Consider the following 226251-nt stretch of genomic DNA (forward strand, 5'->3'; position numbering starts at 1 on the left):
TCCAGTTTCAGGATGCGGATTGCTTCCAGCAGGCGTAGCGTGCCGATGGCATCGGTATTGGCGGTATATTCCGGTGTCTCGAAGCTGACCTGCACATGGCTCTGCGCCGCCAGATTGTAGATTTCGTCGGGCTGGGTTTCCTGGATCAGGCGGATCAGGTTGGACGAATCCGTCATGTCGCCGTAATGCAGGAAGAAGCGCACGTTTTCCTCATGCGGATCGCGATACAGGTGGTCGACGCGACGGGTGTTGATTGAGGAAGAGCGCCGCTTGACGCCATGGACCGTGTAGCCCTTTTCCAGAAGAAGCTCGGAGAGATAGGCGCCATCCTGGCCGGTGGCACCGGTGATCAGAGCCGTTTTGTTCGACATGGGGGTTTCCTTCTGTTGGGTGTCTGCGGGGAGGGGAGTCAGGTCAGGCTGTAAAGGCGATGCGGTCGGCCACGGCGTCCCAGGAATAGGACGACAGGACATGCTGCTGGCCGCTCCAGCCCATCTCGTAGAGGCGGTCAGGATCGGACAATGCGTCGAGAATGACGGCAGCCAGCGCTTCGGGTTCTGCGCGATCGGCGAGGAAGCCATGGCGGCCGTGTTCAGTGATTTCCGGCAGGCCGTTGCGACGCAGGCCGACGACGGGCGTGCGCGACAGCATGGCCTCCAGGTAAACCTGGCCCCAGGGATCGTTCAGCATTGGCTGAGTCAGCAGCGTCGATGTGCGGAACAGCCGTTGCAATTCCCGCCAGGGCAGATGGGCATGGAAGTGCACGTTCGGGAGATCCGGCACCAAGCTGCGGCTGCGTTCGTCGCCCACGATGGATAGCGTCAGTTCCGGCCGCTCACGCTGCGCCAGACGGAAGGCTTCGAGCAGCAGCAGGCCGCCCTTGGCTGCAAATATATGCTTGGCGACGAACAGCAGGTTTGGCCGGTCATAGGTCTTGGGCTGGTCGTAGGGTTCGATCTGTCCCATGCCGGAGCCCACCACGGTGACCTTCTCGGGTGACAGGCCGTAATGCGCGATCAGGTGGTCGCGGACATAGGCACCAAAGGTGAAGACATGCTCCACACTGGCCAGCGCCTCGCGCTCCAGCAGTTCGAAGGCCTCGAGCGCGCGGCGGCTGTATCCCGTCATGTCGGTACGATGTTGCAGCGACAGGGCCCAGTCGTGATCGCAGTAGAGGTAATGTTTGACGCCGTCATCAAGGTCAGCTGGCGGTAGGTCGAGCGTACCGGTATGCAGGATGTGGCGGATGCGGCGCCGGCGGGCGATTTCGGCCAGCCGGCCGGCTGCCTTCTCGCGGGATGCGCGCATGCGCAGGACGGCCTCGCTGGTGCGTGGACGGCCATAGCCCTTCATCATGTACTGCAGCGCCAGCAGTCCGCGCTCACTCTTCGGGCCGCCAGAATGGATGCCTTCCACGGCGATGCCACGCTCCTGCAGACCGCGCGCCACATTGTAAGGCGCGGCCGACCAGGTGCGGCGATCCATGGGATCGCCGAAAATGCTGCTGACAGCGACGCGCTCGAAACGACGCGTCCCCGCATGTGGAATACCGAAGTGTTCGTTGGCGCTTCGTGTCGCCTCGGCGGCAGTCGTGCTCACGGTTCAAAACCTGATTCGGGAAAGGAGGAAACGTAAGCGTATGCAAGCTCACTCATTCCCGGATCACCAGTGATCAACCTGTGACCGCCAACTGCACTGCAAAATGGTATGTTTCTGTAGGCGGAAGATGCGGAAACGTGGCGTTTTTGTGGCCGTTTCAAGCACAGATTGATCACACCTTTGCCCAGCACGGCATCCCTATTATCGCAAAGCAACAAGACCGAATGTCCGCTATCTGGAGACAGGCATGCACAGCCATGTCCGCAAGAAAAAATCTGTGGTGTTTTTCGCGCCCGATGTCAGTGATGTGAGCACCGTCAAGCGCGCTGAGGCGTTTCTGGCGCATGGCTACCAGCTGCAGGTCTTTGGCTTTCGCCGCGACAATTACAATCGCGGCTATGAGCCGTCCTGGCCTTACATCTATCTGGGGCGGACGTATGATTTCCGGTACCTGCAGCGGGTCGCTGCCCTTCTGGGCGCATTCCCGCGCGTTCTGGCCCAGTACCGGAAACTCAAGACAGCCGAAGTTCTCTATGCCCGCAATCTTGACCAACTGCTGCTGGCAATTTTTGCGCGTCTGTTTGCGAGAAAATCCGCGCGACTGATTTATGAGATTCTTGATGTCCAGCCGGCCTTTGTCGGTGATGGCTGGCGGGCACGCCTGCTGCGGGCACTGGAACGCTTCGGTTTGCGTCGCACGGATCTTCTGGTGGTGTCATCTCCCGGATTTCTCCGACATTATTTCAAGCCGCTGCAAGGCTATGACGGCGCCTGGTTTTTGCTGGAAAACAAGCTGCCGGCCAATGTACCGCTGGTCACCGGCATCCGGCCGGTGGAAAAGCGTGGTGTGGCGGGACGTGAGCGCTACCGCTGGGTGGTGGGGTATTGCGGCCTCATCCGCGGTCGCGACACCATCGATCTGATTATCCGGTTGGCCGAACGCCTGCAGGGGCTGGTGCTGTTTCGCTTTCGCGGCATCTTCACCACGGTGGACCGTCGTTACCTGATGGATGCGATTGCCCGGTTGGATAACCTGGTCTACGACGGAGACTATGTGAATCCCCGCGATCTTCCTGATGTTTATGGTGATATTGATTTCGCCTGGGCCATCGATCTGGAGCACACGGCGCATAATTCCCGCTGGTTACTGCCCTGCCGGTTCTACGAGGCCGGTTATTTCGGTGTGCCCTGTCTTACCGCACGTGGCTTTGAAGTAGGGCGACTGGTGGATGAAGCGAAAGTGGGGTGGAGTTTCGAGGAGCCCTACGAAGACGCGCTCGTGCGATTTTTTCTCACGCTGACGCAGACTGAATATGATGAAACGCAACAGCGACTTCTGGATACGCCCAGCAGCGGCTTCGTTGCCGGCGATGATACGACCGAGCTGCTACGGCGGATCGATCGTGTCGAGTATCAGGCCGCAGCGGAATAATCAGATGGCCTGCGATCAGGCAGACATTCTGGCCTGATCCCGTGCGGTGCTGCGATTGACCATTACGCAATCGAATTCAATCAGGCGCATGCCCGGATCGCGGCTGATCGGATAAAGGCCCGAGATATCGAAACCGGCATTGTTCAGGTATTTGATCGTATCCATGTAGCCCGGCATGCCTTCGTAGATATTGATGATCGAGGCTTCGCTCTGCAGGGCGGAGATGTTCGGCAGGATTGCCGTGGCACCGCCCAGAACCTCCAGATCGAAGCCCTGGGTATCCAGCTTCAAATAGACATTGTGGAAGCCGTGGCGGCGCTGCAGTTCGGGCAGGATTTCATCCAGACGGTGCACGGCGACGATTTCGGTATGGCTGGCTTCGTTCAGGCCGTTGAATTCCGGCACGGCGGAATTATCCGGTGTCAGGAAGGAGCTGAACTGGTCGGATTTCATCACATGGATGGGCAGTGAGCCGCGATTGCGGCCCAGGGCATGGCCAACAATCTCCCAGTGTGGATCATTTAAGCGACGCTGCTGCAGGGTGGCGACATTCCGGCTGACCGGCTCGAAGGAGATGATCAGGCCTTGGTAGCCGACCTTGTCGCGCAGGAAATCGTGGTACTGGCCGGTATTGGCCCCAACATCCAGCACGCAATCGATTTTCAGGAAGCGGAACAGCTGCCCCAGATGGATCGCGAAATCGCGGTCCTTCACATCACGCAGCGGCACGATGTCATAGCCCATCGCACGGGAAGTGTTTCGAATCCAGTTTTTGACAGGGCGAAGCATGGAGGGGGCCTGTGGCTGAGTGGCGGGAAGCCATCAGCATCGCGAGGCGCATCCCGAATGGGAAGTGACCATTCGGTGGCTTGCCTGGGGCGGAAACGGCGGGGTTCCGCCGATGTGGCTACATTGTGGCGCCGATCTGCCAGGGCACAAATTCGGCATCCCCGAAGCCCAGTTCTTCACTCTTTGATTGTTGGCCCGAAGCCACTGAGATGATCTTGTCGAAAATCTGCTGGCCCATCTGCGGCACGCTGATGCCTTCGTCCAGGATGGCGCCACAGTTGATGTCCATATCCTCTTCCATGCGGCGATACATGGCTGAGTTGGTCGCCAGCTTGATTGAAGGCACCGGCTTGGCCCCGAAGACCGAGCCGCGGCCGGTGGTGAAACAGATGATGTTGCCACCGCCCGCAATCTGTCCGGTCGCCGAGCAGGGGTCATAGCCGGGGGTGTCCATGAAGACGAAGCCCTTGGTATCCACCGGTTCGGCATATTTGTAGACGCCGCGCAGATTGGTGGTACCACCCTTGGCAGCTGCGCCCAGCGACTTCTCCAGAATGGTGGTCAAACCACCCTTCTTGTTGCCGGGCGAGGGATTGTTGTCCATCGAGCCGCCATTGCTTTTGCAGTATTCCTCCCACCAGCGGATACGCGAAATCAGCTTCTCGCCGATCTCGCGGTTTTCGGCGCGGCGGGTCAGCAGATGCTCGGCACCGTAGATTTCCGGCGTCTCGCTCAAGATGGCCGTGCCGCCATGGCGAACCAGCAGATCGGCGGCTGCGCCCAGAGCCGGATTGGCGGTGATGCCGGAATAGCCGTCCGAACCGCCGCATTGCAGGCACAACGTCAGATGTGAGGCCGGCACGGTTTGGCGCTGGATGGCATTCGCATCAGGCAGCATTTCCTTCAGCTGTGCTATGCCGCGCTCCACCGTCTTGCGGGTGCCACCGCTGTCCTGGATTGTCATGCTCTTCAGGCGCGGGCTGTGCTTCAGGCCCTGGGCTTCCATCATGAAGTCGATCTGCGCCACTTCACAGCCTAGGCCGAGCATCATCACGCCCGCGAAATTCACATGCTGGGCATAGCCCCAGAGCGTGCGCTGCAGGTTTCCATAACCTTCGCCCTTGTCGGCCATGCCGCAGCCGGTGCCATGCACGATGGCGACCACGCCGTCGATATTGGGATAGTCACGCAGGGCATCACCCTTGAAATAGTCGGCGATATACTTGGCCACGGTGGCGGAGCAGTTCACGCTGGTGATCACGCCCAGATAGTTGCGTGTGCCGGCCTTGCCATTGTCGCGCATGTAGCCCTGGAAGGTGGCGCGCTGATCTTCGGGGATATAAAGCGTCGGGCGCATGTCGGCGCCGTAGGCATAGTCGCGATCAAAATCGCCCATCACCATGTTGTGGCTGTGCACATGCTGGCCGGGCTCGATCGGCATGGAGGCGAAGCCGATGATCTGGTTGTATTTGCGGATGGCTTCGCCCTGCGCGATCGGGGCTGTGGCGACCTTGTGGCCGGCAGGAATGATGCTGCGGCAGGTGACATTGCCGCCTTCCACACTCATGCCGGGCTGCAGTTCGGCCCGCGCCACGACCACATTATCGTTTTCGTTCAGGCGGATGACCGCCGATACCCGATCCAGCATGATGTCCTCCCACGGACTTATGCAGACAGTTTAGCGTAACAGGCCGCGCTGCGCGAGATTACGCATCAGCGCCCGGCTGCCAAAGGTCCAGGGTGGCAGGCGGTCGCAGGTCTCGACCCGGTTGACCAGGCCACCCAGACGGGGCGAGCGGATGATCACCACGTCGCCGGGCTTGTGTGTGAAGCCCATACCCGGTGCGCCGCGATCCTGGATCGGCGCAAACATCGTGCCGGTATAGAGCATCGCGCCATCGGGATACTGATGGCTGTTGCCGAAGGCCTGGCCGGCAAGATCGGGCAGGTCGCGGCTGATGCGGGCCAGATGCGAACTGGCTTCCAGGCGGAAATTATCCTGTCCCTCGATCACCAGGCTGACCTCGACCCGGCGCAGGTCGTCAAGCGTGAAATGATTGTCGAAAAGACGGATGAACGGGCCAATCGCGGATGATGCATTGTTGTCCTTGGCCCGGCCCAGAAGCAGCGCGCTGCGGCCTTCCACATCGCGCAGGTTCACATCGTTGCCCAATGTGGCGCCGACGATCTTGCCATGGCTGTTCAGTGCCAGCACGACTTCCGGCTCGGGGTTGTTCCAGGTCGAGTCCGGATGGATGCCGACAGGCATTCCGGTGCCGACCGAGGCCATGGGCTGACATTTGGTGAATATCTCGGCGTCGGGCCCGATGCCGACTTCCAGATACTGCGACCAGCCGCCACGCTTGATCAATGTCTCCCGCAGGCGCATGGCTTCGGGCGAGCCGGGCTTGATGCGGGCCAGTTCGCCGCCCATGGCGGCGGCGATCTCGGCGCGTACGGCATCGGCACGGCTGGCATCGCCGCGAATCTGTTCCTCGATCACGCGTTCGATCAGGCTGTCGGCGAAGGTGACCCCGGCAGCCTTCACAGCCTGTAGATCGCAGGGCGGCAGCAGGTAGGGCGCAGTCAGCGTCGCGGTATTCTTCAAGAGGTCAGCCAGCGCGCCGATGCGGGGGGCAGCCTTGATTGCTTTGGCCACAGCAGTGGCCGGCTGGTCGAGATCAAGCAGTTCGCTGCTGGTCGCGGCAAGTGCAGAGAGATCGACGACATCCTCGCCACGCAAGGCCGCAACCACGGGGCCTGCGGGATTGCCGGCAATCCAGGCGCGACCGACCAGCGTGGCTTGCTGGTGATCCTCGGGCAGGCAGGCGGCCAGCACAGTGTCTTGCATGATCGGTGTCCTGAGTGGGCAATACGGTGCTGCGATTTAAGCCCGGAAGGCGGGCATCTGCATAGGCTTTGATCATCATCACCTGTGCTGCACTGCCGCAGAACCAGCTTTCATGGTCGCGGCGCGCTGGCAGGCTCCTTGCTTGTTCAGGACCGGCATACAAAGATCGGATCCATGTCTTCCGCGTTTCTGCTCATTCATGTGCTTTCGGCATGAGATCCGGTCTCAACCGCAAGGGGCATGACATGACGCGCCTGATCACGGTGGGCGCGGCCCAGCTTGGTCCCATTGCCCGCAGCGAAACACGGCCTCGGGTGGTGGAGCGCCTGATCGGGCATCTGCGCGAGGCCAAACGGATGGGGTGTGATCTGGTCGTCTTTCCGGAACTGGCGTTGACGACTTTCTTCCCGCGCTGGTTCATGACCGATCAGGCCGAAATCGACAGTTTCTTCGAGCGTGAGATGCCGGGGCCAGCCACGCAGCCGCTATTCGACGAGGCGCGGTGGCTGGGACTAGGGTTTTCACTCGGCTATGCCGAGTTGACACCGGAGGGACAGCATTTCAATACCTTCATCCTGGTCGGCAAGGATGGTGCGATCATCGGTAAGTACCGCAAAGTGCATCTGCCGGGCCATGCCGAGCATGAGCCTTGGCGTGAATTCCAGCATCTGGAGAAGCGCTATTTCGATATCAGCGATACAGGTTTCAAAGTCTGGCGCGGTTTTGGCGGCATCCTCGGCATGTGTATCTGCAATGACCGGCGTTGGCCCGAGACCTATCGCATGATGGGCCTGCAAGGTGCCGAGATGATCCTGCTTGGCTACAACACGCCAGTGCATAACCCGCCTGCGCCCGATCATAACGCGCATTCATTGTTCCATAATCAACTGGTCATGCAGGCCGGCGCCTATCAGAACGGTTGTTGGGTTGTCGGCGTCGCCAAGGCTGGCAACGAGGAGGGTGTGCCGATGATTGCCGGCACGCAGATCATCGCGCCCTCGGGCATGACGGTTGCGGCGACGCGGGGTGAGGGCGACGAGCTGGCGGTGGCGGTTTGCGACCTTGATGCCTGCGTCAGCTACAAAACCACCACTTTCAACTTTGCAGTTCATCGCATGCCGCAGCATTATGGGCTGATCACCGCGCGCAAGGGAGCCGAGCCGCCGCCATGAAACCGAAGAAAGCCGTCGTTACACCGATCACTCCGCCGGCAAAACCAGCCGCTGCCCTGCCGCCACCGCTGGTGGCCGGTCTGTTCGCCGAGGCTGGCGTGCAACTGCGTCCCGGCCGTGCCGATATCATCGCCGGCAGCCTTGGCGTCGCCGTTGCAAAATTCCGCACCGTAGCCCACAAGCTGGCGTTCGAGCGCGAACCAGGCCTGTTTCCGCAGACACTGGAAAAGACCGCGATGAAAGGCGGCCGCAAGTGAGCAAGAAGACATCGGATATTGCTTTGATCAATCTGGGCCTGGCCGAGGCTGCCCGTGCCGTCGCCAAGGGGCAGGTAACCGCCCAAGCCCTGACCGAAGCCAGTCTTGCGCGCATTGCTGAATGGCAGCCCAAGACCAATGCCTTCCTGAAGCTGGAAGCGGATGCAGCACTGAAGGCGGCCAAGGCGGTGGACCGTGCGCGCAAGCGCGGTGTGAAGCTCGGCCGTGTGGCGGGCGTGCCGCTGGCGCACAAGGACATGTATTATCGTGCTGGCAAGGAAAGCTCCTGCGGCTCGGCCATCCGCCGGCACTGGAAGGCGACCGAGACCGCCACGGCATTGCAGCGCCTGGACGCTGAGGGTGCACTCGATCTGGGCCGTCTCAACATGGCGGAATTTGCCTTCGGTCCGACCGGCCACAACTATCATTATGGCCATGCCCATAATCCATGGAACACTGACCGCATCACCGGTGGGTCATCCAGCGGGTCGGCCGCGGCCGTGGCCGCCCGCATGGTGTTCGGTGCCTTAGGCTCCGATACCGGTGGCTCGATCCGCCAGCCCGCACATTACTGCGGTCTGGTCGGCATGAAGCCAACCTGGGGGCGGGTCAGCCGTGCCGCTGCCATGCCGCTCAGCTATTCACTGGATACGGTGGGGCCGCTTACACGTCGCGTGGAAGACAGCGCCTTGCTGATGGAAATCCTGGCCGGCGCCGATCCGCGTGATCCCACGGCCAGCGCCCGCCCGGTTGATACCTATGTGAAGGCGGTGCAATCGGGCACCGTCCGCGGCCTGAAGATTGCCGTGCCGCGCCGCTATTTCTGGGACAAGCTGAACAAGCCCAGTGCCGAACTGCTGGAGGGTGCGCTGAAGGTCTTTGCCAAACTGGGTGTGAAGGTCGTCGAGATGACGCCGCCCGACATGGAGATGATCACGGCAGCCTCATTTGTAATGATCTCGGCTGAAGCCGCGGCATTGCATGCATCCTGGCTGCGCACCCGGCCCAACCTGTATGGCGATCAGGTGCGTGGGCGTCTGGAAAACGGTTTGGCCCTGAGTGCGGTGGACTATATCGACTCGCAGCGCTGGCGCAGTGAGGCGACGTCGGCATTTCTGAAGGCCATGAACGGTGCCGATGCAGTCTTTGCGCCCGTCGCCGACAAGCCGGCACCGACGATTGCCGAGACAGATGTGGCCGGAAAGCCTGAAGCTGCCAAGACCATCGCCTCGCTCACGCGGCTCACCCGCCCGATCAACTATCTCGGCCTGCCCTCGATGACGGTGCCGGCCGGTTTCGTGCGTGGCGGAATGCCGGTTGGCTTCCAGCTGATCGGCAAGCCGTTTGATGAAGCGATGCTGTATCGACTCGGTGGTGCTTTTGAAGCGAAACAGCCGACCTATGACCGGATCCCGCGGTAAGCTGAACCACTGCGCGTAACCAATCTCGCCTGTCGGGCGCTGCTTATTTTCCGGGCAACACTGGATTCCATATAAGCAGCGCCCGATGGCGTTCTCATTTGTGTGCGTAGAATCAAGTTCTTCGTTCGTGGCATGGACCTTGCGTCTTCATCCCCATCTTCCAACCTGGGGTGAAGACCATGGCCTGCAAAAAAGTTTCCACGACGCTTCTCGGCCTGCTCACGGCTGCGGCCTTGGGTGGCCTTACGGCGGCGCCCGCGCTGGCGCAGGGCGTGCTGCGCATCGGCATGACCGCCTCCGACATCCCGCTGACCACCGGCCAGACCGACAATGGCGGCGAAGGCATGCGGTTCATGGGCTATACCATCTATGACGCCCTCGTGAACTGGGACCTGAGTAAGTCCGACAAACCCTCTGATCTGGTCGCGGGCCTCGCCGAGAGCTGGGGCACCGATGCCACCGACAAGACCAAGTGGACCTTCAAGCTGCGTCCTGGCGTGAAATTCCATGACGGCAGCGAATGGACCGCCGAAGTCGCCGTCTGGAACTTTGAAAAGCTGCTGAACAAGGATGCCCCGCAGTTCGATCCGCGCCAGTCGGCGCAAGGCCGTTCGCGCATCCCGGCAATCGCCAGCTACAAGGCGGTGGACAAGCTGACGCTGGAAATCATCACCAAGAGCCCGGATGCCACGCTGCCTTACCAGCTGGCCTGGATCATGTTCTCGTCCAAGGCGCAGTTCGAGAAGGTCAAGACCTGGGACGAATTTGCCAAGACCCCGTCCGGCACCGGCCCGTGGAAGTTGACCGCCTTCGTACCGCGCGAGCGCGCTGAAATGGTGCCGAATGCGGATTACTGGGATAAGGCCCGCGTGCCGAAGCTCGACAAGCTGGTCGTGATCCCGCTGCCCGAGCCGAACGCCCGCGTCGCCGCGCTGCGGTCCGGCCAGGTCGACTGGATCGAGGCTCCGGCGCCGGACACGGTCGCCTCGCTGAAGAGCGGCGGCTTCACCATCATCACCAATGCCTATCCGCATAACTGGACCTGGCATCTGTCGCGCGCCGAGGGTTCGCCGTGGAACGACATCCGTGTGCGCAAGGCCGCCAACCTGGCCGTCGATCGCGAAGGCATGAAGGAACTGCTGAGTGGGCTGATGATCCCGGCCACCGGCTTCTTCCCGCCGGGCCACCAGTGGTTCGGTAATCCCAGCTTCAAGGTCAAGACCGATCTGGTCGAAGCCAAGAAGTTGATGAAGGAAGCCGGCTTTGGCCCGGAAAAGCCGCTGACCGCCAAGGTGCTGATCTCGCCCTCGGGCTCGGGCCAGATGCTGCCGCTGCCGATGAACGAATTCGTTCAGCAGAACCTGGCGGAAATCGGCCTGAAGATCGAGTTCGAGGTGGTCGAGTGGAACACGCTGATCAACATCTGGCGCGCCGGCTCCAAGCATGAGAGCTCGCGCGGCGGTACGGCGATGAACTACAGCTACTTCATCCAGGACCCCTTCACCGGCGTCATCCGCCATCTGCAGTGCAACCTGGCGCCGCCGGCCGGCACCAACTGGGGCCATTACTGCGATCCGGACATGGACAAGCTGTTTGACGAGGTGCGCAACACCTTCGATCCGGCCGGCCAGACCAAGGTGATGCAGAAGATTCACGAGAAGTATGTGGATGACGCCATCTTCCTGATGATCACCCATGACGTGAATCCGCGTGCCATGACCTCGAAGGTCAAGGGCTTCGTGCAGGCGCAGAACTGGTTCCAGGACTTCTCGCCTATCACGATGACCAAGTGACGTGAGTTGACGGCTGGCCCTGACCAGCAGGGCCGGCCTTTCTCTTATCTTTTAGAACCGGCGCCCCATGCTGATTTATGCCATCAAACGGCTGATCTATGTCCTGCCTGTCGCCTTCGGCGTCAGTCTCGTCTGCTTCATGCTGGTGCATATCACGCCGGGCGATCCGCTCACCGCTGTCCTGCCGGTGGATGCGACAGCCGAGCTGCAGGCCGAGATGCGGGTGATCTACGGCTTCGACAAGCCGCTGCCGGTGCAATACGTCATCTGGCTCGGTAAGGTTCTGGTTGGCGATCTGGGCGTCTCGATCGCCACTGGCCGCGCCGTTCTTACCGAAGTGTCGCGCGCCGTGGGCAATACCTTGATGCTGGCGGCCGTCGCTACCATGATCGGCTTCTTCTTCGGTGCGCTGTTCGGCTTTGTCGCCGGTTATTTCCGCGACTCTGTTATCGACCGCATTGCCTCATTCCTTTCGGTCCTCGGCGTCAGCGTGCCGCATTACTGGCTCGGCATGGTGCTGGTGATCCTGTTTTCCGTGCAGCTCAGCTGGTTGCCGGCCACCGGCGCGGGACCGGGTGGCTCGATGGACTGGTCCTGGGATTGGGCGCATATCCGCCACTTGATCCTGCCGGCGGTCACCATGTCGGTGATCCCGATGGGCGTCATCGCCCGTACCATCCGCGCGCTAGTCGCTGAAATCCTGTCGCAGGAATTCGTCCAGGCGCTCGGCGCCAAGGGCCTGATGGATCGCGGCATCTTCCGCCATGTGGTGAAGAATACGGCCCCGACAGCACTGGCCGTCATGGGGTTGCAGCTGGGCTACCTGCTCGGGGGTTCGATCCTGATCGAGACGGTCTTCTCCTGGCCGGGTACCGGTTTCCTGTTGAATGCCGCCATCTTCCAGCGCGATCTGCCGCTGCTGCAGGGCACCATCCTGGTGCTGGCGATGTTCTTCGTCATGCTGAACCTTCTGGTCGACGTGCTGCAGACGGCGCTCGACCCGCGCATCCAGCGGAGTTGACCATGGCCGTCGGTGCGTTTGACGACAAGGTGACGATAGCGCCCATCCAGGTATCGGATGGCTATTGGCGCGGTGTGATCCGGCGCCTGAGCCGCGATCCGGTGGCTATGGTTGCGCTGGTGCTGATCGTGACTTTGGTGCTGATGGCTGTTCTGGCACCCTATATCGTGCCGGCCGATCCCATCAAAGGTTCCATGCTGCGGCGCCTGCGTCCGATCGGTACGCCGGGATATCCGCTCGGCGCCGACGAACTCGGCCGCGACATGCTCTCTCGTCTCATCTACGGCGGCCGGCTGTCGCTGTTCATGGGCGTGACACCGGTGTTGATGGCCTTTGTCATTGGTTCGGGGCTGGGCATTTTCGCAGGCTATGTCGGCGGCAAGCTCAACACCGCCATCATGCGCACCATCGACATCTTCTACGCCTTTCCTTCGGTGCTGCTGGCCGTGGCGCTCTCGGGTGCGCTGGGCGCCGGCATCACCAATGCGCTGGTGTCGCTGACCATCGTCTTCGTGCCCCCGATCACCCGCGTTGCGGAAAGCGTCACCACCCAGGTGCGCAACCGCGATTACGTGGAAGCGGCGCGCGCCAGCGGCGCCGGCGGCCCGACCATCGTGCGGGTGCATGTGCTGGGCAATGTGCTCAGCCCGATCTTCGTTTACGCCACCAGCCTGATCTCGGTCTCGATGATCCTGGCTTCGGGTCTCAGTTTCCTCGGTCTAGGCGTCAAGCCGCCGGAGCCGGAATGGGGCCTGATGCTGAACACGCTGCGGACCGCGATCTATGTGAATCCAATGGTCGCGGCGTTGCCCGGTGCGATGATCTTCATCACATCGATTTCCTTCAACCTGTTCTCCGACAGCCTGCGGTCAGCCATGGATGTACGCGCATGAGCGTGATCGATCAGGATATCTCCCTTGACCCGCGTGATCGGGGCGGCCCGCGCCAACCGCTGCTCACCGTGCGCGGTCTGGTCAAGCATTTCCCGGTGAACAAGGGCCTGTTGGGCCGCACGACAGCTGTGGTCCGCGCCGTCGATAACGTGGATTTCGACTTGATGAAGGGTGAGACGCTAGGCATCGTGGGCGAGTCCGGTTGCGGCAAGTCCACCACGGCACGTCTGTTGATGCATCTGATCCAGCCGGATCAGGGCAATATCATCTTCGACGGCGAAGTCGTGGGCCAGGAGCTCTCCCTGCAGGAATACCGCCGTCAAGTGCAGATGGTGTTTCAGGACAGCTACGCCTCGCTCAATCCACGCCTGACCATCGAGGATTCGATCGCCTTTGCGCCGCAGGTGCATGGCGTGTCGCGCCGCGAGTCCATCGGCCGCGCCCATGACCTGCTGGCCCGCGTCGGCCTCGAGCCCAACCGCTTCGCCGGCCGTTATCCGCATGAACTCTCCGGTGGCCAACGCCAGCGCATCAATATCGCCCGCGCCCTCGCATTGGAGCCGCGCCTGGTTATCCTGGATGAAGCCGTGTCGGCGCTCGACAAGTCGGTCGAGGCACAGGTCCTGAACCTGCTGCTCGATCTGAAGGAAGCCTTCGGCCTGACCTACATCTTCATTTCGCACGATCTCAACGTGGTTCGCTTCATCTCGGACCGCGTCATGGTGATGTATCTGGGCAAGGTAGCCGAGATCGGCACGGCGAATGACATTTTCGACCGGCCGGCCCATCCATACAGTGGCGCGCTGCTGTCCTCCATGCCGGCGATGGATCCCGACGCGCGCACCATGGAGGCGCCGCTCTATGGTGATCCGCCCAATCCGATCAATCCGCCATCGGGCTGTCGTTTCCATACGCGCTGCACCCGCGCCGAAGCGGTTTGCAGTGTCGAGGTGCCGAAGCTGGCCGTCACCGGTTCGGCGCAGCAGGTTTCCTGCCTGATATATGAGGCGGGGTCAGGGCATTCGGCGGCTGGCCCGGCCCGGGAGGCTGCGGAATGAGTGAGAAACCGGCACCCATGATCGATATCCGCGATCTCACCGTCACCTTCACCGGTGGCCGCAAGCCCGTGCATGCCGTCAACGGCGTGACGCTGAGTGTGGCGCGCGGTGAGGTTCTGGCCCTGCTGGGCGAGTCTGGCTCGGGCAAGAGCGTGACCCTGCGCTCCATCCTCAACATGCATCCGAAAAAGCGCACCCGCAGCAGCGGCAGCGTGATCGCGGCAGGACAGGATGTGATGGCGCTGTCCGGCCGTGCCCTGGCCGATTATCGCGGCAAGACCGCCTCGATGATCTTCCAGGAGCCGCTGCTGGCACTCGATCCGGTCTATACGGTCGGTGCGCAGATGGTGGAAAGCATCCGCCGACATGAATCGGTGTCGAAAAGCGAAGCCTATGCCCGGGCACTGGCTCTGCTGCAGAAGGTGCGCATTCCTTCGCCGGAACGTCGCCTGGACGCCTATCCGAACGAGATGTCGGGCGGCATGCGCCAGCGCGCCATGATTGCGCTGGCGCTTGCGTGCAATCCCAAGATTTTGCTGGCCGACGAGCCGACCACGGCGCTGGACGCCACCGTGCAGATCCAGATCCTACTGCTGCTGCGCGACCTGCAGCGTGAACTCGGCCTGTCGGTGATCCTGGTGACCCATGATATCGGCGTGGCGGTCGAGATGGCCGATCGCGTCGCCGTCATGTATGCCGGGCGCATCGTCGAGACCGGCAGCGTGCGCGATATCATCCGCAATCCGCGTCATCCCTATACACAGGGGCTGCTGGCATCGCGTGCCCATGACGCCATGTCGACGGCGCGCCTGGATGCCATCCCGGGATCGCCGCCCGATCTGGCCAACTTGCCGCCCGGCTGCGCCTTTGCGCCGCGCTGCAAATATGCGGAGCCCAGTTGCCTGGTGGCGACGCCAGACCCGGTCATTGTCGGGAACCAGCATCAGGCACGCTGCATTCGCCTCGCCGAGCTGGCAGCTGCCTGATCAGCCTTGCGGCAGACCGCTCAGAGCCGTCTGCAGGCGTGACGCCGCGAAATCGATGAAGCCCCGGACTCGCGCATTGGCGCGGCGGCCTTCGCGGTGCACCAGATGCACCGGGATGGCTGGGAGTTCGTAATCGGCCAGTACGATCTGCAATTCTCCGCTCAGCAGATAGGGTGCGATCATATAGGACAGAACAGTAGTGATGCTGCGGCCGGCAAGGGCGGCGCTGATCGCCACATCCGCTGAATTGACCACGAGTTGCGAGGGCGGCAGCAGGGTTTCGCTGCGGCCGCCATTCTGGAAAACCCAGGGCTGCGGGGCGAGGAAAGCCGAGAACAGGCAGGCCTGATGACTGGCCAGATCAGCCGGCTGCTTCGGGATGCCATGGTGGGCAAGGTAGGTGGGCGAGGCGCAGATCACGCGGCGCACGGTGCCGACGCGCACAGCGCTCAGGGATGAATCCGGCAGATGCGCGATGCGCACGGCGACATCGAAACCTTCGTCGATGATGTCGACCACGCGATCGACGAACAGGCTGCGCATCGTCACGTCCGGATACTGCTGCAGGAAGTCCAGCATCACCGGCGCCACATGAATCCGTCCGAACATGGCCGAGGCGGTGAGGCTGAGCGTGCCGCGTGGCGCGCCATGCATGCCGGCGGCCGAGGCTTCGGCCTCATCAACCTCGGCCAGGATGCGCTTGCAATCGGTCAGGAAGGTGGTGCCGGCCTCGGTCAGACGCACGACGCGGGTGGTCCGGTGCAGCAGGCGGGTGCCGATCCGGTCTTCCAGTGCGGCGATGGCGCGCGTGATCCCGGGCGCCGATAGCCCGAGCTGCCGGGCGGCCTGTGTGAAGTTCTGCGCTTCGGCAACGGCGACGAAGGCGCGCATAGCGTCCAGGCGATCCATCTTATTATTTCAATATTAGTAATAGTATATTGTCAAATCACCATATTAAGTATTTTCAAGGCAAGACCATAGTGAGGGCCTGATCCAACCCGAGGACCCGCCATGACTGCCCCGTCGCTCCGCCTCCACCGTTTCGCGCTCTCCGGCCATGCCCACCGCGCCGAACTTTTCCTCTCCCTGCTGGGACTGCCCTTCACCAGCATCGATGTCGATCTGGTCAACAAGGCGCAGAAGCAGCCGGATTTTCTGGCGCGCAACGCTTTCGGCCAGGTGCCGGTACTGGAGGACGGTGATGTCGTGATCTCTGACAGCAATGCCATCCTGGTCTATCTCGCCTCGCGCTATGACCAGAGTGGCCAGTGGCTGCCGCGCGATCCGGTGCAGGCCGCGCAGGTGCAGCGCTGGCTCTCGGTCGCTGCGGGCCAGCTGGCATCCGGGCCAGCTGCGGCGCGGATGGTTGTGCTGTTCAAGGCACCCTTCGATCACGACCGGACCAAGCAGATCGCCGCCCAGCTCTATGCTGTGATGGATGCCCATCTGGCCAGCCAGTCTTGGTTGGTGGGGAACAACGCCACGATTGCCGATATCGCGCTTTATTCCTACACGGCGCATGCGCCCGAGGGTGGCGTGTCGCTGGAACCGTATCCGAATATCCGGGCCTGGCTCGGCCGTATCGAAGCCTTGCCCGGCTTCGTCGGCATGCCGCGCAGCGCCGTCGCGGCCTGATCGCAGGAGGCCATCATGGCTGCTAATCCGAATGAAGGACTGCCGGGCTGGCCGGAAGGTTCGCCCTGGCATGCCGGCGAACAGGCACTGCAGGCGCGTGCTGGCGTACGCGAACGCATGGAGATGGCGGGCCGCCGTGCACTGCGCGACTTTATGCCGGAGCAGCATCGCGAATTCTTTGTCCAGCTTCCCACCCTGATCGTGGGCAGCCTGGATGAGAAGCGGCGGCCCTGGGCCTCGATCCTGGTTGGACGGCCGGGTTTCATCGGTACGCCCGATCCGCAGCTGCTGACCGTGAGTGCTGCGCCGCTGCCCGGCGATCCGCTGGCGCGCAATCTGACAAAGAACGCGCCGCTCGGTTTGCTGGGATTGCAGCCGGAAACCCGGCGGCGCAATCGCGCCAATGGCCGCGTGCTATCGAGCGATCCCGGTGGTTTTGTCGTGCAGGTCACGCAGAGCTTCGGCAACTGTCCGCAGTATATCCAGGCGCGGCAGCCCTTCTTCGTCGACACTGTAGAGATCGCGCCGACGGCTCATGCGGAAGAGGCTCGGATATCAGAGCAGGCAGCAGCTTTGATCCGGCAGGCCGATACCTTCTTCATCGCCACGGCGGCTGCCGGCGCCAGTGGCATTGATCCGGTGCATGGCGTGGATGTCTCGCATCGTGGCGGTCGGCCCGGCTTTGTGCGGTTGACCGAGAAAGAGGGGCACAGCGTGCTCACCGTGCCGGATTTCTCCGGCAACAATTTCTTCAACACGCTGGGCAACATCGCCAGCAATCCGGTCGCCGGCCTGCTGTTCGTCGACTACGCCACCGGCCATGTGCTGCAGTTGACCGGCCGCGCCAGCATCATCTGGGACGGGACCGAGGTCGCGGCTTTCGAAGGGGCACAGCGGCTGATGCGCTTTGAAGTCGATCGCGGCATGTGGCTGAACGACGTGCTGCCGCTGCGCTGGTCAGCGCCGGCCTATGCGTCGCAGTTGGTCCATACCGGAACCTGGTAAGCCGCTTATTCGAAGGGCAGGCCGACGTAATTCTCGGCCAGGCTGGTCATCGCGGCACGCGAGGTGACCAGATAATCCAGTTCGGCGAGCTGCACCTGGTTCTCGAAGTCGCTGCGCTCGTCGAAGCGATGCAGCAGCGACGTCATCCACCATGAGAAGCGCTGAGCCTTCCAGACCCGACGCAGGCAGATGTCGGAATAGCTGTCCAGCAGCGCGCTGCCCTTCTTGCCATAATGCGCTTCCAGTGCACGTGACAGGTAGCGCACATCGGCCACAGCCAAATTCATGCCCTTCGCCCCGGTCGGCGGCACGATATGGGCACTGTCGCCAGCCAGGAACAGCTTGCCATACCGCATCGGTCCGGCAACGAAGCTGCGCATCGGCGTCACACCCTTCTGGATGATCGGGCCTTCCTGCAGGTTCAGCTTGTCTTCGCCATCCAGGCGCTTGTGCAACTCTTCCCAGATGCGGTCATCGGGCCAGTTGGCGATGTCTTCCTCGGGGTGGCACTGCAGATACAGCCGCGTGATCTCGGGCGAGCGCATGCTGAACAGCGCGAAGCCGCGTTCGTGCTGGTTGTAGATCAGTTCTTCCTGCACCGGTTTCGATCGCGCCAGGATGCCCAGCCAGCCGAAGGGATAGACGCGTTCGTAAATCCTCAGCACATCGGCCGGAATGGCAGGACGGCAGATGCCGTGGAAACCGTCGCAGCCGGCGATGAAGTCGCAGTCCAGTGTCTTGGCCGTGCCGTCCTTGTCGGTCCAGGTGATGCGCGGGCTGTCGCCGGTGATGTCGTGTACAGCCACATCGGCGGCCTCGAAGACGATCTGGCCGCCGTCTTTCAGGCGCTGCGCGATAATGTCTTTCACCACTTCATGCTGGCCATAGACCATGACGGCTTTGCCGGTCAGGTCGACGAAATCGATATGGTGGTTGCGGCCACGGAAGCGCAGCGTGGTGCCGTGATGCAGCAGGCCTTCCTTGTTCATGCGCGCGCCGAGACCGGTATCGTTCAGCACATCGACAGTGCCCTGTTCCAGCACGCCGGCGCGGATGCGGCCTTCCACATAGGGGCGATCACGGGCTTCCAGGATCACGGACTCGATTCCGGCCAGATGCAGCAGGTGCGACAGCAGAAGACCGGCCGGGCCGGCGCCGATAATCCCGACTTGGGTACGCATGCGAATCTCTCTCCCGGATAACGGTCAGGAAGATGGCCCGGCGCCCGCGCAAGGGAAATGGACGCAGATGCGCTTATCTTGTACTTTTCCGCGGCGGGTCGGCGAGGGATCCTTCGCCGGGCAGAACAGGGATATGGGGCGGGTTTCAGTGTAAATGGCTGAAAAAATTCCGAGATTCTTCCTCTATGGCGAGGCTGATAAAGAGGCCGGGTTGCATTTCCTGCATGTGGAAACCATTGCAGCCCGCAGTCTCTTGCACGATTGGCACATCGCACCGCATCGCCATTCCAACCTGTTCCAGCTTCTGCTGGCCACCGGCGGGGGCGGGCAGCTGCGGGCCGACAGTCTTGTGCTGGATTTCGCGGCGCCCACGCTGGTAACCGTGCCGCCGGGTGTGGTGCATGGCTATCGCTTTCAACCCGGCACCGAGGGCTGGGTGGTCACGCTCTCAGACAGTTTTGCCCGCGATATCCTGGGCCCGCGCGGTAGCGCCGATCTGGCGCCGGTGATGACCGGGCCGGTGCTGCTGCCGCTGGAGGTGGAGACACCCGAGACAGCGCGGCTGCGTGATCACTTCGCGGCTATCGCCGAAGAATTCCGCTGGAACGCGCTGGGCCAGATGGAAGCCATCGCCGCCCATGTGCGTCTGATCTTCATCACCATGGCGCGGCAGCGCCAGGCCGACCGTCAGCAGGCGCTGGCCCAGGACGCGGATGCGGCGCTGTTCGCCCGTTTTCGGATACTGGTCGAAACCTATTATCGCGAGCATCGTCCGGTCAGCGCCTATGCCGCCGATCTTGCCGTAACGGAAAAGCGCCTGACGGCCGCTTGCCGTCGCGTTGCGGCTCAGGCGCCGCTGGATGTCATTCACGCGCGTTTGATGATCGAGGCGAAGCGGAACCTGCTCTACACCTCAATGACGGTGGCCGAAGCGGGCTATGCGCTGGGCTTCCGCGATCCGGCCTATTTTACGCGTTTTTTCACGCGCCGGGCCGGCGTCGCACCCCGGCGATTCAAGGCCGGTGGCACGGCATCGCAGGCAACTGCCGATTGACGCTGCGGCAACCGTGCCTTGCCTCTGCGGCACGGTTTGCAGGCCCTATTTCCTGCTGTACTCTGCGACAAAGACGAGCTTTGGGAGGCAATCACATGGACCTGAATTTCACCGCTGAAGAACTGGCGTTCCGCGACGAGGTCCGCGCCTTCATCAAGAAGCATTACGATGCCGAGATGCAGGCGGCGATGGCACGCACGCGCACTGGTTATATCGCCAAGCATCTGCATATCCGCTGGCAGAAGGCATTGAACGAGAAGGGCTGGCTCGCACCGAACTGGCCGGTCGAGCATGGCGGCCCCGGCTGGACGCCGACCCAGCGCTATATCTACGAGCAGGAGATGAGCACGGCCGGTGCACCAATCACCGTGCCTTTCGGCCCGCGCATGCTGGCCCCGGTGATCATGAAGTTCGGCACGGATGCGCAAAAGAAGAAGTATCTGCCCGACATTATCGCCAGCAACACCTGGTGGTGCCAGGGTTACTCCGAGCCGGGCGCAGGTTCCGATCTCGCGGGCCTGCAGATGAAGGCCGAGGACAAGGGCGATCACTTTCTCTGCAACGGCAGCAAGATCTGGACCTCTGAGGCCCAGCATGCCGACATGATCTTCTGTCTGGTGCGCACCGCGCAGACCAAGAAGCCGCAGGAAGGCATCTCCTTCCTGTTGATCGATATGAAGTCGCCTGGCGTCACCATCACGCCGATTGTGACCATCGATGAATCCTCGCCCGGCATGCAGGAGGTCAACCAGGTCTTCTTTGACGACGTGAAGGTGCCGAAGGAGAATCTGGTTGGTGAACTGAACCAGGGCTGGACCTGCGCCAAGTACCTGCTGGAATTCGAGCGTGGCAATGCCTATTCGGGCCATCTGAAGCGGCACCTGTCGCATCTGCGTAAGATCGCCAAGACCGAGCAGAAGTTCGGCCAGCCGCTGGCTGCCGATCCCGACTTCGCCGCCAAGCTGGCCGATGCGGACATGGGCATCATGGCCATGGAAATGCTGGAGCTGCGCGTGCTGGGTGGCACCAAGAGTGGCCAGAATCTCGGTGCAGCCTCGTCGATGCTGAAGACACGCGGCACCGAACTGCAGCAGCTGGTCAGCGATCTGTCGGCCGAGGCGATCGGGTATTACGCCGCGCCCTATACGCCGCTGGTCGAAGGCTCGAACGAGCCGATCATCGGGCCGGATTATGCCGATGGTGTTGCCGCGCGTTACCTGAATATGCGCAAGGTCACGATCTACGCCGGCTCGAACGAGATTCAGCGCAACATCATGTCGAAGCTGATCCTCGGCCTCTGAGCTTTACGGGAATAAGGGCGGCCAGCGCCGGGTTTCCGGTGCGGCCGCCTCATAGCGCAGCCCGATCTCCAGCAACATCGCATCGCTGCCGAAGCCGCCGATCAGCTGGAAACCGATGGGCAGGCCGGCCGCATCCGGTTGTCCCGGCAGGCCGATGCCCGGCAGACCCGCCAGGTTGACCCAGCCCGTATAGATCGCATGTCCGCGTGGTCCGGCTTCCAGGCCGGCGATACGATCGGGATAGACCGTACTCTTCGGCCAGGGTTGTGCTGCTGCCGAGGGTGTCAGGATCGCATCGTAATCCGCAAAGAAGCCAGCCATCTGGCGACGCAGTTCCGTGCCAGCATTCAGCGCAGTGAGATAGGCGCTGCCGCTGATGCCTTTGCCGGTTTCATACATCGGCAACAGGCTCGGCGTGATCCGCTCCGGGCCGCCCATGCGATCCACAGCCATGGCCAGTCCTGCCGGCATCAGCGTTGCCATTGTCGCAGTCACAGCGTCGATGTCGAAAGGCAGGATGCCGACGGAAATCTGGCAGCCAATTTCACGCAGGCGATCCGAGGCCTGGTCGACACTGCGCAGGATGGCGGGTTCGACCGGATGGTCGCCGAAACGCGGGATATACAGAATGCGCGGATGAGCTGGTGCCACCCCCGGCGTCATACCTGCATAGGCCAGTGAATGACGGTCGCGTGGATCGGGTTCGGACAGCAGCGACAGCGTGACGGCGACGTCACTGACGGTATGGCCGAACAGACCGACCACTTCCATGTCGTAGTAGCTTTCCGGGAATCCGCCATTGCGCGGGATGCGGCCAGTACCGGGCTTGAAGCCGACAAGACCAGTATGGCCGGCCGGTCGCCGCGTTGAACCGCCGCCATCGGTGCCCAGCGCAATAGGGCCGAGACCGGCAGCGACCGCCGATACCGCGCCGCCGCTGGAGCCACCAGGTGTCAGATCGGGATTCCAGGGATTGCCAGCAGGTCCGAACAGCAGGTTGTCGGTGTAACCCTGCACAGTGAATTCCGGCAGGTTGGTCTTGCCCAGCAGCACCGCGCCGGCAGCGCGCAATCGCGCGACCGGCAATTCGTCTTCGGCCGGCATATTGTTTTCCAGCAGGCGGCTGCCCCATGTGGCCGGCATGCCGCCGACCAGCAGGCTGTCTTTCACCGAAGCAGGGACGCCATCGAGCGCGCTTAAAACTTTGCCATCCCGATAGCGTGCGGCGCTGGCCTGGGCGGCTTGCATCGCGCCATCGGCATCCACATGCACGAAGGCGTTTAACTGCGGATTGATCGCCGCGATGCGGTCAAGCAATGCCGCCGTGACATCCACCGGCGAGAGCTGGCCGGCCTCGTAGGCGTCATGGAGATCGGCGGCACTGAGCTGCCAGACGGGTGTATGTATCGACATCGGCTTTCTCAATTGCGGGTTGGAGGCAAAGGGGGCGGCGCCGTTCGCTCTCAGTCAAGTTCACCTAGATTCTCCTTGCATCTTTTATCGGTTCCGCCAAAGTCCAAAACAAGTGTTGGATAGGTGTACTCGCGTGCGAATAGCGAACTGCACCTCATAAAAATAAACGGAGGAAACCATGAATCGCAGACATCTCCTTGCGGCCGTAGCCGTGACCGCCATCGGGCTCACTGTTTCGGCTGGTGCTTACGCGCAGCAGACGGTGAAGATCGGCCTGATCCTGCCAATGACAGGGCCTTTCGCCTCCACTGGCCGCCAGATCGAGGGCATGGCCAAGCTGTACATGCAGCAGCATGGCAACACGGTTGCCGGCAAGAAAATCGAGCTGATCGTCAAGGACGACACCGGCACCGCTGATGTCACCAAGCGCATTGCCCAGGAGCTGGTGGTCAGCGAGAAGGTGAATGTGCTGGCCGGCTTCGGTCTCACTCCGCTGGCGTTGGCCACTGCACCGATCTCGACCCAGGCCAAGGTGCCCACCATCGTGATGGCCGCGGCCACCTCGATCATCACCGAGCAGTCGCCCTACATCGTGCGCACCGGTTTCACCCTGCCGCAAGTCGCCGCGCCGATGGCAGACTGGGCACCGAAGAACGGCATCAAGAAGGTTGTGACGCTGGTGTCGGATTATGGCCCGGGCCATGACGCCGAGAAGGCGTTCAAGGAAACCTTCATCAAGAATGGCGGCGAAGTGCTGGCCGAGCTGCGCGTACCGCTGCAGAACCCGGAATTCGCGCCCTTCCTCCAGCGCGCCAAGGATGCCAAGCCGGATGCGCTGTTCGTCTTCGTGCCCTCGGGTGCGGGGTCTGCGGTGATGAAGCAGTTTGCTGAACGCGACTTCGCCAAGGACGGCATCAAGCTGATCGCCACCGGCGACGTGCTGGATGACGACATCCTGAACGGCATGGGCGATACGGCGCTGGGCGTAGTCTCCACCCATCATTATTCGGCGGCGCATAACTCGCCCGAGAACAAGAAGCTGGTCGAGGACTTCAAGAAGGCGACCGGCATGCGCGCCAATTTTCACGGCCTCGGCGGCTGGGACGGCATGCACCTGATCTACGAAGCCCTGAAGAAGACCAATGGCGATGCCGACGGCACCAAGCTGCTGGACGCCATGAAGGGCATGAAGTGGACCAGCCCGCGCGGCCCGGTCTCCATCGATCCGGAAACCCGCGACATCATCCAGAATGTCTATGTCCGCAAGGTCGAGAAGGTGAATGGCGAACTCTATAACGTTGAATTCGCTACCATCGAAGTGGTCAAGGATCCGGTCAAGGCCGCCAAAAAGTAACGCGGCTATCGTGTAATATGGCGGCCGGCGGCTCATCACCGCCGGCCGTTTCACGAAAGAGAGTTCTGTGCTGACTATCCTGTTCGACGGCTTCGCCTATGGCATGGTGCTGTTTGTCCTGGCCTGCGGCCTGTCGGTCACGCTCGGCCTGATGAATTTCATCAATCTCGCCCATGGCGCCTTTGCCATGGCTGGCGGCTATCTCACCGTCGTACTGATGAACCGCTACGGCGTGTCCTTCTTCCTCTGCATTCCGGCCGGTTTCCTGTTTTCGGCGGCGCTCGGCGCCCTGCTCGAGCGTACGCTGTATGTCCGGCTCTATACCAAGAGCCATCTCGACCAGGTGCTGTTCTCCATCGGCCTGGTGTTCATGGCGATTTCGGCTGTCGATTTCTTCATGGGCGCACAGCAGCAGCTGATCAGCCTGCCGCCGATGCTGCGTGGCCGCATCGAAGTGTTGGGTATCAGCGTCGGCGTCTACCGGTTGTTCGTCATCGGCATCTGCCTGGTCTTGGCCGTGGCGCTGCAGTTGACCTTGAGCAAGACCCGTTTCGGTAGTCAGTTGCGCGCCGCCGTGGACGATGCTCGCGTCGCGCAGGGACTGGGCATCAATGTCAGCCTGATCTTCACGCTCACATTTGCTTTCGGGTCGGGGCTTGCCGGCCTGGGCGGGGTGCTGGGCGCTGAAATCCTCGGTATGGATCCCGGCTTCCCGGTCAAGTTCATGATCTATTTCCTGGTGGTGATCAGCGTCGGCGGCACCACGACGCTGACCGGACCGTTCCTCGCTTCGGTCCTGCTCGGCATTGCCGATGTGGCGGGAAAGTATTACGTGCCCACGGTCGGCAGCTTCATCATCTACACGATCATGGTGCTGGTGCTCATCGTGCGGCCCCAGGGCCTGTTCGGCCGCGCCCATGTCCGCTGAGCCCCGCCCGATGTCCGCCCTGCTGTCCTACTTCCGGCCCGATACCTCGACGGCCAGCGGCTCGCTGCTGGCGCCGGCGCGCTGGCGTCCGCTGGAGATTGCTTTCTGGCTGTTCGCTCTGGCCCTGCTGTGGCTGGCGCCCACGAAAGTCCTGCTGCTCAACGAAATTGCCATCCTGGCGCTGTTCGCCGTTTCGCTCGACCTCATCCTCGGCTATGCCGGCATCGTCTCGCTCGGCCATGCCGCCTTCTTTGGCCTTGGCGCATACACGGCTGGCTTGCTGGCCAAGCATGGCTTCCAGGACCCACTCGGCGGCCTGCTGATCTCCGGCCTTGTTGCCGGTCTGCTCGGCTTCGTCACCAGCTTCCTGGTGTTGCGCGGCAGCGATCTGACCCGTCTGATGGTGACGCTCGGCGTAGCGCTGATCCTGCGCGAACTGGCCAACAAATACGGCACCATCACCGGTGGCGCCGATGGCCTCACCGGCGTCGTGATGGGGCCGGTGCTGGGCCTGTTTGAATTCGACATCTTCGGCAAGGTCGCCTACGGCTACAGCCTTGCCGTGCTGTTCGTGCTGTTCTATGTCGCGCGCCGGCTGGTCAATGCACCCTTCGGCCTGTTGTTGCGGGCCATCAAGGGCAACACGCTGCGCACCGGCGCCATGGGCGTACCGGCCAACCGGCGGCTGGTGACCATCTACACCATTGCCGCCGTCTATGCCGGCATCGCCGGCGCACTGTTGGCGCAGACCACGCAGTTCGTCTCGCTCGACGTACTGGACTTCCACCGCTCGGCCGACGTGCTGCTAGTTCTGGTGCTGGGCGGCAGCGGCAGCCTGTGGGGCGCCATCATCGGCGCTGTCGCCTTCAAGATCATGTATGACTGGCTCGCCGCCATCACGCCGCAATACTGGCAGTTCTGGATCGGCCTGGTGCTGGTCGCCGTCGTGCTGTTCGGCCGTGGCGGCATTACCGGTTTTGCCCGGATGGTGCGCGACTGGCTGATGCATCACCTCGGGAAAGGTGGCGCGCAATGAGCGTCGTTCTCGAGACCCAAGCCTTGCGCAAGGCCTTCGGCGGGCTCATCGCAACCAATGACGTAACGTTCAAACTGCCAGCCGGCGCGCGCCATGCGCTGATCGGGCCGAACGGTGCGGGCAAGACCACCTTCGTCAACCTGCTGACCGGTGTGCTGCAGCCGACTGCGGGCCGCATCCTGCTGCAGGGGCAGGACATCACGGACCTGCCGGCGCATAAGCGGGTCAAACTGGGGCTGGCGCGCACTTTCCAGATCAACCAGCTGTTCGCCGATCTCACGCCATTGCAGACCATCGTGCTAGCGATTGCCGAGCGCGAGGATGCGGCCACCGGCTGGTGGCGTCCGGTCGGCCTGCGCCGCGATCTGGTCGATGAAGCCGAGGCCCTGCTGTTGCAGCTGGGTCTGGCCGATGTGCGTGACCGCCGTACGGCCGAGATCGCCTATGGCAAGCAGCGCCTGTTGGAAATCGCCGTGGCGCTGGCCGGTAAACCCGCCGTACTGCTGCTGGACGAACCGGCGGCCGGTGTGCCGGAAACCGAGCGGCACCAGATCCTGGATGTGATCGCGGCGCTGCCCGAAAGCGTGACCCTGGTGCTGATCGAGCATGACATGCAGCTGGTCTTCCGCTTTGCGAAAACCATCTCGGTGCTGGTCAATGGCGGGTTGTTCGTGGAAGGTCCGGCTGCCGAGATCGCCCGCGATCCGCGCGTGAAGAAAGTCTACCTCGGCGAGGAGCTGGTCGATGTCTGAACTGCTCACCGTAGAGAACCTGCGCGCCGGTTATGGCGAGGCCATCGTGCTGGATGGCGTCAGTTTCGACCTGCCGACCGGACAGTCGCTGGCGCTGCTGGGGCGCAACGGCGCGGGCAAGACCACGCTGATCAACACGCTGGTGGGCGCCACCCGGTATCGCGGCGGCAGAATCGGTCTGGCCGGACAGGATATCACCGGTCTGCGGTCTGACCGCCGCGCGGCGGCCGGCATCGGCTGGGTGCCGCAGGAGCGCAATCTCTTCCGCTCGCTCACAGTGGAGGAAAACCTCACCGCCGTGGCGCGCCCTGGCCCCTGGGGCATGGACCGGGTCTTCGAGATGTTTCCGCGCCTGGCCGAGCGCCACCGCAACATGGGCAACCAGCTCTCGGGCGGCGAACAGCAGATGCTGGCTGTCGGACGCGCCCTGATGCTGAACCCGAAGCTGATCCTGCTGGACGAGCCCCTGGAAGGCCTGGCCCCGATCATTGTGGAGGAACTGCTGGCCGCGCTGGTCCGCATCACCCGCGACGAGGGTCAGTCCGCCATCATTGTCGAACAGAATGCCAAAAAACTGTTGGCCATCACTGACCGGGTCGTGGTGCTGGAGCGTGGCCGTATCGTGCATGCGGCCGATAGCGCCAGCCTGCGCGCCGACCCGTCGAAACTGGATGGCTGGCTAGCCGTTTCCAATAACACCCATTAATATTGTCCGTATAAAAGTTGAGGGAGAGACCGATGCAACGCCAGAAGCCGCCGTTCCGCGCCGACCATGTCGGCAGTCTGCTGCGCCCGCAGGAGCTGAAAGAGGCCCGCGCCCAGCGTAAGGATGGCAAGATCAGCGCCGAGCAACTGAAGGCTGTCGAGGACAAGGCCATCGAGGCCGTGATCAAGAAGCAGCAGGATGTCGGCCTGCAGAGCATCACCGATGGCGAATTCCGCCGCAGCTGGTGGCACTTTGATTTTCTCGGCGGCCTGGATGGTGTGGAGTATTACACCCATGCCGAACAGGGCATTCAGTTCTCCGGCGTGCAGACCCGCGCCGAGGGGGTGAAGGTCACTGGCAAAATCGGCTATTCCGGCCATCCGATGGTAGATCACTTCAAATTCCTCAAGGCGCATGCCAAGGCGACGCCGAAGATGACCATTCCGTCGCCCAGCGTGCTGCATTTCCGCAGCGGTCGGAATGCCATCCCGGAGGATGTCTATCCGGACCTGAACGATTTCTTCCGCGACCTGGGGCAAGCCTACAAGAAGGCCGTGCAGGATTTTGCGGCCGCCGGCTGCCGCTACCTGCAGCTTGACGAGACCAATCTGGCCTATCTCTGCGATCCGGAGCAGATCGAGCTGTCGCGCCAGCGTGGTGACGATCCGGCCACGCTACCGATGAAATATGCCGAGATGATCAACACGGCGATTGCCGACCGCCCGTCGGACATGCAGATCACCATGCATCTGTGCCGCGGCAATTTCCGCTCCACCTTCATCTCCAAGGGTGGTTACGAGCCGGTGGCCGAAGTGCTGCTCGACAAGATCAAGGTCGATGGCTACTTCATGGAATATGACAACGAGCGCTCGGGCGGTTTTGAGCCGCTGCGCTACCTGCCCAAGGGCAACAAGCAGGTCATCCTTGGCCTGGTCACCTCCAAGACCGGCCAGCTCGAGACCAAGGACAACATCAGGAAGCGTCTGGAGCAGGCGACCAAATACGCCGATCTCAACCAGCTCTGTCTCAGTCCGCAATGCGGTTTCGCCAGCACGGAAGAGGGCAATGTGCTGGCCGAGGATGAGCAGTGGGCCAAGCTGCGGATGATCGTCGAACTGGCCGACGAGATCTGGGGCAAATAACCCCGCTTCCATGGCGCGAATCAGGCGGCCCCGCATTAACCTGCGGGGCCGCTGGCGTTTTTGTGACGGTGTCGGGGATGTAAAACTGGCGTAAACTGGCCGCCGCAACCGGAGCCGCGCCATGATTCGCCACAGCCTTCTCACCATTGTCATCTTTCTGGGCCTCGGCACGGCCGCGCAAGCGCAGTCAGCCCAGATTCCGCTGATCGATGCCCATGTGCATTACAGCCATGATGCCTGGACCGTGGTGCCCACCGATGAGGCCATTGCCATCCTGAAGCGCGCCGGCCTGCGCAAGGTGCTGGTCTCCAGTTCCAGCGACGAGGGCACCCAGCGGCTTTACAAGGCGGCACCTGACCTGATCGTGCCTGAACTGCGGCCCTATCGCAGCCGTGGCGAGATCGGCACCTGGTTCCGCGACGATACGATTATCACCCATATGGAAAGCCGCCTGGCACAGTATCGTTATGTCGGGATCGGCGAATTCCATCTTTACGGCGCCGATGCCGACCTGCCGGTTCCGCGCCGCATGGTGCAACTGGCCAAGCAGCACAAGCTGTTCCTGCATGCCCATAGCGATGTCGATGCTATCGAGCGTCTGTTCAAGCAGGACCCCGATGCTCTGGTCCTCTGGGCCCATTCCGGCTTCGACCGGCCCGATACGGTGCGCGACCTGCTGAAGCGCTATCCCAATCTCTGGGCCGACCTGGCCTTCCGCAACGATCATGCTGCCAGTGGCAAGGTGGATGCCGGCTGGCGCGCCGTCTTCGAGGCTTTCCCCGACCGCTTCATGGTCGGCACCGATACCTTCACGCCCGAGCGTTGGCACTACATCGAGGAGCATGCCAAGTGGTCGCGCGCCTGGCTTGCCGATCTGCCGCTGCCGCTAGCCGAGAAGATCGCCTATCGCAATGCCGAGGCGTTGTTCGCCCGCACCGGATTCCGGCAGGAACGATGAACATGCGGCAGGTCGCTCCGGCATCCATTCTGGCCGCGATCCTGCTGACGGCGGCGACTGCGCCTGCATTGGCCTGCGCCGACATCCCGGTCAGCGCCCGCATCGTCGAGGGGCCGCATTTCAAGCTGATCGTGCAGTCCGATCCGGTGCCGATTCCGCTGAATGCGCCATTCGCGCTGGATATCATGATCTGCGATGGCCGCATGGCCGAACTGCCGCGCCTGACTCAGGTCGACGCCCAGATGCCGGCGCATCGCCATGGCATGAACTATCAGGCGAAAATCGCCAAGCGGGACTGGGGCGTCTATCGCGCCGAAGGTCTGCTGCTGCACATGCCGGGTGAATGGGAGTTCAGCTTTGAATTCGCCGGTGCGGATCGCTCGGAACGGCTGACCTTCCGCTACAACGCACAATGATCCGGCTGCTGGTCGCTGTTTTCCTGCTGCTGGTCTGCGGTACGGCGATGGCGTCGGATGCGCCATCCTTCGATGCCGCACAGATGCGCCGCATCCAGAGCCATGGTCCATGGCCGCCTGCGGCCCAGCCCGATCGCACCAATCGCCTGTCCGGGAATGCCGCGGCCATCCGATTCGGTGCTGTGCTGTTTGCCGAGCCGCGCCTGTCTGCGCGTGGCGATATCGCCTGCCAGACCTGTCATCAGCCCGACAAGGGCTGGGGCGATGGACGGCCACAGAGTCTGGGCCTGCAGCCGCTGGACCGCAACGCGCCCGGCCTGCTGAACGCACGGTTGCAGCGTTGGCATGGCTGGGACGGGGCGAGCGACAGTCTCTGGGCCGCCGCCATCCGTCCCATCCTGGCGCCCGAGGAAATGGGCGGATCGACTGCAGCCACGGCGCGGCTGCTGCGCGAGGACAAACCGCTGGCCTGCCTGGCGCGAACCGTGCAGTCCGATGCGGCCGCGCTGAATGACGAAGCGCTGTTCGTCGTGGCGGCCAAGGCCATGGCGGCATTCCAGGAAACGCTGATCTCGCCGCGCACGCCCTTCGATGCATTTCGCGATGCACTGGCAGCTAACGATACGGCGGCAATGGCGCAGTATCCCGCAGCGGCGCAGCGCGGTCTGGCGCTGTTCACCGGTCGTGGGCAATGCGCCACCTGCCATGTCGGCCCGAATTTCACCAATGGCGAATTCCACGATGCCGGCCTGCCGTTCTTTGTCGGTAGCGGCCAGAACGGTTCAGGGGCGCGGCGTGTCGATCCCGGCCGCCATCAGGGCATCGCCCGGCTGAAGGACAATCGCTTCAACCTGCTGGGGCCGTATAACGACGATCCGGATGGTCAGGCCGTCGTGCCGGTGCGGCATCTGGCGCAGTTCCATCGCAACTGGGGCGAATTCAAGGTGCCGGGCCTGCGCAGCCTCGCTGTCACCGCGCCCTACATGCATAACGGCAGCAAGGCCGGACTGCGCGATGTGATCGAGCATTATTCCGAGCTGGACGAAGATCGCCTGCATGCCGATGGCGAAGCGATCCTGAAGCCTTTGCGGTTGAGTGCGGGCGAGGCCGGAGACCTGCTGGCTTTCCTGCTGTCGCTCTCGGTCCCCGACGACACGGCAGCGCGTTACGACGTCCTGCAGCGCGAGGCGCGCGCCGTCTGCCCGTAACGGTGGATCAGAGAATCTTCGGTTCTGGTTTTGCCGGCTCGGGGCGGCGCAGCGGCAGGCTGATGGTGGCGACCGTGCCGCGACCCGGTTCGGATTGCAGCTCCAGATAGCCGCCATGCAGTTCAGCCAGCGATTTCACCAACGGCAGGCCAAGGCCGGTGCCTTGATGCTCGCGCGTCAGCACGCCGCGCACCTGACCGAAGGGCGCCAGCGCTTTCGGGATATCCTGCGGTGCCATGCCGACGCCGGTATCGTGAATGGCGATTTGTAAATACTGGTCTTTCAGCTGTACCGACACCCAGGCCTTGCCGCTTTCGGGCGTGAACTTGATCGAGTTGCTCAACAGGTTCAGCAGCATCTGGCGCACCATGCGCTCGTCGGCATGCAGGGGCGGCAGGCCGTCGGGCATGTCGGCGCTGACCTCGACGCCGGCGCGCTCGGCCTGCAGTCGCATCATCTCCAGGCTGTCGGTCACCACATGCAGGATGTTCAGTGGCTCGATATGTGGTTCCATGCGGCCGGCTTCCACCTTGGCCAGGTCGAGCACGTCGTTGATGAGCTGCAGCAGATGGCCGCCGGATTTGTGGATGTCGTCGACATATTCGCGCTGCTTGGGCGTCATCTCGCCGAAATAGCCGGCCAGCAGGGATTCGGAGAAGCCGATGATGGCATTCAGTGGCGTCCGGAATTCATGGCTCATATTGGCCAGGAAGGCGCTCTTGGCGCGATTGGCCACCTCGGCCATTTCCTTGGCCTGCAGCAGTTCGCGCTCGGTCGCCTCGCGTTCGGCGATATAGCGCGTCAACGCCACCGTACGTTCATCGACGCGGGCCTCCAGCGTATCGGCCAGTTCGCGCAGCTGGTCCTGTACGCGGCGCGGCTCAGTGACGTCGGAATAGCTGGTGACGAAGCCGATGCCGGGGATCGGCGTGCCGATCACTTCGATGACCCGGCCATTGGGACGGGTACGCTGGAAGCGATGCGCGTTCATCTGGCGGGCGCGCTCCACGCGCTGCCGCACAATCTCCTCGATATCGCCACCGCCGTATTCGCCGCGCTCGGCATTGCGGCGCATATAGGCTTCAAAGGACGTCCCCGGCTCGCCCAGTTCGGGCGGCAGATCAAACATCTTCAGGAAGAGGCTGTTGCAGACCAGCAGCCGCAGGTCCATGTCGAACAGCGTGATGCCGTGGCTGATATTGGCCACCACGACATCCAGAAGCTGGTCCCCGGTATAGCCACCGGTCACGCGTGTGGATGTCGCGAGGAACTGCTGGGTCTTCTTGCGGGCGGTGATGTCGGTATGGATGCTGAGCCAGCCGCCATCGGGCAGGGGCGCGCCGCGAATCTCCAGCACGATGCCGTCGGGTCTGACGCGTTCGAAATGATGCGGCTGGAACTGGCCGACCATGGCCATGCGCTCGCGCACCTGCTCATCGACATTGCCGGGGCCATATTCGCCGCGCTCCGCGTTGTAGCGGAACTGGGCCTCCAGCGATGTGCCGGGCACGCCCAGATGATCGGGCAGATCGAGGATTTCGAGATAGCGGCGATTACAGGCGACGACTTTCAGCGCCCGATCGAAGATGCTGATGCCTTGGTCGAGCTGATTCAGACCCTGCAGGAGCAGCACATTCTGGGACACGCCGCCGGGCTCCGTTGTTATCGCTGTCTTAGTCTAGGCGAATTCGTCGCAGGAAACTGCCATGAAAAAAGCCGCCCTGACAGGCGGCTTCGTTCATAACTTTATCGTGCGCGCGGGTCTTTAGACCGAACCTTCACGCTGGGCGCGCTTGCGGGCCAGCTTGCGAGCGCGACGGATCGCCTCGGCCTTTTCACGGGCGCGGCGCTCGGAGGGCTTCTCGTAGTGACCGCGCAGCTTCATCTCGCGGAAAATGCCTTCACGCTGCATCTTCTTCTTCAGCGCCTTGAGGGCCTGATCGACATTGTTGTCGCGAACCAGAACTTGCACGTCGGTCCCATCCTTCGGGTTGGCAATAGAAATGCGGTTGCGGGGCGGGGCCCCGGCAGGTGGCGGGTTCTAACACGGTGCCAGGGCTTTGTGAAGCGGCTTTGTGGGTTGGGAATGGGGATTCAGGGCTTCCAGTAAGTTATTGACCGGAAAAGGTGATCTGGCGGCTTGGCCAGCCCCTCCGGCTGGCTTAGGCTTCGGGCATGGCTATTCTGAAGATCGCGAAGATGGGACATCCGGTTCTGGCGCGCCCCGCCGACTCGGTTCCCGACCCGACTGCCCCGGAAATCCGGCAACTGATCGAAGACATGGTCGATACCATGATCGATGCGCCGGGGCAGGGACTGGCGGCCCCGCAGGTGCATGTGCCGCTGCGGGTAGCCGTATTCCTTACCCCTGACGAGGGCGACGGGAAGCGCGAGCTGGTCACCCTGGTCAATCCGCACTGGGAGCCGCTGGACGAGGAGCAGGATATGGCCTGGGAGGGCTGCCTCTCGGTGCCGGGGCTGCGCGGGCTGGTGCCGCGTTATACCCGTATCCGGTATGAGGGTACCCTGCCCGACGGGCAGACGCTGACCCGGGAGGTTAGCGGCTGGCATGCCCGGGTGGTGCAGCATGAACTGGACCATCTGGACGGCATCCTGTATCCGCAACGCATGACCGATCTGAAGGATCTGGTTTTCGAGAGCGAACTGCGGCACCGGGCCAGTCTGCGACCAGAGGAGCAGGAAGAATGAGCGACACGGATCATCTGCTCGACGACAAGCGCGCCCTGCTGGAGGCGCTGCTGCCCCATGTGCCTTTCGATGGCTGGTCGGCCAAGGCGCTGGCCCAGGCAGCCCAGGACAGCGGCAAGGATTCGGCCCTGGTCGTGCGTGCTTTCCCGGGCGGCGCGACCGATGCGCTGGATTTCTGGGTGGCCGAGACCGATCGCGCCATGCTGCGTGCGCTGGAAAGCCGCGACCTGCCGGCAATGAAGATTCGTGACCGGGTGAAGACGGCGGTGCTGGTGCGGTTGGAGCTGGTGGCGGCTCATCGTGAGGCGGTGCGGCGCGCCCTGACACTGGAAGCCCTGCCGCAGCAGGGACCGAAGGCGCTGGGCCAGCTTTATCGCACGGTGGATGCGATCTGGTATGCCGCCGGCGACACCGCGACCGACTTCAACTTCTATACCAAGCGCATGCTGCTGGGCGGCGTCTATGCCGCCACGCTGCTGTACTGGCTGGATGACAAGTCGGAAGGCTTTGCGGCCACGGCCGCATTCCTCGACCGGCGTCTGGGCGATGTCATGAAGATTCAGCAGGCCAAAAGCAAATTGGGCAAGCTGTTCGACCGCTTGCCCAATCCATTCCGCCATCCGCGGCGGGTATAGCTTTCAGACAGACGCCGGTTCAGACCGACAGGCTGAGATTGCGGCCGGCCGGGCCAATGCTGTTCGGGCCGTTTGCCGCGCCAGAGGCGCTGTAGTTCAGGGCCGAACCGGTGTTGCTCTGCGGGTTCGGTGCGCTGGCTTCATTGCGCTCGCGGGCCGGCGATGGGGCGTTCGAAATATCGCTCTGATCGTCGTTCGCGCCGGGCTTGAGCTGCTGAATGCCCGGATTGACCTGCGGCTGCGCGGTCACGACGACACTGCTGCCGGCGGTGTTTTCGGCGGGCGGCGGCGCAACGCGGCTGCTGCTCTCTTCCTGGGAATTCTGGACGGCGCGGTTATCCGTGCCGCTGCTCAGGGTATTCTGCTGCGGCCGCGGAGCGAATTGCGCCGCAATGGCCGGGGACGAACCTACGCTGTCGATCGCCATGATCGTTCACTCCGCCAGTCCATGCTACGCCTTCTGGCACCGGACCGGGAAGACCGCCGTTCTCGGCGGGTTTGGTTAAAAACGTTAACCTTACTATAGCTCAGCTGGGTCCCCCCGCCAAGGGGAATGGGCGGACATTACCGAGACTTAAGGTTGTGGGGCGCGCCCCTTGGGGTAGAGCCGGTTCACATGGCCCATCTTCCGGCCCGGCCGCGCTTCGGCCTTGCCGTAGAGATGCAGCTTGGTTTCCGGCTCGGCCAGCAGGCGGGGCCAGGCCTCGATCTCGTCGCCGATCAGGTTCTCCATGACGGCGTCGCAGAGCCGCTCGCCCGAGCCCAGGGCCAGGCCGCAGATGGCCCGGATATGCTGCTCGAACTGCGAGGTGGTGGCGGCATCCATGGTCCAGTGTCCGGAATTGTGGACGCGCGGCGCCATCTCGTTGACCAGGATGCGATCGCCGCAGTCGAACAGCTCGACCGCCATGACGCCGACATAGCCCAGGCCCTCGGCCAGGCTGGCGGCGATGCGTTCGGCCTCGGCCGCCAGATCGGGCGTGATGGTCGCCGGCGCATAGGTGCGCCACAGGATGTGGTTGCGATGGATATTCTCCACCGGGCCCCAGGAGACGACCGTGCCGTCGATGCCGCGCGCCAGCACCACAGAGAGTTCGCGCCTGAAGGAGACAAAGCCCTCGGCGATCAGGTGATCCGACTTCAGCGCGGCGAAAGCGGCTTCGGCTTCCTCGGCTTTGGCGATCTTCACCTGGCCCTTGCCGTCATAGCCCATGCGGCAGGTCTTCAGCACCAGCGGCAGGCCGAGCGCTGCAATAGCAGCCTTCAGCTCGGCGACCGAGGTCACCTTGCGCCAGGGCGCGGTGGCAATGCCGCGGCTGTTGCAGAATTCCTTCTCGAAGATGCGGTCCTGCGTGATGCGCAGCGCCTCGGTGCCCGGACGCACCGGCACCAGCTTGGCGATCTTCGCCACCGGATCGAGCGGGATATTCTCGAATTCATAAGTCACGACCGCGCAGGCCCTGGCGAATGCGGCCATCGCGGCATCGTCAGTGTAATCGGCGCGCGTGATTTTCGCCGCGACCTCGGCAGCCGGCGGATCGTTCTCCGGCGCGTAGATATGGCAGTGATAGCCCATGCGCGCGGCGGCCATGGCGAGCATGCGGCCGAGCTGGCCGCCGCCCAGAATGCCGATGACGCTACCAGGCGCGAGTGCGGTCACTTTGTCTTCTTCTTTGTCTCGGCGACCGGCGCCACCTTGATCGCCTTGGTCTGCTTGGCGCGCCAGGCCTGAAGGCGCTTGGATAGCGCGGCATCGTTCAGCGCCAGGATCGCGGCAGCGAGAAGCCCCGCGTTGATCGCACCGGCCTTGCCGACGGCCAGCGCGCCGACCGGAATGCCGCCGGGCATCTGCTGGATCGACAGCAGCGAGTCGAGGCCTTTGAGCGCCTTGCTTTCCACCGGCACGCCCAGCACCGGCAGATGCGTCATGGCGGCCGCCATGCCCGGCAGATGGGCGGCGCCGCCGGCACCAGCGATGATCACCTGGATGCCACGACCGGCTGCCGCATGCGCATAGTCATACAGGCGCTGCGGGGTGCGGTGGGCCGAAACGATGCGATGCTCGGCGGGAACGCCCAGCGCGGCCAGCACCTCGGCGGCATGCTCCATGGTGGCCCAGTCGGATTGGCTGCCCATGATGATGCCGACCAGCGGGCGGTTAGCCTTTCCGGCGGTCGTCTTGCTGGCCTTCCCGGCTGACTTGCGGGTGGCAGGCGAACCCTGGCGCGGCGCCATCGTTTTACTCCTGTCGCGGAAAGCGGCGGATTATAGGGAGCGGGGTTGGACTGTAAAGCGGTCCTTGCCGGGGGCTTTCCGGCGGAAAACAGCCGCGGTGGCAAGCCGCCCCGATCCATGGTTTGTTAACGCTGCCTGCGGCAGTAATAACGCAGGCTGCCGTCCGGATGGGCGGCGGAAAAGGCAGGCATGGCGAAGATCGAGGACAGCCGACCGGTAGGACTGCGCCCCGTCGCGACGACCCAGGTGGGAACGTCGGCTGGCGGCGTGCGTCCCGTGGCGCCGCAGGGCGGCCCGGTCACTGTCAGCGCACGGCCGGTTTCCGAGACCGGCGCCACCGCCACCGTGATGGGCATCCCCGAGGTCGAGCTGACGCCGCGCGTGCGCGATGCGATCATGCGGTTGATGGGCGAGGTCGACCAGCTGCGCACCGAACTCAACCGCACGCGCAGCCGGCTGGCCGAACTGGAGCGCCTGGCCGACCGCGACACCCTGACACCGCTGTACAACCGCCGCGCCTTCGTACGCGAGCTGTCGCGCTCCATGGCGCATGTCGAACGCTATAATCGTCCCTCCTGCCTGATCTACTTCGATCTCAACGGCCTGAAGGAGATCAACGACAAGCACGGCCATTCCGCCGGCGACGCCGCCCTGATCCAGGTCGGCCAGATCCTGATCGACAACACCCGCGAGGTCGACATCATCGCGCGGCTGGGCGGTGACGAATACGGCGTCATCCTGAGCGAGACCGACGCGCAGCAGGGGCGCGAAAAAGCCGACCAGCTGGCGGAGGCGATCCGCCGCCGGCCGCTGCACTGGGAGGGCAAGACCCTGCCGCTGGATGCCGCTTATGGCGTCTATCCGCTGAAGCCCGGCGAAGATCCGGGCGCAGCCTTGGCTGCCGCCGACCAGATGATGTACAGCCACAAACTGGCGCGCCGTACCGCGCGCGCCTGAGGGTTTTTCCACCAAACCACTGATCTGTATGGACCGTGCAGGGCCGATTGCGGCCTGTTGCAGGCCAATGCGAGCCTGTTCGAGGCCAGTTGGAGCCTGTTCGGAGCCAATTGAGCGGCATTCGGTAGCAAACACACCTTGGCGCCTGGGCTGATTTCCGGCCATCCGGGGCTATCCTGCCCGCCATGACGGACAGCCACATGATCACCGGCCTGCGGGCCAAATACGCCGAAATCAGCAGCCTGGTCCTGCGGACGGAAGACTACCTGAAACGGCTCATGGGCGACCTGCGGGCCATAGAGGCGGCGCTACGGGTCGTGGATCCGGAGGCCGATCTGGATCGCGTTACCCTATCGCCGCTGCCGCTGTACCAGAAAGCCGGCCGGGGGCAGCTAGCCCGTGAACTGCTCGGCTACCTCCGGGAGACGCCTGGGGCCAGCACCCGGGAGTTGGCCCTGCGGCTGATGACGGCCCGAGGCATCGACACCGAGGACCGGCGTCTAGTGCGCGCGACGGTTCGGCGGGTGGGCAGTTGCCTGTATGGCTGCCGCAAGCGGGGAGTGATCTAGTCGGGCTTGGGACAGTACGCGATATGGGGAGTGGCGCTTTAGGTTGCGGTTCCGCCCAATGCTTTGACCACCGACCACGCCGCCGCGCACGGCGTGCGCCAAACCCACCTGTTCAGGTATCTAAAACAGGCCAGAATCGACCCCGTTTAGAGGCTCCGAAATGCGCCCCGTGGCCAGCGCGCTGGCCACCTGTGGAAAATATTCCCGAAAACGGGATACCATCAGCCCACGGAATGCCTGCTATGCGCATTTATTTCCGCATACAATTACCCCTAGAAAGCTGGTCGCCTATCTCGGCTGAATCAGCATGTAAAGCGTTATTTTCGTTGCAAAAAAGGTAATACCTTATTGCTTCAAAACCCCATTTTTTCATGGGTTCTTAAGGGTTTAGCCCTGTATGGTCACGAAAATGACTGTTGACGGGGCGCCGGTTACACACCAATTATCCCCATGCGGCAGCGATGCCGTGAAGGGGACGACTAAAAGCAGCCATATTCTGGATGAAGATTCAGGAGGAGGCTGATTGGCCGTGTCCCAATGTCAGGACTATGGAGACTACAATGACAACGCAGACCAAGAGCGAACTGGAGCAGGCCAAGGCCGTCCTCTTCGATGAGGATGGTCTCGCTGCGTCTAATTTCAAGCTGTTCCCAGGCAGCAGCCGGGAAGTAACATCTGAACAAATGGCCGAAGAGATTAACAAATCTCTCGCGCGCATTGCGGGTGGCGACTTCCAGTATATCGACGAGGAAGACTGATCTTTCTATTCAGTCGATAAGAGCTGCGGGGAAGCAGTCTGATGAGTTTCCGGTATCTATATCACCACTGTCAGACGCTTACCCCGAAGATCAGCCGGAAGGTCTTGCGGGCCTGTATTCGCGAAATCGCGCCCGATTCACCGTTCCGTTCCATTGAAAGCGGTTTGGATTTGAACCTGTGCAGGGGTTTTTACCTCTCGGCCAGGAACAACAATCACCCTGTGGTTCAACAGGTCGGTGGTCGCAACGTAATCGTGGTGGGTCGCGATAACAATTACTGCTGGAAGCGGTTCGTCGAGATCAAGGAGATGATGCACATCTTCGACGATCCGATGCAGTCAGTCGGCACTGGCGCCCAATTGGAAGCCATTTTCCAAGCGTTTGAACAGACCACGGCCCCGGTTCGCTCACCGGAGTTGGACTCTGAATATCTCGCTATGTGGATGGCGGCGGCCTTGATGTGCCCAGAATCGAAGCGGGTTGAATTTTTGGCACGCCGTGAACTGCAGGGCGATCATAAGGACCATCTTACGGATCACGGGATTGCGACGGAGCTGCGCATGCCCGAGGTGTGGGTCCAACGCATTCTTTTTTCGCCGCGCTATCGACCGATCATTGAACAGCTTACCGCTGAACCTAAGCAGGCTGCCTAATCTGGTATCGCGTGATACCAGCTACGCGTCGACGCGCAAGCCCCTTCTACAACATCAATCCATACTGTCTGCATGATGCTGCTGAAGCTCATTGCTGGCGCCTGCATTCCCCTGACCAAGATGCTGGCCGGCGAGGCGCTGGCTGATCTAAAGCGGCTTGCCCAGGCTACGGCGCAGATCGGCTGCGGCCTTTTCCGCCGCCTGGATCGGCTTTCGCATATTAAAGACCAGCGGCCCGATCTGATATTTGATCTCGGCGATGAGGCGGTCCGTCGCCTCCGCCAATTCCAACGCCGTCTTTTCCAGCGAATCCATGGATCGCGCCCCCGCTCTCATGATCGGGGAGTTGATAAGCCTCGGTTAGAAGGCCGCGCAGGTCTTTGGGCTTTCGCCTTGGACATACACCTACGCCTCCCCGACCGGATGTCGAGGAGTGCTATTGCGGCGCACAACACCGCTAACCGAGGGGTTATCAAGCCCCGGCGGGCAAAGGTGCCGCGCCGTTCCGGAGGTTATTTCAGTCGCTTGATGATCGCCAGCCTTTTGGGCCGACGAAGTTTGGATGGGCGTATTTACTGGCCTTTTCTGCCCTTAAGCAGCGACTCGAGCGCGCTGCCAGTAGCCCTTCCACTGGCGGCTCACCGGATGGTCCAGCGCAGCCTTGGCGGCAAGCTGGTACAGCGCACCATTGCTGACCCGGCGGTGATCCTCGCGCCATGCCATCTCGACCGCATAGGCCACCAGATACTTGCCGCTGATGCAGTGGTGGGTGCCTATCTCGGCGCGTCGCAGACGGCTGAAATAACTCTCCGCCTGATTGGTGCAGGCGTCTTCGTCGCGGAAGGCGACGCTGTGGTTGATGCGTTTGGTGTCAAACTTCGCATGCAGGCCATCCCAGCACGGAGCCTCGTCGGCATAGACCGTGCTGCCAGCTTCCACGCGTGCCTTGATCATGTCGAGCGCATCGGCTTCGGCCTTGAACACGGCCGGCACCGTGCGGCCATCGCGCTCGCGCATGACCACAACGACACGGCGCTTGCCGCTGCGGTTCTCTGAATACCGGCGATCCAAGCGGTTTTCCTTGCGGTTCTCGGGCTTCACGTAGCCGCCGAAGTAAGCGCCATCGATCTCGACATCGCCTCCAACCGTGCGGTTTTTCACATCAGCCGCCATCGCCTCGCGCAGCTTGTGGGTCAGCACGAAGGCGGTCTTGTACTGCACGTTCAGGTCGCGGCTCATCTGCAGCGCCGACATGCCCTTGGCGCCGTTCACGAAGATGGCAATCGCGGCCAGCAGGTCGCGGATCGGCAGCTTGCGGCTGGCGAAGATCGTGCCCGTGGTGACCGAGAACTGGGCGTCACAGCCCTTGCACTTGAAGATGCGGCGGGCGCGGTAGGCATAGATCGTGACGCAGCCACAGCGCGGGCAAACGGGCGCGCCCTGGTTCTCGGCCCAGCGGATCGCCTTGAAGGTGGCATAGGCCTCCTCGTCCGACAGGCGCATGACCTGAGCCAGGCTCAGGGTGCGGGCGGCTTTCGAGAGAAGGAAGTGCTGGGTCATTGAAAGGTATCCATATTCGATGCTTATGACACCGAATATAGATACGAAATGGGTAATCAGTTGTCAATACCAAGGTAATCGAATATGATACTTAAATATCATATTTGGAGACTTAAAATGCCAGAAGCTGAATGGGCAGAACGGGTTAAGGGGCTGCTGAAGGGCGAACTGAAGCGCCGGAATGTCGGCTATCGGGACCTGGCCGAGAAGCTGACCGCCATGGGAATCCCCGAGACAGAGGCCAACATTAAGAACAAGATCAGCCGAGGCGGGTTCACGGGGGTCTTCTTAATCCAATGTCTGGTCGCAATTGGCTGCACATCGCTGCGGTTGGAGGATGCTTGATTGCATCCTTCTTTCTGCTGTTAGGGCCAGTTCATGCTCAAACGCCAGAACCAAAACGGCCACAACCACAAGCCGTAGGCAGTCAAAAAACCTATCGTCACGAAGGCGCAATAAAGGATTTTCTTTCCGAGTTTCGACGTAGCGTTGATGCTTGGTATGCCCCAATAACCTGCACCTATTGCGATAAATCCGCCGATGAGCGGAAAGAAGATCGCGAGGACGAGGATCTCAAAGCTCAGATTGCGATGGCGGATTATGCGTTTGGCATAATGCTGCTCACGATTGCGCAGTTCGTCATCGGATTCCTTGGTCTCGTTTTTCTGGGTATTACGCTTCATGAAACTAGGAAGACTGCAAAAGCGGCTGTTATCGCGACTGAAATCGCTAATAAAAACCTGATCCTGCAGTTCCGGCCGAAGCTGATTATTCGGCACATAAAAGTCAAAGCGCCCGGCAGTGGGCAGCCATTTAGTGTTGAATTTCAAATTGCGAATATAGGGGCGTCCGACGCTAAGATTGTTGGTAGCCTTGTAATGTTGAAGTGCGAGATCCCATCGGTGAATCCCGTCAAAGTCACTGGTAATCAGATTTGCAAAATTCCGAACATCATCAAACCGGGCCAGATGGTTGGACCAATTGCCGCTAATAGCGGGGCTGAGGTTTGGAACATGCAGGGCTTCAACACTGGAATCCTGACTGGCTACATTCTCTATGAGGATGACATCGGCATTATGCGCCGCACCAGATTTTATAGATTCTATACTGATGGCGTGTGGAGCGTTGTGAAAGATGCCCACCCCGACCAGGAATACGCCGACTAGCCACTTCATGGAGCCTCCTGGGCACTAGGTGCGCTTGCTACCTAATGCCGCAATTGAGTCCCATTCAGGGCCAATTGCGTCCCATTGAGAGCCAGTTCTGTCCCGTTCGATCGGGGTAGAAGCGCACAGAAGATTCACGATGGGCAACAGCGTGTCTCCGATATGGGATCGGCGCGTCGGTAATCCATCGGTGCACGAATGGGAGCGCATAAAAAAACCGGCCCGGAGGGTGGGCTCCGGGCCGGTCGACGCTGCTAGGTATCACTCAGTTTGAAAAGCTTCAGTTTGAAATAGGCTTCAGCTGGAAATATCAGATGCGCCGGCGACGGGCGGGGGCAGGGTGGCGGCGCATCAGATTGAAAGCGGCGAATAACGGCACGCCACTCAGCATGGCGGCGAAATTGGCGGCAATGACCCAGTCGATATGGAACCAGGACACCAGGCCGTCAGCGATAATGAAGAACTGCAGGATAGCCAGGACGAGGAAGAAGGCGGCGCCGGGGATGGTCATGGTCGTCTCCTTGTTTTTCGTGAGGCTTTTCTATCGAGCCTCGACTGTATGGAGAGAAGCTACGGCAAAGCCCGGTTTTCCGCCGCCGACAAGGCTGTGACGCCTGTGACCGGGTTGTGACCCCTGACCCGATTCCGGTGATCGCTGTGAGAAAATAGGGCTTTTCGGCCAGCTAGGACGCCGCAGGCCGCCGGGACTCGCCTTCAGACGGTCTTATTTCTTCCCGTAACGCTTCTCGATGGCCGCATACAGCGCGCGCAGGCCGGTGGCCTCGGCGCCCAGCGGACGGCCCGGACGCGACTTCGCGCTCCAGGCATAGATGTCGAGATGCGCGTAGGATTTCGCCTTCTCGACGAATTCCTTCAGGAACAGTGCGGCGGTGATCGAGCCGGCAAAGGGCGTGTCGCCCGAGTTGCTGATATCGGCGACCTTGCCTTCGATATATTCGCGATAGCCGGCATGCAGCGGCATGCGCCACAGCGGATCGTTCACGGCAAGACCCGCATCGAGCAGCGCCTGCGCCATCGCATCGTCGGTGGAATACAATGGCGGCAGGTCAGGGCCGACCGCGACGCGTGCAGCACCGGTCAGCGTTGCCGCGTCGATCAGCCAGTCGGGCTTCTCGGAATCGGCCTCGGCCAAAGCATCGCCCAGCACCAGACGGCCTTCGGCATCGGTATTGCCGATCTCGACTGTCAGGCCCTTGCGGCTGGTCAGCACATCGCCCGGACGGAAAGCATTGCCCGACACGCTGTTCTCGACGGCGGCGATCAGCAGGCGCAACCGTACCGGCAGTTTCATTGCCATGATGACAGTGGACAGCCCCAGCATCACCGCGGCGCCGCCCATATCTTTCTTCATCATCAGCATGCCGGCCGACGGTTTGAGATCGAGGCCGCCGGTATCGAAGCAGACGCCCTTGCCGACGAGCGTCAGCTTCGGATGCTTGGGGTTGCCCCAGCGCAGGTCGATCAGGCGCGGCAGGCGCGTGGAGGCGCGGCCCACGGCATGGATCATCGGATAGTTCTGCTCCAGCAGGTCGTCGCCGATGATGGCGTTGAACTCCGCATTGCCCAGCAGCGCCACGCCGCGCGCGGCTTCCGCCAGTTCGGCCGGGCCCATGTCGCTGGCCGGGGTGTTGATCAGGTCGCGCGCCAGCACGATGCCGTCATGCAACGCCGTCACGCGCTGCTGGTTGGCCTTGGCCGGCCAGACCAGGCGCACGGTTTTCTTGTCGATCTTCTTGTAGCGGTCGAAGCGATAGGCATTCAGCGCCCAGCCCAGCGCCGCGACATCGCCGGCTTTCGTATCCGTCAGCTTGTAATCGCCAGCCGGCAGGGCTGCGGCGATGGCGGCATAGGACCAGAGGTCCGGCGTTTCACCGATGCCCGCCATGATCCGCGCCGGCTTGCCGGTCTTTGCATCGGGCACAACCAGAACCTGTCCGGGCTTGGCGGCGAAACTCTGGCTGGCAGCCAGTCCGGCGACCAGGCCCTTTTCCTTCGACAGGCGCGCCGTCCATTGCCTGGCGGTGCTGGTCTCGACGGGAAGGGCAGTGCTCGACTTTGTGATCAGGGTGGCAGGCACGGCGAAGCCTCAGGATAGTGGGCGACAGGCAGAGCCTCGTTTATAAGGTTTCGGCCCGTATAACGGAATAATGACGGGCAATGATTCAGGAGAATCCCGTGGGCGATCTCACCCTCATCATCGGCAACAAGAACCATGCGAGCTGGAGCCTGCGGGCCTGGCTGGCGCTGAAGGCGGCTGGCCAGCCGTTCGAGGAAGTGAAGATCATCCTGCGTCGACCGGAAACCAAGGCAGACATCCTGCTGCATTCGCCGGCCGGTCGCGTGCCGGTGCTCAAGCATGGCGATCTTACGATCTGGGACAGTCTGGCGATCTGCGAATATGTCGCCGAAACCTGGCCCGAGGCGAAGCTGCTGCCCGAGGATGCCCGCGCCCGCGCGGTGGCGCGCAGCGTGATGTGCGAGATGCATTCCGGTTTCTCGAACCTGCGCACCGACCTGCCGATGGATATCAACAAACTGGGTAGTCTGCCGCGGGCCGCCAGCGACGAGGCCAAGCTGGACATCGCCCGCGTGCAGCAGATCTGGCAGGACTGCCGCGGCCGTTTTGGCTCGGAGGGTGTATTCCTGTTCGGTCCCTTCACCATTGCAGATGCAATGTACGCCCCGGTGGCGACGCGCCTGCGCACCTACGGCATCGCGATGGACCCGGTGTCAGAGGCTTACGTGAATGCGATCTATGCCATGCCGGCGATGCAGGAATGGATCGCCGCCGGCGCGAAGGAAGACGTCCTGCCGGGGCATTGAGGCAAGGTTTTACGGCGTCATCACAATCGCGCCGGTCGTGGCGCGGGCTTCTGCCGCCTTATGCGCGTCGACGATCTGGTCCAGCGTGAAGCGCGCACCGATCTCGGGCAGCACATGGCCCTTGGCGATGGCATCGAACAGTTCGGTTGCATTGGCGCGGAAGGTGGCCGGGTCGGCATTATGCGGGAAGACTGACGGCCGGGTCAGGAACAGGCAGCCCTTCTTGTTCAGCAGTTCCGGCTCGAAGGCAGGTGCAGGACCAGAGGCCGCGCCATAGATCACCAGCAGGCCGAAGGGTGCGATCAGGTCAAGCGTCTTCACCGCCGTACTCTTGCCCACTGAATCATAGGCGACGCGGACCTTCTTTCCGCCGGTGGCGGCGAGCAGTTTTTCCGCCCAGTCATCCTGATTGTAGTCGATGGCGATGTCGCAGCCGGCTTTGCGCGCGATCTCGCATTTCGCCGGGCCACCCGCCGTGCCGATCACGGCGGCGCCCAGCGCCTTGGCCCAGCGGCAGAGAATCTGGCCGACGCCGCCGGCCGCGGCATGCACCAGCACCAGGTCGCCCAGTGCCACCTTGTGCGTCTTGCGCAGCAAATATTGCGCGGTCATGCCCTTGAACAGCAGCGCGGCCGCGGCCTCGTCGCTGATGCCGGCCGGAATCTTCACCAGTTTGTCTGCGGCCACATTACGCGCGGATGCATAGGCGCCGACACCGGCATTCATGTAGGCCACGTGATCGCCGACAGCGATCCCTGTCACGCCGTCGCCGACGGCTTCCACCACGCCGGCCGCTTCATGGCCAAGGCCGGTGGGCGAGGGCAGCGGATAGGCGCCCCTGCGCTGATAGACGTCGATGAAATTGAAGCCGATGGCGGTCTGGCGAATCTGCGCTTCGCCGGCAGCCGGCGGCGACAGGTCGACAGTCTCGATCTGCATGACCTCGGGTGCACCGAATGCGTGCAGCACAACACGTTTGCTTTTCATGATGGGACCCAGCGTCAGGTGATCAGCTTCATTTCGCGATAGAAACGCTCGGCGCCTGCATGCAGCGGAATGGAAATGCCCAGCAGCGCCGTGCCCAGCCGGATGCGCTGGGCCATCGCATGGCCGGCATCGAGCGGCTTGCGGTTGCGCGGGTGCCATAGCGCGCGCAGGATTTCATAGACCAGATAGGGATCGAGGCTTTCCGGCACCACCCATTGCATGCCGATGCCCAGCGTCTCGGTCTCGGGCACGTTGTTATAGGTGCCAGCCGGGATGACATCACGGTTGAAGAAGGGATGGCGGCGCAGCGCGCCCTCGATCTGGCGGCCCGACAGCGGCACCAGGCTGGCGATGCCGCGGTCGGTGAGATCGCCCACGGTGGGCGCCGGCTGGCCGGAGACGAGGAAGAAGGCATCGAGCTCGTCTTTCGCCATCAGGTCGGCGGCCTCGCCCGGATCGACCTCCAGCACGCGGAGCTGGTTCATGCGCAGGCCATGGGCGGTGAGGATGATCTCGGCGTTGAAGCGGATGCCGGAGCCGACGCGGTCGATGGAGACGCGCTTGCCCACCAGGTCGCGGATATCGCCGATGTTGCTGTTGCGGCGGACCACCAGATGGATGGTCTCAGGGTAGAGGTTGGCCAGCACGCGCAGGTTCGCCTGCTTGGCGCGGCGGAAATACAGACCCTCGCCCTGCCAGGCGCTGGCGACCAGATCGGCCTGGGCAAAGCCGCTTTCGATGCTTTCATTGCCGATGGCGGCGAGGTTGGCGACACTGCCCTGGCTGGTCAGGGCGACGGCGATCAGCCCGGGCACGCCGCAGGAGCCGCCCTTGTCGCAGGGGCGACTGCCCGGCGGGTTCGAGATGACGCCGGCCACCGTGGTGCCGACCGGGAAGGCGGTGGTATGGGCCGAGCCGGTGAGGATGCGGAAAAACCCGCCGGTTTCGCGGGCCTGCACGGCCTGCAGCGGGGCGACCGCGGCGGCGGTGCCCAGGACCAGAGATGTCTTCAGGAAATCCCGGCGGCGCATGAGCCGGTTATACGATGCAGCGGCCTTACTGGCCAGTGATGGTGCTGGTTGGGCGGTCGAACCTCAGCTTGGCCACCAGCACCGAGGCCGTGAGGCCGAGCGAGACGAGATTGGCCCCGATCAGGCCGGGCGAGGCGATCAGCAGGCCATAGACCAGCCAGAGCGCGATGCCGGTATTCATCAGCAGGAACATGCCCAACGAGATGTCGCGGGCCGAGCGGCTGCGCCAGACCTTCACCACCTGCGGCACATAGGCGAGCGTGGTGAGCAGGCCGGCGATCATGCCGATCAGCTCGATCAAATCAGGTGTCAGGGAGTCGCCAGCCATGATGGCCAGTATAGGCGGTCAGACGCGCGTGATGAAGGCGTTCTGCAGCTTGGCGATGGCGGCGCGCAGGCCGGCATCGTCATAGGGCACCGGCGGCTGCTTGCCCCAGATCGGACCGGGCCAGGCCGGGTCTTCCTTGGTGCGGGCGATCACATGCACATGCAGCTGCGGCACCATATTGCCGAGCGCGCCGACATTCAGCTTGAAGGGGCTGTAGCAATGCTGCAGCACGCGCTGGGCCTGGGCGATTTCGTTTATCAGCAGCTTGCGCTGCTTCTCGTTGAGGTCGGCGATCTCGGTGACGTTCTCGACAGCGGGGACCAGGATCAGCCAGGGATACTGGCTGTCATTCATCAGCTGGACGAGGCAGAGCTTCATGCGACACACGGCGAAAGTGTCGCGGCGCAACTGGTCGTGCAGGGTGAACATCGATTAAGGTTCGCTTTCAAATTTTGCGCAGAGCAGACTCCGCTGTGCGCTGATAGACCATTCAGTGAGGATTTGTCCATGCCCATCAATGCTTTGCCCGTTCTGCGCGTGAAACCGCGCGAAGAGCGCCGTGTTAGGGGTGGCCATCCGTGGGTGTACTCCAATGAGATTGCACTAGACGCGCAAGCCAAGGCGCTTCCACCCGGCAGCCTTGTGCGGTTGTACGACTCGCATGGCGGGGGACTCGGAGTCGCCAGTTTCAATCCGCATTCGCTGATTGCCGCCCGTTTATGGAGCGGGAATGTCGACGAGCGAGTCGATGCCGCCTTCCTGGGCCAGCGGTTGCAGGCCGCGCTCAACCTCCGCGAACGCTGCTTCACCCGTCCGTATTACCGCCTGGTGCACGCGGAAGCGGATGGCATGCCCGGATTCGTCATCGACCGCTATGACGACGTGCTGAGCGTGCAGGCCAACACCGCCGGCGCCGAAACGCTGCTGCCGGCTCTGCTGGAGGCGCTGCAGGCGCTGCTGAAGCCGCGCGCCATCGTGCTGCGCAACGATTCTCCCGTGCGCGGCCTGGAAGGGCTGGAGCAGGAGATCCGCCTCGCGGCCGGCAGTCTCGACAAGCCGGCCGGCGTGGACGAGGGCGGGGCGCGCTTTGCGCTCGATCTGCTCGAAGGCCAGAAGACCGGCTGGTATTTCGATCTGGCCGAGGCGCGCGCCAAGCTGGCGGCGCTGGCCAAGGGTCAGGACATGCTGGACCTCTACTGCAACAGCGGCGCTTTTTCGCTCACGGCCGCCAAGGCCGGCGCAAAAAGCGTGCGCGGCATCGACCGCTCCGAACTCGCCATCGAACAGGCGACCAAGGCGGCGAAGGACAATGGCCTGGCCAAGGTCGCATCCTTCGAGAAGGCCGAGGCCTTCCTCGCGCTGGAGAAGCTGAACACCGAGAAGGCGCAGTTCGGCGTCGTCGTCACCGATCCGCCCAACTTCGTCAAAAGCCGCAAGGACCTCGGGCCGGGCAGCCGCGCCTATCGCAAGCTGGCCAAGCTGGCGGCACCGCTGGTGCGGCCGGGCGGCATCTGGTTCGTCGCCTGCTGCGCGTATCTGCTGCCGGGCGAGGTCTTCGCCAAGGAAATCGCCATCGGGCTCAACACGGCCGGCCGGACGGGGCGGATTCTCTATAGCGGCGGCGCTGGGCCGGATCACCCGGTGCATCCGCATCTGCCCGAAAGCGCCTATCTGAAATGGCAGTTGCTGCAGATCGACTAAGGTTGAAGTAACGCTGCCGCAATTCCGCCATCAAGCGGCGGCAGCATTTTCATCAGGCAGGCTTCCATAAAAAAGACCGGCGCGCCCATGGCGGGCGCGTCGACCTGACAAGATCGGCTGATGCATGGAAGCCCTCGCCCGCGTCGGGAACGGCCATGTCTACCTTTTATCGTTGGTGCGTGCGTACAGCGCTGGTTGCGCTGCCTGTTCTGTTGCTGTCAGGCTGCGCCGACTATCACTGCGGATCGCTGCCTAATAAGGCGCAATGCTACGCCGCCTATGAAGACTGGGATCAGTGCAAGGTGGGCAACCGCTTCCTGATTCGCCAGGTGGGCGAGCGGGTGGAGACGACCTGCCGGCAAGAGCCTAAACAGTGCAACAAGAAAGGCAAATGCTGGGGTGGGTACGAACGCTGCAGCACCTCACATGAACCGATCTACGATTACACCGCCTACAATGCTGGCGTGTCGCAATGCATGCGCCAACAGGGGCTGGCCAATTACGACATCTACTTCAACCGGCCGCTATTCTGATGCGGGCGCTGTTGATTGTTGTGACGCTGCTGCTGTCGGGGTGTGAGGTCTATGACCAGCATTGCAGCCTGTTTCCCGGTCGCAGTGAATGCCTTCCAATACACACCGATCTGGAAATCTGCGAGACACAAAATCGCCAATGGATCAAGGTGACGGGATACCGGCGGGAGCGCGTGTGTCGCCCGGTGGAATCCTGCAGCGCCAAGGATCGGAATTGCGATTCCTATACCAAGACTGTCTGTGAGGTGCAGGAAGTCCCTATTTACGACTATCGCAGCTATAACAGCTTCGTCGCGCAATGCATGCAGCAGCGGCGTGCTACTTCTGGCCGGCGCGACTGATCAACGCCGGTTCAGGCTTTTGAACCACGGCTCCAGGCGCTCGATTGCCTCGTCCACGATGGCGGCATCCATGCAGAAGCTGAGCCGCAGATAGTGGCGACCATCCGCTGTATCGAAGTCGACGCCGGGCGCGGTGGCCACGCCGGTTTCTTCCAAGATGCGTTTGCAGAAGGCGACAGAGTCATCCGTGAAGCCGCTGACATCGGCATAGAGATAGAAGGCGCCATCGGGCGGCGCGAAGCGCGTGATGCCCCAGCGCGGCAAGGCGGCCAGCAGCGCGTCGCGGTTGCGCTTGTAGGCGGCAACGCGGCCGACCAGTTCGGCATCGGCGTCCAGCGCGGCCAGTCCGGCCAGCTGCGACAGCGTCGGTGCGGAAATCTGCAACGACCCGTGCAGGCCCTCGATGCGCTGCACCAGCCGCTCGGGCAGCACCAGCCAGCCGATGCGCCAGCCGGTCATGCCCCAGTATTTCGAAAAACCGTTGATGACGATGACGTCGTTGCCCGCCGCCAGCACGGTGTCGGCCGGGCGGTCGTAGGTCACGCCGTGATAGAGCTCATCCACGATCAACCAGAGGCCGCGTCGCCGGCAGGTATCGTAGATCGCCTGCAGGTCGGCAGCAGAGAGCATCGTGCCGGTGGGATTGGCCGGGCTGGCGATCACCACGCCTTTCACATGATCGGGCAGGGCGGCGATCATCGCCGGCGTCACCTGGTAGCCGGTGCTGGCATCGGTGGCCAGACGATACGGCACAAGGTCGATGGATTTCAGCGTGCCGCGATAGGCCGGATAGCTCGGCTCGACCACCGCCACGGTATCGCCGGCCGAAAACGCAGCGAGGAAGGCCAGCATCAGGCCCGCCGATGTGCCGACGGTGACGGCGACGCGCGCCATCGGAATGTCGAGGCCGTGGCGATGCTTGTAGAGCTGCGCAATGCCCTCGCGGAGTGCCGGGATGCCCAGCGCCTCGGTATAACCGAGCGGCTTGCCGCTGGAGAGCGCGGCTTGCGCAGCAGCAATGGCGGCCTGCGGCGGCGGCAGGGTCGGTTCGCCGGCGAGCAGGCTGACGACCTTGCCGCCAGCTTTCACCTTGGCATTCACCGCCTTGAAGACCTCCCACATCTGGTAGATCTCGACATCGCTGCGTGCCGACGCTTCAGGGATGAAGACTTTGTCGATGTGATCCAGCATCCGCGCACTATGACTCAATCGGCGGCGTAACACACCGCTTCGATGCGATATCCGTCCGGGTCGATGATGAAGCCGGCGTAATACGTGGGGGTGTATTGGGGGCGCAGACCCGGCGGGCCGTTGTCGGTGCCGCCATGCTGAAGCGCCATGGCGTGGAAGGCATCGACGGCGGCGCGGCTTTCGGCGCGGAAGCAGAGATGGAAACAGGATTTCGGATCGGGCGGCACCGGCGAATCCGTGCGGTCGATCCAGAATTGCGGATGTTGCGCGCCATAGGCGACGCCATAATCACCCTGGTAAAGCCGGATGTAGCCCAGCGGTTTCAGGGTGGCGTCATAGAAGGCGCTGGCGCGCGCCATGTCGCGCACACCGATGGAAATATGGTCGAACATTGTCTAACCTCATTGCAGGTTAGTTTCGAGCATACCGGGAAAAGGCCCCGTTGGCGAGCGCGACACCGAGGCTGACGGCGATAATGCCAAGCCAGGTTGCGGTCTCGGGCCATTCGCCGAGCAGCGGCACGGCCAGCAGGGCGGTCAGCGCCGGGGTGAGTGCCGCAAAGGCGGCGGCGGGCGCTGCGCCCAGGCGGCGCACGGCATAGCCATAGGTCGCCATGCTGAGCAGGCCGGAGCCGATCGACTGCGCCACCTGCACGGCGATCTCGAAGACCGGCGCAGTCAGCAGCCGGCTGTCGAGCCAGATCAGATAGACCGGCGTGTAGAGCACAAAGGCGCTGGTGAAGACGATAGCGGCAGCTTGCCAGGCGCCGATGCCGCTTTTCTTCATCGCCACCGTGTAGCAGGCCCACATGGCGCCCGCGCAGACGAACATCAGGTCGCCGCGCCAGGTGGCGGCGTCGCCATGGACCACCTGCCAGCCACCGATGGCGATGGCGCCCAGCAGCATCAGCAGCGTGCCGGCACGGCGTTGGGCAGTGAAGCGCTCGCCCAGGAAGATCACGGCGAGCAAGGCGGCGAACAGCGGCATGCTGCCGGGCATCAGCGCGCCGGCATGCGCGGCTGGTGCGAACAGCATGCCGCTGCTGCCGGTCAGCATGAAGGGCAGGCCGGCGCCGGCGGCGACAATTGCCAGCAGGAGCAACTGGCGATTGCGGTTGGATCCGGCGGGCGGCAGGGATGGCAGGCGCAGCAGCAGGGGTGCCAGCACCAGCGCCGGCAGCGCCATGCGCAGGAAGACCACATCCCACAACGACAGCGATCCGGTGACGCCGAAACGGGTGGCGATCAGGCCGATGGCCCAGAGCATGACCGTCGCCAGCCCGGCGGCGGCCCCCAGCAGGCGGCCCGGCTCGGCCGAGGCGATGGGGGAAGGCGGGGCGGGAAGACTGTTATCGGTGGACATGGACGGACTCCGACGGTCGGCGGATGCAGGATGGCCGCAACGGCGCCACATGTCGTGACTCCCCCGCCTGCCGTGTGAACATTTCAGCGATAAATGTCCATAAATCACAGTATTCACGGCATATAGTGCGGAATTTGAACCCTGATCGACTTGGTGGGCTGCGTGGCTGCCGACGGCCCAGCTTACGGCCCTGCCGATGACCAAGGATGCGCGTTCAACCTTCGCCTTGCGCGCGACGAAGACGGACGATCTCCGCCTTGGCCTCCCGTCCAGCCCGGGCCGTAGTCTTAAGGGGCGGTAAACTGCCGTCCCCTCGACTCTTTTCCGGACCGCCCCTATAGTCCGGCGACCGCCGTAAAGCCGCCATATTGCCTGCCTATTCAGACTGCCAGCCGGGTCGACCGGTGCAGGCGGTCCGGGCCGATACGGGTTGCTCCGGCTCAGTCATTTCGTCTTGGTTTTCCTCCTTCGCTCCGGGGCATCCGTGTCCAAGTCTGCCATGCGCTATTCGGGACTGTTCGTCCTTCTCATTGTCGCCGTCCTCAATCTGGCCGGCTGGGCCTACATGAACCGGCCCATCGAACCGCGGGCCTGGGGCGAGGTGATCAGCGGCGTCGACTACTCGCCGTTCCGCGGCGACCAGGATCCGCGCAACAACAAATACCCGACCGATGCCGATATCGAGCAGGACATGCAGATCCTCTCCGGCCAGGTGAAGCGCATCCGCAGCTACTCGACGCTGGATGGCCAGGGCAAGATCGCCGAGATCGCCGGCCGCTACGGTTTCGAGGTGATGCAGGGCAGCTGGCTCGACGGCCGCCTGGAGCGCAACGAGGAAGAGATCAACAAACTGATCGAGACCGTGATCGCGCAGCAGAACATCACGCGCGTGCTGGTCGGGAATGAAACGCTGCTGCGCGCCGACATGCCGATCCAGGACCTGGTCGAGTATATCCGCCGCGTGCGCACCAGTCTTGCCAACCGCGGCCGCCATGTCGAAGTGTCGACGCCGGAAACCTGGGATATCTGGTTGCGCTATCCGCAGCTTGGCCGTGAAGTCGACTTCATCGCCATCCATCTGCTGCCCTATTGGGAAGGCCAGTCGCCGGAAAAGGCTGTGGAATATGCGCTCAGCCGCTATCAGCAGGTGAAGGACGCCTACCCGACCAAGAAGGTGGTGATCACCGAAATCGGCTGGCCGTCGGAAGGCCGCACGCGTCGCGACGCCGTGCCCAGCCCGACCAGCCAGGCCGCCTTCCTGCGCGGCTTCCTCAATATCGCCAACCAGCGCGGCCTCGACTATTACATCCAGGAAGCCTTCGACCAGCCGTGGAAGCGCAACATCGAAGGCTCGGTCGGCGCCTACTGGGGCGTCTTCAATGCCGACCGCACGCCGAAATTCCCGATGACGGGTCCGGTCAGCGACCGTCCGCACTGGCCGCAGCTTGCCGCCGCCTCGATCCTGCTGGCGCTGCCGCTGATGGCCTGGTTCCTGGCGCGCTGGTCCGACCTGCGCTTCTCGGGTCGCGTCTTCTTCATCGCGCTGATCCAGGTCATCACCAGCGCGCTGGTGATGGTGGTGGATTCCGGCCTGCGCACCTACATGAGTCCAGGCATCGCGCTGATGTGGGCGATGCTGCTGCCATTGCTGCTGCTGCTGTTCATGGTGGTGCTGGCCGAAGGGCTTGAGCTATCAGAAGTGATCTGGTCAAGCCGACGGCAGCGCCACTTCCTGCCGTTCCGCACCGATGTCGAGCGCGCCTGGCCCAAGGTGTCGATCCATATCCCCTGCTACAACGAACCGCCGGAAATGGTGAAGCGCACGCTGGATGCGCTGAATCGGCTCGATTATCCGAACTTCGATGTGATGATCATCGACAACAACACCAAGGACGAGAAGGTCTGGCGTCCGGTGGAGGAATACTGCAAGCAGCTGGGTGAGGAGAAATTCCGGTTCTTCCACGTCTCGCCGCTGAAGGGCTTCAAGGCCGGCGCGTTGAACTTCGCGCTGCGCAATACCGCCAAGGATGTCGAGATCGTCGGCGTGATCGATGCCGATTATCTGGTCGAGCCCGACTGGCTGAAGTCGCTGGTGCCGTATTTCGACCGCGCCGATATCGGCTTCGTGCAGGCGCCGCAGGATCATTATGACTGGCGCGACGATCGCTTCAAGGAATACATCAACTGGGAATATGCCGGCTTCTTCCAGATCGGCATGGTTCAGCGCAACGAGCGCGACGCCATCATCCAGCACGGCACCATGACGCTGGTGCGCAAGGCCGCCATCGATCATGTCGGCATCTGGGCTGAGTGGTGCATCTGCGAGGATGCCGAGATGGGCCTGCGCCTGCTCGCCGGCGGCTGGCATTCTGTCTACACCGACAAACGCTACGGCTATGGCCTGACCCCTGACACCTTCTCGGGCTACAAGAGCCAGCGCTTCCGCTGGGCCTATGGCGCAGTGCAGATCATCAAGCGCCACTGGCGCGACATGCTGCCGGGTGATGAGCGCAAGCTCGATCCGATGCAGCGCTATCATTTCGTCACCGGCTGGCTGCCGTGGTTCGCCGATGCGCTGGGTCTGATCTTTGCCATCGCCTCGCTGGCCTGGACGGTCGGCGTGCTGATCCTGCCGAAGTATTTCGAACTGCCGCTGGCGCTGTTCCTGCTGCCGGTCGTCGCTGTGTTCGGCGCCAAGCTGGCGCAGTTCCTGTGGCTGTATAAAATCCGCGTGCCCTGCAGCTTCCGCCAGCGCATGGGCGCGGGTCTCGCCGGCCTGGCGCTGACCTACACCATCGCCAAGGCGATGATCTACGGCCTGTTCACCTCGAAGCTGCCCTTCATCCGCACGCCCAAGCATGAGGACCAGGCTGCTGTCGTGCAGGCCTTCATCATGGCGCAGGAGGAAACCCTGATCGCCGTGCTGCTGCTGCTGGCCGGTATCGGCATGTGGAATTTCCAGGGCGGCGAAGACCCCGAAGCGCGGCTGTGGGCGGTGGTGATGTGGGCGCAGTCGGTGCCGTATTGGGCTTCGCTGGTGCTGGCCTTCATCAGCACCACGCCGAAGCCGCCCAGCAAGACGGCTGCCATTCCTGCCCCGGCGCCCGCCACGACGCCGAGCGAGCAGGGCAGTCCCGCGCAGTAACCGATCACTCAAGTCACGACGGATAACAATCATGCATGCGCCGACATCCAGGACGGCCTCCCGCTTTCTGTGGCTGCTGGCCTGCATTGCCATTGCCGCTGCCGTGAATGTCGCCGGCTGGTGGGCGCCCAATCATCCGGTGCAGGTGGGGCATAAGCCCAGCGGACCAGCGCTGGGCATGATCGAAAGCGTGTCATTTGCGCCGTTCCGGCGCGGACAAGGCCCGTTGAACAAGGTTTATCCGACGCCTGATCAGGTGATCGAGGATCTGCAGAGCCTGAAAGGCATCGCGCGCGGCATCCGGACATATACTTCCCGCGAGGGCCTGGAGATCGTGCCGCCGGAAGCGCGGAAGCTGGGCCTCAATGTGATGCAGGGTGTCTGGCTTGGGCCGGAATTCGACATCAACGACAAGGAAGTGCAGGCCGCCATCGACTTGGCCAACCGCTACCCTGATGCGATCAAGTCGCTGGTGGTGGGCAACGAGGTGCTGCTGCGCAAGGACCTGACCGTCGACCAACTGATCGCCTATATCCGCAAGGTGAAGGCGGCGGTGAAGCAGCCGGTGACCTATGCCGATGTGTGGGAGTTCTGGCTGCGCTTCCCGCAACTGCTGAACGAAGTCGAGTTCGTCACCGTGCATTTCCTGCCCTACTGGGAAGACACACCGATCGCGGCCGCGCATTCGATGCCGCATATCATGGATGTCTACCGCACCGTGCAGGCCAAGCTGCCGGGCAAGCCGATCACCATTGGCGAGGTTGGCTGGCCATCGGAAGGCCGCTCGCGCCGCGACGCCGTCCCGTCACGCACGGAAGCCGCGGGCTTCATCGCCGATTTCATGCGTCTGGCCCAGCAGGAAGGGCTGTCCTACAACCTGGTCGAGGCCTTCGACCAGCCGTGGAAGGAAAAGCTGGAAGGCACCGTGGGCGCGGCCTGGGGCGTGTTGAACGAATTGCGTCAGCCGAAATTCGATGTCGGCGGCAAGGTATCCAATCTGCCGGAATGGCCGCTCTTTGCCGGCCTGGCGGTGCTGATCAGCCTGATCGTGCTGGTGCTGCATGCCCAGGCGGTGATCGCACTGCCGCCTGCCGCCATCGCGGTGACGGTCGCCTTCACCCAGATTCTGGGTGCGCTGCTGGCTGCCGCGATCGAGCATGGCCTGGAATACAACTACACCATGATGCACAACGCGCAGGCCGCGCTGCTGATCGGCGCGGAAGGCCTGTTCGCGCTGCTGCTGCTGCGCGAGGTGCTGGATCGTCTGCGCGGCGGCGTGCGTCCGGCTCTGCCGATGACGTCGCTGGGCCTGCGCCTGACCGAGCTGCCGCGCGGCCTGAAGCTGCTGCGTGCCGAACCGGCGCTGGCGCGGATGCGCATGGCGGAATGGGTGTACGGCCTGCTGTCGCTCTGGGTCATTTATCACGGCATCATGCTGGTGGCGGCCGGCCGCTATCGCGATTTCCCGATCGACTATTTCCTGCTGCCGCTGGTCGGCTTCCTGGGCCTGCGCCTGATTTCGCTCTGGCAGCGCCCGGCCACAGCGGCGGATGGCGACGGCCTGGCGCATTACGCGCTCGCCACCGGCTTTGCCGATATCCGGGGCGCGACCGCCACCATGCGCATGGGTGGTGAGGCGCTACTGGCATTTCTGCTGCTCAGCCTGCCGGTTCTGGCGCTTCTGCTGGAAAAGGTCAGCAACCGCGAGGCGGTCTACTGGTGTGCGATCGCAGCGGCCTATGCCCTGCCGCTGCTCGGCAACCTGCTGCTGGCGCTGCATCACCGGTGCAGCGAAGCCGCGCCGGTGGGAAGCAAGGCTGCCGCTTAGGAGGCGGCGAGGGCTTTCGCCCGCAGCCGCTGGTAGGCCGCGAGGCCGAAGGCCAGCACCACGCCGGCGATCTTCAGCGGCGCGATCTGCTCCTTGGTGATGACGTCGAAGAAAGCGTCGATCAGCGTCGGGAACAGCAGCAGCGTGCCGGCGACGATCAGCGCGATACGCACCGGCCAGCCGGTCTTGCCGAACAGCCAGCCCTGCGTGGCGCCCGCATAGGCCCAGATGCCGATGGCGGTGGCCAGCGTGACGGTGGCGATCTGCGTCCAGTCGCCGCCCTTGGGCGTTTCCAGCAGCAGGCCGACGCCGTTCGGATCAAGCACGAAGACGAACGGCACCAGGAAGGCCGGCATGGTGTATTTCCATGACTGCAGCGTCGTGCGGTACGGGTCGGCGCCGGTGATGGCGGCTGCCGCAAACGGCGACAGCGCGGTGGGCGGCGACACTTCCGACAGCACGGCGTAGTAGAAGATGAACATATGCGCGGCATAGTCCGGCACGCCGAGCTGGATCAGCGCCGGCGCGGCGATGACTGCGCAGATGATGTAGGAGGCGGTCACCGGCACGGCCAGGCCGACGATCCACACGATTAGCGCCGTGTAGATGGCGGTCAGCACCAGGCTGCCGCCGGCATAGGCGATGGCGATGGCGCTGAACTTGAGTCCCAGGCCGGTCAGCGTGACCACGCCGACGATAATGCCGGCCGACGCACAAGTTGCAGCCGTGCCCAGCACGCCGACCGAACCGGCGGCCAGCGCATCGATCAGCTTCTTCGGCGTCAGCGCGCTTTCGCGGCGGCAATAGCTGACCACGATGGCGGCAATCGTCGCCCAGAAGACCGACAGCACGGGCGAGAAGCCCAACAGCATCAGGATGACGATCGAGAACAGCGAGCTGAAGTGGTAGCCATAGCGCTTGGTCAGCGTCCACAGGCTGTCGCGCTTGCCCAGATCGACATCGGCGATGTTGTACTTGCCGGCATCGAGTTCGACCATTGCCAGAAGGCAGAAATAATAGAGCACGGTCGGGATGGCGGCCATGCGGATGACGTCGAGATACGAAATCTTGAGGAATTCGGCGATCAGGAAGGCGGCGGCGCCCAGCACCGGCGGCGAGATGATCGCGCCCAGACCGCCAGCAGCCAGGAGGCCACCGGCCGCCGAGGCGACATAACCCGACTTCTTCAGCATCGGCCAGGCGACCGAGCCGATCGTCACCGTGGTGGCCACGCCCGAACCCGACGGACCGCCGAGCAGGAAGGAGGACAGCACGATGGCGCGGCCCGAACTGGTGCTCTTGCCGCCCATGGCAGAGAAAGAGAAGTCGATGAAGAATTTGCCGGCACCGGAGAACTGAAGAATGGCGCCGAAGATGGTGAACAGGATGATCAGGCTGGATGACACATCGACGGCCGAACCGAAGATGCCTTCCAGCGTCATGAACAGATGGCCGACCAGGCGTTCGGCATCGTAGCCGCGATGGGTCCAGGGCGCCGGCAGATAGGGCCCGAACATCGCGTAGAGAATGAACAGGATGCCGACGACCGGCATGATCGGGCCGGTGGTGCGACGGGTGGCTTCCAGGATCAAGATGATGAAGACGGTGCCGACCATCACGTCGGTCTGGTTTGGCAGGCTGGCGCGGTCAGTCAGGTCGTCGCCGCCCATCACGAGATAGGCCATGGTGGCGACGCCGATCAGCGCGGTGAGCACGTCCCACCAGCGGATGCGGTCGCGGAAGCGCAGCGCCACGGGATAGAGCAGGAAGACCAGCAGCATGACGAAGCCGACATGGATCGGGCGCAGCTCCTGGGTCGGCACGATGTCGTAGGCGGCATACATGTGGAAGAGGGTCATGGTCACGGCGATGGCGGTGATCAGGTGGCCGGTCCAGCCGGAGAGGCGATTGGCTGCGCCTTCTTCCTGCTCGATATATTCCTCGACCTTGCGCTGGGTTTCCTTGTCGAGCGCGCCGGGCTCAATCATAGCCTCGGTGCTGCTCTTGGTTGTTTCCTGCGTCATCTCTGACTCCCCCTGATGCGCCCTGGTCCGGCGGCATACCCTGTAGTAACGCCCAGTCTTTTAACAGCGAGCCCCGCCGCAGCCAATGCTGCGGCGGGGCTCTTGTGGTTTTACGCGGTGTTTATGAGAGCGGTCGTTATTCGACCTTGACGCCCTTTTCAGCCAGATACTTCAGCGCACCGGGATGGAACGGGACCGGAGTATTGGCCTTCTTCTGGCTTTCCAGCTTGACGTTCTTGGCCTCCGCATGCACCTGGGCCCATTCGTCGCGCTTCTCGAAGATGGTCTTGGTGATGTTGTAGGCCGTGGTCTCATCCATGTTGTCGGCGACGAACAGAATGTTCCAGACGCTGGACATCGCGTTGTCCTTGTCCTGGCCCGGATAGGTGCCACCCGGGATGGTGCCGGCAGCATAGAGCGGGCCGTACTTGCCGTTCATCTTGGCGACAACATCGGAATGATCGACCAGCTTCAGCTTCACGCCAGGCGTGGCGCCAAGGTCGGTGACCGCCGAGGTCGGCACGCCGCCGACCCAGAAGTAGGCGTCGATCTTGCCGTCCTTGACCGCGTTGGTCGATTCAGCGGCGCCCAGACGCTCACGCTTGATGTCCTTGTCCTTGTCGAGGCCGGCGGCTTCCAGCACGCGGAAGGCCATGACTTCGGTGGCCGAGCCGGCCGAACCGGTCGAGACGCGCTTGCCCTTGAGGTCGGCCATGGTGTTGATGCCGCTGGCGACGGTGGTCACCACATGCATGACGTTCGGATAGAGCACGGCCAGCGTGCGATGGCTGACCGCGGCGCCCTTGAACTTGTCTTCACCGCGCGAGGCATCCAGCGAGGCATCGGCCATTGAGAAGCCGATATCGGCGCGCTTGGCGCCGACGAGCTTGAGATTGTCGACCGAGCCGCCGGTGACTTCGGCCGTCGCCTGCCAGCCGGGCACATGCTTGGTCAGCAGGTTGGCGAGGCCGCCGCCCAGCGGATAATAGACACCGCCGGTGCCGCCGGTGACGATCGAGAGATTCTTGGTCTGCGCCCAAGCACTATTGGGGACAGCAGCCGAAGCGAACAGCAGGCCGGCCAGCGCCGCGCCAAACATAAGGCGTTTCATTCTTGTTTCCTCCTGGATGCCGCTTTGATGCGGCGGTCTGAAAAGCAGCGTCCAGACGATACGGAACGGCACGGCTGCAAATCAACCCTTATTCGCCGCTACCGCAGCGCACAAGAACGTGTCTGTTCAGTATGTTGCGCAAAAGGAAGGCAGCATCGCGGTTGTGTTTGACCGACTTCGGCGCTAAGCCCGGGATTATAACAAAACACACAGCAGCCCCGTTCATGTCATCCGCCGCCAGTTCCGCCAGTCGCCTTGCGCTCGCCGCCCTTGTGCTGGGTGCCATCGCCATCGCTTTTTCGCCGATTTTCGTGCGGCTCTCGGAAGTGGGCCCGACGGCGACCGGCTTCTACCGCACGATGCTGGCTGTGCCGCCGCTCTGGCTGGTCTGGCGCTTCCGCCCCACGGAGGGCGCGACGACCGGTCTGCCGCCGTTGCCGCTGCTGCTGATCCCCGGTCTGCTGTTCGCCGGCGACCTGTTCTTCTGGCATCTGGCAATCCAGTACACCTCGGTGGCCAATTCGACACTGCTGTCGAATTTCGCGCCGGTTGTCGTGACGGTGGGCGCCTGGCTGGTGCTGCGCGAGCGCGTCAGTCGCGCCTTCCTGCTGGCGCTGCTGGTCTCGATCTGCGGTGCGATGATGCTGGTCGGTTCCAGCTTCCAGGTCGGCGGCGACAATGTGTTCGGCGATCTGCTGGCGCTGACCACGGCCTGTTTCTATGGCGCCTACATGATCGCGGTGGCCAAGCTGCGCGGCCGACACGGCACGCAGGACATCATGCTGTGGTCGAGCCTTGTTTCCGCGCTGGTGTTGCTGCCGGCTGCCTGGCTGATGGGTGAATATCTGCTGCCGTCGTCCCTGAATGGCTGGGCCGTTCTGTTCGGCCTGGCCTGGATCAGCCATGCGCTGGGACAGGGGCTGATCGCCTATGCTCTCGGCCATCTGCCGGCGTCATTCTCGTCGCTGGTGATTCTGATCCAGCCGGTGACGGCGGCCTTCTTCGGCTGGCTGTGGCTGGGCGAAGGGCTGTCTCCGCTGCAGATCGGTGGTGGCATCGTGGTGCTGGTCGGCATCCTGCTGGCAAGACGCGCCCAGTTAAAAGACCAGAAGAACTGACGGCCCGCCTGTTGAGACAGGCAGGCCGTCGCGTTTACGTCTTTACGCGCCGAAGCTCAGGGCCTTGGGCGGCAGGGCCTGCTGCATCACGGCCTGCAGCGCGGTCCAGTGCATGGTCTCGTCGGCGGCGATGCGCCCGGCAATCTTCGCCAGCTGCGCATCATTGAAGGCCGGAATCACGCTCAGGTAAGTGTCGCTGGCGCCCTTCTCGAGGCGGGCGGCGGCCATCAGGATGTCATTGGCGGTCTTGATCGACGCGGCGTTGATCGCGGTGGCGACCGCGGCCTTGTCCGGCATGCCGACCGGCATGCCGCCGAGCTTGCGCACCGTCGCGTCGAGAGCAGCGGCATGTTCCTTGTGGTGGCTCTGGAACAGCACGGCGGCTGACAGGGCGGGTGCTGGCAGCAGGCCGGTTTCGGCACCGATCTGATAGGCGGTGATCGCCTGGTATTCCAGGCCCAGCGCGGTGTTGAGGATTTTCACATCCTCGGCCGGATTGGCCATGGTGTTGCGGGCCATGCTTTCGCAGCCCATCAGCAGGGCGACGGCGGTGGCCGACAGGGTGGCGGTGCCGGCGGTACGCAGGAAATGGCGGCGCGGATGAACGATGGTCTCTTCAGGAACGACAAGACCGGTTTGGGGCATGGTCATTGGAAGCTCTCCCTCTCAGCGCCACCGGCCCATGCCGGTTGCGTGCGGGAGATACGAGGCTGGATCGCGCACTGGATGACTCTGCGCTGTGACAACCGCTACAAAGCCGGACTGCCGGCGTTCACGCTGCCGTGATGCCGGCTCCGGTTCTGGCGCGCTCTGTCGCGAAATCGACATACCAGGCCAGACTGCCCGGGTTGGCCATGGTGCCGGCATTGGACACCTTGTCGGCCGCCTGGCCGAGCAGGATTTTCTTCACCGGCACTTCCAGCTTCTTGCCTGACAGCGTGCGCGGTACTTCGGCCACCTGGAAGATATCGTTTGGCACAAAGCGCGCCGACACCGCCTTACGGATCGCCTGGTTGATGCGGTCTTTCAGCGCCGAATCCAGGGTCAGGCCCGGCCGCAGCACCACGAACAGCGGCATGTAGCTGTCGCGGCCCAGATATTCCAGGTCGACGACAAGGCTATCCAGTATCTCGGGCAGTTCCTCGACGGCGCGATAGATTTCAGATGTGCCCAGACGCAGGCCGTAGCGGTTGATGGTGGCGTCCGAGCGGCCATAGATCACCGCGCCGCCGCGCGGCGTGATGCGAATCCAGTCGCCATGCCGCCAGATGCCCGGATACATGTCGAAATAGCTGTCGCGATACCGCTGGCCATCCTTGTCGTTCCACAGGTAGAGCGGCATCGAGGGAATGGGCGACACGCAGACCAGTTCGCCCACTTCATCCTGCAGCGGCTTGCCCTGATCGTCGAAGGCCTGGATATCCGCGCCCAGGCAGCGCACCTGCATCTCGCCGGCATAGACCGGCATCAGCACGCAGCCGGCGACGAAAGCGCCGGCGAAATCGGTGCCGCCGGAAATCGGCGACAGCCAGATATCCTTGCCGAGCTGATCGTAGATCCAGGCATAACTGTCTTCCGACAGCGGCGAGCCGGTGGAGCCCACCGTGCGCAGGGTCGAAAGATCAGCGACCTTGCGCGGTTCCACGCCGGCCTTCTGGCAGTTGGCGTAGAAAGCCGCGCCGGCACCGAAGAACGTGGCTTTCACCTCGCCGGCAAACTGCCACAGCCGGTTCCAGTCGGGCCAGCTTGGGCTGCCGTCATAAATGGCGATGGTCGCGCCGACCAGCAGGCCAGACACCTGCGCGTTCCACATGATCCAGCCGGTGCTGGAATACCAGTGGAAGATGTCGTCGGCATGCAGGTCGTTGTGCAAGGCATTCATCATCATGATGACCATGAGGATGCCGCCATGGCCGTGCACGATCGGCTTGGGCAGTCCGGTCGTGCCCGAGGAATAGACCACCCAGAGGGGATGATCGAAGGGCACAGGTTCGACCTTCAGTTCGGCCGGCTGCGCGATGATGCCGGGCCATTCAGCGGTCTGCACGCGACCAGGCAGGGCATGGGCAGTCTTGCCCGGCATCAGGATCAGGTTTTTCACCGTGGGCAGCGCCTCGACCAGCGCGGTCAGCACATCGCCCTTGTCGAAATGCTTGCCGCCGTAATCACAGGACGGCACGGCGAACAGCGCCACCGGTTCGATCTGGCGGAAACGGTCGAGCACCGCGTTCAAGCCCATATCGGGCGAACAGACCGACCAGACCGCGCCGAGGCTGATGGTGGCAAGGAAGGCGACGATGGTTTCCGGCGTGTTGGGCGCATAGGCCACCACGCGGTCGCCGCGCTTCACGCCTGATTGACGCAGATGCGCCGCCACGGAAGCGACCTGGCCGCGCAGCGTGGTCCAGGACATTGCTTGCAGCGGCTGCGTCTCGGAAGAATGAAGGATCGCCGGTTTCTTGTCGGTGGCGTGGCGCAGCACCTGGTCGACATAGTTCACTTCCGCACCGGTGAACCACTTCGCACCCGGCATGGTGCGGTCGGCCAGCACCCTGTCATAGGGCTTGGCGGCCTTGATCTGGAAGTAATCCCACAGCGAGGCCCAGAAGCCTTCGACATCGTCGATCGACCAGCGCCACAGCGCGTCGTAATCGGCGAAGCTCTGTCCGCGCTCTTTGGCCAGCCAGTTCATATAGCGGCGCAGCTGGCTGCGGCTGATACGGTCGGCTGACGGCGTCCACAGCAGGGCAGGCGCTTGCGTCTCGGTCATGATCGCTCCCGGAAGATCATTCTTTTCCGGTCAGCTTAGCGATCCACAAGAAAAATGCATCAGCCGGCCCGGGAAGAGTCGATCCAGGGCGTTTCGGGCAGTCCCGGAATATCGACGCGTGCCGTAAAGATGCCGCCGGCCAGCGGCATGGCGGCCAGTTCCTCGGGGGTATGACGTTGCCGCGCCGTGGTGATGAACAGCGTTTTCGTGTCCGCACCGCCAAAGCAGGGCATGGTCGGCGCCTTCACCGGCAGATGAATCTCACGCAGTCGTTCGCCGGCAGCCGAGAACTGCACGACCTTGCCGGCACCATACAGCGCCACCCAGTAATTGCCGGCCGCATCGACCGCCGCACCGTCGGGGCGTTCGCCGGCCGCGCGCAGATCGAGAAACAGCCGGCGGTTGGAAATCGCAGCCGTCTTCACGTCGTAATCATAGGCATAGACACAGCAGGTTGGCGTATCGGCGTGATACATCGTCACGCCATCGGGACTCCAGGCGAGGCCGTTGGAAATGGCGATGCTGCCGGCCAAGTCCTGACGGATCAGCGCGTCGCCATCAAAGCGGTAGAGCGCGGTCTCCGGCTGGCGGTTGTCGGTCATGCCGCCGGACCAGAAACGGCCCTGGCGGTCGCAGCGACCATCGTTAAAACGGATCAGGCTTGAATCAAACGGCGCGGGCGCCAGTTTGCGATGACGGCCGCTGACCGGCGCAAGTTTCCAGATGCCGTCACGCAGGCCCGCAATCAGCCCGCCAGCGGCGGCCTGTGCGATGCAGCCGATATGCGCCGGCATGTCCCAGCTTTCCAGCGCCTGCGTCGCCGGATCGAGACAGTGCAAATGGGCGACATGGATATCGATGAACCACAGCTTCTGCTCCGCCACCGACCAGACAGGCGATTCCGCCAGATCGAACTTGCCGTCGAGCAGACAGGTGGCGGTGCTCATAGGCTGCGATCAGCCAGATCGGCAACGTATTCGCCGATGCTGAGCGAGGCCGTAAGCCCCGGGCTTTCGATGCCGTAGAGATTGATCAGGCCCGGTGCGCCGCTCTGCTCGGGTCCCTGGATGACGAAGTCGTCGCCTTTGCCGCCGGCACGGCTGAGCTTGGGGCGGATGCCGGCATAGCCGGGCTGGATCGCGCCATCGGGCAGGCCGGGCCAGTATTGCCGCACGGCTGCATAGAAGCTGTCGCCGCGTGCAGGGTTGACGTTGTAGTCCACCGCATCGACCCATTCGACATCGGGTCCGAAGCGCATCTGGCCGCCCATGTCGATGGTGACATGAGTGCCGAGGCCGCCGGGCGTGGGGATCGGATAGATCAGTCGCGAAAACGGCGGCTTCACGCCGGACAGGATGAAGTAGTTGCCCTTGGCGTAGTAACTGCCCGGGATGCTGTCGGACCGCACGCCGGCGATCTTCGCGGCGATGCCCTGCGCGGCAAAACCGGCGCTGTTGATCACCAGCTTTGCCTTCAGGGTCATCGGATCAGGCCCGCCGGTCTCGATAATGATGCCGTCATTGGCGACTTCGCCGCGGATGACGGGCGCATTCAGCGCCAGCATGGCGCCGTGTTCCTCGGCCTCGCCCTGATAGGCCAGCATCAGCCCGTGGCTGTCGATGATGCCGGTGGACGGCGACAGCAGCGCCGCCGTGCAATGCAGATGTGGCTCCAGCGCCAACGCCTGCTCGCGCGTGAGCCATTGCAAATCCATCACACCATTGGCTTCGGCTTTTGCCTTCAGCGCTTCCAGGTCTGCGATCTGGCTGTCATCGGCGGCGACGATCAGCTTGCCACAGCGTTTGTGGCCGACATGGCGTTTGGCCAGATAGGCATAGAGGGCCTCCTTGCCCTCGACGCAGAGCCGGGCCTTCAGGCTGCCGGCCGGATAGTAGATGCCGGCATGGATGACTTCGGAATTGCGCGAGGAGGTCTCGCTGCCGATCAGGCCGGCGGCTTCCGCGATCACCACCTCGCGACCCCGCCTGGCCAGGGCCCGGGCCACGCCCAGACCGACCACCCCGGCCCCGATCACCAGACATTCCACGCTATCCATTTTACCCGGCCACTCGTCTTTCGCTGACAATCCGGACCCAGTTTCCGCAGCGGTGGAAGTCCTTGCAAGCCTTGGGCTTCATGGTCGGGAAAAGGCCTGAAATTGCCATGGGACGGCGCTTGACTTCTCCAGGGCGGAGCCGTAAACACACGCCTCGGTCGGGACGGCCTCGGTTGTCCCACCCTGCCCAGGTGGCGGAATTGGTAGACGCGCTAGCTTCAGGTGCTAGTGACCGAAAGGTCGTGTAAGTTCGAGTCTTATCCTGGGCACCAATTCCTCGATTGCCGCGCCGTGAGTTCCGGACGCGCCCGCAAGAGAGAGCACCGCAAAAAAATGGCCATCACCGTATATCAGAATGACCTGCCGGACGGCCTTGATCTCGGCGCCGTGGTGGCTGTCGACACCGAGACCATGGGCCTGCGCACGCTGCGCGACCGTCTCTGCGTCGTGCAGCTTTCGGGCGGCGACGGCAATGCCCACCTGGTGCAGTTCCGCAGCGGTACCGGCTATGACGCGCCGAACCTGAAGCGCCTGCTGGAAAACCCGAAAATCCTGAAGCTGTTTCACTTCGCCCGTTTCGACCTCGCGGCGCTGAAGCAGTATGTCGGCGCCAATACCACGCCAGTCTATTGCACCCGCACGGCCTCCAAGCTGGTACGCACCTTCACTGATCGCCATGGCCTGAAGGACCTTTGCCGCGACCTGATCGGGGTGGAGATTTCCAAGCAGGAGCAGTCGTCCGACTGGGGCGCGCATGACCTGACCGAAGCGCAGCAGCGCTATGCCGCGTCGGATGTGCTGAACCTGCATCAGCTCAAGACCGTGCTGGACGGCATGCTGTCCCGCGAAGGCCGCATGGCCCTGGCCGAAGCCTGCTTCGGGTTCCTGCCCGCCCGAGCCGAACTTGATCTCGCCGGTTGGCCCGAGGACGATATTTTCGCCCACTGATCCCATTGATTTCGGGCTTTTAGCCCGAAAGGCGATTTTTTCCACAACCTGCTGAAATTGGTCGCGAACCGGTCATGCGGTTTGCATTTGCAGGCCTGATTCTCCATACTTGGCACGATTCTTGTTAGTGTCTCGTCAGTGGTGGATAGATCATGGCATCCGCACCCTCCGTCGCGCGTGTTAAGCGGGCCGGAAAAAAACGTGCGAAGACCTCCGGGGCTACTCCCCGGAAAGCGGCCGCCGTCCGGAGTAAGACCCGGGCGTCAGCGGGCAAGGTCGTGCAGGTTTCAAGCCGCCGGCCGGCCGGCGGCAATCCCGATATCGAGGTCGGTCGTCGCGTCCTGCTGATGGAAGCCAATGGCCTGGCCGCGCTCGCCGCGAACCTGGATACCAACTTCACCAAGGCGCTCGACATCCTGATGACGGTCAGTCGCGACGATGGCTCGCATGCCCGCGCCATCATTTCCGGCATGGGCAAGAGCGGCCATGTGGCGCGCAAGATCGCTGCGACGCTGGCCTCCACCGGCACGCCGGCGGCCTTCGTGCATCCGGGCGAAGCGAGCCACGGCGACCTGGGCATGATCATGCCGGGCGATGTGGTGATCTGCCTGTCGAATTCCGGCGAGACGCATGAGCTGGCCGATGTAATCGCCCATGCCAAGCGCTTTGCCATTCCGCTGATCGCCATGACCAAGAAGGCGAAGTCGGCCCTGGGCGATGCGGCCGATGTGGTGCTGCTGGTGCCGCCGGTGGAAGAGGCCTGCCCGATCGCGCAGGCACCCACCACCTCCACCACCATGATGCTGGCGCTGGGCGATGCGCTCGCCGTCGGTCTGATGGAACGCAAGGGCTTCACCAAGGACCAGTTCAGCGTCTTCCATCCGGGCGGCAAGCTCGGAACGCAGCTCAAGAAGGTGAAGGACCTGATGCATAGCGGCGCCGAGATGCCGCTGGTGGCCGTGGGCACACCGATGCGCGAGGCGCTGGTGACCATGGCCGGCCGCAGCTTCGGCTGTATCGGCATCGTGGGCAAGACCGGCCGCGACAAGGACCGGCTGCTGGGCATCGTCACCGACGGCGATCTGCGCCGCCATATCGAGGGCGATCTGCTGAGCCAGAAGGTCGAGGCGGTGATGACCAAGAATCCCATCACCATCGGCCCGAACCAGCTTGCCGGCGAAGCGCTGGGTGAGATGAACCGCCGCCGCATCACTGCTTTCTTTGTGGTCGATGGCACGCGTCCTGTGGGCATCCTGCATATGCACGATTGCGTGCGTGCCGGAATCACATGAGGAATGCGGTGATGGCAGCAGGACCGGATCAGGTCAGGGCGGAAGCGCGCGAGCGCAATACCGGCTTCCGGCATCGCGATGCCGCCGGCGCGCTGTCGCAGATTCCGCGCCGCCGCCGCTTCGTTCGGTTCATGAAATTCGTCCTGCCGACCATGGCGCTGGGTCTGATCACCGCGATCTTCGCCTGGCCGCAGCTCACCAAGCGACAGAACCTGCTGTCGCTGAGCCTGACGGCGGTGGACAGCGAGAATGCCGCCCTGGTGATGAACAACCCGCGTTATCGCGGTTCGGATTCCAGCGGCCAACCCTATGTGGTCACCGCCGACCGCGCCATCCAGGACCCCAAGGACGACAAGCAGGTGACGCTCGACCGCGTGCAGGCCGACCTGACCATGAACAATGGCCAGTGGTGGGCGCTGTCATCCGATACGGGCATCTACAACGGCACCAGCGAAACCTTGACCCTGTTCGGCAACATTTCCCTCTTTGGCGACCAGGGCTATGAGATGCACGGCAACTCAGCCGAGGTCGACATGAAGACCAAGGTGATCTCCAGCGATGAAAAGGTCTGGGGACAGACGGGCATGGGCACCATCAACGCCAATGGCATGCGGATTTACGACGGCGGCAAGGTGGTGGTGTTCATCAACGGGGTGAAGACCAAGATTTTCGCCCAGGAAAAACGGGGCTGATCGTGATGCGGCTTTCTTCGACACTGCTTCTCGCAACACTCGTGGCGGCCTACAGCCTGCCGGCGGCGGCGCAGTTCAACATGGGTGCGCGTCAGAAGAGTGACCAGCCGGTCAACATTTCCTCCGACACCCTGGAAGTGCAGCAGGACAAGCAGATGGCGATCTTCCGTGGCAAGGTCGACGTCGTGCAGGGCGAGAGCCGCCTGCGCTCGGACGAGCTGTTCGTGCATTACCGCGAACGCGGAGCCCAGCCGGCGGCGCAACAGCGCCCCGCACAGCAGAAACCGGGCCCGTCGATCGTGCCCGGTGGCCCCGATGCCAGTTCGATCACCAAGGTGGAAGCCAAGGGCAATGTCTTCGTCTCGACGCCGCGCGAGCGCGCGCAGGGCGAGCTTGGCATCTACGACGTCGACAAGAACACCATCACGCTGACCGGCAACGTACTGCTGAGCAGCGACCAGAGCACGGTGCGCTGCGCCCGCGTGGTGATGCACCAGGATACCGGCCGCAGCACCTGCGACCCGCTCACCACCGGCGGTCGTGTGCAGGCGGTCATCGTGCCCAACAACGCCCAGCAGCAACCGCCGGCAAGTTCCGGCCAGGGGACTCAAGGGCAGCGGCGATGAGCAGCCGGGACGACATGAAGCCGGACCTGCGGCTGGCCTCGGAAAATCCCACACCGGGACTGGCGGCGCATCGTCTGGGCAAGAGCTTCAAGAAGCGCCCGGTGCTGCGCGATGTCTCGCTGTATGTGCAGCGTGGCGAAGCGGTTGGCCTGCTCGGCCCCAACGGCGCCGGCAAGACCACGACCTTCTACATCATGACCGGGCTGATCAATCCCGATCACGGCGCCATCACCCTGGATGGCCACGAGATCACCGGCCTGCCGATGTATCGCCGCGCCCGCCTCGGCATGGGCTACCTGCCGCAGGAAGCCTCGATCTTCCGCGGCCTCACGGTCGAGCAGAATATCCGCGCGGTACTGGAACTGGTCGAACCCGAGACCGACCGGCGCGAGGCCATGCTGGAAGACCTGCTGGCGGAATTCTCGATCACCCATCTGCGCCGCACGCCGGCGCTGGCGCTATCGGGCGGCGAGCGTCGCCGCTGCGAAATCGCCCGTGCGCTGGCCACCCAGCCGTCCTTCATGCTGCTGGACGAGCCGCTGGCCGGCATCGATCCGATCGCGGTGGGCGAAATTCGCGAACTGGTGTCGCATCTGAAGGATCGCGGCATCGGCGTGCTGATCACCGACCACAACGTGCGCGAGACGCTGGACATCATCGACCGGGCCTACATCCTGCATGATGGCAAGGTTCTGATGGAAGGCAGCCCGACCGAAATCGTCGCCGATGAGAATGTGCGGCGCGTTTATCTCGGCGAGCGGTTCAGCTGGTGACGGCTTAGCCATGGCACTGGGTCCGCGTCTCGAACTCAGGCAGGGTCAAGCCCTTGTAATGACGCCGCAGCTGCAGCAGGCGATCAAGCTGCTGCAGCTTTCCAATCTTGAACTCACCGCCTATGTCGAGCAGGAGCTGGAGCGCAATCCGCTGCTGGAACGCATCGATGGCGACGGGCCGGGCGAAGATGCCCGCGATGCCTTCGAGGTCGCCGATGGCGATGGTCCGGCCGAGCGGCTGGATCTGGGATCGGATGCGATCTCGGACAAGGCGCGCGACAGCATGGATGTCGATGCGACGGTCGACAGCAACACCTTCAATGGCGACAGCGGCTACGATGCCGCTGGGCCCGATACGCAGGGCCTGAGCAGCAACAACATCACCGGCAGCGGCGGCAATTCCCGCTTCGAGGATGGCGAGAACGGTCTTGAACAGACGCTGTCCGAGACGCTGAACCTGCGCGATCATGTGCAGGAGCAGTGGCTGCTGATGCCGGCCAATGCCACCGACCGCCTGATCGGCCAGACCCTGATCGATGCGCTGGACGATGCGGGCTACCTGACGGAATCACTGGAGGACATCGGCGCGCGGCTGGGCATCGAGGCCGACGAGGTCGAGGCCGTGCTACTCGATCTGCAGACCATCGAGCCGGCGGGCATCTTTGCGCGCAGTCTGAAGGAATGCCTGGCGCTGCAGCTGCGTGAACGCGACCGTCTCGACCCCGCCATGCAGGCGCTGCTGGACAACCTGGAACTGCTGGCCAAGCGCGATATCGCCGGCCTGATGCGCATCTGCGGCGTCGATCAGGAAGACGTCAGCGACATGGTGAAGGAAATCCGGGCACTGAATCCGAAGCCGGGCCTGCTGTTCGGCGGCGAGCCGGTACAGACGCTGGTGCCTGATGTCTATGTCCGCCGTGCCAATGACGGCAGCTGGGCGGTGGAACTGAATACCGAGACACTGCCACGCGTCCTGGTCAACAGCCGGTACTACGCCCGCGTCACCAAGGTGGAGAAGGGTGCCAACGGCACCAAGATCGCGGAGGTCAAGCAGGCCAAATCCTACATGTCGGACTGCCTGAATTCGGCCAACTGGCTGGTCAAGTCGCTGGACCAGCGCGCCCAGACCATCCTGAAGGTGGCCAGCGAGATCGTGCGCCAGCAGGATGCCTTCCTGCGCCATGGCGTGTCGCATCTGAAGCCGTTGAACCTGCGTGCCGTGGCCGAAGCCATCGAGATGCATGAGAGTACAGTCAGCCGCGTCACCTCGAACAAGACGATGGCGACCCCGCGCGGCATTTTCGAGATGAAGTATTTCTTCACCGCCAGCATTGCCGCCACCGATGGCGGCGAGGCTTTCTCGGCGGAATCGATCCGCCATCGCATCAAGTCGCTGATCGATGGCGAACCGCCGGAAGATGTGCTGTCGGATGACAAGATTGTGGAAATGCTGGCGGGCAAGGGCGTCGACATCGCCCGCCGCACCGTGGCGAAATACCGAGAAGCAATGAACATTCCCTCGTCAGTGGAGCGCCGCCGCCTCAAGAAGGCCGGCCTGCTGAAGGTGGGCTGAGGAGTATCCATGGCTGATATTGCGCCGCTGTTTGAAAGCAACCGCGACTGGGCGATGTCGAAACTGCGGGTCGATCCCGGTTTCTTTGATCGGCTGACGCATCAGCAGAATCCCGCCTATCTGTGGATCGGCTGTGCCGACAGCCGGGTGCCGGCCAATGAAATCGTTGGCCTCGACCCGGGCGAGCTGTTTGTCCACCGCAACGTCGCCAACCTGGTGCATCCGGCCGATCTGAACTGTCTGGCGGTTCTGCAGTATGCGGTCGAGTATCTGAAGGTGAAGCACGTCATCGTCACCGGCCATTACGGCTGCGGCGGCGTGCGTGCGGCGATGCAGCCCCAGCAACTGGGCCTGATCGATCACTGGCTGCGGCCGATCCGCGATGTCTTCGACCGCAACAAGGACGATCTCACCGCCATCGTCGACGAGTACAGGCGCCTGAACGCGCTGTGCGAGATGAATGTCCGCGAGCAGGTCGCCAATCTGGCTAAGACCACCATCGTGCAGAATGCGTGGCATCACGGCCAGGACCTCAGCCTGCATGGCTGGGTCTACGGCATCTCCAACGGCTTGATACGCGATCTGGAAGTCACCATATCGAGTCCGGAGGGGTTGGCCGAGATATTCCGCACCAAGCCGGAATCGGCCCAGCCCTGACGCGGGTCCAAACCGTCGCCTTTGAGCGATATCCACAGCTATTTTCGGCTGCAGATATCATTGGAATCAATAGGTTAGGGAGGATGGATGCGGTTGACAGGGGGAATTGCCTTGTCTATGGTCCGCGCCGCATGACGGGCGCGAGCCGCCGTACTACAATCATGCTCTGACCGATCGAACTCGGGTTTCGACGCATCATGAAAATCCTGACGTCCGGACAGCAACTCGACCTCGGCGAATCCCTTCGGGACTATGTCGAGGACAACCTCACTACATCCGTATCGAAGTATATGGATAATGCCATCGAAGCGCAGGTCGTCTTCAAGCGCGTCGGCTCGATGTATCATTGCCATTGCTCGGTGCATGTCGGTTCCGGCATTGCCATGCAGTCGGAAGGCGAGGATGCGGAAATTTACGCCAGCTTCGACAAAGCTCTGGAGAAGCTGGCCAAACAGGTTCGGCGCGACAAGCGCAAGCGACGCAACCATCATACGCGTCAACAGTCTGCCGTTGGAGACCTCGCCTGAGTCGCGTCAGCGACCCGGTGTAGTGCCACGGCAGCCGCAGAGGCATCTCTCCCCATGGAAATCTTTCAGCTTTTGAGTCCTGACGGCGTTGTCGCCAATCTCAAAGCCAATAGTAAAAAGCAGGCGCTGCAGGAACTGGCGGCGCGTGCGTCCCGGATCACCGGCCAGCATGAGCGTGCGATCTTCGATACGCTGCTGGAGCGCGAGCGGCTCGGTACCACGGGCGTGGGCAATGGCATCGCCATTCCGCACGGCCGCCTGGCCGGCCTGGACAAGCTGTATGGTTTGTTCGCCCGCGTGGAGCGTCCGATCGATTTCGATTCCATCGACGAAATGCCGGTGGACCTGATCTTCCTGCTGCTGGCGCCGGAAGCCGCCGGCGCCGATCACCTGAAGGCGCTGGCGCGGGTATCACGCCTGCTGCGCGACAAAGCGGTTTGCGAGAAGCTGCGCGGCGCCGAGAGCGCTGATGCGATCTACGCCCTGCTCACCGACAGCCCGACCAGCCACGCCGCCTGATAGCGGCGCAGCCGATCTTATTGATGGCCGTCAGTGGACGCTGACGGCCATCAGTTCGTTTTGCAGGGCTGCGGCGAATGCAAGATCGCGTTCGGGTGCCCAGCCGAGCTGGTTGCCATTGGCTGCATAGACGCCCCAGACCAGACCTTCCTCGGTTTGCACCGGCCGGATATAGGCGAGATCCGGCGCGCCGAGATTGGCGAAGGTTTCAGTGGTCATTGCGTCCTGCATGCGACGGGTGTTGACGTAGGTATCGTGGTTACTGGGGGTGGCCATGTTTTTCTCCTTCGGCAGAGTGCTTAGACGCTGCCACGGCTTTTATCGCTGACACCCAGGGTGTCGCTGCGACCGCCGTCTGTCGTATTAATAGCGATGGTGCGGACCTGAGGTTCCGGCCGGGGTCGGCGGAGCTGGATATGCAGCAGGCCATTGGCCAGCTCGGCTCCGGTGACCTCAATGCCGTCGGCCAGCACGAAACTGCGCTGGAACTGCCGCGCGGCAATGCCGCGATGCAGGTAAATCCGTTCCTTGTCATCGGACTGCTTGCCGCGAATGACAAGCTGGTTGTCTTCCACGGTGATCGACAGGTCAGCCGGGCCAAAACCGGCCACAGCCAACGTAATGCGCAGGCCGTCTTCACCGATCTGTTCAATATTATAGGGCGGATAGCCTTCCGAACCGGCCTTGGTGGCACGTTCGATCATCCGCTCCACATGGTCGAAGCCCAGCAGCAACGGGCTGGAAAAGAGAGATACTCTGGTTGTCATCACGGACTCCTTAAGTCTAAGCGAGGCCTGTCGGAGCCCTGATTCATAGGCACTCCAACGATGAAGATGTGGGGTGGCGCGGCTTGCGGTTCAAGACCCATCTGGGCAGGATGTGCGGCGAAATCCGGAGGCAATTGTGGCCGAATCTAGGCAAAAAATTCAGACACTTGGCGTGGTTGGCGCAGGCGCCATGGGCCGTGGCATCGCGCAGGTCGGCATGACCGGCGGCATGACGGTGCTGCTGTTCGATGCCGCACCAGGCGCGGCCGCCAAGGCGCGCGACGCAGTGCTGATGCAGTTGGACCAAATGGTGGTGAAAGGCCGCATGGAGCCCGCCGCTGCCGATGCCGCGAAAGCGCGTCTGAGTGTGGTCGACGACATGAAGGCTTTCGCGCCAGCCGATCTGGTGGTGGAAGCCATCGTCGAGAATCTGGGCATCAAGCAGGAGGTCTTCCGGCAGCTGGAAGCCATCGTGCGTCCGGATTGCCTGCTGGCCTCGAACACCTCATCGCTACGCATCGCCTCCATCGCCAGCGCCTGCCAGAATCGCGACCGCATCGCCGGCCTGCATTTCTTCAACCCCGTACCGCTGATGAAACTGGTCGAGGTGATCCGTGCGCCGGGCAGCAGCGATGCCACCATCGCCGCCTTGGTCGAAGCCGGGACGCGCATGGGGCGGCAGCCGGTTGTCGTGCAGGATAGTCCGGGCTTTTTGGTCAATCTGGGCGGTCGCGCCTATACGCAGGAAGCCCTGCGCATCGTATCCGAGGGCGTGGCGACGCCGGCCCAGGTCGACGCGGTCATGCGCGACAACTGGGGTTTCCGCATGGGGCCGTTCGAGTTGATGGACCTGACTGGCATCGATGTGAATTTCCCGGTTAGCGAGATCATTCACGAGGGCTATTTCTACGACCGCCGGCTGGCGACCTCGCCGCTGCATCAGTTGTTGAAGGAAAGCGGCCAGCTCGGCCGCAAGACCAAACAGGGCTTCTTCGCCTATGGCGAGGACGGCAAGGCCATCACGGAATCACCTGATGCGCCGGCCAGCGCCCCTCCGATCCTGCGCGTCGCCCTGGCCGAGGATGACGAGGCCCTGGGCGAGTTGCTGCGCAGCTTCGGTTTCGAAGTGAGCGGGTTTGATGACGGTGACAGCCCGATCCTCTGCGCCCTGCTGGGCGAGGATTGCTCGGGCTATGCCGCCCGCCGCGGCTTCGACCATCGCCGGCTGTTCGCTGTCGACATCGCCGGCAAGCTGGACAAGCGGCTGACGCTGATGCGTGCCCCGGGGGCGCGACGCGATCTGCTGGAAGGGCTGGTGGCGCAGTTCCATGCCGCCGGCCGTGCCGTGACCGCGATCCATGACAGCCCTGGCTTCATCGGCCAGCGCATTGCCGCCATGGTGGCCAATCTGGGCTGCGAGATGGCGCAGATTCGCATCGCCGGTCCGGCCGATATCGATCGTGCGATGACCCTGGGCCTGAGTTATCCCTTCGGCCCGCTGGCACTGGCTGATGCGATGGGGCTGGAGACGGTGCACACCATCCTGACCCAGCTGCAGGCGATCACCGGCGACGACCGCTATCGCCCCAGCCTGTGGCTGCGGCGGCGTGCGCTGCTCGGCCTGTCGGCGCTGACGGAAGACTGAGGCGGGCGTCAGAAGCCTTTCGGCCGCACGGTTTTCAGTTCCTGTTCGATCCGTGTCTTGTCATAGCTGCCACCAGCGGAATCGCACAGATATCCTAGTATGGAGAAGCTATAGAGTGCCATGGGGTTGCCCGGAGCAGATGCGGGGCTGCCATATTCACGGAACCCGATGCAGTTTTTGCCGGCGGCAGTGAATTCCAGCGTATGGGCATTACCGACCAGTTTCACGCTGTTATATTTTTGCGGCGCATAAGCTGTCTCAATCAGGTCCTTGATGAACTTCTGATCGGCAGACGGACTGCCTGAGTTCACGCCGCACCGGCTTTCCTTAGGCAGCAGGGCCTGCAGGATCGTTTCGTTTTTACCAGCATTACGGAAAAGGGCGAAGTTCTGAAACTGGCATTGCTGGCCGCCAACGAATGAGGGGCCGGCCAGGCATTTATCTTGGGGCTGTGCAGCGGGTCCCCAGATGTCGGCGCATTCTATGGGCGTCCAATCTGCAACGAGCATGTAGGGCTTAGCTTGCGGGTTTGCGTCGAGCTTCTGCTGAAACTGGGCGCGGATGTCGTCGACCGACAGCGCCTTGTCGCCAAAAGTCGGGTCGTTGGCGGCAGCCATTCCAGGCATCAGTAAGGCTGCAAAAACGAAAAGCTGCAGGAAACGCTTCATATCCCCTCCCAGGTCACATTATCGGTGAACCCTATGGTAGGTGTAAGGGAGAGGAAATAGCCCTTTAGGTAGGCATGACTGTGCGCTGGCCTCTTCAGTGGTGACGCAGTGTCGCTCCTACATCGCCTTCGGGGCGGGAAGTTCGCTGGCGCCGGCGGCGGGGCGTTCCGGCTTGTCGCTCGCCGCCGGTTCGATCATGGCCGGTTCGGCGACCTGCTCGGCACCGATCGGGGCAGTGGCGACCTGCGGGGGCGGCGTACGGCGGCCCGGCGGCGTCATCGGCATGCGTGGATCGGCGAGCGCGCGCGGCTGCGCCGGCAGCTGGCGGCCTTCGAGCGAATAGGGATCGGGCTCGGCGTAGCAGTCGACGCCGCCCAGCGTCTTGAAGCAATACACTTCCTGGCGGTCGGTCGGCTTGTAGTTGCTGACGCAGTAGGTGCCGTCGCTGACGATGTTCAGCGGATTGCAGCTGATCTCCAGTCGGCGCTCGATCTTGGTCTTGACGATCTCGTAGCCGAGGCCGACTGCACCCCACTGTGCGGCGGGAGTCAGGTTGTCGCGCGTGTCGGAGCAGCCTGCCAACAGGCCGGCGCACAGCAGCGGAAGAATGATCGCGTTCAAAATCCTACGCATGGGTTTCTCTCCTGCGAGACTCCGTCGGAGTCAGCCATGGCCGTTCTGGCCGCCCCGCATTATCGCGTCATGCAGATTGAATATCCAGTTAAGGGATATGGTTAAAAGGCGTTAGCCATATCGTGATGGCGGCGCCGGTTCTGCGCGCTATTCGGCCGGATTCGGCAGGATGATGCGGAAGGTGGTGCCCAGCGGGCCGGTGCGCGCCAGTTCCAGGTCGCCGCCATGGGCGCGGATTAGTTCGCGCGCGATGGCCAGGCCGAGGCCGGTGCCGCCGGTGCGGCCGCCCCGGAACGGCTCGAACAGATGCGCCTGGGCGGCATCGCTCAGGCCGCCGCCGCTGTCGGCCACCTCGATGACCACGGCATCGCCGCTGAGGGCGGCGGCAATACGGATGTCGCCGCCTTCGCACATTGCCTGGGCGGCATTGCGCGCGAGGTTGTTCAGCACGCGATACAGGTGATCGGGATCGGCCAGCACAGCCAGGTTGGGCGGGATGGCGGTGTGCCAGCGCATCTCGCCGCAATCGGCAACGCCCAGACCGGCGGCGATGTCGTCGACCATCCGGTGAAGCAGGATGCGGCGCGGTTCAGGCGCGCGCTCCTCGGCCTTGCCATAGCGCAGGGTCTGGGCGCAGAGCGCGATGGCGCGGTCAATCGACCAGACCAGCCGCGGCGCCACCTGGCGCACGGTGGGGTCGTCCGATGTGGCCAGGCGGTCGGAGACCAACTGCGCCGAGGCCAGCATGTTGCGCAGGTCATGGCTGATCTTGCTGACGGCGATGCCGAGCTGGGCGAGGCGGATGCGCTGGGTCAGGGCCTGGCGCAGGTCCTGCTGCATCATCTGCAATTCGCGCTCGGCCAGGCCCAGTTCGTCACGGCGTGACGAAGGCCGGATGATCTGGCGCGCGTCCTCCGGCGCGGAACGGAAGCCGACGATGCTGTCGATCAGGCGCAGGATCGGCCGCACCAGCAGCCATTGCAGGCTGATATAGACCAGTGCGCCGATGAAGATGGCGATGGCAAGCGACAGCCAGAAGACGCGCCAGGAGAATTCGCGCAGCGCCTCGGCCAGCGGTTCGGTGGGCAGCACCACTTCGATGCGAGTCTGCGGATCGCGCGGAGAGGGGCCAAGCACGCGCAGGAAGGGATCGGCGCGGCCGCTCAGGGTCATGCCGGCATCCGTGATGGCTTCCCACCACATCCAGTTGGCGAGGTCCATCGGCTTGCCCAGCATCGGCAGTTCCTGCCGGTCGCTCAGGATCAATGCGTTCCGTTCCCGTTGCCGCATGGCGACCAGCTTGCCGCCGACATTGCGCAGCAGTTCGGCTTCGAGCTCGCTGCTGACCATGCCGTCGGGCGCGGCGAGCAGGGCCAGCGCCGCCTGGTCGGCCAGTTCGATGCGGGCTTCCAGATAACTGATGCGGAACCGCGCCATCGCCGGCAGATAGATCAGCACTTCGACGATGGCGATGAAGATGAGGGTGAGGAACAGCAGGCGACGCGACAGGCTCGCCGCGCTGATCTGGCGCGGCCGTCGCGGCATCGTATTCTCAGGAACCCCTCCGTTCATGAGTGCTATTATAGAGCGTCAGCCGAAACGGGCGAGCAACTGAACCATGCGACGTAGAATCGGGCTCAACAGTCGCGGACGGTAGAAATCGCCGGCTGCAGCTTTGCCCGCCTCACCACGAGTCGGATGGGGTATTGGCAGGCCCTGCAGGGCGCCGACACCGAGCCCCTTGCCGATGGCAAGCTGCCAGACCTGGATCAGGTCGGCCGCCATTGGTCCGGAAATGGTTACCCCAAGGATGCGACCGCGCCCGGGCGTGACGATAACCTTGATTTGTCCGTCCACGCGGCCCTCGGCCTGGGCGCGGTCGTTGGCGGCAAAGGTCTGGCGCAGGATATTGATGCGGCCATGGCGGGCGCGGGCCTCGGATTCGGACAGGCCCACGCTGGCATAGTCCGGATCGCCGTAAACCACGTAAGGAAGCATGGCCTGATCGGCGCGTACCGGCAGCCGGAACAGGATGTTCTTCAGCACGATGGTGGCGTGATGCCGCGCCGTATGGGTGGCGGGGCTGAGGCCGGTGACATCGCCCACGGCCCAGACGTGGCGGTTGCTGCTGCGCAGTCGTCCATCCACGGCGATCCCGCGCGCATCGTGGTGCACGCCGGCAGCCTCCAGACCGAGATCATCGCTGTTGGGCACACGCCCTGTCGCCATCAGCAGGTGCGAACCGGCGATGCGCGTGCTGCTGCCATCGGCATGCTGCAGCGTCAGCACGATGCCCGAAGCAGTATTCTCGGCGAGCATCACTTCCGTCTGTTCATGCACGATCACGCCGTCGGCGCGCAGCGTGTCGATCAGCAGGCCGCTCAGTTCGGGATCGCAGCGGTTCAGGCAGCGCAGGCGTTCGATCAGCGTGACGCGCGTACCCAGCCGGCGGAAGGCCTGCGCCAGTTCGACGCCGCTGGGTCCGCCACCGATGACGAGCAGATGCAGCGGCCGTTCGGTCAGGGCCGAGAACAGCGTATCGGTGGTGAGGTAGGGAATGCCGGCCAGACCCTCGATTGGGGGAATGGCCGGTCGCGAACCGCTGGCGATCACCACATGGCGCGGCCGGATCACGGTGTCGCCAACCGTCAGGCGATCGGCCGCCGTGAAGCGTGCCTCGCCCTGCAGGACGGTGGCGCCCAATGCCGACAACCGTTCGGCGGAATCGTTCGGCGCCTGGGCGGCAATGGCCGCCTGCACGCGGTGCATGACCGCGGGAAAGTCGATCTCGGGGTCGTCATGGCGGATGCCGAAGGCTTCGGTGGCGCGCCAGGCCACGGCATGGTGGCCGGCGGCGATCAGCGCCGCAGCCGGAATATCGCCGCCATGCAGGCGATTGCCTCCCATGCGGCCGCGTTCGATCAGAATCGTGCGCGCGCCCATGACGGCGGCCCCGGTCGCCACGGCAATGCCGCCGGCGCCCGCGCCGATGACGGCAATATCGCAATCCAGTCGTTCGGCCATGCAGCCAGCAAAGACAGCGCGGCCATTGAAGTCAAGGCGCGGTCCGCACGCTTGCGGTGATTAATGACGGCCCAGTTTTTGCCCCATTCGCGGGTCAGACAGGGTAGATTGCAAACCGTACCCGGCCGCCGGGCTATCACAATTGCATCCTCCGTCTTTCGATGTCCGACCGCATGACCTCTCTCGCACGTTCCGTTCTTCTGCTGCTGGCCCTGCTGATCAGTCCGCTGACCACCCTGCCGGCGTTCGGCCAGCCGGCATCACCAGCTACCTCTGATCGTCCGGCGCAGACCAACTGGTCTGCCGTGCTGGGGGGCATCGAGCGTCAGTTGCGCGATCCGCGCCTGAACGACGATGATTTCGCCGTGCTGCGCACCGATCTGGATCGTCTGCGCGTCACCGCCACACAGGAGCGCGACCTGTTCAGGCAGGCCGTGACGGCAACGCAGATTCAGCTCGATGCATTGGGGCCTGCGCCGGCAACGGGGCAGCTGCGTGAGTCGGCCGCGGTATCTGAGTCGCGCCGGCAGGTCTCGACACGGCTGCAGGCAAATCAGGACAGCGTGAAGCAGGCCGAACTGGCGTTGGCCCGCATCGTGGCGCTGCAGGACGAGGTCGCCGATCAGGCGCGGCGGCAGTTCACCCGACAGCTGATCTATCGTGGTCCGTCACCATTCAATCCGGCTTTCTGGCGCGACGGCTTTTCCGAGGTGCAGGCCGTGTCGGCACAGGTTCTGGCGGCACCGGAGCAGTGGTGGCAGGCCAATGATGAACGTCGGTCGACCACCACGACGTTGCTGCAGATTGTGCTGGTCACTGCATTGTCGATCGGCCTGCTGATGCCGGCACAGCGCTGGCTGCGGCGGCAATACGGCATCCAGCCGGGAAGCGAAGATCCGTCATCGGTACGCCGCACGATTGCGGCTTTTACTGAACTGATCCGCCGCACCGCCGTGCCGCTGGTGGTGCTCTGGGCTGGCTACGGCGTGCTGGTTGGCAATGGTTGGGCCAATGGCCTGGTCGGCAGCATGCTCTATACGATGATGCAGGCCTTCACCATTGCACTGCTGGCCTATGGTCTGGCGCAGGCGGCGCTGGCGCCACGTCAGCCGGCCTGGGCGCTGATCCCGTTGCCCAAACCCGGGCGTGAGAGCCTGCTGCGTCGCACCGGCGGTTTCGTCATCGGCATTGTTCTGGTGTCGCTGCTGGTTGCACCGTCGCGTGTGCCCGATTTCGGCACGGCCGGCCGCGACCTGGTGATCGCCGCCGTCGCGATCTTCCTGGTGGTGGCCAACCTGGCTTTCGCCGATCCGCGACTGTGGCGTACGCTGCCCGATGACTGGCGGCCGTTGCGCCTGATGGCGGGCGTGAATTTCACGCTCAACCTGTTCTGTCTGGTCGCTGTCCTGCTCGGGTATTACAGCGTCGGTGCCTATATTTCCTACGGACTGCTGGGCTCGGCGCTGGCGTTGGCCGCCTATGTGCTGGTGCGCAATGCGATCCGTGACGGGCTGGCCAACCTGGCAGAGAATCCGGAAAGTCGCTTCCGGATCTGGCGGCAGAGTCTGGGCTTGAGCGGCCCGCTGAGCACGACCTCGCGCCTGCTGCTCGGCCTGCTGGCTGATATCGTACTGTTCATGCTGCTGCTGGTGTTTCTGGCGCTGGCCTGGGGCGTCAGCCGCGCGACGTTGATCAGCTATACGCTGGAACTGTTCTATGGCGTGACGATCGGCCCGGTGACGATCTCGCTGGGCAACATTCTCGCGGCGCTGATGATCTTGGTCGTGGGCATCGGCATCACGCGGCTCCTGAGCGGCGGCCTGAATGCGCGGCTGGAACAGCAGAGCGGCATCGATCCCGGCGTGCGCAACTCGATGGTCACCGGCCTGACCTATGTTGGTTATCTGCTGGCCATCGTGGCCGGCATCGGCGCCATCGGCCTCGATCTTTCCAATCTGGCGATCATTGCCGGTGCCCTGACGGTGGGTATCGGTTTCGGCCTGCAGAATATCGTCAACAACTTCGTTTCCGGCATCATCCTGCTGATCGAACGGCCGGTGAAGGTGGGCGACTGGGTATCGGTGGGTGGCAAGGAAGGGTATGTCCGCCGCATCAACGTGCGTTCGACCGAGATCGAAACCTTCCCGCGTGCCTCGGTGATCATTCCGAATTCGGAGTTGATATCCCAGTCGGTGATGAACTGGACGCACCGCAATCGCCTGGGCCGGATCGACATCAATGTGCCGCTGTCCTATGCCGCCGATGTCGAGAAAGCCAAGGAGGTGCTGCTGGGCTGTCTGAAGGATCACGAAGAAATCCTCAGCATGCCATCGCCGGAGGTGATCTTCCGTGATCTGTCTTCCGGCCAACTGACCTTTGCGTTGCGGGGTCATATCGCCGATGTCGAGCGCCGGCATCTGATCGAAAGCGACCTGCGCTTCGCCATCATGAAATCCCTGAAGGAAAGTGGGGTCGGGCTGCCGTTCGGCGGGCCGAACACGCTGTTCCTGGGCGATATCGAGCGCATAGAAAAAGCCCTGGGTGGCCTGCGCCACCCAGGGCCTGAAGAGATGAAGAAGACGGACTAGTTCGTCTGCTTCGGACGCGGCAGGTCGAACAGCAGGATTTCCGCGCCGTCCGGAGCCTCGATCGTCCAAGGCTCATCGCCAGCGAGTGCCGCGCCGTCGCGGGTCTTCAGCACATTGCCGTCGACCGTGACGGTGCCTTCGGCCACCACCAGATAGCCCATGCGATCGGACTGCTGCTCATAGGTCACCGACTTGCCCTTTTCGATCAGGGCGCCGAATAGCGTGGCGTCCTGATGGATCAGCAGCGTGCCGGCATTTGCTTTCAGCACTGCATCCTCGCCCGAAGCCAGGGGCACCAGCCGGTTGGCGCGGTCCGTCTTGGGGAACTGCGCCTGGTCCCAGCGCGGCTTCAGCTTGGCCTGACGCGGCTCGATCCAGATCTGGAACAGATGCGTCATTTCGTCTTCGGCGTTGAATTCCGAATGCATGATGCCGGTGCCGGCGGACATCACCTGCACATCGCCGGCCGGGGTGCGACCCTTGTTGCCCAGGCTGTCTTCATGGCTGATCGCACCTTTGGTGACATAGGTGATGATTTCCATGTCGCGATGGCCATGCATCGGGAAGCCCGACTGCGCGGCAATCTCGTCATCGTTCCACACACGCAGCGGACCGAAACCGAAACCCATCGGCGCGGCGACGCCGGAGAAGTTGAAGTGGAACCGGCTGTTCAGCCAGTCGATGTTCATGCGGCCGAGTTTGTCGAAAGGAACAACATGCATCATGGGAACCTCCATCGGCGACGGCCGACCATATCAGCCGTCGCCGGAGTCTGTAGAGTTAAGCCTTCAGTTTCGTGGCGATACCTGCCACATGCTTGCCCTGGAAACGGGCGAGTTTGAGTTCGGTCTCGCTCGGGCTGCGGCTGCCATCCGCACCGGCGATGGTGCCGGCGCCGAGCGGCGAGCCGCCCTTCACCGCGCTGACGTCCATCGTTTCCGGGATCGCATAAGGCAGGCCGACGATCACCAGGCCATGATGCAGCAGGGTGGTGTGGAAGCTGCTGACCGTGGTCTCGTTGCCCCCACCGGTGCCAGTGGAGACGAAGACACTGCCGACCTTGCCGACCAGCGCGCCCTTCACCCACAGACCACCGGTCTGGTCGAGGAAGCTGCGCATCTGGCCGCTCATGTTGCCGAAGCGCGTACCGGTGCCAAAGATGATGGCGTCATAGTCAGCCAGTTCGGCCGGGGTGGCGATGGGCGCGGCCTGGTCCCACTTACCGCCAACCTTCTTGAAGGCCTCTTCCGGCATGGTCTCGGGCACGCGCTTGATCGTCACGTCGGTACCCGGGACCTCGCGGACACCGGCGGCGACGGCTTCGGCCATCTTTTCAACATGGCCGTACATCGAATGATAAAGCACCAGAACCTTGGTCATGATTGTCTCTCCTGTTATCCGGCCTGTGTCCGGTCGGGGGTGGCTGTTTGTCTTGACGGCCAAGGTATGCCTTTCGTTTATTGAAACAATATTGCATTTGGAATATAATTGTTTCCATAAGGAAACAGTATGGACCATCTGGCTGATCTCGCTGTCTTTGCCCGGGTCGTGGAGCTGGAAAGCTTCAGCGGCGCGGCCAGTGCCCTGGGCCTCTCCAAATCCGCCGTCTCCAAGCAGGTCTCCCGGCTGGAGCAGCGGCTGGGGACGCAGCTGCTGCAGCGGACCACCCGCAAGCTGTCGCTGACCGAGACCGGCCGCATCGTGCTGGAGCATGCCCAGCGCGTGCTGCAGGAGGCGGAAGCCGTGGATGCCGCCGTGCAGAATCTGCAGGCGCTGCCGCGCGGCCTGCTGCGGGTGAACCTGCCGATGAGCTTCGGCCTGGCCTATGTCGCGCCGTTGCTGCCCGAACTGCTGGCGCTCTGTCCGGAGCTGAAGGTCGACCTCACCTTCAACGACCGCACGGTGGATCTGCTGGAAGAGGAGGTGGATGTGGCCATCCGCATCGGCGCCAATCTGACCGATTCCACGCTGACGGCGCGGCGTCTGGCCCCGGTGCGCCCGATCACCTGCGCCGCCGAATCCTATCTGCGCAAGGCCGGTGTGCCGCTGAAGCCCGACGATCTGCGCCAGCATGAATGCCTGCTCTACAAATACCTGCCCGAGCCGGACACTTGGCGCTATGAGGGGCCGGGCGGGCCCTATGCAGTGAAAGTGTCGGGCCGGTTGACCACCAACAACGGCGACTCGTTGCGTGATGCCGCCCTTGCCGGTCATGGCATCGCCCGGCTTCCCAGCTTCATCGTCGGGCCGGATGTGGCGCCCGGCCGGCTGGTGCCGCTGTTGGAAGCCTATGAGCCTGCGCCGCTGAATATCTATGCCGTCTATCCGGCCCAGCGGTATCTGACCCCGAAGGTGCGGGCCTTCATCGACTTCTTTGCCAAAAAGTTCGGCCCCGAGCCGCCCTGGGAGTGTGTTCTGGCGGACACAGCCCGCGCCTGCCGTATGAAATCCCTATGAAACCGGGTTTACGCCCCCGGACCGCTATGCTATCGACCTTTTGCGACAACAGGATTCTGTCTCATGACCCGCCAGTGGCGACATCGACGAGCCCGTATTGGCGCACCGCAGCAGCAAATGCGAAAGCGGTGCGTTACGGCCGCTCGTGCGCGCTGAAGCTGGGTCATAGTCGCCACCAATTCCCGACAATCCGCTTCCAATGAGCACGCGCCGGCCAACCGGACGCAAGGCTAAGGCCGCCCGTCCGCCTCTGGTCTCAGAACTCGTTGCTGGAAGCAAAGTCATGTACCCCATTCTGCCGGAGCGGCCCACGGATGCCGCCCAGATCGATGCCCTGCTGGATCTCACCTTCGGGTCCGAGCGCACGCGCAAGACCGTCTACCGGCTGCGTGAGGGCGTGTCTCATATGAAGCCGCTGGCCTTCGTCGTGCGCGACGAGGATGGCATGGTGTTGGGTTCGATCCGCTACTGGCCGGTCAGCATCGGCGATGCCGCGACACCGGCCATCATGCTGGGCCCGGTGGCCGTGCATCCCGATTACCAGGGCAAGGGCATCGGCCGGGCGCTGATCCGGCACAGCCTCTACACGGCGGCGCGGCTCGGTCACGGCCTGTGCATCCTGGTCGGCGACAAGCCCTATTACGAACCTTTCGGCTTTGTCGGCGCCGCAGACCGTGGCCTGGAGATGCCGGGCTGGGTCGAGCGTGAGCGGTTCCAGGTGATGGAACTGGCGCCGGGTGCGCTGAAGGGTGTGGCTGGCGTGGTGGGCAAGCCGCCGCGCAAGCGCAAGGCGGCATAATCGTCTCTAGCGGCTTTCGCGCCGCCACATCAGCAGTAGCGCCAGCAGCATCGCGGTCAGCACCGCCAGCGGCAGGGCCAGCGGCGTCAGCGTCAGCCCGGTGACGACATAGTCGTTCTGGCGATAGAGCCCGATCCAGTTGCGGCCGGCCTGCTCGCGGGCAGCGATGCGCGTCGGCTTCTCGACCATGCGCACATCCGGCACGCCATCGCGCAGCCAGTGTGCACTGCCATTGCTGGCATCGGTCAGCGGCTTGAGAATCGCCGGCGTGGCACGGGCATCGGCGAATTCACGCGGGTTGATCGCGCCCACGGTGGCAACTGTTTCCTTGTCGCCGTCTTTCACGCGGTAGATGCCCGGCATATCGACCGGCAGGATATTGCTGGCGATGCCGTTGCCGCGTTCTTCCAGGGTGAGTTTGGCTTCCGAGCCATCGGGGCGGGTGATAGTGACCGGCTCGCGGCTTTCCTTCAGGCTCTGGCGTTCGATCTCCAGACGGCCGCCCTTGGCCTCGGCGCGCAACGCCTCTTCCTCCAGGTCGGGTTCCTTCATCAGCCAGTGCGACAGGCGGCGCAGAACCTCGGCCTGCGGGCCGCCGCTTTCAAAGCCGCGCGACCATAGCCAGATATGATCGGAATAGAACTGCCCCACGCGGCCTTTCTCGACCCGGTCGAGCACCAGCAGCGGTTCGCGATTGGGCGTCTCCAGCACGCTGTGGCCGCGGGTGATATCTACGTTGACGACGCGGAACCAGCGGCTCCAGTTCGGCTGGCCGTTTTCGCCCACCGATCCCGGCAGGCCGGCCGTCACCGGATGGCGCTTGCCGGTGGCGCTCAGCTGCGGTGTGAAGGGCTCGGTGCGCACAGTGCCGTTCGGACGGCCGGGCAGGATGTCTGACACCGGCGTGCGGTAAATGCTCAGCGGCGTGGCATAAGCCGGCCCGGAGACCTCGAGGAAGGCGCCGCCGCGCTCCACATAGCGGGCGATATTCTCGTAATACGCCGTCGGCAGAATGCCGCGCCGCCGGTAGCGGTCGAAGATGATCAGGTCGAAATCGTTCAGCTTGACCTCGAACAGTTCGCGGATCGGGAAGGCGATCAGCGACAGCTCACGGATCGGCGTGCCGTCCTGCTTGTCCGGCGGCCTGAGAATCGTGAAGTGAACGAGGTTGACGTTGGGATCGGCCTTCAGCAGGTTGCGCCAGACGCGCTCGCCGGCATGCACCTCACCGGTGACCAGCAGAACATTCAGGCGGTCGCGCACGCCGTTCACCGATAGTGCCGCGCGGTTGTTCAGCGGCGTCAGTTCGTTCGGGATCGGCGCGACTTCGAATTCCAGCAGGCTGCGGCCCGCCCGCGGCAGCTTAAACGGCACGGTGACATCGCGGCCGACCGGAACGGTGATCATCTGCTCGCCGGCATCCTGCTGGCGGAAGCGCAGTTGCGCCGTCTCGTTCGGCGCGGCGCCGGTATCGTCGACGCGCAGGGTGGCATTGAGATCCTGGTTGACCATGCCGAAGGTCGGCGCATTGCGCACCACCAGGCGGCGGTCGCGCTCGTTGGGCTGGCCGGTCAGCAGCACATGCACCGGCGCGCCGGTCACATCCTGCGCCGCCGCCATGTCGCCCGGCAGGTCATGCACCTGGCCGTCGGTAACCAGGATGCTGCCGGCGAGGCGATGGCGCGGCAGGTCGCTGAGCGCCATGGTCAGCGCCGAGAACAGCTTGGTGCCTTCGTCGCGATCGGCATTCTCGCTGGCTGGCTTGCCGCCGCGCACCACGCGCACTTCCAGATTCTCGATCGCGCCCAGTTTCTCGCGCAGCGCGGCTTCGGCGTCTTCCGTCTGCTTGCGGCGGTCGCCGATGCCCTGGCTCGGGCTTTCATCCACCACCACCACGGCGATATCGGGCAGGGTGCTGCGTTCTTCCTTGCGCGCCACCGGATTGGCCAGCGTGCCGATGGCCAGTAGGGCGACGGCTGCGCGCAGCAGGGTGCCGCGCGCGCGCCGCCACAGGCCGATGCCGGTCAGCAGCAAAGCCGCGAGGATGCAGGCCAGCAGCAGCGGCCAGGGCAGCAGGGGCGAGAAATCAAAGGTCAAGGTGCTGTTCATGCCGCTGGACTAATTCCCCAGGCGCTCGAGCAGTGCCGGCACATGCACCTGATCGGCCTTATAGTTGCCGGTGAGTGTGTAGATCAGCAGGTTCACGCCGAAGCGATATGAATATTCACGCTGGCGCGGAAGGTTGGGTACGGTGACGGCCAGCGGGCGGCCGTTGGCATCCATCGCCCAGGCAGCGGCGAAATCGTGGCTGCCGATGACGATGGAGGTGACGCCGTCCTTGTCGCCGCCGGGATTGCGCTCGACCCAGAGCGTGCCGCCGGAATAGCGGCCGGGGAAATCCTGCAGCAGGTAATATGCCTTGGTCAGCACGTGATCGTCGGGCACCGGCATCAGCGGCGGGATGTCGAGGCGCGCGAGCAGCTGGCGCAGCTTTTCGGTGTTGGGGCTGGCGGCCGTGCCGCTCAGGCCCATCGCCTGGTCGCGGGTGTCGAACAGGATCAGGCCGCCGGTCTTCATGAACTGGTCGAGCCGGCGCAGCGCGGCGTCGGAGAGCTGCGGCTGCTGCGGCGTCACCGGCCAGTAGAGGAACGGCACCAGCGAGATGTCGTCGGCTTCCAGGTTGACGCCCAGCGGTTCGCTCGCCTCGATCGAGGTGCGGCGGAACAGCACTTCTGTCAGGCCATAGAGGCCTGAGCGGCTCATCTGGTCGATATCGGCCTGACCGGTGACGACATAGGCCAGCCGCAGTTCAAGCGACGCTTTCAGTGCAAATTCATCATTGGCGGACAGCGTGCTGCGGCGCGGCTGGGCATCGGCGGCAAAAGGCGCCGACACCAGCAGCAGGCCGAGCAGTGCCGCACCGGCGAGAGCCGGGCGTTGGAAACGCGGCAACAGGCCGCGCAGGCCCAGGCCGATCAGCCAGTCGGCGAGGAACAGCAGCAGGGCCGCGCCCAGCAGCCAGGGCAGCAGGTGCGTCTCGCGTGCGGTGCTGTCGAGATTGATCAGCGTGACATCAGCCGGCCAGCGGTCGATGCGCTGCAGTCTGGTATCGGCCGTGGTCGCATTCAGCGCCTGCCGGCTGTCGAGGCGGCCATACCAGCCAGGCGGATGGCGTGGGCTGGGCTTGGTGCCGGCGATGCTGCGTGGCGGCAGCGGCTGTACGGCCGGACCGGGCTCGACGCTGCGGCCGAAGCCGTCCAGCACGCTGAGCGGCGGCAGCGGCGCATCGGCGGTCTCGCCGGTGGTGGCGACGCCCTGCGACAGGTCGATCACCTTGCGCAGCATGTCGACATAGAAGCCGCTGAGCGCCAGATCAGACCACACCGCATTCGCGCTGGTATGAACCAGGATCAGCCAGCCTTTGGCACGCTGGGTGGCGGTGACCAGCGGCGTGCCGTCCTCCAGCCGCAGCCAGGTCTTGTCGCCGAGCTGCGGTTCGGGTTCGGCCAGCACCTGGCGGCTCACGGTGACTTCATTGCCGCCGGAGAGACCGTAGAAGGGGCTGGTCTCGGGCGTATTGCCCAGACGCTGCGGCTGCGACCAGGACAGCGCGCCGCCGAGCTGGCGCGCACCCTGTCGCAGTTTCACCGGCAACAGGCTGTCGTTGGTTTCAGCCATGCGCGGCCCGGCGAAGCGCAGCAGCACGCCGCCCTTGTCGATCCAGTCGTCAAGCTGGCGGCTTTCGCTCGCCACCACCTGGGCCACATCGGCCAGCACGACCACGGCCAGCTCGCGCTGCAGCAGTTCGGCGATCGCGGCGGTGCGCAGTTCGGCATAGGGGGTGAGCGCGCGTTCCAGATAGAACAGGTCGCCCAGCAGCGGCTGACGGGTTTCCACCGCACCACCGGAAACCAGTCCGACCGGGCGGCGACGCCAGCGGTCATCCAGCAGGTGTACGCTGCCGGCGCTGGGCTGTTGCTCGATCTCCAGTCGCGCCAGCTGGTTGCGCAGCTCGGTCGGCAGGTCGAGCTTGTATGACGCTGTCTCGGAGCGGCTGGCGAATGTGACGGTGTCGCGGGCCAGCACGCGGCCCTGATCGGTGACCGCGCGCAAGGTCACGCCAAGTTCCTCATTGGCGCCCGGGGGGCGGCGCAGCGTCACCATATCGCCCTGCGTGTTGGTTACCGGCGGCAGCAGGATCAGCGGACCGTCGCCGGCAGACGGCATGATGACGCTCAGGGGGCCGAGCCGCACCAGCCATTCCGCCAGCGTATAGGCGGCTTCGCCGTTGTCATCGTCACGCAGGCCATCGGCTAGCCAGACGATATCGGCGGAGTCCGGCAGACGCGCCTGCTGCAGGGCCTGCACCAGGGCGGCGCGATCGCTCGGCCAGGCCTTGGGCTGCAGTCCGGCAACGACGGGCTTCAATTCGGCGGCCGGCATCAGCTGTCCGGCCTGCATCTGCTCACCACTGGCTGGCGCAGCTGTCGTGATCAGCAGGGCGGGGCGGCCATCGCGTTCAGCAGACTCAAGAACGTCATTGGCGCGCGACAGCTTCTCGCGCCAGCGCGGCGCGGCGGTCCAGCCATCATCGATCACCAGCACCAGCGCATTGCCGTCGCGCTGGGCAGCCTGCGGGTTGAGGATCGGTTCGGCCAGCGCCAGGATCACCAGCGCGGCGATCAGCAGCCGCAGGATCAGCAGCCAGAGCGGTGTATGGGCCGGCGTCTCTTCCTTGGGGCGCAGCAGCTGCAGCAGGCGCAGCGGCGGGAAGGTGACCAGCCTGGGCTGCGGCGGCGTGATGCGCAGCAGCCACCACAGCACGGGCAGGGCGGCAAGCGCGGCAAGCGCCCAGGGCGTGGCGAAGGCAAGTGCGCCGAGCGAAAACATGGCTCAGCGTCCCATTGCCGACAGGGCGCGTTCGCCCTGCAGGGATTGATACATGGCCAGCAGCGCGGTCTGCGGCAGGCGATCGGTGCGATGCTTCAGGTGGCGCCAGCCGAGCCGGCGGCAGATCTCGGCCAGTTCAGCCTGATGGGCGGCGAACATGCTGCGCCACTCATCGCCCATCACCTCGGCGCGCGGCGCCAGCAGCGGGTCTTCGCCTTCCAGGCCGAGGAAACGCGTGCGGCCCTTGTAGGGGAAGTCTTCCTCGGCCGGATCGACGATACGGGCTACCGTGCCCTTCACGCCCATATCGGCCAGCGCACGCAGGCGCGCGGCGATCTCGGGCACCGGATAGAGGAAGTCGCCGATCAGCACGACATGGGCATAGCGCGGCAGCATATGTACCGGCGGCAGGCTGGCTTCGGCGGTTTCGAAACGCGAGCGGATCAGGCGTTCCGCGAGGCGCTCCAGCACCAGGCGGCCCGAGGATGGGCGCTGCGGATATCCGAGCAGGGCCACGCGCTCACCGCCGCGCAGCAGCAGGCTGGCCAGTGCCAGCAGCAGCAGGTCGCCGCGTTCGTCCTTTTGTTCCTGGCCCTGCGGCGACTTCCAGCGCATGGAGGGTGACGGGTCGCGCCAGAGCCAGACGCTCTCGGCGGCTTCCCATTCGTTTTCGCGGATGAAGGCCTGCTGGCGCTTGGCGGTCTGGCGCCAGTCGATGCGAGTGAGTGCATCCCCTTGGCTGTAGCGGCGGAATTGCCAGAAGGCATCGCCGGGACCGACGCGGCGCCGGCCGTGCACGCCCTGTTCGACGGTAGCGGCAACGCGCTCGGCAGCGACGAGCAGAGGCGGAAGGAAAGCGGCAAAATGTTCGGCGCGCTGGCGCCGGGCATTGGCTGTTACTGCCCCGGCCGCTGCCGCCCCTGTCATTGCAAGGGAGCGGTCAGGCGGTTGATGACGTCAGTGACAGTGACGCCTTCGGCGCGGGCGGCGAAGGTGAGTGCCATGCGGTGGCGGAGGATCGGGCCGGCCAGCGCCAGAACATCTTCAATGGACGGTGCGAGGCGGCCCTGCAGGAGCGCGCGGGCGCGCACGGCCAGCATCAGCGCCTGGCTGGCGCGCGGGCCGGGGCCCCAGGCGATCTGTTCGCGCAGGCCGGGCAGCGTGGTTTCTTCCGGGCGGCCGTTGCGGACCAGGTTCAGAATGGCCTCGACCACGCTTTCGCCCACCGGGATGCGGCGGACCAGACGCTGGGCCGCCATCAGTTCGCCGGCATTCAGCACGGTGGGGATGGGGTCTTCGGTAGCGCCGGTGGTGGCAAACAGCATGCGGCGCTCGGCCTCGCGGTCGGGATAGCGCACGTCGATCTGCAACAGGAAGCGGTCGAGCTGGGCTTCGGGCAGCGGATAAGTGCCTTCCTGTTCCAGCGGATTCTGGGTTGCCAGCACATGGAAGGGCGCCGGGAGGTCATGACGCTGGCCTGCGACCGAAACCTGGCGCTCCTGCATGGCCTGCAGCAAGGCAGACTGCGTGCGCGGGCTGGCGCGGTTGATTTCGTCGGCCATCAGCAGCTGGCAGAAGACCGGACCGGGGATGAAGCGGAACGAGCGGCGGCCGGTTTCGCTTTCTTCCAGCACTTCCGAGCCGACGATATCGGCCGGCATGAGATCAGGCGTGAACTGGACGCGGCGGGCATCGAGGCCCAGCACCTTGGCCAGCGTTTCCACCAGCTTGGTCTTGGCCAGACCCGGCACGCCGACCAGCAGGGCATGGCCGCCGGCCAGCAATGTGATGAGGGTTTCCTCGACCACGTCGCCCTGACCGAAGATGACCCGGCCGACGGCGTCACGGGCGGTACCAAGCCGGCCCCCGATCCGTTCGATCTCGGGGACGATATGTTCGGCGGTATCGCTCAAATTGTGCATGGGAATGAGTATATAGTAGAAGCGAAACGAAAGCCCAGATGACTTATATGTCCGCCACCTCAGCCAAGGTACCCACTCTCCAGGATGTGATCGCCCGGTTCGGCGGCGAGGACGGCTTGCGTAAAAAACCGCCAGTTCACCTATGGAACCCCCCATTTTGCGGTCAGATCGACATGCGGATCGCGCGGGACGGAAGCTGGTACTATATGGGAACGTCCATTCCGCGTCCCGCCATGGTCAAGCTTTTTGCCAGCATCCTGCGCCGCGAGCCAGATGACAGTTTCGTTCTGGTGACCCCGGCCGAGAAATGTCAAATCCGAGTCGATGATGCGCCTTTCCTGGCGGTGGAACTGACGATTGCCGGCGAGGGCGACAGCCGCCTGATCGGCTTCAGGACCAATGTCGACGATGTCGTGCCGCTGGATGCCGAGCATCCACTACGTGTGACGATCCATCCGCAGAGCGGCGAGCCTTCGCCTTACGTGCTGGTTCGCGACCGGCTGGATGCGTTGATCGCACGCACCGTCTATTACCAGCTGGTGGAACTGGCGGAAGAGCGCGTCGTCGATGGCCGCACCGTGCTGGGCGTCACGAGTGCAGGCCAGTTCTTCGTGCTGGGAGAGGCGGCATGAGATCCGCCGCTGCCCTGGTGATCGACAGCACGCCAGCCATCGAGCATCTGCGCGCGCGGCTGCAGCCGGTGCCGGGCTTCGATGCGATTCCGCGCGACTTCCAGGCCGTGCCCAAGGGCGATTTCCAGCTCAATCCGAATTTCGAGCCCCTGAAGCGAGGCCCGCTGATGCCGGCCGCCGTGCTGGTGCCGGTGGTGGCCTATGAGGACGGCGAGCGGGTGATCCTGACCAAGCGCACCGCGCATCTGTCCAACCATGCCGGCCAGATCAGTTTTCCTGGCGGGCGCGTCGATGCCGAAGATCCCGATGTGATCGCCACCGCGCTGCGCGAGACGGAAGAAGAGATCGGACTGGATCGCAGCCATATCACCGTGCTGGGTGCGCTGGAGCCTTACGTGACCGGCACCGGTTTTGTCGTGGTGCCGGTGGTCGGTCTGGTGAAGCCGGGCTTCGACCTGAATCTGGCTCGGGATGAGGTGGCCGAGGTCTTCGAGGTGCCGTTCGCGTTCCTGATGGACCAACGCAACCACCAACGCCATAAAGGCGTATTCAACGGGATGGAGCGCCAGTGGTGGGCCATGCCCTATGGCGACTATTACATCTGGGGTGCCACGGCGGGCATGCTGCGCAACCTGCATGAACTGCTGCATGGCGAGCCCCAAGAGGAGAGCCGGCCGTGAGCCGCATCATCGTCCATATTCTGCCGCTGCTGCTGCCGTTCGTGCTCTACGGCCTGTACATCTGGCATGTGAAGCGCAGCGGCAAGGATGGGCCGGAGGCGACGCCCTGGTTCTGGCTCGCCGCAATCGGCCTGCTGCTGATGATCCTGAGCTTCGTGGTCTGGGGTGCTTTCTTCGAGGAAGACCTCGGTCCCTACGCGCCGGCACGATTCGAGAATGGCCAGGTCGTGCCCGGCCGGATCGGACAGTAGTCAGGTCATGACCCTGCCAGAGCGCATAACGCCGCCCGGCTGGATGACGGCGCCGCCGACGCAGGCGGCGTTGAAGGCGCTGTCGGCCGGGGGCGCCACGGTGCGCTTTGTCGGCGGCTGCGTGCGCGACGCCATCCTGGGCCTGCAGCCCGACGACGTCGATATGGCCACCACCGAAACACCCGAGACGGTGATCAAGCGGCTGGAGAAGGCGAAGCTGAAGGCCGTGCCGACCGGTATCGCTCACGGCACCGTGACCGCCGTGGTGCCGCCGGCGACCTTCCAGGTGACGACCCTGCGGCGCGACATCGAAACTGATGGTCGCCATGCCACGGTGCTGTTCGGCACGGACTGGGCCGAGGATGCCGGGCGGCGCGACTTCACCATCAATGCGCTCTATGCCGACGCGGACGGCACCCTGCATGACTTCACCGGCGGCCGCGCCGACCTGGCTGCCGGCATCGTGCGGTTCATCGGTGACGCGAATGCCCGCGTGGCCGAGGATTATCTGCGGATCCTGCGATTCTTCCGGTTCCATGCCCGCTTTGCCAAAGGTGCGCCGGATGCGGCTGCGCTGGCGGCCTGCGCGGCTGCGGCCAATCAGCTGGAGCGGCTGTCGGGCGAGCGGGTGCGCGACGAGCTGCTGAAGATTTTGGCGCTGCCCAATGCGCCCGCGGCACTCGGCCTGATGCAGGAGAGCGGCGTGCTGCCGGCCCTGCTGCCTGGTGTCCGCTTCGATGGCCATGTATTCCGCCGGCTGGTCGAGCTGCAGGACGCCGTGGCAGCGGGCAGCGATCTGCAGCCCGAGGTCTGGCCGCGGCTGGCCATCCTGTTCCAGGGCCGGGATGCGGCCCTGGCTGAACGCATTGCTGAACGGCTGAAGCTTTCGAATGCCCAGCGTCTGCGACTGACGGCCCTGATGACGCCTCTCTCCATTGATAGGACGGCTTTCGATCCGGCGATCGTCGACGAATCAGACTGGGGACGGGGGCTGTACCGCTTCGGGGCCGAGCGATGCCGCGATCATGTGCTGCTGGCCGGCAGTGCCGGATTGCTGTCCGATGATTTTGCAGTGCAGCGAGCCATCGCTACGACAACATGGCGTCGGCCGGTCTTTCCATTGCGTGGCGCCGATGTCCTGGCGGTCGGGTTCACCCCCGGACCGACAGTCAGCGCGTTGCTGAACGAACTGGAAGAGTGGTGGGCAGACGAGCAATTCCAGCCCGACCGCGAAGCCTGCCTGCTGCGCCTGCAGCAACGCGTGCAGACCATGGCCCAGCAATAAGGGCTTTTATCTAACAGATTGATTTTTATGAGGTTTGCCAGATTTCTGGCGAATGGGACTAAAGTCGTTGCGGCTTTACAGTAATGGCCGCAAAGCCCCTAAAAGAACTCGAGCTCCACGTCGGCGCCGTAAACCCGGACGTCGATGTGGAGCTCGAGGCCACAAACTCAGAAACTAAACTTTACTTCTTCTTGGCGGCCTTCTTCTTGGTCGCCTTCTTCTTGGCCTTCGGGGCCTTCTTAGCCTTCACAACCTTCTTCGCCGCCTTCTTCTTAGCAGCCTTTTTCTTCGCAGCCATGAGTTTCTCCTCCATGGATTAGAGTGCGGTTTTCACCGCAACGAAGTTTTCGGGAAATGTTTCCCGAACACGTATATCTGTAGCACAACGCTCCAGTCTTAACCACTAAATCTTGCGCGCGCTTAAAAATTGGTTAAACGCGCGTCCCGATTACAGCACTCGTCGACGCGTCGCGTGAACGAAAAAGCATTGCTCAAGTAAAACGCACGCGACAACTTGCAAGAATTACGAGCTGTAGAAAACCCGCGTGGAATCTGGTCTTTTTAATCAAGGCCATTTCACCATCGGTGGCATCGACATCAGGATCGCTTCTGTGTTGCCACCGGTTTTCAGACCGAAAGTGGTGCCGCGATCATGGAGCAAATTGAACTCCACATAGCGCCCGCGACGGACCAGCTGATGCTCTCTTTCGGCCTCCGACCATGCCTGATTCAGGTTTTTGCGGACGATTTTTGGGTATGATTCGAGGAACGATTCGCCGACCGTTTTCGTGAATCCGAAATCACGCTCCCAATCGCCGCTGTCGAGCTGGTCGAAGAAGATTCCGCCGACGCCGCGCGGCTCATTCCGATGCGGCAGGAAGAAATACTCGTCACACCATTGCTTGAACCGGGGGTAGTAGCCCGGGTCGAAGCGGTCGCAGGCACCCTTCAGGGCCGCATGGAAGTCGGTGGTGTCAGACTCATTGGGCACCATCGGCGTCAGATCGGCGCCGCCGCCGAACCAGGCCTTACTGGTCACCAGAAAGCGGGTGTTCATGTGCACGGCGGGCACTTTCGGCGACTGCATATGCGCCACCAGCGAGATGCCCGAGGCCCAGAAACGCCCGTCACCAGCGGCACCGGGGATCTGCTTGCGGAACTCCTCGCTGAACTCGCCATGCACGGTCGAGATGTTCACACCGACCTTCTCGAAGACGCGGCCGTGCATCACGCTCATCACGCCGCCGCCGCCGCCGGGGCGATCCCAGGCCTTGCGTTCGAAGCGGCCGGCGGGCCGGTCGCTGAGCGGACCGGTCAGGTCGTTTTCCAGTTTTTCAAAGGCAGCGCAGATCTGGTTGCGCAGCTCCTCGAACCAGCTGCTGGCGCGGCGCTGGCGGTCGGCGATCGCCGGATCGGCATGCAGAGTATCGGTCATACTTACTCTCTTTCCTCAGATCAGGGCCCAGCATGCGCGGCGGGACCGCGCTGCGGAAAGGCGTCGCATTGCCGCAGGGCCTCGCCCAGTACCATGGCCGCTGCCGTGGCGACATTGATCGAGCGCAACCCGGCGCGGATCGGGATCACCAGCCGGGCATCGGCGGCGTCATGCACATACTCAGGGGCACCTTTGGTTTCGCGTCCCATTAGGAGAATGTCGTCCGGCGCGAACCGGAACTCCGTATAGGGCACCGCTGCCTTGGTGGTCATCAGCAGCAGGCGGCCGGGCGGTTTCTCGGCCAGGAACCGCTCCCAGCTCTCATGCCGGTGGATTTCGGCATGCTCCAGGTAATCGAGCGCGCTGCGGCGCACCGTCTGGACGGAGAAGGGGAAGCCGCAGGGCTCGATCACATGCACCGGTATTTCCAGGCAGGCGCCGAGACGCAGAATCGTGCCCAGATTGGGCGGCAGGTCAGGTTCAAAAAGGGCGAGCCGCATGGCCTTCCAAACAGGGTTCTGAATCGGGGCTTCGGACGGGGCGAAGGTGTGCCATTTTTTTCGCGGTTTGCCGGGGGGATTCCAACCTCAAGACCCCTGCGGCAACCTGTCGCATGCGTCCGGCTAAGTGCTGGACTTCGCCAACATATAGTGAGAAATATCGCGTCACGTTTCCAAGTCTTATTATCTTCGAGGGATCTATGGCAGGGACAGGGACCCAGACGGCCGGGATGACCGAGCCGACCCGGCGGGACTTTATTGTCATCGCTGCAGGGGCATTTGGCGCGGTGGGTGCGGCAGCTGCCGTATGGCCGTTCGTGCATCAGATGAATCCGTCGGCCGACGTGCTGGCGCTGTCCAGCACCGAAGTCGATCTCAGCCAGATCGCCGCCGGCCAGAGCGTCACCATCCTGTGGCGCGGCAAGCCGGTCTTCGTGCGTCACCGGACTGCTGCCGAGATCGCCCAGGCGAAGAAGGACGATACCGAGGCGCTGCCGGATCCGGCCAAGGATGCCGACCGCGTGAAGAAGCCCGAGTGGCTGGTCATGATGGGCGTCTGCACCCATCTGGGCTGCGTGCCGCTGGGCCAGAAGGGCGATTTCGGTGGCTGGTTCTGCCCATGCCACGGTTCGCACTACGATACCTCGGGCCGCATCCGCAAAGGCCCCGCGCCGGCGAATCTTCCGATTCCGGAATACGCCTTCGTCAACGATACCCGCATCCGCATCGGCTAAGGACCCCAACCGATGGCTGACAACAATTCCGGCTTCTTCGCCAACCCGCTCGTCAAGTGGATCGAATACCGCTTGCCGGTTTTCTCCACGCTCGACCATATGGTCGGCACCCAGTATCCGACGCCCAAGAATCTGAGCTACTGGTGGAATTTCGGTTCGCTCGCCGGTCTCTGCCTGGTGATCCAGATCCTGACCGGCATCGTCCTGGTCATGCATTACACGCCGCACACCTCCATGGCCTTTGATTCGGTCGAGCACATCATGCGCGACGTGAATTACGGCTGGCTGCTGCGCTACATGCACGCCAACGGCGCCTCGATGTTCTTCATCGTGGTCTACATCCATATCTTCCGCGGCCTCTTCTACGGCTCCTACAAGGCGCCGCGCGAGATTCTGTGGTTCCTCGGCCTGGCCATCTTCCTGCTGATGATGGCGACCGCTTTCATGGGCTACGTGCTTCCCTGGGGCCAGATGAGCTTCTGGGGCGCCACCGTGATCACCAACCTGTTCTCGGCCATCCCGCTGGTGGGCGAACCGATCGTCACCTGGCTGTGGGGCGGCTTCGCCGTCGACAACCCGACGCTGAATCGGTTCTTCTCGCTGCACTATCTGCTGCCGTTCGTGATCGTCGGCATCGTGATCTTGCACATTCTGGCCCTGCACCAGCATGGCTCGAACAACCCGCTGGGGATCGACACCAAGGGCCCGCAGGACCGCATCCCGTTCCATCCCTACTACACGATCAAGGATGCGTTCGGCGTCGGCGTGTTCCTGATCTTCTTCAGCTTCTTCCTGTTCTATGCTCCGAATTTCCTCGGCCATCCGGACAACTACATTCCGGCGAACCCGCTGGTGACCCCGGAGCATATCGTGCCGGAATGGTACTTCCTGCCGTTCTACGCGATCCTGCGTTCGGTGCCCGACAAGCTGGGTGGCGTGCTGCTGATGTTCGGCGCGATCCTGATCCTGTTCCTGCTGCCCTGGCTGGACACCAGCAAGGTGCGGTCGGCCAAGTTCCGTCCGATCTACAAGCAGCTGTTCTGGGTCTTCGTGATTGCCTGCGTCGGCCTGACCTATGCCGGCGGCCTGCCGCCGGAAGGTCTGGCGCTGGTGATCGGCCGCGTCTGCACCATCTATTACTTCGCGCACTTCCTTGTTCTGATGCCGCTGGTCGGCTGGTTCGAGAAGCCGCTGAAGCTGCCCGCTTCCATCAGCGAGGCCGTCCTTAAGGACGGCGCCGCCGGCAGCAAAGCGTGAAGGGGGATCGAACCATGAAGACGATGACGATGCGTGCGATCCTCGCGGCCCTGACCCTCGGTCTGGCCGCTCCGGCCGCCCTGGCTGCCGGCACCGACGTGGTGCCGCCGGCGCAGAAGTGGAGCTTCAACGGCCCCTTCGGCACCTTTGACCGCGCTGAACTGCAGCGTGGCTATCAGGTCTACAAGGAAGTCTGCGCCGCCTGCCATGCCATGAAGTATGTGGCGTTCCGCAATCTAAAGGACATCGGGTTCACCGATGCGGAAGTGAAGGCTCTGGCAGCCACCTTCGAGGTGACTGACGGTCCGAACGACCAGGGCGAGATGTTCAAGCGTCCGGCTCTGGCTTCCGACAAGTTCCCGTCGCCCTTCCCGAACGAGAAGGCGGCGCGTGCGTCCAACGGCGGCGCTTATCCGCTCGACCTGTCGCTGATCGCCAAGGCCCGTGTGCATGGCCCGGATTACATCCGCGCCATTCTGACCGGCTACAAGGACGCTCCGGCCGGCTTCGCGCTGGGCGAGGGCCTGAACTACAACGAGTACTTCGCGGGTCATCAGATCGCGATGCCCAAGCCGCTGAACGACGACCAGGTGACCTATGCCGATGGCACCAAGGCCAATGTCGAGCAGATGGCGCATGACGTATCCGCCTTCCTGATGTGGGCCGCCGAGCCCAAGCTGGAAGACCGCAAGCGCATGGGCTTCAAGGTGATCATCTTCCTGGTGGTGCTGAGCGGCCTGTTCTTTGCGGCCAAGAAGCGCATCTGGGCCAAGCTGCACTGATCTGCTGCGATTGCAGCGATACAAAAGGCCGCCGGAAACGGCGGCCTTTTTTGTTGCGCCGCAGGGGGCGGTTTGCTTAAGTCGCGCGCGGTATTCTAGGCGAGTCCGCCAAGCGAGTTCGACGGAGTTTCCCTCATGGCAAAAGCGAAAAAGACGGCTGCCCGGAAACCGGCGAAGGCCCGACCTGCAAAGGCTAAGGCCAAGCCGAAAGCCAAGGCCCGGACTGCAAAGGTGACGACCTCGGCGGTGGCCGTGGCCAAGGCTGCTGCGCGCTCTGTGCGCGGCGCCAAAAAAGCTGGCGGCGTCCAGAAGCCCTATGTGGCGAAGATTGGCGCGCCGGTCCGTATCGGCGTGCTGGGCGGCAGTGGCATCTATGGCATGGCCGGGCTCAAGAATACCAAATGGCGCAAGGTGGCGACGCCCTGGGGCGATCCGTCCGACGAACTGCTGTTTGGCGAACTGGATGGCGCTGAACTGGTGTTCCTGCCGCGCCACGGCCGTGGCCATGTGCATTCGCCGTCGGAAGTGAACTACCGCGCCAATATCGATGCGCTGAAGCGCGTCGGCTGCCATGACGTGATCTCGGTTTCAGCCTGCGGCTCGTTCAAGGAGCATCTGCCGCCGGGTACCTTCGTCATGGTCGACCAGTTCATCGACCGCACCTTCATGCGACAGAAGAGCTTTTTCAGCACCGGCATGGTCGCTCATGTCTCGGCCGCGCATCCGGTCTGTTCGCGGCTGGGCGATGGGCTGGAAGCGGCGGCCAAGGACGCCGGCATCGCCGTGCAGCGCGGCGGCACGTACCTCTGCATGGAGGGCCCGCAATTCTCCACGCAGGCCGAAAGCTTCCTGTACAAGAGCTGGGGCTGCGACGTGATTGGCATGACCAACGCGCCGGAAGCCAAGCTCGCCCGCGAGGCCGAGCTCTGCTACGCCTCGGTCGCCATGGTCACCGACTATGACTGCTGGCATCCCGACCACGATCATGTGGATGTCGCCTCCGTCATTCGCGTATTGCTCGACAATGCCGAGAAGGGCCAGAATCTCGTGGCTAAAGCCATGCCGCATCTGCGGCATCGTCCTGGCCATTGCCCGCAGGGCTGCGATCGCGTGCTGGATACGGCACTGATCACGGCGCCGGAAAAGCGGGATCCCAAGGTTTTGAAGAAACTCGATGCGGTAGCTGGCCGCATACTGAAGGCTTGAACAGAGGACCCGATATGCAGGGCATCAAGGAAAAGATTCGCGCCATCCCGGATTATCCCAAACCGGGCATCATGTTCCGCGACATCACCACACTGCTGCAGGATGCCCGTGGCTTCCGCAAGACTGTGGATGAGATGGTGCAGCCGCTGGCCGGCACCCGCATCGACAAGGTGGTAGGTATCGAGGCGCGCGGCTTCATTCTGGGCGGCGCCATTGCGCATCAGCTCTCGGTCGGTTTCGTGCCGGTGCGCAAGCGCGGCAAGCTGCCGTGGAAGACCAAGGCGCAGGAATACCAGCTGGAATACGGCACGGATTCGATGGAAGTCCACATCGACGCCATCCAGTCGGGCGAGAATATCCTGATCGTCGACGACCTGATCGCCACTGGCGGCACGGCTGAAGCGGCGATCAAGCTGATCCGTGCCCATGGCGGCAATGTGGTGGGCTGCTCGTTCATCATCGATCTGCCTGAACTGGGCGGCCGCAAGAAACTGGAGGTGCTGGGCGTGCAGGTCCTGTCGCTCTGCGAGTTCGAGGGCCACTAGGCCAAAGGAAGACTAAAGTGGCGCATCGCATTACCGGTATCGATCATACTGTTCAGGCCGTCACCGACCTTGAGGCCGCGCGCCGCACGTTCGCGAAGCTGGGCTTCGCGATCACGCCGCGTGGCCGGCATATCGGCTGGGCCACTGGCAACTACTGCATCATGTTTCCGACCAACTACCATGAACTGCTGGGCATCGCGGTGCCGGGCGGTTTCACGGCCGGCATGGAAGAGGCGCTGCAGGCCAAGGGTGAGGGCGTGCACAAGGTGGCGCTCAACATCGACAATTCCACCGCTGCCGTGGCTGAGCTGAAAGCCTCGGGCTTCAAGCCGTCGGAACCGCAGGACCTGAAGCGCGAACTGGAGTTGCCCGAAGGCACGGTGCTGCCGGCGTTCAGCCTGGTGCATCTGCCGCCCGAAGCTGCGCCCGATCTGTCGCTGTTCCTGTGCCAGCACCTGACGCCGGACATGCTGCGCAAGCCGGAATGGCTGGTGCATCCCAATGGGGCCGAGCATATCAGCGGCGTCATCGTGGTGACCGACAACCCGGCCGCACTGGAACTGGATTACGAGAAGCTGGTGGGCGCGGGTTCCGCCGTGCGCACCGACCGCATGCTGGCCGTCCGGACTGGCAGCGAGACGATCCTGTTTGTCACGCCTGACGATCTCGACACGCTGTTGCCTGATCTGGAGCATACACCGCGTGCGACGCCCTATGTGGCCGGCCTGCGGTTCCGGGTGCACAACACTGAGGCTGCGGCGGCCTATTTCAAGGCTGCCGGCATCGCGCATGTACGCAGCCTGGACGGCACCGTGCTGGTACCGGCCGAGGCCGCGCATGGTTGTTTCCTGGAATTCTCCAGCCGCGGCTGACGCGCGTTACAGCAGGGCTTCAAAGAAAGCGAGCGTGCGCCGGCGGGCGATCACGGCGGCCGTCGCGTCATAGGTGGCGCGCTGGTCGCAGTTGAAGCCGTGGTCGGCGTTGTAGATATGCGTGGTGATGAAGGGGTGTTTTGCCTTCATCTCCTCGGCCAGGCTGGTCGGGATCATCTTGTCCAGTGCGCCGAAATGCAGTAGGGCCGGCGCCTTCGGCGCTTCGTCCTTCAGCTCGCCCCAGGGGCCGCCGTAATAACCGACCGATGCCGCAAGGCCGGGCAGGGCATGCGCCATCTTCCAGGTGACGCCGCCGCCATAGCAGTAGCCGGTGCAGCCGACGCGGCCGGCCTTGGCGGCGACAGAGAAAGCTGCCGTCACATCCTGCAGCACGGTATCCCAGACCATCTTGCCGCGGATGTCGCGGCCCTCGGCCACGTCGTCGGCGCTGTAGCCCAGTTCCACACCGGGCTGCACGCGGTCGAACAGCGCCGGGGCCACCACGTAATAGCCATCGGCCGCATAGCCGTCGCTGACCGCGCGGATATGGCCGTTCACGCCGAAGATTTCCTGGATCACGATAACGCCGCCCTTGGGCGCGCCTTTCGGTTCGGCGATATAGGCCCCCAAGCGGTGGCCGTCGGCAGCAGTCAGGCTGGTCATCGTACCCATGATCTGGATCCTTACGCGGTCTTGGCGGGAGGGTTGCGGAAGCGGAAGATGGCAATGCTGGTATAGCGCATCACCAGTTCGTCCTGCTGGTTGAAGGCTTCGATCAGGAAGCGGCCCGAGCCGATATCCGGCCGGCTGCGCGACGGCGTCTTCTCGGTACAGGTCATGCGGGCGCGGATGGTGTCGCCGGGCCGTACGGGCTTGAGCCAGGCGAGATCGTCGAAGCCCGGCGATCCCAGGCTCGCCTCCACTTCGTCGGCGCTATCCACGATCAGGCGCATCACCGTGGCGGCGGTATGCCAGCCCGAGGCGATGATGCCGCCAAAGGCCGAAGCCTTTGCCGCCGCAGGGTCGATATGAAAGGGCTGGGGATCGAACTGGCGGGCGAATTCGATGATGGCGGATTCGGTGAAGGTGTGGCTGCCCAGATCGCGCACCGCGCCGATGGTGATGTCCTCGAAATACTGCATGGCCAGCCTCAGCTCCCCGATGTTCGGGACGCGGTCGGGCGGCGGGCATACATGCCCTTGGCCTGCATGGTGAGCACCACTTCGTCTTTCTGATTGCGCATCTCGTAGCGCGAGGTAATGACGCCGCGGTCGGGCTTGGACTGCGAGGGCTTCACGTCCAGAACCTCGCCGCTGAGCTGCAGCGTGTCGCCGGGAAAGACCGGCTTGACCCAGCGGAGCTGGTCGACGCCGGGTGATCCCATACTGGCGTATTGGCCGATCATGTTGTCGACCAGCATGCGCATCATGAGGCCGGCGGTGTGCCAGCCAGAGGCGCAAAGCCCCCCGAACAGCGACTGTCTGGCGGCCTCCTTGTCGAGATGGAAAGGCTGCGGGTCATAGGCCCGCGCGAAAGCGATGATCTCGTCTTCGCTCACCGTACGGGGCGGGTAGGTAACCTTCTGCCCGACGATGAAGTCTTCCAGATACTTCATTGCAGCTCTTATGTGTTGAACCGGAAATGCAGGACATCGCCATCCTGCACGATGTATTCCTTGCCTTCCAGCCGCAATTTCCCGGCGTCGCGGGCACCGGCCTCGCCCTTGCCGGCCACATAATCATTGTATGCAATCGTCTCGGCGCGAATGAAGCCCTTCTCGAAATCCGTATGGATGACGCCGGCGGATTCGGGGGCCTTGGCGCCCTTGCGCACGGTCCAGGCGCGGGCTTCCTTCGGACCGACGGTAAAGAAGGTCAGCAGCTCGAGCAGGCCGTAGCCGGCGCGGATGACGCGGGTCAGGCCGGTTTCCTTCAGGCCCAGATCGGCCAGGAAGGCGGTCTTCTCTTCGTCGCTGTCGAGCTGCGCCACTTCGGCCTCGATGGCAGCCGAGATCACCACCATGGCAGCGCCCTCGGCGTCCGCCTTGGTCTTCACCTTGGCCGAAAAGGCATTACCTTCGGCGGCCGAGGCTTCCTCGACATTACAGACATAGAGCACCGGCTTGGCGGTGATCAGCATCAGCTCCTTGTAGAGCCTCTTCTCGTCCTCGGTCGGCACCACGGTACGGGCCGGCTTGCCGTCACGCAGAGCGACAAGCACCTTTTCCATCACGGCGAGGCGGGCTTTCTCTTCTTCATTACCCTGCTTGGCGCGCTTGGCGGTCTGGTCGACGCGGCGCTCCAGGCTTTCCAGATCGGACAGCATAAGTTCGGTTTCCACCGTCTCGGCATCAGTCACCGGATCGACGCGACCCTCGACATGGGTGATGTCGCCATCCTCGAAGCAGCGCAGCACGTGGCAGATCGCATCCACCTCGCGGATATGGGCGAGGAACTGATTGCCCAGGCCTTCACCCTTGGATGCACCGCGCACCAGGCCGGCGATATCGACGAAGGTGAGCTGGGTCGGGATGATCTTCTGGGACGAGACGATCTGTGCCAGGACGTCCAGCCGCTCGTCCGGCACGCCGACCAGGCCGGTATTCGGCTCGATGGTGCAGAAGGGGTAATTGGCTGCCTGAGCCGCCGCGGTCTGCGTCAGCGCATTGAACAGCGTCGACTTACCGACATTGGGGAGGCCGACGATCCCGCACTTGAAACCCATGTTACGCGTCCTTTGAGTCTGTCTTGTTGGTCTTGTCCGGCCCGGCCTTCTTCAGCTCGGGCTTGTCCGGCTTGGCTGTCTTTTCCTTGGGCGGCTGCAGCAGCAGGGCCACCCGGGTCATGAAGCCGGTGTCGTCATTCTTCGCCAGATAGCCGGCCTCCCGGGCCATGGCATCCAGCAGCGGATCGAGCCACACCTGCTCGTCCGTATGGAAGTTCTGCAGCACATACCCCAGCACGCGATCCTTGCCGGGATGGCCGATGCCGATACGCAGGCGGCGATACTCGGCCCCGATGGCCGCGTCGATCGAACGCAGGCCGTTATGCCCGGCATGGCCGCCGCCCACCTTCATGCGAATCTTGCCGGCGGCGAGATCCAGCTCGTCATGGGCGACCACGATCTGCTGCGGCGGAATCTTGTAGAAATGCGCCGCCTCCCCGACCGACTTGCCCGAGAGGTTCATATAGGTCTGCGGCTTCAGCAGCAGGGTCTTGGTGCCGTTCAGCACGCCTTCGGCGATCTCGCCCTGGAAGCGTTTCCTGAACGGCTGGAAATTGTGGCGTTCGGCGATGGCCTCGACGGCCATGAAGCCGACATTGTGGCGCTGTCGCTTGTGCTCGCTGCCCGGGTTGCCCAGTCCGACGAGAAGCAGCATGGCGGTTCAGCGTCCGGCAGTGAGAAGGGGGAGAAGTGACGGGCGGCGCACCAGCGATGCGCCGCCCGCAGCAGGTTACTTCTTGGCTGCCGGTTTGGCTGCCGGCTTGGCAGCCGCCGCCGGAGCAGCCTTGGCGCCCGCCGCCGGAGCGGCAGCAGCGCCCGCCGCCGGAGCGGCAGCAGCAGCTTCGACCTTCGGCGCGGCTTCTTCTTCCTTGGTCGGGGCAGCGATGGTCGCGACGGTGAAGTCACGATCCTGAATCACGGCCTTGATGCCGTTCGGCAGCGCGAAGGCCGAGATATGGATCGAATGACCAATATCCATGCCGTCCAGGCTGATCGAGATGCTCTCCGGAATGCTGTCGGGCTGCACGAAGAATTCGACTTCGTGACGCACGATATTCAGCACGCCGCCCTTCTTCAGGCCCGGCGACTTGTCCTGGTCGAGGAAATGCACGGGGATGAAGATGCGGACCTTCGAGTCCTTGCCGATGCGCTGGAAGTCGACATGGATCGGCCGGTCGGAGACCGGGTCGAGCTGCACGTCGCGGGCCAGCACACGCTCAGTCTTGCCACCAACATTGATGGTGATCAGACGGGAGAAGAAGCTGCCCTTGTGCAGCTCCTTCAGGAGTTCACGGGATTCGACCGAGATGAGTTCGGGGGTCTGCTTTTCGCCATAGATGACCCCCGGCACACGACCCTTCAGTCGCGTTGCACGGGCGGTCCCCTTGCCGGCCCTCGACCTCGCCTCGGCGGCGATGGTAGTTACGTCACGCATGATTGCGCTCCTTGCTTAGATACGGCGCCGGCACCATGCCGGTCCGTTTCCGACGCCGGCCTCCAGGGGTGCCGCGCGCCGAAACTCTGAAACTTAATCGAACAGGCTCGAGACCGAAGTCTCCTCGCTGATCCGTCGCATCGCCTCGCCGATCAGCGGCGCGATCGAGACCTGGCGGATGTTGCGGGCCAAGCGCACCGCTTCGGTGGCCAGAATGGAATCGGTGATGACCAGGCCTTCAAGCTGGCTGGCGGTGACGCGGGCAACCGCACCGCCCGACAGCACGCCATGGGTCACATAGGCGAAGACCGACTTGGCGCCATGCTTCTTCAGCGCATCGGCGGCATTGCACAGCGTGCCGGCGGAGTCGACGATATCGTCCACCAAGATGCAGCGGCGGCCTTCGACATCGCCGATGATGTTCATGACTTCCGACACGCCGGCCTTTTCGCGGCGCTTGTCGACGATGGCCAGGTCGGCATCCAGGCGCTTGGCGATATTGCGGGCACGCACCACGCCGCCGACGTCAGGCGACACGACCATCAGGTCATCGCCCTGCAGATGCTGCTTGATATCGGCGGTCAGGACCGGACCGCCCATCAGGTTGTCGGTCGGGATATCGAAGAAGCCCTGGATCTGGCCGGCATGGAGGTCCAGCGTCAGCACGCGGTTGGCGCCGGCGGCGGTAATCAGGTTGGCGACCAGCTTGGCCGAGATCGGGGTGCGCGGACCGGGTTTGCGATCCTGGCGGGCATAGCCGAAATAGGGCAGCACGGCGGTGATGCGGCGGGCCGACGAGCGCTTGAGCGCGTCGATGCAGACCAGCAGTTCCATCAGATGGTCGTTCGCCGGATACGAGGTCGACTGGATCACGAAGACGTCCTCACCGCGGACGTTCTCGTGAATCTCGACGAAGACCTCCATGTCGGAGAATCGACGCACGCTTGCCTTGGCGAGCGGAACCGACAAATAAGCCGCAATGGCTTCCGCAAGCGGACGATTGGAGTTACCCGCCAAAACCTTCATGACTACGCTCTGAGTGGGGCTGGAATCCGGAGAAAATCGCGCGGACTATAGCCGCCGAGGACCAGCCTGTAAACCGGCAAAAATCCAGATAAATCAGGATTTTAAGGGCGGAACCAGCGGTTTTCCGCGGCGCTTGGTCTCGATGATCTCGCTCAGGCCCTGCCAGCCGCCCTGGGCGATGATATGGGCGGTGTTCCCCCAGGCTTGGGCCAGCTGGCCCCGGGGGATGCGATTGGCCTGTTTCACCTCGCCCAGACGACTGCCATCGGCGCCTTTCAGCACCCATTCGATGGTGATCCGCTCGGAATTGGCGGTGTCCTGCCAGACTTTCACCTCGCAGCCGATGACATAGTCGGCGCCCTCGGTCACCGGCGGCTGGCCGCCCAGGATCAGGAGTTCGCGCATGGCTTGGCGCAAGGCCCGGTTACCGTCGCCCGGCGCGCCCGTGCATTCCTGCACCGCCAGTTTGGCCGGACCGGTTTCGGCCGGCATCGCAGCGGCCAGGGCCTCGTTCAGCCGGTTGGCAATCGCCGTTGCCATCACCTGGGCGGCCTGCTTTCTGACGCCGGGATCGTCTAGGCGCTCGGGTGCCACGCCCAGGGGGCGGGCAGGCTCGCCCAGTTCGGTGCCGTCGCGCTGGCGCTCGTTCCAGCGCCACAGGCCGCGCTCATCCATCGTCACGGTGAGGGTCGACGACAGGCGGTTGCGCACCAGCGCGCTGGCCGGGACATCCTTGTCGGCCAGCGCGGCAGCCAGAGCCTCCGCCACCGCCTTGCCGCGCGCCTCGGGCAGGCCCGCTACCGAGGCGATGAACAGGCTGGTTTCACCGACCGGGCGCACCAGCGTATTGGCCGCCTTGGCGCGGCTGTCGGTCTGGAACGGCTGCGGCAACGGCTGGCAAGCCGCGAGGCTTGCGAGAGCGATCAGCAGAGGAAGGCGTTTAACCGATAACACAGCTCACCATCAGACCGAGAATGCAAAGGGCAACAAAGAAAAACAGATGCGGCATCGCAGGATCATGCCGGCAGCGCGATGGCCGACACCTGCCGGCCGTAATCGGTCTCGCCGGCCAGCGTCATGCGGCGATAACTGAAGAAGCGGGCTGCATCGCCGCAGGTATCGAGGCCCAGATTTTCCGCCGTGATGTCTGCGCGGCGCAGACGCTGCAGCAGGTAGCCCGGCAGATCGAACTGGCAATGGCCCGGGCGTTTGCCGGGGCCGAAAAACGCGGCGTTACCCGCATCCGCTGCCACGAATTCGGCGCGGAAGGGATCGCTGACCTCATAAGACGTTTGTCCGATGCAGGGGCCGATGGCGGCGCGGATGCGGCTGCGTGCGGCCCCCAGCTTTTCCATTGCCTCGATCGTAGCGTCGGTGATGCCGGCCAGTGCGCCGCGCCAGCCGGCATGGCAGGCGCCGATCACACCGGCGGCTTCATCGGCGAACAGCACGGGCGCGCAATCGGCCGACAGCACGCCCAGCGCCACGCCGCGGCGCGTGGTGACCAGACCATCGGCCTTGGGTCGCGCGGTCATGTCATAATCCTCGCCGACCACGACGACCTCGCGGCCATGCATCTGATACAGCGAGGCCAGACCATGCGGCGCATCCAGCGCTTTGGCGACGCGTCCGCGATTGGCGACCACATTGGCAGGATCGTCGGATGAGCCGGGTCCGCAATTCAGCGACGCGTAAAGACCCTGCGAGACGCCGCCGCGCCGCGTGAAAAAGCCGTGACGGGTGCCGGCCAGCAGCGGTGCCGTGACAGGCGCGATATCCAGATGGGCGACGGTCATGCAAAGCCTGCCGGTATGGGCGACTCCGGCGCGGTCAGCGCCAGAACCTTGAACAGGGTGCCCATGGCTTCGGGCGCGGTCAACCGATGCAGTGCGCGATCCAGGTCGCCGGCCTGCGACGGATTGCTTTGCTTCAGCTTCGCTGCGCGGGCGGCGATGCCCAGACGGTTGAGGAATTCGCCCTGGCCGACCGGGCCATGGGCGATTGCACCGGCCCGGCTGGCGGCCAGCGCGAAAGACGCGAAATCGACATGCACAGTCAGATCGGCCAGGCCCGGGTTTTCCAGTGGATGGGCATAGGCATGACGATAAACCGCCTGCAGGGTCTCGCCGAAATCAGGCTTGGCATAGCCGTAATCGATGAATAGTGCCGCGCCGCCCTGCTGTTTCAGTCGCGCCGCTACTTCGACGGCGACGGCGCGCACCGGAGGGCTCGATTCCAGAATGACGCCCGGCGGTGCATCCTTGAGGACGGCAGGCAGCAGGTCGTCGAAAGGCAGGGCGCGCGGATCGAGCTGGAAGCGGAAGCCGCCTTCGGGATCGAGACCGACGCAGCGCTCGTGCCATGACTGATCGTCGCCACGCTGGAACTGCCGCACCGGCAGCGCATCGAGGAATTCGTTGGCAAGCACGATCAGCGGCGCGTCTTTGGGCAGGGCGGCGATCTGTTCGTGCCAGACGGCGGTTTCACCTTCCAGAGTCGTCCGCTGCTGCTCGCGCATGCGGGCCGAGGCTTCCACCAGCACCGGGGTCAACGCCTTGCGGAACGCCGGCAGTGCCTGCGCGGCCCGCAAGGCATCACGCATCAGGGTGCCGCGACCGGGGCCGAGTTCGACCAGATAGCATTTCGCCGGCGCGCCGATGGCCTGCCAGGTATCGGCGGCCCACAGCCCCAGCAATTCGCCGAACATCTGGCTGATCTCGGGCGCGGTGGTGAAGTCGCCATGCAGGCCGATGGCCTGCTGGCTGCGGTAATAGCCATGTTCGGGATGCAACAGGCAATCAGCCATCCATGCGGCGATCGTGATTGGCCCCTCCGCCGCGATGCGGCGGCGCAGTATCTCGACCAGGGGAGCGGCGCTCACGCCGCTGGCCGCCGCCGCGCCCATGCCACGATTCCCAGGCCGATCACCACCATCGGCAGGGACAGCCATTGTCCCATTGTGGTGCCGCCGATCAGATAACCGATCTGCCGGTCAGGTTCACGGAAGAACTCGCCGATGATGCGGGCCATGCCGTAGCCGATCAGGAACACGCCGGACAATACGCCCGGATGCTTCATTGCATCGGTCTTCCAGCGCAGGCCATTGATCAGCAACCACAGGACCAGGCCTTCCATCACGGCCTGATAGAGCTGGCTCGGATGGCGCGGCAGATCGCCGCCGCCCGGGAAGACCATGGCCAGCGAGAAGTCGGGTGCCACGCGGCCCCAGAGCTCGGCGTTGATGAAGTTGGCGATACGACCGAAGAACAGCCCGACCGGCGCTACGCAGGCGATGATGTCGGTGAAGGCAAGGAAAGGAATCTTCGTAAGGCGGCAGTAGAGGTACATGCCCACGATGACGCCCAGCATGCCGCCATGGAAGGACATGCCGCCCTGCCAGACCGCGAAGATCTCGACCGGATTCTGCAGGTAGTAGCCGAAATTGTAGAACAGCACATAACCGAGACGGCCACCGAGCACGACGCCGAGCGTGGCCCAGAGCAGGAAGCCGTCGATCTGTTCCGGCGTTACCGTGCTGCCTGGCTTTGCGGCTAGACGCATGGCGATGCGCCAGCCGGCGATCAGGCCGACGATATAGGCCAGCGCATACCAGCGGACGGCGAATGGCCCGATGGCAACGGCGACCGGGTCGATGACCGGGAAAGCCAGTGTGAACAGCATCACTCGTCCGCGGTTTCGCCAGCGACACCTTCGGCGCGCGGGCGCAGGGTCGGGAAGGCGATCACTTCACGGATCGTCTGCGAATTGGTCAGTAGCATGACCAGGCGGTCGATGCCAAGGCCGAGGCCGCCCATCGGCATCATGCCGGCAGACTGGGCCTTCAGGAAATCCTCGTCGATGCGGTGCGCTTCGTCATCGCCGCCGTCGCGCTGGCTCTGCTGGTCCTCGAAGCGGGCGCGCTGCTCCTGCGGATCAGCCAGCTCGGAAAACGCATTGGCGATTTCCCAGGTGTTGCAGAAGGTCTCGAACCGTTCGGCGATCGACGGATTGGCGTGATTGGCCTTGGCCAGCGGCGAGATCGCCTTGGGCAGGGCTACTACATGAGTCGGCTGGATCAGGTTGGGTTCGACGAAATGTTCGAAGCAGGCTTCGACCACCTTGCCCCAACTGGCTTTCGGCGCAATCTCGACGCCGGCCTTCTTGGCCGCATCGCGCGCCTGCGCATTATCCAAGCCTTCCAGCTTCACCTTGCCGTGTTCTTCGATCAGGCCAAGCATGGTGGCGCGGCGGAAGGGCGGTGTGAAGTCGATCTCGTGCTCGCCGAACTTCACCTTGGTGCTGCCAGTGGCGGTGATCGCCGCCTGCGCGATGGTGCGCTCGGCGATATCCATCATGTCCTCATAATCGGCATAGGCCTGATAGAGTTCCATGGTGGTGAATTCCGGATTGTGGCGCGGCGAGATGCCTTCGTTGCGGAAGCAGCGGTTGATCTCGAACACCTTCTCGCTCAGGCCGCCGATCACCAGGCGCTTGAGATGCAGCTCCGGCGCGATGCGCATGTAGAGCGGGATATCCAGCGCGTTGTGATGGGTCTCGAACGGCTTGGCGATGGCGCCGCCGGGGATGCTGTGCAGCATCGGGGTCTCGACTTCCAGGAAGCCCTCGCCATTCAGGAACTGGCGCACGGTCTGGATCACGCGGAAACGGGTGCGCAGGGTGGTGCGGCTTTCCTCGTTGCCGATCAGGTCGTATTCGCGATGGCGGTAGCGCTGCTCGACATTCTTCAGGCCGTGCCACTTCTCCGGCGGCGGCTCCAGCGCCTTGGACAGCACCACGATCTCGTCGGTATCCACCGTGATCTCACCGCGCTTGGTGCGGCGCACCTTGCCGCGCACGCCGATGATGTCGCCCAGGTCGAGCGCCTTCATGATCGGGGCAAAGCGGCCCTGCACGTCTTCTTTGCCGGTGTAGACCTGCAGCTTCACGGTGTCGTCGACCAGGTCGATGAACATGCCGCTGTTGCGGATCGCCATCACGCGGCCGGCCACGGCCACCGTATCTTCGGCGCGTTCATCGGGCTGTAAATGCGCGAAAGCTTCGTGCACGGCCGCGTTCTTGTGCGACTTGGGGAATTTCGGCGCCAGATACGGATCCAGGCCGAGCTGGCGCAGCTGCTGCAGCTTGGCTTCACGATTGGCGCGCTCGCCGGAAACGGCGGTTTCGGTGGTGGTCTGTTCGGTCACGATTGATCTGCCGGTAAAGGTCTTGGCGTGGGCGGCGAAACTACCATCCGCCCCCCGTCTTTCCAACTGCTCGGCCGACTCCGTCTGAGGCCCGGAATAGCTGTGGAAAACAAAGTAATGCACAGGTTGGGCGCTTGCGGTGCAGCCTGCGGGCGGCCATATCGGAAGGGGTATCTGACCCTTGGAGTCGCGCCATGCAGACCGATAATCGCCTGCTCGACGATCTGAGCCGCATCGCCACCGGCGCGCTGGGCACGCTGCAGGGCGTGAAAGGCGAGGTGGAGCAGGCCTTCCGCCAGCGCCTGGAACGAGCGCTGTCCGAGATGGAACTGGTTACCCGCGAGGAATTTGAAGCCGTGAAGGCCATGGCCGCCGCAGCCCGGGAAGAGAATATCCGCCTGGCCGAGCGCCTCGCCGCGCTGGAATCCAAACAGAACACCGGATTCGGCGATCCGGCCTAAGCCCAGCCCGGATCAGGCGAATTTCATGAATTTTTCGTAAATCTGCTGTTGCACCCCCATCATGCCCCGCATATTCTAAATCTATGGTGTGTTTCGCGTCGCAACACCAACATCTATGGTCAGCCGAGGGTATGGGGGCATACTCGGCGCAGGCTGAAGCCGTCTCCGGATGGGCCCAAAATCCCATCACTTCCACTCTCAGCCGCCATTCAATCCCGATGAGCCATTCCGAGCTTACTGCCGAGAACCGGCCCACCGCACAGGGGGAGCGCTAGCGCATGCGGACTCTGATCGAAACCGAAACCTCCAGCCGCCTCAATCCGCTCGACCTGGTCGAGCAGATCGTGGGCGAGCATGAATGGCCGTTCGACCGCCAGGGGCAGGACGAACTGACCGTCGGAGTCTCCGGCCGCTACTGCGAACATCAGATGTGGTTCTCCTGGCGCGAGGAGCTTGGTGCGCTCAGCTTCACCTGCGCCTTCGACATGAAGGTGCCGGCCAACCGCCGTCGCGACCTGCATTCGCTGCTCGCCTACGTGAACGAGAAGGCGCTGATCGGTCATTTCGACTACTGGATCGAAGAGGGCATGGTGGTGTTCCGTCAGGCGTTGCTGTTGCGCGGCGGCCTGGGCGCCACATCGGAGCAGATCGAAGACCTGATGGAAATCGGCCTGTCGGAATGCGAGCGCTTCTATCCCGCTTTCCAGTTCCTGGTCTGGGGCGGCCGCACACCGGAAGACGCGGTGGCTGCGGCGATGTTTGAATGCGTGGGCGAAGCATAAAAACACCCCGCAGCCCTTAACCCGGCCCATACATCCCGTTACCCTGCCGCGAGTTCGCGTGCTGGGGAGAATGGGATGACAAAGGGCATTATTCTGGCCGGGTGTGGAAAGATGGGCGGTGCCCTGCTGGCCGGCTGGGTGCGGCAAGGCATCCCGGCAACCGACATCGTCGTCGTCGAACCCAATCCGGTCGCGGATTTACCTAATGGTGTGCGCAAGGTCGAAACCCCCGCAACCATTCCCGCCGATTTCAAACCTGCCCTGATCATCCTTGCCGTGAAGCCTCAGGTCATGGATGACGTCGCGCCGGCTTATGCTGTCCATGCCATGCAGGGTGCCTGCTTCCTGTCGGTCGCGGCCGGCAAAACCATTGCGCGGCTCAATGAGCTGCTTGGCGGCAAGGCGGCGATCGTGCGCAGCATCCCGAATACGCCGGCGGCTGTTGGCGCTGGCATTACCGTCTGTTGTCCCAATGCCGCTGTAAGCGCGGCACAGCGCGACTTCTGCGGCCAGCTCCTGTCTGCCGTGGGTGAGGTGGGCTGGGTTGATGAGGAAGCCCTGATCGATGCGGTGACGGCGGTGTCCGGCTCCGGTCCCGCCTATGTCTTCTGGCTGACCGAATGCATGACCGAGGCCGGCAAGGCGGTGGGGATTCCGGCCGACCTGGCGGCACGGCTGGCCAAGGCCACGGTTTACGGTTCCGGCCTGCTGATGAACCAGAGTAGTGAACCGCCGGCGCAGCTCCGCAAGAACGTCACCAGCCCGAATGGCACCACGCAGGCCGCGCTCGATGTGTTGATGGCCGCTGATGGCGGGCTGGCTGGGCTGATGCAGCGTGCTGTAGCGGCCGCCACCCGGCGGTCGAAGGAATTGGCCGGCTGATCTGAACTTGCCGGTAGTCCCGACGTTCACCAGACTGGCGGGATCGCCAGACAAGGAGGCCGCCATGGCCCAGACAGGGAAGGCAGCGAAACCCAAGCGCAAACCGGTGCCGGCAGGTTCCGCTGCAACGGGAAGCGGCGGCCGGATCGAAGATCCGGTCGATGTGTTGCTGACCTTGGTGGCGACAGATGGCTGGCATGGCGTGACGCTGGGCCGGGTTGCCGAAGCCAGCGGCCTGTCGCTCAGCGCCCTCTATGAACGATATGGGTCCAAGGGCGACCTGCTTGTCGCCTACGCTCGTCGGGTCGATGCAGCCATGCTGGCCGCCGTCGACGAGGCAGGTGGACGGTCGGCCGACCTTGGTCCCGATGCCGTGAAAGACAAGCTGTTTGAAGCGGTGATGGCGCGGTTCGATGCGCTGGCGCCGCACAAGGACGCCATACGTGTGCTGGCGCGCGAACTACCGGGCGATCCGGTCGCACTGGCCGTGTTCCTCAATGGTGGCCTGCGGCGGGGCCTCGACTGGACCCTGGCGGCTGCCGATCTTGATGCAGGCGGTTTTCCCGGCATGATGCGGCGCAAGCTGCTCGGCGGGATTTACCTCGACACGCTGCGGGTTTGGCTCAAGGATGACAGCCCCGATCTGGGGTCCACCATGGCGCATCTCGACAAGCGGCTGGGGCAGGGACTGCGGTGGTTGACCGCCCGCGGCCCATTCTCGCGTATGCGGGAAAAGGCTGTGGGATAGCTATAAGGCATTGAAATTGTTATTGTGCAATGCAGCAATTTGCATTGACGGCCGGCCGGGGCGCTTATATTTTTGCCGCGGTCACAACCTCAAACAAACGCCCGGGAGCCCATAAATGACCAAGCCAGACTTCACCAATCCTTTCGCCAGCTTCGACGTCACCAAGATGTTTGCCGATATGAAGGTGCCGGGCATCGACCCCAGCGCCCTGGCGGCGACCCAGCAGAAGAATATCGAGGCGCTGACCGCCGCCAACAAGCGTGCCTATGAAGGCTATCAGGCGCTGGCGAAGCGCCAGGCCGAGATTTTCCAGGAAGCCGTGGCCGATGCCACCACCACGCTGAAAAGCGGCGCGACGACGGTGCCGGACGCCAATGCGGCCAAGGCCGCGGTGGAGAAGGCCGTGGGCAATCTGCGCGAGCTGGCGGACATGCTGTCCAAGACCAATACCGAGGCTTTCGAGCTGATCAACAAGCGCATGAACGAGAACTTGGAAGAATTCAAGAAAGCCTTTGCCCAGCCGAAGAAGTGAACGCGGCGGCATAATTTGCCAGATGGATGACGGGCGGGTACAAAAACCCGCCCGTTTCCATTTCCGGACCAGACATGACTGCCACTATCGCCTTTGAGGACTTTCACAAGGTCGATATCCGCGTTGGCACCATCCTGCGCGCGGAAGCCTTCCCTGAGGCGCGCAAGCCGGCGATCAAGGTCTGGGTCGATTTCGGTGGTGATTTGGGGGTGAAGAAATCCTCCGCACAGATCACCCGGCACTACCAGCCCGAAAGCCTGATCGGCCGGCAGGTGCTGGCCGTGGTAAATTTTCCGCCGCGCCAGATTGGCTCCTTCATGTCCGAGATCCTGGTCCTGGGCTTGCCCGATTCTGACGGGCAGGTGGTCCTGATCGGCCCCGGTCAGGCGGTGCCGAATGGCGGGCGGATGTATTGACCCGGTCACGGCCACAGCCGACAATCGGCCAACGGACCAGCTCAATGACAAAAAAAACCAGTTTATCTCTCGCTCTCGCACTCACCACCCTGCTCATCGCTTCTCCCCGGCTCGCGGCCGCGCAGGAGCATGATTGCGTGGTGCGTCAGTTCGCCCTGACCCGCAACGTGCTGAATCTGGAGCCGCAGGGAGTTGTCGAGGGCAACTACCCGCCTGCAACGGAGCGCGGTTATGCCTTTGCGCGTCTAGACTGCACGCAGGTCGGCAGCGGGGAGACCTTCTGGTTTTACTGGATGCGGAATGACCAGGAAGTCGGCCGTTCCAAGGCGCGCGTCGATGTCAGCCGCAACTGGCGCATCTGGTCGCAAGCGCGCATTTTCCCCGGCGAGTGGGCGGTGCTGCTGAAAGACAGCAATGGCCGGACCCAGGCCGAACGGCGCTTCAGCGTCGCCGAGCCGGCGCCAAAGCCGGCGGAATAGTCTCGATCAAGAAAAATTGAACGGCAGTCAACCGGCCACCCGATCGTCAGATCGGCAGCCGGATAGTCACCATCAGACCGCCGAGCGGAGACTGGCCCAGGGCGATCTCGCCGCCATGTGCCAGAACGGCATCGCGGGCGATGGTCAGTCCAAGGCCGACATTGCCACTGCCATGGCGTGACTGGTCCAGGCGATAGAAGGGTCGGAACACCTTGTGGCGTTCCTTCTCGGGCAGGCCCGGACCATCATCCTCGATACTGATCTCGACGCGATTGGGATGGCGGGTGACGCCAAGGCGAACCTGGCGGCCGAAGCGCAGGGCATTCTCTACCAGGTTGGACAGGGCGCGTTTAAAGCTGAGGCGGCGCAGCGGCAGGGTCAGGCCCTGCGGCATGTCGATCTGCAACTCGCGGCCGCGACGGCGCACGTCATCGGCCAACTCGGCGATCAGGTTGCCCAAATCCGTCGGCTCGGCCGGCTGCTCGCTCTGTCCGCGCGCAAAGGCGAGATACGCGCCGACCATCTTCTCCATTTCATCGACGTCGCGCTTCAGTTCGTCTATCTCGGTGTCCGTCGGCATCAACGAAAGCTGCAGTTTCATCCGCGTCAGCGGGGTGCGCAGATCATGGCTGACGCCGGCCAGCATATCGGTGCGTTCGCGGATATGCCGCCGGATGCGGTCCCGCATCGCCAGGAAGGCACGCGAGGCCGCCCGCACTTCCTCGGCGCCGGCCGGCCGGAATTCAGTGATCTCGCGGCCTTTGCCGAAGGCATCGGCGGCCTCGGCCAGGCGGCGGATCGGCTTGATCTGGTTGCGCAGGAACAACACGGCGATACCCAGCAGCACCACCGATGCCGCTGCCATCCAGATCACGAAGGCATAGGTGCTGGTGGAAAAGACACGGCTCTCGGGCAGGGTGACCTGCAGCAGGCTGTCAGGCAGCTTCACATAGATGACAATGGTGCGGTCGTTGCGCTGCGTGTCGATATGATAGGGCCACTGGACGCGTTCGCTCAGCGCCTGCAACAGCATGCGGTCAAGAATCGAATACCGGCGCGGGGCCGGGATGCCGGTGGGGAAATCGACGCCCGGAATGAAGACGGTGTTCAGTTCCAGGCCGGAACTCATGCGTTGCATCAGTTCGGTCAGCGTGGCCGGATCGGCATGATTCTCGCGTGTTTCGATGAGGACGGCGATCTCGCCGGCAACAGCCAGACCCAGGCGACGCGTGACGCTGTCCCAGTGCCGTTCGTAGAAGATGTAGGTCAGCAGCGCTTGCAGCACCACGATCGGTGCCACCAGCAGGACCAGCCAGCGACCAAACAGACTGCGGGGCAGCAGGAATTTAAGCTGCATCATGCAGGGTCACCGCGGCCTATTCGATCCAGAGCACATATCCTTCGCCCCAGACCGTCTGCAGGAAGCGCGGGTTGCGCGGGTCGGACTCGATCTTTCGGCGCAGACGGGTGATCTGGACGTCGACCGCACGACTTTCACCCGGTGTGTCGGAATCGGCCAGGGCCGCGCGTGGCACAGTCTGTCCCGGCGCGCGCGCCAGAACCCGTAATAGCTGCGCCTCGCCGGTGGTCAGCGGCACAGCTTCCTCGCCGCGTTTGAGTTCACCGCGCACGGAATCGAAGCTGAAATCGCCGAACCGGATCGGCAGCGCCGCCGCCACCGGCGCAGGACGCGCGGCGCGCTTGAGGATGGCGTTGATGCGGAGGGTCAGCTCACGTGGCTCGAAGGGTTTGGGCAGGTAATCGTCGGCCCCGGTTTCCAGGCCCTGAATGCGGTCTTCCGCTTCACCGCGTGCGGTCAGCAGGATCACGGGGACGGTGTTCTGCTTGCTGCGCAGGCTGCGCACGAATTCAAAACCATTTTGTCCGGGCATCATCACGTCGACGATCAACAGGTCGAAGCTGACCGATGTCAGCTTGCTGGCCGCGTCGGCGGCGTCCTCCGCGCTGGTGATCCGGAAACCCTGGCCGGCCAGGTAGCGCGACAGCAGGGTGCGGATGCGCTCGTCGTCGTCGACGACCATGATATGCGGTTCGGCCATATCCATGATCAGCGCCGCTGGATCGCCCGCAGGATGGCGGGCCGATCCTCTTCGTCGATCAGGCCGGCCAGAACCTTGCGATAGCCGGCAACAGCTTCGGCCCCGGCTTCCCGATAGGCCTGTGCCACCTTGGCCTGCTGCACGGTGCTGATCTGCCGTTCCAGATGCTTGCCCTGATCCGTCAGGAACAGCTGACGCTGACGGCGATCCCGCGTGCCCTGCTGCTGGCGTACGAAGCCGCCCTCGATCAGGGCCGACAGCACGCGCGACAGGCTCTGTTTGGTGATGCGGAGGATCGCGAGCAGTTCGGCCACCGTGATGCCCGGATTGCCGCTGATGAAATGCAGGGCTCGGTGATGGGCGCGGCCGAAGCCGTAGCGCTCCAGAATCTCGTCCGGTCCCCGGGTGAAATCGCGATAGGCGTAAAACAGCAGTTCGACGGCCTGGCGAAGTTCGTCTTCGCGCAGGAACAATGGGTTTGCCAGCGATTTCAGGTCGGTCATGATCTTCTATATGGGGCAAAGACATAGCCGGCCACAAGGTGGCTGAAGCGATGTAGGATACCCTGCCTGTCGGAAAATTATGTCAGCAGTGTTGACATAATTTGCTCATATAGTTACCTTCCGGGCCAGAACAGCGTAATAATAATACCCAACCGGTTTCGCCAAGGAGCAGTCCATGTCCCTTATCCCGTATGATGATCGTGATGGCTTTATCTGGTTCGACGGCAAGCTGATTCCCTTCCGGGACGCCAAGCTGCATGTGCTGAGCCATGGCCTGCATTACGCCTCCTGCGTCTTCGAGGGCGAGCGCGCCTATGACGGTGAGGTCTTCCACCTGACCGAACACAGCCAGCGCCTGATCGACTCGGCCAAGCTGATGGACTTCACGCTGCCCTATTCGGTGGAAGAGATCGATCGCGCGACCCGCGAGACCATTGCCGCCAACAAGATGCCGAGCTGCTACGTCCGTCCGGTGGCTTGGCGCGGTTCGGAAATGATGGGCGTCGCCGCCCAGCAGAACAAGATTCACGTCGCCATCGCCGTCTGGGAATGGCCGAGCTACTTCTCGCCGGAAGCCAAGATGAAGGGCCTGCGCCTGCAGATCAGCGACTGGCGTCGTCCGGCCCCGAACACGGCACCGACCAAGGCCAAGGCGGCCGGCCTGTACATGATCTGCACGCTGTCCAAGCACAAGGCCGAGCGTGAAGGCTACCAGGACGCGCTGATGCTCGACTGGCGCGGTCAGATCGCGGAAGCCACCGGCGCGAATATCTTCTTCGCCAAGGACGGCAAGCTGCATACGCCGACCCCGGACTGCTTCCTCGACGGCATCACCCGCCGCGCCGTGATCGCCATGGCCAAGGGCCGCGGCATCGAGGTGATCGAGCGTGCGATCCAGCCCGAGGAAATGGCCGGCTTTGACGAATGCTTCCTGACCGGTACGGCTGCCGAAGTCACGCCGGTGAGCGAGATCGGTCAGTACAAGTTCACGCCGGGCAAGATCTGCCAGACCCTGCTGGGCGAATTCGACATCGCGACCCGGGCCAAGAAGGCGGCCTGATCGCTGCTGCAAGCCGACAAGGCAACGGCCGCGCAGCGATGCGCGGCCGTTTTCATTTTCAGGGTGTCGCAGCGGTTCAGCGCGTGGCCTGGACCACGGGGCAATAGTAGTCGTACTGGAAGCCGCAAATCTGTTCGTCGCGCTGGATGCGTTCGCCGACCAGGCCGCCGAGTAGCATGTCGATCGTCTGGCCATCCCCCGACAACGGCAACAGCAAGGTCTCAAAGCCCAGCATCCGGCCGCTGGGGGCGACCGTGTACTTACCGGCGGCATAGGCCGCGCCGCGACTCTCCAGCGGAATGTTGAAGAAAGCCTCGACGATCACCGCATTGGCGCCGAACAGACCTTCGTCCACCGAGCGGTTGGTGGTCTCGCGTCCCATCGACCCGACGATGCCGGTGCCGACAAGACGGAACTGGAAGCGCGGATTGCCATTGGGCTGCACGTTGATCAGCGCAACGAAGGGCAGGAAGGGGACCATCTCGTCGGGCTGCAGGTCGGCCCGGGCCGGCAAGCGGCCGAGATAGGCCTCCTTGGCTTCCCAATAGCTCAGCAAATTGCGTAGCGACTTGCTTCTGATCCGGTCAGAAGTGATCGATGAGATCACTTCGGTCTCCGGCACATGAGGATCAGACGAGGACATGAGTCAGGCAAAAATCTGAGCGGTGAAGATCACAGTGGGCGCTTGAGCAACGGCCATGCCTAGGACATGCCATAGGCAGGCGACCCAGTAAACTGCAATTTACGCGCGACAATAGTAGTACGCCCGTATGTCAGCGTCTCCAGCGGGCAGCGGCCTCGTCATCGCTGGCCTTGGCCTCGACCCAGCGGCGGTCCCCGCCGGTCTCTTCCAGCTTCCAGAAAGGCGCCTTGGTCTTCAGCCAGTCGACGAGAAATGCGCTGGCCTCGAAGGCCGCCTGGCGATGCGCGGAGGTTGTGACCACCAGGACGATCCGGTCGCCGGGGGTCAGTTCACCATAACGATGGATCACCAGGCAGCCATCCAGGGGCCAGCGGCGTTCGGCCTCGCTGACCACGGCCTCCAGCTGACGCTCGGTCATGCCGGGATAATGCTCCAGCGTCATGCGCTGCGGCCCGGCATTGCCGGCGAATTCACGCACAAGGCCGGTGAAGGTCACGGCGGCGCCGACCTGCGTGTGGCCGGCGGTGAGGCGCTCCAGTTCGGCGGCGGTATCGAAATCCTCGCGCTGAACCCGCACGGTCATGGCGTCAGCCTCCGGTGACCGGGGGGAAGAAGGCGATCTCGTCGCCGGTCTGCACGGCCTGGTCCAGTTGAGCATAGTCTTGGTTAACGGCGACGCGCACCAGCGTAGGATTGGCAAGGGCAGCGTCATGACCGGGGCTGCAGCCGCGCAACCAGGTGATCAGGTCGCCCACCGTCTTCACGCTGGCCGGCGGTGTGACAGTTTCCTCGGCCATGCCAACCCGCTCGCGCAGCAGGGCGAAGTACAGAATCTGCATCAGTCCGACCCTTTGGGGCTCTCGGGCTCGGCTGCCATGTGGCGCAGGCCGGTCTGCAGGTAATCCCAGCCGGTGTAGAGCGTCAGCACGGCAGCAATCCACAGGCCCACTTCACCGGTGAAGCGCACATGCAGAATCTCGGGTCCGTAATCGCCGACGATGAGGAAGCCGAGTGCGATCAACTGCACCGTGGTCTTCCACTTGGCCAACCGGGACACGGGGACCTTCACCCGCAGCTCGGCCAGGAATTCGCGTAGGCCGGTGACGGTGATCTCGCGGCACATGATCACCACGGCGGCGACGCAGGTGATGCGGTCGATACGGTCGAAGGCAATCAGCATCATGATGACGGCGGCGACCAGCAGCTTGTCGGCGACCGGATCGAGGAAGCGGCCAAGGTCGGACATCTGGCCCCATTTGCGTGCCAGATACCCATCGAACCAGTCGGTAATGCCGGCGGCCGCGAACAGCGCCAGTGGCACCCAGGCGCTCCAGGCGTCGGGCAGGAAAAAGGCCGCGCAGATCGCCGGAATCGCCAGGATGCGCGAGACGGTCAGGATATTGGGCAGGCTGTTCAGCATGACGCCGGATTATCGCATGAGCAGGGAGATCGGACCAGTGTCGGACCGGTGCAGGGAGGACGATCAGCCGCCATGGAAGTGATCGTAAACTTTCTTGGCCACAGCCTTGCTGACGCCCGGCGCGGCCTCCAGATCGCTCAGGCCCGCGCGCGAGACCGCCTTGGCCGAGCCGAAATGCAGCAGCAGCGCTTTCTTGCGCGCGGCGCCGATGCCGGCGATCTCGTCCAGCGGGGATTTCACCTGGTCTTTGGCGCGTTTGGCGCGGTGGGTGCCGATGGCGAAGCGATGCGCCTCGTCGCGCAGGCGCTGCAGGAAGAACAGCACCGGATGGCGCGGTTCCAGCATGAAGGGCTCGCGGCCGGGCAGGAAGAACTGTTCGCGACCGGCATTGCGATCGGGGCCCTTGGCGATGCCGACCACCGGCACGTCCACGCCGAGCTCCTGCATGACCTGCACCACAATGCTTAACTGGCCTTTACCGCCATCGATCAGCAGCAGATCGGGCCAGTCGGCGGCGTTTTCGTCTTCGGCGTCTTCCTTCAGCAAGCGCTTGAAGCGCCGGCCCAGTACTTCCTTCATCATCGCGTAGTCGTCGCCGGGCTCGACATCCTCGCCCTTGATGTTGAACTTGCGATAGGCGTTTTTGCGCAGGCCTTCCGGGCCGGCGACGATCATCGCGCCGACGGCATGACGGCCCATGATGTGGCTGTTGTCGTAGACTTCAATGCGCTGTGGCGGCGCTTCCAGACCGAACAGGTCGGCGACCCCGGCCAGCAGCTGCTGTTGCGAGGCGGCTTCGGCCAGACGACGCCGCAGCGCATCGCGCGCATTGGTGACGGCGGCCTGCACCAGATCGCGCTTGGTGCCGCGCTGGGGCACGTGCAGCTCCACCTTGCGGCGACTGTGCTGGCTGAGCGCTTCTTCGATCACATCGGCATTCTCCACCGGATCGCTCAGCAGAATCAGGCGCGGTGCTTCGCGCTGGGCGTAGAACTGTCCGATGAAAGCGTCGAGAATCTCGCTGATCTCCACGTCGCGGGTATGAGCAGGAAAATAGGCGCGGTTGCCGAAATTCTGGCCGGCGCGGAAGAAGAAAATCTGGACGCAGACCTGGCCGCCCTCGGCATGGACCGCGATCACGTCGGCATCCTCGATCTCGCTGAGATTGATGTCCTGCTTCTGACTGATATGGGCCAGGGCGCGGATGCGGTCGCGCATTTCGGCAGCGGCCTCGTAGTCGCGCTCGTCGGCCGCCTGCTGCATGCGGACCTTCCAGGTATCCAGAATCTGGTGGTTGCGGCCACGCAGGAAGTCGCGGGCCTCGTTCACGATGGCGCCGTAATCGGCCTCGTTGATGCGCTTCACGCAGGGGGCCGTGCAACGCTTGATCTGGTATTGCAGGCAGGGGCGGGTGCGGGCCGCGAATTCACTGTCGGTGCAGCTGCGCAGCGGAAAAGCCCGGGAAATGGCATTCAGCGTCACATGCACGGCGCCGGTGGAGGCGAAGGGTCCGAAATAGTCGCCCTTGATGTCGCGGGCGCCGCGATGCTTGTTGATGCTGGGGTAGGGATGGTCGCGCGCCACCAGAATGTAGGGGAAGGATTTGTCGTCCTTCAGCAGCACGTTGAACGGCGGCTGCATCTGCCGGATCAGGTTGGCTTCCAGCAGCAGCGCTTCGGCTTCGGTATGGGTCGAGGTCACCTCGACAGCACAGACCTGGCGCACCATGCGCTGGATGCGAATGGTGAGCGCCTGCAGCTTGGTGTAGTTGGCCACGCGCTTCTTCAGCGAGCGCGCCTTGCCGATGTAGAGAATCTCGCCTTTGGCGTTGAGCATCCGGTAGATGCCCGGCCCTGCCGGCAGGTTAGGCAGGTGTCGCGCGATCGCCGTGGCGCCGATCTCGACCGACAGCAATCCCTCAGGTTGCGACTGTGACACCGGATCGAGCTCAGTCATACCACGCACCATACTGCCAAAAACCTAATGATTACACGGCGTTGACAAAAGCGTCCCAAGCCTGTGGATAAATTTGTGGGGAAACCCCAACCTTAAGGACGCATCGCTGCCCTTATATGGCAACTCCGGTGTAAGCCTCGAGGGTGAGTGCGATCCCCAATGCTATGAGAAACCAAGGATTCTGCAATTTATCCACAGATGACCGAATCGGTGCGACTGTGTCTCAGCCATGCTTTGCAGCCTGTGTATAACCCGGCCGGCAACAAGAAATGGCACGCAGAGTCAAGCGCTAACACAAAGATGTAATGAATCTGCGTGAAGGCTTCAGGCGCGCCGGCGCTCGATCTCGACGCCAACTCCGGCGGCTTCCGCAATGGCATCAGGCTTTTCCACCCGCACGCGCGTACGAAGCACCCGTTCGTCTTCCAGGCAGATGGCTGCGAGGCGTTCGGCCAGGGTTTCCACCAGATCGACATGGCCTTCGGCCAGCAGAATCTTGGTGCGCTTCACCAGCTGTTCGTAGCAGACCACTTCGGCATAGGAGCGCGGCGGCTCGCCCGGCGTCTCGGCGACCCAGAGTTCCAGATTGACCAGCAGCTTCTGCGGCTTGGTCCGTTCTTCCGGGTAGATGCCGATCAGGGCGTCCAGCAGCAGGTCACGGACAAAGACCCGGCGGGCCGGCTGGCTGGCTTCGGTGATGGCCGGGACCGGAATTTCAGCCCAGGCAGCCCGGGCGCGCGCATGGATCGTCATGTCACTCCTCCGGTTCGCCCGGCTGGCCGCTCAAGGGGCGGCCGCTTTGCTGCCAAGGCAGGTGCTGGCCGCCATCCAGGGCGATCATCTGGCCCGTGACGGCCGGGGCGTCAAGCAGGAAACCGACGGCTGCGGCAATCTCGCCTGGTTCGGCCCCCCGCTGGAGCGGGGTGCCCTCCCATTGCTTGCGGAATTGCGCCTCGCTCTGGCGCGGGCTGGGCAGGACCGGGCCGGGGCCGATGGCATTGACCCGGATGCGGGGGGCCAGCGCCATGGCCAGCGTCTGGGTCAGGGTCCACAGGCCGGCCTTGGCCACCGTGTAGGAGGCAAAATGCGGCGTCAGGCGCCAGACCCGCATGTCGACCAGATTGACGATCTGGCCGAGCACGCCGTCCGGCAGCTGGGCGGCAAAGGCCTGCGACAGGAAGAATGGGGCTTTCAGGTTGATGTCCAGATGGCTGTCCCAGCTCGCCTCGGTGGCCGTCTCGACATGGTCGTATTCGAACAGCGAGGCGTTGTTGACCAGCAGCGAGAGTGGACCGAGAGCGCCCCGGGTCTGGTCGACAAGACCGCTGACGGCCTGATGATCGCCCAGATCGGCCTGCACGATGGCTGCCTTGCCGCCGGCTCGCATGATCTCGGCGACCAGCGCTTCAGCATCCTTGCGCGAGCTGTTGCAATGGGCGGCGACATGATAGCCGCGCCCGGCCAGATACAGCGCGATGGCGCGACCGATGCGGCGGCCGGCGCCGGTGACCAGCGCGGTGGGAGCGAGCGGAGAAACCGAAGTCATCAGCGTTTGCTTCCCCGATAGGCGCGACGCGAGCCGGCACGGCCGGCGGTCGAACGGCCGGCGGGACGCGGCGCGGCCGACGCTTCTTCTGACAGGCCAAGCGGTTTGCGGTTCTGGATACCGATTTCCAGCTCGTTCATTTCAAGCCGCTTGATCTCGTCACGCAGGCGCGCAGCTTCCTCGAATTCCAGGTTACCGGCGGCATCCTGCATGCGCTTTTCCAGTTCGGCCAGATGGGCCTTCAGGTTGTTGCCGACCAGATGGCCGCCGGCGGCGTCGCCGGCATCGACGGTGAAGTGATCCTGTTCATACACCGACTGCAGGATATCGCCGATATGCTTGCGCACGCTCTCCGGCGTGATGCCATGCTCTTCGTTATAGGCCTGCTGCTTGATGCGGCGCCGTTCGGTCTCGGCCAGTGCGCGCTGCATGCTGTTGGTCATCTTGTCGGCATAGAGGATGGCGCGGCCTTCCACGTTACGTGCGGCGCGGCCAATGGTCTGGATCAACGAGGTCTCCGACCGCAGGAAGCCTTCCTTGTCGGCATCCAGGATGGCAACCAGTGCGCATTCTGGAATATCCAGGCCCTCGCGCAGCAGGTTGATGCCGATCAGGATGTCGAACACGCCGAGCCGCAGGTCGCGCAGGATTTCGATGCGCTCCAGCGTTTCGATATCGGAATGCAGGTAGCGCACCTTGAGGCCGACTTCGGTCATGTATTCGGTCAGGTCTTCCGACATGCGCTTGGTCAGGGTGGTGACCAGCACGCGATGGCCTTTCTTGACCATTTCCTTGCATTCGGCCAGCAGGTCGTCGACCTGGTGTTCGACCGGGCGAATCTCGGTGATGGGATCGATCAGGCCGGTGGGGCGGATCACCTGCTCGGAGAAGGTGCCGCCGGTGCGCTCCATTTCCCATTTGCCCGGCGTTGCCGAGACGAAGATGCTTTGCGGACGCAGCTGTTCCCACTCGCGGAAGCGCAGCGGGCGATTGTCGATGCATGACGGCAGGCGGAAGCCGTATTCGGCCAGCGTCGCCTTGCGCCGGAAGTCGCCGCGGAACATGCCGCCGATCTGCGGCACGGTGACATGGCTTTCATCGACGAACAGCAGCGCGTTGTCGGGCAGGTATTCGAACAGGGTCGGCGGTGGCGCACCAGGGCCGCGGCCGGTGAGGTAGCGCGAATAGTTCTCGATGCCGGCGCAGGCGCCGGTCGCCACCATCATTTCCAGATCGAAACTGGTGCGCTGTTCCAGGCGCTGGGCCTCCACCAGGCGACCCATCTTGTTGAGCTGGTCCAGCCGCTGGCGCAGGTCGATCTTGATCTGCTCGATGGCCTGGTTGAGCGTCGGCTTCGGCGTCACATAGTGGCTGTTAGCGTAAAGCTTCACGGCTTCCATGCTGCTGGTCTTGTGGCCGGTCAGCGGATCGAATTCGACGATGCTTTCCAGTTCGTCGCCAAACAGCGACAGCCGCCAGGCGCGATCCTCCATGTGGGAAGGGAAGATTTCCACGCCGTCACCGCGCACGCGGAAGGCGCCACGGGCAAAGGCCGTGTCGTTGCGGCGGTAATGCAGATCGACCAGCCGGCGCAGCAGCGTGTCGCGATCAAGCCGGTCGCCCGCCTTCAGGTTCAGCGTCATCTCGGAATAGGTTTCAACCGAGCCGATACCGTAGATGCAGGAGACCGAGGCGACGATGATGACGTCGTCGCGTTCTAGCAGCGCGCGCGTGGCCGAATGGCGCATGCGGTCGATCTGCTCGTTTACCGACGAGTCTTTCTCGATATAGGTGTCGCTGCGGGCGACATAGGCTTCAGGCTGGTAGTAGTCGTAGTACGAGACGAAGTATTCCACCGCGTTATTGGGGAAGAAGGCCTTCATCTCACCATAGAGCTGTGCCGCCAGCGTCTTGTTCGGCGCCAGGATCAGGGCCGGCCGGCCGGTGCGCGCGATGATCTGCGCCATGGTGAAGGTCTTGCCCGACCCAGTGACGCCAAGCAGCACCTGGTCCCGTTCCGCCTTCATCACGCCTTCGGTCAGCTCGACAATGGCGGTCGGCTGGTCGCCCTTGGGCTCGTAGGGGGCTTGCAGGTCATAGGCGATGCCGCCCTCGCTCTTGTCGGGGCGCGGCGGCCGGTGCGGGGTGAAATCGGGGAAGTTGGCATCGGCAAAGCGATCCGGGTCCTCGATTTCCCGTTCCGTCACGGAGGGCTGGATGCTGGGGGGCTGGCTCATGGCTGCCAATATGGGGCTCCGGCCGGCCGTCGCCAACCCGCAGATCGGTCAGAAGCTGTCAGGTATTGACCAAGTCTTTCAGGCCGGAAGCCCGTCCGGTATACATTTCCATAGGGAGATCCGCCAATGACCGTTATCGTCACCGGTGGCGCCGGCTTTATCGGCTCCGCCCTTGTCCGCCGCCTGAATGCCCAAAAGCGCCGTGTCGTCACCATCGACAAGCTGACCTATGCCGGCAATCCGGACAATCTGGCCAAATTGCCGAATCCGGAGCTCCACCAGTTCGAGCAGGTCGATATCTGCGACCGGGCGGCGATCCGTCGAATCTATGCCGCGGTCAAACCCGAGGCCGTCTACCACCTGGCCGCCGAGAGCCATGTCGATCGCTCGATCGACAGCCCCGCACCCTTCATCGAGACCAACGTGAATGGCAGCCTGGTGCTGCTGGAAGCCGGGCTGGAGCACTGGCGCGGCCTGGACGGCACCGCCAAGCAGCAGTTCCGTCATCTGCAGGTCTCCACCGACGAGGTCTATGGCGAGCTGGGCGACACCGGCCTGTTCGACGAGAACAGCCCCTACAAGCCCAATTCCCCCTATGCGGCCAGCAAGGCCTCGTCCGACCATCTGGCACGCGCCTTCGGCCGCACGTACGGCCTGCCGATCCTGATCACCAACTGCGGCAACAATTACGGCCCCTACCAGTTCCCGGAAAAGCTGATCCCGCTGACCGTGCTGAACGCACTGGAGGGCAAGCCGCTGCCGATCTATGGCAAGGGTCTACAGGTGCGCGACTGGATCCATGCCGAGGATCATGCAGCCGCGCTGCAGCTGGCCGTGGAAAAGGGTCGTCCCGGCGAGACCTATCTGGTCGGCGCCAAGGGCGAGCAGCGCAATATCGATCTGGTCAACCGGCTCTGCGCCATCCTCGACAATCTGGTGCCGCGCCAGGACGGCAAAGGTTACGCTTCACTGATCACTTATGTGACGGATCGTCCAGGGCATGATGCGCGCTATGCCATCGACCCGAGCAAGGCCGAGCGCGAGTTGGGCTGGAAGCCAAGCTACGATTTGCAGGCCGGGCTGACTGCCACCGTGCAATGGTATCTCGATAATTCCGCCTGGTGCCGCGATGCCGGCAAGGCTTATGACCGCGGCCGTATCGGCCTCGGATCGAAATAGAGCGGGAGCCAGATCATGAAGGGCATCATCCTGGCCGGCGGCACCGGCAGCCGGCTCCATCCGGCGACCACGGTGACCAGCAAGCAGCTGCTGCCGATCTACGACAAGCCGATGATCTACTATCCGCTGACGGCACTGATGCTGGCCGGCATTCGGGAGATTCTGGTCATCACCACGCCGCGCGATGCCGAAGCATTCAGTAATCTGCTGGGCAATGGCAGCCAGTGGGGCGTCTCGATCTCCTATGCCGTGCAGCCCGAGCCCAAGGGCATCTCGCAGGCCTTCATCATCGGTCGCGACTTCATCGCCGGCGAGCCCTGTGCGCTGGTGTTGGGCGACAACATCTTCTACGGCGAGGGCTTCGGCACCATCCTGCAACGTGCGGCCAGCCGGAAAGAGGGCGCCACTGTCTTCGGCTACTGGGTGGTGGATCCCGAGCGCTATGGCGTGCTGGACCTCAATGCCGACAAGAACGTCAAGGCGATCATCGAGAAGCCCAATCCCGCTCCCAGCAACTGGGCTGTCACCGGGCTGTATTTCTACGACAAGCAGGTCTGCGAGATCGCTGCGTCGCTCAAGCCATCCAAGCGGGGCGAGCTGGAGATCACCGATCTCAACAACGTTTACCTCGAGCGCGGCAGCCTGAATGTCGAACTGTTCGGCCGTGGCTTCGCCTGGCTGGATACCGGCACGCCCGACAGCCTGCTCGATGCCGGCAACTTCATCGCCACTGTGGAAAAACGCCAGGGTCTGAAGATCGCGGTGCCGGAAGAGATCGCCTGGCGTCAGGGCTATATCGATGCTGCCCAGGTCGAGAAGATGGCTGCCACCTATGGCAAGAATACCTATGGCGAGTATCTGCGGCTGATCCTGCGGCAGAACGACCGGTAACAGATTGCGCAGCGCCAATAAAAAAAGCCCGGGATCAACCCGGGCTTTTTCTTATCCGATAGATCGGTGTGATCAGGCCTGATCGGTCCGGCGCTGCCACCAGGCCTGGATTTCGCCGACGATGCCTTTGCGGAAGGCCATCACGACCACCACGAAGATCGCGCCCTGAATCACCAGCACCCATTCGCCGAAGCCGGCGAGGTAGTTCTGCATGGTGATGATGATGGCGGCGCCCACGATCGGTCCGAACACGGTGCCCATGCCGCCGACCAGCGTCATCAGCACCACTTCGCCCGACATCTGCCAGGTGACGTCGGTCAGCGAGGCGAGCTGGAAGACCAGCGCCTTGGTGGCGCCGGCCAGACCGGCCAGCGCGGCCGAGAGCACGAAGGCGACCAGCTTGTAGTGATCGACGCGATAGCCCAGCGAGATAGCACGCGGCTCATTCTCGCGGATCGCCTTCAGCACCTGGCCGAAGGGCGAATGGATGGTGCGCCAGATGATCAGGAAGGCGATGGCAAAGATCGCCAGCACCACATAGTAGAAGCTGTAGTCGTTGCGGGTCTCGATCAGGCCGAACAGGGCGCGGCGCGGGATCGCCTGGATGCCGTCTTCGCCGCCGGTGAACTTGGCCTGCACGCAGTAGAAGAACACCATCTGCGAGAGCGCCAGGGTCACCATGGCGAAGTAGATGCCCTGGCGGCGGATGGCGAGGAGGCCGGTGGCAAGACCGAGCACCGCGGCGCAGGCGGTGGCGGCCAGAATGCCGAGTTCGGGCGACCAGCCCAGCACCTTGACGGTATGGCCGCTGATATAGGCGGCGAAACCGAAGAACATGGCATGGCCGAACGAGAGCAGGCCGACATAGCCGATCAGCAGGTTGAAGGCGAGCGCGAACAGCGCGAAGCACAGCACCTTCATCAGGAAGACCGGATAGACCACGGCCGGCGCGACCAGGGCGACGGCAATGAAACCGGCAAAGATCAGCAGATCGCGGTTCTTGCGACTGGTGCCCGGCTTGACGGTAGTCGTGACAGGGGCGGCAGCGGTGGACATGGCAGAGACCCCTTACTTCTGGGTGCCGAACAGGCCGGCAGGCTTCACCATTAGCACAATGGCCATGATGATGAAGATGACGGTGTTGGAGGCTTCGGGATAGAAGACCTTGGTCAGGCCCTCGATGATGCCGAGTGCGAAACCGGTGATGATGGCACCCAGGATCGAGCCCATGCCGCCGATGACGACGACGGCAAAGACGATGATGATCAGGTTCGAGCCCATCACCGGGCTGACGTTATAGGCGGGCGCGGCGAGCACGCCGGCCAGCGCGGCCAGGCCGACGCCGAAGCCGTAGGTCAGTGTGATCATGCGCGGCACGTTGATGCCGAAGGCCTGCACCAGATCGGGCCGCTCGGTGGCGGCGCGCAGGTAGGAGCCCAGCTTGGTCCGCTCGATCATGAACCAGGTGCCGAAGCAGATCACCAACGAGGCGACCACGACCCAGGCGCGGTAATTGGGCAGGAACATGAAGTCGAGGCGCATGCCGCCGGGCAGCGGGTTGGCATAGGGCAGGCCCGACGAGCCGAACTGCTTGCGGAAGAAGCCCTCGATCATCAACGCCAGACCGAAGGTCAGCAGCAGGCCATAGAGATGATCAAGATGATAAAGGCGCTTGAGGAACAGCTTTTCCAGCAGGATGCCGGTGGCGGCCACGATGACGGGCGCCAGGATCAGGGCGCCCCAATAGGGAATGCCGAGCCAGTTGAGCAGCATCCAGGCTGCGAAGGCACCCATCATGTACTGGGCGCCATGGGTGAAATTGATGACGTTCAGCAGGCCGAAGATGACCGCCAGCCCGAGGCTCATCATGGCATAGAAAGCGCCGTTGATCAGGCCCAGCAGAAGCTGGCCGAACAGCATTTGCGGCGCGATGCCCAACAACTCGAACATGCAGTGTCCCCCGAGAGAATAAAGGCGGAAGCGCCGGCCGGCCTGCCCGGCCGGCGCCCCGTAGACTTACTGACTTAGCTCTTCACCAGCTCGCAGCCACCGTCCTTGAGCGGACGGAAGGCTTCTTCGGCCGGGATGGTGGCGCGCAGATGCACGTAATCCCACGCACCCTTCGACTCCGAAGGCTTCTTGGCTTCGAAGAGGTACATCGGATGGATGTGACGACCGTCGACGCGGATGCTGCCCTTGCCGAACAGCTTATCGTCGGTCGGCAGTTCCTTCATCTTGGCCACAACCTTGGCGCCGTCAGCGTCGCTCTTCATCGCTTCCACGGCCTTCAGGTAATGGATAACCGACGAATACACGCCGGCCTGCACCATGGACGGGTAGTTACCCTTGTTCGCCGCAGCGAATTCCTTGGCGAAGGCGCGGTTGGTGTCGTTCAGATCCCAGTACCAGGCTTCGGTGAAGGTCAGGCCCTGGGCGGTCTTGAGGCCCAGCGCATGCACGTCGGTGATGAACATCAGCATCGCCGCCAGCTTCTGGCCGCCTTCGGTGATGCCGAATTCAGCCGCCTGCTTGATCGAGTTGATGGTGTCGCCGCCCGCATTGGCCAGGCCGATGACCTTCGCCTTCGAAGCCTGCGCCTGCAGGAGGAAGGACGAGAAGTCGGTGCCCGGGAAGGGGTGACGCACGGCGCCGAGAACCTTGCCGCCGGTATTCTTCACCAGTTCGCTGGTGTCACGCTCGAGAGCGTGACCGAAAGCGTAATCGGCGGTGAGGAAGAACCAGCTGTCGCCGCCGGTCTTCACCAGGGCCTTGCCGGTGCCGTTCGCCAGAGCCCAGGTGTCATAGGTCCAGTGCACGGTGTTGGGCGAGCAGGCCTTGCCGGTCAGATCCGACGAGGCCGGGCCCGAACCGAGGAAGACCTTGTTCTTCTCGCGGCTGATCTGGTTGACGGCCAGCGCCACCGACGAGGTCGGGACGTCGGCAACAACATCGACCTTGTCGACGTCATACCACTGGCGGACAATGTTCGAGCCGATGTCGGGCTTGTTCTGGTGATCGGCGAAGACCACCTCGACCTTCAGGCCCTTGGCGGCGGCACCGAAATCTTCAACCGCCTTGCGGGCGGCCCAGACCGAACCCTGGCCCGACAGATCGGCATAGAGGCCGGACTGGTCGTTCAGGACGCCGATCTTGATCACGCCGTCGGTAAACTGGGCGTGGGCGCTGCCGGCGGCCAGCAATGCTGCCGCAGAAACAGCCAATGTCTTTAAACGCATCGTTTCCTCCTTGGTTAAACCTGCCTGTTAAACACCGAGATATGTTTCAAGCTTTTTGGTCGAGCTTGCGACCTGATCATTCGGGATCATGTCGATGACCTTGCCGTGCTCGACGACGTAGTGGCGATCAGCCACGGTGCTGGCGAAGCGGAAATTCTGTTCTACCAGCAGGATCGTGTAACCCTTCTGCTTCAGCAGACGGATCATGGCGCCAATCTGCTGCACGATGACGGGGGCCAGACCCTCGGTCGGCTCGTCCAGCAGCAGGAAGTTCGCGCCCGTGCGCAGGATACGGCCGATGGCCAGCATCTGCTGCTCACCGCCAGACAGCTTGGTGCCCTGGCTTTTCAAGCGTTCCTTCAGATTCGGGAAGATCTGATAGATTTCATCCAGGCTCATGCCACCGTTCTTGACGATCGGCGGCAGCGTCAGGTTCTCGTAGACATTGAGCGAGGAGAAGATGCCGCGCTCTTCGGGGCAGAAGGCCATGCCCATCTTGGCGATCTTGTTCGACGGCAGCTGAATCAGCTCCTGGCCTTCGAACTGCACCGAGCCCTTGCGGCTGGCGATCATGCCCATGACGGCCTTCATCGTCGTGGTCTTGCCGGCGCCGTTGCGGCCCAGCAGGGTGACGACTTCGCCCTTGTTCACCTCGAACTGCATGCCGTGCAGGATATGGCTCTCGCCATACCAGGCATTCAGGTCGGATACGGCCAGTTCAGCCTTGTGCATGGCCGGTCCCCATATACGCTTCGATGACTTCCGGGTTCTTCGACACGGTCTCGTAGTTGCCTTCGGCGAGGATTTCACCACGGCGCAGCACCGTGATGGTGTCGGACAGCTTGGCGACCACACTCAGGTTATGCTCGACCATCAGCACGGTGCGGTTGGCCGAGACCTTCTTGATCAGGTCGGAAATCTTGTTGATGTCCTCGTGGCCCATGCCGGCCATCGGCTCGTCCAGCAGCATCATTTCCGGATCGAGCGCCAGCGTCGTGGCGATTTCCAGCGCGCGCTTGCGGCCATAGGGAAGCTCCACGGCCGTGTGGCGACGGTATTCGATCAGGCCGACGGCAGTCAGCAGCTCCTCGGCGCGCTCGTTCAGCGCGTTCAGGCTGCTTTCCGACTTCCAGAAATGGAAGCTGGTACCCAGCGGACGCTGCAGGGCGATGCGCACGTTTTCCAGCAGGCTCAGATGCGGGAACACCGCCGAGATCTGGAATGAGCGCACCATGCCGCCGCGGGCGATGTCCGCCGGCTTTTCCGCTGTGATGTCGCGACCGTTGTAGGTGATCGTGCCGCGACTGGGCGGCAGGAACTTGGTCAGCAGGTTGAAGAAGGTGGTCTTACCAGCACCGTTCGGGCCGATGAGAGCATGAATGGTGTGGCGCTTCACACGCAGGTTGACGTCCTTGACAGCAATAAAGCCGGCAAATTCCTTGGTCAGACCTGAAGTCGCAAGAATGTAGTCGTCGGCCATTATCCCGAACGCTCGTTTGGTTTTTGCTCCCTGACGGCCGGTCTTCCGGACGCGGTGCAAATCAAACGGGATTCCCCCCCGATTGTAAATAGTCTCGGGCGTGCAAAGCGTTGCGAGGGAAATTAAGAAATTTTATGCCTAACTTCGCGCCAGGTCGGGTTCTGCAGGGCTATTGGCTGCTTCCCGGGCGGCCCGGCGGGCCAGTTGGTGCTCGCGATAGGTAATGTAGGTTGCAGACCCGAAGATCACGGCGCCGCCGATCCAAGTCCACATATCAGGCACCTGGCCGAAGAAAATGAAGCCGACCATGGCCGCCCAGATCAGCTTGGTGAAATCCAGGGGCATCAGCATGGTTGTATCGCCATACTTGAAGGCCTCGGTAAACAGCATGTGACCGGCCGAGCCGCAGGCGCCGAGGATGAACAGCAGCAGCAACTGGTCCATGGTCGGCCACTGCCAGACGAACAGTGCTGCCACAAAAGTGATCGGTATCAGGAAGACCACCATGTAGGTGGCGATGGTCAGGCTGGAATCGGTGCGGGCCAGAATCTTGATGTCGATCATCGAGCCGGCCCAGAGCACGGTCGAGCCCAGCACCAGCAGCGGGCCGAGGCCGATCGGCACAAAGCCCGGCCGCATCACGATCAGGGCGCCGACGAAGCCGATCACCAGGGCGGCGATGCGGCGGGCGCGCAGCGTTTCACCCAGGATCAGTACCGCGCCGACAGTCATGAACAGCGGCGCGGTATAGGACAGCGCCGTGGCTTCGGCCAGCGGCGTGATCGCCAGCGCAGTGAAGAACATCATCATGGATGTGCTGTTCAGCGCACCACGCACGGCATGCAGATGGATCTTGGTGGTTTTAAAAGCGCGAAACCGGCTGCGGGCGATCGCGGGGAACAGCACCACAAAGCCGAACAGGTTGCGGAAAAACGCCACTTCGATGGGGGGCAGGCCTTGCGACACCTTGGCGACCAAGGCATGCATGGCGACAAAGCACAGCGTCGAGCCGATCATCATCGCCATGGCTTTGAGCAACGGGGACATGGCGGGGGCCGGTGTGACGACAGGAACTTCGGACATCTGCTCTGTGTAGCGCTAAAATATTAATATTTCAGGTTGTCGGACTCGCGAACATTGCAAAAAACGCAACTCTCTCATGCGCTGCCGATCCAGGCCGTACTGCCCGCTGTTTGTGCGGCTTTGACACAGTCGGCCAATCTGGTGGTGCAGGCGCCGCCGGGATCGGGCAAGACCACGGTGCTGCCGCTGGCGCTGCTGGATGAGAGTTGGTCGCAGAAGGGCCGCATCATCGTGCTGGAGCCGCGCCGGCTGGCTGCACGCATGGCGGCCAAACGGATGGCCGATCTGCTGGGCGAGGCGGTGGGCGATACCGTCGGTTATCGCGTCAGGCTCGACAGCAAGGTCGGACCGAAAACACGGCTGGAGCTGAACACCGATGGCGTCTTCCTGCGCCGCCTGCAGCGCGATCCCGAATTGCAGGGCATCAGCGCCGTGCTGTTCGATGAATGTCACGAGCGTGGTCTGGAATCCGATGTGGCGCTGGCACTCTGCCTGGAGGCGCAGGCGGCGCTGCGGCCCGATCTCAAGCTCATCGCCATGTCGGCTACGCTGGATGCGGCGCCGTTTGCCCGCCTGATGGGCGATTGCCCGGTGGTGACGGGTGAGGGCCAGAGTTATCCGGTCGAAACGCGCTGGCGCCCGATGGCGGCGCAGGCCCGTCTGGATGCGGCTGTTACCGATACTGTGCGGCAGGCGCTGGATGAAACCCAGGGCGACATCCTGGTATTCCTGCCCGGCATGGCCGAGATTCGCCGCGTCGAAATGCAGCTCGGCGACAGCCGGCTGCCGGCCGGCGTGCAGGTGCATCCGCTCTATGGCGATCTGTCCGGCACGCAGCAGGACCTGGCGCTGCAGCCCAGCCCCGCCGGTCAGCGCAAGATCGTGCTGTCGACATCGATTGCAGAAAGCTCGCTCACCATCGAAGGCGTGCGCGTGGTGGTCGACAGCGGCTACATGCGGCAGCCGCGCTTTTCGCCCAGTACTGGCATGGCAAAGCTGGAAACGCTGCGCGTCAGTCAGGCCTCGGCCGACCAGCGTCGCGGCCGCGCCGGTCGCCTTGGCCCCGGCATCGCCTATCGCCTCTGGGCCGAAGCGGCGCATGGCGGGCTGGCCAGATTCACCGCGCCGGAAATCGCCGTCACCGACTTGACCTCGCTGGCGCTCGATCTGGCCGCCTGGGGTGTGCGCGATGCCAATGCGCTGTCTTGGCTGGATGCGCCGCCGGCAGCAGCGATGCGCTATGCGCAAAGCCTGCTGCAGGACCTGGGCGCGCTGGCTGTCGATGGCGCGATCACGCCGCATGGCCGGGCGATGGCCGATCTGCCGCTGCATCCGCGACTGGCTCATATGGTGATCCACGGCAACGAGATGGGATTGGGCGGTTTGGCCTGCGCGCTGGCGGCTCTGCTGGGCGAACGCGATATCGCCAAGGTACCCAAGGGTGCACCGCGCGACGCCGATCTGCGCTGGCGGCTGGAGATCGTCGCCGGCGAGTCAGAACGCGATACGACGCCGCACGGCCTGCGCGTCGACATGAATGCCGTGCGCCAGATCCGCAAGCTGGCCGGCGACTGGCGACGCCAGATCAAGGCGACGCCGCATGCCGGATCGGTGGAAGAGGCGGGCATTCTGGTGGCGCTGGCCTATCCTGACCGCATCGCCAAGCGACGTGCACCGGGCAGCTTCTTGCTCAGCGGCGGTCGTGGTGCCAAGCTCGATGCGCTGGATGCCCTGAGCAGCCAGGATTATCTCGCCATCGCCGAAGTCGACGGAGCGCAGGCCGATGCGCGGGTTTTTCTGGCCGCGCCTTTAAGCGAGGCAGAGATCGAAACGCAGTTCGCCGCCGCCATCACGACACGCGAGCATGTTGAATGGGACGACCGCAGCGAAGCCGTGCTGGCGCGTCAGCAACGACGGATCGGCGCCTTGGTGCTGCGGGAAAAACCACTGCGCGACCCTCCCGCCGATGCCATCCGGACTGCGGTGCTGGAGGCGATCCGCAAGAAAGGCATCGCGGCGACACTGCCCTGGACCGATGGATTGCGGCAATGGCAGGCGCGCGTTGCGCTGTTGCGGACGCATCTGCCCAAGGCAGCCGAATGGCCCGATATGAGCGATGCGGCGCTAGGCGAACGGCTGGACGACTGGCTTGCGCCTTATCTGGACGGCATCACCAAACTGTCTCAGTTATCGAGTATTGATCTGCATGCGGCGCTGACCGGGCAGCTGGATTATGCGCAGCAGAAGCTGCTCGATGCCGAGACGCCGACCCATTGGCGCGTGCCATCGGGTTCCAATATCCCGCTGGACTATGCATCCGGTGACGTGCCGGTCCTGGCGGTGCGGCTGCAGGAGATGTTCGGCTATGCCGATACGCCGGCCGTGGCGGGCGGCAAGGTCAGGCTGCTGCTGCATTTGCTGTCGCCGGCGCGCCGGCCATTGCAGGTCACGAGCGATCTGGCCCGTTTCTGGCAGTCGAGCTATCGCGCTGTGCGGGCAGAGATGCGTGGCCAATACCCGAAACACGACTGGCCGGAAAACCCGCTGGCGGCGCAGCCGACCACGAGGGCAAAGCCGCGTCAGCGCTGAACCGGCAGGCTGCGATAATCGAACACCCTGCATTTGTGTCTGGCGGCAACGAACTGTCTCTTGTTGTTGTCATGCTCCCTCCGTAGAGTCGGGGCATGGCTTCCGAGCGCCGCAATGATGTACGCATACTTTACGGCGATCCGGCGCAGGGTACACGTTCGCTGTACCGGCAGGCGCTGATCGGAGCCGGCTACACAAGTCTCCGCGAATTCGACAACCTGGAGGGCTTCGCCGATCTGATCGCCGTGGCGCAGCCCGATCTGGTGTTCATGGATGTCAGCTTGCCCGGCGGTAATGCCGTCCAGCTGGTCAGCGATCTGCGTCAGGGTCGGCTCAACGGCATCAATCCCTATCTGCCGGTCATCCTCACCACCTGGGAAGCCGAACATGCCATGGTGCGCCGGATCGTCGACTCCGGTGCCGACGATCTGCTGATCAAGCCGCTGTCCACCAAAGCGCTGCTCGACCGGATCGAGACCGTCGGCATGAACCGCAAGCCCTTCGTCGTCACCTCGGATTACATCGGGCCTGACCGGCGCAAGGCGGACGCCCGGCGCGACAGCACCGTGCCGCTGATTGCCGTGCCCAATCCCATGCGCGCCAAGCTGACCGGTGAACCCATCGATGCCAAGCTGCTGCAGCAGGGCATCATGGCCGCCAATGAGGAGATCAACCAGCAGCGCCTGCGCGCCTCGGCTTTCCGCATCTCATTCGTCGCGGAGCAGATTGTGCCGCTCTACAAGGCGGAAACGCCGCCGACGCCGGAAACTCTGACCATGCTGCGCGATCTGATCGTCTCGGCCGAGGAGATCCAGCGTCGGGTCGGCAATAGCGCCCTGGCGTCGGTCGCGCAGATTTGCGACCGCCTGCTGGTGCCGGCGCGGCAAATGGCGGAGCAGGGCGAGGCCTTCGCTTTTGCCGCGGACTGGAAGAAATCCTTCGACCTGCTGAAAAGCCTGTCGGATGCCGTGCTGGTCTTTTTCAATCCCGACCAGGATGCCTCGATACTGGCCGGCGAAGTCGCCTCGGCTATCGATCGCTTCCGCGCCCGCAAGGCACGCGAGGCAGCGCCGGCAGGCGAAGGCGAAACCGCTCCCCAACCGTAAAAAGCGCATAAAAAATCCGCGCCGTCCCTGGGAACGGCGCGGATCGGGGTATTCGTGCGTGTGTGCTTAGTGGGGCTTGAGATTCTGCAGGTGCAGCGTCTCGTCCAGGCCGGTGGCGGCCAGCACCTGGAAGCCGCCGTCCCACACCATCTCGAAAGCGACATAACAAATGATGGCGACACCGACGTAGCCCAGGATGCGATACTTATCGAGCAGCTTGGCAATGGCCTTGGAGGCGATTGCCGTCAGCGCGATCGACAGGATCAGGCCGAAGGCGAGGATATAGGGATAGGCGCGGGCGGCGCCGGCAACAGCCAGCACGTTGTCGAGTGACATCGACACGTCGGCGATGACGATCTGGATGATTGCCTGCTTCATCGACTTGGGGGCATCGTCGGCTTGACCGGCCTCTTCCGCAGCCTGATGGCGCAGTTCGGAGAACATCTTCCAGGCAACCCAGAAGAGCAGGATGCCGCCGAGCAGGATCAGGCCGATGACGGCCATCAGCTGGACTGCAATCCCAGTGAAAAGCAGACGGAGTACGGTGGCGCCGATGATGCCCCAGAGAATGCCCTGGTTACGCTGCTTTTCGGGCAGGCCAGCAACGGCCAGACCGATCACGATCGCATTGTCGCCCGAGAGGACAATGTTGATCATGATGACTTCGAAGAGGGCGCTGAGCTGGGCGGGAGAGAGCGTAAAACCGAGGAGCGAGAAATCCATCACAGAGGGCCTTGATGTCAGGAATAAAGATTAATGATGCGGCGGGGCGGCACTCTAGGGGCAAACCGGAATGCAGGGTATCGGGCGACTCACTTTGTTTATGAAGATTTTATTTTTTATGGGAATTTTATGCAGGCGCTGGCAACTTGCGCTTGTCGGGCTCTTTGCTACCTATGACGCCTCGTTGTTTGACCTGATTGCTGGCCATGACCACTGATGCTGCCCTGTTCACTCTGTCGCCTGGCCGCAGCCCGCTGCTGGTGAATATTCCGCATGCCGGCCTGGGCTTAAGTCCGGGCCTTGCTGAACGGCTGACGCCGCATGCTGCGCGGTTGGCCGATACCGACTGGCATGTCGAGAAGCTCTATGACTTCGCACCTGCGGCGGGCGTTGGTCTGATGGTCGCCACGCATTCGCGCTATGTGGTCGATCTCAATCGCGATCCCGCCGGTCGCGCGCTGTATCCAGGCGCCGACAATACAGAACTCTGTCCGACCGGAGGGTTCGACGGCATGCCGCTGTATCGTGATGGCGAAGCGCCGGCCGCAGGCGAGATCGCGGCACGTGCCGATACCTATTGGCGCCCCTATCACGAGCGTCTTGCTGCCGAGCTGGACATTATCCGCAAACGTCACGGCTATGCCATTCTGCTGGATGGCCACAGCATCGTTTCGGAGGCGCCGCGTTTCTTCCAGGGCAAGTTGCCTGATCTCAATCTCGGGACGAACGAAGGCCGCAGCTGTGAGCCTGACCTGGCTGCGGTTGCCTATGGTGTGCTGAGTCAGTCCGAAGGCTTCACGCATATCCATAATGGTCGTTTCAAGGGTGGCTATATTACCCGTCATTACGGCCAGCCGTCCGATGGCGTGCATACTCTGCAGCTGGAAATGGCACAAAGCTGCTATATGGATGAGGCAAACCTGGAACACTGGGATGTCCAGCGCGCTGCGCCTCTGGCAGCCGTGCTGCGACGTCTGGTGGATGCACTGCTGCAGTGGCGACCTTCTGCATGAGCGAGACTGGCGAAAAGACCCTGCCCAAGATGCGATACCCGCTGACGCGCTGGTTCGCACTGTTCCTGATGCTCGGTCTGCCGATTGCGGTCGTGGTCATACTGGCCTGGCTGGGTGGCGCGCTGACCCCGCGAGCAGCCTGGAGCCTGTTGGCTGCATTGTTAGGCATCGTCGCTGTCTTCGCCGGGTGGCACACGCTGGTCGCCTGGCGCGTGCTGCGCAGCACCGACGAGATTGCTGGTGTGGAAAGCCGCACCAGCAGCGACTGGGGCGCTTTGACCATGATCGGTGAACTGGGCGTGACGGTGGAGCGTCTGCGCAATACGCTGCTGGATGAAAAAGGCCAGATCGCGCTGCAGAGCACCACGGCGGATGCGATCCTCAACGCGCTGCCCGATCCGGTGCTGCTGCTGGATGGCACGCGCACGATTGCGCGCGCCAATTTTGCCGCCCGCAAATTCTTCGGCAATGACATTGTCGGCAACGATCTGACGGCAGCGCTACGCCATCCCACCGTGCTGCAGGCTGCCGATGAAGTCCTGAGCGGCGAAACCGGCATGAGCGCCGTCGACCTGACCCTGCCGGTCCCGGACAGCCGCAGCTTCTCCCTGCGTGTCGTGGCCTTGCCGGCGGCCCGCGAAGATACGGTGGCCGTGCTGGCGCTGCATGATCTGACGGCCTTACGCAAGGCTGAGAAGATGCGCGCCGATTTCGTCGCCAATGCCAGTCACGAGCTGCGCACGCCGCTGGCCTCGCTGGTGGGATTCATCGAGACCCTGCAGGGGCCCGCCAAGGATGACGAGCCGGCGCGGATACGCTTCCTCGGCATCATGCGCGACCAGGCCGGTCGCATGTCGCGGTTGATCCAGGATTTGCTGTCGCTGTCGCAGATCGAGATGCGCGAGCACGACCATCCATCGGAACCGGTGGCGCTGGCGCCGCTGCTGCGCGACGCTGCCGCCGCGCTGGAACCGCAGGCCAAGGCCAAGAGAATCCAGATTGCGCTGTCGCTGGACGACCGCCTGCCGCCGGTGCGCGGTGCCCGCGACGAGCTGATGCAGGTGTTCCAGAACCTGATCGACAACGCCATCAAATACGGCCGGGCCGAAAGCACGGTGACCGTGCGGCTTGGGCCGGTGACGACGGGCGAGGGGCAGGAGGTCGGGATTCGCGATCAGGGCGAGGGCATCCCGCGCGAACACCTGCCACGCCTGACCGAGCGATTCTACCGGGTCGACTCGGCACGCAGCCGGGATTTGGGTGGAACGGGCCTTGGCCTGGCCATCGTGAAGCACATCGTGAACCGCCATCGGGGCCGGCTTGTCATTGAATCCGAGCTCGGCCAGGGCAGCGAGTTCATTATTCGTATGCCGAACGTTCCCGATATAATCGAGACAACCGCTGAGACGGTCTAGCGTTGTCATATCAGTGACATACAACTGAAATATCCATGTCACCGGGTCACCCTACGAGTGGCGGCGCCGGTCGAGACACTGTCACCCCCTCGTCCGGTTGGGAGCGCAAGTCAGGCGTTCCCGCCACCCGGCGCACATCCGGTGCGTCAGAGGAAACCACGATGAGGTATACCGTGATCAACAAGGCTCTCCTTTTCGCCGGCTTGGCCGCTGTGGCGTCGCTCGGTCTGGCTGAACCGGTCGCTGCGCAGCAGGCGCGCGACCAGATCCGCATTGTCGGCTCGTCGACCGTTTATCCCTTCACCACCACGGTGGCCGAGCGTTTTGCCCAGACCGGCGGCTTCAAGGCCCCGATCGTTGAGAGCACCGGCACCGGCGGCGGCATGAAGCTGTTCTGCGGCGGCGTCGGCACCCAGCACCCCGACATGACCAATGCCTCGCGTCGCATGACCAAGGCCGAGTTCGAAGCCTGCGCCACTGCCGGCGTGAAGGACATCGTCGAGATGAAGGTCGGCTTCGATGGCATCGCCGTCGCCCTCAAGAAGGGCTCGACCGCCGTCGATCTGAAGCGTGAAGACATCTGGCTGGCGCTCGCCGCGCAGGTGCCGGTGAACGGCCAGCTTGCCGCCAATCCCTACAAGACCTGGAAGCAGGTCAATGCCAGCCTGCCGGATTGGAAGATCGAAGTGATGGGTCCGCCGCCCACCTCGGGCACCCGCGACAGTTTCGTCGAGCTGGTGATGGATGTCGGCTGCAAGAAGTTCCCGGAAGTGAACGCCATTGCCGACGCCAAGGCCAAGGCCACCGCCTGCGGCAAGATCCGTGAAGACGGTGCCTTCATCGAAGCCGGTGAAAACGACAACCTGATCGTCCAGCGTCTGGCCTCGGGCCAGCAGGGCCTGATGGGCGTGTTCGGCTTCTCCTTCCTCGAAGAGAACATGGACAAGCTGCAGGGCGCCAAGGTGGACGGCGTGGAAGCCACCTTCGAAACCATCTCCGATGGCAAGTATCCGGTGTCGCGTCCGCTCTTCGTCTATGCGAAGAAGGCCCATATCGGCGTCGTGCCGGGCATCAAGGAATTCCTCGCCGAGTATGTCAGCGACCGCGCTATGGCGCAGGGCGGCTACCTGGAGAAGAAGGGCCTGGTTGCCATGCCGAAGAAGGAGCTGGACTCAGTCCGCTCGCAGGTCACCGGCCTGACCAACCTGGCTATGTAAGAACGGCTCCGGCGGCCGGGTGACCGGCCGCCGGGACTTTTTCACGACGTTCCGTTTTCGATTACGCCGCATATGCCCCGGGGAAGACGATGTCACTGCCGCTGCTGTTACTGGTTCTTCTCGGACTGACGATCGTCGGCTACCACCTCGGTAAGTCCCGCGCGCTGGTTTCCGCCGGGGACAAGATCCGCAACCTGCACTCCCTGCCTATGTTCTATGGCTGGTATGTCGTGGTCTGGTGCGGCCTGCCGGCGCTGCTGCTGTTCGGCATCTGGATTTCCTTCGAAGATGCGCTGGTGCGCCAGCTTGTGATCTCCGAATTGCCGGAAACCATCCGTCGCCTGCCGGCCGACCAACTCGGCCTGGTTATTTCCGACATCCGCAACATGGCTTATGGCAACATCCCGCTCGACAAGGCTGATGCAACCATCCGCCCGGTGGTGGAGCATTACATCAGCCTGCGCCAGATCGGCACGACCGCTCTGTGGGTGATCGTGCTGGCGCTGGGCGTCAGTGGCCTGCTGTATGGCCGCAGCCGCATCACCGCCGATTTCCGGGCACGCAACCGGGTCGAGCAGGTCGCCAATATCCTGCTGATCATTAGTTCCACGCTCGCGGTCATGACCACCATCGGCATCGTGCTGTCGCTGGTCTTCGAGGCGCTGCGCTTCTTCGCCGCCGTCAATCCGATGGAATTCCTGTTCGGCCTCACCTGGTCGCCGCAGATGGCGATCCGCGCCGATCAGGTTGGCTCCTCGGGTGCCTTTGGCGCCGTGCCGCTGTTTGCCGGTACGCTGCTGATCGCTGCCATCGCGATGATCGTCGCTGTGCCGGTCGGCCTGATGGCCGCCGTTTACATGGCGGAATACGCCGCACCGAAGGTGCGCGCCTTTGCCAAGCCCGCGTTGGAAGTTCTGGCCGGCATCCCGACCGTGGTCTACGGGTTCTTCGCCGCGCTGACGGTTGCGCCATTCATCCGCGAGGCCGGTGAAAGCATCGGCCTGGCCGTCGCCTCGCAATCCGCGCTGGCTGCCGGCCTGGTCATGGGCATCATGATCATTCCCTTCGTGTCGTCGCTGTCCGATGACGTGATCAATGCCGTACCGCAGAGCCTGCGCGATGGTTCATTCGGCCTTGGCGCCACCAAGTCGGAAACCATCAAGCGCGTGATCCTGCCGGCCGCACTGCCCGGCATCGCCGCCTCCATCATCCTCGCCTTCAGCCGTGCGCTGGGCGAAACCATGATCGTGGTGATGGCCGCCGGTCTGGCGGCCAACCTGACTGCCAACCCGCTGGCGGCGGTGACCACCGTGACCGTCCATATCGCGTCGCTGCTGGTTGGCGACCAGGAGTTCGACAGCCCGAAGACGCTGGCGGCCTTCGCCCTTGGCCTCGTGCTGTTCATCGTCACGCTCAGCCTCAACATCGTTGCCCTGCGCATCGTCAAGAAATACCGAGAGCAATATGACTGATATTCTTGCCGACACCGCTCCGAACCGGGATCTGACCACCGTGGCGCCCGGCGTGCATATGACGGAGGAGGCGACCAAGCGTCTCCGCGCCCGGTATGCTGCGGAAAGCCGCTTCAAATTCATCGGCCTGGCCGCCATCCTGTTTTCGGTCGCCGCGCTCTGCGTGCTGCTGTCCACGATCGCCAGCGCCGGCTTCACGGCTTTCCAGCAGACTCATATCCGTCTGGATGTGGCGCTGAGCGCCGAGCAGATCGCACCGGTGGGCACCACCGATCCGCGCAAGATCATGCAGGGCAATTACGGCGGCATCATCCTTGAGACCCTGCAGAAGAAATTCCCCGAGGTGCAGAGCCGCGGCGACCGTCGTCGCCTGCAGGCTCTGGTCAGCGCCGGCGCTGAATCACAGCTTGCCCGCATGGTGGTTGCCGATCCCACGCTGATCGGACAGACCGTCAGTGTCTGGCTGCCGACATCGTCCGACATCGACGTCTTCGTGAAAAAGCAGGTTGATACCGCCGCGCCTGAAGAACAGCGCCGGGTCAAGGACAATCAGGTTACCTGGATCGATGCGCTGAAGGCGCGGGGCGATTTGGAGCTGCGGTTCAACACCCGCTTCTTCACCGGGGCCGACAGCCGCGAACCGGAACTGGTCGGTGTCTGGGGCGGTGTGGTGGGATCTTTCTACACGCTGCTGGTGACCCTGCTGGTCGCTTTCCCGCTGGGTATCATGGCGGCGGTCTATCTGGAAGAATTCGCGCCGAAGAATCGCTGGACCGAGGTCATCGAGGTCAACATCAACAATCTCGCGGCCGTGCCCTCCATCGTTTACGGCCTGCTCGGCCTTGCAGTGTTCATCGGCTTCTTCGGCATGCCGCGCTCGGCGCCGCTGGTCGGCGGCCTGGTGCTGGCGCTGATGAGCCTGCCGGTGATCATCATCGCTTCGCGCGCCGCTCTGCGCGCGGTGCCGCCCTCGATCCGTCAGGCCGCCATGGGCCTTGGCGCTTCCCCGCTGCAGGTGGTGCTGCATCACGTGCTGCCGCTGGCCATGCCCGGCATCTTGACCGGCACCATCATCGCCATGGCCCATGCCCTGGGCGAGACGGCGCCGCTGCTGATGATCGGCATGGTCGCCTTCATCGTCGACATCCCGGCCACGCCGGTCGATGCCGCCACGGTGCTGCCGGTGCAGATATTCATGTGGGCCGACAGTTCCGAGCGCGGCTTCGTCGAGAAAACCTCGGCTGCCATCATCGTGCTGCTGGTCTTCCTGCTGCTGATGAACCTGGCCGCCATCCTGCTGCGCAAGCGGTTCGAGCGTCGCTGGTAATCGTGTCTGTACGTTATATCCCTTTCGGAGCCATAAGGACTTTTCATGCAGAATGGTAGCGGTGTCGATCTCCGCCAGTCCGAGATCGAAGTTAAGATGGTGACGCAGAAGGTCGGCGTCTTCTATGGCGAAAAGCAGGCTCTGCGTGACGTCGACCTGCACATCCCGGCTCGTGCGGTCACCGCGCTGATCGGTCCGTCGGGCTGCGGCAAGTCGACCTTCCTGCGCTGCCTCAACCGGATGAACGATACGATCCGCGATTGCCGCGTGGTCGGCGATATCCGCCTTGATGCGCTGAACATCTATGACAGCCAGGTCGATGTCGTGCAGTTGCGGGCCCGGGTCGGCATGGTGTTCCAGAAGCCAAATCCGTTCCCGAAGTCGATCTACGAGAATGTCGCCTATGGGCCGCGCATTCACGGTCTGGCCGAAAGCAGCGATCATCTCGACCATATCGTCGAGACCTCGCTGAAGCAGGCTGGTCTGTGGAAGGAAGTCGGCAACCGGTTGCAGGAGTCAGGCACCAGCCTTTCGGGCGGCCAGCAGCAGCGCCTGTGCATCGCCCGCGCCATCGCGGTGGCGCCGGAAGTGATCCTGATGGACGAGCCCTGCTCGGCGCTGGATCCGATCGCCACGGCCCATATCGAGGAACTGATGGACGAGCTGCGCGAGCAGTACACCATCGTCATCGTCACCCATTCCATGCAGCAGGCTGCACGCGTGTCGCAGCGGACCGCCTTCTTCCATCTGGGCAATCTGGTCGAGACGGACGATACCAGGGTGATTTTCACAAATCCCAAGGACGAGCGGACGCAGGGCTACATCACCGGTCGCTTCGGCTGAGCAGAGTGAGGACATAGAAAATGCCGCAACATATTGTTCAGAAATACGACGACGAGCTGAAGAAGCTGTCGACCCTCATCGTGCAGATGGGTGGCCTGGCTGAATCACAGCTTTCCGCCGCCGTCGAGGCGATCGTGAAGCGTGACAGCAATCTGGCTGCTGAGGTAGTGAAGAGCGATACTAAGATCGATGCCCTGCGCAACCAGGTTGACGATTTCGCCATCGAGTTGCTGGCCCGGCGCCAGCCGATGGCCGACGATCTGCGCATTGTGGTCTCGGCCCTGCGCATCTCGTCCGAGATCGAACGCATCGGTGACTATGCCAAGAATGTCGCCAAGCGCGCGGTGGCGCTGAACCAGGCGCCGCTGGTGCGGCCGGTGCATGCCATTCCGCGCATGGCTGCCCTGGTGCAGGCCCTGATCAAGGACACGCTGGACGCCTATATTACTGCGGACGCCGCCAAGGCCGACGCGGTCTGGGCTCGCGATGAAGAGGTGGATGAACTGTACACCAGCCTGTTCCGCGAACTGCTGACCTACATGATGGAGGATCCGCGCTCCATCACCAGCAGCACGCATCTGCTGTTCATCGCCAAGAATATCGAGCGCATCGGCGACCATGCCACCAATATCGCCGAACTGATCCACTACACGGTGACGGGCGAGATGCAGAAGGAAGACCGCCCGAAGGGCGACGATACGGCCTATGCCGTGGTGAATGCGCCGGGAGGCCAGCGATGAATATCTCCATCAAGCCGCGCGTTCTCGTGATCGAGGACGAAGCGGCGTTGCTGGCGCTGCTGCGCTACAACCTGGAAAAGGAAAATTACACCGTCGACGAAGCGATGGACGGCGAGCAGGCCTTGCTGAAGGTGGCTGAACATATGCCGGACCTAATCCTGCTCGACTGGATGCTGCCGCGTCTATCGGGGCTTGAGGTCTGCCGCCAGCTGCGCCGCGATCCCAATGCCCGCAATGTGCCGATCATCATGCTGACGGCGCGTGGCGAGGAAGCCGATCGCGTGCGCGGCCTTGACGCCGGCGCTGACGACTATATCGCCAAGCCGTTTTCACCGGGCGAACTGCTGGCCCGCATCCGTGCGGTGCTGCGCCGCATCCGGCCGGCACTGGCGGAAGAGGTGCTGACCTATGGCGGCCTGGTGATGGATATCGCCACGCACAAGGTCACCCGCAACGGCCGTGACGTGCATCTGGGCCCGACGGAATTCCGCCTGCTGCGTTATTTCCTTGAGCATCCCGGTCGCGTGCTGTCGCGCGACCAGCTTCTGGATGCGGTCTGGGGTCGCGACATCTATGTCGAGCAGCGCACGGTGGACGTCCATATCCGTCGCCTGCGCAAGGCGTTGAACGGCAATGGCGAGATGGATGTGATCCGCACGGTGCGGTCGGCCGGCTATGCGCTGGAGCTGACCTCCGCCGCCGCCATGGCCTGATTTGTCGTCAGGATAAAGAAAAAGCCGGCCATCGCGAGACGGCCGGCTTTTTCATGTCTGCATGATGCGCGTCAGCGGCGGCCGGCGATCTGCTTCTTCATCGCGGTGAACAGTGCTTCGACCTTGCCGCCATTGTTCTGGATCACGGATTCGAACTGCTGGCGCTGGGTGAAGGCCATCGACACGCCCTCCACCACTACATCGGTGACCAGCGGCTTGCCGTCCTTCTCATGGGTCTTCCACTCGACGCGGATCGGCGGGCCGTTCTGGCGGTTGATCTGCGATTCCACCACCTGTTCGCTGCCGGCAGCCTTGACGCCGTCGCGCACGTCCAGCGTCTCGCCGTTGTACTGCGACAGCAGCTGCGAATAGACCTTCACCAGGTAGTCGAGGAACAGGCCGTGATATTCCTGCTTCTGGGCGTCGGTCAGGCCGCGGTTGTAACGGCCGAGGCAGAACTGGCCGACGGCATCCAGATCGAGATGCGTGGTCATCAGAGTGCGGACCAGACCTTCGCGCTTCTCCTGGGTCAGGGAGCGGTCGCCCAGAGCCTTGAGGGTGTCGCCACCGACTTCACGGATGAACTGGTCGGGGGCTGCGGCCCGGGCCGAGGCGACAGAAATGGCCTGCAGACCGAGGAAAAGACCGGTGGCAGCGGCGATCAGGAGAAAACGGCGGGAAAGCAGGGCTGACGGCATGGGGAATCCCGACTAAGAGGCGGAAGAGAATGGTTTTTTTGACAACTGATTATGGCGGGAACGCGGCCGAACCATAGCCTGACGATAGTTATATGGCGATGATTCTTTTTTGCCCTGCTTTTGGTACTACACAAATACATAAAGATATGTTTATATTTATCCCATGACCGAGTCAGCCCTGACCCTCGACACCCTGATGGCCGCCCTGCGGGCGGCGGCCGAGCCGACGCGCCTGCGGCTTCTGGCGCTTTGCGCCCAGGGCGAACTCACGGTCAGCGAGCTCACCCAGATACTGGGCCAAAGCCAGCCGCGCGTCTCCCGCCATTTGAAACTGCTCTGCGAGGCCGGCCTGCTGGAGCGCGTGCCCGAAGGTACCTGGGCCTTCTATCGTGTCGGCGATCGCCTGTCGGGTGCGCCGCTGGTGCGTGCGGTCAGCGGGCTGCTGCCGCGCAACGATGCGACGCTGGCCCGTGATGCCGAGCGTCTGATTGCTGTGAAGCGTACGCGCGCCGAAACCGCCGAACGTTATTTCCGCGACAACGCGGCCCAGTGGTCGGCAATCCGCTCGCTGCATGTGGATGAGGCCCAGGTCGAGGCCGCCGTGCTGCGGCTGCTGGGGCAGGGTGCACCGGTCGATGACCTGTTGGATATCGGCACCGGCACCGGCCGGCTGCTGGAAATCCTCAGTCCCCATGTGAAGCGCGGCCTCGGCGTCGATCTGAGCCGGGACATGCTGAGCATCGCCCGCGCCAATCTGGAGCGCGCCGGTATCAAGCATTGCCAGGTGCGTCAGGCCGACATGTATGCCTTGCCGCTCGACAGCGCCAGCGTCGATGCCGCCGTGATCCACCAGGTGCTGCATTTCGCCGACGAGCCGCAGAAGGCGATCCAGGAAGCCGTGCGGGTGCTGAAGCCCGGCGGCCGTCTGGTTGTGATCGACTTCGCGCCGCATGACCTGGAAGACCTGCGTGCCCGCCATGCCCATCGGCGCCTTGGCTTCTCGGATGCCGAACTGCGCGGCTGGTGCGCCTCGGCCGGTCTGGAGGCCGATCCGGTGATCGCATTGCCGGGCCAGTCGCTCACCGTTCATATCTGGCATGCCGTCAAGCGCGGCGCCGTTGCCTCGATCTCTTCCTCTCACAAGAGTGCTGCAGAATGACGATCCCGGAACCCAATGCCCATGCCGCCCGGCGGTCCGGTCCGCTGAAGGTTTCATTCGAATTCTTCCCGCCGAAGACGGCGGAGATGGAAGAAAGCCTGTGGCGTAGCGTCACGCGCCTCGCGCCGCTTGAGCCGCGTTTCGTCTCGGTCACCTATGGCGCCGGCGGTTCGACCCGTGAACGCACCCATAACACCGTCGTGCGCATCCTCAAGGAAACCGGCCTGAAGCCGGCCGCGCATCTCACTTGCGTTGGCGCCTCGAAGGGTGAAGTCGACGAGGTGGCCCAGCATTATTGGCAAGCCGGCATCCGTCATATCGTTGCCCTGCGCGGCGATCCGCAGGAAGGCACCGGTGGTTTTGCGCCGCATCCGCAAGGTTATGCCAATTCCACCGACCTGATTGCCGGGCTGAAGAAGATTGGCGATTTCGAGATCAGCGTCGGCTGCTATCCTGAAGGCCATCCCGATACCGCGTCGCCCCGCGTCGAGCTCGAACATCTGAAGCGCAAAGTGGATGCTGGTGCGACCCGCTGCATCACGCAGTATTTCTTCGATACCGACGTCTATTTCCGCTTCCTCGACCGCGCGCGCTCGGCCGGCATCACGGTACCGATCGTGCCGGGCATCCTGCCGGTGACCAATTTCCGCCAGGTGGTGAAGTTCTCGGCCGCCTGCGGCGCCAGTGTGCCGGCCTGGATGGCCGACCAGTTTGATGGCCTGGATGACGATCCCGAGACGCGTCGCATGGTGGCGGCGCATCTGGCGGCCGAACAGTGCCGTCGGCTGCTCGCGGCCGGCATCGACGAATTCCATTTCTACACGCTGAACCGTGCCGATCTCACCTATGCGATCTGTCATGTGCTTGGCGTGCGGCCCAAGCCGGCGATTGCCGGCGAGGCCGCAGCGTAAGGAGAGTAGCGTCATGACCACTGCCGATGACCGCAAGGCCCGTCGTGCCGCCCTCGCCAAGGCGGCGAAGGAGCGCATCCTGGTGCTGGACGGCGCCATGGGTACCATGCTGCAGCGGCGCAAGCTGACCGAGGAAGATTATCGCGGTGACCGCTTCAAGGGCGCCAACAGCGATCTCAAGGGCAATCACGACATCCTGAACATCACGCGCCCCGACGTGATCTTCGACGTGCACAAGGAATACCTCGACGCCGGCGCCGATATCATCGAGACCAACACCTTCAGCGGCACCTGGATCAGCCAGGGTGACTATCACCTGGAAGCTGCCGTGCATGACATCAACAAGGAAGGCGCGAAACTCGCGCGCCAGGCTGCCGACGAATACACCAAGAAGGACCCATCCAAGCCGCGCTTTGTCGCCGGCGCCATCGGTCCGACCAATCGCACGGCTTCGCTGTCGCCTGACGTCAACCGCCCCGATTTCCGCAATATCAGCTTTGATGAGCTGAAGGATGCCTACAAGGAGCAAGCGCGTGGCCTGATTGAGGGTGGCGCCGACCTGCTGCTGATCGAGACGGTGTTCGATACGCTGAACGCCAAGGCTGCCGCCTTTGGCGTTTACGAGCTGTTTGATGAACTGGGTGAAGAATGGCCCATCATGATCTCAGGCACCATCACCGATCTGTCGGGCCGCACGCTGTCGGGCCAGACCACCGAGGCCTTCTGGAATTCCTTGCGCCACACCAAGCCGTTCTCGGTTGGTCTGAACTGCGCCTTCGGGGCGCAGCAGATGCGCGCTTATATCGCCGAGCTCAGCCGTGTCGCCGACGTGCCTGTCAGCGCCTATCCCAATGCCGGGCTTCCGAATCAGTTCGGTGAATATGACGAGCCGCCGCATGAGACGGCCGAGCATCTGCGCGAATGGGCTGAACACGGCCTGGTGAATATCGTCGGTGGCTGCTGCGGCACCACGCCCGACCATATCCGCGCCATCGCAGAAAGCGTGGCGGGCCGGAAGCCGCGCCGTATTCCCACCATTCAGCCGCAGCTGCGGCTGAGCGGCCTTGAACCCTTTGCTGTGCCCGCCGCATGACCGATATCGACGAGTCTTTTTCCCCTGAATCCGAGAACCGTGGCTTCAATGGCCCGGTCTTCATCAATATTGGCGAGCGGACGAATGTCACCGGCTCGGCGAAGTTCCGCAAGCTTATCCTCAATGACGATTTCGATGCGGCCCTGACCGTGGCGCGCCAGCAGGTGGAGAACGGCGCGCAGATCATCGACATCAACATGGACGAGGGCATGCTCGACTCCAAGGCGGCGATGGTGAAATACCTGAACCTCATTGCCTCGGAGCCGGATATTTCGCGCGTGCCGATCATGATCGACAGTTCCAAATGGGACGTGATCGAGGCCGGCCTGAAATGCGTGCAGGGCAAAGCCATCGTCAATTCGATCAGCATGAAGGAAGGCGAAGAAGCCTTTCTCGCGCACGCCCGCAAGGTTCAACGTTATGGCGCCGCCGTCGTCGTCATGGCTTTTGATGAGCAGGGCCAGGCCGATACCGCCGACCGCAAGTATGAAATCTGCGCCCGTGCCTACAAGCTGCTGACCGAGAAGGTCGGCTTCCCGCCTGAAGACATCATTTTCGATCCCAACATCTTCGCGGTCGCCACCGGCATCGAGGAACATAACAACTACGCCGTCGAGTTCTTCGAGGGCGCCAAGCGCATCCGCGAGAACCTGCCGCATTGTCATATCTCGGGCGGCGTCTCGAACGTGTCCTTCTCCTTCCGCGGCAATGAGCAGGTCCGCGAGGCGATGCACGCCGTGTTCCTGTATTACGGCATGCAGAACGGCATGGACATGGGCATTGTCAATGCCGGCCAGTTGCCGGTCTATGAGGATATCCCGGCCGAGCTGCGCGAGCGCGTGGAAGACGTGCTGCTCAACCGCCGTCCGGATGCGACCGAGCGCATGCTGGAAATCGCCGAGCGCTTCAGGGGCGGAGCGCGGACCCAGGAAATCGACATGTCCTGGCGCGAGAAGCCGGTGCGCGAGCGCCTGACCCATGCGCTGGTGCATGGCATTTCCGACTTTATCGATGAAGACACCGAGGAGGCGCGGCACATCGTGGCCAAGCCGCTGGAGGTCATCGAAGGTCCGCTGATGGACGGCATGAATGTGGTGGGCGACCTGTTCGGAGCGGGCAAGATGTTCCTGCCGCAGGTGGTGAAGTCGGCCCGCGTGATGAAAAAGGCGGTGGCCTACCTGCTGCCCTTCATCGAGGCCGAAAAGAACAGCGGCCCGGCCAAGACCAACGGCAAGGTGTTGATGGCCACCGTGAAGGGCGACGTGCACGACATCGGCAAGAACATTGTCGGCGTGGTGCTTCAGTGCAACAATTACGAGGTGATCGACCTTGGCGTGATGGTGTCCTGCGCCCGCATCCTGGAAGAGGCGAAGAAGCAGAAGGTCGATATCATCGGTCTGAGCGGCCTGATCACTCCCAGCCTGGACGAGATGTGCTATGTCGCCAGCGAGATGCAGCGTGAAGGTTTTGCCCTGCCGCTGCTGATCGGCGGTGCCACCACCTCGAAGGTGCATACCGCCGTCAAGATCGCGCCCAATTACAAGGGCCCTGTGGTCTATGTCACCGATGCCTCGCGCGCAGTGGGCGTGGCCGGTCGTCTGGTCTCTGCCAACGACAGTCCGGTCTATACCGGCGAGATCGCCAACGAATATGAAAAGATCCGTGAGATCCATGCGCGCGAGCGCAGCACTGGCCCGCGCCAGAAGATCGCTGATGTCCGCCGCAACAAGGTGAAGATCGACTGGACCGGCTATCAGCCGCCCAAGCCGAAATTCCTCGGCGTGAAGGTATTCCAGGATTATCCGATCGCTGACCTGATTCCGCGCATCGACTGGTCGCCCTTCTTTGCCTCTTGGGAGTTGCGCGGCAAGTATCCCGACATCCTGAAGGATCCGGTAGTGGGCGAAGCGGCTAGCAGCCTGTTCAAGGATGCGAAGGCGATGCTGAAGCGCATCGTTGAGGAAAAACCGATCAAGGCCTCGGCCGTCATCGGCTTCTGGCCGGCCAACCAGATCAATGACGACGATATCGTTCTGTTCGACGACGCCGGCAAGGGCGAGGAAATCGCCCAGTTGCACATGCTGCGCCAGCAGATGAAGCGCGACCGCGACCGGGCCAATCACTGCCTGGCTGATTTTGTCGCGCCGAAGGATACCGGCATCACCGATTATGTCGGGTCCTTTGCAGTCACCGCCGGCATCGGCCTGGATGACTGGATCAAACGCGAGTTCACGGCGAAGCAGGACGACTATTCCGGCATTCTGGCGCAAGCCCTGGCCGACCGCCTGGCTGAAGCCTTTGCCGAGCACATGCATGAACGCGTGCGCAAGGACTTCTGGGGTTATGCCGCCGACGAGGCGCTGCCCAATGAAGACCTGATCGCCGAAAAGTATCGCGGCATCCGTCCGGCGCCGGGCTATCCGGCCTGCCCGGACCATACCGAGAAGGCCACGCTGTTCGAGCTGCTGAAGCCGCCCGAGAATGCCGGCATCACGCTGACCGAAAGCTTTGCCATGTGGCCCTCGGCCGCGGTCAGCGGCTGGTATTTCAGCCATCCACAAGCGACCTACTTCGGCATCGGCCGCATCGAGCGCGACCAGGTCGCCGATTACGCCAAGCGCAAGGGCATGGAGCTCAGCGTCATGGAGCGCTGGCTCGCACCGAACCTGGCCTATGATCCCGCCCGCGATTCTGCAGAGGCCGCGGAGTGACGTTGAGCTTTCGTATCGCCACCGCGGCCGATCTCCCCGAGATCGTGCGATTGCTGGCTGACGATCATTTGGGTGGCGGCCGCGAGCGGTACACCGATCCGTTGCCGTCGGAATACGGCAAGGCGTTCGACGGTTTGCAGAAGATCGGCGCCGAGGTGATCCTGGCGCTGGACGACAGCAATGCCATCGTCGGCTGCCTGCAGCTGCTGATCCTGCCCGGGCTGGGCAGTCTGGGAAAACAGCGCGCGCAGATTGAAGCCGTGCGTATCGACTCACGGCTGCGTGGCAAGGGGTTGGGCTCGCAGCTGATCCGTCATGCGGCCGATCGTGCTAAAGAAAAAGGCTGCAAGCTGGTGCAGCTCACCTCCGACAACAGCCGGCAGGGTGCGCATCGGCTCTATGAGCGGCTCGGCTTCAAGGCGAGCCATGTCGGCATGAAGCTTTATCTGGATTGAACGGAACGATGTCATGCAATCGCCAATCCTCTAGTCCCCGCTTCACGGAGCTGCTTGGCTATTACGCCCAGATGCACGATGAGGGCAATGCTCTACACAAGATGAAGGCTGAGACGATGTTCGACGGGCGCAGCCTGTCGATTCATAGGCTCGATCATGGGGTTGATTCGGCGTTGCGGCTCGCGCACCCTGCTGGATTACGGGGCAGGCAAGGCGGAAGAGTACGATACCAGGTCTATGTTGTGAAGGCCGACAGGTCACCGGGCTGAAGGCGTTATGGAATCTGGATGAGATTCGCCTTTACGATCCTGGTTATGCGCCGCACGCCACATTGCCCGAAGGCAAGTTCGATGCCGTGATCTGCACGGATGTACTCGAACATATCCCGGAGGAGGATATCCCCTGGGTGCTGGATGAACTGTTCGCTTATGCCCGGCATTTCGTCTATGCCGGTGTCGCCATCTATCCGGCTGGCAAGATTCTGCCCAATGGTGAGAATGCGCATGTCACGCTCAAGCCGATCGGCTGGTGGGGCCAGCATTTCGATGCGGCGCGGGCCCGCAACGGTGGCGTCGACTACGTGATGGTGGTCGAGAAATTCCACGGCGATCCGAGCCCACAGGCTTTCGCTACCTTCGGGTAAGCCGCGCAGCGCCTGACGGCCACATCGGACGACGCATCGTCCGGCAGCGTTCCACTCGGTCCGTATCATTACGTTCTAATACGATCGCATGCACATCAGGGTTTGCCATGTGCATACATTCTCATGCCCGTCTCTACTCTTGTTGAGATATTCGCGTGCATGGCCTCTATTGGGGAGCCGTGTAGCAGCAACAACTCATGCCGGGGGCTGAATGACGTCGGATCATACGCAAGCCATCATCGACAAGATTTTCTCTTACGAGATTTTCAGGAATCTCGACAAGAAGGCCTTTGTTGCCAGATATGACCGGTCGGCCGCACGGTCCGAGATCAGGTCTGCCATCCGCCAGCAGCGCGGACAAAGCCTGCAGGCGAGCAATACTATCGACAGCATTCCGCCGCAGGGCATCACCATCTCGCAGCCGGGGACTTATACCTTCAGTGGCGATCTGACCTGGGAGGCGCCGTCTGCGGCCTGCGCCGCGATCACCATCACCTGCGATAACGTGACGCTGGACCTGGGCGGCCACAGTCTGACGGCTGTCGTGCAGGACAACAGCCAGCAGATCGTAGGGATATCCGTCCAGAATGCGGGAAGCGTGACCATCCAGGACGGTATGCTGCTCAATATGTGCTTCTATGGCATTTATGCCGACACGGTTGGCGGGCTATCCGTCCAGAACATCACCATCAGCGGGATGAATTTCACCAATCTGGCGAAACGCGGTGCCAGTCCTGCCGGTATCCATGTCGATATGGGCGTCAATGTCAGTATTTCTGACTGCATCGTGCAGTACATGTATGTCACATCGGATTCCTGCGCGGGTATTCAGCTCACGACCACCGTGGGCGGGACGCTGACCAATTGCCAGGTCAATCACCTGACCAATTATGACGGGTCGGCACAGGGCTACAGTTATATCCTCTCGCGCGGCATCAACACCTCTGGCTGCAGTGCCGATACGTTGGTGACGCATTTCGGAGGCAATATCCGGACGATGGGGCATACCTCGATCGGCTTCGTGCCTATGCTCTGCGTCGAGCTGGCATTTGTGGACTGTAGCGCCAGCAATATCACGGGCTGCAATGACGATGCCCATGGCATGTCCGTCTTCGTAGCCGGCGTGGTCGGGGTCAAGAACTTCACCGCCACCAATGTTCTTGATGGTCCGGCGCCTTATAACACTGGCGCCAAGGCCACCGGTCTGGAGGTCTATGGCGCGGACATCCGGATTCTGGGGTGTTCCGTGAGCAACATCCAGGCGATCAATCCGCAGGACAGGCAGAGTGCAGGCTTCAGTGCCTGGGGCGAAACCATCACATTCGATGGATGCACGGCGTTCAACGTCACGGTCGTTGATCAGGCCGGCGGAGAGAATCCGGCGCGGGCTGTCGGCTTTGGTTGGGCGCCGGATCCACGTTGGATGTTCTGCAATATCGGCGCTACCAATGTGATATACAACCAGTGTACGGCCAGCCAATGCGAGGTTGGCTTCGATAGCTGGTTCCACGTGAATTCCACATGGCAGGCGATCACCTGTACCGGCTGCCCGACTTCTATCCTGAAGCCGCCACAGGGTCCCCGCACGCTGTCGGGCGATCCGGCATCGGAATGCAATCCACCGATCACGCTGACGCTGACCGATATCGCAAGCGGAAATACATTCCCGCCGGGTTAAGCGGTCAGCGTCCGCCGGCGACGTCCAGCAGGGCGCCGGTGACGTAGGATGAAGCATCATCCAACAGCCAGAGGATCGATTCCGCCACTTCCTCGGCCGTGCCGGCGCGTCCCAGCGGCGCGGTCTTGCCGAGGCGCGCCGCGCGATCCGGCTCACCGGCGCTGGCATGGATATCGGTCTCGATGATGCCCGGCCGCACGGCATTCACGCGAATGCCCTCGGGTCCCAGTTCTTTCGACAGGCCGAGCGTGAAGGTGTCGATGGCGCCTTTCGAAGCGGCATAATCGAGAAACAGGTTGGGCGAGCCCAGTCGTGCCGCTGCCGAGGAGAGGTTGACGATGGCGCCGCCCTTGCCGCCCTTGCTTTTCGCCATGCGCCGGGCGGCTTCGCGCGCGACCAGGAAGCTGCCCAGGATGTTGATGTCGAAAACGCGTTGCAGGCGTTCCAGGCTCATGTCCATCAGGTCGGCGGTGGGCGCGACCACGCCGGCATTGTTGACCAGGCCGTCAAGCCGGCCGAAGGCCTTCACCGTCGCCTCCACCATGGCGATGGCATCGGCTTCCACGGCGACATTGCCCCTGATGGCAATCGCCTTGCCGCCAGCAGTCTGCACGGCTTTCACCGTGTCCTGGGCGGCTTTCTCGTTGTCGGCATAGTTGACGCCGACCGACCAGCCGCGGGTACCGGCCAGGATGGCGACGGCGCGGCCGATGCCGCGACTGCCGCCCGTGATCAGGATGCTCTTGCTCACCATGGAATCTCGCTGCCGTCGTAGTTGAAGAATTTTCCGGTGTCCTTGATCGTCACGCCATCGATCACGCGCTGCAGCGCGGCGGCGCTCGTCTGCACATCGATGTCCGCGCCCTGACCACCCATATCGGTCTTGACCCAGCCCGGATGCAGCACGATCACGCCGATGCCGGCAGATTTGAGATCGAGCGCCAGGTTATGCATGGCGGCGTTGATGGCGGCCTTGGAGGCGCGATAGACGTAGGAGCCGCCGCCGCCTGCCGCGATCGAGCCCATGCGGCTGGATATGGTGGCGATCTTGCTTCCCTTGGCGGCTTTCAGATGCGGCAGGAAGGTCAGCGCCATTTTCATCGGTGCGACGCTGTTGACCTGCAGTACGTTCAGGTAGGTGTCGAAGTCGCTGATCGCCAGCGCGCCGTCGCGATGGCCATAGATGCCGGCATTGTTCAGCAGCAGGTCGATGGCGGTACCGTCGTATTTCTTCGCCAGCGCATCGACGGCCGCGTAGTCGGTGACCTCCAGTGCCTCGACGGTGATACTCGGAATGGCCTTCAGTGCGGTGGCGGCCTGCGGATCGCGACAGGTGGCGATCACGGTCCAGCCGGCGGCAACATAGCGCCGGGTCAGTTCCAGCCCGATGCCGCGATTGGCGCCCGTGATCAGCAATGTAGGCATGGCTTTAACTCCCCTAAGCAGGATATGGGCGTCAGGATACGCGCGCGGCGACACGCCGATACAAAGGCTGCAGCAAACCGGGCAGCATGTACATGGGCAGCTGCCCCATGGCAAAGAACACCACCATGTCGAAGACGGCACGGTCGGCCAGCGACACCATCACCAGCCCCATGTTGCAGTTCCCCGTGAGAATCCCCAGCGTGAGTGCGGCGGCCTGATCGAGGCGCAAGACAAAACGCCCGGCGAGATAACCCAGCGCCTGCAGCGCCAGGTTGGCGATGAAGGCAGCCGCGGTGGCCAGCAGCACATAGCCTGGCTGGGCCATCAGCTTGTCGGTCACGCCGTCCATGATGGCGATGGCGAACAGCACCAGCGCCAGCACCGAACTGCCGTCCATCAGCTGCTTGTTCTTCTGCAGCCAGCCCGGCGGCAGCTCCCAGTGCGCGATCAGCGCTGCGCCAAAGGCCACGCCGACCATCAACGCCAGTCGCCCCATGAATTCCACGAGCGACATCTGCACCTCGACATTGAGCAGCAGCAGCGCCAGCGGCGGCAGGGTGAAGGGCACCAGTGCGGTAGCCAGCACCATGGCGATGACAGCGAAGGCGGCATCCAGCCCCAGGATCAGCGCGATTGCCACTGTGCCGGTGATCGGTGGCGCTGCCGCCATCAGCACGATGGCTTCCATCAGCGGGCGTGGCAGGCCAAGCGGCATCAGCACGGCGAAGACCAGCAGCGGACTGACCAGCAGCAGGAAAACGATCACCGGCAGGAACAGCCAGGGCCGCCGCGCATAGGCGTGGAAGGCGCTCCAGTCGAGCCGCATCAGGGCCAGGGTCAGCGGCAGCAGCAGGAAGACCACCAGGCCTGGCCGCAGCAGGCTGGCCAGCGGCGGTATAGCTAGGCCGACCAGCACCCCGCCGAACAGGAAGCGTGTTGCGTGCCGACCCATGAAATCGAGCGGCCACCAGATGAGGGCGCGGATCATGCGGCCGCTATCTCTAAGGGGGATGTTTCACGTGAAACATAAAGAGAACATAAAGTCAGGCGAGACATACGGATCATCACGCGGCGGCTGTGGTTTTTATCGTTGTGCCTGAACAGCATAGACCCGCCACGCGGGGACTGGCGAGGGCTCAATTGACCCGCTTGACATTCATTGCTTAAACATTTAAACAGTTATTTAAATGTTGACCTCATTCCACATTGAAGACCAGCACACGATCCAGCTCGCCGACATGTTCCGTCTGCTGGGCGATCCCAGCCGCCTGAAGCTGGTGCTCGCGCTGCAGACCGGCGGTACGCCGGCCAGTGTGGCCGCCGCTGCTGCCGGCTTGTCGCCGCAACTGGCCAGCCATCACCTGCGGCTGCTGAAGGCAGCACGGCTGGTGCAGGCGGTGCGCAAGGGCCGCGAGATTCACTACGAGCTGGCCGACGCCCATGTGCGTCACATGCTCGACGACATGATTGCCCATGTGACCGAGCCTCACGGTCATCTGGCGGAGAGGGAGTAAACCATGGGTGCGAGCTGCTGCGGTCCGAGCCATAATCACGATCATGATCATCATGGGCATGATCATCACCATGGTCCGGGCGGTCATGATCATAGCGCCGGTGCGGCCAAGCCCGTGCTGTGGATTGCGCTGCTGCTCAATGCCGGCATGTTCGTCGTGGAACTGGGTGCGGGCCTGAGTGCCGGCTCGGCCTCATTGCTGGCCGACTCCGCCGACTTCCTCGGCGACGCCGCCAATTACGGAATCGCGCTGGCAGTACTTCCGCTGGCGCTGGTCTGGCGCGCGCGTGCCGCGCTGCTGAAAGGCATCACCATGGGGCTGTTCGGCCTCTGGGTCGCCGTGATGGTCATCCGCCATCTGCTGACCGGCACCGTGCCTGAGCCTGCCACCATGGGCGTAATTGGCGTCGCGGCGCTGGCGGTCAATATTCTGTGCACCGTGCTGCTGTTCCGCTTCCGCGATGGCGACAGCAACATGCGCGCGGTCTGGATCTGCAGTCGCAACGATGCGCTGGGAAACCTCGCCGTATTGCTGGCCGCCAGCGGTGTGTTCGCCACCGGCACACCCTGGCCCGATCTGGCGGTGGCGGCGCTGATGGCTGGTCTGGCGCTCTGGGGCGCTGTACAGGTCATCCGGCAGGCGACTACAGAATTGCAAGCAGTCAAAAGCAGATTATCGAAACTTTCAGATTGAAAGCTGCAGATGGAAGAACGATGCTAATTCTATGAAGAATGATCTGAAAGCTGTTGAAACTCATTTTGCCTTTGGCAGAAACTGGGCGAGTTATGCCGATCTGATTGATGCTGGCAGATTAGAGCAGGCGCGTCAGGGTCTGGTCAGTCTGCTTGGCCCAGATACGATAACGAAGCGTAGCTTTCTTGACATAGGATGCGGCTCGGGCCTTCACGCGGTCGGCGCATATATGTTGGGCGCGGTGCGGATTGTTGGTCTAGATATCGATCCAGACTCGGTAGGTACAACAAAGGCAGTATTGGCGCGGTTTGCTGAAGGTGCACAAACTGAAAGCTACCAATGTAGTGTCTTTGATATGCAGCCCACGCGGTTCGGCCATTTTGATATCGTATATTCTTGGGGTGTGTTGCATCACACGGGTGCCATGCATGAAGCCATCCGATGTGCGACGGCGATGGTCACCCCTGATGGAATATTTGCTTTTGCGTTGTATCGGAAAACACCACTGTGTTTTGTGTGGAAATTTATAAAGCGTTGGTATTCTGGCGCATCGCGGCGATCGCAAACGAGAGCGCAAAACATTTACATTGCACTCATGCGATCGGCATTTCGCATTGTCGGCCGAGATTTTAACGCTTACGTGAATGATTACAAAAGCAAGCGTGGAATGGACTACCGCCATGACGTTCATGACTGGCTGGGTGGCTATCCTTATGAATCTATTTCTCCGGTGGATGTTGCGCGGATGATGAGTGATTTGGGATTTGAGCAGGTTTGCAGCCACACTAGGTCTGCCGGGATTGGATTTTTTGGTTCCGGTTGTGACGAATATGTTTATCGCCGCAAACCTGACTAATTCCTGATTTGAAGGGGTTTTGCCTTGAAATTGCCGTAATTCTGGGTACATTCCGCATCACGTCCGGGCCCCTCTGGCTGGCATGAACGGGATGACAGTGATGTCGGACGTCTAAACGTCCTCATCCCGTTCGGTAGACAGACACATGGATTCCATCGACTTTTCCGTTTTCATGACGCCGTCGGGCCTGATCGCCCTCGTGGGCCTGGTCGCCCTTGAGCTCGTTCTCGCCGTCGACAACCTGATCTTCATCACCATTGTCACCGGCCGCCTGCCCATCGAACAGCAGCCGATGGCGCGTCGCCTCGGCCTGATCGGCGCCGTCGTCACCCGCATCATGCTGCTGCTGTCGGCGGCCTGGCTGATCACCCTGACCCAGCCCTGGTTCACGGTCTTCAATATCGAGATTTCCGGCCGCGATCTGGTGCTGATCATCGGCGGTCTCTTCCTGATCTGGAAGGCCACCACCGAAATCCACGAGCGCGTCACCCCCACCCATGAGGAAGTTCATGGCGAGGACGGCGTGGTGGTGAAAAAGAAGTTCCCGGCCTTCTGGCCCACCATCGGCCAGATCGCCATCCTCGACGTGGTTTTCTCGCTCGACAGCGTGATCACCGCCATAGGCCTGTCGCGCGAGATCGAGATCATGGTCGTCGCCGTGATCCTGTCGGTCGTGATCATGGTGGCGCTGGCCGAACCGCTGGCGCGCTTCGTGAACAACAACCCCAATGTCGTGATGCTGGCCCTGTCCTTCCTGGTCATGATCGGCTTCGCGCTGGTGGCTGAAGGCTTCGACGTCGAGATTCCCAAGATGCTGATCTACGGCGCGATGGGCTTCTCGGTGGCGGTGGAGTCCCTCAACATGCTGTCGCGCCGGGCGCAGAAGCGCAGTGCGCTCAGCGACATCCGCGACCGCAAGAAGCCTGAACCGCCGTCGCCGGAGAAGTAATCACCGAGACTGTGTCCGGGGGAGTGTTCCCCGGAGATGATCGTTATGTCGGGGCCGGTGGCGTGCAGTCACCGGCCCCGATTTCGTTTCAGGATCCACATGGCCACTACCATTGTCATTAACGCCGAGTCCGGCACGGCGCGCCAGTATGGTGCGGATGCCCTGCGCGCCCTGATCCGTGACAGTGCCGCTTCCGCCGGGCGGCCCGATGTGGACGTGCAGGTCGTGCCACCGCGGCGGCTGTCGCGCAGCCTGATCGCAGCGGCTGAGGCCAGCGACGAGGTCTGGGTCGGTGGCGGTGACGGCACCCTGCGGGCGGCGGCCGCATTGGCGATGAAGCGCGATATCGTGCTGGGCGTGCTGCCGTTGGGCACTATGAACTTGCTGGCGCGTGACCTGAACATTCCGCTGGAGATCGGCAATGCGGTGGCGGCGCTCTGCAATGCCACAGTGGCGCCTATCGATGTCGGCCGCGTCGGTGAAGGCATCTTCCTCAACAAGTCGGCGCTTGGCCTCTATCCGGAAATGATCGTCGACCGCGAACGGCGCCGGCGCCTGTTCGGACTGACCAAATGGCCAGCCATGCTGCGCTCGGCCTGGCGCGCGGTGCGACGGCACCGGATGATGGAAATCACGATCGAGCATCATGGCGAGCGTCGCGAAATCCTGTCGCCGGCCCTGGTAGTGGCGGTGGGCAGCTATGAATTCAACGCCGGCCGTCTGTTCAGCCGCGCCGATCTGCAGAGCGGTGAACTGACGCTGTATATGAGTCATGAGAAAAGCTGGCTCGGTTCGGCGAGCCAGTTGGCCAAGCTGTTCCTCGGCACGCTGGACAGCGATCCGGCCCTGGAAGTGATCAAGGCGCATAACCTGCGCATCGATTTCCGGCGCACCAAGCCGGTCGCCAATGACGGCGAGATCGACATGCTGAAAGGCCCGCTCCGCTACGCCGTGGCGCCGCAGGCGCTGAAGGTACGGGTGCCGGCGGAAGAGAAGGCCCCGGTCAGCACCACGGAAGCAGCGAGCGCCTAGGCCGGCAGCGTCCGGTCGGCGATCGCGCGGGTATCGACGCCCTTGGGCAACGTGCCATAGGCGTGCCCCCAGTCGCCCCCCAACCGCGACGCGCAGAAGGCGTCGGCGACTGCAGCGGTGGAATGGCGCACGAGGAGTGCGGCCTGAAGGGTGACCATCATCTTTTCCACGACACGGCGGGCACGATGCTCGATCTCGGTCTGGTCGGTGAATTCCGTCTTCAGATCGTTGATCGCCGCATCCAGATGCTTGTCATTGCCACGTGCGGCGATCAGGTCGGCGAAATAAGCCTCCAGCCCGTCGGGGCTTTTCTGCAATGCACGCAGCACGTCCAGGCACATCACGTTGCCCGAGCCTTCCCAGATCGAGTTGAGTGGGATTTCCTTGTACAGCATGCCGAGCGGGCCTTCGTCGACATAGCCGTTGCCGCCATGCACCTCCATGGCTTCCACCACGGCATTGGGGGCGCGCTTGCAGATCCAGTATTTCACCGCCGGCGTGCAGAGGCGGCGGAAGGCCGCCTCGGCCGGATCGCTGTCGGCGCGGTCAAAGGCGCGTGCCAGCCGCAACGCCAGCTGCGTGGAGGCTTCCGATTCCAGCGCCAGGTCGGCTATCACATTGGTCATCAGCGGCTGGTCGATCAGATGGCGCTGGAAGGCGCGGCGATGCGCCACGTGATGCGCGGCCTGCGCCACGGCGCCGCGCAGCAGTCCGGTCGAACCGAGCGCGCAATCCAGTCGCGTATACGTACCCATTTCAATGATCGTGGGCACGCCGCGGCCTTCCTCGCCCAATAACCAGCCATGGGCGTTGCGGAACTCCACTTCCGATGAGGCATTCGACTTGTTGCCGACCTTGTCCTTCAGGCGCTGGATCAGGATGGCGTTCTTGCTGTCGTCCGGCAGCCAGCGCGGCACGAAGAAGCAGCTTAAGCCCCCCGGCGCCTGGGCCAGCACCAGATGCGCGTCGTTCTGCGGGCAGGAGAAGAACCACTTATGGCCGGTGACCAGGTATTCCGCGCCCGGGCCGCCGCTCCCGACCGGAATGGCGACGGTGGAATTGGTGCGCACATCCGAGCCGCCCTGTTTCTCGGTCATACCCATGCCGATCAGCGCGCCGGTCTTCTGGGTCGCCGGCCTGTTGCTGCCGTCGTATTTGCGCGAATAGATTTTTGGCAGCCAGACATCGGCCAGCGCCTTGTCCTTTTTCAGCGCCGGCACGCTGCCATAGGTCATGGTGGTGGGGCACTGGCTGCCCGGTTCGATCTGCGCATGCATGATATAGGCTGCCGCGCGCGCCACATGGGCGCCGGCCTTGGGCTCGGCCCAGGGCGCGGAATGCAGGCCTTCACCGATGATCAGGCTCATGATGCTGTGCCAGGCGGGATGGAATTCCACTTCGTCGCGGCGGTGGCCGAAGCGGTCGAAGAGTTTGAGCTGCGGCGGATTCTTGTTCGCCTGCCGGCCATTCTCGATGGTCTCGGCATCGCCGAGCCGGCTGCCGTAGACGGTGAGGCGGTCCTTGGCCCAGCCAGCACCGTTGATCTCGGCCGCCGCCATCAGGGCGCGGTCGGTGGTGTAGAGATTGTAATTCTCCAGCGCCGGCGGCTGATTGTAGACCTCATGGGTCTCAGCAATGGACGGATTGGCTGGCTGTACGCTCATGGCTTCTCTCCCGTTGCCGGCAAGAGTAGCAGCGATCCCTGCATTTGTAAGCGTGACGTTACGTCAGAGCGTTGCTCAGAAGCGCATGGCAAGGTTCAGCCGCGCCTGCGTCAGGTAGGGATCGGCGGCACCCGACATTTCATCCTGGGTGACGGTATAACCGGCCATGATGGTCATTGCTTTGCGGGCGAGCAGGGCGGGTGTCCATTGCAATTGCAGGTCCAGGGTCTGCTGCTGGCCATAGAACGGCACGGCATTGGCAGTGCCCAGATTGCGCTTCTCGCCGAGGCCGAATTCATGGCTGGCGGTAAGGTTCAGGTTTTCGCCCAGCGGCACACCGAGTTGCAGGCCGAGGATGTTGAGATCGCGTTCTTCCTGGAAGCGATATTCGTTGCGGCGCTGGGCCGAGGCGCCGACCTTGTAGCCGCTGACGAAGTGCTGGGCGATGGCAATGCGGTGCCGCTCATTGCTGCTGGCCGAGGCGGGATTGCCGGCGCTGGACTGGGTGTCATAGGCAGTGGACAGGGTCAGCGTCAGGTCGCGGGCGATCATGGCCGAGACGGAATTGTCGATGCCGAAACGACGGCTGCTGCTGCCGGCCAATTCACTCCAGTTCACGGCGGCATCCGGATTGGACCGGAAGGTGAGGCCGTATTCTTCGAATGCCAGGCCGAACTTGCTGTTCACTGATTTTGCCGCGTTGTCGGCCCCGGGATCGCCGGGCCGCTGACTGACAGCGCTAGTGTTGTTCAGGTCGAGGCCGTCGAGCAACGGCACGTCATAGGCACGGGATACCGAACCTGGTTCCAGGGCGGCAGCCTCGTCGATCTGGCGTGTGCCGATCTGCAGGTCGCGGTTTGCCTCGGGGGTGTCGAGACTGCCATAGCGCGTCAGCAGACTGACATCCTGAGGGCTGAACAATGGCCGGCGGGTGAGCAGCCGGAGGCCGCTGCCGGGATCGTAGGTCAGTGGCACCACGTCGGGCAGGTCGTCGTCTGGCAGCGGCGGTGGAAGCGCGACGTGGCAATAGGCAGGGGCGGCAGGGCTGGTGAAAAGTGGGCAGGTGGGCGGCGCATCCTGAGACCGCACGGTCCCGGCCCATGCCGCGCCGGCGAGCGCGGACAGGACAGCGGCAAATACGCGGACGCGGCGATGCAAGTTGTCTTCCCCAACAGCCTGCTTGGCGGTTACCACGCCTTTTAGGCACGAAGCTGTGGCCGAACTGTGGCAGAAGACGGTTTGACGCAGCGCAGCCTGGCTTTATTCTGTCGCCATGCATCTGCTGTTTCTTTACGGAAAACCGGCCGTGGGCAAGCTGACGGTGGCGCGCGAACTGGCGGCGCTGACCGGCTACAAGCTGTTTCACAATCATCTGACCGTCGACCTGCTGCTCTCGGTGTTCGAATTCGGCAGTCCGGCCTTCGTGGGGCTGCGCGAGGAAATCTGGCTGTCGGTCTTTGCCCGGATGGGCTCGATGAAGGCGCCGGGGATGATCTTCACCTTCGCGCCCGAGACCACGGTGCAGCCGGAATTCATCCAGCGCACGTTGTCGACCGTGCACATCGCCGGCGGCCGGGTGCAGTTCGTCGAACTGACTTGCGCGACAGAAGAAGTCTATCGCCGCATCGACAGTCAATCACGTCAGGGCAGCGGCAAGCTGACTTCGCATGAGGTCTATGAGCGACTGGACGCGGCCGGTGTCTTCGCCACCTCACATATGCCCAAACCCGATGTCAGCGTGGATACGGGCAGGCAGGCGCCGGCGGAGTCTGCGGCGCTGATCGTGGATAGGCTGGCACTGAAACGCGCCTGAGAAGCGCGACTGACTATTCCGCCGCCTGCTTCACGGCTGCCGCCTTGCCGAAGCCGCCGGCCGAGGGCGTGGAGATGACGAAGACATCGCCCGGCTGCATCGGCGTCGAGCAGCGGCCTTCCATCACGTCCTTGGCGCCCGAGGTGCGTTCGACCCACTGACGACCGGTCTCGCCATTCTCGCCGCCTTCTAGGCCAAACGGCGGCACCGTGCGATGCGAGGATAGCAACGTCGCCACCATGTCGGTGAGGAAGCGCATGCGGCGGATGGTGCCGTCGCCACCCTTGTGTTTGCCCTTGCCGCCTGAGCCGCGCCGGATGCGGAAGGATTCCAGCAGCACGGGGAAACGGAATTCCAGCACTTCGGGATCGGTGAGGCGGGCATTGGTCATATGGGTGTGTACGGCATCGCAGCCGTCGAAATCCGCGCCTGCGCCGCTGCCGCCGCAGATCGTCTCGTAATACTGGTATTCGTTGTTGCCGAAGGTGAAGTTGTTCATCGTGCCCTGGGCGGCCGACATGACACCCAGCGCGCCGAAGATGGTATCGGTGATGCACTGGCTGGTCTCAACATTGCCGGCCACGGTGGCGGCCGGATAGACCGGGTCCAGCATCGAGTTCTTCGGGATGATGATTTCCAGCGGCTTCAGGCAGCCGCCATTCAGTGGAATGTCGGAATCCACCAGGCAGCGGAAGGCATAGAGCACGGCGGCGACGCAGACCGCGGTCGGCGCATTGTAGTTGGTCGGATGCACGCCGGATGTACCGGTGAAGTCGATCTTGGCGGTGCGATCCTTGTGGTTGACCGTCACCTTCACCTTGATCTCGTAGCCGTCATCCATCGGATAGGTGAACTGGCCGTCCTTGAGGCGGCTGATCACGCGGCGCACGGATTCTTCGGCATTGTCCTGCACGTGGTTCATATAGGCGCGCACGACCTCGAGGCCGAACTGGTCGACCATCTTGCGTAGTTCCTGCGCACCCTTCTCGCAGGAGGCGATCTGCGCCTTCAGGTCGGCGATGTTCTGTGCCGGATTGCGGGAGGGATACTTGCTGCCCTTCAGCAGTTCGACCATCTCGGCTTCCAGGAACTTCCCGCCATCGATCAGCAGTACGTTATCCAGCAGCACGCCTTCGTCTTCCACGGTGCGCGAGTCAGGCGGCATCGAGCCGGGCGTGGTGCCGCCGATATCGGCGTGATGCCCGCGGCTGCCCAGATAGAACAATACATCCTTGCCAGCCTTGTCGAAGACCGGCGTTATGACGGTGACGTCGGGCAGATGCGTGCCGCCCGCGTAAGGCGCGTTCAGCACATAGACATCACCCGGCTTCATCTGGCCGGCGCGCCGGCGCATCACGGTCTTGATCGATTCCGACATCGAGCCCAGATGCACCGGCATATGCGGTGCATTGGCGATCAGTTCGCCGTCGAGATCGAAGATGGCGCAGGAGAAATCGAGGCGCTCCTTGATGTTGACCGAATAGGCGGTCTTCTCCAGCACGCTGCCCATCTGCTCAGCGATCGACATGAACAGGTTATTGAAGATTTCCAGCATCACCGGATCGACAGACGTACCAATCGCCTTGCGCTCGGGCAGGGCATCAACGCGCTTTAGCACCAGGTCGCGGCGCTCGGTCAATTTCGCTTGCCAGCCCGGCTCCAGCACGATGGTGCTGGTCGGCTCGATCACGATGGCCGGGCCTTTGATCATCTCGCCTGGGCGCATGGCGGCGCGATCATAGACTGGCGTGTCGCGCCAGCTGCCGGCCATATAGGCCTTTCTTTTTGCCAGTGTCGGGATGGCGTCCTGGGCACGCGGATTGACGATCTTTTCCACCGCATCCGGCGCGCGTTCGCCCTGGCCGACGACTTCCACGGCAACGCTGCCGGCGATCAGCGCCTTTTCCGGGCTGATGAAGCCAAAGCGCTGGCGATGCGCCGTCTCGAACGCCGTCTTGATCTCGGCTAGGGTGCCGAACTCGACTTCCAAAGCGGAATCGGAACCACCATAGCGCACATGGAGCTTGCGGATTACCGTGATCTTTTCAGGCGCCACGCCCTGCTTCAGCATCTCATTGCGAGAGTCGGTGCTGAGTGCATCCAGTTCCTTCGACAGGCCGGGCAGGGCGGACTCCTGCAGCGTCACTTCGGCGGATTTCTCCTTTAGCACGCGCTGGTCGGCCAGGCCCATGCCATAAGCCGACAGCACGCCAGCCAGCGGATGCAGCAGCACCTCGGTCATGCCCAGTGCATCGGCCACCAGGCAGGCATGCTGGCCGCCGGCGCCGCCGAAACTGGACAGCACGTATTTGGTCACGTCGTAGCCGCGCGCCACCGAGATTTTCTTGATCGCATTGGCCATGTTCTCGACGGCAATGGCGAGGAAGCCCTCGGCCATCTCTTCGATGCTGCGGGTGTCGCCGCTCTCGGCCTTCACCTGCGCCTGCAGGGCGGCGAACTTGGTCTTCACCACGGCATCGTCCAACGGCTGGTCGCCATCGGGGCCGAAAACGGCAGGGAAGAAATCGGGCTGCAGTTTGCCCAGCACCACGTTGCAGTCGGTGACAGCGAGTGGTCCGCCACGGCGGTAGCAGGCCGGGCCGGGATTGGCGCCAGCCGAGTCAGGCCCAACACGATAGCGCGCGCCATCGAAATGCAGGATCGAGCCGCCGCCGGCCGCGACCGTGTTGATCATCATCATCGGCGCACGCATGCGCACGCCGGCCACCATGGTCTCGAACGCGCGCTCGTATTCGCCGGCATAATGACTGACGTCGGTCGACGTACCGCCCATGTCGAAGCCGATCATCTTCTTGAAGCCTGCGCGGGTCGAGGTCTCGACCAGGCCGACGACGCCGCCGGCCGGGCCGGACAGGATGCTGTCCTTGCCCTGGAAGAAATTGGCGTCGGCCAGGCCGCCGTTGGACTGCATGAACATCAGGCGCAGCGCCGTGTTGGCGGCATCCAGCTCGCTGCCGACCTGATCGACGTAGCGGCGCAGGATGGGAGAAACGTAAGCATCGACCACAGTCGTGTCGCCGCGGCTGACGAACTTGATCAGCGGCGAGACCTGGTGGCTGGCCGAGACCTGCGTGAAGCCGAGCTTTTTCGCCAATGCGGCGACCTTGGCCTCGTGTTCGGTATAGCGGTAGCCATGCATGAACAGGATGGCTACCGAGCGGATGCCATCGGCGAAGGCGGCCTTCAGCGCGGCCTCGGCGGCCTTGAGATCGAGGGGTGTCTCGATGCTGCCGTCATTGCGCACGCGCTCGGGGATTTCCACCACGCGCTCGTACAGCATCTCGGGCAGCTGGATATGCAGGGCGAACAGCTTGGGCCGGGTCTGGTAGCCGATGCGCAGCTGGTCGGCAAAGCCTTCCGATACCAGCAGCAGCACGCGGTCGCCCTTGCGCTCCAGCAGCGCGTTGGTGGCCACCGTCGTACCCATCTTCACGGCGGCGATCTTGCCGCTGGGCAATGTGTCGCCGGCCTTCAGGCCCAGCAGGTCACGGATGCCCTGTACAGCGGCATCCTTGTAGCGCTCCGGGTTTTCTGACAGCAGCTTATGGGTGACGATCTCGCCATCAGGCTTGCGGCCGACGATGTCGGTGAAGGTGCCACCACGGTCAATCCAGAATTCCCACTGAGCATCCTGGGGGGTAGCAGTTGCGGATGAGGACGGGGACATCTGGAAACTCCCGGGAGGTCGATTAAGGCGGAGACGGCACGGTTACAAAACGTTGATAATTTGTCAACGTCGTCCGGATGGCCTACAGCGAGGCCGCAGACCGGGCGGCCTGATCATAGATGCCCGACAGTGCCCGCATCAGGTCCGCCATGCGGGAGAGGTCGCCGCGCGGCCCGCCGATCAGGGCGAAAGCCTCGCCCAGGAGCTGTTCGCGGATCTTGCGGTATTCCAGGCAGAGCGCCTGTCCTTTCGGGGTCGTGCTGTAGAAGATTTCCTTGCCCCGCCGGGTGCCCGCAATCAGGCCCAGTCGCACCATCTTTTTCAGCCCGTAGTTGATGGTGTGGGAGTCTTCCACATTCAGCACCAGGCAGAGGTCGGCCAGGCGCTTGGGCCGGTCGCGATGATTGACGCCATGCAGCACCATCACGTCCAGCGCCGCCAGGTCGCCCTGGCCCGCCGCAGTCATGCAGCGCACGATCCAGCGGCTGAAGGCATTGCCCGTCATCATCAGGGCGAATTCGAACTCGCTCAGTCCTTCCAGTTTACCGCTGGCCAGATGGGCGGAGGAGACGATGGCGCGGCGCGATGACGGGCCCGTGATCGGCGGGGTAACAGTCTTGGCGACGGCCTTGCCGGCGGGCTTTTTACCGGGCGTTGATGTCTTTGCTTTTGCCATAGCCAATTGCCTGTCCGTATCGCCTCGAAACCGGGCAGACCCCCGATCCGAAAAAGAGCCGCATACCGCCCATGCAGGCATTGCATGGCCCCATAAGAAAGAAGCGTAGCCCGTGACAGGGCGACTTTGCTAGGGTCCCGCCCCATGAAGCCCCAGCACCTGGCCCTGATGCTGCTTATATGCGCGATCTGGGGCGGCAATTTTGTCGTCACCAAGCTCGCGGTGAATCATTTTCCGCCGGTGCTGTTCACGGCCTTGCGGTTCAGCCTTGTGGCGCTGCTGATGCTGCCCTGGCTGAAATGGCAGCCGGGCCAGATGCGTAATGTGCTGATCGCCGCACTCTGCATGGGCACCCTGCATTTCTCCCTGATCATCCTGGGGATCGCCAAAGCCGATGATGTCGCGGTGGTTGCCGTCGTCACCCAGCTCGGCGTGCCGATCGTGACCCTGATGGCCATGCTGCTGCTGGGTGAACGCATTCGCTGGAAGCGGGCGCTGGGCATCGCGCTGGCCTTCAGCGGCACGCTGGTGATCAGTTTCGACCCCAAGGTGATGAACTACCAGACCGCCATCATCTTCATCCTGATTGCGGTGATCGTCTATTCCTTCGGCCAGATTACGGTGCGCCGCATCCGGGATGTCGACACCTTCACTATGCAAGCCTGGGTCGGCATCATCAGCGCGCCCAGCCTGCTGCTGATCTCACTGGTTCTGGAAGATAACCATATTGAGCAGACGCTGGCGGCCAATGCCTGGCACTGGAGCGCGATCCTGTATGCCGGCCTCGCCGTGTCGCTGGTCGGTCATGGCGGCACGTATTACCTGCTGCGCCGGTATCCGATCAACATCGTCAATCCGGGCTTCACCCTGGCGCCGATCTTCGGCGTCTTTGCCGGCGTCTATTTTCTGGACGAACAGCTCAGTACGCGTGTGATTGTGGGCACAATCGTAACCCTCGTGGGTGTCTTGATTGTCGCCCTAAGGGAAAGCAAGGTTGCCGAAAGTCGTGGCGTGACCCCTGAAAAGGCCGCGCTCGAGGCTCCGGCCAAAGCTGCAGGCGAATGATGCTTCCGGTCATCGATCATCCCTCTCCGAATTTCGACGAGCGCAGCGGCAAGCGCCCGGTCGACATGATCGTGCTGCATTATACCGGCATGAAGAGCGCTGCGGCCGCGCTGGAGCGTCTGTCCGATGCGGAAGCGAAGGTCAGCGCGCATTATATGATCGACGAGGATGGCACGATCTATCGCCTGGTGCCCGAGGACAAGCGCGCCTGGCATGCCGGCGTGTCTTTCTGGCGTGGTGTGCGCGATGTGAATGCGCGCTCGATCGGCATCGAGCTGGTCAATCCCGGCCACGAATTTGGTTACCGTGAATTTCCTGTTGTTCAGATCGATGCCCTCATTGCGCTGCTCAAGGATATCGCCACACGGCATGACGTGATGCCGGGCAACTATGTCGCCCATTCCGATATCGCGCCCAGCCGCAAGGAAGATCCAGGCGAACTGTTCCCCTGGCGCCGGCTGCATGCCGCCGGTTTCGGCCGGTGGTGGAGCAAGGAGTTCCGGGTCTCGGGCAGTGCGCCGGCAATGCGCGCGGGCGACCGCGGCGGCGCGGTACTGGAACTGCAGGTGGCGCTCGACAAGATCGGCTATGCCATCGAGGGCAGCGGCCTGTACGACCCACTGACCGAAGCGGCCGTGAAGGCCTTCCAGCGCCACTGGCGCCAGGACCAGGTGGATGGCGTCAGCGACGCCGAGACCACCAGCCTGATCCATCATATTTCCGAGCAGATGACGGTGCGCCGCGTCAGCAGCCAGAAGACGGCCTGACTCTTTACCTTGACGGATGCCCGGCTTGGGCCTACCTGTGCGCCCGGTGCCAGACGGCTGGACGGCCGCGGCGTGTCAAAACGTCGAGGAAAGTCCGGGCTCCACGGAAACACGGTGCCGGGTAACGCCCGGCGGGGGTGACCCCAGGGACAGTGCCACAGAGAGTAGACCGCCATCACTCGCAAGACTGATGGTAAGGGTGAAAGGGTGCGGTAAGAGCGCACCGCGCGACCGGTAACGGAAGCGGCATGGCAAACCCCACCGGGAGCAAGACCAAATAGGGATGGCGGCAGGCGCAAGTCTGCAGGGCGGTTTTCGGTCCGCCATCCGGGTCGGTCGCGCGAGGTGTCCGGTAACGGGCACCCCAGAGGAATGGCCGTCCATCCTGTTGCAAGACAGGGGGACAGAACCCGGCTTACAGGCCGTCTGGCGCCATTCATACGATTGACAAGCGAAGCCGGGCCGGGCAGGTTCCTGCCCGACGGTGCCCGTAAGGGCCTAACTGGGAACACGGTTCAATTCCGTGGCTGCCCCTGCAACTGTAAGCGGAGAGTCTGCTGTCAATAACCACTGGAGCCGCAAAGCTCTGGGAAGGTGACAGAAGACGATGACCCGCGAGCCAGGAGACCTGCCGTCATCCGTGGTCACACGCGATCACATCGGGCAGGGTGTCTCGGTGGGTTAGCCAACCTGTGCGTCCTTGTTTTGCGCGGACCTACAGGAGCAGACCTCGAACGCGGTGACGTGCCACATGGCGTATCGCCGAGGTTTGTATGACTGCGTTCAATCTGGCCCATCAGGGCCGCAATCCGTCTCGATATCATTTTCCTCTCCTGCTCACCGCTGCCGCCGTATTGATGGTTGGCGCCGGGCGTGCAGTTGCGCAAACCAGCGACGCGCCGACGCTGCTGTCCGCGATCTCCGTTGCAGCCAACAGGACCGAAACGCCGATCTCGGAAGTTGGCAGTGCCGTCACCATCATCACCGGTGAGGAGCTGCAGCGGCGGCAGACCCAGCTGATCTCCGATGTGCTGCGTGAGGTGCCCGGCCTGGCGGTCAACCGTACCGGCGGCGTCGGCAGCCTGACCCAGGTCCGCATCCGTGGCTCGGAGGGCAATCAGACGATGGTGCTGGTCGACGGCATTGAGGTCAACGATACGGCCGGCGGCTCGGAATTCGATTTTGCCCATATGCTGGCCGCCGATGTGGAACGCATCGAAGTTCTGCGCGGCCCGCAAAGCGCGCTGTATGGCTCGGATGCCGCCGGCGGCCTGATCAACATCGTCACCAGGCGCGGTGCAGGGAAGCCGGTTTTCAATGCCGCGCTTGAAGGTGGTTCATTCAATACCTACCAGGCGAATGCCTCGGTGCGCGGCGGCGGCGAGCGTTACAACTTCCTGCTCAGCGGTGTGGATTACCGCACCAGCGGCGAAACCAAGTCTCTGAAGAGCCGGGGCAACAACGAGGCCGACGGGTACGAGAACCAGACCATGTTCACCAAGTTCGGCTTCGATGCACTGGAGAACCTGACTTTCGATTTTGCCGGCCGCTATACCGGATTTGAAACCGAGACGGATGGCACTATTGCCTCTGTCCCCGTCGACACCAATACGCGAACCCGGGGCAATCAGCTGTTTGGCCGCGCTCAGGGCAAGCTGACGCTGCTGGATGGCCACTGGGAGCATGTCCTCGGCACCGCCTATACCAAGAACCAGCGCCATGGTCTGACCAATGATGTGATCACCAGCTTCAATCGCGGCGACAAGACCAAATACGACTATCAGACCAACGTGCTGTTCGAGACGCCTTCGGTCGCCGATGCCCGCCACACGGTGACTGTCCTTGCCGAGCAGGAAAGAGAGACCTTCGAGAGCAGCTCGCTCAATCCGAAGCGGACGGTGGAGATCGACAGCACCGGCTTTGTCGGCATGTACAAGGTCGATTTCTTCCGCCAGCTGTTCTTGACCGGCGCAGTCCGCGAGGACAGGAACGACCTGTTTCAGGATTCACGCACCTATCGTGCGACGGCGGCCTACCAGTTTCTCAGCACTGACACCAAGGTTCGTGGCAGCTGGGGCACCGGCGTCAAGAACCCGACCATGTTCGAGCTGTACGGTTTCACACCCACCTTCACAGGCAATCCGAACCTGACACCGGAAGAAACCAAGGGTTGGGATGTTGGTATTGATCAGGTCTTCTGGAACAAGAAGGCCATGGTTGGTGTCACATATTTCAACCAGCAGATCAAAAACCAGATCGGCAGCAATGCCGCATTCAATGGTTCGATCAATAACCCTGGTGAAAACATGGTGCGGGGCATCGAACTGGAGGGTGCGATCGAGCCGATCGAGCGCCTGACATTGCGCGCATCTTATGGCTACATGAACACCGAAGGCGACAGTGTAGGAAACGATCAGTTGATCCGCCGTCCGTCACAGACAGGCAGCTTCAACGCCCATTACCGCTTCGAGGATAACCGGACGAGCGTCAATCTCGGGGTACTGTATAACGGCCGCGCGGCTGACAGTAATTTCGAGCTTTTCCCCTCTCAGCGCGTGACCCTGAATGCTTATACCCTGATCAACCTGGGGGCGGCCTACAAGGTGACCGACAGTGTGGAGCTATTCAGTCGGATCGAGAATCTACTCGATCGTGAGTATGTGGAGGTTTACGGCTTCCAGTCGGCTGGTCGCGCCGGTTATGTCGGCGTCCGGGCCACGTTCTAAAAGACATGTGTGGTGGAGGGAGCGATCCCTCCACCATATCTGAATGAAGGAGGCGATTCTGCGGGTAGCTGCTTTCATAACGGCGATGGTTTTCGCGACATCGGCCCTGGCTTCAGACAAGCCGGCGCGGATCGTGTCGCTGAATCTCTGCACCGATGAACTGGCCGTGCGTCTGGTCACGCCTAACCGCATCCGCTCTGTCACCTGGCTGGCGCAGAACCGGCAGGGCTCCAATGTCGCCGATCTTGCGGCTGGTCTGGTTGCCAATCGCGGTCTGGCCGAGGAAGTGATCACCGCCAATCCCGATATGGTGCTGGCGGGACAATATACGACGCGCACAACGGTTGGCCTGCTGAAGAAAACAGGCTTCATGCCACGTGACCTTGGCGTGCCGGCTACGCTCGGCATCGCTAAGGCCCATATCCGCGAGGTCGGCCGGCTGGTCGGTGAAGAGGCCCGTGCTGAAGCGATGGTTGCCGATATCGAGCAACGCATGGCCGGCCTGCGCGTGCCGGTGACGCCGGACTCGCCGACAGCCATCGTCTATCGCACCAACGGCTTCACGATGGGCCGCGGATCTCTGGTCGATGACATCCTCACCTATGCCGGCCTGCGCAATCTGGCGGCAGAGAAGGGCTGGGAAAACTACGGCCAGGTGCCACTAGAAGTCATCGCGATGACACCGCCGGATTACATCATCCTGGATGGCGAGCCGCGGCAGACGCCGGCGCTTGCCTATGAGGTGCTGCATCATCCCGTTTTGCGGCATTTGCCGGATACAAAGCTACTGTATGTGCCGACGCGTTTGTGGAGCTGTGCCGGACCGGAGATGGTCACTGCCATCGACATTCTCGCCACGGCCGTTCGGCAAAGAGGGAGGGGCCGTGAATGAAGTCTGAAACCGTAATCCTTCCCGATCATAAGGCATCGCCCTGGTTGGTGCCGGGTCTGGTCCTGCTGATGTTGGTGCTCTTTGTGGCGTCATTGGGTGTGGGTTATGCACAGTTCGATCTTGCGGCAGCCTTTGACGACCTACTCGCCGGCCGCTCCACGCTGCCGGCACTCGTTCTTGCCGAGTTGCGGTTTCCGCGTGCCCTGCTGGGGGGCATGGTCGGCTTCACGCTTGGTATGACCGGTGCGGCGATGCAGGGTCTGTTGCGCAATCCGCTGGCCGAACCCGGTGTGATTGGCCTGTCGGGCAGCGCCGCCTTCGGTGCGGTCGTGGTGTTCTACTTCGGTTTGGCCGGCAGCTTCGCGCTGGCCCTGCCGCTGGGCGGCATTATCGGCGCGGCGCTGGCCTCGTTGGTGCTGTTCCGCATCGCGGGCAAGGGCGCGACCACTACCACGCTGATCCTGGCCGGCGTCGCTATCAACAGTTTCGCCGGCTCGATGACGGCGCTGGCGCTCAATCTCGCGCCCAACCCTTACGCGGCGCTGGAGATCATGTACTGGCTGATGGGATCGCTGGCCGACCGCAGCCTGCAGCATGTCTGGCTCGCCGTGCCGCTGATGGTGCCGGGCTGGCTGATGATCCTCAGTCGCGGCCGTGCGCTGGATGCGCTCAGTCTGGGTGAGGATACAGCGCGTTCGCTCGGCATCGGCATTGTTGGCCTCCGGCGTCTGCTGATTGCCGGCACGGCGTTGTCGGTCGGCAGCTCGGTGGCAGTCTGCGGCGCCGTGGGCTTCGTCGGCCTGGTGGTGCCGCATCTGCTGCGGCCTTTCGTGTCGAACCAGCCCAGCCGCCTGCTGCTGGTCAGCGGCCTGGGCGGCGCGTCCATGGTGATGGCGGCCGATATCCTGATCCGCCTGACCATGCTGCGGCCGGAACTGAAGCTCGGCGTCGTCACGGCGCTGATCGGTGCGCCGTTCCTGTTTTCGCTGATCTGGCGTCTGCGCCGCAGTGAGCCGTAATGGGTGAGGCGTAATGAAAATCCAGGCGCAGAACATCATTTACCGCGTAGGCACCGCCACGATCCTGGATGGCGTCGGCCTCGATGTGCGGGCGGGCGAAGTGCTGGGCCTGATCGGTCCCAATGGCGCCGGCAAGACCACCTTGTTGCGCATTCTCGCCAACCTGCTGGAACCGGCAGACGGCCGTGTACTCTATGACGGGAAGCGGGCTGCCGAGATCACACCGGCTGAGCTGGCGAAGACAGTTTCATATCTGGCGCAAGGCAGCACCGTGCACTGGCCGCTGCGCACCGAAGCTGTCGTGGCACTTGGACGGTTGCCGCATCGCCGCAGCTTCCAGGATCTGTCCGCTGCCGATCACACCGCCATTGCGGCTGCCATCGAGGCGAGTGACGTGGCGCATCTGATGAGCCGCAGCTTCGACACGCTATCGGGCGGTGAGCAGCGTCGCGTGCTGCTGGCGCGTGCGCTGGCGGTTGGTGCGGACATCCTGCTGGCCGATGAGCCCGGCGCGGCCCTCGACCTGTATCACCAGCTGCAGGTCATGGAGTTGCTGGCGCGGGCAGCCGCGCGCGGTACCGGTGTTGCCGTCGTGCTGCACGATCTTGGCCTGGCGATGCGCTTCTGCCATCGCGTCGCGTTGCTGGATCGGGGCAGGATGGTGGCCGATGGCCCGCCGGCCGAGGTCTTGAACGACGAAAATATTGCGGCAGTATATCGCGTGACCGTTCAGCGCGGTGGTGCGGACAGCAAGCCTTTCATTATCCCCGACAACCGACTTTAGGACGTCCATGACCAGCACGCTCCCGCCCCTGATCGCCCGCTACCTGTCGGACCATGCTGCCTCATGGAGCCTTGGCACCTTCGGTGCCATTGCCGAATTCATGTTCGATGATGGTGAAGCACTACGCAAAACCGAAACGCCGCTTTCAGTCGCGACCGACCGCGGCGCCATCCGCATCGATCTGACCGATGCGGTGCGGCCCATCGCCTATGAGACGATGTCGAGCCATGCCGACAGCTGGAATCATGCTGTTGCGCTCTGCCTGCCGGAAGCGGCCTGCGCTATGTCACAGCGAACGGTGCTGACTGAGCTCGGACCTGACCGTGACGCCATCCGGCCCGAAGATCGTGATGCCATCCTGTTCGATCTCGGGCTCGACTGCCTGCAGATCGATGCCTGTGTGCGCACCGCCGATCCGGACGCCATCACCATCCTGCGGTCCGGTGTCGGTCGCCCGCTGCTGGAGCTTGGCAATCCGGCTGCGCCCGCCATGCCGCGACTCAGCCCGCATCGTGTCTTCATCTGTCGTTTCGGCCGCGTTGAGGTGTTCCAGCCGATCCCCACACCCGGCGGCAAGAGTCCGGACGGACCGCACACGCATCTGCTGCCCAAGCTGCTGGCGCATGGTCGCACCCATGCCGCCACCAATCCGATCCCCGAAGGCTGGGTCCCCTGCATGCATCTTTTCCCGCCGCATCCGCAGAAGGACCAGATGGGCATGCGCCGTCCGTTCAGTCCTGGCTTGCATGCCGAATTCCAGCAGCTATTGGGTCGCTACGGCGTGGCGGAGCTTATGGCGGTGAAGGGTGCCGTGAAGACGGCAGTCGCCAATCGCGTTTCGGCGTCAGACTTTGCCGCGCCGGAAACCCGCGAGGGCCGCACGGCGCTGCGGATCGCCCTGCGGCAGCTCGCGGCGGTCGAACAGATGGCGCTGCCCGACTGGCAGGCGCGCTTTGACCGAGTGACGGAAAGCGCGGCCGCAGACGGCCACGATTGAAGTCAGATAAGGATCAGCGGTTCACGCGCAGCAGAAAGGCGTCCGGAACCTGGTCCGGGCATTCGCTGAAATGCGGTTCGAAGAATGCTGAAAAGCCCTGCTTGGCGCGTGTATCCAGGCACCATTTCTTGTCGCCAGCCTTGAGCGCCAGCCCGCCATTCTTCACATCCCACAGCTGCGGGAGTTCGTTCAGCATCTCGGTATTTCGTGCACAGGCCGAGATCACCAGCAGGCGCGCGCGCGGCTCCATCGCCAGGCAGTAGTCCGGATTGGCGGCGAAGAAAATCTGATAGCCATCGGGCTGCAGCGGCCGGCTGATGAAAAAGCCCTGGGTCTGGTTGTTGAGGGTGAAATCGCAGGACGAAAGCAGGGCGGCGGCGCGCAGGCGGCGTGTGTCGTTGTTGACCAGCTGTGCCGTGACGCACTGGTTGTTGGCCGTGCTGGCGACGATGGCAAAGCGTTTCAGCGACGGAACATCGCGCGGCAGGAACTCATTGACGGCCGCCCAGGCCGCCAGCGGCAGCAGGCACACTGCCAGAAGGGCGAGAAACACCCACGTCACCCCATCCCTAGGGTTGCGCTCCACTCTCACCATGTTTTGAGCTCTCATCCCGTCCCCGTAACCCTGTCCGGTGTAATGCGCGACGGGGCGGGAGACAAGCAATCTCTGTGAGAACAAAAGAGAACATTAGGGGATTTTATTAGGATCATATTAGCCGCAAGTCTCGGAGATCATTGGCTGGATTGACCATAACAGACCGTTAATTTCCATTGACGCCCATAGAAACCCATGCTACCCCATCTCATCCCAGGTTATGGCCACCCAAGGGGGGTGTTTCGCCGGGATCGAAGCGTAGGGGTCGGCTGAGTGGAATTCTTCCTCTCAACCTTTCGAAACCGGATTGACGCCAAGGGACGGGTTTCCGTGCCAGCGCCATATCGTGCCCTGCTGACCCGTAAACATCCCGATGGCGGCCTGATTCTCGGCCCCGATATCGCTGCTCCGGCGCTTGTCGCTGGCGGGCGCGACTACCTGGATGGCGTCAACCGCCGCATCGACGAGCTGCCCGACCTGCATCCCGAACGCGAGATGCTGATCGACGGCCTGCTGCCCTTTCTCAGCGAGCTGAACCTAGACCAGGAAGGCCGCGTCCAGCTCGGCCCGCAATTCCTTGAACACGCCAGCCTCGCTTCGCCGGGCGAAGCGGTCTTCGTCGGCCGCCGGCACAGCTTCCAGATCTGGGAACCGAAGGCCTGGGATCTGCGCGCCGCCGAAGCGCGCGCCAAGGCCGCCGCTTATTTGCGCGGCGGAGCAGCCGGCGATCAAGGGGCGAAATCGTGAGCCCGGTGGGTCGTTTCGGTTCACAGGACGCAAACGGCCATCAAAAAGCCGCAACGCAGGTTCATCTCTCCGTGATGTGTGCGGAAGTGGTTTCGGCGCTCGACCCGCGTGCTGGTGACCTGCTTGTGGATGGTACCTTTGGGGCAGGTGGTTACAGTTCGGCCTTGCTGGCCGCTGCGGAGTGCCAGGTGATCGGCATCGACCGCGATCCCACCGTGCAGAGTCACGTCGACCGCGTCTCTGCCGCCAATCCCGGACGTTTCCGCCTTCTGGCCGGCCGCTTCGGCGACATGGCCGACCTGCTGGCCGACATCGGCATCACTGCGGTCGATGGCGTCGCGCTGGATATCGGCGTGTCCTCCATGCAGATCGACCAGGCCGACCGCGGCTTCTCCTTCCAGCATGACGGCCCGCTCGACATGCGCATGTCGGATCGCGGCGAGACCGCTGCCGACATCGTCAACACCCGCGACGAAGCCGAACTGGCCGACATCATCTTCCTCTATGGCGAGGAGCGCCGCGCCCGCGCGGTTGCCCGCGCCATTGTGGCTGCCCGCACCGAGACGCCGATCACGCGCACCAAGCAGCTGGTCGATATCGTCGCCCGCGTCGTGCGCGCCACCCCGGGCATCAACCCGGCGACCCGCACCTTCCAGGCGTTGCGCATTGTCGTGAATGACGAACTGGGTGAGCTCAAGCGCGGCCTTGCCGCCGCCGAGAAGCTGCTCAAGCCCGAGGGCCGTCTCGCCGTCGTGTCCTTCCATTCGCTGGAAGATCGCGTAGTGAAGCGATTCCTCGACCGTCGCACCGGAAAGACCACCGGCAGCTCGCGCCATTTGCCGCAGGCCGCCGCTGCCGAGCATGCGCCGTCCTTCACGCTGATCCACAAGGGTGCAATGGCGCCGGGCGAGACTGAGACCGCCGCTAATCCGCGTGCCCGCTCGGCCAAGCTGCGGGCGGCGAAGCGCACCGCCGCGCCGGCCTGGCCCGATGACGACATGCAGGAGGCGGCATGAGTCGCGGCCTGTCCCTGATCGCCCTGCTGCTGCTGGCTGCCGTGTCCTTCGGCCTCTACCAGCTTTCCTATGAAGTGCAGCGTCTGGAAGACGAACTGATCGAGATGAACCGTGCGCTGAGCCAGGAGCGCGAGACCATCGGCGTGCTGCAGGCCGAGTGGAGCTATCTCAGCCGTCCGGAATACCTGCAGAGCAAGGCCCAGCGCCTGCTCGAGATGCGGTCGGCCACTGCCAAGGATATCGCCGGCATCGATGCGTTGCCCTGGCGCCAGGATCGCGGCGCGCCGATGACGGCGCCTGCCGCGCCCCAGAAGGCGCCGGTTCTGCCGCCGATGGCTGCGGCTCCGCAGACGCTGCCGGTGCAGCCGACCGCGATGCAGGCCGCCATTCCGTCATCCGCACCGCAGGTGCAGGTTGCCGCCAAGCCGCAGGCCGATGCGCCGGCGGCATTCGATTCCGAAGTCGCGGCCGTGCTCGGCGCGATGCAGCGCGGCGGCAAAGACACGCGGAGGGCCCAGTAAGATGGGACTGTTCCGTCGTCACCCGAAACCTGAAGCCCGTCCGCAGATGCGTCCCGCCCGTGCGCCCTGCACGCCGGCCGACATGCCCGGCAATCCCGCGCTGGTGCGCCTGGATGGTGCGGCCAAGCAGGCGCTGGATGCCAGCCGCGGCCGTCTGGTCATCGGCATCGGTCTTTTCTCGCTGGCCTTCGTCCTGCTGGCGGGCCGCCTGGTCGAACTCACCGTGATCCGTGGCGGCAGTGAGCCGGCACTGGCGCGCGGCAGCAATCCCGAACTGGTCGCCAAGACGGCATTGATGGAGCGTCAGCCCATCGTTGATCGCAACGGCAACATGCTGGCGACCAACCTGAAGATCGCCTCGCTCTATGCTGATCCGCGCAAGGTGCAGAATCCGAAGGAAGTCGCCGTGCGGCTGGCCCAGGTGCTGCCTGAGCTGTCGGCCGGCGAGATGCAGAACAAGCTGGCCTCGGGCAAGAGCTTCGTCTGGCTCAAGCGCGGCCTGACCCCGCGTGAGCAGTATGAGGTCAACCGCCTCGGCCTGCCGGGCCTGTATTTCCATAACGAACAGCGCCGCGTCTATCCGCAGGGCCCGCTGGCCGTGCATGTGCTCGGCTATACCGATATCGACGGCAAGGGCATTTCTGGCATCGAACAGTATTTCGATGAACAGTTAAAGGATCCTTCCCGGACCGGCGATCCGCTGGAACTCAGCATCGACGTGCGCGTGCAGCATGTGGTGCGCGACGAAGTCGCCAAGGTGGTCGAGCAGTTCAACGCCATCGGCGGCGGCGGCATCGTGCTGGATATCCATACCGGCGAAGTAATTGCCATGGTCAGCCTGCCTGATTTCGATCCGGCCGAGCCCGGCACGGCGAGCACGGAGTCGCGGTTCAACCGCATCACGCTCGGTGTCTATGAAATGGGCTCGACCATGAAGACGCTGAACACGGCGATGGCGCTGGATTACGGCACCGTCAAGCTGAGCGGCGGTTATGACGCCAGCCGTCCGATCCAGATTTCGCGCTTCACCATCAAGGACGATCACGCCAAGAACCGCTGGCTGAGCGTGCCGGAAATCTTCATGTACTCGTCCAACATCGGCTCGGCCAAGATGGCTGTCGATGTCGGCCCGGAGCGCCAGCGCGAATTCATGGGCCGCATGGGCATGCTGAACAAGCCGGCCATCGAGCTGCCCGAAGTCGGCGCGCCGCTGATCCCGCGCAACTGGAAGACCGTCGAGACCATGACGGTCTCCTTCGGCCATGGCCTGTCGGTCACCCCGCTGCAGCTTGCCACCGCCACCGCCGGCATCGTCAACGGCGGCGTGCTGCATCCGCCGACCCTGATCAAGCGTCCGCCGGGCCTGCCCGCGCCGGGCCGCCAGGTGATCCGCCGCGATGTCAGCGATGTCATGCGTAAGCTGATGCTGCTGGTGGTGGAAGAGGGCACCGGCCGCAAGGCGGAAGTGAACGGCTATATGGTCGGCGGCAAGACCGGATCTTCCGAAAAGGTCAACGCGCGCGGCGGCTATAACAAGAAAGCGAACTTCAACACCTTCGTTGCCGGCTTCCCGATGCATAATCCGCGCTACATCGTGCAGGTGATGGTTGACGAGCCGAAGGGCAACAAGAGCAGCTACGGTTTCGCCACTGCCGGCTGGACCGCCGCACCGGCTGCCGGCCGCATCATCAACCGCATCGCGCCGATGCTGGGTGTGCCGCCGGTGGACGAGAACGCGCCGGCGATGAAGCAGGCCATGTATGTGCCGATCCCCGGCCAGCCGATGCCGAATTTCAATGCCGCGCCCTCCGCTGTTCCCGCAGCGGCCGTCGCGCCGAAGACGCAGGAGAAGAAACTTGCGTCTCAGTGATCTTTGCGCCGATCTTCCGCTCGACCCGCGCGCTGCGGGCCTGGATGTCGCCGGTCTGACCGCCGACAGCCGCGCCGTGCGTCCGGGCTATCTGTTCGCCGCGCTGAAGGGCACGCAAGCCGATGGCCATCGCTTCATTCCCGATGCGCGCGCCAAGGGCGCCGTCGCCGTGCTGAGCGATCATGTCGATCCGGCTTATGCCGACCAGATTGCGTTTGTCACCGATGCCAATCCGCGCCGTCGCCTGGCCCTGATGGCCGCTGCCTTCTTCGATGCGCAGCCAAAACATATTGCCGCCGTCACCGGCACCAACGGTAAGACGTCGGTGGCGCATTTCACCGCGCAAATCTGGGCGAAGCTTGGTGTGAAGAGCGCCAGTCTGGGCACGCTGGGCCTGCATGGCGCCGGCATCGACGAGAAGGTCGCGCATACCACGCCCGATCCGGTGCGGCTGCACGAGCTGCTGAACATCGCAGGCAAGGCCGGCGTCGATCATCTGGCGCTGGAAGCCTCCAGCCATGGTCTCGACCAGTATCGTCTGGACGGCATCCAGCCGCAGGCCGCCGCCTTCACCAACCTGACCCGCGACCATATGGATTACCATCCGACGGTCGAAGCCTATTTCGCCGCCAAGCTGCGGCTGTTCGATACGCTGCTGCCAGCCGGCGGCACTGCGGTGATCAACATGGATGCGGCGATGGGCGCGCAGGTGGAAGACCTCTGCCGCCACCGCGGCCAGCGCCTGATCCGTTATGGTCTGCTCGGCACCGAACTGAAGCTGCTCTCCGCCGTGCCGCATGCCGGCGGCCTGGATGTGGAAGTCGAAGCCTTCGGCGTGCGCCGTCTGGTCGATCTGCCGCTGGTCGGCAGTTTCCAGGCCGGCAATGTCCTGGCGGCGCTCGGCCTGGTGCTCGGCTGCGGCGGCCATATCGCCGAAGCCTGGGAAACACTGAGCACTCTCGATGGCGTGCCGGGCCGCATGCAGAAGGCGGCGCAGCGCAAGAATGGCGCCAGCGTCTTTGTCGATTATGCCCATACTCCGGATGCACTTGAAACCGTGCTGAAGGCCGCGCGTCCGCATACCACGCAGCGTCTGGTCGTGGTGTTCGGCTGCGGCGGCGACCGCGATCGCGGCAAGCGTCCGCTGATGGGCACGGTCGCGACCAAGCTGGCCGACAAGGTTTATGTCACCGACGACAATCCGCGCAGCGAGGAGGCGGCATCCATTCGCGCCGCCATCACGGCTGCTGCACCGAACGCGACTGAAATTGGCGACCGCCGCGATGCGATCTTCACCGCCGTGAAGGATCTGCAGCCGGGCGATCTGCTGCTGCTGGCCGGCAAGGGCCACGAGCAGGGACAGATCGTCGGCACGGAGGTCCGCCCATTCGACGACTTGCTTGTTGCCCGCGAAGCTGTGTCTGCAATCGATGCAGATACTGGTTCGGGCAGCGCACCATACGGAGGTTAAGGTTAATGGAAGCTTTCGCGCTCTGGACCTCCGCCGAAGCCGCTTCTGCCACACAAGGCAACAGCGACGGCTTTTGGACGGCCACCGGTGTTTCGATCGACAGCCGCACGGTTGCCTTCGGCGATCTCTTCATCGCTATTCGTGGTCCGAATTTCGACGGCCATGTCTTCGTGGCCGATGCGCTCGCCAAGGGCGCGGCTGCCGCGATGGTCGACAAGGGACCTGAAACGCTGCTGCCCGGCGCCAATCTGCTGAAGGTGAAGGACACGCTGCAGGGCTTGAATGAACTGGCCTCGGCTGCGCGTCAGCGCAGCGGCGCCAAGGTCATCGCTATCACCGGCAGTGTCGGCAAGACTTCGACCAAGGAAATGCTGCGCCATGTGCTGGCCGAGCAGGGCGCGACCCATGCCACCATCGGCAATCTGAACAACCACTGGGGTGCGCCGCTCACCCTGGCCCGCATGCCGATCGACAGCCGCTTTGCCGTCATCGAGCTGGGCATGAATCATGCCGGCGAGATCGCGCCGCTGTCGAAGCTGACCCGGCCGCATATCGCCATCGTCACGGCGGTGGAAGCCGTGCATCTGGAGAATTTCGACAGCATCGATGGTATCGCCGATGCCAAGGCAGAAATCTTCACCGGTCTCGAGCCGGGTGGCATCGCCATCATCAACCGCGACAATGCGCAGTTCGAGCGCGTCGCAGCTGCCGCCCGTGCGGCCGGCGCGTCGGAAGTCATTGGCTTCGGCGAGCATCCGGAAGCTCAGGCGCGTCTGGTGAAATACGCGCCGCACAGCGCCTGCTCCTGCGTCGCCGCCGATATCCTCGGCCATCCGATGACCTTCAAGATCGGCGCACCGGGCCGCCATTGGGTGCTGAACGCGCTCGGTGTGCTGGCTGCTGCCCATCTGGCTGGTGCCGATCTGGCCGAGGCCGGCATGGCACTGGCCGGCGTCACCGCGCCGAAGGGCCGTGGCGAGCGTCATACGCTCGACTGGCGCGACGGCGGCAGCATCGAGCTGATCGACGACAGTTACAACGCCAGCCCGCCCAGTATGCGCGCCGCCTATGCCGTGCTGGCGATGGCCAAGCCGAGCAATACGCGCGGTCGCCGCATTGCCGTTGTCGGCGACATGCTGGAACTCGGTCCCGATGCCGAAGCGGCCCATGCTGCACTCGCCGAGGACCTGGTGCGTGAGAAGATCGATCTCGTCTTCGCGTCCGGCCCGCTGATGCGCGCGCTGTATGATGGCCTGCCGGCGCAGATGCGCGGCCATCATGCCGCCAATTCGGTCGAGCTGATCCAGCCGCTGCGCCGTGCGATCCGTAGTGGCGACGTGCTGCTGGTCAAGGGCTCGCTCGGCAGCCGCATGGGCAAGATTGTGGAAGACCTGCTGAACCCGGCGCCGCAGCCGCGCGCCGCCAACGGATGGTAAGGAAAGCTTAGACGTATGCTGTATCATTTGCTGTATCCGCTGGCGGACGATTTCAACGTCCTCAATCTTTTCCGGTACATCACCTTCCGGACCGGCGGCGCGATCCTTACCGCCATGGTGCTGTCGTTTGTGATCGGCGAACCGCTGATCAACTGGCTGCGCGCCAAGCAGGGCAAGGGGCAGCCAATCCGCGAGGACGGCCCTGAAGGTCATCTGATCAGCAAGCGTGGCACGCCCACCATGGGTGGCTTCCTGATTCTGCTTGGCCTTGGTGTCGGCACGCTGCTCTGGGCCGATCTGACCAACCGCTATGTCTGGGTGGTGCTGCTGGTCACCTTCGGCTTCGGCATGATCGGCTTCTATGACGACTATCTGAAAGTCAGCAAGCAGAACCCCAAAGGCGTGCCGGGGAAGATGAAGCTGGTGCTGCAGGTGATCATCGCCGGCGGTGCCGCCGTCTGGATCAACCAGATCGCCGCCGCGCCGCTCAACACCAGCATGGCCGTGCCCTTCCTCAAGGACGTGCTGCTCAATCTCGGCTGGTTCATGATTCCCTTTGCCGCTTTCGTCATGATCGGTGCGTCGAATGCCGTCAACCTGACCGATGGCCTGGATGGCCTCGCCATCGTGCCGGTGATGATCGCCGCCGCCAGCTTCGGTCTGATCTGCTACCTGGTCGGCAATACGGTCTTCGCCAACTACCTGCAGATCCACAATGTCGCCGGTGCGGGCGAGCTTGCCGTCTTCTGCGGTGCGTTGGTCGGCGCCGGTATCGGCTTCCTCTGGTTCAACGCACCGCCGGCCATGGTCTTCATGGGCGATACCGGCTCGCTCAGCCTGGGCGGCGCGCTTGGCACCGTCAGCGTGATCGTCAAGCACGAGCTGGTTCTGGCCATCATCGGTGGCCTGTTTGTGCTCGAAACCGTCTCGGTCATGGTGCAGGTGGCCAGCTACAAGCTGACCGGCAAGCGCGTCTTCCGCATGGCGCCGCTACATCACCATTACGAAAAGAAGGGCTGGAAAGAGCCGACCATCGTGATCCGTTTCTGGATCGTTGCGGTGATCCTGGCGCTCGCCGGCCTCTCCACCCTGAAGCTGCGGTGATCGACGCATGATCGCACTCACGCATACGGCAAAGCAGACCTGGGCAGTGTTCGGCCTCGCGCGCAGCGGGCTGGCCACGGCGCGGGCGCTGATTGCCGGCGGTGCGGAAGTTCGTCTGTGGGACGACAACGAAGCCTCGCGCGCCGCCGCGGCCGCTGCCGGCTTCCAGCCGATGCAGCTGCATGAAGGTGCGCTGGTCGGGTGCGCCGGCCTGGCGCTGGCACCCGGCGTGCCGCTCACCCATCCGGTGCCCAATCAGGTGGTGGCCTCGGCGCAGCGCGTCGGCCTGCCCATCATCGGCGATATCGAACTGCTGCTGCGTGAACTCAAGCCGGTTGTGTATGGCGTCACCGGCACCAACGGCAAGTCCACCACCACGGCTCTGCTGGCGCATATCCTGAAGACCGCCGGCCGCAGCATGGCGATGGGCGGCAATATCGGCATGCCGGTACTCGACCTGCCGCCCTTTGAGAGCGCGACGGACGGCGTCTATGTGCTGGAGATGTCGTCCTTCCAGATTGACCTGACGCCGGGCTGGAAGGCGCAGATCGCCATCCTGCTCAACATCACGCCGGATCATCTCGATCGTCATGGCAGCATGGATAATTATGCCGCCATCAAGGCGCGGATTTTCGCGGGGCAGGGTGCTGGCGACACCGCCGTGATCGGCGTCGATGATGATCATTGCCGCACCATCCATGCCGTCCTGAAAGCCGAGAATAACGGCCGCAGGATCGTGCCGGTGTCGATCCTGCGCGTGCTGGACGATGGCGTCAGCGCCGTGAACGGCAAGCTCTACGACAACGGCAAAGAAGTGTTTGCCCTCGATTTCGTCAACCTGCCGGGCGGCCATAACGGCCAGAATATCGCCTGCGCCTATGCCGCTGCTCGCGCTGCCGGTCTGGATGCGGCCGCGATCCGTGCCGGCATCGCCAGCTTCCCGGGCCTGAAGCATCGCCTGCAGCGCGTCGGCAGCGTCGACGGTATCGCCTGCATCAATGATTCCAAGGCGACGAATGCGGATTCCACCGCCAAGGCGCTGGCCTCCTTCGAGACGATCTACTGGATCGCCGGCGGCAAGGCGAAAGAGGGCGGCATTGCCGGCCTGAAGGAATTCTTCCCGCGCATCCGCCGCGCCAGCCTGATCGGCGAGGCGGCGCAGGATTTCGCGGCGACGCTGGGCGGCGCGGTGCCGCATGTTGTTGCCGGCACGCTGGACAAGGCGCTCGACGATGCGCTGGCCGCTGCCCGCAAGGACAAGGCGAAGGATGCCGTGGTGCTGCTGTCGCCGGCCTGCGCGTCTTATGACCAGTTCAAGAGCTTCGAGCATCGCGGCGATGAGTTCATCCGCCTGGTGCATGCGCGCAGCGGCTTCGAGCAAGGAGCTGCAGCATGATTACGTTTTCACGCACCGATACCTCCGTGCTGGGCCGCTGGTGGTGGACCGTTGACCGCTGGCTGCTGGTCGCCATCGCCGTGCTGATCGCAGTCGGCACCGTGCTGACGCTGGCTGCCTCGCCGGCGGTGGCCAATCGCATCGGCTTGGGCAGCTTCCACTTCGTGCAGCGTCAGATCGTCTTCCTGATGCCGGCCCTGCTGATCATGGTGGGCACCTCGCTGCTTGATCCCATCGGCATCCGCCGCGTCGCCATGGTGGTCTTCCTCGGCGCGCTGGTCGGCATGTGCCTGACCTTCGTCATGGGCGTCGAGGTCAAGGGCGCGCATCGCTGGATCAATTTCGGTGGCCTGTCGATCCAGCCCTCGGAATTCGTCAAGCCGGCCTTCGCCGTGGTGGCCGCCTGGCTGTTCGCCGAATGGCGCAAGGGCACGGGCTTCCCCGGCTGGGCGATCTCGACCGCGCTCTGCGGCATCACCGTCGGCATCCTGCTGCTGCAGCCCGATCTGGGCATGGCGGTGGTCGTCTGTGCCGTGTGGATGGCGCAGTTCTTCATCGCCGGGCTGCCGATCGTCCTCGTCCTTGCACTGGGTGCCATGGGCCTGGCTGGCATCTTCGGCGCTTACCTGATCTTCCCCCATGTGGCGAGCCGCATCGATCGTTTCCTCGATCCCGCCAGCAAGGAGAACTACCAGATCGAACGTGCCATGGAGGCTTTCTCCACCGGAGGCATCTGGGGTCGTGGCCCGGGTGAGGGCGCGGTGAAGAGCGTGCTGCCCGATGCCCATACCGATTTCATCTTCGCCGTTGCCGGCGAGGAATTCGGCCTGTTCGCCTGCCTGTTCATCGTCGGCGTCTTCGCCTTCATCGTGCTGCGCTGCTTCTCGCGCCTGATGACCGAGAACAACCTGTTCGTGCTGCTCGCCGCCGCAGGTCTCACGACTCAGTTTGGTCTGCAGGCCGTGATCAATATCGGCGTGAACCTGCATCTGCTGCCGACCAAGGGCATGACCTTGCCTTTCATCTCCTATGGCGGCTCGTCGCTGCTGGCGCTCGCTTTTGCCATGGGCATGCTGCTGGCGCTGACCCGCTGGCGTCCCGACAACGGGGTGACGCGATGAAGACAGTCGCGGAAAATCCAATCCTGCTCGCTGCCGGCGGCACCGGTGGCCATGTCTTCCCGGCCGAGGCGCTGGCGGCTGAACTGCTGCGTCGCGGCCATCGCGTCGGTCTAGTGACCGATACGCGCGGCACCGGCTTTGGCCAGAACCTGCCCGAGTTGCCGCTGTATCGTATTCCCGCCGGCACGCCGAGCGGTCGTTCGCTGCCGGGCAAGCTGCTCAGCATCGTCGAGATCGGTCGCGGCGTGTTTGCGGCGCTGTCGCTGCTCAACCTCACACGTCCTGCCGCCGTGGTCGGCTTCGGCGGCTATCCGGCACTGCCGCTGCTGCTGGCCGCTCGCATCAGGAAGATTCCCATTCTGATCCACGAGCAGAATGCCGTGCTCGGCCGGGTCAACCGGCTGGTCGCACGCTTTGCGGCTCGCATCGCCACGTCTTTCCCGGCCACGCATTTCCTGCCCGCCGATACCACCGTCACCGTGACCGGCAATCCGGTGCGTCCGGCGATCCTGGCCGCCGCCGATGTGCCCTATCATGCGCCGGAACAGAATCTCCGCGTGCTGGTGATGGGTGGCAGCCAGGGCGCGCGCGTGCTGTCTGATGTGGTGCCGGCCGCGCTCGGCGCTTTGCCGGCCGATCTGCGCCGTCGCCTGAAGCTGCAGCAGCAGTGCCGCCCGGAAGATCTGGCTCGCGTGCGCGCCGCCTATGACGGCGCCGGCATCACGGCTGAGACCGCGACCTTCTTCACCGATGTCGACAAGCGCCTCGCCACCACGCATCTGGTGGTCAGCCGCTCTGGAGCCGGCAGCACGGCCGAGATTGCCGTGATCGGTCGCCCGGCGCTGCTGGTGCCCTATGCCCATGCGATGGACGATCATCAGACTGCCAATGCCGAGGCGCTGGCCCATGCCGGCGGCGCACTGGTCATCGCCCAGGACAAGTTCACTGTCGAGCGCGCCACCGCTGCCTTCGCCGATCTGCTCAATGATGCAGCAGGGCTCGCCGAAATGGCAGCAGCGGCGCGCAGCGTCGGCCGCCCGCTGGCCGCACAGGCGCTGGCCGATCTGGTCGAGCGCACCGCTACCGAACAGCGCCAGCAGCCCGTGAAGGCTGATAGCGCCAGTAAAGATCACAGCATGAAAAGGACCGCGGCATGAGATCGCTGCCGCTCGATATCGGGATTATCCATTTTGTCGGCATTGGCGGCATTGGCATGTCGGGCATTGCCGAGGTCATGCACAATCTGGGTTACCAGGTGCAGGGTTCCGATCTCTCGGCCAACTATAATGTAAAGCGGTTGCGTGACCTCGGGATCACCGTGTTCGAGGGTCATCGCGAGGAGAATGTCACTGATGCCGAAGTGCTGGTGATCTCCTCGGCCGTGAAGCCCGACAATCCGGAGGTGAAGTCGGCCCGTGCACGCTTGATCCCGGTGGTGCGTCGCGCCGAAATGCTGGGCGAGCTGATGCGCCTGAAATGGGCCATCGCCATTGCCGGCACCCATGGCAAGACCACGACCACCTCGCTGGTCGCTGCCCTGCTGGAAGCCGCGGCCATGGACCCGACCGTGATCAACGGCGGCATCATCAATGCCTATGGCACCAATGCGCGTCTGGGTGCCGGTGAATGGATGGTGGTGGAAGCCGACGAGAGCGACGGCACCTTCCTCAAGCTGCCCGCCACCATTGCCGTGGTCACCAATATCGACCCTGAGCACCTCGACCATTACGGCACCTTCGACAAGGTGCGCGACGGCTTCAAGCAGTTCGTCGAGAGCATTCCCTTCTACGGCTTCGCCACGCTGTGCATCGATCATCCGGAAGTGCAGGCGATGATTGGCCGCATCACCGACCGCCGTGTCGTTACCTACGGCTTCTCACCGCAGGCTGATGTCCGCGCCGTGAACGTGCGCTTCGATGCGCGCGGCGCCATCTTTGATGTGCAGAGCACCGATCGCGCCCGCACCGGCGAGACCACGACGATTGCCGATATCCGCTTGCCGATGTTTGGTCGCCATAACGTGCAGAACTCTCTCGTAGTGGCGGCGATCGCCCGCGAGATGGGCTTCGACGGCGAGGTCGTGAAAAAGGCGCTGGGCAGCTTCGGTGGCGTGAAGCGCCGCTTCACCATCACCGGCGAGGCCGGCGGCATCACGGTGGTCGACGATTACGGTCATCATCCGGTGGAAATCTCTGCCGTATTGTCGGCGGCGCGTCTGGCCGTGGGTGAGCGCCCCGAAGCCAAGGTGGTCGCCGTGGTGCAGCCGCATCGCTACACCCGGCTGCGCGACCTGTTCGAGGATTTCTGCAGCTGCTTCAACGACGCCGATACGGTGATCGTGGCCGATGTCTATGCCGCCGGCGAAGCACCCATCGATGGCGTCAGCCGCGATGCCCTAGTCGAGGGCCTGCGCAATCGCGGCCATCGCCGTGTGCTGGCGCTGTCGTCGCCTGAGCAGCTCGCGACGCTTGCCGCACAGGAGGCCAGCGCCGGTGACCTCGTCGTTTGCCTCGGTGCCGGCAGTATCACGACCTGGGCCAATGCGCTGCCCGGCGAATTGCAGGCCCTCTACGACAAGGGGGCCGCATGATGGCTGCGGCGCAAATCCGCCACGACGATCTGATCGCACGGCTTCCCGCCGTGCGCGGTCGGCTGGCTGCAGCTGCGCCGCTGGCCGATATCACGTGGTTCCGCGTCGGCGGTCCGGCCGAGGTGATGTTCCGCCCGGCCGATCGTGATGATCTGATCGCTTTCCTGAAGGACAAGCCGGCAGATGCGGCTGTCACTGTGCTGGGCGTCGGCTCCAACACGCTGGTGCGCGATGGCGGCGTTGATGGCGTGGTGGTGCGTCTGGGCCGTGGCTTTGTCGAGATTGAGGCTGACGGTGACGAGATCATCGTTGGCGCCGGCGCGCTGGATGTGAATGTAGCGCAGACCGCACAGATGGCTGGTATCACCGGTGTGGAATTCCTGCGCGGCATTCCGGGCACGGTCGGCGGCGGCCTGCGCATGAATGCCGGCGCTTACGGCACTGAATTCAAGGATGTGCTGATCTGGGCCGAAGCTGTCGACATGCAGGGCAATCTGCATCGTCTGTCGCCGGCCGAGATGAAATTCGGCTACCGCCATTGCGGCGTGCCGGCCGACTGGATATTCCTCGGCGCGCGGCTCAAGGGCCGCATTGGCGACAAGGCCGAAATTCGGGCGCGCATGGACGAAATCCAGGCTGCCCGCGAAGGCAGCCAGCCGATCCGCTCGCGCACGGGCGGTTCTACGTTTGCCAACCCTGAAGGCCACAAGGCATGGCAGCTCGTCGATGCCGCCGGTTGCCGCGGGCTTGTTGTCGGTGATGCGCAGGTCTCGGAACAGCATTGCAACTTCCTGATCAATCGCGGCAACGCCACGGCGGCCGATCTGGAGACGCTGGGTGAGACCGTGCGGGAAAAAGTGAAGGCGCAGAGCGGCATTGATCTGCGTTGGGAAATCAAGCGCATTGGTAAGGAGTCCCGCGCATGAAAAATCATGTAGCGGTATTGATGGGCGGCTGGTCGTCGGAACGCGAAGTCTCGCTGACGTCCGGTCGTGCCGTGGCCAAGGCGCTGACGGAAGAGGGCTTCAAGGTCAGCGAGATCGATGTCGGTCGCGATCTTGGCGCCAAGCTGGCCGCGCTGAAGCCCGATGTGGCCTTCAATGCGCTGCACGGCCCTTATGGCGAGGATGGCACTGTGCAGGGGCTGCTCGAGGTGCTGGGCATTCCCTATACCCATTCCGGCGTGCTGGCCTCGGCGCTGGCGATGAACAAACCGATGGCCAAGGACGTCTGGCGTAATCACGGCCTGCCGATGGCCGATGGCCGTGTCGTGCACCGCAGCGATTTCCGCGCCGGTCCGGTGATGCCGTTCCCCTATGTGATCAAGCCGCTGAACGAGGGATCATCCGTTGGCGTGCATATCGTCTTCAACGGCGACAACTACCAGCCGCAGGACGACAGCACCTGGCATTTCGGCGAGCATGTGCTGGTCGAGCAGTATATCCCTGGCCGCGAAATCCAGATCGCGGTGATGGGCGATCGCGTGCTGGGCGCCATCGAGATCAAGGCGCATGGCCGCTTCTACGATTACGAAGCCAAGTATACCGACGGCAAGGCGACGCATCTGATGCCGGCGCCGCTGCCCAAGGACACCTACGACCATATCTGCGCGCTGGCGCTGAAGGCGCACCAGACGCTGGGCTGCCGCGGCGTGACACGCTCGGACTGGCGCTACGACGACACGCAGGGCGGCACGGGCAAGTTCTACCTGCTGGAAATCAATACCCAGCCGGGCATGACGCCGCTGTCGCTGGTGCCCGAGATCGCCGCCCATCAGGGCATTTCGTTCGGCCAGCTGGTGCGCTGGATGGTGGAGGACGCCTCATGCGATCGCTAGTCGTGCTGCCTGAAGACCGTCCCTGCGCCCCTTGTGCACCGATGCTGCCGCCGGTGCGCCCGAAGGGCTATTGCCGTCCGCTGCCGCCGGCGCGCCGCAAGCCCAAGTCGGTGCTGTGGCGCCGCGTCAAGCAGACGCTTGCCGTGCTGCTGGTGTCGGGCACCATCGGTGGAGGCGCCTATGTATGGTTCCGCACCAATCTGCCGGTGCAGGCGCGTCTTGCCGCGCAGGACATCATCGGCGAGGCCGGTGCCACCGTCGACATGCGCCTGGGCGAAGTGAACCTGCAGGGCCGCATGCACACGCCGATCGAGACGCTGGCCGAAGCCGTCGGCGTCGAGCGCGGCGAGCCGATCCTCAGTCTTGATCTGGATGCCGTGCGCCGTCGCGTCGAGGCCATCGGCTGGGTGCGGCAGGCGACCGTGTGGCGCCAGCTCCCCGACACGCTGCATATCGAGATCGTCGAGCGCGAAGCCTTTGCGCGCTGGCAGATCGATGGCCGCGTCTACCTGATCGACACCGACGGTAAGGTGCTGGAAGAGGGCGACCGCGCCGAATTCCATCATCTCTTCCTGCTGGTTGGCGCCGGCGCGTCAGACAAGGCGCATGACCTGCTGGAGATGCTGCAGAGCGAACCGGTTCTGGCCAGCCGCGTGGTCAACGCGATCCGCGTGCGTGGCCGCCGTTGGGACATCGAATTCGACAATGGCGTCGTCGCCCGCCTGCCGGAAGACGCGCCGGCCCAGGCCTGGGCCCGACTGATAGACTTGGAGCGCAGCCATGGCCTGCTGCGCCGCGACATCAAGGTGGTCGACCTGCGACTGGACGACCGCCTGATTGTGCAGCTCAACCCTGAAGCGGAAGCGCCGGCACCGGTGAATACGCCGAAGAAAGCCGGGAAGCGCACATGACACACCGCATTACTTGCGAGGGGAAGTAGGACCATGGCTGTATCGCGCAACGGATTGATTGCCGCCCTGGACGTCGGATCGTCTAAGGTCTGCTGCTTCATCGCCAGGGCCGATGGCGGCACGCTGCGGGTGATCGGCATCGGTCACCAGCTGTCGCGCGGCCTGCGCAACGGCAATGTCATCGACATGGACTCCGCCGAACAGTCGATCCGGGCCGCGGTGGAAACCGCCGAACGGATGTGCGGCGAAACCATCCGCGACGTCTTCGTCAGCGTGAATGCCGGCAACCCGCAGTCGCACAGCGTCGGCGTCGAAGTCGCCATCGATGGCCATGAGGTCACCGACCACGATGTCGGCCTGGTGCTCGATCAGGGCCGCCGCCACGAGCATGCCGGCGACCGCGAAATCGTCCATTCGATCCCGGTCGGCTACACCATCGATGGCTCGCGCGGCATCAAGGACCCGCGCGGCATGGCCTGCGAACGCCTTGGCGTGAACATGCATGTGATCACCGCCGGCTCCGGTCCGCTGCGCAACCTGGCCACCTGCGTCGCGCGCGGCCACCTGCGCATTGCCGGGCGGATCGTCTCGCCCTTCGCCGCCGGCCTGGCCTGCCTGGTCGAGGACGAGATGGACCTGGGCGTCACGCTGCTGGATATGGGCGGCGGCACCACCAGCCTGGCGGTCTTCTATGACGGCCAGCTGGTCCATGTGGATGTCGTGCCGCTGGGCGGGCATCACGTGACCAATGACATCGCCCGGGGGCTTTCCACCCCGCTCGCCCATGCCGAACGGCTGAAGACCCTTTACGGCACGGTCCTGCCGAGCCCGTCCGACGACACCGAGACCATCGACGTGCCGCAGGTGGGCGAGACCGACGACCATGCCCATAACCAGGTACCGCGCTCGATCCTGACCGGGATCATCAAGCCCCGGCTGGAAGAGACCCTGGAACAGGTGCGCGAGCGCCTCGTCCAGTCCGGATTCGAGAAGCTAGCCGGCCGCCGCGTGGTCCTCACCGGTGGCGCCAGCCAGCTCCAGGGCGTGCGCGAGCTCGCCGCCCGCACCCTCGACAAACAGGTTCGCCTCGGTCGCCCGATCCGGGTCGGCGGTCTGGCAGAAGCAACAGGTGGTCCGGCCTTCTCGGCCTGTGCCGGACTCCTTTCGTACGCACAGCAACAGGCCGCCGAACGAGTCATTCGACTGCCTGAACCTGAACCTGCACCCAGTGGAGCGGTGTCACGAATCGGCCGCTGGTTGCGCACAAACTTCTGAGTACTGAATCGCGTGGCCAAGATGATGATCAAAACACTCAGCATCCACGCGGTTTTTACGATGTCACTTGCATCGCGCGGTGACATTGGTAATTGCAACAGTTAAACCCTGGAGGAGAACATGGGTATCAACCTCACCATGCCGACCACGCGGGAGCTTAAGCCCCGTATCGTCGTCTTCGGCGTCGGCGGTGCCGGCGGCAATGCAGTCAACAACATGATCGCGGCCCAGCTTGAGGGCGTCGAGTTCGTGGCTGCCAATACCGACGCGCAGGCGATCAACATGTCGCTCACCGATCGGCGCATCCAGCTCGGCACGGCGCTGACCCAGGGTCTGGGCTGCGGCGCCAAGCCGGAAGTCGGCCGCGGGGCCGCCGAGGAATCGATCGACCAGATCCTGGAGCATCTCCAGGGCAGCCACATGGCCTTTGTGGCCGCCGGCATGGGCGGCGGCACGGGCACCGGGGCTGCCCCGGTGATCGCCCGGGCTGCCAAGGAAATGGGCATCCTGACGGTCGGCGTCGTCACCAAGCCGTTCTCGTTTGAAGGCAGCCAGCGCATGAAGCTGGCCGATGCCGGCATCCGCGAGCTGCAGCAGTATGTCGACACCCTGATCATCATCCCGAACCAGAACCTGTTCCGGGTGGCGAACGAGAAGACCACCTTCGCCGACGCCTTCAAGATGGCCGACAACGTCCTGCAGTCGGGCGTGCGCGGCATCACCGACCTGATGGTGATGCCCGGCCTGATCAATCTCGACTTCGCCGACGTCCGTTCGGTGATGAGCGAGATGGGCAAGGCCATGATGGGTACTGGTGAGGCCGAGGGCGAGCATCGCGCCATCGAGGCCGCCGAGCGCGCCATCGCCAATCCGCTGCTGGACGATATCTCGATGAAGGGCGCCCGTGGCGTGCTCATCAATATCACCGGTGGTCCGGACCTGACCCTGTTCGAGGTCGATGAAGCCGCCAACCGCATCCGCGAGGAAGTGGACCCGGAGGCCAACATCATTGTCGGTTCGACGCTGGACGCCAACATGGAAGGCCGCATGCGGGTCTCCGTGGTCGCCACCGGCATCGATGCCGCCGCGCAGATTGCCGGCCAGCCGCAGGCTTCGCCGTCGCTGCGTCTGGTGACCCCGCCGCAGGCCAAGCCGATCGCCTTCGGCGCGGCTCCGCGCCCGGCGATGCCCGCCATGACCCAGCCGGTCATGCCGCAGCCCGCCGTTACGACGCAGGCCGCTGTCATGCAGGCTGCGCCCGCCGTTCAGGCGCCGCAGCCGATGAGCGTCGGCGCCACCGCGCTGGCGCTGCCGGAACTCGAACATGTGCCGGATGTGTATCCGTCGGCTCTGCCGGAAGTGCATTTCGATCTGCCGCCGCCGGCTGAACTGCCGGCTTCGGTGATCGCGCCGCTGGCTCAGCCGGTTGCCGATGCCGCCGCCGCCGTTGCGGCGACCCCGGCGATCGAAGCCCGTCCGTTCGCGGCGCATGTCGCCGAGGCGCAGCAGTCCTTCGTGCCGCCGGCCGCCCAGGCGATGCCCCAGATGACGGGGCGTTCGATGGAAATGCCGCGTCAGCCCGATCCCTTCGCCGAAGCCGACATGATCAACAAGCCGGCCGAACCGAAGAAGAAGGCCAGCCTGTTCGATCGCATCACCGGCGCGGCCCGCCGCGGCGGTGATGTGGAAGCCCAGCCGGTCATGCGTCAGGCCGAGCCGCAGTTCAGCCGTCCGGTCGCCCCGGCTCCGGCTGCGCCCGTGGCCCAGCCGGTCATGCAGGAACAGGCCCCGGTCGCCCAGGTCTCGGTTCAGACCCCGGCCGCCCCGCGTCAGGCCGATCTCGGTCTGGTTTCGGCGGCCGAACGTCCGGCGCCGAGCCGCCCGCAGGACGATCTGCTGGACATCCCGGCCTTCCTGCGCCGTCAGGCCAATTAACCATGAATCACGCTGACGGATTAATGACTTAGTAAGGTCCGCCAGCGTTACATCTGGTTACATAGAGTGATTTGTTGTTCCCGGGGGTGGTTGCTACAACCATCCCCGGTTTCGTTTGTGCGCGGGTCTGTCCGATTCGCGATCCGGTTCAAGGAGTTCCAGTGTGCTGAACACCGGCAAGATCGCCCAGAAGACCTTGAAGAATCGCATCAAGTGCTCCGGCATCGGCCTGCACAGCGGTTCCAAAGTTCATATGGTGCTGAATCCGGCCGCGCCCGACACGGGCGTGGTGTTCCGTCGCGTCGATCTCCCGGGCCGTCCGCTGGTCAGCGCCCGCTTCGACCAGGTCACCGATCTGCGCATGTGCACGACCGTGGCCGCCGGCGAAGGCGTGTCGATCGGCACGGTGGAGCATCTGATGGCCGCGCTGGCCGGTCTGGGCGTCGACAACGTCCTCATTGATATCGACGGTCCGGAAGTGCCGGTGATGGACGGTTCGTCCGCGCCCTTCGTCTTCCTGATCGAATGCGCCGATGTGATCGAGCAGGTCGCGCCGCGCAAGTACCTCAAGGTTCTGAAGGCCGTGGAAGTGCGCGATGGCGCCGCCAGCGCCGCGCTGATGCCGTCTGAAGGCTTCAGCATCGATTTCGAGATCGAGTTCGCCAACCAGATGATCGGCCGCCAGAGCGCCGAGTTCCAGCTGGAGCCGGGTCGTTTCAAGGCTGATATCGCCCGCGCCCGCACCTTCGGTTTCGTGCAGGAAGTCGAGCAGCTGCGCGCCATGGGCCTGGCCCGCGGTGGTTCGCTGGAGAATGCCGTGGTGCTGGGGCATGACCGCATCCTCAACGACGATGGCCTGCGCTACGACGACGAATTCGTCCGCCACAAGATTCTCGACGCCCTGGGCGACCTGTATCTGGCCGGTGCGCCGATCATCGGCCGCTACGAAGGCCGCCGTTCGGGCCATGCGCTGAACAACAAGCTGCTCAAGACCCTGTTCGCCGACCAGAGCGCCTATGTCTGGACGACGCATACCAAGGGCCGCGAGACCGCCCGCCTTATTCCGGCCGCCGAGATGGGCGGTGCGCGTCAGCGCCCGGCCGTTGCCGCCGAGGCTTCGCTCTAAGCGACAGACCGCAGACAAACAAAAAGCCCCGCAGCTTTCACTGCGGGGCTTTTTTATGCCGTGTCGGTGGAGACGGGGCGGCTCAGTCGGCCGTGCCCATTTCCTCGTCCTTGTAGCGGCTGGCGATGCTCTTGATCAGGCCGGCCACCGCGGAGCGGATGGTGGTGTCTTCGATATCGCTGAAATTGCGCACCAGTTCGATGGTCGAGCGGTTCTTGCCGCCATGCTCCATCGGCTTGCTTTCCAGGCGGGCTTCCAGGCCCTCGAAGAAGAAGGCCATGTCGACCTGCAGGCGCTGGGCCACTTCGAAGAGGCGGCCGGCGCTGACGCGGTTGGCGCCCGTCTCGTACTTCTGGACCTGCTGGTAGGAAATCTTCAGCGAATTGGCGAGCTCTTCCTGGGTCAGGCCGAGTTCGGTACGGCGCGCCCGGATGCGTTCACCCACATACTCGTCGACGCGCGTTGCGATCTTACCCATCGATGTCACCTCATGGCGTGGTCCACGGACTGGACCATGAAACTGTTCAACCCACACGGGTCAGTAGCAGAGTGATCCTGACGGAATCTAGACCGATTCTGACGAAATCTCACTACTGCTGCCAAGTACTGATCGGTGCCATTTCTTCCCGCCAAAGACCGCCACTTACTCGTGACGCGGGATTAACCCCAAGCGGAAACCGTCCAAAACCGGGTAGCTATACATGTAATAGGCGAATTTGCCGCAGGTGGAAATCGTTCAGAAGTATAGGGTCGGGATAAACCGGAAAAGCTTAATAATAATGAATACATAAGGCGGGTCACCCGTAGGGGGTGTACGAAAGGCGTAGCCGGGCGGAGCGGGCAGCTTCCCGGGCCACGGAAAACGGACCGAGTCTGGCGCGAATCACAGGAAATGTTCCTGATTTCACCCCCATTCTTGATTTTGACCGGGGGGCATGCACAATCCCGCCATGCCAATGTATCCCCGTCCGGATTCGTCGCGGCTTCTTTCCTCCGCGCGCCACGCCATTGCCGCCCTGCTGCTGCTGGGCCTCGCGGCCTGTGGCGCCAAGGAAAAGCCCTATGTCGAGCGGCCGGTGGAGGATCTCTACAACATCGCCATGGACGCGGTCGCCAACCAGAGTTGGGAAGAGGCAGCCAATGGCTTCGATGAAGTCGAGCGTCAGCATCCCTATTCGGTCTGGGCCAACAAGGCCCAGTTGATGGCGGCCTATTCCTACTATCAGAACAACAAATACACCGAAGCGATCTCGGCGGCCGACCGGTTCATCCAGCTGCATCCGGGCAGTCGCGAAACGCCCTATGCCTATTACCTGACCGCGATCTGCTACTACGAACAGATCACCGATGTCGGCCGCGACCAGAAGATCACGCAGCAGGCGCTCAATTCGCTGGAGGAAGTGGTGCGCCGCTATCCGACCAGCGAATATGCCCGCGATGCCCGTCTGAAGATCGACCTGACGCGCGACCATCTCGCCGGCAAGGAAATGGTGATCGGCCGTTATTACCTGCGGCAGAACCAGCAGATCGCCGCGATCAACCGCTTCAAGATGGTGATCGAGAAATTCCAGACCACCACCCATGTGCCAGAGGCGCTGCATCGCCTGGCCGAGGCCTACATGTCGCTCGGCGTGGTGGACGAGGCGCAGAACGTCGCGGCCGTGCTCGGCTACAACTATCCGGGCAGCGAATGGTACGTCGACACGTTCACGCTGGTCACCGGCGAGGTCGCTCCCGGCGTCAAGACCGCCAACCAGAAGTCCTGGTGGAATATCTTTTGATCTAACCGCGGGCTCATTCATGCTGACCAGTCTCGGCGTCCGCGACATTGTCCTGATCGAAAAGATGGATCTTGCCTGCTCGGCGGGCCTTGGCGTGCTGACCGGCGAAACCGGTGCGGGCAAGTCGATCCTGCTCGATGCGCTGGGCCTGGCGCTTGGCCGCCGTGCCGATGCCGGCTTGGTGCGCAGCGGTGCCGCGCAGGGCGTGGTGACAGCAAGCTTTGATCTGCCGAAGAAACATCCCGCACTCGATGTGCTGGCCGAGCAGGCGCTGGATGCCGGCGATGGCGAACTGGTGCTGCGCCGCGTGGTGGGGCAGGACGGCAAGAGCCGCGCCTTCATCAATGACCAGACGGTCAGCGTCGCACTGCTGCGCCGCATCGGCGACACGCTGGTGGAAATCCACGGCCAGAATGACGAGCAGGGCCTGACCGATGCCACCATTCATCGCGCGCTGCTGGATGATTATGCCGGTCTGGAGAAGGATGTCGCCAGTTTGCGCATGGCCCATCAGGCGATGCGCGATGCCGAAAAGGCGCTGGCCGATGCACTGCTCTCGGCCGATCAGGCGCGGCGCGAAGAGGATTTCCTGCGTCACGTGGTGGCCGAGCTGGAAACGCTGAAACCACAGCCGGGCGAGGAGCAGGAACTGGCGGCTCAGCGCAGCCTGCTGCAGTCTGGCGAGAAGCTGGTTGCTGCCATGCAGGAAGCGCAGTCGGCGCTGGAGCAGGGCGGCGGCGTCGATGCGCGGCTGCGCACCTGCCTGCGCGCGCTGGAACGCGTGTCCGACAAGGCGGCGGGCAAGCTGGATGCGCTGGTGGCGCAGGCGGATGCCGTGCTGGTGCAGGCCGGTGATCTGGCAGCGGCGCTGGAACAGACGGCGCGCGATCTCGATCTCGATCCGCAGAAGCTGGAACGCGCCGAGGAGCGCCTGTTCGCATTGCGCGCAGCCGCCCGCAAGCACAATGTTCCTGTCGATGATCTGGCGAAGCTGACTGAACAGTATGCCGAACGCCTGAACCTGATCGACAATACCGCCGCCAGCATCGGCAAGCTGGAAAAGGCGGCAGCAACCGCGAAGGCAGCTTATCAGGCAAAAGCCGGCGCTATATCGGCAACACGCCGCAAGGCCGCGACCAAACTGGACAAGGCGGTGGCTGCCGAGCTGGCGCCCCTGAAGCTCGGCGCGGCGAAATTCTCCACATCGGTTGAGGCTTTGCCGCCCGAGCAGTGGAGCCCCGAAGGCGCTGACCGCGTGCAGTTCCTGGCCTCAACCAATCCGGGCACTGCGCCGGGCTCGCTGGCCAAGATCGCCTCGGGCGGCGAACTCAGCCGCTTCATGCTGGCGTTGCGCGTGGTGCTCGCCGGCCGCGGCTCGGCCGGCACGCTGATCTTCGACGAAGTGGATCGCGGCGTCGGCGGTGCGACGGCCGCCGCCGTGGGGCAGCGGCTGGCGCTGCTGGCGGAACGCGTGCAGGTGCTGGTCGTTACCCATTCCCCGCAGGTGGCAGCCAAGGGTGACCAGCATTGGCGCATCGCCAAGCGGGAAGCCGGCACGGCGAAGAACCGCACGACGCTCACGGAAGTGTCGCCGCTCAAGGCCGACGACCGCCGCGAGGAAATCGCCCGCATGCTGGCAGGCGCGACCATTACCGATGCGGCGCGTGCCGCCGCCGACAGTTTGCTTGCTGGCCAAGAAGCGTAAACGGGAAGCGTAAGAATGAGTCGTCAGCGCGCGAAACCGGTGGCCGAATTGAGCCCCCGTCAGGCCAAGCTGGAACATGCCCGGCTGGAAGAGGAAATCGCGGCCCATGACAAGCGCTATCACCAGCAGGATGCGCCCAGCGTTTCGGATGCCGAATACGACGCGTTGAAAAAGCGCTTGCTCGAACTCGAAGCGCAGTTCCCCGATCTGAAGACCATGCTGGGCGTCTCCAGCCGCGTCGGTGCGGCCCCGGTGGCGGGCTTTGCCAAGGTACGCCACAGCAAGCCGATGCTGTCGCTCGACAATGCCTTTGCCGAGGAAGACGTCGCCGATTTCCTCGGCCGCATCCGTCGCTTCTTGAATCTGAAAGAGGGCGACGACCTTACCCTGATCGCCGAACCCAAGATCGATGGCCTCTCTGCGTCTTTGCGCTATGAGAAGGGCGAGCTGGTACGTGCTGCCACGCGCGGCGATGGCCAGGAAGGCGAGGATGTAACCGCCAATATCCGCACCCTGAAGCAGGATGTGCCGCACAAGCTCAGTGGCAAGGGTTGGCCCGATGTGCTGGAGGTGCGCGGCGAAGTCTATATGACGCGCGCCGATTTCCTCACGCTGAACGAGACCCAGGAAGCCGCCGGCCAGAAGATTTTCGCCAATCCGCGCAATGCCGCGGCGGGTTCCCTGCGCCAGCTCGACTCCAAGATCACCGAGAAGCGCCCGCTGCGCTTCTTCGGCTATTCCTGGGGCGAAGTATCCGAGCCCTTCACAGGTAAGCTCAGCGATGTGCGCAAGAAGCTCGACAGCTGGGGTTTCACGCTCAACCCCCATGTCGTGGCCTGTCACAGCGTTGACGACCTGATGGCCTATTACAACGACATTGCATCGCGGCGCGCAAAACTGGCCTTCGATATCGACGGCGTGGTCTACAAGGTGGATCGCCTCGACTGGCAAGAGCGTCTGGGCTTCGTCAGCCGCAGTCCGCGCTGGGCCGTCGCTCATAAATTCCCTGCCGAGCAGGCCGAGACGCTGCTGGAGAATATCGATATCCAGGTCGGCCGCACCGGCACGCTGACGCCGGTGGCCAAGCTGAAGCCGGTCAATGTCGGCGGTGTTCTGGTTTCCAACGCTACTCTGCACAATGAAGACGAGATCAGGCGCAAGGATGTACGCGTCGGCGACACCGTGATCATCCAGCGCGCCGGCGACGTGATCCCGCAGGTGGTCAGCGTCGTCTTCGACAAGCGTCCCAAGGGCGCCAGCGAATTCGACTTCCCGACCAAATGCCCGGTCTGTGGCCAGCCGGCCGAACGCGAGGTCGATGCTGCGGGCGAAGCGGATGTGCGCCGTCGCTGCACCGGCGGTGTAAGCTGCCCGGCACAGGCGATGGAAGGCCTGCGCCATTTCGTCTCGCGCAATGCTTTCGATATCGAGGGCATCGGCGAGAAGCAGATCGCCGCCTTTTACGAATGGGGCTGGGTCAAGGAACCGTCCGATATCTTCAAGCTGCCGAAGAAATACGCCGCCGACCTGCGCAAAAAGGACGGCTACGGCGACACCTCGGTCGACAATCTGATTCGCGCCATCGAGCAGCGCCGCACCATCGGCTTCGACCGGTTCATCTTCGCGCTTGGCATACGTCATGTCGGGCAGGAGCGCGCACGTCTGGTGGCCATGCACTACGAGACGCCAGACCGCTGGCTGGCGGCGATGGACGAGGCGAAGGAGCGCCATGGCGAGGCCTGGGGCGACCTGAACAGCATCGACAAGATGGGCGATGTGGTGGCCGAGGCAATCCTCGGCTTCTGCATCCGGCCGCAGAGCCGCAAGGTGATTGACCATCTGCTGAAAGAACTGACCGAGGTCGTGCCGCCCGAAAAACCGTCGACGGATTCAGCCGTAGCCGGCAAGACTGTGGTCTTCACCGGCAGTCTTGAGAAATTCACCCGCGACGAGGCTAAGGCACGCGCACTGTCGCTCGGCGCCAAGGTAGCGGGCTCGGTGTCGAAGAAGACCGACTATCTGGTGGCAGGCCCGGGTGCGGGCTCGAAGCTGGCCGAGGCGCAGAAGCACGGCGTGCCGGTCCTGAGCGAAGACGACTGGCTCGTCCTGATCGGCGGCTGACGCCATGCTTGAAAATCGCGCCATTCCTTCCGTCGAGGCCGTCACTGGCGCGACGGCCATCGCGCTGGATTTTGAAACCGCCAGTAGTACGCCGGGCAGCGCCTGTGCGATTGGTCTCGCCTGGATTCGAGACGGGCAGGTGATCCATACCGCGCATCGGCTGGTCCGGCCGCATGACATGGTTTTTCATCCCAGCTTCATCGCCATCCACGGCATCTACCCCTATCACGTGGAGCATGAGCCAGAATTCCCCGCTATCTGGGATGAGCTGCTGCCGCATCTGGAGGCCGTGCCGATGCTGCTGGCCCATAACGCGCCCTTCGATATCGGCGTGCTGCGCGCGGCGCTGGCACATTACGGCCAGCCCTGGCCCACGCTGTCCTTCCTCTGCACGGTGAAGGTCGCGCGCGCCGCTTGGCCCGATCTGGAGAACCACAAGCTCTCCACGGTAGCGCAGCATATCGGCGTCGAGCTGCAGCATCATCTGGCCGACAGCGACGCGGCGGCCTCGGCCAGCATCCTGCTGCGCGCCATGAGTGACGCCGGCACCGACGACATGCAGGCCGTATTGACGAAATTCGGCATCAGGGCCGGCCGGCTGGAGCTGGGCTATCACGAAGCCTGTTCGACGCTCGGCGATCGCGCCAGCACGCGCGGCCGCTACCGCCTGCCGCGCTGGCTGCGCAGCTAGGGCTCAGCCCTTCTTCATGTCGGCTTCGTAGCGCGCCTTGGTCTCGGCGTTGGGTGGATAGAGGCCGGGCAGCGGCGTGCCCTTGTCGACCTCGCCCATGATCCAGGTCTCGAGCTTTTCCTGCTCGATCGATTCTCTGGTGACGTCCTCGACCATGGCTTGCGGGATCAGCACCGCGCCGTCATCGTCCAGCACGATCACGTCGCCCGGATAGACGGCGACGCCGCCGCAGCCGATCGGCTGCTGCCAGTCGACAAAGGTCAGTCCGGCCACCGACGGCGGCGCGGCTGCGCCATCGCACCAGACCGGCAGTTTGGTGCCGATCACACCGGCCACGTCGCGTACCATGCCATCAGTGACCAGAGCCGCCACACCGCGCTTCTGCATGCGCGCGCAGAGAATGTCGCCGAAGATGCCGGCATCTTTCACGCCCATGGCATCCACCACGGCGATGCAGCCGGCTGGCATGTCTTCAATCGCGCCACGGGTCGATTTGGGCGAGGCCCAGCTCGCCGGGGTCGCCAGATCCTCGCGTGCCGGCACAAAGCGCAGCGTGAAGGCCTCGCCGACGATGCGCTTCTGCGGGGTCAGTGGCTTGGCGCCGCGCAGCCAGACATTGCGCAGGCCCTTTTTCAGCAGGACGGTGGTGAGCGTGGCGGTAGTCACCAGTTCCAGCGCCGCCTTGATCCGTGCATCGAGCATCGTGCGTTTCTCCGGTTTTTTTGTTATGCGCCGAGCGGCGCGCCAATTCTTATGCGCCTAAAGGCGCAGTCGCCTGCTTCATCCAGTCGCGCGTGTCGTCATCCACCAGCGGCGCGATCTCCTGCCAGACCAGCGCGTGATAGGCATCGACCCAGCCGACCTCGGCCGGCGTGAGCAGGTCGAGCTGGATCAGGCGGCGATCCAGCGGCGCGCGCGTCAGCGTCTCGAAGCCGAGCCAGCGCTTGCCGCTCTCGGCTTTTTCGGTCTCGACGCGCACGGCGACCAGATTCTCGATGCGGATGCCGTAGCCGCCGGTCTTATAGTAGCCCGGCTCGTTGGAAATGATCATGCCGGGCTTCAGCGCCACGGTGTTGCCGACTTTGCTGATGCGCTGCGGGCCCTCATGCACCGAAAGATAGCTGCCGACGCCATGGCCGGTGCCGTGATCGTAATCCAGGCCGACCTCCCACAGCGGCCGGCGCGCCAGCGCATCAAGCTGTGATCCGGTGGTGCCTTCGGGGAACTTCACCATCGCCAGCGCGATATGGCCTTTCAGCACGCGGGTGAAGCGGTCGCGCATCTCGTCGCTGGGTTCGCTGATGGCGACAGTCCGCGTGATGTCGGTGGTGCCGTCGGGATACTGGCCGCCGCTGTCGACCAGATAGAGGTTGCCCGGTTCCAGCGGCTTGTTGGTCTCGGCCGTCACCCGGTAATGCACGATGGCGCCGTTCGAGCCTGCGCCCGAGATGGTGGTGAAGGAAAGATCGCGCAGATCGTTGGATAGACGACGGAAGCTCTGCAGCTTCTCGGCTGCTGCGATCTCGTCGATGCCGGCGCCTTTTGCACTCTGCGCATCCAGCCAGGCAAGGAACTTGCTGACCGCCGCGCCGTCGCGGCGATGGGCAGCGCGGCTGCCATCCAGTTCGGCTTCGGTCTTGCATGCCTTGGGCAGCAGGCAGGGGTCTTCGGCGCGGATCAGCGTCGCGCCGGCCGCTTCCAGTCGCTGCAAGACGTAACTGCCGCTGGTGGCGGGATCGACCTGCACGGTCTTGCGCGCCTCGCCCAGCGCCGTCAGCGCAGACGGGAAGGCGGAAGCGTCATGCAGGCGCACATCACCCAGATGCGTTTTCACCTCGGCATCCAGCTTGCGCGTATCGATATAGAGGTCGACCGCGCCGTCGCTGTGCAGGACGCCCATCGATAGCGGAAGCGGCGTATGCGGCACGTCGCTGCCGCGGATGTTCAGCAGCCAGGCAATCGATTCCGGCAGGGTCAATACCACCGCATCGGCCTTGCGGTCCCTGATGCCCTTGGCGATGTCGGCGCGCTTGTCGGCGGTATGCCGGCCAGCCAGCGCCACGTCCTGCACGCGCACGGGACCCAGCGGCGGCGGCGGCTGGTCGATCCAGACCGCATCAATCGGATTGGTGGTGGCGGGCATCAGTTCGGCACCGATGGCCGTGCAGGCCACTGTGAAGGTCTTCACGCCGCCTTCGGTATGCAGCCAGGGATCGTAGGCGAGTTTGTCGCCGGCCTTCAGGTTGGCCTTCAGCCACTCGGCGGCCGGCTGGTCGCTGATATGCAGGCGTTCGAACAGCGCGCCGTCGACCTGTTGCGCCAGCTGCAGGGTATAGCGCCCGTCGCTCCAGACCGCGGCCTTGTCGGTCAGCACGATGGCAAGACCGGCTGAGCCGGTGAAGCCGGTCAGCCAGCTCAGGCGCTGGGCGCAAAGCGGCACGTATTCGCTCTGGTATTCGTCGGTCAGCGGCACGATCAGGCCGGCCAGGCCGCGATGGGCCAGTTCGGCGCGCAGATCGGCCAGCCGTGCGGCCACGGCGCTGCGATCCTCGATGGCAGCGGCAAAGCGCGCGGCCAGTTCGGCCACCAGGCTTTCGGCCTTTTCACGCGGCAGGCCTGAGTCGGCAGGCAGCAGGGCCAGACCGGGGAATCCGCCGAAGACGGGCGGCGCAGCGGCGATGCCACGTAACCAATCTGTAAGCACGGCGGGCAGGCCGGCAAGAAGGGCGGAGAGGGGGGCAGGCTGCTGCAGAGTCATGGATAACCCGTTGCCGTGTCGTGGGAATTATGGGGCGCTCCGGACCGCAAGTCCAGACCGAGGTATGCGTTTCGTGCATTGCTGCGTCGGCAAACAACTCATAGCTAAGTCATTGATTTTTAAAGGGTGCAGTGCAATATTGTCGACGTGGCCGCGATGCACAGACTGCCCGGACCACTGAATGGAGAGAGACTACCATGACCACCCTGCGCAACCAGACCGCTTTCGCCTTCCCGGCTAACCTGGCCCCGATGAGCCAGGCCGAGATCGAGGCCTACGCGCGTCGTATCCGCGCCGAAGCCATCGCCGACCTCGTGTTCAACGCCTGGACCGCCCTGAAGGGCACCGGCACCCGCGTGAAGGGCTTCCTCGCCCGTCAGCGCGCCATGCATGAGCTGAGCGGCCTCGATGATGCCATGCTGCGCGACATCGGCCTGAGCCGCTCGCAGATCCCGGCGGCCGTTGCCGGCCTGATCGAGCGCCCGGTCAACGCCGCTGTGAACGAGAACGCCGCGACCCCCAAGTTTATCCGCCTGGTGCCGCGCGAAGCGGCCTAAGGTTTACTTTTTCTGGCCGGAGCCGGGCGCTGTCCGTCTCCAAAATCCTCCTCCCCCCGTGGGGGCGGAGCGGCCGGCCCGGTCAGTCAAAAAGGCGCAGCTTCGGCTGCGCCTTTTTTATTTCTGCCTGCCATGCTGGTGATGCATAGCCGCAACAGGTGAGGTGGATTCCGGCTGACTAATCAGCAGGCGGAAAATTTAGGCAGCTGGTCAAAAAACTTACACAATTGATTTTTAACAAGAATTTATATTTTTGATCTTGCCATTGAAATGGTGCAGTGCAATATTTGTGTCAGCCATACTGACGTACTTCAAGAATGCAAGGTGTGGCTGAGGAACACCCGGGTCGGCTTTTCCAAAGCAAAGGAGATAGCCATGAACCCGCGTATTGAGACCACAGTCCCCGTCCTCAATCTGGCCAGCCACGAATATCTGGGGCTGACCGATTTCGTCGAACTGGAACGCGAAGCCCGCCGGGCCCGCGCTCGCTACATCGCCATGGCGATCCGCCGTGGCCTGAAGGCCCTGTTCGGCACCCAGCCTACCGCCAGCACCGTTGCCGATTTTAGCCGCGAAGACCTGCTCGCCCTGGGCGTTCCGTCAAAGGACATCCGCGTGGCGCTGGCCGGCCAGTCGCTCGGCAATGCCATCGCGGCGTTCACCCAGCATGTCTCGGCCCTGTGGCAGCGCGCCGCCGCCGAAGCCGAACTGCGTGGCCTGGATGATCGCACCCTGCACGACATGGGTCTGAGCCGTTCGGATATCCCGGCCGCGGTGGCCGGCGAGATCTATCGCGGCGAAGTCTCGAATGACGATGCCGGCGCGGTGAAGGTTCAGGTGCTGAAGCAAAAAGACGTCGTCGCCGCTTAATCAGCGACGATTGAACACACCCCGCCGCGCTTAAGCGCGGCGTGAGAAGACGAGTGTGTGCCAGCCTTCACGCGGGATACGCCGCGCAAGAGTGAGACCTGTCGCCCGGTAACGGGCGACGATCAGGCGCTCTTCCTTGGCCAGCAGGCCGGAAAGCACTAGGTGGCCGCCTTGCGCCACCAGACGGCTCAGGCCTGTCGCCATGCGGCACAGCGGCTCGGCCAGGATATTCGCCACCACCAGATCATAAGGCCCGGCCGTCGTCAGGCGAGGATCGTCAGGGCGGCTCGCAGTCATGGCCGCGATGCGGGCGCTCAACCCATTCAGCCGCACATTCTCGCGTGTCACATCCACAGCCACCGGATCAATATCGGCGGCGATGATCGCTTGCGCGCCGGCTTTCGCGGCAGCCATGGCCAGCACGCCCGAGCCGGTGCCCATATCCAGCATGCGGCGCGGCGTCTTCACACGGCAGAGGTCATCAATGGCCAGCATGCAGCCAAAGGTGGATGGCGCGCGACCGGTGCCAAACGCCAGCCCGGCATCCAAAAGAATGCTGAGGCTGCCTGACGGAACCGCATCGGTGTCATGCGCGCCATAGAGGAAGAATCGCCCGGCGCGGATCGGTGCATTCAACTTGTTGGTATGGCGCACCCAGTCATTCGAGGGCAGGTGGCCGAAGCTGATCACGGCCGGGATGTCCAGGCCGCCGGCAATCTCGGTCAGGCGGCGCTTCCAGTCCTTTTTGTCCGGTGGCGCATCGAACAGCACCTGCACGCGCCAGTCAGGGCTGACCGCCACGCCGGGCTTCAGCACTTCATAGGACGTGACCGCGACGCCGGCATCGCCCAGCATCTCTTCGGCGGCGGCAACCAGATCGACCGGCACATCCAGTTCGACCGACCAGAATTCAGGAGAGACGGGCATGCGAAAGGTCAGGCTTTCTCGACGAAGGAGGAGATGACGCGCTTCTCGCCGGCCTTCTCGAAGCCGATCACCAGCTTGTTGCCGTCGACGCTGCGGATCTTGCCGTAGCCGAATTTCAGATGGAAGACGCGGTCGCCAACATGGAAAGCGGTATCGTCGGGGCTGCGCTGCACCACGTCGTCATCGCTGATGCGGCGTGCGCGCCCCTCGATCACGCCGGCAGGCTTCTTGCGCGAGAAATCCCAGTTCGTGCCCTGATAGCTGCTGCGCGTGGCCGCAGCCTCTTCGCTGAAGCCGCCGCCGATATAACCCAGGCCCTGCGCGGCACGATACAGGCCAGCCTGCGAACGCTGCTCGACATGCTCGGCCGGCAGTTCTTCCAGGAAGCGCGAGGGGATCGCCGAGGTCCACTGGTTGTAGATGCGGCGGTTGGCGGCGAATGTCACCTGCGCGCGTTTACGGGCGCGGGTCAGGCCGACATAGGCAAGGCGGCGCTCTTCCTCCAGCCCGGCCACACCGTTGTTTTCCAGCGAGCGGCGGCTGGGGAACAGTTCCTCTTCCCAGCCGGGCAGGAAGATGTAATCGAATTCCAGGCCTTTCGCGCCGTGCAGGGTCATCAGGCTGACCATCTCGGCGTCTTCGGAATTCTCGGTATCCATCACCAGCGCGACATGGTCGAGGAAGCCGGCGAAATTCTCGAATTCGTTCAGCGCGCTGATCAGCTCTTTCAGGTTTTCCAGCCGGCCCGGTGCTTCGGGCGACTTGTCGTCCTGCCACATCTGGATATAGCCGGATTCCTCCAGGATGATCTCGGCCACTTCGGTATGCGGCAGTTCGCCGGCCTGCCGGCGCCAGCGCTCGAAATCATCCAGCAGCTTGCGCAGCGTGTTGCGCTGTTTGGGCTTGATCTCGTCGGTCTGCAGTAGCTCGTGCAGGGTGGCGGTCAAGGATTTTTCTGCAGCGCGCGCCAGTTTGTGCAGCGTCTGCATGGTGCTGTCGCCCAGGCCGCGCTTGGGTGTGTTGACGATGCGCTCGAAGGCCAGATCGTCATCGGGCTGCATCATCACGCGGAAATAGGCGATGGCGTCGCGGATTTCCCGGCGCTCGTAAAAGCGCAGGCCGCCGATCACGCGATACTTCACGCCAATGGTGAGGAAGCGTTCCTCAAACGCGCGAGTCTGGTGACCGGCGCGCACCAGGATCGCCATCTGATTCAGCGAAACCTTGGCGCGTTCCAGCGTCTCGATTTCCTCGCCAACCAGACGGGCTTCTTCATCGCCGTCCCACACGCCCTGCACGATGACCTTCTCGCCTTCGTTCAGGTCGGTCCACAGCGTCTTGCCCAGCCGGCTTTCGTTATGCGCAATTAGCCCCGAGGCCGCGCCCAGGATATGCGGCGTCGAGCGGTAGTTACGCTCCAGCCGCACGATCTTGGCGCCGGGGAAATCCTGCTCGAAGCGCAGGATGTTGCCGACCTCGGCGCCACGCCAGCCATAGATCGACTGGTCGTCGTCGCCCACGCAGCAGATGTTCTTGTGTTTCTGCGCCAGCAGCCGCAGCCACAGATACTGCGCCACGTTGGTGTCCTGGTATTCATCCACCAGGATGTAGCGGAACTGGTGCTGGTATTTCTGCAGGATGTCTTCGTGTTCGCGGAACAGCGTCAGGTTATGCAGCAGCAGGTCGCCAAAGTCGCAGGCATTCAACTGCAGCAGGCGCTGGCAGTAGAAGGCATAGAGCTTGGCGCCGCGGCCTTCGGCGAAACCGGTCTCGCTGTCGGGAATCTTGCCCGGCACATAGCCGCGATCCTTCCAGCGGTCGAACTGGCCCTTCAGCAGGCGCGGCGGCAGTTGCTTCTCGTCCAGGCCCTCGGCCTCGATCAGCTGCTTCAGCAGGCGCAACTGGTCGTCGTCATCCAGGATGGTGAAATTCGGCTTCAAGCCGACCAGTTCGGCATGGCGACGCAGGATGCGGTTGCAGATGCCGTGGAAGGTGCCGAGCCACAGCCCCTCGACGGCGTTGCCGACCAGCTTCTCGACGCGCTCGCGCATCTCGCGGGCGGCCTTGTTGGTGAAGGTGACAGCCAGAATCTGGCTTGGCCAGGCCAGTCGGCGATACAGGATATGGGCCAGCCGCGAGACCAGCACGCGGGTCTTGCCCGTACCGGCCCCGGCCAGCACCAGAAGGGGGCCATCCAGATGGTTCGCTGCCTCGGTCTGGGCCTCGTTCAGCCGCGTCAGCCAGTCGGGCGCCGGCATCGCGGCCGCGGCCGCCGGATCATTCGGCGCAGGACTATTTTCCGGCTCGAATCCGGAGAGGTCGAAGGGGTCGGCGGACATGCCGCCTACATAGCGCATGGAGCGCTTGCTCGCCACCCGCAGTGCAGCAAAACGGCGCGTATTCTGTGGCTTTGTGCGCGTTCACCGGATTGCTATGCTGTCGGCAAAGCGTTACCTCTAGGGGGATCAAGGAGAAACGCCATGGCCCCCGTCGCCGCTGCCCAGCCTCGTTTGACCCCCGCCGCCACGCAGGCGGCGCTTGACGCCATCAAGCAGCTGCTGGGCGATCGCTTCAGCGCCGCGCAGGCGGTGCGTGACCAGCATGGCCGCGATGAATCCTGGGCCACGCCGTCGCCACCGGACGCCGTGGTGTTTCCGCGCAGCACCGAGGAAGTGGCCGAGATCGTGAATATCTGCGCCGCCCATGGCCTGCCGATCATTCCCTATGGCGCCGGCACCTCGCTGGAAGGCCATGTGACCGCCGTGCAGGGCGGCGTCACCGTCGACCTGATGCAGATGAACCAGATCCTGAAGGTGAATGCCGAGGATCTGGATGTCGTCGTGCAGCCGGGCGTGCGCCGCAAGCAGCTCAATGAACACCTGCGCGATACCGGGCTGTTCTTCCCGATCGATCCGGGCGCTGATGCCTCGATCGGCGGCATGGTTTCGACGCGCGCCAGCGGCACCAATGCCGTGCGTTACGGCACCATGCGCGAGAACGTGCTGGCGCTCACGGTCGTGACGGCCGACGGCCGCATCATCCGCACCTCCAAACGCGCCAAGAAGTCGGCGGCCGGCTATGACCTGACACGCCTGTATGTGGGTTCGGAAGGCACACTCGGCATCATCACCGAGATCACGGTGAAGCTCTACGGCATCCCGGAAGCCATGTCGGCGGCGACCTGCTCCTTCGATACGCTGGAAGGTGCGGTGAACACCGTGATCCAGACCATCCAGGCCGGCATTCCGGTGGCGCGCATTGAGCTGCTGGACGATGTGCAGGTCAAGGCGATCAACGACTACTCCAAGCTCAGCCTGCCGGTGCAGAACCTGCTGATGCTGGAATTCCATGGCACGGAGTCCTCCGTGGGCGAGCAGGCCGAGATGGTGCAGGGCATCGCCAGCGACCATGGCGGCAACGGCTTCCAGTGGACCGTGAAGCCGGAAGAACGCGCCAAGATGTGGGAAGCGCGGCACAACGCCGCCTATGCCTGCAAGGCGCTACGCAAGGGCTGCGAGATCATGGCGACCGATGTCTGCGTACCGATCTCGCGTCTGGCCGACTGCATCCTGGAGACCAAGGAAGACGTGGTGAAGACCGGCTTGACTGCGCCTCTCGTGGGCCATGTCGGCGACGGAAACTTCCATCTCTCGGTGGTGGTCGACCGCAACAACCCGCAGGAAGTGGAAACTGTCGAGGCTTTCAGCGAGCGTCTGGTGCACCGGGCGCTGCGCATGGAAGGCACCTGCACTGGCGAGCATGGCATCGGCCGGGGCAAGATGAAGTATCTCACCGCCGAACATGGCGAGGCGGTGGCGGTGATGCGCGCGATCAAGAAAGCGCTGGACCCGGATAACCTGATGAACCCGGGCAAGATTTTCAGCATCTGAGTCGGACTGACCTGAACGATGGCGATCGACTCCCTCTATCTCAACCTGCTGTCTGAAACGATCAAGATACAGCGCAGCAGGCCGAATGGCCCCAAGCGGCTGTCGGCGCTGGCGCTCGCCTATCCCGACCTGCTGGTGCCCAAGGCGCAACTGGAGGCGCTGTTCGGGCCTGAGCTGATCGCCAGTGTGCCCCAGCGCGCCGATGCGGCCGATATCATCCGCTGGCATGGCCTGAAAGGCTGGGCCGATCCGATCTACGACACGCTCGACCTGCTCGATGCGCTGGGTATCGACGTCACCGTCACCGATGTGGCGGTGGTGCGCGGCATGGAAGTGATCGTCGATCTGAATGAACCGCTGCCGGTCGACCTGCAGGCGCGTTTCGACATCGTGATCGATACCGGCACCTGCGAGCATTGCTTCAATGTTGGCATGGCCTTCCGCAATACCTGCGAGGCGGTGGCGGTGGGTGGCCATCTGGTGCATGCGGCGCCGATGACCCGCATGAATCATGGCTTCTGGAATTTCTGCCCGACCATCTATCCCGACTATCTCGGCGATAACGGCTTCAAGATCCAGTATATGAGCAGTGTCACGGGTGGCATCATGGATGGGCAGAAGGAATTCCCGGTGGAAGCCTTCACCCGTTTCAATCCGCAGCCCAATGCCGCGCTCTATGTGCTGGCCAAGCGGCTCGAGCGCAAGCCGCCGGTCTGGCCAGTGCAGCGCAAATACCGTGGCTTCATCAAATCAGATGGCCCTTCTGCTTAAGCTTTCTTAACTACGTTCGGCTATGCGGGTAGGATGATGTTTCCCTGCCATATTGCCAAAGCCTGCATCTGATGAATACCACCGCTGCACCGCCGGGCATCCCGCCTGATCTGGCCGCTGCTGTCGACGCCGTGAACAAGAAGCCCGGCGATCTTGGCGCGCTGCTTGATCTTGGCGATCTGATGCACAACTACGGCCAGCACAATCAGGCTGCCAAGATACGCGACCATATCGTCGGCATGGTAACCGACCGCATCGCGATGGGGCGGGCAACGCCGGACCTCATCGCGCATGTCATGCAGCGGTTCTACAGCAGCTTCGTCAAGAAGATCGAAACCGAGGAGCATGCCCGGACCTGTTTCCAGTCCTGGCTGGAGCCTGTCGCCGCCTACGGCCGGACCTTCCGGGACCCGGCGCTGCCGCATCCACTGTGGCAACCCACGGCACAGCGTCCCTGGCGCGCCGGCTTTGTGCTCAGCAGCGCCGATATCCTGGGTCATACCCAGGCGATGCTGGAAGTGCTGCGACACCGTCCGCGCGGCATGCCCTGGCATGATATCCCGCTGGTCTACAATATGGGGCCGTCATCTGCGAAACTGGACGAGCTAGTGCGCGCGACGGGCGCCGAGATCGTCAACATACGCGACCATACGCCGGAACCGTATTACTTCTCGGTCCTGGTGCGCTGGATGCGTCAGCATATGGCAGAGCAAAACGTCAGTCATTTCGTCTGGGTTTCGACGCCTGCGCTGGTGCCGTTTGCGCTGGCGATGCGTCTCGCGCCGGTGCAGGTGTTCTGGACGCTGAAGTTCCATCCTTTCCAGATTCCGGAAATCCACAGCTTCATCACCTACGGCAGCTGGTCGGAAACCACACGCAGCCTACATGGCGAACGCTGGCAGGTTGTGCCCTTCACGATGTCCAACCCGTCCGCGCCGGTATCCGCCGAGGATGTGGTGAGGGCGCGGCAGGCTTTCGCCCGGCACGACATCCTGTTCGGGACGCTGGCGCGGACCGAGAAGATGAATTCCGAACCCTATCTGCAGGCGGTGGTGCGCATCCTGCGCGATAACCCGCGCGCCGGCTTTCTGTGGACCGGGCAGGAGCATCTGCCCAGCATCCAGAGTTATTTCGATCGTACCGGCGTGGCCGACCGTTGCCACTTCATCGGCTGGGTGCAGACGCCGGTCTATGCCCGCGTGCTGGATGTCTTCCTCGAAAGCTTCCCCTTCGGCTGCGGCCTCACCGGCATCCAGGGTCTGGAGGCCGGCACGGCTTTCCTGTCTTACGCTGCGTCGGAAACCCAGTATGGCATGCATTTCCTGCGGCCACTGCAGGAAAATGGCGCGGCAGCAGAAGAAATCCGCGCGCTGCTCAATCCCACAGATGGCAGCGGGCCGTTGCTCTATGCCAATACCGTTGATGAATATGTGGCGCTGGCGAACCGGCTGGCGCGCGAGCCTGATTTCCGCAAGGCCGTGGGCGCGGCGGGCAAGGTCTATTTCAAACGCTACCTGACGGATTCCACCCGCATGAGCCAGCGGTTCATGCAGGTGCTGGCGGATGCGAAAAAACCGGAAGAGGGATCTGCATCATGAAGGCCATTTCCCCCTCTCCGGCGGCCGGTTAAGCTTTCTTAAATTCCCTCCGGTTACGAGGGGGTATATGAAGGGACCTTGCCCATGAATGCCGCTGCCGCGCCGCCAGGCATTCCTCCCGCACTTGCTGCGGCGATCAATGCGGCCAACCAGAATCCCGGTGACATCAACGCCCTGCTCACGCTGGGCAGTCTGGCGCATGACCATGGCCAGCATGAACTGGCCGCCCAGGCACGCGACCATCTTGCCGCCCTGCTGGCGGATGTGATCCGGCAGGGCAGGATTCCGCCTGATACGACCGAGCATCTGCTGATCGGCATGTACCAGAGTTTCGTCAAGAAGATCGAGACCGAGGCGCATGCGCGGGCCTGCTTCCAGTCCTGGCTCGCCCCGGTGGTGGCTTACGGGCGCCAGTTCCAGGACCCGGCACTGCCGCATTCACTGTGGCAACCCACGGTGCAACGGCCCTGGCGCACTGCTTTCCTGCTTTATGGTTCCAGCATTCTCGGCCATACCGAAGCGATGCTGGAAGTGCTGGCGTATCGTTCGCGCGGCATGCCCTGGCACGACACGCCGGTGGTCTACAATCTTGGCGTCCCGTTGCCCAAGCTGGATGCGCTGGTACAGGCGACCGGCTGCCAGATCGTCAATCTGCAAAACGAGATGTCGCCGCCGCACGATTTCATGGCGCAGATGCAGTGGCTGCGCCGCCATATCGCCGAAACCGACATCAGCCATTTCGTCTGGGTTTCTGCGCCGGCTTCGGCGCCGTTTGCGCTGGCGATGCGTCTCGCGCCGGTGCAGGTGTTCTGGACGCTGAAGTTTCATCCCTTCCAGATTCCGGAAATCGACAGCTTCATAACCTACGGCAGCTGGTCGGAAACCACACGCAGCCTGCATGGCGAACGCTGGCAGGTTGTGCCCTTCATGATGTCGCAGCCCTCGGTGCCGGTCACCGACCGCGACGTCGCCGAGGCACGGCGGGCTTTCCCCCGGCACGACGTCCTGTTCGGGACGCTGGCGCGGACCGAGAAGATGAATGCCGCGCCGTTCCTCGATGCCGTGGTGCGCATCCTGCGCGATAATCCGCGTGCCGGCTTTCTGTGGACCGGGCGTGAACGCCTCCCGGCCATCCAGTCGCATTTCGATGCTGCCGGCGTGGCCGACCGTTGCCACTTCATCGGCTGGGTGCAGACACCGGTCTATGCCCGCGTGCTGGATGTCTTCCTCGAAAGCTTCCCCTTCGGCTGCGGCCTCACCGGCATCCAGGGTCTGGAGGCCGGCACGGCTTTCCTGTCTTACGCTGCGTCGGAAACCCAGTACGGCATGCATTTCCTGCGGCCATTGCAGGAGAATGGCGCGACAGCGACGGAGATTCGTGCGTTGCTGGCACCAACCGATGGCAGCGGGCCGTTGCTCTATGCCAATACCGTTGATGAATATGTGGCGCTGGCGAACCGGCTGGCGCGCGAGCCTGATTTCCGCAAGGCCGTGGGCGCGGCGGGCAAGGTCTATTTCAAACGCTACCTGACGGATTCCACCCGCATGAGCCAGCGGTTCATGCAGGTGCTGGCGGATGCGAAAAAACCGGAAGAGGGACCTGCATCATGAAAGCCATTCCGCTTGTCATCCTTGGCGCCGGCGGCAACTCGCTGTCGATCCTCGATGCTGTGGACGAGATCAACCGCCGCAGCCTGCGCGGCCAGGTCTATGACCTGCGCGGCTTCCTTGACGACATCCCGGCGAACCAGGGCAAGAAGGTGCTCGGCTATCCCGTGTTGGGCCGCATCGACCAGGCGCGCGACTTCGCCGACTGCCAGTTCATCAACGGCATCGCCAGCGCGACCAGTTACACCAAGAAGCCCGACGTGAACCTGCGGGCCAAGATTCCGCACGAGAAATTCGAGTCCGTGATTCATCCCACGGCGACCGTCTCGCCCAACTGCAAGGTCGGTGTCGGCACGGCGATCATGGCCAACAGTGTGATCTGCGCCGAGGCCGCCATCGGCGACCATGTAATCATCCTGCAGAATACCGTGATCAATCATCACTCCAGCGTAGGCGACTTCGCCACGCTCTCGTCCGGCATCACCGTGCTGGGCTTCGTCGAGATCGGGCGCAACGCCTTCATCGGCGGGGCGGCGGCCATCCGTCCCTATACCAAGATCGGGGAAAGCGCCCTGATCGGCATGGCTTCGGTGGTGGTCAAGGATGTGGAGGCCCATACCACGGTCGCCGGCAACCCGGCCCGGCCGCTCAAGCCCAAGGAAGAGCTGCCGGAAGCCTAAATCGGTTCAAAGGCTTGCCAATTTGCCGATTTGTGCCGGCCGTCGCGCCAAGGCGGCTGGAAAAGCGCCCCTGCTGGCCCTATTGTAGGGTATCCCAAAACTTGTAGGCATACGAAGCAGTTAGGTCTGAGGTTACCCCATGAGTGCGCGCAAATGGTCGCCGGATAGCTGGCGCAGCAAACCGATCAAGCAGGTGCCGGCTTTCCCCGACGCCGCCGTTCTCGCGGCGGCCGAGGACAAGCTGTCGAAATATCCGCCGCTGGTCTTTGCCGGCGAGGCGCGCAATCTGACGGCTGCGTTGGCCAAGGTGGCCGAGGGCCGCGCCTTCCTGCTGCAGGGCGGCGACTGCGCCGAGAGCTTTGCTGAATTCAGCGCCAACAACATCCGCGATACCTTCCGCGTCATCCTGCAGATGGCCGTTGTGCTCACCTTCGGTGCGGCGCTGCCCGTGGTGAAGGTCGGGCGTCTGGCCGGCCAGTTCGCCAAGCCGCGTTCGTCCGATACCGAGAAGCGCGGCGATGTCGAGCTGCCGAGCTATCGCGGCGATATCATCAACGGCATGGATTTCGACGCGGCCAACCGCATCCCCGATCCGAACCGCCAGCTGCAGGCCTACAGCCAGGCCGCCGCGACGCTCAACCTGCTGCGCGCCTTCGCCTCTGGTGGTTACGCCGACCTGCATCGCGTGCACGGCTGGAATCTCGGCTTCGTCGCCAAGAGTCCGGAAGCCGAGCGCTGGCAGGATGTGGCGGCCCGCATCACCGAGACGCTGGATTTCATGGAAGCCTGCGGCATCACCCCGGAAAAGACCCCGGAGCTGCGCACGGTCGATTTCTACACCAGCCACGAGGCCCTGCTGCTGGGCTATGAACAGGCGATGACCCGCGTGGATTCCACCTCGGGCGAGTGGGTCGACACCTCGGCGCATATGCTGTGGATCGGTGACCGCACCCGTCAGCCCGATGGCGCGCATGTCGAATTCCTGCGCGGCGTGATCAATCCGCTCGGCCTGAAATGCGGCCCGACCACCGATCCGGACGAACTGATCCGCCTGATCGACCTGCTCAATCCGCAGAACAAGCCCGGCCGTCTCACTCTCATCGCCCGCATGGGCCATGACAAGGTGCAGAAGCATCTGCCGGCGCTGGTGCGCAAGGTGGCCCAGGAAGGCCGCAGCGTCGTCTGGTCCTGCGATCCGATGCACGGCAACACGCTGACCTCCACGTCAGGTTTCAAGACCCGTCCGTTCGACCGCATCCTGTCGGAAGTGCGCCAGTTCTTCGAAACCCATCTGGCCGAAGGCACCCATGCCGGCGGCGTGCATCTGGAGCTGACCGGCCAGGATGTCACCGAATGCATGGGTGGTGCCCAGGCCATCGGTGATGACGACCTGTCCAGCCGCTACCACACCCATTGCGACCCGCGGCTCAATGCCTCGCAGTCGCTGGAACTGGCTTTCCTGATTGCCGAGATGCTGAAGCTCGAACGCATGAACCGGGGCAGCCAGCGCCATGCCGCACAAGCCTGACCAGAAGCCTTCTGTGACTCCGCTCGTGCCACCTGCCCAGGCGGCCGAGCTGGAGCGCCAGATCGCGGCGCATACCGACACCTATTTCAAGAAGACCAAGGAAATCGTCCAGCAGACCGGCGACAAGTCGGTCACCTATGCCGTCTTCATGCGGCGTCCGGTGATCTTCTGCCCGCAGCTGATGGTGGAGTGGGTGGAGAAGGTGGCCGCGGCGCGCGGCGCCAAGTTCGGCATCGAACTGCTGCATGAAGAAGGTACCTGGGTCGGTGCCGGCGAGCCGTTGCTGTATATCAGCGGCCCGATGTCGCAGATTGTCGATCTGGAAACCATCTACCTGCAGAAGCTGGGCGCGGCTTGCGTCGCCGCCTACAACGCCTATTCCATGTGCTGCGATCTGCCCAATGTGCGCTTCCTTGCCATGGATGCGCGCCATTGCGCCGGCGCCGAGATGGCCGAGATGATGGCCTATGCGGCGTCCGTCGGCGGCAAGGCGGCGCGTCGCGATGTCGGCGCTGCCGGCTTCATCGGCAACGCCACCGATGCCACCGCACATTATTTTGGCAACGAAAAGGGCTTCGGCACCATGCCGCATGCCCTGATCGGCTATGCCGGCT

Annotated in this window: 218 protein-coding genes, 1 tRNA gene, 1 other RNA gene and 1 riboswitch (2 of these 221 running past the window's edge); of the genes, 131 read left to right on the top strand and 89 right to left on the bottom strand. The window is 63.4% G+C overall.

Features of this window, described 5'->3' with window-relative positions; genetic code table 11:
• Both gmd and AC1RRE_RS07195 read right to left on the bottom strand, forming a co-directional pair.
• On the bottom strand, positions 1–371 hold the start of the coding sequence (gmd, locus tag AC1RRE_RS07190; RefSeq protein WP_492980433.1) for a GDP-mannose 4,6-dehydratase. Its footprint begins 706 nt before the window's first position; only the first 371 of its 1077 coding nucleotides appear in the window; its start codon is at positions 369–371; its stop codon lies off the left edge, out of view.
• 43 nt (positions 372–414) lie between these two features.
• Positions 415–1599, bottom strand: a complete 1185-nt coding sequence (locus AC1RRE_RS07195) for a glycosyltransferase family 4 protein (protein ID WP_492980434.1) — start codon at positions 1597–1599, stop codon at positions 415–417.
• A gap of 247 nt (positions 1600–1846) precedes the next feature.
• On the opposite strand from AC1RRE_RS07195, the gene AC1RRE_RS07200 reads away from it, so the two are divergent.
• Entirely contained in the window at positions 1847–3031 is a 1185-nt protein-coding gene (locus AC1RRE_RS07200; protein WP_492980435.1) for a glycosyltransferase, read from the top strand.
• 15 nt (positions 3032–3046) lie between these two features.
• Here AC1RRE_RS07200 and AC1RRE_RS07205 read toward each other — a convergent pair whose 3' ends face one another.
• The 3 genes from AC1RRE_RS07205 to AC1RRE_RS07215 form a co-directional block, all read right to left on the bottom strand.
• Positions 3047–3820: an FkbM family methyltransferase gene (locus AC1RRE_RS07205; protein WP_492980436.1), complete on the bottom strand. Its 774-nt coding sequence runs from the start codon at positions 3818–3820 to the stop codon at positions 3047–3049.
• Between the two features lie 118 nt (positions 3821–3938).
• Positions 3939–5468 (bottom strand): UxaA family hydrolase, encoded by a 1530-nt coding sequence (locus AC1RRE_RS07210; protein ID WP_492980437.1) that lies wholly within the window; start codon positions 5466–5468, stop codon positions 3939–3941.
• Positions 5469–5498: 30 nt separating this feature from the next.
• Entirely contained in the window at positions 5499–6671 is a 1173-nt protein-coding gene (locus AC1RRE_RS07215; RefSeq protein ID WP_492980438.1) for a fumarylacetoacetate hydrolase family protein, read from the bottom strand.
• Between the two features lie 212 nt (positions 6672–6883).
• Here AC1RRE_RS07215 and AC1RRE_RS07220 point away from each other — a divergent pair, with 212 nt between their 5' ends.
• From AC1RRE_RS07220 to AC1RRE_RS07255, 8 genes are all read left to right on the top strand, one after another.
• Positions 6884–7843 (top strand): N-carbamoyl-D-amino-acid hydrolase, encoded by a 960-nt coding sequence (locus AC1RRE_RS07220; protein WP_492980439.1) that lies wholly within the window; start codon positions 6884–6886, stop codon positions 7841–7843.
• A complete protein-coding gene (locus AC1RRE_RS07225; RefSeq protein ID WP_492980440.1) occupies positions 7840–8100 on the top strand; it encodes a hypothetical protein in 261 nt (86 codons plus the stop codon). Before AC1RRE_RS07220 ends, AC1RRE_RS07225 begins: the two co-directional genes overlap by 4 nt.
• Entirely contained in the window at positions 8097–9521 is a 1425-nt protein-coding gene (locus AC1RRE_RS07230) for an amidase (protein ID WP_492980441.1), read from the top strand. Before AC1RRE_RS07225 ends, AC1RRE_RS07230 begins: the two co-directional genes overlap by 4 nt.
• Positions 9522–9700: 179 nt before the next feature.
• Positions 9701–11314 carry an ABC transporter substrate-binding protein gene (locus AC1RRE_RS07235; RefSeq protein WP_492980442.1) on the top strand — a complete coding sequence of 538 codons (1614 nt, stop codon included), beginning with the start codon at positions 9701–9703 and terminating at the stop codon, positions 11312–11314.
• 67 nt (positions 11315–11381) lie between these two features.
• On the top strand, positions 11382–12335 hold the full coding sequence (locus AC1RRE_RS07240; RefSeq protein ID WP_492980443.1) for an ABC transporter permease: 954 nt from the start codon (positions 11382–11384) through the stop codon (positions 12333–12335).
• A 2-nt stretch (positions 12336–12337) separates the two neighbouring features.
• Positions 12338–13228, top strand: a complete 891-nt coding sequence (locus AC1RRE_RS07245; RefSeq protein WP_492980444.1) for an ABC transporter permease — start codon at positions 12338–12340, stop codon at positions 13226–13228.
• Entirely contained in the window at positions 13225–14286 is a 1062-nt protein-coding gene (locus AC1RRE_RS07250; RefSeq protein ID WP_492980446.1) for an ABC transporter ATP-binding protein, read from the top strand. The genes AC1RRE_RS07245 and AC1RRE_RS07250 overlap by 4 nt, the downstream gene beginning before the upstream one ends.
• Entirely contained in the window at positions 14283–15272 is a 990-nt protein-coding gene (locus AC1RRE_RS07255) for an ABC transporter ATP-binding protein (protein ID WP_492980447.1), read from the top strand. The genes AC1RRE_RS07250 and AC1RRE_RS07255 overlap by 4 nt, the downstream gene beginning before the upstream one ends.
• Here AC1RRE_RS07255 and AC1RRE_RS07260 read toward each other — a convergent pair whose 3' ends face one another.
• Positions 15273–16181 (bottom strand): LysR family transcriptional regulator, encoded by a 909-nt coding sequence (locus AC1RRE_RS07260; RefSeq protein WP_492980448.1) that lies wholly within the window; start codon positions 16179–16181, stop codon positions 15273–15275.
• Between the two features lie 102 nt (positions 16182–16283).
• On the opposite strand from AC1RRE_RS07260, the gene AC1RRE_RS07265 reads away from it, so the two are divergent.
• Both AC1RRE_RS07265 and AC1RRE_RS07270 read left to right on the top strand, forming a co-directional pair.
• Entirely contained in the window at positions 16284–16907 is a 624-nt protein-coding gene (locus AC1RRE_RS07265; RefSeq protein ID WP_492980449.1) for a glutathione S-transferase family protein, read from the top strand.
• A 15-nt stretch (positions 16908–16922) separates the two neighbouring features.
• Positions 16923–17912: a pyridoxamine 5'-phosphate oxidase family protein gene (locus AC1RRE_RS07270; RefSeq protein WP_492980450.1), complete on the top strand. Its 990-nt coding sequence runs from the start codon at positions 16923–16925 to the stop codon at positions 17910–17912.
• A gap of 5 nt (positions 17913–17917) precedes the next feature.
• On the opposite strand, the gene pobA is transcribed toward AC1RRE_RS07270, so the two are convergent.
• Positions 17918–19093: a 4-hydroxybenzoate 3-monooxygenase gene (pobA, locus tag AC1RRE_RS07275; RefSeq protein WP_492980451.1), complete on the bottom strand. Its 1176-nt coding sequence runs from the start codon at positions 19091–19093 to the stop codon at positions 17918–17920.
• A 154-nt stretch (positions 19094–19247) separates the two neighbouring features.
• Between pobA and AC1RRE_RS07280 the strand changes: the two genes are divergently transcribed.
• Together AC1RRE_RS07280 and AC1RRE_RS07285 are read left to right on the top strand one after the other, a co-directional pair.
• On the top strand, positions 19248–20147 hold the full coding sequence (locus AC1RRE_RS07280; protein ID WP_492980452.1) for a helix-turn-helix domain-containing protein: 900 nt from the start codon (positions 19248–19250) through the stop codon (positions 20145–20147).
• A 95-nt stretch (positions 20148–20242) separates the two neighbouring features.
• Positions 20243–21448 carry an acyl-CoA dehydrogenase family protein gene (locus AC1RRE_RS07285; RefSeq protein WP_492980453.1) on the top strand — a complete coding sequence of 402 codons (1206 nt, stop codon included), beginning with the start codon at positions 20243–20245 and terminating at the stop codon, positions 21446–21448.
• A gap of 3 nt (positions 21449–21451) precedes the next feature.
• On the opposite strand, the gene AC1RRE_RS07290 is transcribed toward AC1RRE_RS07285, so the two are convergent.
• Complete coding sequence (locus tag AC1RRE_RS07290; RefSeq protein WP_492980455.1) at positions 21452–22861, bottom strand: amidase; 1410 nt, start codon at positions 22859–22861, stop codon at positions 21452–21454.
• A gap of 178 nt (positions 22862–23039) precedes the next feature.
• Between AC1RRE_RS07290 and AC1RRE_RS07295 the strand changes: the two genes are divergently transcribed.
• The 9 genes from AC1RRE_RS07295 (at position 23040) to AC1RRE_RS07335 (ending at position 31361) form a co-directional block, all read left to right on the top strand.
• Positions 23040–24215, top strand: coding sequence for an ABC transporter substrate-binding protein (locus AC1RRE_RS07295; RefSeq protein WP_492980456.1), 1176 nt, complete (start codon positions 23040–23042; stop codon positions 24213–24215).
• A 67-nt stretch (positions 24216–24282) separates the two neighbouring features.
• Positions 24283–25143 carry a branched-chain amino acid ABC transporter permease gene (locus AC1RRE_RS07300; protein WP_492980457.1) on the top strand — a complete coding sequence of 287 codons (861 nt, stop codon included), beginning with the start codon at positions 24283–24285 and terminating at the stop codon, positions 25141–25143.
• Positions 25133–26179 (top strand): branched-chain amino acid ABC transporter permease, encoded by a 1047-nt coding sequence (locus AC1RRE_RS07305; protein WP_492980458.1) that lies wholly within the window; start codon positions 25133–25135, stop codon positions 26177–26179. Before AC1RRE_RS07300 ends, AC1RRE_RS07305 begins: the two co-directional genes overlap by 11 nt.
• Positions 26176–26931, top strand: a complete 756-nt coding sequence (locus AC1RRE_RS07310; RefSeq protein WP_492980459.1) for an ABC transporter ATP-binding protein — start codon at positions 26176–26178, stop codon at positions 26929–26931. The genes AC1RRE_RS07305 and AC1RRE_RS07310 overlap by 4 nt, the downstream gene beginning before the upstream one ends.
• Positions 26924–27637, top strand: a complete 714-nt coding sequence (locus AC1RRE_RS07315; protein ID WP_492980460.1) for an ABC transporter ATP-binding protein — start codon at positions 26924–26926, stop codon at positions 27635–27637. Before AC1RRE_RS07310 ends, AC1RRE_RS07315 begins: the two co-directional genes overlap by 8 nt.
• Positions 27638–27669: 32 nt before the next feature.
• Entirely contained in the window at positions 27670–28779 is a 1110-nt protein-coding gene (locus AC1RRE_RS07320) for a 5-methyltetrahydropteroyltriglutamate--homocysteine S-methyltransferase (RefSeq protein WP_492980461.1), read from the top strand.
• A gap of 121 nt (positions 28780–28900) precedes the next feature.
• Entirely contained in the window at positions 28901–29737 is an 837-nt protein-coding gene (locus tag AC1RRE_RS07325; protein WP_492980462.1) for an amidohydrolase family protein, read from the top strand.
• Between the two features lie 2 nt (positions 29738–29739).
• Positions 29740–30153: a hypothetical protein gene (locus AC1RRE_RS07330; RefSeq protein WP_492980463.1), complete on the top strand. Its 414-nt coding sequence runs from the start codon at positions 29740–29742 to the stop codon at positions 30151–30153.
• Positions 30150–31361 carry a cytochrome-c peroxidase gene (locus AC1RRE_RS07335; protein WP_492980464.1) on the top strand — a complete coding sequence of 404 codons (1212 nt, stop codon included), beginning with the start codon at positions 30150–30152 and terminating at the stop codon, positions 31359–31361. The genes AC1RRE_RS07330 and AC1RRE_RS07335 overlap by 4 nt, the downstream gene beginning before the upstream one ends.
• Before the next feature lie 7 nt (positions 31362–31368).
• On the opposite strand, the gene AC1RRE_RS07340 is transcribed toward AC1RRE_RS07335, so the two are convergent.
• Together AC1RRE_RS07340 and rpsU are read right to left on the bottom strand one after the other, a co-directional pair.
• A complete protein-coding gene (locus AC1RRE_RS07340; RefSeq protein ID WP_492980465.1) occupies positions 31369–33006 on the bottom strand; it encodes a sensor histidine kinase in 1638 nt (545 codons plus the stop codon).
• 120 nt (positions 33007–33126) lie between these two features.
• Complete coding sequence (gene rpsU, locus AC1RRE_RS07345; protein WP_492971429.1) at positions 33127–33333, bottom strand: 30S ribosomal protein S21; 207 nt, start codon at positions 33331–33333, stop codon at positions 33127–33129.
• Positions 33334–33536: 203 nt separating this feature from the next.
• Here rpsU and def point away from each other — a divergent pair, with 203 nt between their 5' ends.
• Positions 33537–34070 (top strand): peptide deformylase, encoded by a 534-nt coding sequence (gene def, locus AC1RRE_RS07350; RefSeq protein WP_492980466.1) that lies wholly within the window; start codon positions 33537–33539, stop codon positions 34068–34070.
• Positions 34067–34705 (top strand): COQ9 family protein, encoded by a 639-nt coding sequence (locus AC1RRE_RS07355; protein WP_492980467.1) that lies wholly within the window; start codon positions 34067–34069, stop codon positions 34703–34705. The genes def and AC1RRE_RS07355 overlap by 4 nt, the downstream gene beginning before the upstream one ends.
• A gap of 19 nt (positions 34706–34724) precedes the next feature.
• Here the strand turns inward: AC1RRE_RS07355 and AC1RRE_RS07360 are convergent, their stop codons facing one another.
• From AC1RRE_RS07360 to purE, 3 genes are all read right to left on the bottom strand, one after another.
• A complete protein-coding gene (locus AC1RRE_RS07360) occupies positions 34725–35132 on the bottom strand; it encodes a hypothetical protein (RefSeq protein ID WP_492980468.1) in 408 nt (135 codons plus the stop codon).
• A gap of 147 nt (positions 35133–35279) precedes the next feature.
• The gene (locus AC1RRE_RS07365; protein ID WP_492980469.1) at positions 35280–36365 is read right to left on the bottom strand and encodes a 5-(carboxyamino)imidazole ribonucleotide synthase; all 1086 of its coding nucleotides are present in this window, start codon (positions 36363–36365) and stop codon (positions 35280–35282) included.
• Complete coding sequence (gene purE, locus AC1RRE_RS07370; RefSeq protein ID WP_492981336.1) at positions 36362–36841, bottom strand: 5-(carboxyamino)imidazole ribonucleotide mutase; 480 nt, start codon at positions 36839–36841, stop codon at positions 36362–36364. The genes AC1RRE_RS07365 and purE overlap by 4 nt, the downstream gene beginning before the upstream one ends.
• Positions 36842–37129: 288 nt before the next feature.
• Between purE and AC1RRE_RS07375 the strand changes: the two genes are divergently transcribed.
• The 4 genes from AC1RRE_RS07375 to AC1RRE_RS07390 all read left to right on the top strand — a co-directional run bounded on the left by AC1RRE_RS07375 (position 37130) and on the right by AC1RRE_RS07390 (position 39877).
• Positions 37130–37897, top strand: a complete 768-nt coding sequence (locus AC1RRE_RS07375) for a GGDEF domain-containing protein (protein WP_492980470.1) — start codon at positions 37130–37132, stop codon at positions 37895–37897.
• A 200-nt stretch (positions 37898–38097) separates the two neighbouring features.
• Entirely contained in the window at positions 38098–38466 is a 369-nt protein-coding gene (locus AC1RRE_RS07380) for a hypothetical protein (RefSeq protein ID WP_492980471.1), read from the top strand.
• Between the two features lie 560 nt (positions 38467–39026).
• Entirely contained in the window at positions 39027–39224 is a 198-nt protein-coding gene (locus AC1RRE_RS07385; RefSeq protein ID WP_492980472.1) for a hypothetical protein, read from the top strand.
• Positions 39225–39265: 41 nt separating this feature from the next.
• Positions 39266–39877 carry a hypothetical protein gene (locus AC1RRE_RS07390; protein ID WP_492980473.1) on the top strand — a complete coding sequence of 204 codons (612 nt, stop codon included), beginning with the start codon at positions 39266–39268 and terminating at the stop codon, positions 39875–39877.
• Between the two features lie 147 nt (positions 39878–40024).
• Here the strand turns inward: AC1RRE_RS07390 and AC1RRE_RS07395 are convergent, their stop codons facing one another.
• Together AC1RRE_RS07395 and AC1RRE_RS07400 are read right to left on the bottom strand one after the other, a co-directional pair.
• Positions 40025–40192, bottom strand: a complete 168-nt coding sequence (locus AC1RRE_RS07395) for a hypothetical protein (protein WP_492980474.1) — start codon at positions 40190–40192, stop codon at positions 40025–40027.
• 276 nt (positions 40193–40468) lie between these two features.
• Positions 40469–41437: an IS1595 family transposase gene (locus tag AC1RRE_RS07400; protein ID WP_492980475.1), complete on the bottom strand. Its 969-nt coding sequence runs from the start codon at positions 41435–41437 to the stop codon at positions 40469–40471.
• 117 nt (positions 41438–41554) lie between these two features.
• Here AC1RRE_RS07400 and AC1RRE_RS07405 point away from each other — a divergent pair, with 117 nt between their 5' ends.
• Positions 41555–41782: a DUF6471 domain-containing protein gene (locus AC1RRE_RS07405; protein WP_492980476.1), complete on the top strand. Its 228-nt coding sequence runs from the start codon at positions 41555–41557 to the stop codon at positions 41780–41782.
• Between the two features lie 20 nt (positions 41783–41802).
• Here the strand turns inward: AC1RRE_RS07405 and AC1RRE_RS07410 are convergent, their stop codons facing one another.
• The 3 genes from AC1RRE_RS07410 to AC1RRE_RS07420 all read right to left on the bottom strand — a co-directional run bounded on the left by AC1RRE_RS07410 (position 41803) and on the right by AC1RRE_RS07420 (position 44701).
• A complete protein-coding gene (locus AC1RRE_RS07410) occupies positions 41803–42612 on the bottom strand; it encodes a hypothetical protein (RefSeq protein ID WP_492980477.1) in 810 nt (269 codons plus the stop codon).
• Positions 42613–42913: 301 nt separating this feature from the next.
• A complete protein-coding gene (locus tag AC1RRE_RS07415) occupies positions 42914–43114 on the bottom strand; it encodes a hypothetical protein (RefSeq protein ID WP_492980478.1) in 201 nt (66 codons plus the stop codon).
• A 213-nt stretch (positions 43115–43327) separates the two neighbouring features.
• Positions 43328–44701 (bottom strand): leucyl aminopeptidase family protein, encoded by a 1374-nt coding sequence (locus tag AC1RRE_RS07420; protein WP_492980479.1) that lies wholly within the window; start codon positions 44699–44701, stop codon positions 43328–43330.
• Positions 44702–44799: 98 nt separating this feature from the next.
• On the opposite strand from AC1RRE_RS07420, the gene AC1RRE_RS07425 reads away from it, so the two are divergent.
• Positions 44800–45447, top strand: coding sequence for a glutathione S-transferase family protein (locus tag AC1RRE_RS07425; protein WP_492980480.1), 648 nt, complete (start codon positions 44800–44802; stop codon positions 45445–45447).
• A 9-nt stretch (positions 45448–45456) separates the two neighbouring features.
• Here AC1RRE_RS07425 and AC1RRE_RS07430 read toward each other — a convergent pair whose 3' ends face one another.
• From AC1RRE_RS07430 to AC1RRE_RS07445, 4 genes are read right to left on the bottom strand one after another with little or no spacing between them, the layout of a single operon-like run.
• Entirely contained in the window at positions 45457–46434 is a 978-nt protein-coding gene (locus AC1RRE_RS07430; RefSeq protein ID WP_492980481.1) for a quinone oxidoreductase family protein, read from the bottom strand.
• A 14-nt stretch (positions 46435–46448) separates the two neighbouring features.
• Positions 46449–47465 carry a TAXI family TRAP transporter solute-binding subunit gene (locus AC1RRE_RS07435; protein ID WP_492980482.1) on the bottom strand — a complete coding sequence of 339 codons (1017 nt, stop codon included), beginning with the start codon at positions 47463–47465 and terminating at the stop codon, positions 46449–46451.
• Between the two features lie 25 nt (positions 47466–47490).
• Positions 47491–47793 (bottom strand): SemiSWEET family sugar transporter, encoded by a 303-nt coding sequence (locus AC1RRE_RS07440; RefSeq protein WP_492980483.1) that lies wholly within the window; start codon positions 47791–47793, stop codon positions 47491–47493.
• An 18-nt stretch (positions 47794–47811) separates the two neighbouring features.
• Entirely contained in the window at positions 47812–48222 is a 411-nt protein-coding gene (locus tag AC1RRE_RS07445; protein ID WP_492980484.1) for an HIT domain-containing protein, read from the bottom strand.
• A 78-nt stretch (positions 48223–48300) separates the two neighbouring features.
• Between AC1RRE_RS07445 and AC1RRE_RS07450 the strand changes: the two genes are divergently transcribed.
• The 3 genes from AC1RRE_RS07450 to AC1RRE_RS07460 all read left to right on the top strand — a co-directional run bounded on the left by AC1RRE_RS07450 (position 48301) and on the right by AC1RRE_RS07460 (position 50368).
• Positions 48301–49494, top strand: a complete 1194-nt coding sequence (locus AC1RRE_RS07450; RefSeq protein ID WP_492980485.1) for a class I SAM-dependent rRNA methyltransferase — start codon at positions 48301–48303, stop codon at positions 49492–49494.
• Between the two features lie 155 nt (positions 49495–49649).
• A complete protein-coding gene (locus AC1RRE_RS07455; RefSeq protein ID WP_492980486.1) occupies positions 49650–50027 on the top strand; it encodes a hypothetical protein in 378 nt (125 codons plus the stop codon).
• Complete coding sequence (locus AC1RRE_RS07460; protein WP_492980487.1) at positions 50027–50368, top strand: hypothetical protein; 342 nt, start codon at positions 50027–50029, stop codon at positions 50366–50368. Before AC1RRE_RS07455 ends, AC1RRE_RS07460 begins: the two co-directional genes overlap by 1 nt.
• Here AC1RRE_RS07460 and AC1RRE_RS07465 read toward each other — a convergent pair whose 3' ends face one another.
• Genes AC1RRE_RS07465 through AC1RRE_RS07475 form a run of 3 tightly spaced genes read right to left on the bottom strand, consistent with a single transcriptional unit; the run spans position 50369 to position 52921 of the window.
• On the bottom strand, positions 50369–51559 hold the full coding sequence (locus tag AC1RRE_RS07465; protein ID WP_492980488.1) for a pyridoxal phosphate-dependent aminotransferase: 1191 nt from the start codon (positions 51557–51559) through the stop codon (positions 50369–50371). It abuts the gene before it with no gap.
• Positions 51560–51573: 14 nt separating this feature from the next.
• On the bottom strand, positions 51574–51951 hold the full coding sequence (locus AC1RRE_RS07470) for a VOC family protein (protein ID WP_492980489.1): 378 nt from the start codon (positions 51949–51951) through the stop codon (positions 51574–51576).
• 19 nt (positions 51952–51970) lie between these two features.
• Entirely contained in the window at positions 51971–52921 is a 951-nt protein-coding gene (locus AC1RRE_RS07475) for a DMT family transporter (protein ID WP_492980490.1), read from the bottom strand.
• A gap of 484 nt (positions 52922–53405) precedes the next feature.
• On the opposite strand from AC1RRE_RS07475, the gene AC1RRE_RS07480 reads away from it, so the two are divergent.
• On the top strand, positions 53406–56066 hold the full coding sequence (locus tag AC1RRE_RS07480; RefSeq protein WP_492980491.1) for a glycosyltransferase: 2661 nt from the start codon (positions 53406–53408) through the stop codon (positions 56064–56066).
• Positions 56067–56097: 31 nt separating this feature from the next.
• On the top strand, positions 56098–57894 hold the full coding sequence (locus AC1RRE_RS07485; protein ID WP_492980492.1) for a glycoside hydrolase family 17 protein: 1797 nt from the start codon (positions 56098–56100) through the stop codon (positions 57892–57894).
• Here the strand turns inward: AC1RRE_RS07485 and AC1RRE_RS07490 are convergent.
• Together AC1RRE_RS07490 and AC1RRE_RS07495 are read right to left on the bottom strand one after the other, a co-directional pair.
• Positions 57891–59918: a TRAP transporter permease gene (locus AC1RRE_RS07490; RefSeq protein WP_492980493.1), complete on the bottom strand. Its 2028-nt coding sequence runs from the start codon at positions 59916–59918 to the stop codon at positions 57891–57893. The genes AC1RRE_RS07485 and AC1RRE_RS07490 overlap by 4 nt on opposite strands.
• Before the next feature lie 136 nt (positions 59919–60054).
• Positions 60055–61029 (bottom strand): TAXI family TRAP transporter solute-binding subunit, encoded by a 975-nt coding sequence (locus AC1RRE_RS07495; protein WP_492980494.1) that lies wholly within the window; start codon positions 61027–61029, stop codon positions 60055–60057.
• A gap of 224 nt (positions 61030–61253) precedes the next feature.
• Here AC1RRE_RS07495 and AC1RRE_RS07500 point away from each other — a divergent pair, with 224 nt between their 5' ends.
• Positions 61254–62147: a DMT family transporter gene (locus AC1RRE_RS07500; protein ID WP_492980495.1), complete on the top strand. Its 894-nt coding sequence runs from the start codon at positions 61254–61256 to the stop codon at positions 62145–62147.
• Between the two features lie 42 nt (positions 62148–62189).
• On the opposite strand, the gene AC1RRE_RS07505 is transcribed toward AC1RRE_RS07500, so the two are convergent.
• The 4 genes from AC1RRE_RS07505 to AC1RRE_RS07520 all read right to left on the bottom strand — a co-directional run bounded on the left by AC1RRE_RS07505 (position 62190) and on the right by AC1RRE_RS07520 (position 66973).
• Positions 62190–62798 (bottom strand): ferritin-like domain-containing protein, encoded by a 609-nt coding sequence (locus AC1RRE_RS07505; RefSeq protein ID WP_492980496.1) that lies wholly within the window; start codon positions 62796–62798, stop codon positions 62190–62192.
• 121 nt (positions 62799–62919) lie between these two features.
• On the bottom strand, positions 62920–64917 hold the full coding sequence (locus AC1RRE_RS07510; RefSeq protein WP_492980497.1) for an acetoacetate--CoA ligase: 1998 nt from the start codon (positions 64915–64917) through the stop codon (positions 62920–62922).
• 59 nt (positions 64918–64976) lie between these two features.
• Positions 64977–65864, bottom strand: a complete 888-nt coding sequence (locus AC1RRE_RS07515; RefSeq protein WP_492980498.1) for an SMP-30/gluconolactonase/LRE family protein — start codon at positions 65862–65864, stop codon at positions 64977–64979.
• Complete coding sequence (locus tag AC1RRE_RS07520; protein ID WP_492980499.1) at positions 65861–66973, bottom strand: NAD(P)/FAD-dependent oxidoreductase; 1113 nt, start codon at positions 66971–66973, stop codon at positions 65861–65863. The genes AC1RRE_RS07515 and AC1RRE_RS07520 overlap by 4 nt, the downstream gene beginning before the upstream one ends.
• Positions 66974–67158: 185 nt before the next feature.
• Between AC1RRE_RS07520 and AC1RRE_RS07525 the strand changes: the two genes are divergently transcribed.
• The 10 genes from AC1RRE_RS07525 to ptsN all read left to right on the top strand — a co-directional run bounded on the left by AC1RRE_RS07525 (position 67159) and on the right by ptsN (position 74580).
• Positions 67159–67245, top strand: a tRNA-Leu gene (locus tag AC1RRE_RS07525).
• A 61-nt stretch (positions 67246–67306) separates the two neighbouring features.
• A complete protein-coding gene (locus AC1RRE_RS07530) occupies positions 67307–67921 on the top strand; it encodes a ribonuclease D (protein ID WP_492980500.1) in 615 nt (204 codons plus the stop codon).
• A gap of 278 nt (positions 67922–68199) precedes the next feature.
• Entirely contained in the window at positions 68200–69213 is a 1014-nt protein-coding gene (locus AC1RRE_RS07535; protein ID WP_492980501.1) for a KpsF/GutQ family sugar-phosphate isomerase, read from the top strand.
• Between the two features lie 11 nt (positions 69214–69224).
• Entirely contained in the window at positions 69225–69905 is a 681-nt protein-coding gene (gene lptC / locus AC1RRE_RS07540; protein ID WP_492980502.1) for an LPS export ABC transporter periplasmic protein LptC, read from the top strand.
• A gap of 5 nt (positions 69906–69910) precedes the next feature.
• Positions 69911–70531 carry an LptA/OstA family protein gene (locus AC1RRE_RS07545; RefSeq protein ID WP_492980503.1) on the top strand — a complete coding sequence of 207 codons (621 nt, stop codon included), beginning with the start codon at positions 69911–69913 and terminating at the stop codon, positions 70529–70531.
• Positions 70528–71304 (top strand): LPS export ABC transporter ATP-binding protein, encoded by a 777-nt coding sequence (gene lptB, locus AC1RRE_RS07550; protein ID WP_492980504.1) that lies wholly within the window; start codon positions 70528–70530, stop codon positions 71302–71304. Before AC1RRE_RS07545 ends, lptB begins: the two co-directional genes overlap by 4 nt.
• A 10-nt stretch (positions 71305–71314) precedes the next feature.
• Positions 71315–72877: an RNA polymerase factor sigma-54 gene (gene rpoN, locus AC1RRE_RS07555; protein WP_492980505.1), complete on the top strand. Its 1563-nt coding sequence runs from the start codon at positions 71315–71317 to the stop codon at positions 72875–72877.
• A gap of 9 nt (positions 72878–72886) precedes the next feature.
• Positions 72887–73534, top strand: a complete 648-nt coding sequence (gene can / locus AC1RRE_RS07560; protein WP_492980506.1) for a carbonate dehydratase — start codon at positions 72887–72889, stop codon at positions 73532–73534.
• Positions 73535–73731: 197 nt separating this feature from the next.
• Entirely contained in the window at positions 73732–74061 is a 330-nt protein-coding gene (gene hpf / locus AC1RRE_RS07565; protein ID WP_492980507.1) for a ribosome hibernation-promoting factor, HPF/YfiA family, read from the top strand.
• A 54-nt stretch (positions 74062–74115) separates the two neighbouring features.
• Positions 74116–74580 carry a PTS IIA-like nitrogen regulatory protein PtsN gene (ptsN, locus tag AC1RRE_RS07570; RefSeq protein ID WP_492980508.1) on the top strand — a complete coding sequence of 155 codons (465 nt, stop codon included), beginning with the start codon at positions 74116–74118 and terminating at the stop codon, positions 74578–74580.
• A gap of 30 nt (positions 74581–74610) precedes the next feature.
• Here ptsN and AC1RRE_RS07575 read toward each other — a convergent pair whose 3' ends face one another.
• Together AC1RRE_RS07575 and AC1RRE_RS07580 are read right to left on the bottom strand one after the other, a co-directional pair.
• The gene (locus AC1RRE_RS07575) at positions 74611–74856 is read right to left on the bottom strand and encodes a DUF1150 family protein (protein ID WP_492980509.1); all 246 of its coding nucleotides are present in this window, start codon (positions 74854–74856) and stop codon (positions 74611–74613) included.
• 23 nt (positions 74857–74879) lie between these two features.
• A complete protein-coding gene (locus tag AC1RRE_RS07580; RefSeq protein ID WP_492980510.1) occupies positions 74880–75347 on the bottom strand; it encodes an Hsp20 family protein in 468 nt (155 codons plus the stop codon).
• Positions 75348–75483: 136 nt separating this feature from the next.
• On the opposite strand from AC1RRE_RS07580, the gene AC1RRE_RS07585 reads away from it, so the two are divergent.
• Positions 75484–76992 carry a 3-hydroxyacyl-CoA dehydrogenase gene (locus AC1RRE_RS07585; RefSeq protein ID WP_492980511.1) on the top strand — a complete coding sequence of 503 codons (1509 nt, stop codon included), beginning with the start codon at positions 75484–75486 and terminating at the stop codon, positions 76990–76992.
• 8 nt (positions 76993–77000) lie between these two features.
• On the opposite strand, the gene AC1RRE_RS07590 is transcribed toward AC1RRE_RS07585, so the two are convergent.
• The 4 genes from AC1RRE_RS07590 to AC1RRE_RS07605 all read right to left on the bottom strand — a co-directional run bounded on the left by AC1RRE_RS07590 (position 77001) and on the right by AC1RRE_RS07605 (position 81317).
• Positions 77001–77660, bottom strand: a complete 660-nt coding sequence (locus tag AC1RRE_RS07590; RefSeq protein ID WP_492980512.1) for a hypothetical protein — start codon at positions 77658–77660, stop codon at positions 77001–77003.
• Positions 77661–77777: 117 nt separating this feature from the next.
• Complete coding sequence (locus AC1RRE_RS07595) at positions 77778–78293, bottom strand: hypothetical protein (protein WP_492980513.1); 516 nt, start codon at positions 78291–78293, stop codon at positions 77778–77780.
• 147 nt (positions 78294–78440) lie between these two features.
• The gene (locus tag AC1RRE_RS07600; RefSeq protein ID WP_492980514.1) at positions 78441–79838 is read right to left on the bottom strand and encodes a sensor histidine kinase; all 1398 of its coding nucleotides are present in this window, start codon (positions 79836–79838) and stop codon (positions 78441–78443) included.
• A gap of 45 nt (positions 79839–79883) precedes the next feature.
• Positions 79884–81317: a dihydrolipoyl dehydrogenase family protein gene (locus tag AC1RRE_RS07605; protein ID WP_492980515.1), complete on the bottom strand. Its 1434-nt coding sequence runs from the start codon at positions 81315–81317 to the stop codon at positions 79884–79886.
• Positions 81318–81490: 173 nt separating this feature from the next.
• On the opposite strand from AC1RRE_RS07605, the gene AC1RRE_RS07610 reads away from it, so the two are divergent.
• Positions 81491–83905: a DUF3772 domain-containing protein gene (locus AC1RRE_RS07610; RefSeq protein ID WP_492980516.1), complete on the top strand. Its 2415-nt coding sequence runs from the start codon at positions 81491–81493 to the stop codon at positions 83903–83905.
• Here AC1RRE_RS07610 and AC1RRE_RS07615 read toward each other — a convergent pair.
• Complete coding sequence (locus tag AC1RRE_RS07615; RefSeq protein WP_492980517.1) at positions 83902–84630, bottom strand: pirin family protein; 729 nt, start codon at positions 84628–84630, stop codon at positions 83902–83904. The two genes, AC1RRE_RS07610 and AC1RRE_RS07615, sit on opposite strands and share 4 nt — an antisense overlap.
• Positions 84631–84685: 55 nt before the next feature.
• A complete protein-coding gene (gene wrbA, locus AC1RRE_RS07620) occupies positions 84686–85285 on the bottom strand; it encodes an NAD(P)H:quinone oxidoreductase (protein WP_492980518.1) in 600 nt (199 codons plus the stop codon).
• 129 nt (positions 85286–85414) lie between these two features.
• Here wrbA and AC1RRE_RS07625 point away from each other — a divergent pair, with 129 nt between their 5' ends.
• Complete coding sequence (locus AC1RRE_RS07625) at positions 85415–86362, top strand: LysR family transcriptional regulator (RefSeq protein ID WP_492980519.1); 948 nt, start codon at positions 85415–85417, stop codon at positions 86360–86362.
• Positions 86363–86645: 283 nt separating this feature from the next.
• Positions 86646–87161: a GNAT family N-acetyltransferase gene (locus AC1RRE_RS07630; RefSeq protein WP_492980520.1), complete on the top strand. Its 516-nt coding sequence runs from the start codon at positions 86646–86648 to the stop codon at positions 87159–87161.
• Between the two features lie 6 nt (positions 87162–87167).
• On the opposite strand, the gene AC1RRE_RS07635 is transcribed toward AC1RRE_RS07630, so the two are convergent.
• Genes AC1RRE_RS07635 through AC1RRE_RS07650 form a run of 4 tightly spaced genes read right to left on the bottom strand, consistent with a single transcriptional unit; the run spans position 87168 to position 93973 of the window.
• Entirely contained in the window at positions 87168–89270 is a 2103-nt protein-coding gene (locus AC1RRE_RS07635) for a hypothetical protein (RefSeq protein ID WP_492980521.1), read from the bottom strand.
• Positions 89271–89279: 9 nt separating this feature from the next.
• On the bottom strand, positions 89280–92051 hold the full coding sequence (locus AC1RRE_RS07640) for a DUF4159 domain-containing protein (protein WP_492980522.1): 2772 nt from the start codon (positions 92049–92051) through the stop codon (positions 89280–89282).
• 3 nt (positions 92052–92054) lie between these two features.
• Entirely contained in the window at positions 92055–92978 is a 924-nt protein-coding gene (locus tag AC1RRE_RS07645; protein WP_492980523.1) for a DUF58 domain-containing protein, read from the bottom strand.
• Complete coding sequence (locus AC1RRE_RS07650) at positions 92975–93973, bottom strand: AAA family ATPase (RefSeq protein WP_492980524.1); 999 nt, start codon at positions 93971–93973, stop codon at positions 92975–92977. The genes AC1RRE_RS07645 and AC1RRE_RS07650 overlap by 4 nt, the downstream gene beginning before the upstream one ends.
• 47 nt (positions 93974–94020) lie before the next feature.
• Between AC1RRE_RS07650 and AC1RRE_RS07655 the strand changes: the two genes are divergently transcribed.
• From AC1RRE_RS07655 to AC1RRE_RS07670, 4 genes are read left to right on the top strand one after another with little or no spacing between them, the layout of a single operon-like run.
• Positions 94021–94605: a DUF1285 domain-containing protein gene (locus tag AC1RRE_RS07655; protein WP_492980525.1), complete on the top strand. Its 585-nt coding sequence runs from the start codon at positions 94021–94023 to the stop codon at positions 94603–94605.
• Positions 94602–95285: a CoA pyrophosphatase gene (locus AC1RRE_RS07660; RefSeq protein ID WP_492980526.1), complete on the top strand. Its 684-nt coding sequence runs from the start codon at positions 94602–94604 to the stop codon at positions 95283–95285. The genes AC1RRE_RS07655 and AC1RRE_RS07660 overlap by 4 nt, the downstream gene beginning before the upstream one ends.
• On the top strand, positions 95282–95536 hold the full coding sequence (locus tag AC1RRE_RS07665; RefSeq protein WP_492980527.1) for a DUF6111 family protein: 255 nt from the start codon (positions 95282–95284) through the stop codon (positions 95534–95536). The genes AC1RRE_RS07660 and AC1RRE_RS07665 overlap by 4 nt, the downstream gene beginning before the upstream one ends.
• Positions 95537–95543: 7 nt before the next feature.
• Positions 95544–96821, top strand: a complete 1278-nt coding sequence (locus AC1RRE_RS07670) for a CCA tRNA nucleotidyltransferase (RefSeq protein WP_492980528.1) — start codon at positions 95544–95546, stop codon at positions 96819–96821.
• Between the two features lie 565 nt (positions 96822–97386).
• On the opposite strand, the gene hemF is transcribed toward AC1RRE_RS07670, so the two are convergent.
• Complete coding sequence (gene hemF / locus AC1RRE_RS07675; RefSeq protein ID WP_492980529.1) at positions 97387–98256, bottom strand: oxygen-dependent coproporphyrinogen oxidase; 870 nt, start codon at positions 98254–98256, stop codon at positions 97387–97389.
• Positions 98257–98276: 20 nt separating this feature from the next.
• Positions 98277–98756, bottom strand: coding sequence for a tRNA (cytidine(34)-2'-O)-methyltransferase (locus tag AC1RRE_RS07680; protein WP_492980530.1), 480 nt, complete (start codon positions 98754–98756; stop codon positions 98277–98279).
• A 230-nt stretch (positions 98757–98986) separates the two neighbouring features.
• Between AC1RRE_RS07680 and petA the strand changes: the two genes are divergently transcribed.
• The 6 genes from petA to AC1RRE_RS07710 all read left to right on the top strand — a co-directional run bounded on the left by petA (position 98987) and on the right by AC1RRE_RS07710 (position 104152).
• Positions 98987–99490 carry a ubiquinol-cytochrome c reductase iron-sulfur subunit gene (gene petA, locus AC1RRE_RS07685; RefSeq protein WP_492980531.1) on the top strand — a complete coding sequence of 168 codons (504 nt, stop codon included), beginning with the start codon at positions 98987–98989 and terminating at the stop codon, positions 99488–99490.
• A 12-nt stretch (positions 99491–99502) separates the two neighbouring features.
• The gene (locus AC1RRE_RS07690; protein ID WP_492980532.1) at positions 99503–100747 is read left to right on the top strand and encodes a cytochrome b; all 1245 of its coding nucleotides are present in this window, start codon (positions 99503–99505) and stop codon (positions 100745–100747) included.
• Positions 100748–100761: 14 nt separating this feature from the next.
• Complete coding sequence (locus AC1RRE_RS07695; protein WP_492980533.1) at positions 100762–101529, top strand: cytochrome c1; 768 nt, start codon at positions 100762–100764, stop codon at positions 101527–101529.
• 378 nt (positions 101530–101907) lie between these two features.
• The gene (locus AC1RRE_RS07700) at positions 101908–102735 is read left to right on the top strand and encodes an S-methyl-5'-thioadenosine phosphorylase (RefSeq protein ID WP_492981337.1); all 828 of its coding nucleotides are present in this window, start codon (positions 101908–101910) and stop codon (positions 102733–102735) included.
• 14 nt (positions 102736–102749) lie between these two features.
• Positions 102750–103280, top strand: coding sequence for an adenine phosphoribosyltransferase (locus tag AC1RRE_RS07705; RefSeq protein ID WP_492980534.1), 531 nt, complete (start codon positions 102750–102752; stop codon positions 103278–103280).
• 17 nt (positions 103281–103297) lie between these two features.
• The gene (locus AC1RRE_RS07710) at positions 103298–104152 is read left to right on the top strand and encodes a VOC family protein (RefSeq protein WP_492980535.1); all 855 of its coding nucleotides are present in this window, start codon (positions 103298–103300) and stop codon (positions 104150–104152) included.
• A 6-nt stretch (positions 104153–104158) separates the two neighbouring features.
• Here AC1RRE_RS07710 and AC1RRE_RS07715 read toward each other — a convergent pair whose 3' ends face one another.
• The 12 genes from AC1RRE_RS07715 to lysS all read right to left on the bottom strand — a co-directional run bounded on the left by AC1RRE_RS07715 (position 104159) and on the right by lysS (position 114541).
• Complete coding sequence (locus AC1RRE_RS07715) at positions 104159–104824, bottom strand: dienelactone hydrolase family protein (protein ID WP_492980536.1); 666 nt, start codon at positions 104822–104824, stop codon at positions 104159–104161.
• A gap of 11 nt (positions 104825–104835) precedes the next feature.
• On the bottom strand, positions 104836–105294 hold the full coding sequence (locus AC1RRE_RS07720; protein ID WP_492980537.1) for a MaoC family dehydratase: 459 nt from the start codon (positions 105292–105294) through the stop codon (positions 104836–104838).
• Between the two features lie 8 nt (positions 105295–105302).
• Positions 105303–105767, bottom strand: a complete 465-nt coding sequence (locus AC1RRE_RS07725) for a MaoC family dehydratase (protein ID WP_492980538.1) — start codon at positions 105765–105767, stop codon at positions 105303–105305.
• An 8-nt stretch (positions 105768–105775) separates the two neighbouring features.
• Complete coding sequence (gene ychF, locus AC1RRE_RS07730) at positions 105776–106876, bottom strand: redox-regulated ATPase YchF (RefSeq protein WP_492980539.1); 1101 nt, start codon at positions 106874–106876, stop codon at positions 105776–105778.
• Between the two features lies 1 nt (position 106877).
• Positions 106878–107531: an aminoacyl-tRNA hydrolase gene (gene pth / locus AC1RRE_RS07735; protein WP_492980540.1), complete on the bottom strand. Its 654-nt coding sequence runs from the start codon at positions 107529–107531 to the stop codon at positions 106878–106880.
• Between the two features lie 75 nt (positions 107532–107606).
• Positions 107607–108311, bottom strand: a complete 705-nt coding sequence (locus tag AC1RRE_RS07740) for a 50S ribosomal protein L25/general stress protein Ctc (protein WP_492980541.1) — start codon at positions 108309–108311, stop codon at positions 107607–107609.
• A 93-nt stretch (positions 108312–108404) separates the two neighbouring features.
• Positions 108405–109337 carry a ribose-phosphate pyrophosphokinase gene (locus AC1RRE_RS07745; RefSeq protein WP_492980542.1) on the bottom strand — a complete coding sequence of 311 codons (933 nt, stop codon included), beginning with the start codon at positions 109335–109337 and terminating at the stop codon, positions 108405–108407.
• A gap of 93 nt (positions 109338–109430) precedes the next feature.
• Complete coding sequence (locus AC1RRE_RS07750; protein WP_492980543.1) at positions 109431–110228, bottom strand: hypothetical protein; 798 nt, start codon at positions 110226–110228, stop codon at positions 109431–109433.
• A gap of 125 nt (positions 110229–110353) precedes the next feature.
• Positions 110354–111133: a peptidoglycan editing factor PgeF gene (pgeF, locus tag AC1RRE_RS07755; protein WP_492980544.1), complete on the bottom strand. Its 780-nt coding sequence runs from the start codon at positions 111131–111133 to the stop codon at positions 110354–110356.
• Entirely contained in the window at positions 111130–112218 is a 1089-nt protein-coding gene (locus AC1RRE_RS07760; protein WP_492980545.1) for a class I SAM-dependent methyltransferase, read from the bottom strand. The genes pgeF and AC1RRE_RS07760 overlap by 4 nt, the downstream gene beginning before the upstream one ends.
• The gene (gene lgt / locus AC1RRE_RS07765) at positions 112215–113018 is read right to left on the bottom strand and encodes a prolipoprotein diacylglyceryl transferase (protein WP_492980546.1); all 804 of its coding nucleotides are present in this window, start codon (positions 113016–113018) and stop codon (positions 112215–112217) included. The genes AC1RRE_RS07760 and lgt overlap by 4 nt, the downstream gene beginning before the upstream one ends.
• Positions 113018–114541 carry a lysine--tRNA ligase gene (gene lysS, locus AC1RRE_RS07770; RefSeq protein ID WP_492980547.1) on the bottom strand — a complete coding sequence of 508 codons (1524 nt, stop codon included), beginning with the start codon at positions 114539–114541 and terminating at the stop codon, positions 113018–113020. Before lysS ends, lgt begins: the two co-directional genes overlap by 1 nt.
• A 194-nt stretch (positions 114542–114735) precedes the next feature.
• Here lysS and AC1RRE_RS07775 point away from each other — a divergent pair, with 194 nt between their 5' ends.
• From AC1RRE_RS07775 to AC1RRE_RS07805, 7 genes are all read left to right on the top strand, one after another.
• Positions 114736–115002, top strand: a complete 267-nt coding sequence (locus AC1RRE_RS07775; protein ID WP_492980548.1) for an accessory factor UbiK family protein — start codon at positions 114736–114738, stop codon at positions 115000–115002.
• Between the two features lie 278 nt (positions 115003–115280).
• Complete coding sequence (locus AC1RRE_RS07780; protein ID WP_492980549.1) at positions 115281–115784, top strand: type III secretion system chaperone family protein; 504 nt, start codon at positions 115281–115283, stop codon at positions 115782–115784.
• Positions 115785–115859: 75 nt separating this feature from the next.
• Positions 115860–116666: a pyrroline-5-carboxylate reductase gene (gene proC / locus AC1RRE_RS07785; protein WP_492980550.1), complete on the top strand. Its 807-nt coding sequence runs from the start codon at positions 115860–115862 to the stop codon at positions 116664–116666.
• Positions 116667–116730: 64 nt separating this feature from the next.
• Positions 116731–117414 carry a TetR family transcriptional regulator gene (locus AC1RRE_RS07790; RefSeq protein WP_492980551.1) on the top strand — a complete coding sequence of 228 codons (684 nt, stop codon included), beginning with the start codon at positions 116731–116733 and terminating at the stop codon, positions 117412–117414.
• 115 nt (positions 117415–117529) lie between these two features.
• A complete protein-coding gene (locus tag AC1RRE_RS07795) occupies positions 117530–117946 on the top strand; it encodes a phasin family protein (protein WP_492980552.1) in 417 nt (138 codons plus the stop codon).
• Between the two features lie 74 nt (positions 117947–118020).
• Positions 118021–118362 (top strand): tRNA-binding protein, encoded by a 342-nt coding sequence (locus AC1RRE_RS07800; RefSeq protein WP_492980553.1) that lies wholly within the window; start codon positions 118021–118023, stop codon positions 118360–118362.
• A 44-nt stretch (positions 118363–118406) separates the two neighbouring features.
• Positions 118407–118841, top strand: coding sequence for a DUF2914 domain-containing protein (locus tag AC1RRE_RS07805; RefSeq protein WP_492980554.1), 435 nt, complete (start codon positions 118407–118409; stop codon positions 118839–118841).
• A gap of 46 nt (positions 118842–118887) precedes the next feature.
• Here the strand turns inward: AC1RRE_RS07805 and AC1RRE_RS07810 are convergent, their stop codons facing one another.
• From AC1RRE_RS07810 to AC1RRE_RS07820, 3 genes are read right to left on the bottom strand one after another with little or no spacing between them, the layout of a single operon-like run.
• The gene (locus AC1RRE_RS07810) at positions 118888–120201 is read right to left on the bottom strand and encodes an ATP-binding protein (RefSeq protein ID WP_492980555.1); all 1314 of its coding nucleotides are present in this window, start codon (positions 120199–120201) and stop codon (positions 118888–118890) included.
• Between the two features lie 16 nt (positions 120202–120217).
• Positions 120218–120907, bottom strand: a complete 690-nt coding sequence (locus AC1RRE_RS07815; RefSeq protein ID WP_492980557.1) for a response regulator — start codon at positions 120905–120907, stop codon at positions 120218–120220.
• Between the two features lie 2 nt (positions 120908–120909).
• A complete protein-coding gene (locus tag AC1RRE_RS07820; RefSeq protein WP_492980558.1) occupies positions 120910–121404 on the bottom strand; it encodes a MarR family winged helix-turn-helix transcriptional regulator in 495 nt (164 codons plus the stop codon).
• Positions 121405–121579: 175 nt separating this feature from the next.
• On the opposite strand from AC1RRE_RS07820, the gene AC1RRE_RS07825 reads away from it, so the two are divergent.
• Positions 121580–122464 carry a branched-chain amino acid aminotransferase gene (locus tag AC1RRE_RS07825; RefSeq protein ID WP_492980559.1) on the top strand — a complete coding sequence of 295 codons (885 nt, stop codon included), beginning with the start codon at positions 121580–121582 and terminating at the stop codon, positions 122462–122464.
• Positions 122465–122540: 76 nt separating this feature from the next.
• Here AC1RRE_RS07825 and AC1RRE_RS07830 read toward each other — a convergent pair whose 3' ends face one another.
• From AC1RRE_RS07830 to uvrB, 8 genes are all read right to left on the bottom strand, one after another.
• A complete protein-coding gene (locus AC1RRE_RS07830; protein ID WP_492980560.1) occupies positions 122541–123107 on the bottom strand; it encodes a PAS domain-containing protein in 567 nt (188 codons plus the stop codon).
• A gap of 130 nt (positions 123108–123237) precedes the next feature.
• A complete protein-coding gene (locus AC1RRE_RS07835; RefSeq protein ID WP_492980561.1) occupies positions 123238–123690 on the bottom strand; it encodes a molybdenum cofactor biosynthesis protein MoaE in 453 nt (150 codons plus the stop codon).
• A gap of 4 nt (positions 123691–123694) precedes the next feature.
• Positions 123695–123946, bottom strand: a complete 252-nt coding sequence (gene moaD / locus AC1RRE_RS07840; RefSeq protein ID WP_492980562.1) for a molybdopterin converting factor subunit 1 — start codon at positions 123944–123946, stop codon at positions 123695–123697.
• Entirely contained in the window at positions 123946–124527 is a 582-nt protein-coding gene (gene pgsA, locus AC1RRE_RS07845; RefSeq protein ID WP_492980563.1) for a CDP-diacylglycerol--glycerol-3-phosphate 3-phosphatidyltransferase, read from the bottom strand. Before pgsA ends, moaD begins: the two co-directional genes overlap by 1 nt.
• A gap of 63 nt (positions 124528–124590) precedes the next feature.
• The gene (gene uvrC, locus AC1RRE_RS07850) at positions 124591–126483 is read right to left on the bottom strand and encodes an excinuclease ABC subunit UvrC (RefSeq protein WP_492980564.1); all 1893 of its coding nucleotides are present in this window, start codon (positions 126481–126483) and stop codon (positions 124591–124593) included.
• A gap of 324 nt (positions 126484–126807) precedes the next feature.
• Positions 126808–127236 (bottom strand): dihydroneopterin aldolase, encoded by a 429-nt coding sequence (gene folB / locus AC1RRE_RS07855; RefSeq protein WP_492980565.1) that lies wholly within the window; start codon positions 127234–127236, stop codon positions 126808–126810.
• 1 nt (position 127237) lies between these two features.
• Positions 127238–128029 (bottom strand): SDR family oxidoreductase, encoded by a 792-nt coding sequence (locus AC1RRE_RS07860; RefSeq protein ID WP_492980566.1) that lies wholly within the window; start codon positions 128027–128029, stop codon positions 127238–127240.
• Entirely contained in the window at positions 128029–130266 is a 2238-nt protein-coding gene (gene uvrB / locus AC1RRE_RS07865; RefSeq protein WP_492980567.1) for an excinuclease ABC subunit UvrB, read from the bottom strand. The genes AC1RRE_RS07860 and uvrB overlap by 1 nt, the downstream gene beginning before the upstream one ends.
• A 126-nt stretch (positions 130267–130392) precedes the next feature.
• On the opposite strand from uvrB, the gene rfbB reads away from it, so the two are divergent.
• Both rfbB and rfbA read left to right on the top strand, forming a co-directional pair.
• A complete protein-coding gene (rfbB, locus tag AC1RRE_RS07870) occupies positions 130393–131445 on the top strand; it encodes a dTDP-glucose 4,6-dehydratase (protein WP_492980568.1) in 1053 nt (350 codons plus the stop codon).
• A gap of 15 nt (positions 131446–131460) precedes the next feature.
• The gene (rfbA, locus tag AC1RRE_RS07875; RefSeq protein ID WP_492980569.1) at positions 131461–132336 is read left to right on the top strand and encodes a glucose-1-phosphate thymidylyltransferase RfbA; all 876 of its coding nucleotides are present in this window, start codon (positions 131461–131463) and stop codon (positions 132334–132336) included.
• A 72-nt stretch (positions 132337–132408) separates the two neighbouring features.
• On the opposite strand, the gene AC1RRE_RS07880 is transcribed toward rfbA, so the two are convergent.
• From AC1RRE_RS07880 to AC1RRE_RS07905, 6 genes are all read right to left on the bottom strand, one after another.
• Entirely contained in the window at positions 132409–133392 is a 984-nt protein-coding gene (locus AC1RRE_RS07880; protein WP_492980570.1) for a branched-chain amino acid ABC transporter permease, read from the bottom strand.
• Positions 133393–133404: 12 nt separating this feature from the next.
• Complete coding sequence (locus tag AC1RRE_RS07885; RefSeq protein ID WP_492980571.1) at positions 133405–134286, bottom strand: branched-chain amino acid ABC transporter permease; 882 nt, start codon at positions 134284–134286, stop codon at positions 133405–133407.
• A gap of 74 nt (positions 134287–134360) precedes the next feature.
• On the bottom strand, positions 134361–135572 hold the full coding sequence (locus AC1RRE_RS07890; protein ID WP_492980572.1) for an ABC transporter substrate-binding protein: 1212 nt from the start codon (positions 135570–135572) through the stop codon (positions 134361–134363).
• Between the two features lie 27 nt (positions 135573–135599).
• Positions 135600–136304 (bottom strand): ABC transporter ATP-binding protein, encoded by a 705-nt coding sequence (locus AC1RRE_RS07895; RefSeq protein ID WP_492980573.1) that lies wholly within the window; start codon positions 136302–136304, stop codon positions 135600–135602.
• Positions 136291–137052, bottom strand: coding sequence for an ABC transporter ATP-binding protein (locus tag AC1RRE_RS07900; RefSeq protein WP_492980574.1), 762 nt, complete (start codon positions 137050–137052; stop codon positions 136291–136293). The genes AC1RRE_RS07895 and AC1RRE_RS07900 overlap by 14 nt, the downstream gene beginning before the upstream one ends.
• Before the next feature lie 138 nt (positions 137053–137190).
• Positions 137191–138099 carry a DMT family transporter gene (locus tag AC1RRE_RS07905; protein ID WP_492980575.1) on the bottom strand — a complete coding sequence of 303 codons (909 nt, stop codon included), beginning with the start codon at positions 138097–138099 and terminating at the stop codon, positions 137191–137193.
• 90 nt (positions 138100–138189) lie between these two features.
• Here AC1RRE_RS07905 and hrpB point away from each other — a divergent pair, with 90 nt between their 5' ends.
• Both hrpB and AC1RRE_RS07915 read left to right on the top strand, forming a co-directional pair.
• Complete coding sequence (gene hrpB / locus AC1RRE_RS07910) at positions 138190–140724, top strand: ATP-dependent helicase HrpB (protein WP_492980576.1); 2535 nt, start codon at positions 138190–138192, stop codon at positions 140722–140724.
• A 95-nt stretch (positions 140725–140819) separates the two neighbouring features.
• The gene (locus tag AC1RRE_RS07915; protein ID WP_492980577.1) at positions 140820–141830 is read left to right on the top strand and encodes a response regulator; all 1011 of its coding nucleotides are present in this window, start codon (positions 140820–140822) and stop codon (positions 141828–141830) included.
• Positions 141831–141896: 66 nt separating this feature from the next.
• Here AC1RRE_RS07915 and AC1RRE_RS07920 read toward each other — a convergent pair whose 3' ends face one another.
• Positions 141897–142553: a TerC family protein gene (locus AC1RRE_RS07920; protein WP_492980578.1), complete on the bottom strand. Its 657-nt coding sequence runs from the start codon at positions 142551–142553 to the stop codon at positions 141897–141899.
• Positions 142554–142759: 206 nt separating this feature from the next.
• On the opposite strand from AC1RRE_RS07920, the gene hutG reads away from it, so the two are divergent.
• The 8 genes from hutG to phoB all read left to right on the top strand — a co-directional run bounded on the left by hutG (position 142760) and on the right by phoB (position 151293).
• Positions 142760–143566 (top strand): N-formylglutamate deformylase, encoded by an 807-nt coding sequence (hutG, locus tag AC1RRE_RS07925; protein WP_492980579.1) that lies wholly within the window; start codon positions 142760–142762, stop codon positions 143564–143566.
• A 698-nt stretch (positions 143567–144264) separates the two neighbouring features.
• The gene (locus AC1RRE_RS07930; RefSeq protein ID WP_492981338.1) at positions 144265–144981 is read left to right on the top strand and encodes an ATP-binding protein; all 717 of its coding nucleotides are present in this window, start codon (positions 144265–144267) and stop codon (positions 144979–144981) included.
• 161 nt (positions 144982–145142) lie between these two features.
• A complete protein-coding gene (locus tag AC1RRE_RS07935) occupies positions 145143–146198 on the top strand; it encodes a PstS family phosphate ABC transporter substrate-binding protein (RefSeq protein WP_492980580.1) in 1056 nt (351 codons plus the stop codon).
• Positions 146199–146287: 89 nt separating this feature from the next.
• Entirely contained in the window at positions 146288–147670 is a 1383-nt protein-coding gene (pstC, locus tag AC1RRE_RS07940) for a phosphate ABC transporter permease subunit PstC (protein WP_492980581.1), read from the top strand.
• Positions 147671–147728: 58 nt separating this feature from the next.
• Positions 147729–148997 carry a phosphate ABC transporter permease PstA gene (pstA, locus tag AC1RRE_RS07945; protein WP_492981340.1) on the top strand — a complete coding sequence of 423 codons (1269 nt, stop codon included), beginning with the start codon at positions 147729–147731 and terminating at the stop codon, positions 148995–148997.
• A gap of 96 nt (positions 148998–149093) precedes the next feature.
• Complete coding sequence (gene pstB / locus AC1RRE_RS07950) at positions 149094–149840, top strand: phosphate ABC transporter ATP-binding protein PstB (RefSeq protein WP_492981341.1); 747 nt, start codon at positions 149094–149096, stop codon at positions 149838–149840.
• Positions 149841–149860: 20 nt separating this feature from the next.
• Positions 149861–150580: a phosphate signaling complex protein PhoU gene (gene phoU / locus AC1RRE_RS07955; RefSeq protein ID WP_492980582.1), complete on the top strand. Its 720-nt coding sequence runs from the start codon at positions 149861–149863 to the stop codon at positions 150578–150580.
• Positions 150577–151293, top strand: coding sequence for a phosphate regulon transcriptional regulator PhoB (gene phoB, locus AC1RRE_RS07960; protein WP_492980583.1), 717 nt, complete (start codon positions 150577–150579; stop codon positions 151291–151293). Before phoU ends, phoB begins: the two co-directional genes overlap by 4 nt.
• A 71-nt stretch (positions 151294–151364) precedes the next feature.
• Here the strand turns inward: phoB and AC1RRE_RS07965 are convergent, their stop codons facing one another.
• Positions 151365–151991, bottom strand: coding sequence for an MlaC/ttg2D family ABC transporter substrate-binding protein (locus AC1RRE_RS07965; protein ID WP_492980584.1), 627 nt, complete (start codon positions 151989–151991; stop codon positions 151365–151367).
• A gap of 163 nt (positions 151992–152154) precedes the next feature.
• Between AC1RRE_RS07965 and AC1RRE_RS07970 the strand changes: the two genes are divergently transcribed.
• The 7 genes from AC1RRE_RS07970 (at position 152155) to AC1RRE_RS08000 (ending at position 160641) form a co-directional block, all read left to right on the top strand.
• Positions 152155–153150: an ArsR/SmtB family transcription factor gene (locus AC1RRE_RS07970; RefSeq protein WP_492980585.1), complete on the top strand. Its 996-nt coding sequence runs from the start codon at positions 152155–152157 to the stop codon at positions 153148–153150.
• Positions 153147–154061 (top strand): methylenetetrahydrofolate reductase [NAD(P)H], encoded by a 915-nt coding sequence (gene metF / locus AC1RRE_RS07975; protein WP_492980586.1) that lies wholly within the window; start codon positions 153147–153149, stop codon positions 154059–154061. Before AC1RRE_RS07970 ends, metF begins: the two co-directional genes overlap by 4 nt.
• Before the next feature lie 13 nt (positions 154062–154074).
• Complete coding sequence (locus AC1RRE_RS07980) at positions 154075–155154, top strand: homocysteine S-methyltransferase family protein (protein ID WP_492980587.1); 1080 nt, start codon at positions 154075–154077, stop codon at positions 155152–155154.
• Positions 155151–157865, top strand: coding sequence for a methionine synthase (gene metH, locus AC1RRE_RS07985; protein WP_492980588.1), 2715 nt, complete (start codon positions 155151–155153; stop codon positions 157863–157865). Before AC1RRE_RS07980 ends, metH begins: the two co-directional genes overlap by 4 nt.
• A 2-nt stretch (positions 157866–157867) precedes the next feature.
• A complete protein-coding gene (locus tag AC1RRE_RS07990; RefSeq protein ID WP_492980589.1) occupies positions 157868–158320 on the top strand; it encodes a GNAT family N-acetyltransferase in 453 nt (150 codons plus the stop codon).
• A gap of 331 nt (positions 158321–158651) precedes the next feature.
• Positions 158652–158963: a class I SAM-dependent methyltransferase gene (locus AC1RRE_RS07995; RefSeq protein ID WP_492980590.1), complete on the top strand. Its 312-nt coding sequence runs from the start codon at positions 158652–158654 to the stop codon at positions 158961–158963.
• A gap of 211 nt (positions 158964–159174) precedes the next feature.
• Entirely contained in the window at positions 159175–160641 is a 1467-nt protein-coding gene (locus tag AC1RRE_RS08000) for a right-handed parallel beta-helix repeat-containing protein (RefSeq protein ID WP_492980591.1), read from the top strand.
• A gap of 4 nt (positions 160642–160645) precedes the next feature.
• Here the strand turns inward: AC1RRE_RS08000 and AC1RRE_RS08005 are convergent, their stop codons facing one another.
• The 3 genes from AC1RRE_RS08005 to AC1RRE_RS08015 are packed head-to-tail and all read right to left on the bottom strand — an operon-like array spanning position 160646 to position 163054.
• Positions 160646–161395, bottom strand: coding sequence for an SDR family oxidoreductase (locus tag AC1RRE_RS08005; RefSeq protein ID WP_492980592.1), 750 nt, complete (start codon positions 161393–161395; stop codon positions 160646–160648).
• Positions 161389–162066, bottom strand: coding sequence for an SDR family oxidoreductase (locus tag AC1RRE_RS08010; RefSeq protein WP_492980593.1), 678 nt, complete (start codon positions 162064–162066; stop codon positions 161389–161391). Before AC1RRE_RS08010 ends, AC1RRE_RS08005 begins: the two co-directional genes overlap by 7 nt.
• A 31-nt stretch (positions 162067–162097) precedes the next feature.
• A complete protein-coding gene (locus AC1RRE_RS08015) occupies positions 162098–163054 on the bottom strand; it encodes a hypothetical protein (protein WP_492980594.1) in 957 nt (318 codons plus the stop codon).
• Positions 163055–163253: 199 nt separating this feature from the next.
• Here AC1RRE_RS08015 and AC1RRE_RS08020 point away from each other — a divergent pair, with 199 nt between their 5' ends.
• From AC1RRE_RS08020 to AC1RRE_RS08040, 5 genes are all read left to right on the top strand, one after another.
• Positions 163254–163580 carry an ArsR/SmtB family transcription factor gene (locus AC1RRE_RS08020; protein WP_492980595.1) on the top strand — a complete coding sequence of 109 codons (327 nt, stop codon included), beginning with the start codon at positions 163254–163256 and terminating at the stop codon, positions 163578–163580.
• A 3-nt stretch (positions 163581–163583) separates the two neighbouring features.
• Entirely contained in the window at positions 163584–164273 is a 690-nt protein-coding gene (locus AC1RRE_RS08025; protein WP_492980596.1) for a cation efflux transmembrane domain-containing protein, read from the top strand.
• A 31-nt stretch (positions 164274–164304) separates the two neighbouring features.
• Complete coding sequence (locus AC1RRE_RS08030; RefSeq protein WP_492980597.1) at positions 164305–165129, top strand: class I SAM-dependent methyltransferase; 825 nt, start codon at positions 164305–164307, stop codon at positions 165127–165129.
• 145 nt (positions 165130–165274) lie between these two features.
• The gene (locus AC1RRE_RS08035) at positions 165275–166078 is read left to right on the top strand and encodes a TerC family protein (RefSeq protein ID WP_492980598.1); all 804 of its coding nucleotides are present in this window, start codon (positions 165275–165277) and stop codon (positions 166076–166078) included.
• A 99-nt stretch (positions 166079–166177) separates the two neighbouring features.
• Entirely contained in the window at positions 166178–167110 is a 933-nt protein-coding gene (locus tag AC1RRE_RS08040; protein ID WP_492980599.1) for a diacylglycerol/lipid kinase family protein, read from the top strand.
• Here AC1RRE_RS08040 and AC1RRE_RS08045 read toward each other — a convergent pair.
• Together AC1RRE_RS08045 and AC1RRE_RS08050 are read right to left on the bottom strand one after the other, a co-directional pair.
• Positions 167107–168774 (bottom strand): isovaleryl-CoA dehydrogenase, encoded by a 1668-nt coding sequence (locus AC1RRE_RS08045; RefSeq protein WP_492980600.1) that lies wholly within the window; start codon positions 168772–168774, stop codon positions 167107–167109. The genes AC1RRE_RS08040 and AC1RRE_RS08045 overlap by 4 nt on opposite strands.
• Positions 168775–168849: 75 nt before the next feature.
• Positions 168850–169932 carry a hypothetical protein gene (locus AC1RRE_RS08050; protein WP_492980601.1) on the bottom strand — a complete coding sequence of 361 codons (1083 nt, stop codon included), beginning with the start codon at positions 169930–169932 and terminating at the stop codon, positions 168850–168852.
• A 148-nt stretch (positions 169933–170080) separates the two neighbouring features.
• Between AC1RRE_RS08050 and AC1RRE_RS08055 the strand changes: the two genes are divergently transcribed.
• Positions 170081–170587, top strand: a complete 507-nt coding sequence (locus AC1RRE_RS08055; protein WP_492980602.1) for a DEAD/DEAH box helicase family protein — start codon at positions 170081–170083, stop codon at positions 170585–170587.
• A 13-nt stretch (positions 170588–170600) separates the two neighbouring features.
• Here AC1RRE_RS08055 and AC1RRE_RS08060 read toward each other — a convergent pair whose 3' ends face one another.
• Both AC1RRE_RS08060 and AC1RRE_RS08065 read right to left on the bottom strand, forming a co-directional pair.
• A complete protein-coding gene (locus tag AC1RRE_RS08060) occupies positions 170601–174275 on the bottom strand; it encodes a hydantoinase B/oxoprolinase family protein (RefSeq protein ID WP_492980603.1) in 3675 nt (1224 codons plus the stop codon).
• Positions 174276–174357: 82 nt separating this feature from the next.
• On the bottom strand, positions 174358–174951 hold the full coding sequence (locus tag AC1RRE_RS08065) for a winged helix DNA-binding protein (protein WP_492980604.1): 594 nt from the start codon (positions 174949–174951) through the stop codon (positions 174358–174360).
• A gap of 144 nt (positions 174952–175095) precedes the next feature.
• Here AC1RRE_RS08065 and AC1RRE_RS08070 point away from each other — a divergent pair, with 144 nt between their 5' ends.
• The 8 genes from AC1RRE_RS08070 (at position 175096) to AC1RRE_RS08105 (ending at position 183201) form a co-directional block, all read left to right on the top strand.
• Positions 175096–176016 carry a DMT family transporter gene (locus tag AC1RRE_RS08070; protein ID WP_492980605.1) on the top strand — a complete coding sequence of 307 codons (921 nt, stop codon included), beginning with the start codon at positions 175096–175098 and terminating at the stop codon, positions 176014–176016.
• Complete coding sequence (locus tag AC1RRE_RS08075; protein ID WP_492980606.1) at positions 176013–176783, top strand: peptidoglycan recognition protein family protein; 771 nt, start codon at positions 176013–176015, stop codon at positions 176781–176783. The genes AC1RRE_RS08070 and AC1RRE_RS08075 overlap by 4 nt, the downstream gene beginning before the upstream one ends.
• 49 nt (positions 176784–176832) lie before the next feature.
• An RNA gene (gene rnpB, locus AC1RRE_RS08080) (RNase P RNA component class A) lies at positions 176833–177217 on the top strand.
• Positions 177218–177248: 31 nt separating this feature from the next.
• Positions 177249–177433: riboswitch (cobalamin riboswitch) on the top strand.
• Between the two features lie 123 nt (positions 177434–177556).
• Positions 177557–179509: a TonB-dependent receptor plug domain-containing protein gene (locus AC1RRE_RS08085; protein WP_492980607.1), complete on the top strand. Its 1953-nt coding sequence runs from the start codon at positions 177557–177559 to the stop codon at positions 179507–179509.
• Positions 179510–179594: 85 nt separating this feature from the next.
• Entirely contained in the window at positions 179595–180401 is an 807-nt protein-coding gene (locus AC1RRE_RS08090) for an ABC transporter substrate-binding protein (RefSeq protein WP_492980608.1), read from the top strand.
• Positions 180398–181420 carry a FecCD family ABC transporter permease gene (locus tag AC1RRE_RS08095; protein ID WP_492980609.1) on the top strand — a complete coding sequence of 341 codons (1023 nt, stop codon included), beginning with the start codon at positions 180398–180400 and terminating at the stop codon, positions 181418–181420. The genes AC1RRE_RS08090 and AC1RRE_RS08095 overlap by 4 nt, the downstream gene beginning before the upstream one ends.
• Positions 181421–181433: 13 nt before the next feature.
• On the top strand, positions 181434–182204 hold the full coding sequence (locus tag AC1RRE_RS08100) for an ABC transporter ATP-binding protein (RefSeq protein WP_492980610.1): 771 nt from the start codon (positions 181434–181436) through the stop codon (positions 182202–182204).
• A gap of 7 nt (positions 182205–182211) precedes the next feature.
• A complete protein-coding gene (locus AC1RRE_RS08105) occupies positions 182212–183201 on the top strand; it encodes a DUF6925 family protein (protein ID WP_492980611.1) in 990 nt (329 codons plus the stop codon).
• Between the two features lie 13 nt (positions 183202–183214).
• Here AC1RRE_RS08105 and AC1RRE_RS08110 read toward each other — a convergent pair whose 3' ends face one another.
• Entirely contained in the window at positions 183215–183754 is a 540-nt protein-coding gene (locus AC1RRE_RS08110; RefSeq protein WP_492980612.1) for a hypothetical protein, read from the bottom strand.
• A 372-nt stretch (positions 183755–184126) separates the two neighbouring features.
• On the opposite strand from AC1RRE_RS08110, the gene AC1RRE_RS08115 reads away from it, so the two are divergent.
• From AC1RRE_RS08115 to lpxC, 17 genes are all read left to right on the top strand, one after another.
• Positions 184127–184543, top strand: a complete 417-nt coding sequence (locus AC1RRE_RS08115) for a division/cell wall cluster transcriptional repressor MraZ (RefSeq protein WP_492980613.1) — start codon at positions 184127–184129, stop codon at positions 184541–184543.
• Between the two features lie 5 nt (positions 184544–184548).
• Positions 184549–185559: a 16S rRNA (cytosine(1402)-N(4))-methyltransferase RsmH gene (gene rsmH, locus AC1RRE_RS08120; RefSeq protein WP_492981342.1), complete on the top strand. Its 1011-nt coding sequence runs from the start codon at positions 184549–184551 to the stop codon at positions 185557–185559.
• Positions 185556–186080: a cell division protein FtsL gene (ftsL, locus tag AC1RRE_RS08125; protein ID WP_492980614.1), complete on the top strand. Its 525-nt coding sequence runs from the start codon at positions 185556–185558 to the stop codon at positions 186078–186080. The genes rsmH and ftsL overlap by 4 nt, the downstream gene beginning before the upstream one ends.
• A gap of 1 nt (position 186081) precedes the next feature.
• Entirely contained in the window at positions 186082–187950 is a 1869-nt protein-coding gene (locus AC1RRE_RS08130) for a peptidoglycan D,D-transpeptidase FtsI family protein (protein WP_492980615.1), read from the top strand.
• Positions 187937–189421, top strand: coding sequence for a UDP-N-acetylmuramoyl-L-alanyl-D-glutamate--2,6-diaminopimelate ligase (locus AC1RRE_RS08135; protein WP_492980616.1), 1485 nt, complete (start codon positions 187937–187939; stop codon positions 189419–189421). Before AC1RRE_RS08130 ends, AC1RRE_RS08135 begins: the two co-directional genes overlap by 14 nt.
• 5 nt (positions 189422–189426) lie before the next feature.
• Positions 189427–190857 (top strand): UDP-N-acetylmuramoylalanyl-D-glutamyl-2,6-diaminopimelate--D-alanyl-D-alanine ligase, encoded by a 1431-nt coding sequence (locus AC1RRE_RS08140; RefSeq protein WP_492980617.1) that lies wholly within the window; start codon positions 189427–189429, stop codon positions 190855–190857.
• Between the two features lie 15 nt (positions 190858–190872).
• Positions 190873–191961 carry a phospho-N-acetylmuramoyl-pentapeptide-transferase gene (mraY, locus tag AC1RRE_RS08145; protein ID WP_492980618.1) on the top strand — a complete coding sequence of 363 codons (1089 nt, stop codon included), beginning with the start codon at positions 190873–190875 and terminating at the stop codon, positions 191959–191961.
• A 7-nt stretch (positions 191962–191968) separates the two neighbouring features.
• Complete coding sequence (gene murD / locus AC1RRE_RS08150) at positions 191969–193357, top strand: UDP-N-acetylmuramoyl-L-alanine--D-glutamate ligase (protein ID WP_492980619.1); 1389 nt, start codon at positions 191969–191971, stop codon at positions 193355–193357.
• Positions 193354–194478 carry a putative lipid II flippase FtsW gene (gene ftsW, locus AC1RRE_RS08155; protein ID WP_492980620.1) on the top strand — a complete coding sequence of 375 codons (1125 nt, stop codon included), beginning with the start codon at positions 193354–193356 and terminating at the stop codon, positions 194476–194478. The genes murD and ftsW overlap by 4 nt, the downstream gene beginning before the upstream one ends.
• Complete coding sequence (gene murG, locus AC1RRE_RS08160; protein ID WP_492980621.1) at positions 194475–195635, top strand: undecaprenyldiphospho-muramoylpentapeptide beta-N-acetylglucosaminyltransferase; 1161 nt, start codon at positions 194475–194477, stop codon at positions 195633–195635. The genes ftsW and murG overlap by 4 nt, the downstream gene beginning before the upstream one ends.
• A complete protein-coding gene (murC, locus tag AC1RRE_RS08165) occupies positions 195632–197068 on the top strand; it encodes a UDP-N-acetylmuramate--L-alanine ligase (protein WP_492980622.1) in 1437 nt (478 codons plus the stop codon). The genes murG and murC overlap by 4 nt, the downstream gene beginning before the upstream one ends.
• Positions 197068–197994 carry a UDP-N-acetylmuramate dehydrogenase gene (murB, locus tag AC1RRE_RS08170; protein ID WP_492980623.1) on the top strand — a complete coding sequence of 309 codons (927 nt, stop codon included), beginning with the start codon at positions 197068–197070 and terminating at the stop codon, positions 197992–197994. Before murC ends, murB begins: the two co-directional genes overlap by 1 nt.
• Positions 197991–198905, top strand: a complete 915-nt coding sequence (locus tag AC1RRE_RS08175) for a D-alanine--D-alanine ligase (RefSeq protein ID WP_492980624.1) — start codon at positions 197991–197993, stop codon at positions 198903–198905. The genes murB and AC1RRE_RS08175 overlap by 4 nt, the downstream gene beginning before the upstream one ends.
• Positions 198893–199816: a cell division protein FtsQ/DivIB gene (locus AC1RRE_RS08180; RefSeq protein ID WP_492980625.1), complete on the top strand. Its 924-nt coding sequence runs from the start codon at positions 198893–198895 to the stop codon at positions 199814–199816. Before AC1RRE_RS08175 ends, AC1RRE_RS08180 begins: the two co-directional genes overlap by 13 nt.
• Before the next feature lie 33 nt (positions 199817–199849).
• Positions 199850–201091: a cell division protein FtsA gene (ftsA, locus tag AC1RRE_RS08185; protein WP_492980627.1), complete on the top strand. Its 1242-nt coding sequence runs from the start codon at positions 199850–199852 to the stop codon at positions 201089–201091.
• A gap of 120 nt (positions 201092–201211) precedes the next feature.
• Positions 201212–203026 carry a cell division protein FtsZ gene (ftsZ, locus tag AC1RRE_RS08190; RefSeq protein ID WP_492980628.1) on the top strand — a complete coding sequence of 605 codons (1815 nt, stop codon included), beginning with the start codon at positions 201212–201214 and terminating at the stop codon, positions 203024–203026.
• A 163-nt stretch (positions 203027–203189) separates the two neighbouring features.
• Entirely contained in the window at positions 203190–204152 is a 963-nt protein-coding gene (gene lpxC / locus AC1RRE_RS08195) for a UDP-3-O-acyl-N-acetylglucosamine deacetylase (RefSeq protein ID WP_492980629.1), read from the top strand.
• An 82-nt stretch (positions 204153–204234) separates the two neighbouring features.
• Here the strand turns inward: lpxC and AC1RRE_RS08200 are convergent, their stop codons facing one another.
• Entirely contained in the window at positions 204235–204630 is a 396-nt protein-coding gene (locus AC1RRE_RS08200) for a helix-turn-helix domain-containing protein (RefSeq protein WP_492980630.1), read from the bottom strand.
• A gap of 472 nt (positions 204631–205102) precedes the next feature.
• Between AC1RRE_RS08200 and AC1RRE_RS08205 the strand changes: the two genes are divergently transcribed.
• From AC1RRE_RS08205 to AC1RRE_RS08220, 4 genes are read left to right on the top strand one after another with little or no spacing between them, the layout of a single operon-like run.
• A complete protein-coding gene (locus AC1RRE_RS08205) occupies positions 205103–205933 on the top strand; it encodes an outer membrane protein assembly factor BamD (protein WP_492980631.1) in 831 nt (276 codons plus the stop codon).
• Between the two features lie 19 nt (positions 205934–205952).
• Positions 205953–207638: a DNA repair protein RecN gene (gene recN / locus AC1RRE_RS08210; protein WP_492980632.1), complete on the top strand. Its 1686-nt coding sequence runs from the start codon at positions 205953–205955 to the stop codon at positions 207636–207638.
• Positions 207639–207653: 15 nt separating this feature from the next.
• Positions 207654–209759 (top strand): NAD-dependent DNA ligase LigA, encoded by a 2106-nt coding sequence (ligA, locus tag AC1RRE_RS08215; RefSeq protein WP_492980633.1) that lies wholly within the window; start codon positions 207654–207656, stop codon positions 209757–209759.
• A 4-nt stretch (positions 209760–209763) separates the two neighbouring features.
• A complete protein-coding gene (locus tag AC1RRE_RS08220) occupies positions 209764–210450 on the top strand; it encodes a 3'-5' exonuclease (RefSeq protein ID WP_492980634.1) in 687 nt (228 codons plus the stop codon).
• 3 nt (positions 210451–210453) lie between these two features.
• Here AC1RRE_RS08220 and AC1RRE_RS08225 read toward each other — a convergent pair whose 3' ends face one another.
• On the bottom strand, positions 210454–211152 hold the full coding sequence (locus AC1RRE_RS08225) for a ribonuclease activity regulator RraA (protein WP_492980635.1): 699 nt from the start codon (positions 211150–211152) through the stop codon (positions 210454–210456).
• Between the two features lie 49 nt (positions 211153–211201).
• On the bottom strand, positions 211202–213208 hold the full coding sequence (locus AC1RRE_RS08230) for an aminopeptidase P family protein (RefSeq protein WP_492980636.1): 2007 nt from the start codon (positions 213206–213208) through the stop codon (positions 211202–211204).
• 197 nt (positions 213209–213405) lie between these two features.
• On the opposite strand from AC1RRE_RS08230, the gene AC1RRE_RS08235 reads away from it, so the two are divergent.
• A complete protein-coding gene (locus AC1RRE_RS08235) occupies positions 213406–213765 on the top strand; it encodes a DUF1127 domain-containing protein (RefSeq protein ID WP_492980637.1) in 360 nt (119 codons plus the stop codon).
• 375 nt (positions 213766–214140) lie between these two features.
• Positions 214141–214635, top strand: coding sequence for a DUF1127 domain-containing protein (locus tag AC1RRE_RS08240; RefSeq protein ID WP_492980638.1), 495 nt, complete (start codon positions 214141–214143; stop codon positions 214633–214635).
• A 30-nt stretch (positions 214636–214665) separates the two neighbouring features.
• Here the strand turns inward: AC1RRE_RS08240 and AC1RRE_RS08245 are convergent, their stop codons facing one another.
• Both AC1RRE_RS08245 and AC1RRE_RS08250 read right to left on the bottom strand, forming a co-directional pair.
• Complete coding sequence (locus AC1RRE_RS08245) at positions 214666–215562, bottom strand: 50S ribosomal protein L11 methyltransferase (RefSeq protein WP_492980639.1); 897 nt, start codon at positions 215560–215562, stop codon at positions 214666–214668.
• Between the two features lie 8 nt (positions 215563–215570).
• Positions 215571–217901, bottom strand: coding sequence for an ATP-dependent helicase (locus AC1RRE_RS08250; RefSeq protein WP_492980640.1), 2331 nt, complete (start codon positions 217899–217901; stop codon positions 215571–215573).
• Positions 217902–218042: 141 nt separating this feature from the next.
• Between AC1RRE_RS08250 and AC1RRE_RS08255 the strand changes: the two genes are divergently transcribed.
• The 7 genes from AC1RRE_RS08255 to AC1RRE_RS08285 all read left to right on the top strand — a co-directional run.
• Positions 218043–219452 (top strand): FAD-binding oxidoreductase, encoded by a 1410-nt coding sequence (locus AC1RRE_RS08255; protein WP_492980641.1) that lies wholly within the window; start codon positions 218043–218045, stop codon positions 219450–219452.
• Positions 219453–219470: 18 nt separating this feature from the next.
• Positions 219471–220223: a hypothetical protein gene (locus tag AC1RRE_RS08260; protein ID WP_492980642.1), complete on the top strand. Its 753-nt coding sequence runs from the start codon at positions 219471–219473 to the stop codon at positions 220221–220223.
• Between the two features lie 71 nt (positions 220224–220294).
• Positions 220295–221821 (top strand): tetratricopeptide repeat protein, encoded by a 1527-nt coding sequence (locus AC1RRE_RS08265; RefSeq protein WP_492980643.1) that lies wholly within the window; start codon positions 220295–220297, stop codon positions 221819–221821.
• An 84-nt stretch (positions 221822–221905) separates the two neighbouring features.
• Positions 221906–223432: a hypothetical protein gene (locus AC1RRE_RS08270; protein ID WP_492980644.1), complete on the top strand. Its 1527-nt coding sequence runs from the start codon at positions 221906–221908 to the stop codon at positions 223430–223432.
• Entirely contained in the window at positions 223429–224109 is a 681-nt protein-coding gene (locus AC1RRE_RS08275; RefSeq protein ID WP_492980645.1) for an acetyltransferase, read from the top strand. The genes AC1RRE_RS08270 and AC1RRE_RS08275 overlap by 4 nt, the downstream gene beginning before the upstream one ends.
• Positions 224110–224248: 139 nt before the next feature.
• The gene (locus AC1RRE_RS08280; protein ID WP_492980646.1) at positions 224249–225637 is read left to right on the top strand and encodes a class II 3-deoxy-7-phosphoheptulonate synthase; all 1389 of its coding nucleotides are present in this window, start codon (positions 224249–224251) and stop codon (positions 225635–225637) included.
• 13 nt (positions 225638–225650) lie between these two features.
• Positions 225651–226251 carry the 5' portion of a nicotinate phosphoribosyltransferase gene (locus tag AC1RRE_RS08285; protein ID WP_492980647.1) on the top strand. The gene runs 545 nt beyond the window's last position, so the window shows 601 of its 1146 coding nt (coding positions 1–601); the start codon lies at positions 225651–225653; the stop codon falls past the right edge of the window.

It is taken from the genome of Ferrovibrio sp. GW821-FHT12D07 (assembly GCF_058807275.1).

Coding starts and splice junctions, on each gene's coding strand:
- proC (WP_492980550.1), top strand. CDS start 115,860: ATGACAAAGGGCATTATTCTGGCCGGGTGTGGAAAGATGGGCGGTGCC.
- AC1RRE_RS08205 (WP_492980631.1), top strand. CDS start 205,103: ATGCCAATGTATCCCCGTCCGGATTCGTCGCGGCTTCTTTCCTCCGCG.
- AC1RRE_RS08275 (WP_492980645.1), top strand. CDS start 223,429: ATGAAAGCCATTCCGCTTGTCATCCTTGGCGCCGGCGGCAACTCGCTG.
- metH (WP_492980588.1), top strand. CDS start 155,151: ATGACCGATATCGACGAGTCTTTTTCCCCTGAATCCGAGAACCGTGGC.
- AC1RRE_RS07310 (WP_492980459.1), top strand. CDS start 26,176: ATGAGCGTCGTTCTCGAGACCCAAGCCTTGCGCAAGGCCTTCGGCGGG.
- AC1RRE_RS07460 (WP_492980487.1), top strand. CDS start 50,027: ATGCGGGCGCTGTTGATTGTTGTGACGCTGCTGCTGTCGGGGTGTGAG.
- AC1RRE_RS07650 (WP_492980524.1), bottom strand. CDS start 93,973: ATGCACAATTTGAGCGATACCGCCGAACATATCGTCCCCGAGATCGAA.
- AC1RRE_RS08095 (WP_492980609.1), top strand. CDS start 180,398: ATGAAGTCTGAAACCGTAATCCTTCCCGATCATAAGGCATCGCCCTGG.
- AC1RRE_RS07410 (WP_492980477.1), bottom strand. CDS start 42,612: ATGAAGTGGCTAGTCGGCGTATTCCTGGTCGGGGTGGGCATCTTTCAC.
- AC1RRE_RS08270 (WP_492980644.1), top strand. CDS start 221,906: ATGAATGCCGCTGCCGCGCCGCCAGGCATTCCTCCCGCACTTGCTGCG.
- phoU (WP_492980582.1), top strand. CDS start 149,861: ATGCCGCAACATATTGTTCAGAAATACGACGACGAGCTGAAGAAGCTG.
- AC1RRE_RS07980 (WP_492980587.1), top strand. CDS start 154,075: ATGACCACTGCCGATGACCGCAAGGCCCGTCGTGCCGCCCTCGCCAAG.
- metF (WP_492980586.1), top strand. CDS start 153,147: ATGACGATCCCGGAACCCAATGCCCATGCCGCCCGGCGGTCCGGTCCG.
- AC1RRE_RS07465 (WP_492980488.1), bottom strand. CDS start 51,559: ATGCTGGATCACATCGACAAAGTCTTCATCCCTGAAGCGTCGGCACGC.
- AC1RRE_RS08025 (WP_492980596.1), top strand. CDS start 163,584: ATGGGTGCGAGCTGCTGCGGTCCGAGCCATAATCACGATCATGATCAT.
- AC1RRE_RS07905 (WP_492980575.1), bottom strand. CDS start 138,099: ATGTCCCCGTTGCTCAAAGCCATGGCGATGATGATCGGCTCGACGCTG.
- pgsA (WP_492980563.1), bottom strand. CDS start 124,527: ATGCTGAACAGCCTGCCCAATATCCTGACCGTCTCGCGCATCCTGGCG.
- AC1RRE_RS08010 (WP_492980593.1), bottom strand. CDS start 162,066: ATGCCTACATTGCTGATCACGGGCGCCAATCGCGGCATCGGGCTGGAA.
- AC1RRE_RS08245 (WP_492980639.1), bottom strand. CDS start 215,562: ATGCCCGTCTCTCCTGAATTCTGGTCGGTCGAACTGGATGTGCCGGTC.
- AC1RRE_RS07265 (WP_492980449.1), top strand. CDS start 16,284: ATGACTGCCCCGTCGCTCCGCCTCCACCGTTTCGCGCTCTCCGGCCAT.
- AC1RRE_RS07930 (WP_492981338.1), top strand. CDS start 144,265: ATGCGCGCCGATTTCGTCGCCAATGCCAGTCACGAGCTGCGCACGCCG.
- AC1RRE_RS07430 (WP_492980481.1), bottom strand. CDS start 46,434: ATGAAAAGCAAACGTGTTGTGCTGCACGCATTCGGTGCACCCGAGGTC.
- rpoN (WP_492980505.1), top strand. CDS start 71,315: ATGGCACTGGGTCCGCGTCTCGAACTCAGGCAGGGTCAAGCCCTTGTA.
- murC (WP_492980622.1), top strand. CDS start 195,632: ATGAGATCGCTGCCGCTCGATATCGGGATTATCCATTTTGTCGGCATT.
- lgt (WP_492980546.1), bottom strand. CDS start 113,018: ATGCTGTTCACACTGGCTTTCCCGGTCATCGACCCGGTCGCCGTTGCC.
- hpf (WP_492980507.1), top strand. CDS start 73,732: ATGAAAATCCTGACGTCCGGACAGCAACTCGACCTCGGCGAATCCCTT.
- AC1RRE_RS07790 (WP_492980551.1), top strand. CDS start 116,731: ATGGCCCAGACAGGGAAGGCAGCGAAACCCAAGCGCAAACCGGTGCCG.
- ftsZ (WP_492980628.1), top strand. CDS start 201,212: ATGGGTATCAACCTCACCATGCCGACCACGCGGGAGCTTAAGCCCCGT.
- AC1RRE_RS07210 (WP_492980437.1), bottom strand. CDS start 5,468: ATGCTGGATCGGGTATCGGCGGTCATCCGCCTGAACGAAAACGATAAT.
- AC1RRE_RS07445 (WP_492980484.1), bottom strand. CDS start 48,222: ATGTTCACCCTGCACGACCAGTTGCGCCGCGACACTTTCGCCGTGTGT.
- AC1RRE_RS07295 (WP_492980456.1), top strand. CDS start 23,040: ATGAATCGCAGACATCTCCTTGCGGCCGTAGCCGTGACCGCCATCGGG.
- murG (WP_492980621.1), top strand. CDS start 194,475: ATGAAGACAGTCGCGGAAAATCCAATCCTGCTCGCTGCCGGCGGCACC.
- pobA (WP_492980451.1), bottom strand. CDS start 19,093: ATGCGTACCCAAGTCGGGATTATCGGCGCCGGCCCGGCCGGTCTTCTG.
- AC1RRE_RS07240 (WP_492980443.1), top strand. CDS start 11,382: ATGCTGATTTATGCCATCAAACGGCTGATCTATGTCCTGCCTGTCGCC.
- AC1RRE_RS07700 (WP_492981337.1), top strand. CDS start 101,908: ATGGCCGGGCTCAAGAATACCAAATGGCGCAAGGTGGCGACGCCCTGG.
- AC1RRE_RS07290 (WP_492980455.1), bottom strand. CDS start 22,861: ATGTCGATACATACACCCGTCTGGCAGCTCAGTGCCGCCGATCTCCAT.
- AC1RRE_RS07635 (WP_492980521.1), bottom strand. CDS start 89,270: ATGAACAGCACCTTGACCTTTGATTTCTCGCCCCTGCTGCCCTGGCCG.
- AC1RRE_RS07405 (WP_492980476.1), top strand. CDS start 41,555: ATGCCAGAAGCTGAATGGGCAGAACGGGTTAAGGGGCTGCTGAAGGGC.
- AC1RRE_RS08235 (WP_492980637.1), top strand. CDS start 213,406: ATGACCACCCTGCGCAACCAGACCGCTTTCGCCTTCCCGGCTAACCTG.
- murD (WP_492980619.1), top strand. CDS start 191,969: ATGATCGCACTCACGCATACGGCAAAGCAGACCTGGGCAGTGTTCGGC.
- AC1RRE_RS07260 (WP_492980448.1), bottom strand. CDS start 16,181: ATGGATCGCCTGGACGCTATGCGCGCCTTCGTCGCCGTTGCCGAAGCG.
- ptsN (WP_492980508.1), top strand. CDS start 74,116: ATGGAAATCTTTCAGCTTTTGAGTCCTGACGGCGTTGTCGCCAATCTC.
- AC1RRE_RS07590 (WP_492980512.1), bottom strand. CDS start 77,660: ATGAAGCGTTTCCTGCAGCTTTTCGTTTTTGCAGCCTTACTGATGCCT.
- AC1RRE_RS07545 (WP_492980503.1), top strand. CDS start 69,911: ATGCGGCTTTCTTCGACACTGCTTCTCGCAACACTCGTGGCGGCCTAC.
- AC1RRE_RS07245 (WP_492980444.1), top strand. CDS start 12,338: ATGGCCGTCGGTGCGTTTGACGACAAGGTGACGATAGCGCCCATCCAG.
- AC1RRE_RS08065 (WP_492980604.1), bottom strand. CDS start 174,951: ATGGCAAAAGCAAAGACATCAACGCCCGGTAAAAAGCCCGCCGGCAAG.
- AC1RRE_RS07740 (WP_492980541.1), bottom strand. CDS start 108,311: ATGCGTGACGTAACTACCATCGCCGCCGAGGCGAGGTCGAGGGCCGGC.
- rfbA (WP_492980569.1), top strand. CDS start 131,461: ATGAAGGGCATCATCCTGGCCGGCGGCACCGGCAGCCGGCTCCATCCG.
- folB (WP_492980565.1), bottom strand. CDS start 127,236: ATGACGATCCATGCGCGCGCCCGGGCTGCCTGGGCTGAAATTCCGGTC.
- AC1RRE_RS07530 (WP_492980500.1), top strand. CDS start 67,307: ATGGCCATCACCGTATATCAGAATGACCTGCCGGACGGCCTTGATCTC.
- AC1RRE_RS07715 (WP_492980536.1), bottom strand. CDS start 104,824: ATGGGTACGATGACCAGCCTGACTGCTGCCGACGGCCACCGCTTGGGG.
- AC1RRE_RS08035 (WP_492980598.1), top strand. CDS start 165,275: ATGGATTCCATCGACTTTTCCGTTTTCATGACGCCGTCGGGCCTGATC.
- AC1RRE_RS07670 (WP_492980528.1), top strand. CDS start 95,544: ATGACCCTGCCAGAGCGCATAACGCCGCCCGGCTGGATGACGGCGCCG.
- AC1RRE_RS07520 (WP_492980499.1), bottom strand. CDS start 66,973: ATGGATAGCGTGGAATGTCTGGTGATCGGGGCCGGGGTGGTCGGTCTG.
- AC1RRE_RS07805 (WP_492980554.1), top strand. CDS start 118,407: ATGACAAAAAAAACCAGTTTATCTCTCGCTCTCGCACTCACCACCCTG.
- AC1RRE_RS08075 (WP_492980606.1), top strand. CDS start 176,013: ATGATGCTTCCGGTCATCGATCATCCCTCTCCGAATTTCGACGAGCGC.
- AC1RRE_RS07485 (WP_492980492.1), top strand. CDS start 56,098: ATGCATGCGCCGACATCCAGGACGGCCTCCCGCTTTCTGTGGCTGCTG.
- AC1RRE_RS07220 (WP_492980439.1), top strand. CDS start 6,884: ATGAGATCCGGTCTCAACCGCAAGGGGCATGACATGACGCGCCTGATC.
- pstA (WP_492981340.1), top strand. CDS start 147,729: ATGACGGAGGAGGCGACCAAGCGTCTCCGCGCCCGGTATGCTGCGGAA.
- AC1RRE_RS07375 (WP_492980470.1), top strand. CDS start 37,130: ATGGCGAAGATCGAGGACAGCCGACCGGTAGGACTGCGCCCCGTCGCG.
- AC1RRE_RS08255 (WP_492980641.1), top strand. CDS start 218,043: ATGGCCCCCGTCGCCGCTGCCCAGCCTCGTTTGACCCCCGCCGCCACG.
- AC1RRE_RS07880 (WP_492980570.1), bottom strand. CDS start 133,392: ATGTCCACCGCTGCCGCCCCTGTCACGACTACCGTCAAGCCGGGCACC.
- AC1RRE_RS07510 (WP_492980497.1), bottom strand. CDS start 64,917: ATGACCGAGACGCAAGCGCCTGCCCTGCTGTGGACGCCGTCAGCCGAC.
- purE (WP_492981336.1), bottom strand. CDS start 36,841: ATGGGCAGCCAATCCGACTGGGCCACCATGGAGCATGCCGCCGAGGTG.
- AC1RRE_RS07320 (WP_492980461.1), top strand. CDS start 27,670: ATGCAACGCCAGAAGCCGCCGTTCCGCGCCGACCATGTCGGCAGTCTG.
- AC1RRE_RS07695 (WP_492980533.1), top strand. CDS start 100,762: ATGAAGACGATGACGATGCGTGCGATCCTCGCGGCCCTGACCCTCGGT.
- AC1RRE_RS07825 (WP_492980559.1), top strand. CDS start 121,580: ATGTCCCTTATCCCGTATGATGATCGTGATGGCTTTATCTGGTTCGAC.
- AC1RRE_RS07385 (WP_492980472.1), top strand. CDS start 39,027: ATGACAACGCAGACCAAGAGCGAACTGGAGCAGGCCAAGGCCGTCCTC.
- AC1RRE_RS07645 (WP_492980523.1), bottom strand. CDS start 92,978: ATGACAGGGGCGGCAGCGGCCGGGGCAGTAACAGCCAATGCCCGGCGC.
- petA (WP_492980531.1), top strand. CDS start 98,987: ATGACCGAGCCGACCCGGCGGGACTTTATTGTCATCGCTGCAGGGGCA.
- AC1RRE_RS07775 (WP_492980548.1), top strand. CDS start 114,736: ATGCAGACCGATAATCGCCTGCTCGACGATCTGAGCCGCATCGCCACC.
- AC1RRE_RS08250 (WP_492980640.1), bottom strand. CDS start 217,901: ATGTCCGCCGACCCCTTCGACCTCTCCGGATTCGAGCCGGAAAATAGT.
- AC1RRE_RS07270 (WP_492980450.1), top strand. CDS start 16,923: ATGGCTGCTAATCCGAATGAAGGACTGCCGGGCTGGCCGGAAGGTTCG.
- AC1RRE_RS07305 (WP_492980458.1), top strand. CDS start 25,133: ATGTCCGCTGAGCCCCGCCCGATGTCCGCCCTGCTGTCCTACTTCCGG.
- AC1RRE_RS07400 (WP_492980475.1), bottom strand. CDS start 41,437: ATGACCCAGCACTTCCTTCTCTCGAAAGCCGCCCGCACCCTGAGCCTG.
- AC1RRE_RS07390 (WP_492980473.1), top strand. CDS start 39,266: ATGAGTTTCCGGTATCTATATCACCACTGTCAGACGCTTACCCCGAAG.
- AC1RRE_RS07795 (WP_492980552.1), top strand. CDS start 117,530: ATGACCAAGCCAGACTTCACCAATCCTTTCGCCAGCTTCGACGTCACC.
- AC1RRE_RS07495 (WP_492980494.1), bottom strand. CDS start 61,029: ATGAAACGCCTTATGTTTGGCGCGGCGCTGGCCGGCCTGCTGTTCGCT.
- AC1RRE_RS07780 (WP_492980549.1), top strand. CDS start 115,281: ATGCGGACTCTGATCGAAACCGAAACCTCCAGCCGCCTCAATCCGCTC.
- AC1RRE_RS07200 (WP_492980435.1), top strand. CDS start 1,847: ATGCACAGCCATGTCCGCAAGAAAAAATCTGTGGTGTTTTTCGCGCCC.
- lptC (WP_492980502.1), top strand. CDS start 69,225: ATGGCAGCAGGACCGGATCAGGTCAGGGCGGAAGCGCGCGAGCGCAAT.
- AC1RRE_RS07280 (WP_492980452.1), top strand. CDS start 19,248: ATGGCTGAAAAAATTCCGAGATTCTTCCTCTATGGCGAGGCTGATAAA.
- ftsA (WP_492980627.1), top strand. CDS start 199,850: ATGGCTGTATCGCGCAACGGATTGATTGCCGCCCTGGACGTCGGATCG.
- AC1RRE_RS07655 (WP_492980525.1), top strand. CDS start 94,021: ATGTCCGCCACCTCAGCCAAGGTACCCACTCTCCAGGATGTGATCGCC.
- AC1RRE_RS07235 (WP_492980442.1), top strand. CDS start 9,701: ATGGCCTGCAAAAAAGTTTCCACGACGCTTCTCGGCCTGCTCACGGCT.
- AC1RRE_RS07435 (WP_492980482.1), bottom strand. CDS start 47,465: ATGCGCCGCCGGGATTTCCTGAAGACATCTCTGGTCCTGGGCACCGCC.
- phoB (WP_492980583.1), top strand. CDS start 150,577: ATGAATATCTCCATCAAGCCGCGCGTTCTCGTGATCGAGGACGAAGCG.
- moaD (WP_492980562.1), bottom strand. CDS start 123,946: ATGCAGATTCTGTACTTCGCCCTGCTGCGCGAGCGGGTTGGCATGGCC.
- AC1RRE_RS07630 (WP_492980520.1), top strand. CDS start 86,646: ATGTACCCCATTCTGCCGGAGCGGCCCACGGATGCCGCCCAGATCGAT.
- rfbB (WP_492980568.1), top strand. CDS start 130,393: ATGACCGTTATCGTCACCGGTGGCGCCGGCTTTATCGGCTCCGCCCTT.
- pth (WP_492980540.1), bottom strand. CDS start 107,531: ATGCTGCTTCTCGTCGGACTGGGCAACCCGGGCAGCGAGCACAAGCGA.
- AC1RRE_RS07885 (WP_492980571.1), bottom strand. CDS start 134,286: ATGTTCGAGTTGTTGGGCATCGCGCCGCAAATGCTGTTCGGCCAGCTT.
- AC1RRE_RS07515 (WP_492980498.1), bottom strand. CDS start 65,864: ATGAGCACCGCCACCTGTCTGCTCGACGGCAAGTTCGATCTGGCGGAA.
- AC1RRE_RS07705 (WP_492980534.1), top strand. CDS start 102,750: ATGCAGGGCATCAAGGAAAAGATTCGCGCCATCCCGGATTATCCCAAA.
- AC1RRE_RS08020 (WP_492980595.1), top strand. CDS start 163,254: ATGTTGACCTCATTCCACATTGAAGACCAGCACACGATCCAGCTCGCC.
- AC1RRE_RS07440 (WP_492980483.1), bottom strand. CDS start 47,793: ATGGCTGGCGACTCCCTGACACCTGATTTGATCGAGCTGATCGGCATG.
- AC1RRE_RS07595 (WP_492980513.1), bottom strand. CDS start 78,293: ATGCGTAGGATTTTGAACGCGATCATTCTTCCGCTGCTGTGCGCCGGC.
- AC1RRE_RS08015 (WP_492980594.1), bottom strand. CDS start 163,054: ATGATCCGCGCCCTCATCTGGTGGCCGCTCGATTTCATGGGTCGGCAC.
- AC1RRE_RS08265 (WP_492980643.1), top strand. CDS start 220,295: ATGAATACCACCGCTGCACCGCCGGGCATCCCGCCTGATCTGGCCGCT.
- AC1RRE_RS07360 (WP_492980468.1), bottom strand. CDS start 35,132: ATGGCGATCGACAGCGTAGGTTCGTCCCCGGCCATTGCGGCGCAATTC.
- AC1RRE_RS07490 (WP_492980493.1), bottom strand. CDS start 59,918: ATGACGCAGGAAACAACCAAGAGCAGCACCGAGGCTATGATTGAGCCC.
- AC1RRE_RS07215 (WP_492980438.1), bottom strand. CDS start 6,671: ATGCAAGACACTGTGCTGGCCGCCTGCCTGCCCGAGGATCACCAGCAA.
- AC1RRE_RS07800 (WP_492980553.1), top strand. CDS start 118,021: ATGACTGCCACTATCGCCTTTGAGGACTTTCACAAGGTCGATATCCGC.
- pstC (WP_492980581.1), top strand. CDS start 146,288: ATGTCACTGCCGCTGCTGTTACTGGTTCTTCTCGGACTGACGATCGTC.
- AC1RRE_RS07330 (WP_492980463.1), top strand. CDS start 29,740: ATGCGGCAGGTCGCTCCGGCATCCATTCTGGCCGCGATCCTGCTGACG.
- ychF (WP_492980539.1), bottom strand. CDS start 106,876: ATGGGTTTCAAGTGCGGGATCGTCGGCCTCCCCAATGTCGGTAAGTCG.
- def (WP_492980466.1), top strand. CDS start 33,537: ATGGCTATTCTGAAGATCGCGAAGATGGGACATCCGGTTCTGGCGCGC.
- AC1RRE_RS07250 (WP_492980446.1), top strand. CDS start 13,225: ATGAGCGTGATCGATCAGGATATCTCCCTTGACCCGCGTGATCGGGGC.
- AC1RRE_RS07835 (WP_492980561.1), bottom strand. CDS start 123,690: ATGACCGTGCGGGTTCAGCGCGAGGATTTCGATACCGCCGCCGAACTG.
- AC1RRE_RS07455 (WP_492980486.1), top strand. CDS start 49,650: ATGTCTACCTTTTATCGTTGGTGCGTGCGTACAGCGCTGGTTGCGCTG.
- ftsL (WP_492980614.1), top strand. CDS start 185,556: ATGAGTCGCGGCCTGTCCCTGATCGCCCTGCTGCTGCTGGCTGCCGTG.
- AC1RRE_RS07890 (WP_492980572.1), bottom strand. CDS start 135,572: ATGCGTTTAAAGACATTGGCTGTTTCTGCGGCAGCATTGCTGGCCGCC.
- ftsW (WP_492980620.1), top strand. CDS start 193,354: ATGATTACGTTTTCACGCACCGATACCTCCGTGCTGGGCCGCTGGTGG.
- AC1RRE_RS07500 (WP_492980495.1), top strand. CDS start 61,254: ATGTCATCCGCCGCCAGTTCCGCCAGTCGCCTTGCGCTCGCCGCCCTT.
- AC1RRE_RS07900 (WP_492980574.1), bottom strand. CDS start 137,052: ATGGCCGACGACTACATTCTTGCGACTTCAGGTCTGACCAAGGAATTT.
- AC1RRE_RS07225 (WP_492980440.1), top strand. CDS start 7,840: ATGAAACCGAAGAAAGCCGTCGTTACACCGATCACTCCGCCGGCAAAA.
- AC1RRE_RS07965 (WP_492980584.1), bottom strand. CDS start 151,991: ATGCCGTCAGCCCTGCTTTCCCGCCGTTTTCTCCTGATCGCCGCTGCC.
- AC1RRE_RS08175 (WP_492980624.1), top strand. CDS start 197,991: ATGAAAAATCATGTAGCGGTATTGATGGGCGGCTGGTCGTCGGAACGC.
- AC1RRE_RS07475 (WP_492980490.1), bottom strand. CDS start 52,921: ATGTCCACCGATAACAGTCTTCCCGCCCCGCCTTCCCCCATCGCCTCG.
- AC1RRE_RS07470 (WP_492980489.1), bottom strand. CDS start 51,951: ATGTTCGACCATATTTCCATCGGTGTGCGCGACATGGCGCGCGCCAGC.
- AC1RRE_RS07355 (WP_492980467.1), top strand. CDS start 34,067: ATGAGCGACACGGATCATCTGCTCGACGACAAGCGCGCCCTGCTGGAG.
- AC1RRE_RS08260 (WP_492980642.1), top strand. CDS start 219,471: ATGGCGATCGACTCCCTCTATCTCAACCTGCTGTCTGAAACGATCAAG.
- AC1RRE_RS08090 (WP_492980608.1), top strand. CDS start 179,595: ATGGTTTTCGCGACATCGGCCCTGGCTTCAGACAAGCCGGCGCGGATC.
- hemF (WP_492980529.1), bottom strand. CDS start 98,256: ATGACCGATACTCTGCATGCCGATCCGGCGATCGCCGACCGCCAGCGC.
- AC1RRE_RS07605 (WP_492980515.1), bottom strand. CDS start 81,317: ATGGCCGAACGACTGGATTGCGATATTGCCGTCATCGGCGCGGGCGCC.
- AC1RRE_RS08030 (WP_492980597.1), top strand. CDS start 164,305: ATGAAGAATGATCTGAAAGCTGTTGAAACTCATTTTGCCTTTGGCAGA.
- AC1RRE_RS07680 (WP_492980530.1), bottom strand. CDS start 98,756: ATGCGGCTCGCCCTTTTTGAACCTGACCTGCCGCCCAATCTGGGCACG.
- hutG (WP_492980579.1), top strand. CDS start 142,760: ATGACCACTGATGCTGCCCTGTTCACTCTGTCGCCTGGCCGCAGCCCG.
- AC1RRE_RS08230 (WP_492980636.1), bottom strand. CDS start 213,208: ATGACTCTGCAGCAGCCTGCCCCCCTCTCCGCCCTTCTTGCCGGCCTG.
- AC1RRE_RS08200 (WP_492980630.1), bottom strand. CDS start 204,630: ATGGGTAAGATCGCAACGCGCGTCGACGAGTATGTGGGTGAACGCATC.
- AC1RRE_RS07395 (WP_492980474.1), bottom strand. CDS start 40,192: ATGGATTCGCTGGAAAAGACGGCGTTGGAATTGGCGGAGGCGACGGAC.
- AC1RRE_RS07895 (WP_492980573.1), bottom strand. CDS start 136,304: ATGCACAAGGCTGAACTGGCCGTATCCGACCTGAATGCCTGGTATGGC.
- AC1RRE_RS08105 (WP_492980611.1), top strand. CDS start 182,212: ATGACCAGCACGCTCCCGCCCCTGATCGCCCGCTACCTGTCGGACCAT.
- AC1RRE_RS07810 (WP_492980555.1), bottom strand. CDS start 120,201: ATGATGCAGCTTAAATTCCTGCTGCCCCGCAGTCTGTTTGGTCGCTGG.
- AC1RRE_RS07580 (WP_492980510.1), bottom strand. CDS start 75,347: ATGACAACCAGAGTATCTCTCTTTTCCAGCCCGTTGCTGCTGGGCTTC.
- AC1RRE_RS07255 (WP_492980447.1), top strand. CDS start 14,283: ATGAGTGAGAAACCGGCACCCATGATCGATATCCGCGATCTCACCGTC.
- can (WP_492980506.1), top strand. CDS start 72,887: ATGGCTGATATTGCGCCGCTGTTTGAAAGCAACCGCGACTGGGCGATG.
- AC1RRE_RS08220 (WP_492980634.1), top strand. CDS start 209,764: ATGCTTGAAAATCGCGCCATTCCTTCCGTCGAGGCCGTCACTGGCGCG.
- AC1RRE_RS07285 (WP_492980453.1), top strand. CDS start 20,243: ATGGACCTGAATTTCACCGCTGAAGAACTGGCGTTCCGCGACGAGGTC.
- AC1RRE_RS07745 (WP_492980542.1), bottom strand. CDS start 109,337: ATGAAGGTTTTGGCGGGTAACTCCAATCGTCCGCTTGCGGAAGCCATT.
- AC1RRE_RS07920 (WP_492980578.1), bottom strand. CDS start 142,553: ATGGATTTCTCGCTCCTCGGTTTTACGCTCTCTCCCGCCCAGCTCAGC.
- AC1RRE_RS07915 (WP_492980577.1), top strand. CDS start 140,820: ATGGCTTCCGAGCGCCGCAATGATGTACGCATACTTTACGGCGATCCG.
- AC1RRE_RS07505 (WP_492980496.1), bottom strand. CDS start 62,798: ATGACCATGCCCCAAACCGGTCTTGTCGTTCCTGAAGAGACCATCGTT.
- AC1RRE_RS07625 (WP_492980519.1), top strand. CDS start 85,415: ATGGACCATCTGGCTGATCTCGCTGTCTTTGCCCGGGTCGTGGAGCTG.
- AC1RRE_RS08180 (WP_492980625.1), top strand. CDS start 198,893: ATGCGATCGCTAGTCGTGCTGCCTGAAGACCGTCCCTGCGCCCCTTGT.
- AC1RRE_RS07725 (WP_492980538.1), bottom strand. CDS start 105,767: ATGAAGTATCTGGAAGACTTCATCGTCGGGCAGAAGGTTACCTACCCG.
- AC1RRE_RS08240 (WP_492980638.1), top strand. CDS start 214,141: ATGAACCCGCGTATTGAGACCACAGTCCCCGTCCTCAATCTGGCCAGC.
- uvrC (WP_492980564.1), bottom strand. CDS start 126,483: ATGACTGAGCTCGATCCGGTGTCACAGTCGCAACCTGAGGGATTGCTG.
- murB (WP_492980623.1), top strand. CDS start 197,068: ATGGCTGCGGCGCAAATCCGCCACGACGATCTGATCGCACGGCTTCCC.
- AC1RRE_RS08225 (WP_492980635.1), bottom strand. CDS start 211,152: ATGCTCGATGCACGGATCAAGGCGGCGCTGGAACTGGTGACTACCGCC.
- AC1RRE_RS07325 (WP_492980462.1), top strand. CDS start 28,901: ATGATTCGCCACAGCCTTCTCACCATTGTCATCTTTCTGGGCCTCGGC.
- AC1RRE_RS08040 (WP_492980599.1), top strand. CDS start 166,178: ATGGCCACTACCATTGTCATTAACGCCGAGTCCGGCACGGCGCGCCAG.
- AC1RRE_RS07380 (WP_492980471.1), top strand. CDS start 38,098: ATGATCACCGGCCTGCGGGCCAAATACGCCGAAATCAGCAGCCTGGTC.
- AC1RRE_RS07690 (WP_492980532.1), top strand. CDS start 99,503: ATGGCTGACAACAATTCCGGCTTCTTCGCCAACCCGCTCGTCAAGTGG.
- AC1RRE_RS07830 (WP_492980560.1), bottom strand. CDS start 123,107: ATGTCCTCGTCTGATCCTCATGTGCCGGAGACCGAAGTGATCTCATCG.
- AC1RRE_RS07970 (WP_492980585.1), top strand. CDS start 152,155: ATGACCGAGTCAGCCCTGACCCTCGACACCCTGATGGCCGCCCTGCGG.
- wrbA (WP_492980518.1), bottom strand. CDS start 85,285: ATGACCAAGGTTCTGGTGCTTTATCATTCGATGTACGGCCATGTTGAA.
- ligA (WP_492980633.1), top strand. CDS start 207,654: ATGAGTCGTCAGCGCGCGAAACCGGTGGCCGAATTGAGCCCCCGTCAG.
- recN (WP_492980632.1), top strand. CDS start 205,953: ATGCTGACCAGTCTCGGCGTCCGCGACATTGTCCTGATCGAAAAGATG.
- AC1RRE_RS07415 (WP_492980478.1), bottom strand. CDS start 43,114: ATGACCATCCCCGGCGCCGCCTTCTTCCTCGTCCTGGCTATCCTGCAG.
- uvrB (WP_492980567.1), bottom strand. CDS start 130,266: ATGAGCCAGCCCCCCAGCATCCAGCCCTCCGTGACGGAACGGGAAATC.
- AC1RRE_RS07935 (WP_492980580.1), top strand. CDS start 145,143: ATGAGGTATACCGTGATCAACAAGGCTCTCCTTTTCGCCGGCTTGGCC.
- AC1RRE_RS07610 (WP_492980516.1), top strand. CDS start 81,491: ATGACCTCTCTCGCACGTTCCGTTCTTCTGCTGCTGGCCCTGCTGATC.
- AC1RRE_RS07575 (WP_492980509.1), bottom strand. CDS start 74,856: ATGGCCACCCCCAGTAACCACGATACCTACGTCAACACCCGTCGCATG.
- AC1RRE_RS08005 (WP_492980592.1), bottom strand. CDS start 161,395: ATGGTGAGCAAGAGCATCCTGATCACGGGCGGCAGTCGCGGCATCGGC.
- AC1RRE_RS08045 (WP_492980600.1), bottom strand. CDS start 168,774: ATGAGCGTACAGCCAGCCAATCCGTCCATTGCTGAGACCCATGAGGTC.
- mraY (WP_492980618.1), top strand. CDS start 190,873: ATGCTGTATCATTTGCTGTATCCGCTGGCGGACGATTTCAACGTCCTC.
- AC1RRE_RS08100 (WP_492980610.1), top strand. CDS start 181,434: ATGAAAATCCAGGCGCAGAACATCATTTACCGCGTAGGCACCGCCACG.
- AC1RRE_RS08060 (WP_492980603.1), bottom strand. CDS start 174,275: ATGTCCCCGTCCTCATCCGCAACTGCTACCCCCCAGGATGCTCAGTGG.
- AC1RRE_RS07660 (WP_492980526.1), top strand. CDS start 94,602: ATGAGATCCGCCGCTGCCCTGGTGATCGACAGCACGCCAGCCATCGAG.
- AC1RRE_RS07450 (WP_492980485.1), top strand. CDS start 48,301: ATGCCCATCAATGCTTTGCCCGTTCTGCGCGTGAAACCGCGCGAAGAG.
- AC1RRE_RS08000 (WP_492980591.1), top strand. CDS start 159,175: ATGACGTCGGATCATACGCAAGCCATCATCGACAAGATTTTCTCTTAC.
- AC1RRE_RS07315 (WP_492980460.1), top strand. CDS start 26,924: ATGTCTGAACTGCTCACCGTAGAGAACCTGCGCGCCGGTTATGGCGAG.
- AC1RRE_RS08130 (WP_492980615.1), top strand. CDS start 186,082: ATGGGACTGTTCCGTCGTCACCCGAAACCTGAAGCCCGTCCGCAGATG.
- AC1RRE_RS07615 (WP_492980517.1), bottom strand. CDS start 84,630: ATGATGCATGTTGTTCCTTTCGACAAACTCGGCCGCATGAACATCGAC.
- AC1RRE_RS07815 (WP_492980557.1), bottom strand. CDS start 120,907: ATGGATATGGCCGAACCGCATATCATGGTCGTCGACGACGACGAGCGC.
- AC1RRE_RS07640 (WP_492980522.1), bottom strand. CDS start 92,051: ATGTTTTCGCTCGGCGCACTTGCCTTCGCCACGCCCTGGGCGCTTGCC.
- AC1RRE_RS07335 (WP_492980464.1), top strand. CDS start 30,150: ATGATCCGGCTGCTGGTCGCTGTTTTCCTGCTGCTGGTCTGCGGTACG.
- AC1RRE_RS08140 (WP_492980617.1), top strand. CDS start 189,427: ATGGAAGCTTTCGCGCTCTGGACCTCCGCCGAAGCCGCTTCTGCCACA.
- pgeF (WP_492980544.1), bottom strand. CDS start 111,133: ATGACCGTCGCCCATCTGGATATCGCGCCTGTCACGGCACCGCTGCTG.
- AC1RRE_RS07720 (WP_492980537.1), bottom strand. CDS start 105,294: ATGCAGTATTTCGAGGACATCACCATCGGCGCGGTGCGCGATCTGGGC.
- AC1RRE_RS07205 (WP_492980436.1), bottom strand. CDS start 3,820: ATGCTTCGCCCTGTCAAAAACTGGATTCGAAACACTTCCCGTGCGATG.
- AC1RRE_RS08085 (WP_492980607.1), top strand. CDS start 177,557: ATGACTGCGTTCAATCTGGCCCATCAGGGCCGCAATCCGTCTCGATAT.
- AC1RRE_RS07600 (WP_492980514.1), bottom strand. CDS start 79,838: ATGCCGCGACGGCCGCGCCAGATCAGCGCGGCGAGCCTGTCGCGTCGC.
- AC1RRE_RS08280 (WP_492980646.1), top strand. CDS start 224,249: ATGAGTGCGCGCAAATGGTCGCCGGATAGCTGGCGCAGCAAACCGATC.
- AC1RRE_RS08070 (WP_492980605.1), top strand. CDS start 175,096: ATGAAGCCCCAGCACCTGGCCCTGATGCTGCTTATATGCGCGATCTGG.
- pstB (WP_492981341.1), top strand. CDS start 149,094: ATGGTGACGCAGAAGGTCGGCGTCTTCTATGGCGAAAAGCAGGCTCTG.
- AC1RRE_RS07860 (WP_492980566.1), bottom strand. CDS start 128,029: ATGACTTCGGTTTCTCCGCTCGCTCCCACCGCGCTGGTCACCGGCGCC.
- AC1RRE_RS07820 (WP_492980558.1), bottom strand. CDS start 121,404: ATGACCGACCTGAAATCGCTGGCAAACCCATTGTTCCTGCGCGAAGAC.
- lptB (WP_492980504.1), top strand. CDS start 70,528: ATGAGCAGCCGGGACGACATGAAGCCGGACCTGCGGCTGGCCTCGGAA.